This window comes from Alkalihalobacillus sp. MEB130 (assembly GCF_032335535.1).
Lineage (GTDB): Bacteria > Bacillota > Bacilli > Bacillales > Bacillaceae_D > Halalkalibacter.
Genome location: NZ_JAOANA010000006.1, coordinates 1 through 210095, shown reverse-complemented (window position 1 = coordinate 210095; position 210095 = coordinate 1). Strand labels below are relative to the sequence as shown.

The following is a 210095-nucleotide window of genomic DNA, read 5'->3' as shown; positions in this document are numbered from 1 at the left end:
TATTCCTCACTTTCAATAAACTATAATCTAGTATATTGAAAATGATCATGTACTGGGGAACTGTTTAATCTTATTTGTGGTTTTCTGTTGAGTTCTATTTGTGGAAAACTGTTGATTTTAGTTTATCGTTTACAATCGGGCGAAGCGTTTCAATGTCTTTTGCAATCACTTCACATCCTCTATCATCATAAAGATAAAAAAATAGAAGCAATAATAATCAAAGAAAAAAGCCGCCGCAGCGACTTTTTTCTTTGATTATTTGTTGTATCTAGCCAATTATATTATATCCGGAATCTACATAGACAACTTCACCTGTAACACCTCTAGATAAATTGCTAAGCATTGCGACCGTCATATCGCCCACTTCTTCTTGTGTTACATTTCTTTTTAAAGGGGCCTTTTCTTCAATTTTATGTAAAATTTCATTAAAGGAACCAACACCCTTCGCAGCAAGTGTTCGAATTGCTCCAGCAGAAATCGCATTAACACGAATGTTCTCTTTTCCTAAGTCTAATGAGAGATATTTTACTGATGATTCAAGAGCTGCTTTTGCTACTCCCATAACATTATAGCCCTGGACTGCCCTTTCAGCTCCAAGGTAACTCATTGTAACGATAGAACCACCTTCAGTCATAAAAGGTTTTGCTTCTCTTGCAACAGCTATTAGGGAATATGAACTAGTATCCTGAGCAAAAGCATACCCGGACCTTGTAGTATTTATAAATTCGCCTTTTAAATCTTCGGAATTTGCAAATGCAACTGAGTGCACTACGCCGTGGATCGTCCCTACTTTTTCCCCAATTTCTTGAAAAGCTCCTTGAATGCTTTCATCATTGTTCACATCGCATTGCACGATTAGTTGAGCAGAAAAGTCTTTTTCCTTTAATAACTTATTTAATTTTCCTAGTGAACGTTCTAATCGATAGGTAAAAATAAGATTAGCGCCAGCTTTATAAAGGGACCTAGCTACACCCCATGCAAGGCTACGTTCATTCGCTACACCCATTATTACAATATTTTTACCCTTCAACTTCAGCAAATCTTCCATTTCGTCCTCCTAAATTGGAAATATAATTATATCCATTTTTATTACCAGGTACTAATTTCTAGCATATCATATTTTCTTAGTAAACTAAATTGTTTCGTTACATGAATGGCTTATTCTATGTTACAGTCCTGACTTTTAGTGGAAACATTTAAATATTATCTTTTTTTAAAGAAATTGGAGATAAAAAGAAGCATTACACCTATGATTATTGCTGGTATAGAAAGAGATGAGAAATATTCAGGAGAATCTGTAATTATACCTAACTTCTCATTAAAACCTATTCCTAACATAAACAATAAAAAGCCTAACCAATAGAGTATCTTACCAAGCTGAGATACGCTAACCATTTGTTGAAGAAGATGTATTTGAATTAATATAGTAGATTAAATTATCAGTCCATTCATCGTATTCATATATAAACCCTTTTCTAACACATTCAAATTCCATTCCGATACTTTCAGCTAATTTAATAGAAGGGGTGTTATCAAGATTTATATGAGCCTCAATTCGATGATAACTTAATTTTTCAAACGCAAGAGTGACAGCTGCTTTTACAGCTTCCTTCCCATACCCTTTACTCCAAAATTGGTTATGAATCGTATAACCAAACCTTGCCCATTGAAAATCATCCCTCATAATCGTTGAGAAATCTATTGCACCTAGATGAACATTATCTTCTTTTCGAAATATGCCGAAGACGTACACTTTGTCATCGGCTGCCATCTGTTGATGGTTAGTAATTAATTCACTAAACCATTCTTCAGTACATATATTCATATCTCTTCTACCCTCATCGTATTTGTGCTGTGAAGGTAGCCTTGTTTCAAATCCTTTTAACCAACTCCAATCTTTCTGTTTCTGTAAAATATTCAATTTTCCCTTCTTCTTTCAATGGTCCATCTCCTTTGTATACAAACTGCAAAACCTCTTAATACTTCATTTAAACAATTTAGTTTGTAAAGCCATAATACATCACACTTTATCTAATTCAACTTATTAAACTATGACCTTAATTTATATTAGCTCAATTGTTATCAAGACAATTTTTCCATATGAGTGTTATTAGAATCTACCTTCGTCTGAAGATTCTTTATCAAACTCTTCTTTTAACAATCCATAGTAAGCTAAATCGTAAAATTGACCAAACCGAGCTACGTGCTGCCTTAAGGTACCTTCGTATTTCAATCCTACTTTCTCCAATATCCTCCAAGAACCAGGATTAGAAGTAAACGATGCTGCAAATATTTTGTTTAGATTAAGGTAATTAAATCCATATTCTAATAACGCTTTGGTAGCTTCAGTTCCATACCCTCTCCCCCAATATTGCTTCCCAACCCAATAGGCTAGTTCTCCTCGATTATAAGATTTAGACAAATTTAAATTTATAAGACCAATTAGAAGATTTAATTCTTTCTCTGTTATTCCAAACATTATGATATTATTATTTCTTTCTGCACTAAGGATGCTTTCAATAAATTGTATTGATGAACCTTCAGGGTATGGGTGAGGAATATTTAAAGTAGATTTAGCTACATCAAAGTCCCCTGCCAATTCTTCAATTCTCACTGAATCATGAGTAGTTATAGGTCTAAGGAATAATCTTTCTGTTTGCAACTTCTTCATAAGATTTCCCCCATTTTAAAATTTCTTTATTTCCTTATTCAATTATCCTGAATTAAATATTTAATTAATATGAAATGTCCTTATGATACAAAATCACTCCTTTAATTGAACACCATTTACTAGTTTCTTATCACAAAAAATGAGTTACAAGATTGCAACTCAAGATCTACTAACCCAACCCTTAGTTCATAAAAGAAAAAGAAGCTGATAGAAGATTTTATTCAATTCCATCGTTTCTACAACTCAGCCTAACCAGACATTATTTTTCACCTTCAACGGTTGACGTTTTAGTTACTTGCATTATCTAACTCTTCCATGTCAACAAGTGATTCAATGGTCTTTAAGTGATTAGAATTAGTAATGATTCTATATTGTTCAAAATACTTATCATCAATTTCAATATATTTAGTAGTAGTTCTTGAAAAGTTCTCTCTTATCTCATTATTAGCCGTAATCCCTATTGTATATCTCCTGCTAAGAAAACTGGCCATCCTCATCCTTTTTAAGTTTTATCTCTTCGAAATCCTCCAAGATATCATTAATGAGTGAATCATCTTCAATAGTTTTACGTGCTACTGTTTCAGGTCTATCTCCAGATAAATCATTAACTGCTATTGATATACTGCGAACCTTGCTTTCTTCACTTAGGTGTTCTGAAAATAACTCCTGAAACGTTGTATATTTCGTTTGGTCGATAACAAAAATGGTTACAAGAATTAAAGTCATTATCGCGACAAGTAAAGCGATTTTATTTTTTATGAAAAAACTTAAAGTAGCTGTAACGCTAATTATTAATATTCCTATAAGAAGGAAATGAAATAAGTGCCATGAAACGTCAAAGAAGATGTTCATTTCAAAATCCTCTCCTCTCAATGCTAGCTAGAACCTTGTTAAATAAATAACACTCTCTTCTTTTTAAAATTGGATTGAGAAGGGTTAAAAATAAACGATATACCCTTTGTGCCAAATGTTAAAGTTTCAAAAAGATTTCCACCCTGTGACATAGAAACAATCATACTTAACCCCAGCAGTGTAAATATAATTGATAAACCGAAAAAGTTTTCCTTTCTCTCCCCCTGTTTTAATTTTCTCACTATAACCGGATACATAGTTTTGGAAAACGAAAAATGGTCTTACTTCAATTATGTCGTTAATGGTAGGTCGTTCATTAAGAATACTCCCCACTTCTTAAAGGAACCTGATTTAGCAAATATTAACATTTAGTTCAACTCTATCGAAAACAACTTCTTCTCATGTACATCCATGACCCGAGATTCAAAAGTTTTAATTATTTCTTCTATTTGTTCCTTTGATATTTCTTCCTTGTTAAGCATTCCTATCTGTTTGCTAACTTCAAATGTGAATTTTTCTTCTATTACATCATCGTAGTAAATGAAGCTCGAAAAGAAATCTATAAGAGAACGGTTATCTGGCTTTACTTCCTCTTTGTATACTTGAAACGTCTTCATTATGGCTTCAACGTCTGGTTCTTGAAAAGATAGCAGTATTTCTACATCTTGGATTTTTTCGTCTTTTGTATTAAATGAATATGATATTGTATCCTGAAACGGTACACCGCCACCAATAAAGATAAATAAATTATTATCAGTAGTGATGAGCCTTTTATTTGTAGCATTTTCTACTATTTCACCGTTTCCTTTAATCACAATGTGATCTTCTTGGGGATAAAAATGTTTGTATTGTTTCTCAAGAATAAATTGCGTACCAAGTAACGCAAGAAAAACTACTATACCTATTACCCATTGATTAGCCTTTATCCTTAGTTTTTCAAATACCTTTGAAACTATATAACTGTATAACATTATGAATAGAATGATCCATACTACCCGAAGAATTGAATCTAACCAAGTCGGAATAACAAATGTCACGAAATCACCCTTCAATAAAACGCATTGTTTTAATGTTGCCTTCTTACACTAAATTGTTCCTCCCCTTCACTTTAACATTAATTTCCTATTTTTGTTGGACAAGTAACTATAGGATAGCAATTTTTTAAGAAGCACCAACTTTTTTCTTGTTTATCCACCTTTGCCTTTGACCCTAGAGTGAAAAGCGAGTGGCTAAAAGCACAAAGAAACGAATATACGGAGAATAAGCACCCTATAAAACATCCAAGCATGGTATGGGTTTTCCTCTCTACTAAGAAACAATACGTTCTCGACTATTTTCTTCATCAATAAATGTAAAGAATGGAAAACACATTCCTACTATTGAAACAAAACTAATAAGTAAACCAATGAAAAGATACATTGGTCTTACACCAAACATCTCACTTACCACACCACCCAATAGCACTCCCAAAGGCATAGCTCCTCGTATGATAAGTAAACGTACTGAAAACACTTTCCCCATCAGGTGATTGGGAACCGTTTGTTGGCAAATCGTCGTATTATGTACACTAAAAATAGCCATCACTACCCCACCAATTACTTCAGTTATTATGGCTAATATAATGCTCTGGTTAAAACAAAGTGCTATGAATGTTAACCCTCCTATAAAAAGGGAACCTAGCATGAGAAATCTACGACTTTTATATTTGATTTTTGATACTAGTATAGTCCCTATTATGTATCCAATAGGAAAACCAGCCATAAAATACCCATATTCGGCATAGCTCCCTTCTAATTCTTCGGTAATGTACGGTAGAGTGGTCACCATGGTTACACCAACCCCGAATTGAACAAACGCTAAAAAGACCCCTAACCACACTATGATTTTTTGAGTAAAGAAAAAAGATATTCCTTCCAGAAAATCTGCTACCCAAGTATTTCTTACTTCCAGCTGCTTTCTCTGTTCATGAATAAATAGTAACGTAAAACCACTCATGATAAGAAGAGAGCTTACAAGAATAAGGGTAAATTGAACACTAGTATACTCAATTACGATTCCAGCTAAAATGGGAGATAGAAAGGTCATGAAACGAACGGTTCCATCAATGTATGCATTTGCTGATTGTAACTGTTCTTTTCCAACAATAGTCGGCGTAATAGCATGATTAGCAGGAACATAGAAAGGAGTGATTAAACCTACTACACACTGAACAGCATATATATGCCATACCTCAAGGTTACCTGATAGTAATGCAGTTAATGGAATGATAAATATGAATCCCCTTGTCCATTGAGAGAACACCATAATCCACTTTCTGCTCCACCGGTCAATATACGGACCAATAAAAAGCTGAAGAACTAGTGATGGTAAAAAGTACAAAATCCACATACTCCCTAGTGCCAAAGTAGAACCAGTAAGTTGATATATTAAAATGGAGTTACAAAAGGTCCCAAAAGCACCACCTAGTTCAGAAATTCCATTTCCCAACCATGTAGAAACAAACGAACGGTTTTTAAATAGAGATGATGAATTCATAAGCTTCCCTCTCATCATTTTTTGATGTACTGGTCTAGTTCCTTAAATAGCAGGTCTATGACATTCGCTTTTAAGGAATATTTCACTCCATTCATTTCAACTAATTTTGCTGCACGTAATGTTTTTAAATGATGATGTATCGTCGTTTTATTCATGTTTAACTGTTCAGTTAGTTCTTGGAGCGAACGGTCACTTTCCGCTAACAACTTTACTATTCTTAATCTAATCTCATCTCCTAGGGCCTTATGCTTTTGCACTAAGAAAGTATTTGGCATATATTTATCATTTGGTGAAATGCTTTCATTAGATACTGGATAGTAAAATACTTTCGTTTCTTCCATGTCAGCTTCGATATTCCAAGGACGATAGACAAACTGCGGAATCAGCAATACCTTATGAACACTTGGCTCAGGGAGGTAATTGACTCCACCTGTTGCCCACTGGACCAGTTCTTCAGATGACATCTTCTCTTTCATTTGAATTTTAGATTCATAATCAGTCTGTAAAATTTGGTTCGTCCGTTCTAACTCAGGTCTGATCACAGTTTCATACCATAATGTCATAACCTCAATTAGATGAGCTTTGAGTTTATTCGTGTCGGCTTTACTTATAAATTCTATGTACTGAGGAAAGAAGGGATTTTCACTTGTTATCCGTTTCAGTTCTAGAATCGCACTCTCATCTCCAACAGCAGCACTTTCCCTTACATGCTGAAACTCCCTCCCGACATAAGGAAGACATGTGAATTTAAAATTAGAGCTTTGTAATAAATCGATATAGGAACAGAATTCATTCAATTTATTACTCTCACAATGATGAAGCAATTGTAATAGTGCCTTCCATGTGTTGTTCTTCTCCACATAATCTAGATGCTGTAAAAGATTTTTGGATAATGACCCTTTAAGCTCTTCCCAATAAGTCTCTGACTTTTCTAGAGTATGTATTAGTCGTGAATTAGTCACGGCCGCAATCCCAAGTGCACACTCCCATAATGGAGAGTAAGCAAACTGAACCTCATACGTCTCCCTTTTTCTACTTGTTGCTTGAAATACTTCCATAAAATCACCTCTGAAATGTATTTTGTTTGGTTACATTATACATCAGCGCAACAAACCATTCAATGATTATTGAACTTTATATTCAAAACAAATAGAATGTCGTTATTCTAATTTTCTATGTAAGATACATAAAAAACGTATTTTGATGAATAAACCAAATCAAAATACGTTTTCTATCCGTAGTTATTAAATTATTTTTTAAGGTTCAAAACAAACCCCTCCTACCAGATTTAAGAATCTTTCAGAGGGGCTGTGAATCACTCGCTATTCTTTTGTTTGTAGCCTTCTAAGAACGACTCCGTTTATAACTACGCCAAATAACCCAGTAATTGAGAAAACATATGCAACAAATAAAGATGTAAAAGTCATTGATTCAGTAAGTATTCTAAACATACCAACAAATAATAGAAGGAAACTACCGATAAGTGCCATCATTGTCCGAGTTTTATTATCCAACTTTCTCCCTCCCCCAAGAAGGTAACCCCCCCTAAAAATATTAATTCCATCCTTCTACTACTCGTATACAGAAGAATGCCCTTCATTCTCGTTAGTGAAAAGCAAATATAAGTACATTATTTTGCTTCCGCTCATTATAGTTACGTTACAGTGATTATTTGGTTTCAATTTTTAGACACAATACAATCGCCTCTCACACTGTCACGTTTGATCTTGCACTGGGACGCCTTTCCGTTTTCCCTATATTCCCAATATTTTATAATCGAATACCATATCATGATGAACACCTAAGCCCATTTCCTCATATAATGAAGAATAATTAGTTATGAAGGGTGTTATTTTTATGCCAGCAATTGTTGGAGCAATAAAAGTGAATGCAGTTGCGTCCAGTGGAGTATTTAATGTTGGGGATGTGTTTAGAATTGCCCCTGTTAGTTCTGCAAAAACCTTCTCTGGCGCGGGGTCATTTAATACAGGAGATAATTTAAGAGTGAGAAACGATTATAGCGTCACAAACGTAAATGATTCGGATGTAGCCGACCAAAACATAACGGGAGTACTTTAAAAGTTGGAGGTATGAAATGAACTTTTTCATTAATCAGAGCATCAATATTCAGTCACTTCGAATTAATGGAATAACAAATTCATCCGTACTCCAAATAGGAAGTGCCGGGATGATTAAAGCTTTATCCAACAACTATAATACAGGTGGGTTTACAGAACCTGCTCCTCAAGCAGGACAACAAGCAACAGGAACAGATGTAAATGAATTTGCACCAGTAGTCCCGTTAGCCCCAGTAACCCAATAATTTTTCACGTTAGTCATGTTGATTTTATCTAGGCTATCGAAAGAGCTTCAATTGATGGGAAAATCAATCGTTCAATTTTAGCTACTAAGTTAAGCAAGTAATAGGGGGGATGAACCATTGGAATACTGGAATAATGCTTACTTTCAACAGGTAAATGGTTATATGCAAATGTTGCATGACCGAATATCAACATTGGAAAAATCCTTACTTGACCTTCAAAAGGAATTAGCAGACCATAAACAGAATCAACAGCCTACTAGCATCGAATATAAATTTGATCAACTAAAAGTTGAAACACTTGAAGGCACGTTAAACATTGGCTTAAGTCCCCAAAGTGCAAATGAAGCCATTGACGATTTCCAAGTTCAGAATCACCAATTAAATGTTCCAAGGAGCAAGGAGTACCCTACAGCTTTTGAAAATATCCGGACAGAGATCTATCACTATTTAGACCATGAATGTGTTCCAGTTATTGAAGAACTAGAACACAGGTATCAATTTCCACTTCAACCAGAATATAGACATTTTATCATTAATGATGTAAAAAACCAGATGGATCAGCGCATTTGTCATTATTTAAATCAAATGAACATCGAGCAGCTAACCAAGGAACAGATAGAAGAATTAGAGTATCAAACCAAATCGAAAGTGAAAGACGATATTAATAAAACCTTCGAATTGTTTATACAAAATTTACCAAAGGAAACAGGAGGAGCAAATCAATGAATTATACTGTAATCAATCGTCATTTAAGTGTTGAAAATGTTAGAATTACCGGTATCTCAAGTTCATCCATATTTTTGGTAGGAGATACAGATTGCATTAATCTCTCTTCTATTTTTGATACCCCACCCGAATCGTTAATTATTGGACCGTTTGTTCCGTTAGCTTTTGAATAAAGGAAGCGGCAATATGTCGAAGAGAATATCGGTAGTAAATTTAGTGGAAGTAGAGGTTATTACATTCAGTTCTGTTTTTGAAGTTGGAGATGCGGAGGAAATTACACCTAGGCACAGAGCAATAGCCGTACAGCGTGAGAAAGAATTATTCTATGGGAGGGAAGGAAATTTCAATCAATTCCCTCTATTTTCACGAGTCATTCCAAAACCGCAAATGAATGGCAACCTCACCATATCAAGAAGAAACGAATCACATTTTATTAAAGTCCATAATGTTGACATCACAAGTATTTCAGCAGCATCCATCGCCCAAATAGGGTCAAATCGGTTAATAGATGCAGAAGCAAGAGTAAAGCATATAAGGCAACTTTCAGGAGATTAACATTAAAACAAAGAAGACAATCCATTTTCACAAAAAGCGAAAATGGATTGTTCTTCTTTTTATCTTTTCCTTCTCTAAAAAATGAGTTTCGCATTACTCCTTTTCTAAATCCTCTATGACTATGCTATTTTGTGACGTCTTCACTAACAAACGGTATAAGCAAATCTTTAGAAATCCCCTCTTATACGAAGCCATTACTTTATCACTTCGAACTGGAAATGGCAGCTGAATGTCTCTTTTGAAGCTCCCCTCAAAAATCTCCTCTTTATTAGAATGATAACCTTCAAATGGTAAATGAATAGTTCCACTAACTGATAAGATATTACTATTTACGTTAAGATTAATATCATCCATTCGTTCAATCCCTGGTAATAATAAAATACAAACCAATTCATTTCCAGATTCGTAGATATTCGTTTTGGGGAATTGGCTTTGCTTTTGACTTTCGAATTCTTGAAACATATGATCGAAATTCCCCCAAAAATCGTCACTAAAAAATTTCTTAAATGGTTTTGGTACATCGTTATAGAAATCATTCATCCTCATTCACCACCTCTTTTACATGATTCATCATGGAACTCACACTTGTAATACAGACATCTCTAAACATTTCCACCTTGGTTTTGATCACTTACATCAGGATCTAAGACATTATTCATATTGATACCAGTATTGGTAATTTGAAAATCTCCTGTGTGGGAACTACCTGCACCTGTTACCGATTTTGATACAGATTTGGGTGAACTGTTCAGTGTATCTCCGAAATTCACCACACCACTATTACTAAGAATTTTAATCGGTCCGCCAATAATTGAAGGCATAATGTACACCTGCTTTTTTTAGTTATTACCGTAATTATTTTATGACATATAGGCAAAAGGAGTGACTAAAATAATTACTATTAAATGATTTGATGCCTGTTCACCCTCTTCACCACGTAAACACGACCTCTGGACAAGAAACCTCTACACCGTTCCCTTTCTTATTTAAATGACTGATTCAGGAATTTGTGACAGATAAAATTTGTAATAAACAACAGAATAGATAACAAGTTACCCACACTCGAAATATAAAAGTTCATATACTGTAACATAAAGCTGTCATCAAGTTGAACTTGGCTAAAAAATAGTTAGTGAGGTGGTTTGTTTTGGAAAGAGTGAATTCAAATCAATTTGATCCGAACACCAAAAAAATTGAAGGACTTGAAAGGAAGATCGTAACCGCACTTTGGATACAGCTACTTGGACAAATAATGGAAGCAAAATATACTTCTGATTTATTCGCATTGCAAAATGGTGCGAAGGGAGAAAAGAAAATTTCATTTGGCCAATGGGTAGGGGTTGTAGGCCAAGGGTTAGAAGCAATAGGGGCAACCAAAGAACTTGTTTCTACTGATAGAGACATCATTCTTTCAGCACAAAGAATTGCAATTAATGGTAATTTGCTGCAATCTTTAGGGTCAGCACTAGAAGCAGTTGGTAGTGAAGAAGTATTAATAGATGAACTTGTTACAGGTATACAAGAGTTTATCCCATAGGTTACTACATTAATAACTATAAAAGGTTGGGACCCTATGTCTTTTACATCGATTCCCTTAATCATAACTTCCTAATTCACAAGTTCTTCTTCCTTTCTATCCACCCTATTATGTATAACAATTGAAGATTGAGTAAATAAAGAGAATAGCAAATAAAAAAGGGGCGGCTTGATGTTTTTTGAAATGATTGAAATTGTTCTACGAGGTTTTTTAGCTTTTTCTTTGCTTATAACAGTATCCCATTTTTTAGGAAAGCAAACCATTTCTCAAATGACAATTCATGATTTTATCGGGGCAATCATGATTGGTGGAATAGCAGGTAACCTCACGTTTAACTTAGATATTAATATCACACATTTTATTACGGCATTATTCACATTTTGTGGAATCCTCTATCTTGCTACTTATATTTCAATGAAAAATAGAAATGCACGTGTTCTGCTTTCGGGGGAGCCGACAGTTGTCATCCAAGACGGAAAAATACTTGAGAACAATTTAAGAAAGATGCGGATGACTATAGACTCACTTAACCAAGCACTTAGAGAGAAAGATATATTCAATATTGATCAAGTCGAATTTGCGTTGATTGAAAGTGATGGTCACCTCTCAGTTATGAAAAAAAGTGAACACTCGCAAGTTACAAAAAAAGATATTGGACTAGCCAGTTCTGCCCCTCCTTTATTCCCTCTCGAATTAATAATGGATGGCCAGATCGTTGATAAGAATCTAAAACAAAATGATTTATCAAAAGATTGGTTATTTGAGGAATTAAAACAACGAGGCTTTTTCTTACATGACGTATCTTATTGCGTACGAGGGACAAACGGCCAATTATATGTTGATTTGTATAAGGATCACATTCATTCCCCAATAGACATTGAATCTTAGGCGTACTTTATAAAAAAATAAGAAATGAGTGAGCAATATATAATAGTTTATATCGACTCACTCTTTTTATTTTTCATCCCGAAATGAATTCTGGTAAATTCAAATTATCATCATTTCGCTTGCCTATACGTTATGAATAATCTTACATACTATATAAAAATAAATAATTAGGGGGTTCTAGAATGCACCATTATTATGGACTTTATCAATATAATCTTGGTAGGCGGCACTTAAACAACCCGGGTCATTCGTGCTGTTGTTATCCGTGTTTTGTCATTATACATCCAAGAAGATCTTGGATTTGACATCTCTAATTGGTGGTATCCCCAAAGGTATGGTTTGTACCTTTGGGGATACCAAAAAGCGATGCAGGGAGTCGCTCCATCTCTAAAAGCCTTGAGAGGAGTGGATCTCTCTTCTCAAGACGAGTAGCGAACAGAACCATTGCCAGCACTATCTTTGCCTTTTGAGTCAGCCCTGATCTTTCTAATTTTGATTGGTGGTTTTTTCATCATCTTTGCGTTAAAAAGTACAAGAACCATACAGCATGATTTTGCTCATCTGCTGCTGCTCTACGAAATTGCTGTTGAATATATCTATCCGATGTTTTATCAGCTATATCTAAATAAAAATCAACCGTTTCCTGTTCATCCATAAAAGCAGCATTTAGACCTGAACGATAATCTGTAGGACAAGCTTCCGTTATTTGAGGTGATGGTTGCCTACCTGTCAGTGACACATATATTTCAGAGAATACATGGAAGTGTCTAACCTCGTCTTGACGAATCTCTAATATTTTTTTCCTTATTTCTTGAGTTGGAGCAAGTCGAGCTAGTTGTTCATAACAGGCAATAGCGCTATATTGACCATTGATTGCTCTCATGATATTACTAATCAAGTCCTGCCCTTCGTTTTGGCGATAATAGTACGTTGGGCTATACATAGTGGGGCTCCTTTCGAGTAACAAAGTATTATTCACCAAGGGTTACATTATCTAATCTCAAATTGGTAATGTAGCAACCTTTACAACCATGTTTAATAATATTGGCTTTACTAAATTTAATTCCGTAGCGATTCTGTTTTCACATTGATTAAAGGTAGCCATATTATCGATTTCAGATTTTTCATCTATACTCTCTAGCTGTAGAGAGTACGCATTCTTTAAATTTTCAAATTTCTCAACTAGCTCATGATGTTCACTCATTAGCAATGTTGGCGGGCTAATATCCTTTAAATTTTTAAGAGCATAATCACAAGTAGAAAGGTTTTTTCTAATTTTCTCGGTTAAACATTCCTCTTCTGAATTGATTTCAGACCTACTTATCTTTTGGATGTTTTTACCTAGGTTCGATAACGTTTTTCCGTAATCTGAAAGACTCATTTTTCACTCTCCCGTCTATATGGTTCTAAAAAACGTAGAAGTTTAATTAAATATATGCTCGTTATTCTTCAAATGTTCAAAATTTAACTGTAATGCACTTTGTTAATATAACAGCACTGGAACAAAAATAGTTAATTCAAATTAATCCGCAGCATAAAATTAACTACCTTTAAAGATGACCTACAAATCTATATTCGTTATTACAACGAATCGAGTAGGAGGATAATCATTATTTGATTATCCGACCTCTCACACCACCGTACGTACGGATCCGTATACGGCGGTTCAATTTCATACTAAACATGTACTTTGTTGTAATGTTGAACACAAGAGATTAGCCCAAACCTAGCTAATCTTTTATTCGTAATTGTTGTACTAAGTACCCACGAGTAGGCAATACGGACTGCGCCCTTACTGGTATGGCTATATTTGTATGCATTGTATCTTTCCCAGTTTGATTAGATTCTTCCTTCGATTCTTGGCTGTTTTCCACTTCTTCCATATACATGTTCTTAATCGAACTCTTATATGGCGTCTATTTTACCAAGCACCGTTTTCATATAGCTAACTTTGAAGTAATTAACCCATCCTCGTATGACTTGGTTGATTCGCTCAACTGAAACTTCGTTTCAACACTCCAATTCTTCCTTGTTAGTTGCTTCAGTTTGTATTGGAAATTCTCTACTGACTTTTGGTGCGGTTTTGCCTTGTATAAATCTGCTTGATAATCTTTAAAGAAACCAGAACCTAGAAATTTCATAGAAGGGTCATTTGGTCTTGTTACTTTCGTTTTTGTGCTATTGACGATCAGACCCAGCTTTTCTTCGATGATTTTTGTCACTGATCTCATGACTCGTTTCGCAGCCATTTCGCTTTTGACCATAATAATACAATCATCCGCATACCTTACAAATCGGAGACCACGATTTTCGAGTTCCCTACCCAATTCGTTAAGCATGATATTGCTAAGCAGTGGAGATAAATTCCCTCCTTGAGAAGTTCCAATGAATGTTTCTTTATATTCATCGTCGATCTGTACACCACTTACTAAGAATTTGCGAATGAGTGAAATGACATCACCATCGTCAACTGTCCTTGATACAAGATTCATTGGTCTATCATGGTTTACTGTGTCGAAGAAACGTTCTAAGTCAATATCTACAATTCAATCATGACCATCATTTAAATATTCTAGGGCTTGTATGATAGTCATCTCGGCATACCGATTAGATCTAAATCCGTAGCTATACTCACTAAATCCCTTATCAAACATAGGTGTAAGGCTTTGGGCTATCGCTTGTTGAATAACTCTATCTTTGACCGTCGGAATACCTAAGAGTCGTACCCCGCCATTTGATTTAGGAATTTCAACCCTTAGAACGGGTTGAGGGTGGTAAATTCTTTGTCGAATTTGAGAAATTATTTCTTCCTTGTTAACCACCATATATGCTCCTAGTTCCTGAACAGTCATTCCATCCACACCAGCTGCACCCTTATTTCTTTTCACCTGCTTAAAAGCCTGATTTAGATATCTTTATCAAGGATTTTATCCAGTAGTTTTTCTTCATACATGCTTTGTTATTTCCTTTCTGTCTCGTAAAGTCGGTATTCACTTTCTCACTAGATTGCCAGTGGTCTATTCTCTCTTCCTATCGAGATGTCTTATAACGATGAAATTGTTCAGCCCTTCGCTCTTTCTAACTTTCGTTAGATGTCTTCACTACTACGGCTTCTGTTGACTTCTCACTATCCAGTCTTGTATCGCTACAAGATTTTGGTGTAGACCAGTGAGACCTCCCCAGTTAAGGTGCGAGCTCTTTCCCTCCACCTATCTGCCATATTTACCCCGTATGATTATAGTAGCTATCGGATTTCAACTTCTTTTGCAGTCTTGTCCTCATACGTTGTCTCCTATATGATTTCTGTTCGTCAGACCAGAGGTTTGCCTTGAGCTTCCTTCAGATTCCATGTCGCCATGGACACCCTTGCTTTTGGCTATGTACTTACCGCTTCAAGGTTGTACTCGGGACTTTCACCCGTTAGAGTTCGCCCATGCCGGGCGAACAAAAAGAACCCAGTATAAACTGGGTCTCGTTACTCCAAAGAGTTATTATTTAAATTATAAAAATGCATGTTGATGTCGTATTTATTGGTGTCTATTTTTGGGGGGCATGACCACAGGCACACCTAGACTTCAACCTTTTCATTTGAAACAGTTACCTGGCTGCTTCGCTCCCATTCTTCATCTGTTGGTGGCGAGGTTTTCTGGACTTTAAAAGATAGAATTAACGACACAAACGTCAACACACCAATCATTCCAAATGCGATAACGGCTCCAAATATATCGGGATTTACGACCTGAGGAAGGTTTGCTCCCGCTCTCTCTGCCGTTGTCATCGTTGTCACGAGTAGTCCGGTTCCAATAGACGCTGACATCTGACGAACGGTATTCGTTACCGCTGACCCGTGCGGAATTAATTTTCTTGGTATTTGATTCAACCCTGCTGTATTGACTGGCATCATCACCATCGAGAACCCAAACATTCGAATCGCGTACATCACCGTTAAATACAAAATCGATGTATTCGTATCAATGAAGAGAAAAGCCAAAGTAGAGATCGTCATGATGATAAGACCAGGGATTGCCAACACACGTGCACCAAATCGGTCAAATATTCTTCCTGTAATAGGAGCCATAAAACCTGTGATCAAAGCCCCAGGAAGCAAGACGATACCTGCTTCTACCGCTGTAAACCCTCGCATGTTGTGCATATATAATGGAATCAATGTCTCAAGCCCGATGAGGCCTAAAAAGCCAATGCTGCAAATGATAGTAGAAAGAGTAAACATCCGTGCCTTAAAAACACGGAATTCCAGCATAGGATGAGCCAACCCAAGCTGACGTTTTATGAAAACATAAATCAATAACACTCCAAGAGCTAAGAAGATGATGGTTTGCGGACTACCCCAACCATTGTTCCCCGCACTAGTGAACCCGTACAATAGTCCGCCAAAACCAAAGGTAGATAACATAATTGAAATCGGATCGACTTTGGGGTTCTTAAGTTCGGTTACATTCCTCATTTTAAAAAACGCTAACACCAACATAATAATTGCTAAAGGGATAATTCCATAAAACATATAACGCCACTCATAATTCGTGGTCACCCATCCAGATAACGTTGGCCCGATTGCTGGTGCAAATGAAATTACAAGACCAATATACCCCATAGCTGCTCCCCGTCGTTCTACAGGGAAAATAAGTAGAAACACCGTCTGCATTAACGGAATCATAACCCCTGCCCCAACAGACTGAACAATCCTTCCTACAAGCAAGATAGGAAAATTGGTTGCCATTGCCGCAATTACAGTCCCAACCGTGAAGATTGCCATCGCTGATAAGAAGAGCTGCCTCGTCGTAAATTTTTCAATTAAAAAAGCAGAAATCGGTACCATGATGCCCATTACGAGCATAAATACAGTCGTTAACCATTGCCCCGTATTCGCCGTAATATTCATTTCTTCCATCAGCGGAGGAATGGCTGTTATCATCAGCGTTTGATTCAAAACAGCAATAAACGAACCGATAAGTAATAAACCAGCAATTAGTACTTTACTGTAACTCTCTTTATTGTCCATATAAAAACTCCTAATTAATCTTTAATGTTTGTAAACTCAGTCTTAGTTATTAGATTTTATTTATTAAAGGCTTTGTGCATTTCGTTACGTCCGGCCCTCTATATAAGTATATCTTAATAATTATATTTCGCAATACGAAGTATATACCTTTAATTTTAAATTTCAAGAATCTTAGAGAAAACTTTTTTCAACATGCGTTAAATTACATACATTTAAAAGAGTAGAATGAACAACCATTCTACTCTTTTTCGCAATATATTTTGTAGGCAGTCATACATTACCTTATTATAGTGTCGTACCCGATCTATGCCCTTTTCTCAACAACCAACGGCAGTTTCACTGATACTTTTGTTCCATCTGCCAAATTCTCGAAACGAATCGCTCCATTGTGCTCTTGAATGATTCGTTGAGAAATTGATAACCCTAAACCCGTTCCCTCATCCTTTGTTGAAAAGAACGGTTCACCTATTCTTCCAATAATTGAAACAGGTATCCCCGGACCATTATCGACAATTTCAATTACAACCTCTTGTTGCTCCTGGATGTTCACAGCAACTTTTACTTTGCCATATTCAGCTCCAGCTGCTTCAAACGCATTCTTCATTAGATTTATCAGTACTTGTGTTATTTGTGATTTATCAACATGAACGATCGCTTTTTCGACTTCAAACGAAAGAGATACATCTACGTTATGCAATGTTGCTTCATTTTTCATAAATTCAACGGTTCCACTAACAAGATCGTTAATATTGTAATAATCTCTTTTAGGTGCTGTTGGTTGAGTTGCCATTAAAAAATCATTAATTAATTGATTCATTCGGTCGATTTCACTTAGCACAATATCTCTAAAGTGATTATGTTTTTGATCTTCAAATAAAAATTGAACAAATCCTCTGACCGATTGCATTGGATTACGTAACTCATGTGCTAGACCGGCGGATAATTGTCCAAGCAAGGATAATTTTTCGAGTCTCATTAATTTGTCATCAAATTCATCATAACTTGATTTCCCTGCGTTTTCTATAATAACTGAAACGACAGATGATAAACGCTTGATCGTTTCAATCTCCTGCTCCGTAAATGCATAAGGTTCTGGATCAATAGCACAAACAGTCCCAAACAGTTTCCCATTTGAAAGGTAAACAGGCATCCCTAAATAGGAACCTATTTTCGCTTCATAAATCGCATCAAATACACTAGCTCTGTCATCTTTTTTCGTATCATTTATAATTAATGGTTCCCGACCATCACATGGAATTAGACTTCATATGGCATGGTCTTTTGGTAATTCTACGCCTTCTTCTAGAGAACAACCCTTTTGGTTAAAAACCTTAATGACCTTAAACGTCTCATCAATATGACTTACAAAGTGGGTTCTTGTCCCAATTGATTGGCTTGCAAACCACAGCATATCCTCTAATGCCAGCTCATAACGGTTCATCATACTATCCCCCTAACATAACAAATATTCTCTATTTACTATATATTGTAGAAACCGTCTTCCCTGAGGGGGGAGACGGCTCATTATATTATCAAATAAGGTTTGTTGAAATGCCTCACTTCACATAACGATACTCTAGCAAACTATTCAAAATAGACACTTCTTGCAAGATTTCCTCTCCAACATTTGTTTCTAAAACCTTCTTCCTCTCCAACTCTTTATCTACCAATCTTTTTACCGATAACACATCTGTTCCATTTATAAGAACATCTTCTTTTGAGTTAAAATGTTGATGGGCAACAAGTTGCATTCCGAAAGAGTTGTATAATAACGTGTATCCAGCAATACCTGTTGTTGATTGATACGCTTTGGAAAAACCTCCATCTATTACAATCATCTTTCCGTTAGCTTTGATCGGATTTTCTCCGTTAATTTCTTTAACAGGTGTATGACCATTTATAATATGCCCTTGATCCGGATTAAGATCAAATTCAGCTAGGATATTACGGCAAATTTCCTCATTTTCACGTAAATGATAGTATGGATTCTTTCTCTCTTTATGGGTATTTTTATCTTTAATGAAATACCTTTCAAAGGTCGTCATTTCTCTTTTTCCAAATAGAGATGAATATTCACCTGACCATAAATACCACACTATATCTTTCGCAAGATCATCTGTCTCTTCAGGATGGGCAAACGCAAAACGTAAATAATGTTCAAACGTATCAAGTAATTCACGACCCGCATACGTTTTATTTTCAATAACCATTTTTTCCATATTTCCGTCTTCATCTAAAGGAATACAACCGTGTATTAATAAGTTTCCATTATATCTTAAATAAAGACTGCCTTTTTTCATAAGGAAATTCATATGTCTAGCTAGCTTTTCCGATTGTTGGACAGAGAATAATAGCTTGTCCATCACTTGCTCTTCTTCCTCTAACAGTTGATCGGGTTGTTCCGGATTAACTGTAGCGAAGCAAGTATGATTTAGTGGGTATGTTACTCCGTCAATCGTTATTTCATTTTTGTCATAATCAATCTTCTCAAGCAAAAGCCTTTCTGACATTTTAAATTCAGGTCGTCTCTTTATAATCGGACTTTCAAGTTTGAACTGAATCATGGCAATGGCTTGATGAATTTTCGTAATTTGTAAATGTTCTTCCTCTGATACTTCTTCCTTCGAATGTATTTTTGGTCTAAAAACTGGATTGTCTTCATAATATTTTTCTGCAAGATTCAGAAGTGGTCGAAGGTTGATTCCATACACATCTTCAATAATATCCAAATTGTCGTACCTTGCACAAATACGTATAATATTAGCAAGGCAAACCTTAGACCCAGCAAATGCCCCGAGCCATAGAACATCATGATTTCCCCATTGAATATCAACAGAATGATAGTTGATGAGAGTATCCATTATTTTGTCAGGTTCCGGTCCACGATCATAAATATCTCCCACTACATGAAGGTGGTCAACAACCAACTGCTGAGTTGTATAAGCAAGACCGATTATTAGCTTATCAGCTTGGCCTAGAGATATAATTTGTTGAACAATTTTTGTATAATAAGGTTCCTTATTTGTGTATTCATCTGTTTTATACAGAAGTTCTTCTATTATATAAACAAACTGATCAGGCAATGCTTTTCGTAATTTTGATCGAGTATATTTAGAAGATGCATAAGAAACAAGATTAATCATACGCTCAATAATGACGGTATACCATTGATGTAATTCTCTTTCATTATCAAAATTATTCTTGATCAACTTTATCTTTTCTTCCGGATAATAAACTAACGTTGCAAATTCTTTAATCTCTTTTTCCGTTAATAACCTTTTATAAAGGTCTTCTATTTTCTCTCTAACCTTCCCCGAACCATTTCGTAAAACATGTTGAAAGGCTTGATACTCCCCGTGTAAATCACTAACAAAGTGCTCTGTCCCCTTTGGTAGATTGAGGATGGCTTCTAGATTAATAATTTCAGTGACCACTTTTTCTTCACAATCGTATTTTTGGGCCAACAAATCTAAATATTTCGAGTTCACAATTATGTATCCCCTTCCAAATTTCATTGTTTTCTATCTAGTAGGTTGTCAGTACATACTTAGATTAAAAGAGAAAATTCAAATTCATGTGATAACGGTATTTATATAGGTGATACTATTATATCAAAAAATAGGAGAAAATGGAGGTTCACTTCATTTCTCAATTGCGCTACTGACATTTGCAAATTTTGGAACAAGGTACAAATTACGCATCTTTTTGAGCCTTAATTCCTGAACGATATGGTTATTCAAGCGTTCAGAGCGCCCGTTTATCAATAAAAAAACGCCGTATCAATAACAAAGTTTGCATATTATTATTACGGAGCTACTGGATGCTTAGCATGTTATTCATATGAGGAATGAAACATATATGCGCCGATTTGAGACTTTTATGCGGCAAATCTGGCTATGTTTGCGGCTAAATAAAAGGTGATTGCGGGAAATTCACACTCTTATGCGGATCGCGCTAATATTTGCGTCTAAAATCCTATATATGTGTCATGTACGAGAGGTTTTGCGTCTAACAAATTAGTTATGCGTTCAATCCTGGATTTATGCGGCGAATGATCTCTATATGCGCTCTGATACTAGGATTGGTTCTCTACGCTAAAAAGCTTTGTCAGTATGTAGACATATTTTGTCAACGACAGGGCTCCCCCCTTTAGGAATATCTATACCACTTACGCATGGTTCGCACAGTTGAATATATGAAAGACAATTTAACGTTAACATGATCAAGATGTAACTCGAATACATTAGGAATAATGCCTAACTTATGATCTGAATGGAGGAGTATATGATACAAATAATGGGGACGCCTTTTCAAATGACTAATTTGGGGAACTTTGGCAATGTTGAAAGGATGATTATCCAGCGTATGCATGAAGATCCTGCCTTGCATCCTTATCGGTCCATGGATGAATTTTTATTTGAGGTCCATACTCGAAAGAACATCATAGACAGTTCCATCGGCATGAATGACAGCGAAATGGAGTTTACCGTTTTCGAATATGCTCGATGTAATCCACAGTACTGGCACTTAACAGATACAGGCGGATTTTGGTTAAGGGGAGACGTTCAGCCCTCTAATGCGATTCGGGACATCTATGAAAATAGTTCCCTTTATGCATTTGACTGTTCGACAGCTTGTGTGATCATTTTTTACCATGCCGTTTTAAACAGCATAGGGGATCATAACTTTAACCTAATTTTCCCCAACCTCTACTTATATAGTTGGCATGCTGATTCAGATCTTGGACTTCACAATGTATATACCCAACATTATATACCTGGTGATGTTGTCTATTTTAATAATCCGGACTTTCATCCAGAAATTTATTGGTTAAGAGGAGAAAATGCCGTCGTCCTAGGCGATGATACTTATTTTGGGCATGGATTTGGAATTATGAATGCTCAACAAATGATCGAAACTCTTAACGAAAATCGAAGACCACAAAGCACTCAATCCGCCTATTTGCTCGATTCCATTACTAGACTCAACTTTAACCATTTAGCCTCGATCACTATGTTACAAAGAGGCTACCTCACTTACAAAAAACAGCAAATGATCATTCATCATAACCAAACATCCATCTCTTTTATACACTATCTCTTTTATTTGAATCAAAGTCTTACTCTATAAGCTATAGATCACTCGAACCTAGACACCTACCCATTTTTATGTAGACGGGCTACATTTTTTAGGTAGGCGAGTATGATATAGAGAAATAACTAACCCGAAAGGAAGTGTCAACATGTATCCAAACGTAAACGCACCATTTATGGGTGCTAATGTAAATGCTCCATTTACAATGGGAGCTGCTGAAAATGTGCCATACATGATGGATGATGCGGTTCAACCACACTATGCTGCTCCTGTTATGGGGTATGGGTATGGATGTCCTGTTCCTAAACGCGGCTTCGATGGCTTCACGCTTATTGTTGTCTTGTTTATCTTATTAATTATTGTAGGTGCAGGTAGCTTTACGAAGTGTTAGGCAGTTAAATTCTTTCATGGTTTATAAAGTAATCTGTTAGATAAAAAAGAACCCCTCTTGCGAATATAGATAATCTATATTTCACAAGAGAGGTTCTTTTTTTATGTAGATGAGTAACTGACTATACCGATCTTAATAAGTTAAATTGGTTGTTACGTCCACTTCTTAGGATAGGTTCTATCCTTAAACAAATTATTATATAAAACAGAAATACCGACTACAATTAGTGCACTAATAAAGATGGTAAATAAAAATCCCCAACCAGCTTGAGAGTTTATAGCAACGATTGCACTTGCTGCAGCGGGTGGGTGCATGCTTTGGGTTATGATCATTAATAACAATACAACAGCCAACGTTATTCCAATTGTCACATGTGACCGTCCAAACAGGTCCCAAATTGACAGTGCTGCACCAGTTGAAAGTACATGACCTCCAATTATTTGTCGAGGTTGCGAAAACGGTCCTTGATGTGCAGCAAATACAAGTAAACAACTTGCTCCAATTGGTCCTAAAGCCATTGGATACCCTAAACTTACAGCCATAACACTAATAATGGTCATCGCTATTAATCCCCCGCCAGCTGAAACAAGAGATTCCCCAATACGGAAATTCGGCTCTTTCGAACTATCCCCTTTCATTTTTCTCAAATATGTATGAAGGCTTACACTTTTTCTAATTTCCGCTGTTTCCCTTAGTTCCCCTCTTTCTAACGCCAAAACACTATCCCCTCTCTGAAAAATCAAGAGTTTTGTTAGATTTGTTCACATATTTTTCATTATAAAGTGAATTTTTTGTTACGTAAACAATATTTAGAGGTGCATTTCAAAAAGAGGTATTTTATATATTTCTTTTTGCTCTTTTCATTTTTCTAAGGAAGAAATAAGCAAATACAAAGGAAAATGGATTTCAGATATTTATTTGACTAGAAAGATTTTGAGTGGTTTGGTGAGGGGTAGCATTGAAATGGATTAACTTTCTAAAAATGATTAGAAATCACAAAAGAACAAGGAATCAAGTGTATTCATTTGATACAATCGCTTTCAATGTAGTTTACTTCTTAATAAAGCTAAATGTTTCCGTTTTCTCCAATATTGAGTAGTTGACAGTGTAAAAGTTATAATTTAGATAACAAACTACAGAGGAGGTTGCACTCAGATGGTGAAATTTTTCAAGGATTTAATTCAAGCACAAATTGACATTTATACTGCACTTTACGAACGCACTAACAGATGATCTAATTAGACTTTTATTCTAATTAGATCTTTTTTTGTTTGTTTTTATGTTAGTTAGGAAAAAAGTCATTTGGTTAAACGTAAGATAAATCTGTTTCTAATAGTCTTTCGTCAAGAATTTATACTGATCGGAGTTTTTTCATTTCACTCCATCCACTCTCTTCTTACTTCTGCGTAACTAGTTGGGGTTTCATATAATGTAACAAATTCAACTTTTGCTTCTCTATAAAGATCCTCCTTTTTTTCTAAAGACTTCTGCATCTTTTCATATATCCACACAACCATATTTTCAGCAGTCGTATTCATGTTCGGAAGTGTCTCATTTAAGTAGCGATGATCTAGATATACTTCAATTTCTTCTTTCCAAATCTCTTTAATATCACCAAAATCAATGACTAGTCCAATCTCATTAACAAAACCACTAATTCCAAAAATCACTTTATACGTATGACCATGCAGATTTTTGCATTTTCCTTCATAACAGTGCAAATGGTGAGCAGCGTCAAAAGTAAATTCTTTACTAACAAGTACTCTTTTATTATGGTATTGTAATTCTTCTTGTTTAATATCTTCATCTATCTTTTGCAATCTATCTACAATTCTAAAGCCAAACATCTCTGCCATTATGTCGCCTCCAAATTTGTTGTGTCACGGATTGATTTTATTGAAATAAATAAACTGCGAACTCTTGAAAGTTCCCGCCATTTATATTGTCAGATCACAATAAAGAAGTAAGTGCATTAAATCACACTTACTTCTTTATTGAACATCTAAATTTTAGTAGATCACATCTTCACTTACCTAGTCCCCACCTCAACATACCTCTCAACAAATCCCCAGACCGTTCTCCAATAAGTTTCTGGATCCACTTTTTCTGCATCACCATGTCCGGCATTTGGAATAATGAGTTTCTCCTTGTCCGTTCAAATTCAGTCTTTTCTTATCGTTTGAAATAATGTTCACTTGTTCCGGTTGATGATTTTGTTTAAACAACTCATCTGCAATGTCAGCTTCCTCGGCAACCGAAGCTAAAACCGCTTCACTTTCCTCCAAATGAGGGTTCCCTTCCAGAAACTCTTTTTCACGATCTGCATTAAAGGCAAAGTTATAAAAATAATTCCCGACCAACCCATATGTCACAACAAGCAAGCTCAAGAATACTCCAACGATTATAGCTAATTTTTTCATATTCTCTCTCCATATGGATATAGACTTGCTTTTTCGTTTCCTGTTTTCCTTATTATTCAAACCATAACAGGTTTATATTACGAATTAATAACAGCTAAATTTTAAGTTAGTGTACTGTTTCCTTAGATACTACAACCATTCACAGCTTGAAGCTGGTTTTAGTCCTAATTCCGATTTTTAGTTACAAATAAGATTATTATTCAGATTGAAAGCGCTCGATCCACTTTAAAACTACAAAATATCACGTAATATAAAGTATTAAGGTGAAATCAAAAGATACAATCGCTTTCAATAAGTTATTTCGTTCATTTTCGCTAATTGTTTCCGTTTTCAGCAATATTGTAAAGTTGACAATGAAAAAGTTATAATAAATTCAACAGTTAGAGAGGAGGAAATAGAATGATTAAATTTCTAAAAGCTTTGATTCAAGCAAACATTGATTTATGTTCCGAACTTGCTGAAGTATACGCTCGTAATAACAACTAGGATCTAATTAGAAAATTACTTTCTAATTAGATTTTTTTTTATTAGTGGTTCATTATTTTAATTCTTAATTCATCGAGATATTCGGACCTTACCTATCCTCATGTACATCAATCTCCCATCCCAACTTCACAACTCACAAACTAATAAATTGACAATTAATAAGTATTTATATACTATAATCCCTATGTGTTTACACAAGATTAGAATTCTATCTTAGGGGGATTTGCATGAAACACCTATCAACAAAGTATTTAGCTATTATTTTATTGTTTGCAATTAGCCTTATTGCCGCCTGCAGCAATGATTCTTCATCGGAACCTACTTCTGACAAGACAATTGAACAAACAACAGGTGGAGATGTTCATATCGGTATCGCTTCTGACCCAGTCTCTCTTGATCCGCATGGAGCAAACGAAGCCGTATCTAATACTATTAATGCGTCCATATATGATGCGCTTGTATATCTTGATTCAAATTCCGAGATTCAACTCGGATTAGCGGAAAGCTTGGAACAAATTGAAGATACTGTTTGGGAAGCGAAAATCCGTGAAGGCGTACTTTTTCATGATGGTACACAATTAAATGCGGAGGCTGTTAAGTTAAGTCTAGATCGCGTTCGTGACCCTGAAGTAGCCTCTCCTGTAGCCTTTTTATTCGGAATGGTTACAGAAGTTCGCGTCGTCGATGACTATACGCTACAAATTGAGACGGAATTTCCATTTGCCCCTCTTCCTTCTCACTTAGCACACACTGCGGGAAGCATTATTAGTCCTACTGTAATTGAACAATCTTATGAAGATTTAGCAAATGGCGGCAGTCCTTTTGCTGCAGCTAATGAAAATCCATCTGGAACTGGTCCTTTTAAATTTGAAACCCAAGAGCCTGGAAACTCGGTTACTCTCTCAAAAAATGAAGACTTTTTGGGTGAGGAAAAAGCCAAAGTAGACTCGTTAACATTCAAAGTGATCCCTGAAAGTGCAACCCGAATTGCGGAACTGGAGACAGGAAGCATTGACATTAACACAACTGTTTTCCCGAATGACATTACTCGCCTTGAAAGCAATTCTGAAATTGCAGTTCAGACAGTAAATAGTGCAAGGCTTGCCTACCTCGGTTTTAATACAGAAGTAGCACCTTTTGACGATGTGAATGTCCGCAAAGCTATCCATATGGCAATTAATAAAGAGGCATTAGTGGTAGGAATTCTTGACGGATTTGGTATTCCAGCAAATGGCGCAATTTCTCCACGTGTTAATGGTTACAGTGACAACATTGATTCTATTCCATATAATCTGGAAGAAGCAAAGTTGCTCCTTGCAGAGGCTGGTTATGCCGATGGTTTTGATGTCACACTGTTAACGGATGATAATCGTGAGCGTCAAGACTTAGCAGTGGTTCTTCAAGATCAATTAAGTGAACTTGGGATTAATGTTAGCATTGATACGTATGAATACGGCACATACCTTGAAAGAGCTGGTTTAGGGCAATCAGAAATCTTCTTAGGAAGCTGGGGAACGGTTACCCTTGACGCTGACTATGGTCTCTACCCTGTTTTCCATTCTGACAATGTTGGAGCGCCTGGAAATCGTTCTCGAATTGTAAATGCTGAATTAGATGAGCTTCTTGAAGCCGCTCGTCAAGAAAGTGATCATAACGCACGTGTTACATTATACGAACAGGTCCACAATAAATTGGCAGAGGAATCTCCTTATGCCTATCTTTACTTCCCAGATAACCTTTCAAGTGTTCGATCAGATGTAGAAGGTTTCTGGCAATACCCTAGTGGCTACTTCTATGTTCGTGACGTGAGTCTAAATAGATAAAATTAAAAACTGTCTCAAAAGCTAAACCAAAAGCTTATGAGACAGTTTTTTGATTACATCGCTTCTGCTGTAGGCTTTTAGACATTCGAAGAGTAAAAAAACAAAGAATAAAACGTGTAAATGAACGACCTGGAAAGAAACATAGTTAGGTTACCCTTCATTCATCCGCTGCCTCTTTCTTCATAATTAAAAAGTGCATTTTTTCAGGTAAATGATAAAATACAAATTGCGATAAGCATAACTACTTTTACATATACGTTTGATTTAAGAACGTTACAGAAAGGAAAGACATGGTGAATAACAAGCTTGCACTACTCTTCATAGGAACGGCCGCTTTTTTATGGGGGATTATCGGAATATTTGTATCTTCCCTAATTAGTGTGGTTCCCCTCTTATTAATCATCGTCCCCACACTTCACAGGTGTTACATGTTGACTTGGTTTCTGCCATTCTTCTTCGCTTTGTAAAGTGCTTTATCTGCAGACTCTATTAACTCTTTGTAACTAGATCCCAAAACAGGTATTACCGATGAGATTCCTAAACTAATCGTTACCATTGGTTTCACCGTTGAATGAATATGTGGTAAATTAAGTTGTTCAATGCTTGATCTCAATTTTTCTGCAAGATAAGCTGCCCCTTTTTCATCCGTGTCCGGCAAGATCACGGAAAACTCTTCACCACCATATCTTGCGACAAAGTCCTTTGGTCGATTTAAAATTGCTTTTAATGTACGGGCTACTTTCTTTAAACAAATATCTCCTTGTTGATGCCCATACGTATCGTTATATAATTTGAAACAATCGATGTCGATCATAATGACAGACATTACTTTCCCTTGTCTCATTGCATCAAGCCACTCTCTAGCAATGGTCTCATCATAATATCTACGATTAGGAATTCCTGTTAATCCATCTAAATTCGACGTCTTTTTTAGCATCTCATTTGCTTTTATCAACTGTAACTCCAATTCTTTCTGCGCAGTTACATCATGAATGATTCCAAGCATAGCTGGCTTTTCTTCATATTCAATCATCTTAGCCCTAACATGAGCGACCACTACGCCACCGTCTTGTTTCATAAAACGCAACTCACTAAACTCAGGAAATTCTGGACTGTTGTAAAATCCTAAAGTCATATTATAAGCAACTGTATATTTATCTTCAGGATGAATAATGTCAAACACCGATTTACCAATCATGTCTTCTTTGTTTGATATTCCTAAAAAAGATACAACCTTATCGTTAATATATTCAATTTTCGTTTTGCTATGGACAAAAATGACTTCTGGAGAAAGATCAATTAAACTTCGATATCGTTGCTCACTTTGAAATAATTTCTGTTCTGCTTTCTTTTGACTAGTAATATCATAAGCCATCCCAATGACTCCGGATATCTTTCCATCAATGATTAACGGGTTCACATTTACATTTAAGAATACTTTATTTCCATTTCTATGAATGATTTGCGTTTCATAATTTACCGATTCTCCATTCAGTGCCTTTTCATATTGCTCTATTGTATGTTTTACATAAGGTTTACTAATAATCGGAATAAACGCAGATCCTTCTAAATCCTTGTTGGTATAACCAGTTATCTTTTCGGCTGCATGATTTACACTAATAAAGTGTCCCTGCAAATCAATTGTGTACGTTAAACTTGCATTATTCTCAAAAAGAGATTTGTATTTTTGTTCACTCTCAAGTAGTTTTTCTTCCATTCCTTTTCGATGGGAGATATCTGTTAACGATCCGGACGTACCAATTATTCCACCCTCGTTATCGATAAATAATTTGGCAAGTACCTCAAGCCATATAACGGAACCTTCTTTTGTTAGAAAACGGATTTCATGTCGACAATACTCTTTTTCCTTTTTTAGTAGTGAGAAGAACCATTTCTCGTTCTTGTCTATATCTTCAATGTGTATATACTCTGAGAGATTTTTTCCAAGTGATTCTTTTACACTAAACCCTGTTATTTGTGACCAGGCTTTATTTAAGAAAGTCCAATTTCCCTTTTGATCCGTTGTAAATATGACTTCCTGAGTAGATTCTAGAACCAATTGATTTTGCTTTAATAGCTCCCTGTATTTTTTCTGCCTGTTTATAATTTGAATTTCAAATGCTTTCCTCTCCGTTATATCTCGATAATTCCACAAGTTTCCTAAATATGTACCATTATTACTTTGAATGGGTATGTAGTCTCGCTCTACTACTCTCCCGTCAATTAAAGAAAGCTGTTCTTCTGTTACAATCTCTTTACATTCAAGAAGTTCATCAATTCTTTTTTTGAACATGCCTTTATTTTCGAAAATGTCTTTCGATCGATCTACTAACTTATTACAATCCATATTTATGAGGTTACTAGATTTAGAGATTCCAAACATCTCATGAAATTTCCCATTCACAAACGTAACCTCTCGCTTATCACTTTCAACAATAATTCCAGAATTCAAACTTTCTATAAACGCTTTAAAACGTTGATTTGATTGTTCTAGCTCTCCATTAATTCTAGTTAAGTCAGAATGAAGCTTATTGAAATCTACTATATATTTGCAAACATAAAAAGCGAGTAATCCACCGAAAATAGATAAAATACCGTGAAAAGAGTAAATTTCCAAAAGGGCATTCCTGTTATTTGAAAAAACCATTAAGTTAATGTATAGCACCACATAAATGAAAACAATACTAACTAAATTCATAACAAGTGCCATGCCTACTTGTTTTATTTTCACTTTCACCATTAAAGAACAGGCGATCCCAATAAAAAACATCATTATCATCGCAGATATCGAAGCTATGTTAATGCCAAAAAAGAGTCGACTCACTCCAATCATAACCGCTGACACAATCGCTGCAGGCGCTCCGAAAAACGTTGCAGCAATAACCGTTGCTATATGCCTTAAGTCAACGATTACCGTCGGACTAACCTGAATGCTGAACATCATTAACACTAACCCTAGAATTCCAAAACAGACTCCAGCGCCTATTTTTGTTATAACAGTTATGTTTTCTAGATCAAGCGTTTTTTTATAAAACAAACGCGAAAAAAGCCCTAATAAATAAAGAAAGGAAATTATAATCGTAATGTTTAGTATCAGATCATCAATCATATTGCAATCCCCCTATTCGAGACTGTGCACCCTAAACGTTCAGTTTATAATCAAATGAATAATCCTTCTTAATATATAGGATAAATTTACTAATAACAATAATAGAATTGTATATATTTGTTGAATTTTCACTAAAAATAACGAATACAGTTTCATTCATCCTTACATTCAAACCACAAATAGGACTAATTACCTATTTCTATATAGACATAAGGACAGCTACAAAAACACAACAGGAACAGAGACAAATAATCCCGCCACACATCATGTGCAGCGGGATTTAGATTGCTTCCATTCCTAACTTTCATTCAAGATCATATCGACCTATTCTTATTATTGAATTGTATTATCGCACTGAGCACTGATTATGGATCAGAGTTTCACTGATATGACGAGGCCGTCTCGCCTACCCTACCTTCACAATAATCGCTGCTCCATTATCCCCAGCTGCACAGCCTGTAGCTAACGCATAGCCGCCGCCTTTTTCAACGGTTTCTTCGATTGCTTCAATAAGCAAACGTCCTACGGTTGGAGCTTGTGGATGACCAAATACTAACGAACTCCCATAATTATTGACATTCATCGCGTCGATTCCAAGCTCTTTTGCAAGATACAAATCATTGACGATAAATGGATTGTGATTTTTAATGGCTGTTATGTCATGAATGGATAATCCGGCTCGTTCAAGTGCCATTTTAACGGCTGGCACAGGAGCTGCCGGCATCGTTGCTTTCTCAACTCTTGAATACCCATAAGAAATGACTTGGATCGGGATACTGGCATTTGTACTTAGACGCTCCGCATTCTCTTGTGTTGTCACAATAATTCCAGCATTTCCATCAGCAGGGTGTGTCTGAGATCCAAATGACACAATTCCGCCTTCCGTCGTAGGGTTAAGTCTTTTTAATGCTTCTCTTGACGTTTGGCTAACCCCTTCATCTTCTTCAAGAAATTTCGTTTCCCGTTTTGAGATCGCCACTTCAATTGGCATCATATAACGTTTTTGAAAAGCCCGATCATTCTTTAATGATTCAGCATATTGTTCATATCTGCGAAGGGTAAGCTCATCGGCCTCTTCCTTTGTAAACCCATTTTCTTTGGCAATCCTTTCTGCGGTTACAATCATTCCTAGTCCCGTTGACGGATCTTGTGCCATATTATCCATATTCCAATTCTCTGAAAGAACCTCGCCTCCAGGCCCCTTTGGATTTGGCCAAATTGTGTGTGGACCATTTGAACATCGATCGGTTAATAAACAATAGGCTGTGTTTACATTACCTAGCTCCACAGCAGCAGCTGCATTAAATACGGAAGTAGTAGATGTCGCACACGCATGCATCAACGTCTGACCAGGAATATCCGGAGCTCCCATCATGGTGGAAGCCCAAGAGGAACCATAAAAAATGCTTTTCTGACCGATCGTGATTCCAAGGTACAGATAATCTAGCTCTTCATTTGGATTTAATTTCTTTGCCTCAAACCATTTCTTACTGCTTCTCGCTCCTAATTCAATTGAGTTCTCATTTTGTAAGCTACCTTGCCATTTACTAAACGGCGTTGTATAGTAGCCTCCGTATGGAATATACGCTTTATGAAACATGTTCATCTACACTCCCTACAACTACCTTCTCTATAAAAATAGGTCGTTTCCCAGTTGTAGTAGAAATTAAACCTGTTAAGGCATCTTCTGTTTCAAATATGTCAACTAAACTTTCTAATTCAAGCTCAATGCTTTCATCAATTGTAATCTCTGATTCTTTGTTAATAAGTTCGTTCATAGTTTGTAATGCAATTAACCCTTTTTTCGAAAGGATGTTGATTGTCTTCTCAGCAAAACTACTGCTTACTCCTTCTGGATATTGTCCTTTCAACATACGTTGGACATTTTCCTCTGAAAAGCCGTCAATATATTCACTGAACGAAGAAGGGATTTCTCTCTCAACATACTTATCACTCTTGCCGTTTTGAACTAGTTTTTTAATTGTTGTTTCAATGTTCTCCATCTCTACCAATTCCGTGACGATTCCTAACTCTTTTGCTTCATGTGCCGATAATGTTTTTCCTGTAAATGTGTAATACTTTGCAAGTTCTTTTCCAACATGATGATTCATTCGTAGCATTCCACCTAGACCTGGGTAGATTCCTATTCCACTTTCAGGAAAGCCCATTGATCCTTGGCTTGTTGCAACGATCGCTTGACAAGCTAGTGCCATTTCACTTCCACCACCAAGAGAGATTCCGTCAAGTACAGCAACGGTTACTTTATCAGATGTTTCAAAGCGTCTAAGTAGCTCATGGCCTTTCCTAGTAAAAGCAACGTTATTCTCAATTTGATTATTTTTAATACAATCAATAAAGTATTTTATATCTGCTCCCGCGACAAAGGCTTTCCCAGCCCCTTGGATCGATATCCCTTTAACTTGCGGGTTGTTTTCTGCTTTGTTAAAAGCCTTCTCTAGCTGATCCACTACAGCTGGGTTTAATGCATTCAACACCTCAGGACGGTTAATGGTAATATAGGCAATGCTATCTTTAATTTCTAAGTCAATATAACGAAATTCAAACGGCTCTCCTTTTTCCGCTTGTTTCTTTAACACCTCAGGTAAGTGAAAACCTGGTCGTTTCTTATATAATTCTTGAACCATTTTCCAAGATTCTTGAACCCCTACTTTATTCATCAATTCAAACGGTCCTAATTTCCATCTTAATCCTATCTTTGCTCCTCGATCTGTATCTTCAATACTCGCTACTTCTTCATCGACTTGTGCACCAGCTACTCCGAAAATCGTCGCATATAGATGTCGATTGATTTCAGCAAATTTGCTTTCATCTATTTCCCCATTTAGATCCCAGTCTTCCTTCATTTCAACCTGTTTTTTCAACAGTTCGACTGGAGCATAGAACTCACTAATTTGTGACGCGACATACGTAGAAGCATGTAGTGCAATCGGAACCCCTGTCACATTCATTAATTCAAATGGTCCCATTCCAATCTCAAACCCTTGTTTCGCCGCTGCATCAATTGTTGGGATATTCGCAACCCCTTGATCAAATAAATAAATAGCCTCCGTTAAGAACGTTGTAAAATAACGATTAACCGCAAATCCTGGTGAATCTTTCACAACAATACAAGTCTTGTTATGAAGCTTTCCAATTAGAAGGGTTGTTTCAATCGTCTCTTTACTTGTACCATCATGCGGAATAACCTCTACCAATCTATTTTTTGCTGGATGATAGAAATAATGCATTCCAACTACCTTATCGGGGCGACTCGTGTATTTCGCAATTTCGCGAATGAAGATCGTTGACGTATTCGTAGCAAAGATTGTTTTCGAGTCACAAATTTTATCAAGCTTTGCAAAGACCCCTCCCTTAATCTCTAAATCCTCAAAAACGGCCTCTACAACAAGATCAGCATCCTTTAACGCTTCATAGGAAGAAGTACCATGAATCCTCGCCATCGTATCAGACACTTGGTTTTCAGTGAAAATCCCACGCTCGATTCCCTCTTGAAGTGTCCCATAAATAGTTGAGATTCCTCTTTCAACTTGCTCCTTTGTCATATCGACTAATGTCACATCAAGGCCTTCTTGCGCCATCTTTTGTGCAATTCCTGACCCCATATTTCCTGCTCCTACTACTCCAACTTTAAATGTTTTTGTCATGTTTGCTTCTTCCTTTCATTGTTTAATAATCATAATTTTTCATTTTCCGTTTGCTAAACGAACACTAGTTGACTCACCTGTGACATTTATCTCAATTGCACTTGCTCTTTAACCAATTTTTGCATTTCTACCTTTTTGATTTTTCCGGATGGTGTCATAGGAAATTTCTCAACAATTATAATTTTATCTGGTACTTTATAATCAGCTACTTTTCCTTTTATAAATGAAAGAATCTCGTCTTCAGTAGCCACGCAATCTGATTTGAGCTGAATGCAAGCACAAGATATCTCACCAAGAACCGTATCTGGTAACCCAATAATGGCCACATCGTTTACATAAGGAAGAGTATAAAAATACTCTTCGACCTCGCGAGGATAAATATTGTACCCACCTCGAATGATCATTTCCTTCTTACGTCCTACAATCCGAATGTATCCAGCTATATCCATCGTTGCTAAATCACCTGAATAAAACCAACCATGTTCATCCATCACTTCACTTGTCTTTTCAGGCATATTATAGTAGCCTTTCATCAGTCCAAAACTTCTACACGCTAGTTCACCAACAACGCCGATTCCTACATCTTTCCGCTGTTCATCCACAATTTTAATATCTACACCTGGAAGAGCTCTTCCCACCGTTTCAGCTCTTAACTGATCATCATCCTTAAAATTGGTTAACGTTAAAGTGGGAGCTGCCTCTGTCATTCCGTAACCCACAAGAACATTGCATCCCATTTCTTCTCTAATACGCTTGATGATTTCTACAGGGGCAGGAGCTCCTCCCATCTCACCTGTTCGTAATGATGAAAGATCATACTTTTTAAAAGAAGGATGATTTAGTTGCAGAATAAACATCGTTGGAACACCTGGCTGTATCGTCACTTTTTCCTGTTCAATCAGTGCTAATGCGCTCTCTGGCTTAAATCGTTCCATTAAAACCATTCGGCTTACCGACGCAATCGTTCGTAAGACAAACATTAGCCCCATAACATGAAAAATCGGTGTTGGGAGTAAAAAGACATCGTTTGGTGTACACTCCATACATTCCGTCCCTGCAACGGCTGTATGAACCAAGTTGCGATGTGTGAGCATCGCTCCCTTTGGTCTTCCTGTCGTTCCTGATGTGTACAAAATCGCATAAACGTCATTGAGAGGATCAACCTCGACGTTAGGTGCTTCCTGACTTTTCCCTTGTCTTAATAAATGGTCATAACTCTTAATTTCGTTCGCTTCAAATCGAACCGAAACTAAATGCTCTAACGTTGGTACACTCGCTTTTATTTCTTGGTATTGTTCATAGTGATTTATGTGATCAAATTCTTCAGGAAAGAAAACGACTTTTGCACCCGAATTGTTTAAAATATAAATCACTTCATCTTTTTTAAATCGCGTGTTAAAAGGAATGAGTATCGCGCCTAATTTAGCCAATGCAAAATTGATCACGATAAATTCATGCCAATTTGGTAAACTGACTGCTACGCGATCACCTTTACGAATCCCCAGTTGGTACAAACCGGAGGCTATTTCGCCAACTTCTTGATATAATTCTTGATACGTTACTCTTCTATATCTGTCGTATATAGCTTCTTCGTCTTGTTTCATAGATAAAGCCGCTTCAAGCAATTGTGTTAAAGTCATACTATATCGCTCTTTATACATGAGTCGTTACCCTCTCCTCAATGTGAATTTTAATTTCCCCAAGAGTTGTTTAATTAGTCGACTTCTCATTTTGAAATCGCTTACTTTTTATTGTAGGACTTCTATGATGTTCACAATGTAAATAGACAGAACGGAACATTCCACCTCCTATTTCTTTAGCATCCTCTATTACTTTAAAGCTTTCAATAAAACTTTAAGTCTTTTTCGTATAATCTAACTTTAATATTAGATTAGAATAGAAACCACCTACACTACGTACGAAAATACTTTTATTATTCATCATTTTTGAGGAAAGCACAGACAAAAGAAGCCTCACCTTTTCTAAGGGAGACTCCATAGAGCATGAGCACTTATTTCACAGAGATGTTGTTAAAAGTTCTACCTTAAAGAACGAAGCTAGCACAGGGGAACGTCATTACCCCTTTTTTCTTATTTTTTATAACTCAATAGCTCCTCCACTAGTTCGCTTAAAACCTCGTAATTTCCCTAACTCTTCGACCAGTCTCAATGCTGCTTTATCTTTCGCTTTCGCCTCAATCATAATATCTGCTGATTTCCCGTAAGCTTTTAACGCTTTAATAAAATCTATAGCAAACTCTATATCAACATAATCCGCATGAGCTCGTATTAATTTTTCTGATTTCGGAGAGGATAAGTGAAATTTAGGAGGCTTTCCAGTTCCTTCCCAAGTAGCAAAAATTCGAGGTAGCAATTCCACTACTCGTTCATTTCCTGGATTTGCCCAGTGGTGATGATAATCAAAAACAAAAGGAAGACCGTGCTCCTCACAAACTCGAAGCGTTTCTTCTGCTGTGTACGTTTTATCGTCATTCTCAAGTGTTGTTTGTTTACGAATATTCTCATCAAGTTTCACAAAATTATTATTGAATCTCGCTATCGCCTCTTCCTTATTGCCATACGCGCCCCCTACATGAATATTCATTGATGCATCCTTATGTAACCCCATTGCTTCAAACATGTTATAATGATAAGTCATATCAATAATTGCGTTAGCTGTTATATGTTCTTGTGGACTTGTAAACAAGGTGTATTGGTTCGGGTGAAAGCTGACCCGCAAATGATGTTTCTGAACTAATGATCCAATCTCTTTGAATAAATGGTTAAAAGGTGTGACATAATCCCAGTTAACCTCTGGGTGTGTGGCAAGCGGCACAAGCGATGAAGACATACGATAAACATCAATACCATGAGCTATATTATAATGAAGAGTGCGAAGCGTGTTTTTTAAATTTTGCTCGGTAAGATGGTATAACTTTTCCTTCCTACTTTTTTTATCTTGTTTCTTCCAATTCGTAAACGTTAACGTCCTAGAAGGGGAAGCTTCCCATAATGAAAGTGCCGTTGAGACATAGCCAAATCTGAGTATCATCGTGTCACTCCAACCTATGATAGATGAATGTAGTGTATGTGATTTACGGGGACTTCATACAGAATCAGTTAACATACTTGCATTTATAACTAGCGTGAAAATCCGAGGTTGAGTGTACTGAAAAGTTCAACTTTACTTTTTCAGTTTATTCTATATGTGCGGCCACATACAAATAATCAGGCATCGAGAAAGGTTGTTTTACCTTTTTCAATGCCTTGGGTTCCCTTACTTCTAACAGAGCTTGGTCTTTATAGACGTTGCTGCTTAAACAAAATTCAGTAATCTCAACCTTCTATTGGTTTTTATACCCATTTTTTCTTGCTTCCATTTCGTCAGCTATTTCAGCATCAAACGCCTTAATGCTTTCCGCACGTCTATGGTTTTTCTCTTTAATTGCTTTTCGTTGCTCCTCTTGTAAATCCGATTGCAACGTCTCTTCAGCCGCCTCAATATTATGTTGGGTATTATCCTTCATTTGTTGCAAGCGCTCTACATTATTCTTTCGATTATCTGGCTTTGCCATGTTCATACTCCTTTTTTCACATAAGATAGTCGCTTTACTAGCGCCAACTTAGTATGACTAAGACGGAAAATGATAATTCAGATAACAATCAGGAAATTTTATTTTCCACATTGCTTAAGTAGCTATTTATAGCAATCCCCTAAAAAGAAGGAGAGAACAACCTCTTTTCAAGGACTTCCTCTACGGTCTTTTGCTGTATAAAATTAGTGTTATACGTTATTTTTTTAAAACAACAAGGAGAAATAAGAACCTTGTAGAAAATGTAGACAACTAACTTTTTTAAAACTAGGAATTTTGTTATCTTTTTTGAAAACGCTTTCTTTTGTTAGGAAGGTTATGATGAAACCCAACCCACATAAATTAGGAGGGTAAAAATGTTAAAGCAATCGACAATACATGAGTATATATCAAACCTTGATAAAGCCTTATCTCAAGAGGAAAAGTTACATTTATGTACGAAAGGTTTACTCGAATTATTTCCTATCCAAGAAGCTCATTTATTTCGATATGCACCACTTGGAAACATCGTTGAAGGAATTATCAAAATTAATACATCAGGGTTATACTATATTGGACATGTAAGAGATGACCTCCGAAATTTACCTCCTATTAATACCTCCTTACGAAAAAGGAGAGCCATGTATATTTCTAATGAAGAGTTTTTCGAGAAGTACGGTAGTAAATATACGAACCCTAACGAAAGGAATGATCACTTCATCATCCCAATTTGCTTTAGTTCAAATCCAGTCGGTTACTTTATTGGACGTGAATTGAACACTGATTTCACCAGCGACGAGAACTTTTTAACAATTCTTACTCTATATGGGAAATTAGTTGGAGAAATCATTGAAACAAACAAGGAAGGACAATCAATTGGCAAATTAAGCAAACGAGAAAGTGAAGTTATGCAACGTATTTCATGGGGAGAAAGCATAAAAGAGATGGCTAACTCTATGGAAATCAGTGAATATACAGTAAAGGATTATATAAAATCTGCTATCAAAAAACTAGAAGTAAATAACCGCGTCGAGGCAGTAGCTGAATTACTTCGGAAAGGTTTTATTTCTTAAATCTTCGTTAATTAAATGATTATATTTAAAACCTGTAATTCACATATTGTGGACTACAGGCTCTTTTTCCATATTGTTAACCAGAGTTTCGTGTGGAAGATTTAGCTGATGCAAGCTCTGAAACAGGTGTAAAGGAATGGATTCTAAGTTTTCTTTCTGTTAGACGCCATTTTCCAGTACTATTACTAAATGTATCATAATAAGTACCTGCAATAACTAAAGGGATACCTTCTTTATTTGTCGCAGTTGCATCAAGATCGGAAATCGCTGTTGCTACACCATTTTTTATATCAGGATTAATCACTATATTTACGGTATAATGATGTGTTTTTGGAACATCTCTCCAACTAATCTTCAGCCTTTCTAAAATCTCCTGTTTATTGCGACAGCACCCTTCTGGATCTCCCAAATCCCAAAGGGCATTTTCTTCCCAAACATCCATAAATAATTCTACATCCCGTTTATCGATTCCATGATTATAGTTTGCTATCACCTCTGTAATTTGGTGACGAGCTTCTAATTCACTGACTCTATCCTCCAATGTTTTCGTCATGAAATACCTCCTTTTTTTAAAAACAGCCTGTCACTTGTTGTGTAAGTGACAGGGCATTTATGATTTAAAACCTTCCAACCCATCCTAACTCTATAATCCACTTCTCTCTTTAAAGCGCTTTCATTTATTCATTGATAATTTCAAGCTTTTTTTAATGTGTGTTGTATGGAGAATCCTTCATACCCGTTGGATGCAACTTCGCTACATTTTTCACGATACGGTCCCACCCCACCAAGATATATGAGGAATCTTCGTGGCTTACCAGGTACATTCGCACCCGTATACCATGAATCCGTTTTCGTAAAAAGAGTGGCTTCGGCGACTTCACGACAATGCTTGCTCCATTCCTCTTCAGCAACCTCTTTCGCCTCAAGAATGTCAATGTCATTTTCTCTGAGGTATTCGATACAATCAGTTATCCACTCCACATGCTGTTCAATAGATGTAGGTACATTACTCAACACAGAAGGACTTTCAGGACCTGTTATCATAAACATATTAGGAAAACCCGAAGTTGCAATTCCAAGATATGTTTTGGTTTGCTCACCATTTTCCCATTTTTCCTTAAGTGTCAGCCCATCTTTACCACGAATATCAATCTTGAATAGCGATCCTGTCATCGCATCATAACCGGTTGCAAAAATAATAATGTCTAACTCATACTCCCCATCAGTTGTTCGAATCCCTTTTGGTGTAATCTCCACAATTGGATTTGCCTTTACATCGACCAAACTAACATTTTCGCGGTTATAGGTTTCATAATAATTCGTATCCTGAATCGGGCGCTTTGTACCATAAAAGTAGGTTGGTGATAATTTCTCTGCCACAGTTGGATCGTCAACAATTTCTTTGATTTTGTTACGGATAAAAACGGACAGCGTTTCATTAGCTTCTTCGTTAGCTGTTAAATCTTGGTACGTTTCAAGGAAGAAACTACTCACTCCACCTTTTTGCCAAGCTGCCTCGTATAACTTCTCGCGTTCTTCTGGACTATCATCTAGTGCTGAAGGTCTAGCTTCCACATCATTTGGGAATCCCCCAAAAGAATATCTCCTTTTACGTTTAAATTCATTGAAGTTGTTTTTCACTTGTTTTAAATATTCCGGGTCATATGCATGGTTCCTTGACGGTACACTATATTGTGCAGTTCGTTGGAAAACAGTAAGATGGTCTACCTCTGGGGCAATGGCTGGAATAACTTGAATACCGGTTGAACCCGTACCTATTACCCCAACTCGTTTTCCCTTAAGATTCACTTGTTCCTTTGGCCAATTTCCAGTGTGGTACCACTTCCCTTCAAAGCTATCTAGACCTTTAAACTTAGGGATATTCGCAGCAGAGAGGCACCCTACTCCTGAAATAAAATACTTTGCACTTAATGTACTTCCTTCATCAGTTTGAATGTTCCACCTATTTTCGCCCTCGTTAAAATGAGCCGAAGTAATTCGTGTATTGAGCTGAATATCGCGGCGCAAATCGAATTTATCTGCCACATAGTTAAGGTACTCTAAGATTTCCGATTGCTTCGAGAATTTCTCAGACCAATTCCATTCCTTGAAGAGTTCCTCAGAGAAAGTAAAGTTATAATCAATACTTTCATTGTCACAACGGGCCCCGGGATAACGATTTTTATGCCATACTCCCCCTACACCATCAGCTGCTTCAAAGACTCTTGTACTGAAACCAGCTTCCCGTAAGCGATGTAGCATGTATAACCCTGAAAATCCTGCTCCTACGACAACTGCATCTAATGTAATGACCTCATTATTTTGTTTTGTCATATCTGTACATTCCTCCCATATTAAATAATAAAAAAGTCCCGATTTGTTTACTTTTATAGAGCAGCTGTTTGACACAATAATTCAATTACGTGCTTTAGTAAAAATTACGTTTATTTAACGTTATTAACCTTTTGATCAGCTGCAGTCAAAAACTGAGCAATGCTTGAAACCGTGCCTTTAATCCGATCTGGGAAGACAGCCATATTGGTAAAATAGCCATGAACTAATCCCTTTTCACAAATAGTCTCAACGTTAACACTCGCATTTTTTAATCGCTTTGCATACGCTAAGCCTTCATCCCTTAGGACATCACACTCTGCTGTGATGACTAACGCTTGTGGGAGATTGCTTAAATCCTCGGCTACCAAAGGTGCTACATATTTGTCTTTTTGATCTGATTCGTCTCTGATATAATGGTCGCCAAACCAAATCATGAGATCTTTATCTAATCCAAACCCTTGTTGAAATTCTTCATAAGACGCTGTATTATAAGCCAAGTCTGTCACTGGATAGATAAGCACTTGTGCTGAAATTTGTGGTCCGTTTTGATCACGAGCTACCATAGCGGCAACCGTTGCAAGATTCCCACCCGCACTATCTCCACCTACCACCAGTTTGGAAGCGTTTCCATTTAAATGCGTAGCATTTTCTTGTACCCACTCTAAAGCCGCATAGGAATCTTGTAGTGGAATTGGAAACTTAAATTCAGGTGAAAGTCGATAGTCAACCGAAACAACAATCGAACCTGTTCGATTGGCGATCAATCTACAGCTTGCGTCAGATGTTTCAATATCTCCTAAAACCCATCCACCACCATGATAATAAACAAAAAGTGGAAACGGGCCTTCACCTTCTGGCGTATAAATTCTAACTTTAATTTCCTCATTGTTATCGACAGGAATGAAACGATCCTCAATCTTTGCTAGTGGTGCCAATTCCACCTCAACAGGAGGAGCTTGGGCAAACATTTCTCTTACAGATATTGGATCCATTGATTGAATTGCAGGCATTTGATTAAATAGTTCTAAATACGCTTTCGCTTCTGGCGATAAATTAGGCAATGAGATCATCCTTTCTTTTTCATATGAGATGTTTTTCTACATTTAGAATAACATTATCTGAATTTTTTTAAAATTCCCGCATTAGTGTAGGTTCTCCCCCCTTAAAGAGGATTTTAAAGAAATTGGGAATTAGATTTAATAACAAATTTTGTTGTATCTTTTTATACTAACTCATGTTTAAAAAGTGCTGGCACTCTAAAAATTTTAAAGAATTGCACCACGCTACCCATTCCCTCTGTTTTACTTTTGCTTGCTCTACTAAACCATGAAAAGCTGTCATTCCCTCAATACTAGCGCTTTCATAAACATTCCTCCTCCATATTTCCTTTTTGAAATAAGAATCTATAAATAAAAGGAAAAACCTAGATCGGTGTAAATTGTGGAATCGTCATTGATTCGGACCAAGTTTCAAATACTACTTTTACCTTCATCCCTATTTCAATCGCTTTTAAGTCACAATCTATGATGTTACTCATCATTGTTGGTCCTTCCTCTAATTTAATTAAGGCAACAACATAAGGAGCTTCGGACTGATAGGCCTTGGATATTGCGCGGTGAACAATCGTATAACTCACCACAGTCCCCTCTCCAATTGCCCTTACCCATTCTACTTTTTTACTTGTACATTTCGTACACATAAGCCGTGGATAGAACTGGACATGGCTACAATCCGTACATTGTTGAATGAGCAGTTCATGATTTCTACAAGCCTCCCAATAAGGCTTCGTCTCCAGAGTTGGGTTCGGGATGTATTTTCCTAAAGAGTCTGTCATTTACTCAACCTCCCGACCGAGAATAAGTGTCGTATGGCTTGACATAATCCCACCCTGCCCATGAACAAGTGCTACCTCAGCTTTCGGTACTTGACGTGCACCAGCTTGATGACGAAGCTGGGTGACTGCTTCGGTTAGTGCGAACATAGATCCTGGGTTTCCTGGATGACAATGGGATAGTAATCCACCATGTGTGTTTACTGGAAGAGTGCCACCAAGTTCAATCGCACCGCTTTCTACAAATGCCCCGCCTTCTCCCTTTTCACAAAAACCAAGGTCTTCAAGCTCAATTAATACGGTTGGAGTGAAGCAATCGTAAAGTTGCGCAAAATCAATATTCTTTGGACTAAGCCCTGCCATTTTGAAAGCACGTTGACCCGATTCAACGGCGGCTGACGTTGTGAGGCTACGAGCCTGACTTAAATGCTCGTGACTATGCCCCTCTCCTACTCCCAGTAGGTAAACCGGATGATTAGGAAAGTCAGCAGCCCGTTCTGCTGACGTTACAATCACGGCAGATCCTCCATCGGATATGAGCGAGCAATCCAATAGATGTAAGGGATCTGCTATTTTTTTTGAATGTATAACATCTTCGACTGTGATGAGCTCTCTCATTTGAGCTTCGGGGTTTAAATTGGCATGCTTACGGGCGGCGACAGAAACCCGTGCAAATTGTTCAGAGGTTGTTCCGTATTGTTCCATATGGGCCTGTGCAATCAGTGCATAATAAGCTGGAACGGTTGGACCATAAGGGAGCTCAAACTGGTTATGTCCAGTTGATGCTTGTGCAGCCATTGCCTGCTCCTTAGTCAATCCACTCCTTAGGCTGTCTGCCATGGAAATTAAAACAGTATCACAAACACCCGTTACAATTGCGGAAGCAGCATGGTGAAGAACGGAAAAGGTTGTTCCTCCACCTGTACTAACACTCATGCAATATTTCGGAAATATTTGCAAATATTCAGCAATTGCTTCTGCGTGATAAAGGATGGGTTCGGCCATGGAATTACACGTAATAAGTCCATCCACCTCATCCTTGCTAATTCCAGCATCCTCTATTGCTTTTAATGCCGCATCGATACATAATTGCGTTGCAGACAGAAGTGGAATCACTCCTACTTGAGTGTCAGCTGCTCCAACGATTGCTACCTTTCCTTTTAATGAAATCATGATGAATCTCCTTTTCTATCAACCATAGAGTATAATTATTGTTTTACTTGGTAGCCTACCTGTTCACGATCCCACGTATCTGACGTAATTCCCTCCGAACGCAATTTGTATTTTTCAACTCGTTGAGATGTGTTTCTTGGCAATTCTTTCACATAGCGGATATAACGTGGAACCGCAAAGTGAGCTAGTCGTGATTGGCAGAAATGTAATAGTTCTTCAGGAAGTTGCTTTTCTCCATCTTTCAGGATAACAACAGCTAGTACTTCCTCCTCAGATAGCTCAGACGGTACACCAATAATGGCTGATTCTAATACTTGTGGATGCTCGTTAATAACGCGTTCAACTTCATAAGATGAAATGTTTTCCCCACGTCTACGAACCACATCTTTTTTTCGATCGATAAAATAAAGATAGCCATCCTCATCTAAACGACCTGTATCCCCGGTATGAAACCATAGGTTTTGCCATGCCTTAACGGTGGCATCTGAATTTCCATAGTAATTGGAGAACATGATTCCGGTTTTTTTTGGTCGAACCACGATTTCACCACTTTTCCCTACTGGGCACGGTTGATCAAATTCATCATGAATCTCTACCTCATAAATTGGCGTTATCCTTCCACAAGCCCCTTTTCGAAACTGACTTGCACGATTGGCTGCAACCGTGCCTAGTTCAGTGGATCCATATACTTCAGAGATTTGGACTTGAAATCGTTCTTGAAAATCCTCATAAATTTCCAAAGGGGTCGGTGCTCCATATGCTTTTCGAACCAAATGATCAGCATCATCTATTCGTTTCTTTTGCTTCATTAAAATTGTAAGCATCGACCCCATAAAGTTGAAGGCTGTAATGTTCTCCTTCCGGCAAATATCCCAAAACCTTGAAGCGGAAAAACGATTATGCATGACTACGTCACAACCAACAAGGAGTGCTACCAGAATAGTTGTGTAACGCGCATTCACATGGAATAATGGAAAAACAGTAAATAAACGATCTTTTGGTTGATATTCCATGAGTTCACAGGCCGTATGAGCCAAACTAAAATTAGAGCTATGTGTAAGGACTACACCTTTTGATGGACCAGTCGTACCTGATGTAAAGAGGATAAGGGATGGATCACTTGCTTGAATGTGAATGTCTACACTTCTATCACTTGCTTCAGAGATCAACTGTTCAAAAGTATACCAACTAAATTGATCTGATTTTTCCTCAGGTTTATCCCCAACCACAATCACCTGTTTAAGAAAAGTCAGTTGTTTAGAAATATCGTCAATACGATCAACCCATTGTGACGAAATAACAATTGCCTGACATTCTGCTTTGTTTAGAATATAGGCAAGCTGGTCACCTCGAAATCCTGTATTAATTGGCACTTCCATAACTCCAAGGCGCGCAAGTCCCAACCATGTAATCAAAAACTCTGAGCTGTTAGGCAGCATGACCGCACACGTGTCTCCTCTTTTTAGCCCGAGAGATAAAGCAAGATTGGCTATTCGATTTCCTTTTCGATGAAATTCACCATAAGTGAGATCTTCGCCATTCCCAAATCGTATAAAGCGGTCATTTGGTCTCAATCGTGCCCGATGTTCTACAATTGCTCCAAATGTCTCTATTCCGTTGTACATTGTTTCCCCTCCCTTTCTCATTTCATTCAGTATAACTAGCGGCTCACTTTAAAACCGGCAAATTCACGATCCCAAGTATCAACCGTAATCCCTTCTTTTCTGAGCTTATACTTTTCAACTCTTTGAGAAGGGGTTCTTGGTAGCTCCTTAACAAAACGAACATATCGAGGTATTGCAAAATGCGCCATACGTGACTGGCAATACTCAAGTAATTCTTCAGGTGATAGATCGTTATCATCTTTTACATGAACGACAGCCAGTACTTCTTCCTCCGATAGATCAGATGGTACACCGATGACTGCTGCTTCTAGAATAAAAGGATGTTTATTAATAACACTTTCTATTTCATAGGATGAGATATTTTCCCCCCTCCTTCGAACGACATCCTTTTTTCGATCAACAAAATAGAAATATCCGTCATCATCCATATAGCCACTATCCCCTGTGTGAAACCATAAATTCCCCCAGGATTTAACGGTTTCTTCAGGCATCCCGTAATAGCCAGAGAACATAATCCACGGCTCTCTTGGTCGAACGACAATTTCACCTGCTACTCCTGGTGGACAAGGATGATCATGTTCATCATGGATTTCAACCTCATAAATCGGAACAGCTTTCCCACAAGAACCTATACGAAAAGATTCAGCACGATTAATAGTTGCCAAACCAACTTCTGTTGAGCCATAAGCTTCAGTAATTTTCACATTAAATCTCTTTTGAAAATCCTCAAATATTTCAATTGGAGCAGGAGCACCTTGGATCATTCTTACTGGATTATCTGCGTCATTGGCTCTTTTTGGCTGTTTCATTAAGATCGTAAGAAGTGATCCCATATAATTAAAACAAGTGATTCCTTCCCTCCGGCAAATATCCCAAAACTTCGAAGCGGAAAAACGATCATGCATAACAACATCACAATTAGCAATCAACGCAACTAAAATGGTTGTATAACGGGCATTGACATGATACAACGGAAAAACGGTAAATAGTCGATCCGAAGGTCCATAATTCATAAGATCACAAGCTGTTTGAGCTAAATTAAAATTGGCACGATGGGTAAGAATGGCTCCTTTGGATGGACCCGTTGTTCCAGAGGTAAAAAGAATTAAAGAGGGATCATTTGTTTTGATTTCGACATTTATATCAGAGTCTTGGGCTTGTGAGAAGAGTTCTTCATAGGAATACCAATTAAATGAATCATTTTCCCGCTGTTCATGATCTCCAACTACGATAATGTGAGAAAGGTGTGTGAGTTCATCTGCTATTTCTTTAATTCTATCAATCCATATGGAAGAAATAACAAGTGCCTGACATTTCGCTTTATTAAGGATATAGGCAAGCAAATCACCCTTATACGCAATATTAATTGGAACCTCAATAACTCCTAGTCTTGCAAGACCTAACCAAGTGACCAAGAATTCCGGACTATTAGGCAGCATCACCGCACATGTGTCACTTTTTTTTAGTCCGATAGAAGAAATAATATTAGCAATTTTATTGCCACCGAGGTGATACTCATTATACGTTAACCCAGAGCTTTCAAATTTTATAAACTGCGCATCAGGATTCAACTTAGCACGGTGTTTGACCACTTCTCCAAATGTTTCAACTCCTCTATACATGTACTCCTACTCCTCCTATGAATATAGATATTTGTATCACCCCGGGTAATTCTACCCGAGGTAACTATGGCTTTTATTCTATTAATCTAAGTTAATCCAAATATTTTTAATTTCTGTATACATATCGATAGATGCAGCACCGTTTTCCCTACCTAATCCGCTTTGTTTGTAGCCTCCAAAAGGCGAGCCAGGTTCTGTGATATTGTACGTATTCACCCAAACATTTCCTGTTCTTAATGCATGCGCTACTTTATGAGCCTTCCGAATATCCGTTGTACAAATTCCCCCACCTAAACCATAGACCGTGTTATTTGCTTGTTTAATCACTTCATCGATATCATCAAAAGGCATGGCGGAAACGACTGGACCAAAGATTTCCTCTTTTACAATCGTCATGTCATGATGAACATTTGCCATGACTGTTGGCTTGACGAAATGGCCATTTGCTAAATCAGCTTCTGTTGCGTTACCGCCAATTAGCATTTCTGCTCCTTCTCTCTGTCCGATATCCAAATAATTCAGTACCCTTTCTTTCTGTTTCGATGAAATCAGTGGACCTATCACTGTTTCCTTATCAAACCCATTTCCTACTCGGTAATTCTTTGAGTATTCTGCTAAATCAGCTAAAAACCTATCATAAATGCCTTTCTCAACAAATAATCGTGAGCCCGCGAAACATACTTGACCAGAGTTAAAAAAGATAGAGTTCGCAGCGTTAGCAAGCGCTGTTTCATAATCAGCATCATCAAAGATAATATGTGCGGATTTCCCCCCTAGCTCTAGTGTCACCTTTTTTATATTCACTGCACTATTCTGAATGATTTCTTTCCCTACAGCTGTTGAACCAGTAAAGGCAATTTTGTCGACATCGGTATGAGATGAGAGAGCTGCTCCTACCGTGTGACCATAACCAGTTACAATGTTCACTACTCCATCTGGGAATCCTGCCTTTTGGACTAATTCAGCGAATCGAAGCAAGCTTATTGGAGTTTCCTCAGAAGGTTTGACAATCACTGTATTTCCAACTGCTAAAGGGGCTGAAATTTTCATAATTGCATTCATTAAGGGGGCATTCCACGGAACAATGCCTGCACAAACACCAATCGGCTCACGAATCGTATAGTTAAATATATTTCCAGGTGTGGAAGAAGGAATTGTTTCTCCTGTTATTTTTGTTGTCCACCCAGCATAGTACCGAAAATTATCTGCTGCCGCTGCTGCAAATCCAGTTGTTAAGGAAACGGGTTGCCCATAATCTAAAGTATCTAAATGTGCTAGTTCCTCGGCATTTTCTTCAATTAGGTCTGCTAATTTAAGGATAAGCTTAGCTCTTTCATTTGGTTTCATTTTAGGCCATGGACCTTCCTCAAATGCCTTGCGCGCAGCAGCGACCGCAAGATCAACGTCCTCTTTATCACCTTCAGCAGCCGTCGTAATTAACTCACCAGTTGCTGGATTTCTAATTTCCGTTCTTTTACCCGATATCGCATCTATCCATCTACCACCTATAAACATTTGTAAAGGTTTAGAAGTAAACTCAAGTGCCTTTGAATTTAATGCAATTAACGTTGACATGCCGATTTCCCCCTTTTCAATTAAAGCAATTATTATTAGAAACCTTGTTGTATGTCCATTATAATCTCTATTGCAAACGCTACCAATAATCAAAATATTAAAAACTGTACAAAACTTAACACTTTCGAATATATTGTATAATAGAGACTATTTTTTGAAAGAGGGGATGCTGATATGAATCCTACGACGAATAAGAAAGTCGTACGGTCGAAAAAATTATTTAAAAAGACCCTTTTATCTTTACTTAAAGAAAAGCACTTTGAAGAAATTTCAATAACGGAAATTGTTAAAGAGGCTGACTTTAATCGAGGTACGTTTTATTTTCATTACGAACAAAAAGAAGATTTATTAGAAGAAATGATAGATGATGTGTTTACCGAGTTACGTAAAGCATTTAGACATTGTTATGTTAGCTCTGACGAGGAAGTAAATATAATAGAACTTTCTACTATTGGACTTTTTGATCACTTTATTAAAAACAAAGAGTTTTACCAAACCATGCTAGGCCCTAATATTACTTTTAACTTCCAGAATCAATTGATCGAGATAATGAAAAAACATTTCAGAGAAGAAATTGACTTTTCACCAAATGATAAAGATCCAGATATCAATATTGAGCTTTTTTATACATATCGTGTCAGCGGTATGATCGGCCTCATACTTGAATGGATTCATAATGACTTCAATCACCCAAAGGATTATATGGCTGAACAGATTGTTAAGATCGCTACTTTTTATACACAGAAGGTTTCTATAAAAAAATAGAAGGGGACTTTATGACCCCTTCCCTTTCTAGTTAATGTAGTTATTAAATTAAAGCAAAATACTAATTTTATTTACTCACGCTTTTAGGACAAACCTTTATGGTTTGTATTCTATTCTACTTGTAATAAAAGTAAGCTATTACTTGAAGTTGGATTTTCTAATTGAACTAGTTTTACATATGTTAGAAGATTTATATATATCTCAAACTTTCTTGCTCTCCAAAAACAAACTTCTCAATCGCTCCCAAAAACTTACTTCTCCTTCTTCCTCAACGAAAGTTGTTTCTTCCTCTTCATCTAACTCAATCGGTTCTGTTTTGAGAATAAATTGGACTGACTCAACGTTCATATTTTTGGGTGACACAAACGAAACCGGCTCAAAATCAGACTTATCGAATTGTTCCCTCATTGCATCTATCTCTTCTTGCATTTGTTCCGGTAAATCAGATGTTTCTCTAGCTAATTCTGCGGTACCATCACGAAGCTCTCCGACACCACTACTAAGCTCGGACGTTCCTTTTGCCACTTCACCAAATCCTGACGCAATTTCACTGTACGAGTTGGCCAACTGAGCAACACCATCTGTATACGAAACAAGTCCTGCATGAAACTGACCATAATTTTTTGCTAGTAAGCCAATCCCTTCTTCTAATTCACTTAATGCGTCCAATCCTTCCATGCTTTCAAAAGCTCCGGAAAGCTCACTTGCCAACGTGCGTAATTGATTGCTCATTTCATGAACCGCCCCGTTTGTCCCTTCTAATGCTGGGCCCACCGCAACAAAAGCTTCTTTCACATTATCATACGTTCCTTTTGCTGTTTGTGCAGCAACAAGCACGTCGACTAAATGTTCAATCGTTTCTGGATTCGCTCCGCTTTCATACAACTGCTGAATATCTTCTTCTGACACACCAGAAGCCGGAATACCGTTCATTGCCTCATTTAATGCAGAAAAGGCGATTGGGTAATTTTCATTTAGTTGAGTTAAACCATTTGCAACTTCTTTCAGACCATCTGCCATAAGCGATAAGCCTTCTGGCAATTGAGCTAATCCACTCAAATCCATCTTATTTGATGAGCCGCTAAGTCCTTTATATAACATAGCAAGTGATTCATCAATTGTCCGTGAAGCGCTGATGATTTCAGCGGAAGCATCCTTTATTTCAATCATTCCATCACCATATTGGCGCGAACCACGATTTAAGCTTTGAACACCATCATTCAATTCAGACACACCTGTGTTTAAATCAGAAACACCATTATTAATTTCTTGAATAGCGTCGCTTAACGTCCGCATTTCACTTGTCATTTCTTCTGTTTCTAGATTATCAAGCGCCATTGATAGCGGAATAGCCGCAATATCGATCCCTTCCATTTCAAAGTTAGTCACGTCGGCAAGAAAACTAACATCGCCTTCACTATCTGGCATCACCGTATACGTCAATTGCCTCTTTTTGCCGACATTTGCAATATTTGCATCTGGTGCTTGGATATTGCTCATCTTCTCGGTATCAAGAGTGAGAGAGATTTGTAGTGTGTAATTCTCAAAAAAACTAGGATCTACTTGTTCATTATTTGATGTTTTGATTGTTAACAGAAGACGTCCCTCTTTTCCTGCTAACTCATCTGGAAATACTTCTTCCCCATCAAGCATGTAGGAAATGTTGATATTCCATGGCAGTTCATGATTCTCCATATTTCCTTGATAGTAAAACCAACCTGGTGAGGCTTCAAGCTGTACCTCATCTTCATCTTGCTCTAGTACTGACAAGTCCGTTAAATTCCGAACGGCCGTATAGTCTCCATAATCGATAATGAAACCTTGTTCGGCTACGTCCAACATATTCACAACATATAGTTCGTTCAACGTACCTGTTGCACTTAAGCTCCCGTACACAACCTCATCTTTGGAACCTACAACCCCATTCACATTGGCATTCGCTACTTGAAAAGGAAACACGAGCAGCATCGCTAAACAAACAAACGTCATTCTCTTCATCATGTATCCTCCCTAAAAAAGTTTGCTTTTATTGTTGTTTTCCCAATTACTTTATCGAACACTAGAAGTACTGCTGGCAAGAAAAAGAGAACCATAATAAAGGCTAGTAACGCCCCTCTGCCAAGAAGTAATCCAATTGATGCGACAATTGGGTTGCTAGATGTAATCCATAAAATAAAGCCTACACACGATAAAATGGCTGCCGAGATTGAAATTGAGAATGTCTTTTCATTCAACGTTTTGATAATGGATTCCTTGGCAGACATTTCTTTGCGATTCTCAAGATAATTTTCAGTAAAGAGGATCGCGTAATCGACCGTCGCTGCTAGCTGAACAGTACTAACGACTAAATAACCGACAAAAACTAATGGTGTATCTGTAAAATACGGGACAGCAAGGTTAATCCATACCGCTGCTTGAATCGTCAATAACAAGACGACTGGAAGAGAGATCGATTTAAATGTAAAAAGTAAAACCGTCCCAATGGCAACAATGGTTAAAATGTTGACCACGGTATTATCTCTTGTAATCGTCGTTTTCATATCGTACAAGGCGACACTCTCTCCAAGAGCTAGTGCTTCATCACCATAATAAGATGCTGCAATTTCGCGGACCGATTCCACGACACCGAAGGCAGCCTCTCCTTCATTTTCTGTTTCGGTGTAAAGAATGATCTGACTGTAATTCTCCGAGTGAAACTGTTCCGTAATCGATGGATCCAGATACTCCGGCGGGATCGCTGGACTAACGGCTTGATTATAGGAGATCACATTAGTAACATGCTGGACTCCTTCTAAATCTTGTTCCATCCTCACTTCTCTAGCAACATCCCCTTTTGGGACTAATAAAACAATTGGAGTTGTCTGACCGAATACCTCATCAACTGCGATGATATCAGCTCCAAGACGAGTGGACTCAGGCTGTTCGCCGTTCCCATAAATAAAGGATGTTTCTTGTTGTGCTAAGAAACCTGGTACAAGAACCAAAAATACAACAACCAAGCTCACAAATCTCACCTTCATCACTCCCTTGCCAATGGAAAGGGTCGTTGGTACAAAAGGCTTGTGCTGCGTTTTATCGATCCATTTATAAAACAACACCGTTAATGCAGGTAAAAATACCATGACACTAATAAAACTTAACAAAATCCCTTTTACAAGGTTTACTCCTAAATCAGCTCCAATTTCAAACTGCATAAACGTCAGTGCCAGGAAACCAAAGAAAGTAGTAGCCGCACTAGCTGCAATTGCCGGAAACGATTTTTTTATGGCAAGCTGCATTGCCTCTTCAGGATTCGCCGTCTTCTTCCGATAATCTGAAAAACTATGAAGCAGGAAAACAGCATAATCTAACGAAACCGCTAATTGTAAAATCGGACTGACCGATTGTGTCACAAAAGAAATTTCGCCAATGAAAATATTTGTTCCTAAATTAATCAGAACAGATACTCCGATAGCGGTAAGGAAAAATAGCGGTTCAATCCATGAAGTCGTGGAGATAACGAGAATGATAATAATAAGTGGCACTAATAACAGAGCCGCATACATCGCTTCATTAGCTGCCATACTTTGAGCAACTGCTGTATCAGCCGCATCTCCTATTAATGCATTTTCCTCACCTATTAAGTCATAAATCGCTTCTGTAATCGCTACTTCATCGCCTTCTCGAACGGTTAACGAAAAGAGAGCATGATTGTCCTTATAGTAAGTCTCAACTAACTCCTTTTCTGCCATTTCTAAAGGGGTTTTTAAATCCAGCGCTTGATCGAGCCAGACAACATCGGAAACTCCATCAAGCTCCCCTAGCCTGTCTTTATACACAAGAGCTTCTTGCAAAGACACGTCCCGAATCATTACTTGAGCATTCGAAAGAGGCGTATCAAATTCCGCTTCCATCACCTCAATGGCCTTTGTCGACGGAGTATTCTCTGGCATATATTCACTCATATTGTAGTTGACTGATACAAAAAACTGGGCAATAGCACTAAACACGGTTAGTAACATAAATACAACTACAATTGACTTTTTGTATTTCATTATTTTTGCAGCGATATCTAGCATGACTGAACAACTCCTTGAATCGTAACTAATGCCTAAGTATAATGACACTGTGTAGGATAATCAACAAACAGTTCGTTATCTTCTGTTAGATAATCAACACCCACTTGTAATGTGTTGGATTCGCAACAAAATCGTTTAAAAAGGGGGGGAAATATGAGTTCCAGATTAGATAGACGAATTAAATATACAAGGCTCGCACTGAAAGAAAGTTTTATTAAATTAATGCAAGAAAAACCTGTAACTAAGATCACCATTAAAGAAGTGTGCGAATTAGCCGATATTAACCGCTCAACTTTCTATTCTCATTACGCAGATTTATATGATCTTCTCAACCAAATTGAAGATGAAATCATAGAAGACTTAAACCAAACCTTGTCCGCATACAACTACACCAAAAACGAAGAAGCCATACAAATGACAGAAAAACTATTAGAATATCTTGTAAAAAATCGTGAAAGTTCCCAAACGTTATTCAGTGAGCACGGCAATCCAGCGTTCCAAAAAAAAGTCATGATGCTAGCTCATCGGCATTTAATAAAATTTTTCATCTCCGACGCGACTACTCTCCCGTTTAACGCTGAATATTTAAGTATATATATTGCCAACGGCAGTATTCACGTGATCCAACATTGGCTGAAAAACGGGTTAAAAGAATCACCAAAAGAGATAGCTGAATTAGTGATTAGTCTTGCCAATGAAGGACTTTCCTCGTTTCAGAAGTAATAACATAGCAAAAAAGCAAAGGCTGTTCTGTCGCTTCATCTTCATGAAAAGCGTTAGAACGGTGCCTTTGCTTTTTGTAAATATCCATTTGGCTTTTGATTCCTGAACTTTGGATTTTCCTCTTTTTCAGGAATCTAATAGGGCTTTTGGTTCCCGTGCTTTGGCTTTTCCTCTTTTTCAGGAATCTAAGTGGGCTTTTGGTTCCCGATCTTTGGCTTTTCCTCTTTTTCAGGAATCTAAGTGGGCTTTTGGTTCCCGATCTTTGGCTTTTCCTCTTTTTCGGGAATCTAAGTGGGCTTTTGGTTCCCGATCTTTGGCTTTTCCTCTTTTTCGGGAATCTAAGTGGGCTTTTGGTTCCCTGGGTTTGAATTTTCCTCTTTTTCAGGAATCCACCTCCTGTCTCCTCCAATAAATCCCACTTCTCTCCTATAACTTCCTGTATAATACATATAATTATAAATCTAGAGAGGAGACAAGCGAACGAAATGATTAAGAAAACAGGCTTTTCTATCATTGTTTTGTTATCGTTTGTTTTAGCCATTTCTGCAATAGTTCGTTATTTTGTGTTAGATCCGGTTGAGGGCAACGCCATTCTTATTCGAGAGGGAATGGAAATGTTTCAAATGAACAATCAACTTTGGAACATCGCATTGTATATTCATATTATTACTGCTGCATTCCCATTAGTGATTGGCCCATTTTTGTTTATAAAAAAGCTACGCAGTCGGAATTTACACATACACCGGAACTTAGGAAAAGTCTACGTGGTCACGATTCTTATTAGTTCTACTGGAGGGATTTATTTATCTTTCTACGCTCATGGGGGGATTTTGGCAATCCTTGGGTTTCTATGCTTAGATGTTGCATGGCTGTATACAACTTTCAAAGCGTATAAATACATTCGAAACAAACAGCTGACTTTACATGAGGAATGGATGTATCGAAGCTATGCCGTAACTTTTGCTGCTCTTACGTTTCGAATGTGGTCGGCGATTGTAGGATATTCATTAGATAACTTTACGGTCGGGTATTTAGCAGCTATATGGTTAAGTTGGATAGGGAATCTAGTTGTAATTGAGTTGTGGATCCGTTTTAAGCTTCGTAAATGATCAACACTTACGTATAATTGTTTGCCAGAGAAGATGGATGAAGTCCCTCTTCTTTTTTTGAGGAATCCAGCCAGACTTCATTTCTAAATCCCCATCTCCACTTCTTCAGCAAATCTACCTCCCTTTCGCTCCTCTACTTTCTAGCGCTTTGCAAAATCTCTCATACTCCTTAGTAGAGCTAAATTTTCTCAACATTATCTCAATCAACTAGATTTAACGTTTTTTTACTATTATAATAGAAAAGTTGCTTCGCCATAATTTTGCTTTTGTACGACACTTAATAACTGAGGAGAGATTGCATGAATTTGATTGAAAACATCGTTTCAGTTGGTAACGACATCCTTTGGAGTTACCTTTTAATTGCTTTATTAATAGTAGCCGGTGCTTATTTTACCGTTGCTTCAGGCTTTGTTCAGTTCAAGTATATCGGTGAAATGTTTCGTCTATTAACAGATAAAGAGACGATTAAAACAGGAAAAAAGACGGTCTCGAGCTTTCAAGCTTTCTGTATTAGTACCGCTTCAAGGGTTGGAACTGGAAACTTAGCGGGAGTGGCATCTGCCATTGCTTTAGGTGGTCCAGGTGCGATCTTTTGGATGTGGCTAATTGCCCTACTAGGATCAGCGACAGCTTTTATTGAAAGTACTTTAGCGCAGATTTATAAAGTAAAAGACGGAGATAGCTTTCGTGGTGGACCAGCCTATTATATGGAAAAAGCATTAGGTGCTAGATGGCTCGGAATTATCTTTGCTATTTTAATTACGTTCTGTTTTGGACTGGTCTTTAATTCAGTTCAATCCAATACGATCTCAATGGCAATGAACAGCGCTTTCGGCTCTGACACGTTACTCGTTGGGATCATTGTGGCTATTTTAACAGCAGCGATCATTTTTGGTGGAGTTCACCGAATTGCGAAAGTTACCGCCGTTGTTGTACCTGTGATGGCCTTAATTTACTTATTTGTCGCTCTTATCGTCATTGTCATGAATTTTACTGCTATTCCTAGTGTGTTTGTTCTTATTTTCAAAAGTGCTTTTGGGTTAGAGCAAGCGATTGGCGGTGGAGTTGGTGCTGCGATGATGATGGGGATTAAACGGGGTTTATTCTCAAATGAAGCTGGTATGGGTAGTGCTCCAAACGCTGCTGCAACAGCGAATGTTAGTCACCCTGCAAAACAAGGCCTGATTCAATCATTAGGGGTATTTGTAGATACGTTAATTATCTGTAGTGCAACGGCCTTTATTATCTTGATTTCAGGTGATTTTGCAAATGGAATGGTTGGTATTGAGTTAACACAAAATGCGTTAGCATCACAAATTGGTTCTTGGGCTAGCATGTTTGTCGCTATTGCTATTTTCTTATTCGCCTTTAGTTCAATCATTGGAAACTATTATTATGGTGAAACCAATATTGAGTTTATTAAAAAGAGCAAGATTTCCATAATGATTTATCGATTAGCTGTAATTGGGATGGTTTTATTTGGAGCTTTAGCGGAGTTTTATCTAGTATGGGATATGGCTGATTTCACTATGGGGTTAATGGCGCTAATGAACATTTTGGTAATATTTCTCTTAGGGAAGTTTGCCTTTGCTGCCCTGTCCGATTATGGGAAACAGCGGAAAGCTGGAAAAAACCCTGAATTTTTAGCGAGTAGCATTCCAGGTTTGAAAAATGTGGAGCACTGGCAAAAGAGTGATCATGAACAAAAAGAAAAGCTTTAATCTAGACCGACCTATAAAGAGAGGTACTGTCCTTTCATAAGTGTAAGGTAGCTATCATTTTAGATAGCTACCTCTTTTGTTTCCTTTTAGACCCTATCCCAAAAACGTTGTTGGGCGATAGCAAGGCTAAATTCTTTTGCAAATTCTGGGCTGTTATCAGCAAAAACTACTCCCGCTAAGTTATTCATTTTTGTAGCTTGAAAGTGAGCCTGCCCTGTCGTTGCAATTCCAATCGGTTTGTAATGTTTGTAGACACCACTTATAAATTCGGAAATGTATCGATCAAATTCTAGTTGATTACTAGATTGACCTCCAACGATATAAAGGGAATCAAAAAGGACGTTGTGAGTGGAAAGGAATGTCTTATCAACTTTTACTTCCGTTCCATCGTCTCCTGATAGCGTACCGAGTTTCTCACTGACGATCTCTACAAAAATGCCCTGCTGCTTCAAAAAATCAATGACTTTACGTACCTCATTTCCCTTAAAACCATTTCCGATCAGAACACCCACACGTAAGGAAAACGAATAATGCGGTGTATTCGCCTGACTTAGAGCCGGTGAAGAAGCATCAACAGGTACATGTTTTCCGGTCGGAGGATTTGCCCCAACATTGTCAGCAATCGTTGTCGCCATATCTTGATCAACATTAACGAACATATCGATGACTTGTTGGCGAATCGAAGGACGATCTAGTTTGGCTAGTTCGAAACTAAATGCTTCAATGATGTGTAGTTTTTCTACAGGTGACATACTATTCCAAAATAACCTTGCCTGCGAGAAGAAGTCTTTGAAAGACGCGCTACTCGCCTTTATCTTAGACCCTTCTACTTTTTCTGGATAATGGAGAAACCCTCCTTCTTCTGGACTAGTAGGACCAGGCGTGTTTTGAGCAATTGAATTTCTAAAATAGTTTACCTGATCAATGTCAATGCGGTGTCTTTTAAATCCATCTCTTTGATTATTATGAAAAGGACAGAGTGATTGATTAATCGGAATCTCTGTATAATTCGGTCCTCCAAGTCGGTGCATTTGTGTTAGTTTATAGGTGAAGGTTCTTCCTTGAAGAATCGGATCGTTCGTAAAGTTTATTCCAGGTACAAGGTTCGTCACATCAAATGCGACTTGCTCTGTTTCAGCGAAAAAATTATCAACATTTTTATTTAAAGTCATCTTACCAATGATTTCAACCGGAACTAGTTCCTCTGGCCAAAGTTTCGTTGGGTCGATCACATCAAAGTCAAACTTGTCTGCATCCTCTTCCCCAATCATCTGAACACCTAGTTCAAAAACAGGAAAAGCCCCACGATCAATCGACTCCCACAAATCTCTCCTATGAAAATCCGGATCTACTCCGCCTATAATTTGTGCTTCCTCCATTAAAAAAGAATGGATGCCTAGTATCGGTTTCCAATGAAACCTAACAAACGTTGCTTTCCCTTGCTCATTGACAAACCTAAATATATTTACACCGAACCCTTCCATCATTCTCCAACTTCTAGGAATGGCTCGATCTGACATGGCCCACATGACAAAATGAGCGGACTCTTGATTATTCGCAACAAAATCCCAAAAATTATCATGAGCAGCAGAAGCCGTTGGCATATCATTATGCGGTTCTGGTTTCAGTGCGTGTTGAGAATCAACAAACTTAAATGGATCATGAACAATAAATACCGGAAACGGAAGCCCTAATAGATCGTAATTCCCTTCTTCCGTATAAAACTTTACAGCAAAGCCTCGTACATCACGCGCTGTATCCTTCGATCCCTTTCCTCCCTGCACTGTAGAGAAACGCACAAATACCGGGGTCTCTAGTCCAGCTTCTTGCAAAAAACACGCTTTAGTGACTTTTTTCATTGACTTATAGGTTTCAAAGACACCATGTGCTCCAAATCCTCTTGCATGAACGACCCTCTCCGGAATTCGTTCCGTGTCAAAATGCAATTGTTTTTGAAAAAAGTGAAAATCCTCCATTAATACAGGGCCACGCTCACCAACTTTTAAGGTTGAGTCATTATTAGCAACTTTTAGCCCTTCATTTGTCGTGATTCTCTTTCCTGTGTTTTGAATACGGTACTTTTTCAACTGCTCATTCTTCCGGTCCGCACTATTATTGCTATTTCTTGATGATTGACCCATTTATGCACCTACCCGTTTTTGTCATTTGTCACTTATATACATATATCTTATCGCGCTAAACTTAGACCATTTTTTCTTTGTACCTATAGGTCTGAGTTACTTCTCTGCATTCTTTCTTCGGGTAGGCTTACAAGTGAAATAGGACGAGATATGTAATCTCGTCCTAACAAATTTATTAATTCAACTGCTTATATCACCACGAATGTAAACCAAAACAGGCAAACATTTAGGCCCCGACTTTTTGCTTTTTACGCTGTTCACTTAAAAACTGCAAAGAAAGCTTGTTGAACTCCGACGCTTTCTCAATGATACATACATGCCCAGCACCTTTAATGAATAATCGGATCGTGCGCCGAGGCCTCTGTTGCCGAACTGATAAACATATGATCTTCCTCACCCATTACATATTATTTTGGAATAGCGTTTTGAGTATTTACTGCATTGTTATACGCATGATGAGGTGTAATAACGAGTTTCGACCATTTTAAAAATTCTGCTCCTTCTAATTTAAGGGCTTCTCTTATAAAGATATTACGCGACTTTTTGTGATTCCCTTTTGGCATCATTAAAAGCGCAATTCTTTGTAAAAAAACATATATGGTGCAAAAACCCGCAAATAATAGACGGCTTTATCCAAATCTTTTGACCACCAGTTCCAGTGAACAACCTCCCCAGCGACTATCATCGATTTAATCTGATGTGGTTCTTCCGCTATCATTTGTTGGGCGATAATCGTTCCTAGCGAAAAAACGACAACACGAAAGGTAGAGATAGAAAGTTGATTTAGGATCAAATATATCTCCTCTGCAATCTTCTCAACCGTATGCTCATCTTTTGCTAGAGTCTTCGATTCACCGTGTCCCGGAAAGTCTATTAATAATAGATGAAACTGTTTTTCATATTCTTCTATTTGCTTATAAAAAAACAGTAGAGTTTCCGCCTAACCCTTTTAGCGCCCATTGGCAGCACCTTGTTTCTAAAGTAATATTTAATTTATCTTAATATCGAATTAGCATTTCAAGGAGTGACGAGGGAAGGCGAAATGGGTGTCCCTGAAGAGATAGTAAAAGGAGAAATATTTGGAGTAGCAGTGGTTGTGTCGTAGCAAGATGGGGCACTACAACTATGTACAGATGCCCCCTTCCCTACCTGTGAACACCCAATGCGTGAACATTACGAAGAGAAGATGAATCACTTACGCTCGGAGGCTGAAACCATCAAATCTGAAGGTCAAAAAATGAAAGACCAAGAACAATTGTTGATATATTGATCTAGTGATTATTGAGATGCTCTTTTATTCGTTCGGTTGTATCGATAAAACTACTTTGCTTCTTAATAAAACGAACTGCCATTTCGTTGAATCGTTCAGACGCATCGACATTACAAACATGTCCTGTTTTTTCTATAATGACTAACTCTGACATCTTCTCTTGTTTCATACATCGATTCACTTCGTTGATAAACATATGATCCTCTTCACCCATCAAATAGAGAATTGGTGTGTTGGGTGTTTCTTTGTAATAGTCATCATATAAATTATCAATATGACTTGTTAGATCGAACCATTTAATAAATTCTTCTTGGGATAAATTCTTCGCTTCTTTCACAAACATCATTCTCGAATCGTAATGATTTCTTTTGGGCATCAAAATCCATGCGAAAAATTTGTATAACCACATATAAGGTACTTTGCTTTTCATAATATGACCTATTTTTATTAAAAAGCGACCACGCTTGTTAAACTTTGTTATTGATCCGCCCAAAATCATTGATTTCACCATATCTGGTCTCAATAAATTTATTTTTCTGATTAATAATGTACCCAAAGAAATTCCAACAAAATGCGCTTTTGATATTTTATTTTCCCTTAATACGGCTATAATATCTCGACTCACAAGTTCCCAATCATATTCCGAAAATTCACCCGAAAGATGTCTTGAACCTCCATGTCCTCTCAAATCGACCATTAGGATATTAAATTCTTTTTTGAAGGCTCTTAGTTGTTTGAACCATATATTTGAACTTCCTCCCAAACCATGAAGAAGAACCACCCACTCTTTGTGAGTATTTTTCTTTATAATTTTATAGAACAGCATATTTCACTCCCTAACAAATAGTATCTTTTTATAATTTCACTTTTAATCAATTTTTCCTATAACAAAACACTTCCTCCATCAATTGAATCACATTTTAATATAGTCAAGCTAATTGCGTAACAAGCTTCGGTTGTAAATAACTAGTCATCATATGTTCAAAAACACCCTCATTCAAATCTAACTCATCTAGATTCGCTGCTAGCAATAACTCACTAGTATTCTGCGAATCAAACTGGATAGAACGTGATAAATACTCCTTAAACACTTTCAGTCTCTCATGCAAAATGAATTCTTCTTTTGTCAATTCAGACTCGCATTCAATTGAGCCTATTTCTAAATTCGGAAATGACAAAGTCTTTTTAATTATGTTAAAGACCGTTTGATTAGATAATGGGTTCGGGTTCGTGACGTTGTAGATTGTTTCTTTTTGTCCGTGTTCTAGTGCAATAGCTAATACATCTGCCACATAATCAACAGGAACAAGATTGGAATTCGTCTCACCTTCCAACATGATTCGAAACGATTGATTTTTGTAGAAGTCATTCTTCGAAATCATCTTCTGAACCACACGGATCCCTTTTAAAAGACCGTAGAGCGCAAAATTTGTATCTGCTTCTCCTGTCCTTGTATCGCCGATGATGATTGCCGGACGCATAACAATCACGTCAAAATCTCCTTTATAAGCAAAAACAACTTCCTCACTAACCGCCTTGCTTTGTTCATAATAATTAACAAACTCTTGCTCAGTAGAATACAGCTGCTCTTGTCCCATTACACCTTTTCCGACTGTATATGCTGTACTAACATAAATAAATTTCTGCACACCCATACGCTTTGCAAATTCAAGTACATAACGTGTTCCATCGACATTTACAGAAAACGTCTCTTTTTTCATCGCTTCATCAAATGACAATAAGGCAGCCATATGATAAACCACATCTATCTTGTTTTGTAATACCTCCATCATCGTTTGATCTTTAACAAGTGACGGATTTGTTATATCACCATAAACAGCAATGATTTGTTGAGATTCAATCGCTGTAAATTCTTTCAACAATCCCTTCAATTTCTTTTCATTCCGCACTAACACATACAAGAAATGTCCTTGTCTAAGCAATTTCTCTATTAACTTTTTCCCCAAAAAGCCTGTAGCACCTGTTAAAAATATATTCATTCTTTTCCTCAACTCCTAAGCGGGTTTGTAAGCCTTTACTAGTATAACATTGAGGGAAAGAGGAAAAAGACTGTCCTTTTCCTATAAGAAAGGAGCCGTCGTGACTGGTGCCAAGGCATTTGCAGCATTTAATTTAGCTCGATATCTAGCAATCCCCGCTTAAAAACTACACAGAAGGTTCACTAAATTGGATAATATTAACTTATGGTGCCAGGTCAACAACCGAAACATCTTATTTCATGTATGCTTTCACGGACAAAACTTAGCTAAACGAGTGCCAGCGCTTATATATCAAATGATAAGGCACCTGCGCCTCACCACATATCCTGTTGTTTCCGGAACTTCCTCGTTCTCCTCGTTTTTAGGAATGAAATGTTCCCATTGTTTCCCGAATTTCCCTCGCTCCTATTTTTCAGGAATCATTCGCCCTCTTTGTTTCCCGAATTTCCTTCCCTCCTATTTTTCAGGAATCATTCGCTCTCTTTGTTTCCTGAATTTCCTTCCCTCCTATTTTTCAGGAAGCATTCGCTCTCTTTGTTTCCCGAATTTCCTTCCCTCCTATTTTTCAGGAATCATTCGCTCTCTTTGTTTCCTGAATTTCCTTCACTCCTATTTTTCAGGAATCATTCGCCCTCTTTGTTTCCCGAATTTCCTTCCCTCCTATTTTTCAGGAATCATTCACTCCCTTTGTTTCTCGAATTTTCCCTCGCTCATCAATATACGAGTGCTCCACCCAAATTACGTAACTTGATATTTTTTCTTAAGCGAGTCGGGGGCCATTTTTATCATTCGTTCAAAAATGAATGCAGCCACCATGACATCATCCAAGACTCCAAAAAACAAAATGAAATCTGGAATAAGATCAAATGGAAAGAGAGCATATCCTAAAATGAGCAGAACGCCTAATCCTTTTTTTCGTGCAGTTACCTCTTTTGAGAGGAAATAATCTTTTAAAAATGGGCCGAATCTCCATATTTTCAAAATGAATGTTAACCTTTTAATGACCTTACGCAATCATAACACCTACTAGTCTATTCAATTTATTCTACTTCTACAGTTTACCTCACCTACAACTGCTTTCCTTTACATATTCTTAATTCTTTTTAATTATAAAGACCTTTGATCGATAACACTTGGTTATAACTTTTAGTTATAACCAATCATTTATTATAACACTTACACTATAACGCCTTACTCATGCTACGATATAAACAGATAATACATTTACAAATATTACCGAAAGAGGGAATGAATGATGACAAAAACGTTAACGAAAGCCCCATTTAAAGCAGACCATGTAGGGAGCTTGCTACGTCCTGAACGTTTACATATAGCACGAAAGGAATTTAAAGAAGGCATCATTACAGCACAACAATTACGTGAAGTGGAAGACCAAGAAATAAAACGTGTCGTTGATAAACAAATTGAAGTAGGCCTACCTGCTGTAACAGATGGTGAATTTAGAAGAAGATTTTGGCATACGGATTTCTTAGAACACCTTAACGGAATTGAAGGCTATGTACCTGAGCATGGTTATAAATTTGATGGCATCGAAACTGAAAAATATGATATTCGTTGTAATGGGAAAATCTCATTTAATCCAGACCATCCTTTCATTCAAGATTTCATTGAATTTAAAGAATACGTTGGGGACCGTGCAGTAGCAAAACTAACGATCCCAAGTCCTAACCAGTTATTCAATGCTGGCATTCAAAACTTAGACATTTATCCAAACATCGAAGATTACGCTAACGATATAATCCAAACGTATCAAGATGCATTAAAAGCCTTTTATGATGCAGGTTGCCGCTACTTACAATTAGACGATGTTTATATCGCTGGCCTCTGCGCACCAAAATTGCCATTTAGCTCTAGTGATTTATCAAGACAGGAGCTCATTGACCTTGCACTACGTGTCGTAAACGGAGCGTTAGAGAATAAACCAGAAGATTTAATTATTACCACTCATCTTTGCCGAGGAAACTATCGTTCTACTTATGCTTTTGAAGGTCCTTATGATAAAATTGCTCCTACTTTATTTGCGAAAGAAAAAGTAGATGGCTTCTTCCTTGAATATGATGATGATCGTTCAGGAGATTTCAAACCATTGGCTCATATTCCAAATGGTGGCCCACAAGTAATACTTGGAGTGTTCACATCGAAATTCGGTGAATTAGAAGATAAGGAGGCAATCAAAGCAAGAGTGAAGGAAGCATCGCAATACGTCCCACTAGAGCAATTATGTTTAAGTCCTCAATGTGGTTTTGCTTCGACACACCATGGTAATAACCTTACTGAAGAAGAACAGTGGAATAAACTGAAATTTATTATCGATGTTGCGAATGAGATTTGGAATTAATAATTCACTAGCAGTTCCATTTTTTATTTGACCTCATTGGAAAAAGAATTCCTGACCTTAGTACAAGGAAGTACTGAGGTCAGGAACTTTTACATTCATTCGTAGAGAAGCCACACTTCGGTCGTTCTCCAAAAAAACTATAGTATCTATCTGCCTACTATTTACTTATGATAGACAGTTATTTTCCGTAATACCCTCGCCAATTCTTTATAGTCAATTGGTTTTGTCACATACGCTGCACAGCCTTCAAGTAAGGCCCTTTTAATTGTTGACTCTACCGCATCGGCACTAACCGCCACAATGGGAATGTTCCTCGTAACAGGGTTGGACTTTAATTTATTCATGACTTGAAATCCATTAATATCAGGTAGGTTTAAGTCTAACAATACAACATCAGGTTTCAGTTCAAATACCTTTGCAACTCCTGATTTTCCAGTTTTTGCAAACGTTACGTCCACATGGTCCATAAATTTCAGGATGGCGTGCATGACCTCACGATTTTCTGGATTATCTTCAATATATAGTACTTTGGTGACTTTTGTTTCGTCTAATGTGGCAACTGTTCTATCAAGCTTTTGATCAGATCCTATTTTCGCTTCCGCTCTTTTAAAGGACACCCAAAAAGTAGAACCAAATCCTAGTTCACTAGTCACCCCATACGTGCCTTGCATTCTCTTTGTTAATTGCGCAACTATCGCTAGTCCTAATCCTGTTCCTTCTGAAGCATTCACCGTACTTTTTGACCTATAGAAAGGCTCAAAAATAGAATCTAACTCTTCCTGTTTTATCCCAAATCCATTGTCTTTTATGTTAATTTGAATGTGATCTGATTCGTTATCAAACGTACAAAAAATAATCACTTGTCCATGCGGCTGATTATATTTGATCGCATTCGTTACTAGGTTTGTAATAATTTGGTTGAATCGAACATGGTCTCCTTCCACCACCATATCATCCGGGATGCTCTCAACGTAAATATGAACATTAGAATCGTTAATTTCTAATATTGATTCCACACAATCTTTTAGGAATACATTCAACTGTATTTTTTCTTTTTTTAAATCAATATTTCCTGAATCAATAACAGTAAAGTCAAGAATCTCCTCAATTAAATGTAGTAATTGTTCTGATGCATCATATATTTTCTTAATTTTTCTTTGGAGTTCTGCATCCCCTTCACTCATTTGCATAATTTGGATATAGCCTTGAATGGTATTTAACGGAGTTCGTAAATCATGACTCATTTGTGACAAAAATGCACTTTTCTCTTTATTCGCTCTTTCTGCATGTTCTCTTGCAAACTCTAAGTACTTTTCGCGCTCTTTCTGTCTAGCTTGATTGATTATAAGTTGTTCATTCTTCTTCTTTAGATCCTCGTTTTCTCGTTCGAGTTTCGTAAGTCTTGCCATTTCCGAATCAGAAAAACTAGTTACATAGTTGCGATGATAAAAAGGAGATTTCTCTATTTGGTGATCGAGCATGAAGTACTCATGCACTTTTAGCAATTCATTTTGAAGATAAGCGGGAGTCGTTAATCCATTGTAAGTACATATGGAAATAATGTTTGTATCATTTAGAAATTTATCGCACTCATATTCATATTTTCTTAACTCAGAAATGGTCATTTGTTGTGCTAGAACATGCCCCCATACCCTTGTATTTAATCCATTTTCAACGCTTTCCTTAAGATAATTCGTTAATTTTTTTATCGTTTTTTCTGAGCTAAACTCCTCATCAGCTCTATAAAACTTTTTATTGTTGTGAAATGCAATCGTACTAATTTCTCTCTCTGAAAACCCACCCATTCGAAGTCTATGAATAATGGTTTGATAGAATTCGAATTCTTCAAACAACAAAATCTGATCTCCCCGTTCTATTCCTTCCGCTATGTATAGGAAGGCATTATCCAGATACTTCTCATATTCATAATACATATAAATTACATGGGCACTTTTTCTCCCCATCAATTTCTTTGACAACTTTGACAACGTGAGAGTTATTTGATTTTCTTCAGTCACCGAGTCATCCCCCATATTCTCATGTTACATTCTAGTTTAGTGAAAAGTGCTTTACATATAAAGCAATTATCACTAGCAATATATGGTAGAGAATTTCCGCACGAAAAAAACTCTACTTTACTGAATATAGCATAGTAGAGTGAACTCTTATGAAAGCTCTTTGTATAAATCATTTATACGAAGCTTCGACACATACACTTGCTCAGAGCAACCTCGTAAATGGGCAATATATGTTTCACCTTCGACAGTAATATGAGATAGATAGTCTAAATTTACAATAAATGATCGATGTGTTCGAAAAAAATGACTTGTTAACCTTGATAAAATGTTATCCAACGACTCATTTGTTTCATATTTGCGACCCGCTGTATGAATGACTGTTTTTCGATTTTCTTTTTCTATAAAGAAAATCTCTTCCATCTTAATAAAATATGAAACTCTGTCCATTTGTATCATTAATATTGGCTTGTAATTCACTTCTTGAATGAGCAACCCTTTGGCTTTTTCTAACGCAACATAAAAGCGCTCTTTCTTAATCGGTTTAACCAAATAGTCAACTGCATTTAAATCAAAAGCTTTCACTGCATAATGGTCAAAAGCTGTTGTGTAAATAAACTTCAGATTTGGATTTACTTTTAAACAGGAAGCAATCGATTCAATCCCATTTAATTTCGGCATATCGATATCAGCTATAATTAAATCTGGTTTTAAATTTATATTTAAATGCAGCAAGCTTTCTCCATTATCTGCTATTCCAATCACTTCAAAATGTTGAAGAGGATTCATAAAGGCAACAATAATTTCTTGAGCTTCTAAGTTATCTTCAGCAATAATGACTTTAATAATAGAATCCAATATAAACTTCCCCTTTCTAGGGTGACAGGTGTAAGATTAATTCCGATCAAAAAGAGTCAGATCAGTGGATAGCCGTTCTTGTTTTCCTGTCAATCGAAGAATTCTCCACTTTTTGGGGGATTGATTCCATTGTAACATTCCTCACTTGGTAATTAAGCAAATTGCCAAAGATAAACAAAACTTACCAAATCAACTGAATAATACGATACCTTGTTATTATCCCTTTGTTTCTGCCCAAATTTTATCTAACAACTGTCTCTTCTTCACTTCATCCTCAAGCATTTCAATAAAATCTTTATTTAAGTTTAAATTTTTTGCCTTTTCGTAGGTTTCTATTAGTAGGCGGTCATTTAATTGATGCATTCTATCAAACTCCTTTATCTATTCTTCATTATATTCTCGTTTAAAAAAATCCTAAACTTTCTTTTCCTTTTTAAAACTTCAGTTAAACAAATAAACCAGTATAACAAGCAATCTAACCTTTATTTCAGATAACCAAACCCACTTTTTCTACTTTTTAATAATGCATGAAATTACAATTGGATTATAAGAATGTTCAATTAATAGCATTCGTATTTTCTATCATAAAAGTATAAAATAGAATCCGATTAAGATGAGCATGTAATGTCGGGTTAGTAGTCATTTCTCCTGATATTGTATTAGTGAAAGGGAGGTTTTTCTTGATGGATATGCTAAAAGGGATGAACGATGCATTGCATTATATTGAAGAAAACTTGGATAGGACCATTGACTTAAAGGAAGTAGCGAATAGAGCTTTTTGTTCTGAGTATCATTTCAAACGTCTATTTACGCTATTATCAGGTATTACTCTATCTGAGTACATCCGCAGAAGGCGATTCACTTTGGCTGCTTTAGAATTGAAAGATCCTGAAGTGAAAGTGATTGATTTAGCAATGAAATATGGGTACCAATCTCCAGATGCCTTTTCGCGAGCTTTTCAAAGTTTCCATGGTGTAACTCCTTCATTATCACGAAATCCTCTGCAAAGATTGAAAGCATATCCAAGAATGACCTTTCAATTAACGATACAAGGAGGAAGCGAAATGAAATACCGAATAATTGAAAAGGAAGCTTTTACAGTGGTCGGAATTAAGTATGAAGTTGAGATGGAAAATGAACATCTTTCGCCAACATATGAAGAGATGATAGATGGTATCAGTGATACGACCATGAATAAATTGGAGTTCATCTCCAATAAGGAACCTTTCGGGCTTGTGCATGTATCCGCGAATTACTCAGAAGATGAGGATGGGGAAGCAACGTTTGATCAATATATTGGAGCGGTTACCACTATGGAAGAAATAGATACGTATGCTACTTTGGAAGTCCCCTCTTTAACATGGGTTATTTTTGAGGTCGATGGAGAATGGGAGCATGTTGAAAAACATTGGCAGCGAATCTATTCCGAGTGGTTACCTTCATCATCGTATGAACTGGCAGAAGGACCGGAGATTCTTACTAGTAAAGATCAAAAAAGTGAAATTTGGATTTCTATTAAAAAGAAAAAAGGGCAATAATCGGATTTTACGTATGATAATCTTTCTCCTTTTAAGCGTTAAGGATCCCCTGCCATCACGGCAAGGGATCCTTTTTATCCTCAAAAACTATTCTACCTTAATCGCAATATCCTTCGTTATTTTGTGAACAAAAGCAATGACAACTGCAATGATTAGAAGAGAAAAAGCGATAGCTATTCCTATTTGAGATGTTAGGGTCACTTGTGGAAATATCCCTACGATTGGTTTCGGTGTCTTGAAATTATAAAAAAGGTCTGTTACAGAAATGAACACTAAGGCAGCTGCAATACAACCAAATCCCCCTGCGGCACCATAACGATAAAAACCTAGACTAATGAGCCAACCTGCTAAGAAATAGATGAAAATGACTATGCAATATGACAGGATCGTCAAGAACCATTTTGGATCAGCTGTCGATAGTAGCGACAATTGTACATTATTAAAAATACCGATGGATCCATCAAATAATGTAAACACCCACGTAACGAGTGCTGTGATTGTCATAATTGTAATAACTAAAGCGAGGCTTGATAAGATCGTAGCTTGAAAGTACGTTTTTCTAGTGACTCCATGTTTCACATAGATTGGTAGGAAAACAAAACTTGATAGAATACCACAAACTAACATAAAAATCGTGGCTGTTTGAAACGTAAAGGTAAGCAACGACATTGCTTGAATTTCGGGCTCCAATACAAATACAAGCACAACAAGATAAAGGATATAGACAATAGGTAAATACCATGCGACCCATTTCATTTGGATAGAATAGAGATCCGTTGTCACTTTTTGAACAAGTTTGCTCATTTACTTCCCTCCTCCTTATCGCTTGTTAATTGAATAAATAAGTCATGAAGTGATACTTGTTCTACTTCCAGTCCCAATTGTTGTATATCTTCTACTTTTTGTTCTGGCAATTCTTCGTACACCATCACAGATTTTGTTCCACCTAGTTTTTGCTCACTCAATTTCTGCAGACCATTAACTGCTTGATCCACCTTATCTGCTGTTCCTGTAATCGAAAAGCCTTTCTGAAGTAACCTATCTATCGGCTCATGGACTACTAATTCACCTTTATGAATCATGAGAACTTTATCAAACAAGTATTCCATTTCCGAAACTAAGTGAGTTGAAAGAATAATAATTCTTGGAAAACGAGCTTGGTCCTCCAGTACTTCCTTGTAGAAAATCTCTCTTGTAGGAGCATCCATACCTTGATAAGCCTCATCAAATATCGTAATAGGTGATCTACTCGCTAAACCAATAATCACATTTAAAACTGATTGCATACCGGTTGAGAGTTTTCGAATTGGCTTATCTAATGCCAGCTTAAATACAGTGGCTAGTTGTTCTGCATATTCCCTATCAAAAGTGGATCGATATCGCTCAGCTAATTCTAAGTAGACTTTAGCTGTATCATGTTCATCTTTATAATCTGTATAATGAACGAATGAAACTTTCGGCATCCATTCCTCATTCTCAAATAGACTCTCTCCATTAATTGTTATAAAACCGGAGCTCGGTTTTCTGTACGATGCTAGTAATGACAGAAGACTCGTTTTTCCTGCACCATTTCGTCCAATGAGTCCATAAATTTTTCCACTCTCCAAAGTGACATTTACGTTGTTCAATGCTTTGAATTCTTTATATTGAACACTTAAATTTTTTACTTCTACATTAATCCTCATCCTTTACACGCCCTTTCCATTCTTTCATTAGCTTATGAATCTCATCGTCAGTCAAACGAAGTTTCTTTGCCTCTTCTAGCATCGGAAGGACAAACTCCTCTGCAAACCCTTCCCGTCGTTGTAAAATCAATTTTTCTTTTGCCCCTTCAGAAACAAACATTCCCACACCCCTCTTTTTATAAATAATCTCATCTTCTACTAGGAGGGTGATCCCCTTAGCAACTGTCAGGTGATTTACCTTATAAAATTGAACAAGTTGATTAGTCGATGGAATCTGGTCATGCTCTTTTAATTGATTGTTAATGATTTGATCAGCAATACGTTCTTTTATTTGCAAAAAAATCGGCTTCTTATTATCAAAGGACTTACTCAATTCAACCTTCACCCCATCTCTTGCTATATGGTTATATAGTTATGTATATAACCATACTAGTTGTGTGTATAAATTGTCAAGGGACACATATACATTTATCATTACTCCATACCGAGGATAAAAGTTGTAAAGGATATTCTTTTGGATTGTAGAACAAGTAATGTAAGGGAAAATGCTTTGGAAAGTGTTATGGAAGTAAGCGTAAGTGATCATTCTGCACGATTCATAAGTTTACTTGAAAGAAGAGGAGGTAAAACAAATGGAAATAAACAATATTAGAAATGAACTTTCTGTGAAGGGGAAAAACGGAATTGGATTTTTATTATCTGCTGTTTTCATTTGGTTGATCATTACAATCATATTTTTGCAGCCAATTGAAACGCACCAGAAAAATATATATATGTTATTTTCAACAGGATTAATGTTTCCATTGTCTGTTTGGATTTCTACTATTATTAAGGCTGATTGGAGACTCAAAAATAATCCATTAGGTGACCTAGGGTTATATTTAAACTTGGCTCAGATCATCTATTTCCCTATCCTTTTTTGGGGAATTATCAACCATCCAAGTGATGCTATCGTATATTTTGCCATTATCACGGGTGCTCATTTTTTTCCTTACGGCTGGTTCTATAATGCTAGACCATTCTATGTAATGGCACCAATCATATCCGTTATCATTATGATTCTAGGACTATATTTAAATGGAGAAGCTTTGTGGTTCATACCATTGTGTATGGTTCTCCTTATTTTATTATTAATTATATGGCTTCGTTTAGATTATAAGAGCAAATCGATAAGAGCGAATGGTCGATAGAACCGTCGCTCTTTCACGAGCTCCACTTGATTATTGAAACCAATAATTAAAAAGTGTAGGAGAAAAAATAAAACGAACTCAAAATTGAAGCTAAAACTTTCCGTTAGCACAAACGATTGCCCTCAATACTTTTTGCCATAAGAAACTAATATCTAAATCTAGGATTTCCTCTAATTTCAAGCAAAATATCATCCAAATCAGTTTGTTTTAAATTAGTTGTATCTAAGACAAATCGTTTTTCGATTCCTTTGCTTTCAAATTCCTGTGCTAATTCTAAACATCTTTCACCCATTTGATGTTCTTTAATCCTTAAAGCGTCTCTTTTCAAAAGTTCAGCCTTATCCACCCACAAAACAACATAGATAACCTCTATTTCACTAACCTCGGCATATATTTTCTGTGATAGCTTTTCTATTTCTTCTGGAAAAGCAACATAATCAATAATCACATGATGATTTGCTTTGGCAAAGTTGATACTCAAATCGGCTATATTATCCCAGACAAGTGATAGGGACTCTTCGCTCTCCCACGGCGGTAGATACCCACCAATAACCATATGATTAAGTAAATCACCTTCAATATAGGCACTATGTTCAAATAGTTCAGCAAGTCTTCTTGAAGTTGTAGATTTACCAACACCTGCGGGGCCAGATATAATATAAATTCTTTTCACTGTTCCACCTGCTTTGTCTAATTTAATAAAGTTCATTCTATCATCTCTTCAAATAACAAAAAAATTCTATTTTTAATCTTTATTATAAGCAACATAAGTTGCGCCTATTATATCGTGAAAGATACTCACTATTAAGGATAGTCCGAATTTTAACATTAACTATTATTCCCACTCTAAAACACACGCTTACACAGAAAGAGGCCTGCCTCTCAATACTAAACAAGTAAGTAAGAAAGGCAAACCTATATTTTTAACCTTATATTAAACCTAAAACATCCAAAAAAACGAGAACAATCGCAAGTGGAGTAAAATATTTCAATAAATAATACCATACTAAAAAGAATACTTTTCGCTTTTTAGAACCTAGTGAGATCTCTTCCATTAATTCACTCTTTGATAATTTTAATGGGATAAAAATAGAGATCAATAATGCCCCTAAAGGAATGAAAACATTGCTAACGGCAAAGTCAAATAGGTCAAAAATCGTTAAATTAAAAACCAACACATCTGACATTAACCCGTAAGATAAGCAAGATGGAATTCCCACTACAAATATAGATAGACCGGCGATCCATGTTGCTTTTTTTCGTTTCGATCGATCTTTCCTCGTCATCGCTGCAACAATAATTTCAATCATAGAAAAAGCAGAAGTCAGCGCAGCAAATAAAAATAACAGAAGGAAGGCAATAAAAAATAAGAGACCAAACTGCATTTGACTAAATACGGCCGGCAAAACCGCAAAAATCAAAACCGGTCCTGCATCAGGTTCCAGTCCAAACGAAAATACTCCTGGAAATATAGCTAATCCTGCTAATAAAACAATCAGGAGATTCATTAGGATAATCGAAAACATTGATTTAGGTAGGTTTTGTGTTTTGGGTAAGTACGACGCATACGTGACCATGGCGGAGACTCCCAACGATAGAGTAAAAAATGCTTGACCTAACGCTAATAAAATGACTTCTGATGTTAATTTAGAGAAATCTGGATACAAAAAGAATTTGATTCCTTCACTAGCCCCTTCTAGACTAACAGATCGAATGACTAATAAAAGAAAGAGAATAAATAGAGCTGGCATCATAATTTTGCTCGCTCTTTCAATCCCTTTTTGAACCCCTTTAGCTACAACCAAAATGGTCAGCAGGATAAAAAGAAATTGTGCGAACAGAGTTGTAATCGGTTCAGAAATCATCTCGCCAAATAGCGGTCCAAATTGATCCTGTGATAATCCGTTTAATCCACCTCTTATTGCCTCAAATAAATAAAGAATAATCCAACCACCAACAACACTATAAAAGGATAAAAGGATAAAACAAGTAATAACACCTAATTTTCCGATCCATCCCCAATATGAATTCAGGGCAATTTTTTGGTAAGCGGTGATCGCATCACTTTGTGTTCTTCTACCAATCACAAACTCTCCTAATAAAAGCGGGGCTCCTAATAAAAGAGTAAATAACAAAAAGACAAGGAAAAAAGCTCCTCCCCCTCCTGTTCCAGCTACGTACGGGAATTTCCAAATGGCTCCCAGTCCTATAGCAGACCCGGCAGCAGCAAAGATAAAACCTAACTTTGAATTCCATTGTTCTTGTGACATAATACAATCCTTCCTATAAAACTAAAAACATAATAACCACAATAACATAATTTTGTTGCGATAACTTACTTTTTTAATTTTGATTTCTAAATTTAGTTAGCATAGTGGCTATTTAGCGCAAGTTAGTAGCATTCCACACCAAATTGAGAGGCACACAACAAAGGCCTATGAATTGGTTCATAGGCCTTTGTTTCATATAGATGATTTCTTCATCAATAGAACCATGCGAGAAGTTTTCATTCTAATTCGTACTCAGGAATAGTAGACAGATTCTCTAAGTGTATTTCACCGTAACCTCGCCCTGCCCCATTAGGAGATACCGGGATACTCAATTCTCCTCTCTCATCATATGGCATCCAGGCAAAGTAAACATTGCTCGGGTGGATAAAGTCAAACATAAACGAGTCTGGTTGCTTCGACTGTTCAACTTTCACATAAGAATCCAGAAACGTTTTCCATTCATCTGGTAGCGACATCACACCGTAGGAGTTTTCTTTTGTTTCAAATGATACCGTAACATTCAGCTGCACCCTCGGTGTATAGTGATGAACATCATTACTTACTGAATACCCTCTTCGATTTAATAAATAAATATCAAACTCTTTCATTTCTTGCTCAGGATCAATATTCCAAACGACCACATAGGTGGACGGATCCTCTGGTTCAACTTTCCATACATATGGTTGCTGAATTGTGTTAATCCCACCTAATTCCCAACTTCGATTTCTCCAAACCCAATAACTCGTTCCATAATTGTCGTTTGAAACAAAAGGTACAAACACATGTGTCTCTCCTAAGAAAACAACCTCTTGAATTTCAACAGAATCCAAAACATCGGCATCATAATATTGAGTATTAATGACTTTTATTAACTCACTTTCGTTTATAAATTCTGATGGTTTTGAATGGAAATAAAAATAAAGGCTTACTACTAAAACTAGAATGATAGCAATAGTCGCTAGAATCCAGATTTTATTCTGTTTCATTCGTCATTGCCACCCTTCAAAATGGTTACATCACTTCGAAAATATCGTTGTCTTTCCGATGAATCTATTAATAACCCTTTTCCATCTTTCTCAACATAAATCATCGTTGGAATTCCACTTCCCCACTTTGATGATGTGCCACTCAATTGATAGGGAAACTGCTCCACTCTCTCATGCGGCTCAGTATCTATCATGACGTTATACCAATCCATACTAGTCACTGGTGCTTTCTCAAAAGATGAAACGTGCAGCTCCAAGCTTTCTTGATCTAGAGTGACATCCTCTGCGGAAGGGTGCAATTGGCTAATAGCTACCTCTTCAATATTTGCTATATAGGTGGAGAGATTGCTTTTCGGGTAAACAGCATGATGAATGAAAACAGTCAGTAACGTTGTAGCTATAAAAATAAAATTAGCAGAGAAACCAAGCCATGCAAAACGCCTGTATTTTTCCCATGCTCCCTCCCTAGATGAAGCGTACCACAGTAAAATCCATACCCCTAATGGCAAAATCGGTACGTCAAGAATCGTTTCAAACAAAGGAATATTAAAACTAAACGTAAATAGCCCTACAAATGTTGCAACAAAAGCCTTCCAAATTTTTGGCTTTGCTTCTTGTTTTTGATAAAGATAATAAAAGAAAAAACCAATAACGCCCCAAGATAAGATTGTCATCACTATTTCAATAATATTTACAGATGTATCCATTACCGCTCCCCCAATAAGTCAGGTTCATGTAGTCTATGACCTTATCTTACCATCAATAAAGAGCGCTATGTTTCTTCGTTTATCACTTTTCCATTTTAACTGCATAACGTTTGTTCATTATGTAGAAGGCAAATAAATGGTATAATGATATCAAATATTTTCTCAACAAGAGATAAAAACAGATTATACCGTCTGTGTAAGAGATGGAGGGAATCAAACATTGAATAAGCACGAACAGCACATAATTGTAAACCATTTAGTCTCGAAACTCTCTCCTTTTTTCATTATTTTATTCGGATCAACCGTAAAAGGAACATCAAATAATAGTAGTGATTTTGATGTAGCATTCCTAAGCGATAAACAACTAGATCGTTATGAACTTTTTATGATTTCACAAGAACTTGCTTCAAAACTAAATCGTGACGTGGATTTAATAGATTTGAATCAAGCTAGTACTGTTTTTCAAACCCAAGTCATACATACCGGTCACGTAATCTATTGCTCAAATGAACGAAAAAAAGCCGAATTTGACTTAAAAGTTTTGAAAATGTATGCCAAATTAAATGAGGAACGTTTGCCTATCTTAAAACGAATTGAGGAAAGCGGGTCTATTTATGAAAAATGACGTTATCTTAAATAAAGTCAGTATCATTGAAAGGTGCATTAGACGTGTTAAAGAGGAATATGATAAAACTCCTTCAAACTTAACTAACTATACAAAACAAGACTCTATTGTGTTAAATTTACAGCGCGCTTGTGAAGCTAGCATAGATCTAGCTATGCATATTGTTGCAGAGAAAAAATTAGGCTTGCCACAGAGTAGCCGAGACGCGTTTTCTTTATTAGAAAGCGAAGGAATCATCTCCTCTTCCCTTTCCAATAAAATGAAAGCAATGGTAGGATTCAGAAATATTGCCGTACACGATTATCAAGAACTAAATTTAATTATCTTACAAAAAATACTAGATGATCATCTTGAAGATTTTACTAATTACACTAAAACCATACTGCTTTTTTAAGGCAAGAGGACCGTCCTCTTGCCTGGTTTCAACATACTAAACGCTAAGTCTTCGAGCCTCAATATTCATGAATGTTACTCATTCAGCTTTTAGCTATTGCCATTAACCACCCCTAAATTTTTTAGAGAGTTTGTGCCTAAAGGGATAGATGCCTAATCAATATAACCCAATAGTAGCGCACTCAGGCAGCTAGTTTTGAATTCCATTGTTAGACTAAAGCACTAACCCCCTCAGCAAGTGCTTAGAACTGGTATAAAATTGATTAAATCATTCCTCATATTTAAATAAAAATCATCATCACACTTCCAATGATTGTAAGAGCAATGATATGGTATCCGACAGCGATGAAATAAATTGTTAAGGAGTTTTTGCTGTTTGTACCTAGACCAAAAATAAAGTCTTTTGCATAGGCAAGAGCTACGATAACTCCTACCAGCCCACCAATTAATGCCCCATCAATTATTGTCTGTGCTTGTGATAGATTCAAGACTCCGTACAAAACTATCGATGTTACTAATGTAACAAACGTCAAAAGGCCATAGTTAGGTTGTTCAGGCTTAATATTTAAATTTTCTACCCACTGCTTTCCAAGAATAGAGTAATAAATCATACCACTTACCATATAAATAACGACTCCCGTTACAATTGCGAATATCATATTTAAACCTGCTTTCTTTCGTATTGTTTTTATGTAAATTATTCAATTACTCTCTGAGGCTCACAACAATAGCTTCCGCCAATATTCCCTCTTTATAAGTTGAACTTTCTTTTACTTCGAAAGTCTAATTAAAACAGCGGTTCTTTTTTATTCGTAAACTGTAAGGAAAAAGGCAATGTCAGCAGTGTGATAATGAATAAAATTATAACAATAGCTATATATGATGCAAACGAAAGATCCAAAAAGACACTAATCAATAATGTTGGCAAGAACATAATGACCATTGCTGGAACACCTGTTTTCAAATTGCTTTTGGTTGTTAAATACTGTTGTTCTCCACATTTTGGACACTTTTTTATGAACAAGTATTTTACTGATTCACTGTATCGATAAGAATAGTGACATGACCAACACGTTGGTAGTTTCAAGTGAGACTCCCTCCATCCTAGTATTTATGTGTTCCAATAATTTTCTTCACCCTGTTTCGGTAATGGGGAAGCAGGTAATATTTATTTTAACATTAATTTCCTTCTAGTTGGGAGGCACTGAAATGCTGTTTTCCGTTTAGTTTATACTCTATTCATTTCTTTCGTTTCCTTAACTCCAGCGTTATCACTAAAGTGGGGAATCATTGCTCGCTTCGCTTCCCAAAATCATACAACCCTCTCTTTTTCAGGAAGCATTCCTCCTTTCGTTTCCTGAAATTCCACAACCCTCTCTTTTTTAGGAAGCATTCTTCCTTTCGTTTCCTGAAATCCTGCAACCCTCTCTTTTTCAGGAATCATTCCTCCTTTCATTTCCTGAAATTCCACAACCCTCTCTTTTTCAGGAATCATTCTTCCTTTCGTTTCCTGAAATCCTGCAACCCTCTCTTTTTCAGGAATCATTCCTCCTTTCATTTCCTGAAATTCCACAACCCTCTCTTTTTCAGGAATCATTTCTCCTTTCGTTTCCTGAAATTCCACAACCCTCTCTTTCTCAGGAATCATTTCTTCTTTCGTTTCCTGAAAACCCACAACCTTCTCTATTTCAGGAATCATTCCTCCTTTCATTTCCTGAAATTCTGCAACCTTCTCTATTTCAGGAACCAATCCTCCTTTTGTTTCCTGAAATCCCACAACCCTCTCTTTCTCAGGAATCATTCCTCCTTTCTACTTGTTGCAAATTTATATAAAGAAAAACCCTGTGCATCAATTTCACGCACAAGGGTCCAGTTTTTACTAATGCCTCTTATCTAGTTATTCTTCAAAACTAACTTATCCGAAATAATCAAATCAGGCTCTGTAGAATTCTTAATATCCTCAATTGTATATCCTTCTACAACTTCTACTAACTCGAGTCCAGCATCTGTCACATCTATCACTGCTCGATCGGTAATGATTCGGTTTACAACCTTTTGACCAGTTAGTGGTAGGGAGCAATTTTTTAAGATTTTTGGTTCGCCGGCTTTATTGACATGTTCCATAATAACGACCACTTTTTTAGCACCGTGAACTAAATCCATCGCACCACCCATCCCTTTAATCATTTTTCCTGGAATCATCCAGTTTGCTAAGTCGCCATTTTCAGCCACTTCCATTCCACCTAAAATGGCTAAATCAATGTGTCCTCCTCTAATCATCGCAAACGACTCCGCATTACTAAAAAAGCTAGCTCCTGGAATAGCTGTTACCGTCTCTTTTCCGGCATTGATTAAATCCGGGTCCACCTCTTCCTCGTTCGGGTATGGTCCAATTCCTAATAACCCATTTTCTGATTGTAAAACGACATCTTTATTTTCAGAAATGTAATTAGCGACCATAGTTGGCATGCCAATTCCAAGATTCACGTAAAAGCCATCTTGTATTTCTTTTTCTGCTCTTTTAGCAATTTGTATTCTAATATTTTTACTCATCGTTTCTCCTCCAATTTTAGTTAATTTGCGCCTTGAACCGTTAAACGCTCAATTCGTTTTTCTTGCTTTCCGACAATCAGGCCTTGAACGTAAATACTTGGAGTATGAATTTCGTCCGGATCTAATTCACCCACTTCAACCATTTCTTCTACCTCAGCAATCGTGACTTTTCCGGCAGCAGCCATCATTGGGTTAAAGTTTTGCGCTGTTTTTCTGTACACTAAGTTCCCCATCTTATCTGCTTTCCACGCTCGAATTAAACTATAATCAGCAGTAAACGCTTCTTCCAATAAATATTCTTTTCCATTAAACACTCTTGTTTCTCTTCCTTCAGCAATTGGTGTTCCCACGCCAGCCGGGGTATAAAAAGCTGGAATTCCTGCCCCACCGGCACGAATTTTTTCAGATAAAGACCCTTGTGGTACAAGTTGAACTTCCAATTCTCCACTTAGTACTTGTCTTTCAAATTCTTTATTTTCCCCCACATATGAGGCAATCATTTTTTTGATTTGTTTGTTGTTTAACAGGAGACCAAGACCCCAATCATCAACGCCGCAGTTGTTTGAAATAACCGTTAAGTCTTTTACATTTTTTTCACATAATCCTTTAATGAGGTTTTCTGGGATTCCAACAAGCCCAAATCCTCCAACCATTAACGTCATGCCATCTTGTATTTCCTTTACTGCCTCTTCGAAACTCGTATAAATTTTCTTCATTTTCCTGCCCCTCTCATACAATGATTGCTAAACTAATCATGCTCCATATTTGTAATAATTGTTAATGTTAACGTTTACAAAAAATCCCCTCAATTATTTTTATTCCGTCATCCCTCCTACTTGAATGTTCAATCTAGAATTTTCCGATATTTCTTTCTTTTATTTTACAACAACTGCTTTTATGAGTAAAATGAATAAAAGTAATAAAGATTATTACTATAATGAATAAATGAGGGATCACTTTGGAATTGAAGGATTTGCGGTATTTTATTGAAGTCGTAAAGTACGGGAGCTTTACGAAAGCAGCAGCCCATACTTATATCTCACAACCAACACTAAGTAAGTCGTTAAAAAAGTTAGAAACTGAACTCAAAGTAGAATTATTTGAGCGCTCTACACGAAAATTGAAATTAACGGATGCGGGTGAAATTGTTTATAAACAAGGAGCAAAGATATTAGGAACTACGAATGAACTTACAACATTATTAGATGATTTAATACATTTGCCGACCGGAACGATCAAAATAGGCATTCCCCCATTAATAGGAACTCTTTTTTTTCCTACTATCGCCAAAAACTTTGGAAAAGCTTATCCTGACGTTACTTTAGAGTTAGTGGAGTTAGGGGCCAAACGGATCGAACAATTAGTGGAAGAGGGACAAGTAGATGTTGGCATCATCGTTTTGCCGATTGATCATAGTAAATTCAATATTCTTCCTTTTATGAAAGAAGAATTTATGCTCTATACTCATAAGGATCACTCGCTAGCAAAAAAAGAAGCTGTTAACATTCAACAGCTAGCAGAGGAAACATTTATTCTATTTAACCGAGAGTTTGCCTTACATGAACTCATTATTGAACAATGCCATAATGCAGGTTTCCAACCAAATATTGCTTTTGAAAGTTCACAATGGGATCTCATCGCGGAACTTGTCAGTGCCGAGTTAGGAATTACGTTACTGCCTAAATCCATTTATGCAAAGATGAATTCAGATGTTATTCAAATGATTCCTATACAGGAACCTCCGATGTGGGAACTAGGGGTGATAACGAGGAAGGAGCGTTATCAATCTTTTGCGGTGAGGACCTTGCTTTCGTTTTTGTCAGAAGAGTCTCATTTGACTTTTTTCAGTAATCAATCTTAATGAATTAAGGTTCTTTCTTCAAGAGCGAGAATACGGGACAATATTCTCGCGTGAACAAGTTAGTGAATGTCTCTCAGAACTTAACAATCTTATTACCGCTTATAATCAAGATGCTCAGTTCCTTTATATTCAAACCAATCAAATTCTACAAAGTTTTCGCTTTCCTTCCCATTTGAACTAGCAAACATACCTACCATCGTTCCAACCATGCCGCCAACTATCTCAGGGTTTATCTTTCTACCATCTGCATTCTCGTAAAGTAAGTTCGATCTTCCATCCGGCTTGCTGTAATAAAAACTATACGTTTGCCCCTCTGCAATAATGCTAAGAATGATATCTTTACTATCAACTGCTACGCTTGCCAATTCAGTCTCCGTAGTAACACCTTTGAAGTGCGGTTGGTGTGGATATCCATTTAGTTCACTAGTACACTGGATAAGTCGTAAAATTTGCTTCCCTTTTTTCAAGGACCGTTCTAACCGAAATTGGTGATTAGCTGCCTGCATGACAACGAGACCCACAGTTTCATTCTCGCTTAACGCATGATAATGCATCCTGACTGATATATGAAAACTAGGGTGTTGTTGTCTACGTCCGATAAAACTTAAGCTAGGCACAGCCTTATCTATAAAGGTTGTAGATAAATCTATTTTACGAAGTTCTTGGCTTATTCGGCGTGGTAGTAGTTTCATCGTTAACTTGCTGTCTGATACTTTGTAGAAATCCTCATAAGGTGTTCCGAAGAAAACCCAATCAAATCCAAGTTTCTCACCATCAAAGTCGTCCCTTATTGGGGTTGTTTTTGGTGTGAAAGAAGGCAAATCTGGTGCAGGATAGCTCCATTCTATTTTTCCAGTTCCAGGGCTTATTACTGGAAACCCGTCCTCCCAAACGACCGGTGCGATAAACGTTTCCCTGCCAAGATTTTTATGATATCCCTCAATTAAGCGAGAGCCAAGCATGACTGCATACCACTCGCCACTTTTCAGCTCTACGAAATCTGCATGTCCAACATTACAGATTGGATAATGCTTTCCGAGGTGACGATGCGTTATAACAGGGTTTCCAACATATCCCTCATAATCATCAAAAATATGTCTACTCCTTGCCACCGTTACGGCATGATAGTGCTCTGTCCCTCCTTCTGCAATGACCAAGTAGTAAAAGTCGTCCTTCTTGTAAAGATGGGGGGCTTCGGGTGATGCACAATTTTTTAGAGCACCTCCCCAGATTGTTCGCTTCCCTCCCATAAGACGCATATTATCCAAATCCATTTCACTTATCCAAATAACTTGTTCTCCGTGTGTTCCATCCTCATTCGTTTCTTGTCTCGTACCGGTGATATACGCCTTCCCGTCATCGTCAAAAAACAAAGAAGAGTCAATACCCGGACAGTCTTGGAGCCAGTAAGGATCTGACCACGGACCACGCGGGTCAGAAGCGGTTACAATAAAATTCCACTTATTACTGACATTCGTTGTAATCATATAAAATGTACCGTTGTTATATCGAAGCGTTGGTGCCATGATTCCTGCTGTCATATGGTCTGCCGTCGTATGAAGTTGCGATTTCCGATCGAGTATATGCCCGATTTGCTCCCAATTCACAAGATCTGTACTGTGAAAGATAGGTACTCCTGGAAACAAGGAGAAACTGGAGGTAATCATATAAAAATCATCCTCCACCCGACAAATTGAAGGATCCGGGTAAAAACCTGGTAAAATTGGATTATGCAACTGCTTTTTCTTCAAAAAGATCACCTCTATTTTTATTGAGAAAATCAATGAAACTATAATTCAACTAATGAAAAGGTGTGCCCCAAAGTAGCACACCTTCAAAGAAACAGTAAATATTTATTAGTTACATCAATAAAGTGATCTTTCCATACATTCCCGTTGGCTCAATTGGATCATGTGAAATCATAAACGGCGGCTCCGGGTGATTTAGTCGGTCTCGATCTAACGTTGTGGCCACTTCAACACGAATCGTATTTGTACCTTTCCTTAAATAGCGTTCAACCTCAAATACATACGGAGGACAAACTTTCATACCTACATATTCACCGTTAATCCATAACTCAACAGCTTCATAAATATATTCAAAGGTTACTAGCCCTTGTTTGGATATTTTGTCTAGCTCAAAGGTTTTTTCGTACCTAATGATCCCTGCAAAAGTCGGCATTTCTTTTGAAACAGGCACCAATTCCTCCATGATCTTCCCTTCATCAAAGTTTGGATATTCATTACTCTTGACTAAGGAATACTCCCAGTTTGTAGATAAATCTTTGCTATACTTTGATGAAGCTACCTTTTCAGAAAGAGGAATATACAGTTCAAGATTATCTAGATCTTCTCCATTTTCAATCACGATACAAGATTCATAGGGTCGTAACTCTAAATAGATACTGCTCTTTCCGTTCTCTGTTTTTACCGATATCTTTTCAAACTTATTTTCTAGACCATGATAAACAACTACAGAGCCACTAATAGGTAATTCTATTTCCCCACTAAAAGTCTCAAATGCTGATTCATTTTGAAACATATAAATATTCGTTTCTTTTACATAATGATAGTATGTTAAATCTTTAAATGGTTTCTTTAACTGAATATCATACATTCCATTGGCTTTTAGTTCATTTGCTAGATCGTCTAATGGTACTACTTTGCATTCGTTCATTGCTTCTAAAAGTTTTTTAGAAACAGTTGCTTCAACTTCATTAGAGATCGCTTCAGGCCTTTGATTAACAAAGATAAAGTCCAAACTTTTATTTTCTATTATAAATTCCGCCAACTCTTTCGTTATAAATTGACTATATGGAAAAACTAAGCATTTAAATTCTTCTCCATTAATGAATAACCGGTCATTCTCTACTTTCCCATTATACGAACCTAGGTTACTTAACATATCAATTGGCACAAAATCAAAATCAATCTGATTTTCAGTTAACACTCTCGCTGGTTTTTGCATTTTCATATAGTCCCCAGTCCATTCACTCTCTCCGTGATATAACACAGCTACTGGAGCTACATGAGTACCACCGTTAAAAATATGACACAAGCGGTTCGCATACTGCATAAGATAGGCAAAATGTTTAAATTGGGGATTATGTCCTCTTGCATAAAAATGTGGTGGACAATCAAAATCTGGATATTCTCGCATAGAAAAGGCATGAGGTACGAGGTGATTTATCCCACGTACAACTAAGTGGTCCAAAATATATTTCATATCTCTAACCCCAAGTTTCCAACCGTATGCACCAAATAATTCACACATTGTTCTTCCTTTTTTCTTAGGATCGAGATGACCATAAGAAGACCCTAGTTTCCCCAGTGAATAATGGTAGAATTCTCCGTCTCCTTTTGAAATTCCAACTCTCTCTAATCCCGCTCCACCAAAGATAACCTGTCCGCCAATAACGTCAATCCCAGACATATGTTGGCCTGCCAATGCCCTAAAGAAATGACCGGCCCCACTCCCTAGTCGACTATGTTGATCATTGTCTTCAATCACATGTCCAATGTATTCGACATTATGCTTTTCACACCATCTACCTAATTGACTACTAAAGTTCTTTTCATATAAACGGGTGATAATATCCATATACGTATATCTTGTATGAACACAAAGATTCATTTCTTCCGTGCTGGTCCACAAAAAAGGTAATTGAGCCTTCCACTTCTCCCCTAAAGCACTCTCTAACCACTTCTTTGCTTCTTCACTCCAAGGGAGGGGCATATCTTTTTGCCCAATTGTCTCATCAAAATCAAACCCTTTCACATTGCCAAATGCTGGCTCATCAGAGAAAAAACCAGCAAACGTTTCCCCAAAATCCTCACTGTAACGTTCATAATGCGGTAAATATACCGCTTCTAACTGTGTGCTAACCGATTCTTCATCAATCATATTAATATATTTTGGATTTCCGCCATCTGTTTTCGTTTCGTAAACGACAAAAATTCTCCAACCACCTTCTGGTAATGTACATGTTAAAAAGGAACCCGCTACTCTGTCCGTTAAGTCAATTACTTCCTCCAGAACAACTCCATCTCTTACCAGTTTCGCTGCGACAACACTAATTAATTTGTTGTTTTTTTGCTCTTCTTTGTCTATCTGTTTATCTAAATCTAACCAGGAGGTACGGGGCTTTAACATTGGAGCAATATTTATCGTCACTTCATTTTGGGCACCTAATACATCGACAATATTGTAATGAATATAGGTTTTCTTTCGCTTCGGGTATTTTTTCTCAATTAACCCATTCGCATAACCTGTAGGAAAATGGGCATCATCCAACACCCACACACGCATTCCTCTCTCCTTTGCCTCTTCCATGACAATATCTAGGTCATGCCACCACCCAGGCCCTGCAAAGTCAGGATGTGGTCTTGCTTCTACACAAACCGCTCTAATTCCACATTCGTAAATTTTTGCCATTTCTTCTCTAATAACTTGTTCCTCTTCCCCTCTCATCCATAGAAAAGGAAGGATATAATTTTCCGTTCGATCAATCTTTAATTCATGAATTGTTTTTTTCATAACACTGCCCTCCGCAAAAAAAGACGTTAATACCTTACCACCTTATTTTGAATAACTAGAGATCCTGCTCCTATAACTCCTGCATCATTTCCTAACTGTGCTAGCTTGATTTTTGTACTAGTTCTTACTTGCGGGAAAGCAAACTGCTGAAAATACTCTACTACTCCTTCTAACAGCATATCACCGGCTGCAGACACACCGCCGCCAATCACAATGAATTCTGGATTTAATAAATTAGCTATATTGCTGCAAGCCAACCCTAAATAGTAATATAATGTGTCAACTATGATGGCAGCCAATTTATCTCCTCGTTTTGCTTGGTCAAACACTGTTTTTGCAGTTATTTCCTGTCCATTTTCAATTAACATTTTTAATTCTGATTCATTCTGATAATCTTCCGATAAATCTCGAGCTAATCTGACAACACCTGTTGCACTCGCAACAGTCTCTAAACAACCGTAATTTCCACATGTACATTGATACCCATTAGGTTCAACATGCATATGGCCGATTTCTCCTCCACAACCCTCTATTCCATGAACTAAATTTCCCTCTGCAATAATGCCGCCGCCAACACCTGTTCCAAGCGTAATAAATGTAACGTTTGAGCCATTTGCACCTGCACCTTTCCAGCGCTCTCCTAATGCGGCTACATTTGCATCATTATCTATGAAAAAGGGAATCTTTGTTCCAGCTTCCATCTGCTCTTTTACTGGTTGTAATGAACTCCAATTTAAATTGTAAGCTCCAATAACCGTACCTTTTCTCGGATTAACGGATCCAGGAGAACCCATCCCAATACCTAAAACCTCATTTGCTGAAATTTTATATATATCTAGATGCTCGTTAATCGTCTCAATCATGCTTGGAACGATGTTCTTCCCTGCATTTTGAATATCTGTCTTGATGCTCCACTTTTCTTGAATCTCCCCTTCCTCAGTCAGAATGGCAAATTTTATTGTTGTACCACCTAAGTCGATACCAATAACTTTATTCATAATCATACCTCCCAGCTTATTTAATACGAGAGCGATAAAATTCAATGTATAACCAATAACATTAATTAGATTAATCAGAATATATTTTCGTTAATACTATTATTCTAATGGTAGATTAAGAAACTATATTTCCAGACTGTATTCGTTTTTTAGCTAGACTTAACCTTACTTCTGTAGCTCTTTGTTCAGTCAACCCATAAAACTTAACAATGATCATTGCAAGTCCAAATAGCAATGCAGGCATTAGATTAACAACCATATTTATGCCATTTATCGCTTCTGCTGTTTGTTCTGTATTTGCTACGTACCCAAAAACCGCTAATAATACAAGCGCTCCAGACCCACTAATTGCACTACCAAATTTTGTTGATAAACTTATAGCTGCATTTGCCGCACCATCAACCCGTATCCCCTTTTTATGTTCCATGTGATCTATAGCGTCCGGAACCATAGCAATTAGAATGGGAAATCCAAAGAGTGAAAGACCATACCAAAAAGTACCTACTAATAATAAAGGAATATTACTAAAGTCAACAAAGTATAAAAAAACTAATGAAGCTAATGCAGAACTATAGGATATGTATAGCATGTTCTTCTTCCCAACTTTTGTTGCAAATCTTGAAAAAAGAATAATTCCGATAGCTGTGGCTATAAATGGTAATGGCATGAAAATAGCAACCAACTCCATCCTCTGTACTACATACATATAATAGTAAATAACCGTACCCATTCTTCCAAAAAAAGCTGTCATCGTTAATAACATGATGAAGAAAATACACATTAAAGGTTTGCTAGAAACAATCATTTTTAATGATTGTTTTACAGGAACTTTATTTGGGTTGATGGGGGTTACAACTTCTTTACACTTAAAAAATACTAAATAAAATAAAGGGACTGCTAAACTAGCAAATATGAGAGCTGTCATAGTAAATCCATAAGCAGTAGGCTGGTCGCTTTGACTAAAAAATAAAATGATTGGCATAGAAATGAAAGATAACGTTACTCCTCCTAACTGCTTTCCTACCATCCTATACGAGCTAACGGCTTGTCTTTCTTCTGGATCTTTCGTCATAACAGCACCTAATGATCCATAAGGTAAATTTACAACTGTATACAGCATTCCTAACATAATGTAAGTAAACGTTGCCCATGCAATTTGAGCAATCGTATTGCCTCCAAAGCTAGGTGCCGTGAATACAAGCACACTAAATATCGCCAAAAATGGGGTCCCATATAATATATAAGGCCTAAATCGTCCATGCTTTGATTTTGTTCGATCCGCTAGTATGCCTAACATTGGATCATTAATACCATCCCAAATACGTGAAACTAGCATAAGCACAGCTACAACTGCAGGCGCTAAACCAACAACATCTGTATAAAAAAGGAGTAAGTAAGAACCTATGAACGTCCAGACAAATTGACTTGCTAAATCTCCAAGCCCATATGAGATTTTTGTTCCCGTTGACAATTTTACTTCTTCATTTTTTACTACTTCTACTTCCATTTTGTTTTGATTTATAGCATTTGTGCTCAAATTTATACCCCCTACCAATAATCAGTAACCGCTTTCACAATTAAATCTAATTATAAGAAAGCGTTATTATTTTGTCTCTAATTATTTTCGAAAAATGTATTAATTTGTTTTTTTGCACAATCTTGATCGATTCGTAACATCCTATCACTGTTACTTCTTAAAGGTTGTCTTATAGGATCCTCTTCTTCCTTTTTAAAGGAAGACATACTCTTTACTATAATACGAGAAGGACTACAATTTGATTATAAGACAACCTCTCCAATTTTTATTTAACTAACAATTTTCTCTCCATTTGTAAATGACGCTTTGTCATTTCAATGGCATTTTTGGATGCTTCGTATTCAGACATGATATAGCCATTAAAATTAGAGTTTTGAATAATAGGCAATATTTCATCATATGGGATACTCGCTTCCTCAAGACTCTCATGCATATAATGGAATTTCCCATGAAAGTGTACAACATAAGGCATAATTTTCTTTAAACCTTCAAAATCAGGTTCGCGATAGAAGGTGACGAACCCATACATTCCTTGAAAAGCACCCATGACAGCACCATCTGCTCCTGCATCCAATAATCGTTGTCTTGCTTCATCTCTTGGAACCTCGTCATAGCGTAGTTGCGCAGCCATTTCTAGCAATTCAACTGGTGCTCCATTCTCAATCGCTTGATCCCAATATACTTTATTTGGACGTGTCGCAAAACAACCAAAATCAGGTGTAAATCCGATAAACTTAGAACCTGTTTTCTCAAACACTTCCATATATTCTTGCATAAATGGCGATGTCGGCGTTTGAGGGTTATGAATTTCAACTCCGATTTTCACACCGTAATTCTCGGCATAAGGGGCTAATTTTTCAAGCGCTGCAGGCGATAAAAGATACTGCACGCGCATCACCTCACACCCTAGTTTATTAGCAGTTTTTAAATCAATAATGGTAGATTGCAACATCTCGTCTTCAGTCAAATTCCGATCGGATCGCATCCCACGGTCTGTATTTGCCCCATAAGAAACAAATTTAATTCCATATGCATTTGTCATCCGAGTAAATTCATCTAGAACTTTATCACTAACAAAAGGATATGTTGGTAACATTTGTGAGCCTACTAATTCAAATCCTTCTGCACCGAGTTCAGCAGCTGTTCGAATACAATCTTCTAATGTCAAGATTCCTTTGACATAATCGGTGGAAAAACTAAAAAGCGAAACACCTAACTTTATGTTAGCCATTAACCTGTACCCCTTCCACAATTTGTAATGTTTTCGTACCGCATGAATCCAGCACTGCATAATCATGTTCCTTATTACTTCCGGGAACAGGCATATATGGGATACGTACTAAAAGGGTGACATCAATTGTATGTTCCCCTTCAGACAATCCTCCGGGCGCATAAACCTTAATAGTAGCTGGTTCAATGACATTCCAAAATTCTGATATGAGACTCGGTATTTGTTGTAATGTAAATTCTTTTTCATTCAGACACAAGCTAAGATCATCTGCATGTACTTCTTTTCCGTCAACTTTAACCGCTAACTCTTGAATACACGATAAATAATGCCCTCGATAATTACTTAAACGAATTTGAAATTCATACCCCAATCTTTTTCCATTCACGTACGTGTTTTTAAGACTATCATTACAAACAACATCTACGAAATCTAACTTCATTTTAAACGCCATTTTTTCTCCTCCTTTTAAAACGCTTTCTTTTTTAAAACAAAAGATGTTATCGTTAAGCGAAAAACTGGCTTAGATAATTCTTACTAATTTTGATAGATTCTTTTTTCATTTCTATTGTATCTTCAAAAGCCTTGTCCTCTACTTCAATAACAGCATAGCTTTTATAATTAATATCTGTTAATGCCGATACATATTTAGCCCAATTTACATCGCCTAACCCTGGTAATTTAGGGGCAATGTATTCAAGTGGTGTTGCCATAATTCCTACATCATTTAGTCGGTCTTCATAAACTTTAATATCTTTAAAATGAATGTGGAAAATACGGTCTTTGAACTCATATAGCGGTTTAATATAATCCATTTGCTGCCATACAAAATGAGAAGGATCAAAATTCAAACCAAAATTCTCATTCGGAATTATATCAAATACACGTCTAAAAATAGCAGGCGAAGTCATTAAATTTTGACCCCCTGGCCATTCGTCTGATGTAAATAGCATTGGGCAATTTTCAATCCCAATTTTCACACCCAACTCTTCTGCATAGTTGACAATCGGTATCCAAGTTGTTTTCATTAACTCTAAGTTTTCTTCAACGGTTTTCGACTGATCACGACCAATAAATGTGTTGACTAAAGGTACATCTAATTCTTTTGCTGCTCTAATAAGTTTGTATAAGTGTTCAATGTACACACTGCTTTTTTCTTGATCAGGATCTAACGCATTCGGATAATAAGCAAGTGAAGAAATTTCAATCCCTTTTCTTGCTATGTATTCTTTCACATAATTCACATCGTAGTTATCCACATCAAGATGGGTAACTCCAGCATACTTTCTTACCGCTTTTCCTTTTGGCCAAGCACACAATTCTACACATTTAAAATGATTCTCTGATGCGAAGTCTATCACCTCTTCAAAGGTACACTCATCAAGAATGGCTGTATTAAAACCTAGTAACATATACATCTTCCTTTCTATTTAGAATCACGTTATAGATAATCCCCTAATTAAAAAAGAATTTAATTTAGGGGATACATACATTATTAAGACAACGTAACAGCTTCGTCAGTATTTAATTTAATTGTTTCACCCGTTTCAGCCGCTTTATAAATAGCTTCAAGAATTTGAGTAACAACAAATGCTTCTTCAGGCTTTACTAATGGTTCTGTATCATTGATAATCGCCTCTAACCATTGCTTTGATTCTTGAACGCCGACGCCAGCTGCCGAAGCATCAAAGAAGTCAACTCCTCCAATTACAGTTGGCTCTTGTGTTACTAACTCCCCATGTTCGGATTTATTAATAACCAAACGGCCAGGTTTGCCCATTCCATGAATAATTTCTGCACCAGCTTTCGTTCCACATAATGTCGTTGCTGCTTCTTTTGCGTCTGTTGTGTTTAATACCCATGAAGATTCTAAGAAAATCGTTGCTCCATTTTCCATTTTAATAAAACCAAATGCTGAATCCTCTACTTCAAATGTACTTGGATCCCATGGTCCAAAAAGATTTCCTTCCACTTGATCAGCCATTTTGTGAAATATTGATCCTGTAACCGAAACTGGCTTATAATTCCCCATCATCCATAATGTTAAGTCTAAAGCGTGAGTACCAATATCAATTAAAGGTCCACCACCTTGAGCTTCTTTATCTTGAAATACGCCCCAAGTTGGAACAGCTTTACGACGAACCGCATGTGCTTTTGCAAAATAAATCTCACCTAATGCATCCTCATCACATGCTTTACGCAATGTTTGCACTTCACGTCTTAATCTGTTTTGGTATCCAATTGTAAATTTCTTACCTGATTTTTTCCAAGCATCTAACATTTGTTTCGCATCTTCACTCGTTGCAGCCATTGGCTTTTCACATAGCACATGTTTACCAGCTTCAAACGCAGCAACTGTAATAGGGCAATGCGAGTTGTTTGGTGTTAGTACGTAGACAACATCAATTGATTCATCTTTTAATAATTCATGATAATCACTGTAAACTTTTGAATCGTCTGATCCATATTTTTCTTTTGCTTCAATTGCCCTTTCTACTATTACATCACAAAAGCCAACGACGTCAGATAAATCTGATAATTGCGCAAGTGATGGTAAATGTTTTTGATTCGCAATTCCTCCACAACCGATAATTCCAATACGTAATTTGTTTTCCATATCAAATTCCTCCTAGTAGTAAATTTATGAATTACTGTTAGATTTAATTGCTTTTGAGAATATTCTAAATTTGATTACAACAATAATATACCACATTGGTTTACTAATTGTAAACCATTATTTTATTGTAAATGTTTTATTTTAATTAAACAAATTACATATTGTTAAGCACAGCGCAAAAAACCTAGTTAGAGTTTCCTGAATGGCAACACTAACTAGGTTTATTATGTAGATTTTATATCAGGTTGTATTTCCTAATGTTTTTACCATATTTCACAAAAACAAAAGAGCATCAACTGAGACGCTCCTAAAGTGTAACTAGCTTATTTTTCCTTTTTCACATATTGCAGGACCATAGCAAAGACTGTATTCATGATTTCACTAAAGTCTAGATCGTGTTCCTTTTTTAACACTTCACCTCTTGTGACTAATCGTTGAAGCAAACTAATCGTTGTTTCAAATATAGTAAAGCCAACTTTATCGGGATCAATATCTGGACGTATAGAACCATCCTCCATCCCTTCTTTTAAATACATATCCATTAAGATATTACGACCTCGTCTACCTTCCATGACAAATTCACGGTAACGCTCAGCAAGATCCTCATTAGGAAAATTATTATTATAATAATGATCAAAAAATCCAATATACTTAATATGGTTTGGATTTTCAAATGTAAACTTCAACCAAATTTGCAGTAGACTTTCAAGTTTCTCTAGACCAGTCCCTCTCTCTACTGTTTGCTTATTAATGTACTCGACCATTTCATCGATAACCTTCATCTGTACTTCAAATGCGATATCATCTAATGTACTAAAGTATTTATAAAACGTAACTCTGCTTACACCAGCAATTTCACAAATGTCTTTCATTTTCACTTCAGAAAAATCTTTTTCTAACAGTAGTTTCTGTGCCGCTTTAATTATTTCTTCTCTATTTTTATTTCTCATTTCTTTATGCCAAGTTGTACTCATTTGTGCTTCACACCACCGCTCTTAATTAGTTATTTCAAAGATAATTTACAACAAGTTAACCATTTACATATACTATATCACATTTTTTTCTAAGTGTTAATGAATTTGCTCCCACTCTAGCAAAAAAGTTACAGAATTTTACAAAGGCTTATTTTGTTTAACCTTTTTTGCTTCAAAATGAGCCATTTCTTTATTAGCACCGATCATCGTTACAAATAAACTCCCTAATAGAATGATTCCTATAAGGAAAAACGGCAAATTAATTTGAATATCGAATAACATTCCTGCTAATGCAGGTCCTATTATATTTCCTATACTTCCATAGGAATTGTTCATTCCAGCCACATAGCCTTGTTCGTCACCTGCTTTTTTTGATAAAAGTGTGTTGAGTCCTGGTCGGAGTAAGGAAGTACTAATAGAAAATAGAATAATCATAAACAGAAGGTAAATAAAATCCCCTGAAAATAACATTAGAACAATAAACAGGGCACTTAAAGGAAAACATATTTTCATCATCCGCGTTTCCCCTAAAGAACGAACCATTTTATCAAAGATCATTGCTTGAACGATTACGCCGACTAATGCTCCAACGGTTAAGAGAATAGCAATATCTTTAGGGCTATAGCCATGTTTATTATCTACATATAGACCTAACGTAGTTTGAAATGCAGCTAATCCAAATGTTAGTGTGAGTATAAGCAAAAGCAACCAAAAATAAGGTACCCTAAGAGATCGACTAAACGGTTTTAGAATACCTTCTTTTTTCTTCCCCGCCATCCTAGCTTCTTTCATTTTCTCTTTCGTTAATGTTTCTGGTAAGAACAGAAGAGATAAGATGGTTGCAATAAAGGCAATAACGGTAGAAACGTAAAAAGGAACGCGTAAGCCAAATTCAGCTAAAAGACCACCGATACCTGGACTAATAACAAAGCCAAGCGACATAGCAGCACCTAATAACCCCATTCCTTTGCTTCTTCCCTCTTCCGTTGTTGCATCTGCCACATAGGCTAAGTTTGCCGGAATTAAAAAGGCAAGGCCGACCCCACCTATAAGCCTGGAGAAATAAAGCATCCAAAGCTCCTGACCGAAACTAAATATGAATTGTGACAATGCCAAGATGGCTAAACCTATAATATTCATCCGCTTTCGTCCATACTGATCGGCATATTTCCCACCTAAGGGCGAAAATAAAAATTGAGTTAGCCCCATTGCAGCAACAAGGTAACCAAGATCTTTTCCACTAGCACCAAATTCTAAGATGAATTTAGGTAATACCGGAATAATTAACCCCACCCCAATAAAAGCAATAAACATATTCATCATTAAAATGAAAAGTGGAAGGTTTCTTTGCTTAGCCATTGTCACACCCCCTTTATAAGTTATTACAATTTAATGAAATTAAATTCAGTATGTGACACGGTAAAACGGGCAGCACCTAAATGATGCGCCCGTTTTGTTACTTTTATTTAACTAACTGCATCCATGAATGCAGTAATGTTTATTTCTTAATCATCTCTATCAGAGAGTTAGTGTCTTCGTAGAATGGGAAGCGGCAATCATAGGAATGTACGATGCTCTTATATGTTGTTCGGCTGTAATTTCATGTTGCCCCTCACTTAAACCACCTTGTTTTAAACAAATAATGGTAGCTATTTGTTTTATTTCCCATCGATCGTCATATACATTCTCCATTTCATCTAATGTATAAGTCCGATCATCGAGAAAAAAACGTATATCTTTTCGAGGTATTTCATCGCCATCCACTTTGATTTTTATATCTTCAATTTGTGAAAGGATATACCCTCGGTAATTAGCAATTCTTATCTTCAGTTGAAATCCAATCACTACTCCATTTTCTATAACATTGCTAAATCCATCTTCACAAATCATATAGGTGTCATAACCAAAAACATTTCCAACGGCCATACGATCCCTCCTTATTTAAACGGACTGTGTTTTTTCAAGGTAACTTTTCAACATTTCTTGATGACGTCGTACTTGTTCTACTTCGTCATATCCAGTATCGATATCTTGCGTTAGGCGCTGTCCCTCATATTCGCTCATAATATATCCTGAATATCCACCTTCTATCAAATAAGGCATGACATTCTCATAATCAACATCTGGTTCTTTATTATCATCATTCATTTCATAAAACTTACCGTGAATGTGCGTAATATATGGCATAAACTCTAACAAATATTTAGGATCATGATAAGTCCACACTCCGATAACTACCCGCTGAGCTAACCAAATATCAACAGAGTTCGCACCCATTTTTGTTACTTTTTCAACTAAATCACTAGGAATTTCACGGTTTTTATAGACATTATCTATATATTCTGTGATATGATCTTGACCTCCATGTCGTAAAGATTCGTTTATAACTACCCGGGGTATTGTTTTGGAAAAGGTACCTAAGTCTGGCATAATTCCAAAATGTTTCGTCCCCTTCTTTTGAGCTAATTCTATATTCTTGTTCACCCATTCGCTTGTTAAAATATGTGGTGCATGAGCTTCTACTGCAATCTTTATATCTAGTTCCTCGGCATACGGTATACACATTTCAATGACTTCAATTGGCAAATGAAATGTTAATCGTACAATCTTAAAATTAAGTTTTTTCGCCACTCTCATAAGGTCTATTAGTTGATCAAGGATTTCCTTATGTGTCGTCATTCTATTTTTATAAACCTTTGTTTCTCCGTATACATCTAGACTAATAGGTTCAGTATCATATTTAGCCATCCATTCATGCCAATTCACAACAAACTCATCTGATAAGTTATAACTAATACTTGGGTATCCAGGAATCATCTGATCTGGCAACATCTCAATTCCTCTAACTCCAAGCTTCGAAACCGTTGCAATACAGTCTTCTAATGACATTTCACCAGTATAATATTTTTCCTGAAAGCTAAATAAAGATATTCCACGTTTTATATTATGTGCTTTTTCCATCGCCATCCCTCACTTTTTACAAATAGGTTAATTAGGTTTGAATAGTTTACTATTAAAAGCCTTAATTTTAAGTAGCTTAGAAAGCAGATTTTACTCATACATCAATAATGAATTCAAATCATTCTAACAAAACACTTCCAAATCAAGATTATTGAGGGCAACCATGAAATGGTCTTCATAGTTGCCCCTAAATTATTAATTATTTTTAGCCCATTCGTCTAATTGTCTTTGTTTCTCTTCAATATATTTGTCAATACCCGCGTCCTTTAGTCTCTGAATAAATTCTGGTAGATGTGTTTCCGGATCCATTACACCCGTTTCAAGTGCAATTGCATATTCGTTTTTCACATTGTCAAGTGCAGTAAGCTCTGAACTAACTGGAGTTGGATCAAAGATAAATCCTAGTGCTTTTGACTTTGTAGCATTTTCATTAAAGGTTCTTGTATCTTCCCAAAGAGTAGGTTCATCTCCTTCAGCAATATAGGTTAAAAATGAATCTCCCCAAAGGTAAGACATAGCAATACGGTATCCATTATTAGATCCATCAACACCTTCTGGGTAAGTAACTAAATTGTCATTATTGAATACATAGTGTTCCCCTTCAATCCCCCAGTTTAGTAGATTGACTAGCTCCTCATCAACATACATGAGATTTAAAAATTGCATTGCTTTTTCCGGATCTCCAGAGTTTCTAGGGATACTCCACATTACACCTGTAGCATGATGCGTATATGAAATCGGTTCCCCAAGGCTTACACTAGAAATTGAAACTCCAGCCCCTCTTGACTCCTGCCCTTCTACTCCCGGCTTTTGCGGTCCAAACCAACCGAAACTCTTATTTCCTGTAAGTAAAGCTGAACGTGATTCTGTCGTTGTTGTTATGTCTGATAAGATAAGTCCTTCCGTATACCATCTTCTCATTGTACTAACGAATTCTTTATATTCGTCTGTCTCATATAAATTTACTACCTCTAAATTATCTGAATCATTTGGAAGAACTCCAAAGAAATCTCCTAAATTATCAAACCATGAAACGACGTTCGTATGTGGAACTGCTACATTAAATGGAAGCAAAGGTTCAACCCCAGGCTCATTTTCCTTTATCGTTCTTAATACTTCTTCCAAATCACCCATTGTCTTGACACTTTCCAAATCAATATTATGCTTTTCCACTAAATCCGTACGCATATTAAACCCTACACTTCCTGCAAGATCTCGATTTGTTGGGATACCAAATAATTTGCCATTAAGACGAGGAGCATTTAGAATCTCTTCATCCATTACATTTTTTATATCCTGTCCAAACTCTTCAAGAAGATCATCCAATTCAAGCAACTGACCTCTTGTCGCTCTTCCGGTAAAGCCCATACGACCAGACGTTACTGCTAAATCCAATTGTTCATTTCCAGATAAAATTAAATTCATTTGTTGTGTATAATCACCAAGGGCAATTGGCATTAACTTTACGGTAGCATTGATCTTCTCTTTCGTAAGTTCATTTACTTTTTCCTCGACCAACTTCATGTCTCTAGGTGGTTCACCAGTAATGTAAAAAGCAACATTAAGTTCTGTCATTTCTCCATTTGACTCGTTTACATCTCCCCCACCCTCTTGCTGCTCAGTAGTAGAAGTGCTATTACTACACGCTGCTAAAAAGAGAAATAATGCAACAAAAATAATGTACATGCTAAGTTTTCTTCTCATTATTGACCCTCCAATATAATGTAAATGTCCAACGTATAGTGCACAACAATATGAACTTACTGTCAGTAATTAGTTCATCCCCCCAAACCCTAGTAGTAATCTTCCTATGGTCAAACATACTTAAAGTATGGGTACCATCATTTTTTTGTTCTTAAAAAATATAATAATGAGTTACCCTTTTACCGCTCCCACTGCAATCCCTTTTCTAAAGTACTTTGTGAAAAAGGGATACGTGATCAGGATAGGAAGAATTCCTATTACAGCGATGGCCATTCTTACCGTAGTACTTGGCAAGTCTGCCGCTGCCGACGCATCACTTGCTAGGTCGCTATTTTGTAAGAATTGTATATCTGTCATAATTCTATTCAAGAGATTCTGAATAGTATATAAACCAGGGTCTGTGATAAATAACATCTGATTAAACCAATTATTCCAATACATCGTTGCCATCAATAAACCAATCGTCGCTAAAATGGGCAAAGAAAGCGGTAACACTAATGAGCGAAAAATACGTATTTCCCCTGCTCCGTCTATTCGAGCTGATTCTATGATCGAATCTGGTATCGTGGTCGTAAAGAACGTTCTCATGAGTAACACATTAAATCCATTCATTAATAGGTAAGGAATAATTTGTGCCCATATCGTATTCTTTAAATCTAGTAAATTTGTATACACTAAATAGGTTGGGACAAGTCCTCCATTGAAAATAATCGTAAAGAAAACAAGAAATCCTAATACGTTTCGAAGAGGCATGTCTTTTCGAGACAATGGATAAGCTAACATTGCAGTCATCGTTAAGCCTAACACCGTTCCTACAACCGTCACGAGAATTGTAATTCCATAAGCATGTAGGATTTGTCCTCTCTGATCCCATAAGTATGAATAAGCATCTAAACTAAATTCTTTTGGGAAGAAGGAATATCCATATTGAACAACCGCTACCTCATCAGTTAAGGAAGAAATGATTAATAAAACAAAAGGTAAGATGAACACCGATGCGACAAACATCATGAAGATGTTTAACGTCCATTGCCTATTTTTATTTTGTACTTTCATATTCACACCCCCTAAAATAAAGCATTCTCTTTATTTTTTCTGCGAACCAACCAGTTCGATATCACAACTAATACAAACCCGACAATCGATTGGTAGAATCCAGCTGCAGCTGACATACTAATATCCCCAAGCTGCATGAGCCCTCTAAATACATACGTATCAATTACGTTAGTCGTACTATAAAGTGGACCTGAATCCATCGGAACGACATAGAATAATCCGAAATCCGAATAGAAGATCTTTCCTATCCCGATAAGTACAAGCATGACGATAACCGGTGCAATAGACGGCAGGGTGATGTAGCGAATTTGTTGCCATTTTGTCGCCCCATCTAATTTCGCTGCCTCGTAATACTCATTGCTTATTCCAATCACTGCAGCAAAAAGAATAACAGTAAAAAATCCGACATCGTTCCACACTTTGACTGATGTTAAAATCCAAGGCCAATGCATCGCTTCTGTATACCACGACACTTGATCTAAACCTAATAGTGGAAGAATCGTTTGATTCATAAGTCCTGTTCTCGTACTAAATACAGCGAAAACTAAGTAACTAATAATGACCATCGAAATTAAGTATGGGAGCAACACAACACTTTGATAAAATCTAGCTAGTAGTTTGTTCTTAACTTCATTTAATAGAATTGCTAAAGCTAATGCGGCCACCATGGTGAAAACGATAAAGGCTGAATTATATAAGATCGTATTTCTAGTAATCACCCAAGCATCTCTCGTACTAAACAAATACTCAAAATTCCGGAACCCTACCCAATCACTTCCCCAAATTCCCTGAGCAAAATTAATATCTTTAAAAGCGATAAAGAGCCCAAACATAGGGATATAGTTATTAATTGATAAGTAAAGCAAACCCGGAAACATTAATAGAAAAAGAGGCACAAACCGTTTCTTCTTACTTAATCTTAGCTTTAATGGTTGTTTCATGTTTATTTCAACATGTTTCGTTTCCCTAGTAGCAATTATTTTTGCCATTATGAGCCCTCCTGTTTTACTTTTACAATAAATAAACCATTTACAAATATTAATCTATTTACACTGTGTAAATCTTATATTCCTAGTATACATTGAGAGACTTTTCTTTGCAAGCGTTTTCTTAATTATCGAAAAATAAAAAAAACCAAAACTTTATTTCTTTTCTATCTCTTATCTTTTGTACTACAAAATTAATAACTATTGTGTAAAACTTGGCTACATGAGCTGATACATAGAGGCTCTTGCTTCTTTGCTGAATCATAGAAATGATCAACAATTTCCATCATATAGACTCCGTGTTCTGGAGGAGCGATTGGTTCCTCATTAAAAATAATGCAGTTCACAAAGTGCTCAAATTCATTCTTAAAGAATGTGCTCTTATCTATTTTCGGGCTTATATCTACACAGGTACCGTTTATTTCAGAATAGATTTGTAAATTCCCATTTATCAAACTAGCTCCACCTTTAGTCCCGATTAACTCTACGAATGTTTTTTCTTCTGCTATATTTGCCGCCCAACTAAATTCAAAACTCACAGTACGTCCACCCATAAGATTTAAAAATCCTACTGCACTATCTTCAACATTGTAGATACCGTTTACACTTCTGCTATAGCCAGGTCGATCTCGGGTTAATGTTTTATCGAAGTTTGTAAAGGTAGAGCCCGTAATATATGATGGATCAGGCATCCCCATTAGATACAAGACTAAATCTAAATAATGAACACCTAAATCAATTAGCACTCCTCCACCAGAAAGTTCTTTATTCGTAAACCACGTTCCTCTTCCAGGTATGCCGCTTCTTCTAATCCAACCAGCTTTTGCCTGATAAACCTCTCCTAAAAAGCCTTTTTCAATATAATCTTTTAAAAATACCGCTTCATTTGTAAATCTATTATTTAATCCAACCATTACTTTTTTCCCAGATTTATTTTTCGCATCCAAAATACGTTTCGCTTCCTTTGCATTGATCGCTAATGGTTTTTCACAATGAACATGTACTCCATTCATCAATGCGAAAATGGCTATATCAGCATGTAACGAATTTGGAGTACAAATGCTGACAATATCTAAATTTTCTTTTTTTATCATTTCAACATAATCATCGTACACATTTTCAATCCCGTATTGGCTTCCTATCTTTTTAGCTTTTTCTTTATTCACGTCACATATAGAGACGAATTCCACATTAGGGACTTTAAGATATCCTGAAATGTGTTTTCTTTCTGCATTTCTCCCTGCTCCAATTAATCCATATCTAAGGTTTCTAAACATTCTAGTTTCCTCCTAAACTAATAAGTTTTTCATATATGAAATGGTATAATCCACACCTTTTTCCCCTAATTCTCCTGTCCAAATCGGGGAGTGAGGTTCGATACTAAGTCCTTGATGATATCCTTTCACACGTAACAAAGATAAAAAAGTCTTCCAATCTGTTTGATCAAGCCCGGCTGGCGGATCATCTACTCTTTTACCATCTACCAATAAAGAACCTTTTAAGTGAACATGTTGAAAGCGATCCCCCCATTCCATTGTTTCTTTTAGATAATCTCCCCCGTCATAACGACAATGTGAAGGATCATATTTGATTCCTAACTCTGTTACATGTCCATGAACTACTTTCCAAGTCTCCGGTGTGTTAACAAAGTTTCCTTTGCGACAATTATAAGTAGAAACAGTAACATTCTTTGATTTTGCATATTCAACTAATCTCGATAAAAATCCAATCGCAGCCGTACAGTTCTCGTAATAAGAAAGTTCTGGAACATAATTAACCCCACAAACAAAATTCGAACATTTTAAATCACTTGCTGCATCAATCAATTTGAAACATTTCTCAAGTTCGCTTTCAATTATTTGACCTTTTTGGTCAATACGCAAAGATTTCCACCTGCCAATAGATCCAACCTGTATGTCATATTGTTCGACCCATTTTTTAAGCTGATAGCGATCGTTATAAAAACCTTCAACATCATGACCATCATTAATACAAAACTCCAAGAAATGAAGACCTTTATCTCTGGCACATTGAAAACTTTCTTCCGTTGGTTTTGCAATGATTCCTAAGTTCATTTTTTGACATCCTTTCAAACAGTTATCGGTATGTTTTATCGTCATAGAATTTCACTAAAACATTTACTAACAGTAAATGATTAATAATTAGTTAACGGTTAATATTATGTTAACACGCTTTTTTTATTTTCTCAACTAATTTTCAGAAATTTTCTATATCTCCTAACTAATCAAAAATTGTATTTTCCTCGTGTTTTTATCAATAAAAACATCAGCTCTATGAGGCAAACTCATATAACTGATGTTTTTAATAATCCTATAGTTTTAAAAGATTTTATATATTATTCTTTTGTAACTTAAAATCATTTTTCCTGAATGCATAATAGGCAAAAAACATAATTACAAAACTTATTAAACTTCCACTAAAAAATGGGGTTAATCCAGGAAATTGACCTATTAAAAACAATATAGCTAAAAGCCCCGCAGACATTGAGATTGTGGAAAAAGGATTAAGAATCATGAATAAAAATGAGACTTTTAATACTTGAATGGGTTTCATTTCGTAATGAATATAGACTGGAATAACATACAGAAGTGTTAGAGAATACAATAAACTTACTATTAATAGTAAATAATAAAAAATATAAACCCATGTATCTCTGAATTGGGCTATGACTCTTAAATCTACATACAAAACAACTCCGATAAAAATGATAATAAGTCCTAGAACATTACTTTTGACGAAATTTGTTTTATATGCTACCCAAAACGTTTTAAAAATGGGAATATCAACCTCTTTCATGATCCATTTTCGAATAATAGAGAACATGGCTATAGTTGCTGGGAAAAATCCAAAAACAAATAAACCTACAATGGTAAATAGCATCCAAAGAAAATTTACATAAGCAAATTTCATTATCCAATTAGAGACTCTATATATTCCCCACATAGCCCCTTCCATAATTCCACCTCTTGTCTTATTGTTATAAAACTTACTTTACACCCACTAAATAGTTTACTATTTGTAAATTATATATAAATTCTATCACACTACTAAAACTCCTTCAAATTACAATTTTAATTATTCTGTAAATAAAAGATTGAAAGCAATTTTTTTTATAATTCAAATAGGTCGTCCATGATAGAACTATTTAATCCGTTACAAGTCGACAGCACATCTAAATCCCATATTCCCTGTAGAACTATCAGGTGTGTTTTTTGTTCTAGCTGCTACTCTATAACGATTGCAGTACGATTGATGGCAGAGGTACGAGCCACCTTTCATTATTTTTTCTGTTCCATGCTTGGGTCCCTTTGGATTTAGTAGTTTCTCTTGTTTTGGATGAACACTTTGAAACCAATCTGAGCACCACTCCCAGACGTTTCCTGCAACATTGTACAGCCCAAATCCATTTGGTTGAAATGCATCAACTGGTGCTGTTGACACATAGCCATCTTTTCCTGTATTTTTCAATGGGAATTCCCCTTGCCAAATATTACAGAGATGCTTTTTCTTATGCGTTAATTTATCCCCCCATGGATATCTTTTTTGAATGAGGCCACCACGAGCAGCATACTCCCACTCAGCTTCAGTTAACAGCCTTTTTCCTGACCATTTGCAGTAAGCAACAGCATCATTCCACGATACATGGATAACAGGATGGTTCATTCTATCATCAATTGTAGAATCTAGCCCTTCTGGATGGTTCCAACTAGCTCCCTTTACCGCTAACCACCATGGTGTTTGCTCTGGGGAGCCAAGCACTTGACTCTTTGCTTCATCTGATACAAATAAATGAAATACAAATGACCAGCCGAACTGATTTGCATCCGTTTTGTATCCTGTCTCTTCAATAAATTCTTTAAATTGTTCGTTTGTAACAGTAAAGCGATCTATAGCAAATGGCCTTACATATACATTCCTAACTGGTCCTTCCCCATCTGCTTCAAATCCATCTTTATCATTTGTTCCCATTAAGAACTCTCCACCAGGCAGTTCGATAAGATTTTTATCATGCCTGCGTTTGGTAGATTTCGTAACTATACTAGGCTCTATTTTTTCCATTATTAGGCTACCATTTAGATTCCGTTTAGCTGAGCAACATGCTTTCTCTTTCATCCACTCACCCCTGAATTTAATTAAAATCAAGATACGTAAAATATACTAATTACACAATCTATTTAAATAAACCTTCTACTCTCTAGATTTCTTTATACTAAAGCTAAAAAGGATAATACACTTTTCGTATTATCCTTTTTAGCTTTAAAGTTTAATGATGTCCCACTGGACTTTCATACGCCATAAATGAATTAATTCTCGGTCGTTTATTCTTCTCTGCCTTACTCCCAGGGAAAGTAACTTTCAATTCCTCCCCCTCAACTGCGGGATCCTGCTCTCTCAAAGCCAAAATACTAATTAATTTTTGGCGATACTCTATTCTCTTTTCAGGTTTTTTCTTGACGAGATTCTTACGTTCATTAGGATCTTCTTTCATATTGAAAAGTAACTCATATCCGTCTGTCTCATACCAGATATATTTCCAATCTCCGTCTGTTACCATCAATGTACGATGGCTATCTCTTCCAAATTCCCCTAACATCATTTCTCGAACTGACTGGGATGTATCCTTAACGAGTGGAAGCAAGCTTCTTCCATCAATTCCTTCTGGGGTCACACCACCGCCAATCTCAACAAGTGTTGGCAAGATATCTTGTAAGCCAACCATTGATTGATTGGTACTCTCTGCTTTCCAGTTTGTTCCTAAGCGCTCATCTCCCTGATAAGGAGGGGTAATAATTAACGGAATATTACAAGAACCTTTTAAGAAAGTAGACTTTGCCCAAAGATTATGATCACCTAAGTTGTCACCATGATCTGCTGTAAAAACAATCCATGTATTATCTAACATTCCTTCTTCCGATAACGTACCAATGATACGATTAATTTGTCTGTCAATATGTGTAACAGATGCATAAAAAGCACGTTTTGCTAGTTCCTTTTGATGTTTGGTCTTCCCTTTTCCAAAAGCTAAGCTCAATTGATGATAGATAGGGTGTTCCTCCACCCAATCTCCCATCGCAGATTCAGGTATTTCCTCCCCTTCATATACATAAAGATCATTCATCAATGGTGTTAGTGGCGGATGTGGAGCGGTAAATGAAGTCCATAAAAATAATGGTCTCGTCCAATCACGTCGTTTAATTTGCTTACACGATTGTTCCCCTATCCACTCTGTTGGATGCAAGTGATCTGGTAAATGCCAAGGCGAAACCGCATATTCATTCATAGATAAACCGTGCCCAAATGCTTTTCCCGAATAGCCTTGCTCCGCTAACCAAAGTTCGTAATCGTCTAATCGCTTGTTATCACCAAGCAATCTGCCTTCCTCACACAAAAGCATCTCTTCAAACCCATAATGTTTCCGTTCTGGGTAAACGTGCATTTTCCCAACTACTTTCGTTTGATACCCTGCGTCACGAAGCTGTTGTGGCAATGTTTCTTGAACAGGAAGCTCAAAACCTGCACGATATTCCTTTATACCTAAACGATCTCCTTCTAGTCCTGTCATTATGGATGCCCGAGCTGGGATACAAACAGGTGTCGGTGAATAAGCTTGGGTAAAGCGTACTCCATTTTCAGCTAATTTGTCGATGTGAGGAGTTTGAATAACTGGATGACCTGCACACCCTAATAAGTCCGCTCTTAAATGATCACACGTGATAAAAATGATATTCGGTTTTCCCTCTTTATTCGAAGCATTCATCATATCAACCTCTTTTTTTTATTGTTTAACCATCCCTACCCCATTAATGAAGGTAAGAACGTAATAATTTGCGGGAACAATAGAAATAAAGCAATAATTACAAAGTCTGCAAAAATAAATGGAACAGCTCCTCTATAAATATCTCGCAGATCACTTCCTGGTACGGTTCCTTTCAAAATGAACAAACTCATCCCAAATGGAGGCGTGACAAGTGCCACTTCCACTAAAAAGACTAGTAATACTCCGAACCAGATAGGATCATATCCAAGTGCAATAACAGCTGGAAATATAATAGGAAGTGTCAAAAACATCGCAGAAATCATTTCAATAAACATCCCTAAAATTAGATACAACAAAATGATTCCAAGAATAATAACAATCGGCTCTACTGGGAGTGACACTAGAAATTGTGATAATTGTGTTGGAATTCGTGAAACAGATAAGAAATAACTAAAAACAAACGTTCCACCAACTAAAATAAAAATCATACAAGTCGTTTTCATTGTTTCAATCATGCTATTTTTCATGATCTCCCATTTAAATCCATGCTTAATCAAAACCATAATAAAAACAACGAAGGCTCCCATTCCACCTGCTTCTGTTGGAGTAAAAATGCCCGAATATAAACCTGCAACAATCGTAATAACCAAAATCGCAAATGGACCTATCCCTTTTAAAGACAACATTTTTTCTTTAAACGACGATTTCGATTGCGAAGGTGCGATTTCTGGTTTTCTTTTCACTAAGATATACACTAAAATCATATAAACGATAGCTGCGACAATTCCAGGAAGTAACCCTCCAATCAAAAGTTTCCCGATTGACTGCTGTGTAATAATTGCAAATACAATCATCAAAATACTAGGTGGAATCATAACGGCTAATGGCCCAACCGAGGCAATAACCCCATAAGCGAGCTTTTTATCAACGCCTGTTTTCACCATTTCCGGGTAAGCAATTTTGGATAAAGTTGCTGTTGAAGCAGGACCTGATCCAGATACCGCACCGAAACCAGCACCACCAAAAATCGTTACTTGTGCCATTCCACCTGGCAAATGTCCAACCCACTTTTTGGCTGTGTCAAAAAGTTGAGTAACAATTCCACAATAATAAGCTAAAAAGCCCATTAAGATAAATAACGGGATTGCCGTAAAATTATAATCGGAAAGAGCTTCATAAAACGTGTTACCCATAATCGTAAAACTCGATCCGGAACCTCTTATTAAAGCAAATCCAATAAATCCGACAAGAATCATGACAAAACCAACGGGAACTCTTAAAAATACAAGGATGACCATCAAAATTAAACCTAGTACTCCAATGAGCTGTGGATCGAGATTCATACTCTTTCCTCCTTTATTTAAGCTGCATACCTAAGAACTACGATACCAACTGATCTTCTTGTTTCACTGAGTTTTCTTTAACGTTGAATATACATAACAAAATATCTAGTAATAACCTTAATGAAAGAGTCAACATTCCTAATGTAATAAAAGCTTTAGAAGGCCATAAAGGAAGCTTTAATAGACTATTAGCATTATAGTCTTGATGAACAAAAGACGACCATGCCTGTAACCCACTTTGCCAGGCAACAATTCCGATCACAAACAACCCTATAACGTAACCGAGCAAATGAAAAAACTTTTGGAATTTTTGTGGCAAATAATCCGTAACCACTTCAACCGTAATATTCCCCTTTTGACCTTGTACATAGGCAAAACCTAAAGCTACTAATGCTACAAATAACTGAACAACAATTTCGTATACACCGACAATAGGGGAACCAAACACATTTCTCATGAAAATATTAATGGTGATAAGAAACATGATAAAAAATACAAGAAATCCCCCAATGATTAAGAAAGTAAGTTCTATTTTCATAAACGACCTGTTAATCGCATTTAGCATTTTACCCATTCATAGCACTCCTTCCTACAAACACTATATTACTCAAGGCAAGCCAAATAGGCAGCTTACCTTGAGAGGTGAAAAATTATTACTTAAAAGGATTTTCTTGTTCGTACTTCTCAACTAGTTCTCTATACGTATTTAAAACCTGTTCACCAGGTAATCCCTTACCTTCTTGCTCTTTAATCCATTCATCCCAAACATGAGTCGTAATAATATCAATCATAAAACTTAAATCTTCTTCAGTCGGCTCAACAATCGTACCGCCTGCTTCTATAAACTTCTCTTCATACTCTTCTTCACTAAGTTGATAGATTGTGTGGAAAGAATCGGCTTGGAATTCTTCCTTTACTTCTGTAATCACGTCTTGAAGTTCAGCAGGCAGGCCTTCCCATACTGTTTGATTCATTGTATACAAACCAGTCGTTGTTCCCATTGGTAACTGCCATGCATGCTTGGCAGATTCATGAAGTCCAAAACTCATTGCTCCTTGAGCTGAGAAAAGAACCGTATCAACAATCCCTCTTGTTAGTGCATCATAAGCATCTGTTAAATTCATGCCCACGGGAACCATTCCCAGTTCTCCAGCAATTGCAGCTTGAGTTGGAGAGTTGGTAAGAACCTGTAACCCCTTTAGATCATCGAATTCATTAAGGGGACTAGTAGAGATAAAATACATAGGCGGTGCTCCAAAGTTTCCAATATTTACATTTCCGTGATTCTCAAGCTCTTGATTCATTTCAGGAATTTGTTGCTGTAATTCATTTAACGCCTTTACAGCTGTCCATGCATTTTCATGTAAACCAGGATTAGAAGCAATGGTATTCAATGGTAATTTTCCAGATTGCCACGAAGGGAAAACGACTGCAACGTCAGCTATCCCATTGCCAACAGCATCGATGACATCAAAGCCATCTGACAATCCACCATTATAATAACGTTCAAATTCTATTTGTCCTTCACTTCTTTCCTCTATTTCATCTAAATACGCATCAAATGCTCGAGTCAAAGGAATTCCAGGAGGAGAATGAGTACTAGCTATTAGGTTTATGGTTTCCCTAGATTCCACTTCTTGACCAGGATTCTCTTCGCTAGTCGTCGTCTCTGTGTTCGTGCTTGATGAACAACCGATTAATCCAAAAAGCGCTAATGAAAGAATAAGACTTTTAGATAGTTTTTTCATACATATAACCCCTTTTCATTATTATTGATAACGCTTTCAATTGTCGTTATAAACGCCTATCTAATTCCTCACATCCTTTTTTAATTATAAGTTTATTGTAAATTCAATTATCAATATCGTCTTTGACGAATTTTCTGAATTCTTAGCGTATTTTATTCTCTCTTTATCTATCTTCTAATACGTATAGCTTTCGCTTTTTAGTAACAACAAAAAAGGTGTAAATCACCTAAGGCAGACGCTAAAGTGAATTACACCATCAATCATTTAATTTTCTTTAGATTCAGTTCCAGCCATAGTTTTATTCAACTGCTGGTATGCTTCATTTATTTCAGTTATAATTTCTTTACCTCCAGTAGATTTCCATTCTTCAACAGCCTTTTCAATTGCTTCCATTGGCTCTTCTCCTTTAATAACGTTGACCATAGTTTCCATCCACCGGTTATTAATAGTCGTACCAATAGTAATTTCTGTTTCAGAAACAAGCCCAACAGCAGGATTGTTCACGAGATATATTTCGTTATTTTGAGTAAAGGAATTAATAGCAGCAGCTTCCACCGCATCTGTCGTTTTCAGGATCATATACTTAGGATCATTCCGCCTTAAAAAAGAAAAAAGCAATTGAGACGGGGCATCTTTTGTTGTAGCCTCAAGAGCCCGATACTTTTCATCTGAAATTCTTGTATAGTGCATTCCTTCAATCCCATGACGTAACAAATCATGCCCCTCGTCTGATAGCATATAATCTAACATTCCTAATATTTTTTCTTGTTTTTCATAATCTACATTTGCATTAATCACAATTTTATGTTTTCCTGTCCTTGCAAAAATTCCACGTTCTTGATTTGGCCCAATTAAGGGAGAGAGCTGAACTAGTTCTGCTTCTGCTGAATTTCTTACTAATGTTGGAATGGAAACCATATGAAAGATCCGAGCAATTCCTAATTGATTTGCTTGTAGCATCCGATAAGAATCATTGTCTAAGTTGTAGAGAAAATCTGGATCAAGTACTCCCTCAGCATAGGCTTTTCTTAAAAAGCCAATAAAGTCTTTTAACTCGTTCGTTTGGATTTGCATCGGAAATAGATTTCCATTATCATCTTCTCCCCAACCATTAACTAGTCCAAATCCCGCCATGAAAAACAAAGCTGTATCTCCAAACCCAAAATTCCCCATAGGATTTATATCTAGTGTAAAGCCGATTGTATCTTGGTTACCTGAATTATTTGGGTCTTCGTTTACAAATGCTTTAGCAACTTCGTAAAACTCGTCAACAGTTTCAGGGATCTCCAATCCAAGAGTGTCTAACCAGTCTTTACGTATGAGTAATGATTCTAATACCTCTGGAATATATACTGGGAAACCAAAGTATTGATTATCAGGATTATAGAGCTGATAAGCTGGTTCAGGTATATGTGTAAAGAGGTTGGGATAATCGCTAAGATACGGTTTCACATCCATAAAGATACCTCGATCTCGCCATCGTAGGAACTGGTCTTTAGTCACAAAGAACACATCTGGGAAATTATTAGAAGCTGCAGCGACATTTAACTTTTCTTCATAGATTGATGTGGGAACCCACTCAATATTCAACTCCATTCCCAAACGACTATTTATTTCTTGTATGACAGGATGATTGGAATTCCATCCTCCTGATGTATAGCTCCTAATCATTATATTGATTGTTGTTTTTTCACCCATTTCCTCTTCGGTTCTATTATCTACCCAAGAGCATCCAATCAAATTCCCTATTAAAACAAACACACAAAAAGAAGACAACCATTTCTGCATTTTGATTATCCTCCTTCTCCCATTTTCTAATCAAACCATTTAACAAACTAGTTATTCGACGGACCGCAAAATTGGCAAACGAACGAAAACGACAGTTTCTTCATTTTGGATTGCAATACTAACCCCATATTGTTTGCCATACTTAAGCACTATTCGACAATGCACATTAGCAATTCCTAAACTTTGTTGCTTACGGTATTCCTCATGTACGTTATCTGTAATAGAAGAAATTTTTCTATTCAGCATTTCTATTTTCTTATCATCTATTTTTAAACCTGTATTCGTGATTCTGATGACCAACTCATCATCTTCATCATATGCCGAAACAATAATTGACCCTTTTCCATCATTTGGTTCAATTGCATATTTGATCGCATTTTCCACAAGAGGCTGAATCATCAATTTTATGACAGTACAATCTAAGAATTTTTCATCTACGTTTATTTGACTGTGAAAAGTAACAGGAAATCTCACTTGAATAAGTGCTAAATAATGTTTAAGATGTTCCAGTTCCTCCCTAAGTGTAACTACTTTCGTTACATTTTTCGCTGTGTAACGATAGAAGTCAGCTAAATTGCGAGACATTGTAACGATTTGAGAAACATCTTCCATATAGGCAATACTTTTTATGATATCCAAAGAATTGTAGAGAAAGTGTGGATCTATTTGATTTTGTAACGCTTGAATAATCGCTTCCTTTTCTCTTAATAAAAGATTTGCTTCCCTTAATTCCAAAGATGTAACATTACTAAGTAATTCATCAATTTGTTCAACCATATTATTAAAACTATGATTTAAATGAAAAATTTCATCATTACCTGACATTTCTGGTGCTCGAACATGCAAATCACCTTTTTCTACACGTAACATAAATTGCTTCAACTCTAAAATGGGCTTCACGAATCGATTTGTAATCCAAGGAACAATGATCACAATACTTACAACAATGATAAGAAGTGTAATTAAGATGATATTTGATGTATTTTGCATAGCAGAAGCCATTTTATCTAACGGTACCGTGTGTACAAAAGTCCAACCTGTGGATTCCGACTTAGAAATAGAGACTAACTGCCTCATGCCATAAACGTTCTGAATCGACGCTTCTTCTTCAGAGGATAAATTAAATTCAACAAGATCTGTCTCAGATCGCGAAATTCCGAGCTGCTCGTAGTAGTCATGATAGACAATCAAATCATCTTCAGAAATAGCAAAAAAACTACCTTCAGAAACTAAATTTGCATTAGTAAATATTCTTTCAAGTTCAATTAGTTCAAGATCAATCACTAATTTACCAAGTAACTCTAATGTAGTGACACTATAGACTGGGATCTCCAGCGACACTACCCGAACGTCGTTAACAATCGGATAATTAATAATATGTGTCGGTAATACTCTTAAATCGGGATGAAAAGAGTTATTGTACCAAGGCTCATCCATATAGGAATGGTTCCGTGATAAAGGGAGGTTTGTCATTTCAAGAACTTTCATGTCAGTAGTAACTAAAAACATCCCCACAATCTCAGGATAATTTAAGGCAATATTTTTTCTCAGTTCATTTTGAATTGAATCGATTTCACGTGTACTAAATTCTCGTTCATTTTTCATCCATGATTGTAACAGGTCACCAGTCAATAGCGATGATGTAGATTTCCCTAATTGGCTCATGTAAAATTCAATATGTTGATTTAAGCGAAGTGTTGCTTCATTCGAAAGTCGATAAAAATCATTCTTTACACTTTGAGTATAATTTACATAAGAAATGGAAGCCATTAAAAAAACAGACAATAAGGCTACTGTTAAGAAAGCGACAATTAATTTTGCTTTTATTGATAGTTGTTGGTGTAACTTGTAAAGGAGATCTTTCATAAGTTCATAATCTTCCTGTATTCTTTTGGGGAATACCCATTTATCTGCTTAAATACCCGATTGAAATGAGGTGGTGAAATAAATCCGACCATTTCAGCTATTTCGTATATTTTCAAATCATTTTCCGTAAGTAATTCCTTCGCTTTATTTATTCTTACTGCATTTAAATAGTTTACAAACGTTTGTCCAGTATGTTTTTTAAAAAGCAGACTAAAATGGGACACACTAATATTAAAGCGATCTGTTACGTCCATCATACTCAAGTCTCTATAGTAATTTTGTTGTAAAAATTCACACGCATTTCGAATAACGCTTCTTGAATCATTTTTAAGAAGATCTGTTGAACACTTCATCCATTGTTCAAGTAATTGCTGAAAATGACTACGCACGCCTTCGTTCTCCATATCACATAAAATCTTTCGTTCAAAGTCTGGAAAAATACTCACAATTAGGTCGTTCATTTGGCCTGAGAATATTTTCAATAATACATGTCGCTCACCAACACTGAGAGTTTTTGTATCATAGAGAGATTTGATTAGTTTCAAAAGTTCCTTCAAAAAATCATGACCACTATGGTCTTGTATTTGATTTATAAACTCTTGAATTTCTAATAGAAAAGCATGCATAGTATGGTGATATTTCAACCGATCTATAGTACCCTTTAACGCATTGAGAACCTCTGATTCCATAACTGGTTTAAGTAAAAAATCAGAGACGCCGTAGCGGATTGCTTGTTGCGCATATTCAAACTGATCATAACCAGTGACAATAATCGGGATGATAGGCAAATTACGCTCTTTAATTTCCTGAACAAGCCACAGTCCATCTTTTTTAGGCATCTTGATATCAGTTATCACAATGGTTGGCCATACCTCAAATATTAAATCAAGAGCTTCTTCACCATTCCCAGCTTCTGCAACTACTTCATAACCACCGACTATACTTTCTACCATTTTTACCATTGCTCCACGAATCCACTGTTCATCCTCGACAACCATTACTTGATACATTTTCATCACCACACATTATAGAAATTGCGAGAAAAAACCTCGGTGAAACAAATAAAAAAAGTGTTTAATAAAAAAGAAAATAAAAAGTAAGCGTTTTCTTATTTGGTCGGAAAGCACCTAGCCTACTCGTTGGAGAAGTAAATGATACTCTTTTTTTGTGTGTTACTAAAATTTATTATAGCATAATATAAGTTAGAAAAATCAGCAAATTGATTACTTAGTCCTATCTTAGACCTTCCTATTCTATTTAACGCTCTGCTACCTACCCCAAAGACTTAACCCTTAGTCATGTTAGATTCTACACATACTTCACTAGTTGCCCTTGTTAACGTTTTGTAAAAACCTCTAGGAAACCAGTTCTCTATAATTTAGAGAACTGGTTTCCTTACTCTTCGCAATCTAGTTACTAATCTTTTAAATGTGAACGAAAGGTCTAGCCATAATTCAACTACAAACGTTGAGACCACTTCCTCACTATTTTTGAAACCTATTCTAACTGCTTTTGCCCGAATCGTCATTTTTCCCTTTTCAAGAGTATGTGGCCCTTGATAAATTTGTGTCCTCTACCGATTGCTTCCTTCATAATTCGACTTCCAGCACGACCGTTTGCACCAATAATTTCTATTTCCATGTTTGATTCTCCCTTCTTTTTGGATATAGATGAACCTATCTAAGCTGCTCCTGCACCTACATCTTTTTTCGCACTAAGCTGGACTATATAATAAAAGAACATTGCTACCACTACGATCCCTGCACAAACGAGATACATCATTTGATAATTTGTATAAAAAGCAACAATACCGAGTAAGACAGCTCCTACTCCCATACCGATATCAAAAAATAAATAGAATGTCGAAGTGGCCACACCTCTCCTTTCACTTGGAGAAGATGCCGTAACAAGTGTAATAAAGCTTGGTTGAAGGGTCCCATAGCCTAAGCCTATGACTGCTCCCATCGCAAGAAATGCAAATGGACCTTGTACAAAACTTAAGCCTATCCACCCTAAAAAGTAGATAACAAGAGACGGATACACAACATAATTTGCACCAAATTTATCAAAGATCCTTCCTGTAAAGCTGCGTGTCGCAATCAACATAACCGCATACATCACAAAAAAATAACCAGCAATATTCCCCAACCCAAGACTCTCAGCATAAATAGGAACATAAGATTGAATCGTCGATTGTGCTAACACTAAAACAAAGCAAACAAATGCAATTGGTAATGCCTTTTTTTCAATCATACTTTCCCATTTTAATTTCCTCTTAGTCTTCTCAAAATTAGGAACAGGAACTTCCTCTACTTTCGCCATTTTGGCAAATAGAAAAGCTGCAATTGTATAAACTGAACAAACAGCAAATAAGACGGTAAAGTTATAAGTTGACACGATCATTAACCCGGTTAATGGTCCTAATACCATAGATAAGCTCATAGACAAAGTGAAGTAACTTATTCCTTCCCCTTTTCGGTTAGCTGGCGGAATTTCTGAAGCGATAGCCATTGTAGCAGTAGAAACTATTCCAAACGCAGCCCCATGTAAAATCCGTAACACGAAAAGTAGAAAAATACTATTTATCCCTAAATACGCTATATTTGTAATCGCAAATAAAAGTAATGAAGCGATTAAGATTTTCTTTTTTCCTAAGTCATCTATCCACTTTCCAGCAAATAAACGTACAATAATAGCTCCTAGAGTAAAAGCCATTAACGTAAGTCCTATCTCTTTTTCACTTTGTTCTAATACATCAATCACATAAAGCGGCAAAGTCGTAATTAGTGTATTAACAGTCATAAATAGAAAAAAATTACATAAACACATTCCTATAAAATCACGATTCCATAATCGGACTTGTTTTACCATTTTCCTCTCACCCTTACTGGTTAGACAATTTAATTTGTCCGTTCCTCAAACGCGAAATTTCAATTCCACTCCGTTAGCTAAAAATTGTCTCCTACTCTTAATGACAGCCTTTCCCTTTTCATCATGGCCAGTTACAACTCTACGAACTTTTAATTGACTTTCCAACATCATCTCCTGCCAAATAATTTATTACATACTGGTAACCTAGCAATCTTCATGCCAATAAAATAACAACACAACTGTACAATAATCGCACAGTTGTGTTGTAAATAATTTGTACATTTTTAACAAGTCATTGTAAAACCTTTTAATTAGTAGCTTAGCCCAGCAATATCAGCTACTACTTCCCTGCTTTTTCATGAATATTATCAAATTCAGATGACTCCATAAAAATGTTATACTCAGACCAAGCATCATTTGGATTTTCTGCTACTGGCCATAATTTCGGACCATAATCCGGTGCAAAGTATAACGGCGAACCTCCATAAATTTCAACGCGGTTTCCACCTGGCTCAATCGCATACGTCGTGAATGCCTCACCTAATGCATGTTTAAACGGTTTCATCTCTAAACGGTATCCGTTGTCAACCACATAATCTGCTGTTTCTAAAACTTGATCACGATTTTCTACCGCATAACAAATATGATTTAAGTTCCCGTTTTTCTTAGTAGGATCAGCAAACATGGCTACTTCATGATTTAAACTTGATACTGCTAAAATCGAGCCAACCTCTTTTCCATCCGGTAGAACGACGCCTTCGTTATATTTAAATCCTAACTCCTGATAGTATTGGTTGTGACGTGATACATCACTGCTCCATAGAGTAACATGATCCAATCGTCTTACAGATGCTCCTCGACTTGGATTTTTTTGTGGACGTGAGCGCCATTTGCTTTGTTTATCCTCTGGAATAACCGCTAAATCAACTTCCCAGAAGATTTCTTCTAGGTGCCCTTCTGGTGATAAAAATTGGTACGCTCTTCCATGTCCTAGATCTCCTTCAATCCAACCCTTTCCGTAGCCTTTACTTTCAATGAACTCAACAGCTTCTAACAAATCTTCTTCACTTTCTGCACGCCAGCCAATATGTCCAAGTCCATGTGTTGGTCCTTCTGTAATCTTTAAGCTGTGATGAAAAAACTCACCCCATGCACGCATATAGACTGAATTTCCTAATCGACCAGATTCTTCTAATCCTAAAATGTCGTGGAAAAATTTCACTGACTCTTCTAGTTTAGGGCTATAAATTTCTAAGTGTGCTAACTGTGAGATAAAATGATTTCTTTTTGGCATAGTTAATTCCTCCGACTTTGAATGATTATTCTGTTTATTTGTATTAATCTATTAATTTAATAAGCCTCTGCCATTTTAATAGTCGTTTCATCAATCAACTGATTCATATTGCATTCTTTTGGCAACTTTCCTTCTTTCATTAACAATTCCCATTTTACTAGTGTATTTGACGTATCCACGACTAATTTGCAACGCTCAAAACGCCTTTCCACAAAAGAGTTAAGCGTTTCAGTCATTGGCAAATCTTCCTTGAGCATATTGGCTAATACGATTGCATCTTCTATAGCAATCGCTGCTCCCATTGCCATATGAGGTGTCGTAGCATGGGCTGCGTCTCCAATAATCAAAGTACGTCCACTATTCCATGGTTTATCCATTAGTAGGGTTGAAATAGGACGGTAAACGACTCCTTTAGGATCTACAATTTGATCACGTAACTCAGGAATAAACCCGCCAAATTCATCCAACGTTTCTTTCATTAACACATGAAGTTGATCTTCTGGCTTCCACTCATTTTCTGGTTCTGTTGTTACAACAAACACATAAACCGTATCTTCTGACATCGGGACGATCCCAGCTTTATTTTTCTTTCCAAAAGTCATGATTAATGCATCAGGCATTTCTTTTGGGCGTTTCATCGTATATCTCCATACAGCTTGCCCAACATATTGCGGTTTCTGTTCTCCAAAAAGCATATTTCTTACTTTAGAATTAACGCCGTCACATCCTACAACAAGATCGTATTCCCCAATTGAACCATCGGTGAATTCTACAAACACTGTATCTTCATTGTCTTGAATCACATCGACTGTAAGACCTAAGCGAATATTTACTCCTTTTTTCATTGCTTCTGCATATAAAATATTGTGTAACTCTCTTCTTGAAATCCCACAATTTATTTTATGTTTTCCGGCTGCTTGTGCTGGAAGTTCATGAAACACATGGCCCTGACCACTGCACATTTGTAGCTTTTCATAAGACTTTCCACGAGCTACCACTTCTTCAAGAACACCAAGATCATCCAATACACGGATCGCATTAGATTGCAAAATAATTCCAACTCCATAAACATTATATTCTTTTTGGATTTCCACTATCTCTGTTTTTATGCCGGCATTCTCTAAAGCAATAGCTGTTGAAAGTCCTCCGATCCCGCCTCCAACAATTAAAACCTTTTTAACATTTGACATATACACCCTTCCTTTCCTTACATAAATTTTTTTATTAAATATTTTCGAAAAGAACAACGTAAAATGTAACAATCACGCACTGAGAAATTTAATCTTGTTATATGAACTTATCGCTATCACTTCTTTCTCTTCAATAAATAAAGCGGTTACATAAAAGAGTAGTACCATCTTCCTTATTGATTTAAATAACTACCTTAATAGATTTATTGATTTACACTATTATAAGCAAGTATCATGCCAACTTTATTAAGACGCAAAACTTTCATTTTATAGAGATTAGAGAATCAGTAATTTTACGATTGTACGGTTTTCATACAAGATCTCCCTCAAACAGTGTATAAAAATTGTACAGTGTGTTTGAATGTTACATTCATTGTTTTATTGGATCGTTTTCATGACAAAATAAAGAACACAGACTGTATGACACCGCTAAATTCTGTGTTCAATATTTAGGGCTACGTTAACATTTTACTCTTCTACGATGGCTACAGCCCTAGTCCAACCAGCACTTCCACCTTTAATTTTGACCGGAAATACAGAAACTTTAAAACCATAAGGAGGAAGTTGATCCAAGTTTGCTAGTTTTTCAATTTGACAGTATTCCTTTTCTCTTCCTACAAAATGCGCAGCCCACAAAACACCTGGCCTAGGATTACTTTTATAATCCTCTGCTTGTACGTAAAAAGGTGTATCCCAGCCCCAGCCGTCCGTTCCCATCACTTTAATTCCCTTCTCAATCAGCCAGCGAGTGGCATCTGCAGAAACCCCTACATGAATTTGAGCATAATTTTCTTGATACATCTTTTTATCTGCATCACAACGAATCATGACAATATCATACGGCTTTAACTCATATTCCATTTGAGCTAGCTTCTGTTCAAGGTCCGAAACCGTTAACTCATAGCCTGGTGGTTTATCTGTAAAATTTAACACAACCCCGTCACTATAAAACCATTCAAGAGGCAATTCATCGATCGTACGACTAGGTTTCCCTTCACTTGTTGGCCAATAATGCCAAGGTGCATCAACATGGGTTCCAGCATGACTCGTTAAAGATAGACTCTCCCCAGCCCCCCACTTTCTTTCTGGAAAATCCTCTGGTTGCAGACCATAAAGTTTAGCTGCTAATTCCGCTCCTTCATCATGTGATTCATAGCGAATGGAAAAAGGAAGAGGGTCCTTTAACTCTTTATCAATCGGAACACTGATATCCACCATTCTGACTCCTTTTCGCTCACTCAAATTGCTCATCCTTTCTGTTGTAATATTAGATTCACTATCACTCTAAACTCACCTAATCTAACTTACCTCTTGTGTAGCAGAGGCCATTGAAAACAGTATGTTTTTCACCTGTTTCAACGGCCTAACACACCATGAGAAATCTAACAGTAATTCTCTATTTTTTTACACTATGCTTTTCATGAACACTATCAAATTCTGATGAGTCCATAAAAATGTTATGTTCTGACCAAGCATCGTTAGGGTTTTCTGCTACTGGCCATAATTTCGGACCATAATCCGGCGCAAAGTATAACGGCGAACCTCCATAAATTTCAACTCGGTTTCCACCTGGTTCAATCGCGTACGTTGTAAACGCTTCTCCTAATGCGTGTTTAAACGGTTTCATTTCTAAGCGGTAGCCATTGTCTACTACATAATCAGCCGTTTCTAGTACTTGATCACGATTTTCTACCGCGTAACAAATATGATTTAAGTTCCCATTTTGTTTAGAATAATCAGCAAACATCGCTACTTCATGATTTAAACTAGATACAGCAAGAATCGAACCCACCTCTGTTCCATTTGGTAGAACGACACCTTCATTATATTTAAATCCTAGCTCTTGATAATATTGATTGTGACGTGTCACATCACTGCTCCAAAGTGTCACATGATCTAATCGTCTTACCGATGCACCGCGACTTGGATTTTTTTGCGGACGAGAGCGCCATTTGCTTTGCTTTTCTTCTGGAATGACAGCTAAATCAACATCCCAGAAAATTTCTTCTAAATGACCCTCTGGTGATACAAATTGATACGCTCTACCATGTCCAAGATCTCCGTCAATCCAGCCCTTGCCGTATCCTTTGCTTTCAATGAACTCGACAGCTTCTAGCAAATCTTCTTCACTTTCTGCACGCCAGCCAATATGTCCAAGTCCGTGTGTTGGTCCTTCTGTAATCTTTAAACTGTGGTGGAAAAACTCTCCCCATGCCCGCATGTATACCGAATTCCCTAAACGACCTGATTCTTCTAAACCTAAAATGTCGTGAAAAAATTTAACAGACTCTTCTAGTTTTGGACTATAAATTTCTAAGTGAGCTAATTGAGAGATAAAATGATTTCTTTTTGGCATGGTAATTCCTCCAATATTGGTAATTTTGGTTATTGATTATATTTGCCTTAATACAGAAATTCTCGTTAACTAGTAGAGCTTTTTAAGCTATTTTTAGATTGGTTATCAAGCATATCTGCCTTTGCAATTGTATTTTTTAATGTACCTAAACCTGTTATGGATAACTCTATTTCATCACCAGGTTCTAACCAACGATGAACTTCGGGACCTAATTCTAAAATACAACCAAATCCTACTGTACCTGATCCTAGTAAATCTCCCGGGTACAAAGTAACCTCTTCCGATGCTCGCTCAATCATTTGCGGGAAACTATAGTAAATATCCTTAAAGTTTCCTTCTGTCACCGTTTTCCCATTGATTTTAGCGGTCATTTCTAGATTATATCGATCATTCACGCGATATGGAGCTAACTCATCTTTCGTGACAATGTACGGGCCAATCGAAGTTGCAAAATCTTTCCCTTTGGCAGGTCCTAGATGAACGGCCATTTCTTGCATTTGCAAATCTCGAGCAGTCCAATCGTTCAAAATTGTATATCCAAAAATATAATCTTCAGCCTCTTCAGCTGATATGTTTTTTCCTTCTTTTCCGATGATGCAACCCATTTCTAGTTCAAAATCTAATCGGACACATTTTTTCGGACGAGTGATGGCTTCATTCGGTCCCTTAATTGCATGGTGATTAGAAAAATAGAAAACAGGAATTTCATACCATTCTTTTGCCATCGTATGGCCAGCTCGATTTGTAGCATTTAGAACATGTGTTTCAAATGCTACAAAATCTCTAAAGCTAGTTGGATTAGGCAACGGGGCTACTAACTCCACTTCCTCTAAATCAAATATCCCTATATCAACTTGACGTTTTAAATCTTCTACAACTGAGCAATAGTGTTCATGTTTTTGAATAAATTCCTTGATTTGAGAAGGGAGTTTCCCTTCACTTACGTAATTCATGTCTATGACTGTATTCCCCTCAATCCATCCAGCACGAACATCACCATTGGCATGTTTAAAACTAACTAATTTCATAGACTCACCCCTCCTTCAGAAATCATTCCATTCATTTACTTAGTCAATTGTTCTTTTAAGAAATCGAACATGTCATAGGTTTCAGAGAAATTATCTACTTGGCAATGAGCAGACCCTGGACTGCTTTTAGGAACAATTTTCAGGTGTCTTTCACAAGTTAAATCATTATACAGATCATACGCATTTTTCACTGTATTTTGACGATCATCTTCTCCATGTAAAATAAAGGTTGGCATGCTGATCTTTTCAGCTACCCCTCTTAAATTAAATTTATCTAGTTCTTTTCTCGTATCGTCCATATTGTCCTTGCCGATTACATGCATGATAATTCTGGCTAATGGATGATTATCTGGACGCTGAGACCATGTGTAATTATAATCATAGACTGCTCCCCAAATGGCGCATGCCTTAAATCGTGGCTCTAAAGCGGCTGACCTAGCTGCCATGTAACCTCCCATCGACACAGCCATAATTCCAACACGATCAGGATCAATATCAAGATTATCTACAGCCCATTCATACGCTGTCGTACCAGCTACATTGTAATCATAACGTGTATGAATATGATTTAAGCGCAGCGCTCCACCTTGGCCTGGTCCATCTACCGCAAGGAAAGAAATACCTCGCTCATTTAACTCTTGTGCCGGTCCGAAATAAAGCTCTTCTGCTGTTGAATCTAGACCACCAAACATAATAACCAAAGGACTATTTTCTTTGTCCTTTACAGGAAAGTAATATCCCGGTAAGAATGAGTTCTCATATGGAATCTGAATCGCTTTAGGAGGATTGTCTAACAATTCAGCTCCTTTTCGAAAAGCTTCAACTCCTTTTAGATAGGTAGGGATTTTTCTTGCATCATCTGGTTGCAAAAAGAATTCAGCTGTGCGAATGTAGTTGGATGCATGTAAATACGTTGCTCTAGCTGTTTCAATACGACCTTGATCTAATGCTTCATTCGCTTTGGTTAATGTTTTATTCCCCATGTTCATCCATGCAGAATGAAAACTTTCATAATCTCCAACTTTAATTTGACTAGCTGCTTCTAGTATTTCGTTTACTTCTCCTCCGCCAGATTGAGCTTGACACATCATTCGAACGACTTGGTAAGACCACATATAGTTCTCAGGAAAATAATGGAACATACAATCACTCCTCTATTAAATATGTAAGTAAAAGCTCTTTTCATTTCAATCACATTAGTGAGCGCTTTCACCATTTGTTAAATTATTTTGCAATTTGCGTGCCAACTTTTCAAATTCATAAATAAACATCATAAAAAACCGCAGAAATCAAACGTTCCGCTAGTTAAGTAGCATTTGTTCTTAATGATTTGTTAATTGTAAAAACATAATGATTGTATGAATTTTGTACAGATCCATTTACGACTTCCATAAAGGTGTAGAAAGTGTCTAATATCTACACAGTTCTAAACACACATAAAAATAAGCACTTCCCCACTGCACTTCGTTTAACATTCCAACCAGTCATTGTATGATTTTTACACAATTTTCTAACAAATCAACTGAATTGTATTGTGTATTTCTCTTACATAGACTAGAATAAATAGAAATTGTATGTTTTTTGTTCACTTTTTTGATACTGACATTTTTTGAATGCGGTTACATTATGAGTAAGGAGTTGAGATTCCCTTGATAGTTACAAAGCAAACTAGTAGATCGTCAAAGTATCTAATTACAGCATTTCAAGAAGTCGTCAAAAACTATGAAACCTTGCTTAAAGATTTAGAAATCGATCTATTCATTGTGAATCATGACCATTCATTCATTTGCCAGTTTAATAGAGGTACAATAGAAGTGCTTGATCAAATAAAAGAGCCTCTTCTTTGGCTTAAACATGTAAGTTTGGACCTACAAATAAACACCAACCCAATCGCAAAAGATATTAAGTTTTCCATAGATAAAGGGGTAATCGTATGTCCGATTAAGATTGATCATCAAGCTGAATATCACCTTTGTTATCCTTATTATAAAAAACCTAACCCTAATCTCTTTTTCTCACTGCAGTTACTTTCCACACACATTAGTTTTCGCATTACGAACCAAATAAATATGGAAACTATTTTTCTAAAAAATAAATATCATGAGAAAATCTGTGTTGCCTCTAGTGAAGGTTCATTCACCATTAATAAATTCGGCGAGGTCACATATATGAACCTAAAAGGGCAAGAAATTCTTGAAATGAATGCAAAAGATGTAATTGGAAAGCATGTCTCAGAGATTTTTGAGCACCATAATCAACTTTTAGAAATTTTAGAATCAAGTCATGGTTGGGTTAATCGCGACTTTTTTATTTATAAACCAAATAAACGAATTCATATTGTTAAAAGTGCAATTCGCTTAGAAGATGATCGAAAACAACTGGTCGGGGGTATTTTTCTCTTTAGAGAAATAAAAACAGTACGTAACTTTGTTGCTGATATTGTTAGCACCAATACAGTCTATACATTCGATGACATTCTATTTAAGAGTAAAAGTATGGAGGAATTAATTCAATTAGCAAAAGCTGCCGCTAAAACGGATTCAAGCATTTTAATCGAAAGTGAAAGCGGCACGGGAAAAGAACTCATTGCTCAAGCCATTCATAACTATAGCAATCGTTGCAATGGTCCATTCATTACCATTGATTGTTCATCCATACCTCGTGATTTAGTGGAGAGTGAGCTTTTTGGATATGTTCAAGGAGCTTTTACTGGTGCTAGAAAAGGTGGGAATATTGGGAAGTTCGAACTTTCTCATGGAGGAACGATTTTTTTAGATGAAATTGGAGAAATGCCACTAGACATGCAATCTAAATTATTACGCGCGATTCAAAGTCGAACAATAACTAGGGTCGGAGGAAATGAACCTATTCCTGTTGATTTTCGCATTATCGCTGCTACCAATCGGAAATTAGAAAAGGAAATTCAAGAGAGAAACTTCCGACTTGATTTATTTTATCGGCTTAATGTTATACACATTGCCCTCCCCCCTCTTAGGGAAAGGATTGAAGACATTCCGACTCTTGTCCATCTGTTTATTGAAAAGACATCCAAAAGAGAAAACCGTCCCTCTCCCAAAATTACCAACCATTGTATCGAGCTTTTACAGATGTATATGTGGCCTGGAAATGTAAGGGAATTGGAAAATATAATTGAGAGAGTCACGATTTTGGCAAACGATGAGATTCAGTTAAACCACTTCCCTAACTATATCATTGAACTAAAGGAAGCTCCCCTTCCTAAAAAGGAAAAGAAACCGATTCATATTGATGAGCAAGATTCTTCCATGATCAGACAAAATGCAGAAAAACAACTAATTATGAAAACCCTTTCAGAAGCAAATGGAAATAAAAGTCTTACCGCTAAAAGACTAGGGATATCTCGATCATCCCTTTATAACAAACTAAAAATCTATAACTTATAAATAAAAAGGAAGTGAGGCGAGTACGTTCATGGCAACGAAAAGATTAACCATTTCATTAGAAGATTTTATTTCAACGTTTCAAAATATTATAGTTAGTAACGAAGAGATGGTTCAACATTTAAACTTAGATTTGTATGTGATAAATTCAAAAAAAGAGTTTGTTTGTTACTATGATCAGAAAACAAGAATGACAAGAGTCGAACACCCAAAATGGATAAAATCATTACAGCACCTTCCTTTCAATCATGAAACTAGAACTTTTCAAACCGTAGACGAACAAGGAAGAAAGCAATTTGTTCATGCATGTCCCATTTTTATAGACTACCAGCCTGATTTCCAGCTTATTGTTCCTTCTCACAAACAAGAGGATGAGCTGCAACTTTCATTGCAAATTCTAGCTGATTATATTGGTTACCTAATCGTGAACCAAAGAACAATGGAAGATATTTTTTTAAAAAGCGAATATCAAGAAAAGATTTGTGAGGCAACAAGCGAAGGGTATTTAACGATAAATAAAAATGGTGAACTTACTTATTTAAATCGAGTTGGCGGGAAAATCCTAGACGTTGATCCCAAAAAAGTACTAGGTAAACACGTCTCTGAAATATTTGATTATTATGACCAGATGATTGAAGTTCTACATACTGGTGAAGGTTGGCAGAATCGTGACTTTTTTATTTCAAGACCAAGTAGACGTATTCAGTTAGTCAAAAGTTCAATCCCTATAGTAGACGATGACAATCAGCAATTAGTTGGAAGTATATTTATCTTTAGAGAAATGAAAGTCGTACGGGATATGGTCGGAAACATTGTTGGAAATAAAGCAAGATTTGATTTTTCAGATTACAAACATACTAGCAAAGAAATGTCAGAATTAGTTGAGCTCGCTCAATCAGCAGCAAAAACAGACTCCAGCATATTAATCGAAAGCGAAAGTGGCACTGGAAAAGAGATAATTGCACAAGCCATTCATAATCACAGCCACCGCTGCGATGGTCCATTCATTACTATTGATTGCTCATCCATTCCTCGCGATTTAGTTGAAAGTGAATTATTTGGTTATGTAGAAGGAGCTTTTACAGGCGCTCGGAAAAATGGTAGGTTCGGAAAATTCGAATTAGCTCATGGAGGAACGATTTTCTTAGATGAAATTGGAGAAATGCCGCTAGAGATGCAGTCCAAACTGCTTCGAGTCATTCAAAATCGTACCGTTACTAGGATAGGAGGCAACAAACCAACTCCTATTAATTTTCGAATCATCGCTGCAACCAACCGAAACTTAGAAGAAGAAATCAGCAATGGGAATTTCCGACTTGATTTATTTTACCGAATAAACGTCATTCATTTATCCATCCCTCCATTACGACAAAGGTTAGCAGATATTCCAATTTTAGCTAATGTATTTATAGAGAAAACAGCAACAAGAGAAGGTCGCGTCCCGCCTTTACTATCGGATGATTCTCTAGCTGATTTAGAGAAATACTCCTGGCCTGGAAACGTACGGGAATTAGAAAATGTGATGGAACGCGCAACACTGTTAGCAGAGGACATTATTACCCCTTATCACTTACCAAAACATATTTCCACTGCTTGTACAAACTCGAAAAACTCTACCACTAGTCAACAAGTGGTAACAGATACATCAATGGAATGGGAAAAAGTTGAATATCAATTAATTGTCGATACCTTGCAAAAAGCAAATAAAAATAAAAGCAAAGCGGCAAAAATGTTAGGTATTTCGAGATCTGCACTATATGATAAACTCAAAAAATATCAAATACAATAAATAACACGGACTCGAGTTACATTTTGATAGTATTTATGTCAAGGAGCATGAGGCAGAAGGCGGTTGAGTTTCTCTCCTTTTTCAGGAATCACACTCTTGTTAGGATTCCTGAATCCTTCCCTCTCTCCTTTTTTCAGGAATCAAAACATAGTTACGTTCCTGAATCCTTCCCTCTCTCCTTTTTTCAGGAATCAAAACATAGTTACGTTCCTGAACCCTTCCTTCTCTCCTTTTTTCAGGAATCAAACCATGGTTACGTTCCTGAATTAGACTCTGGTTACCACCAAAAATAGATTCCTATTTTCATCCTCTTAACACAACGTCAAGTATCTCTTCCGGTGAATCTACGAGGTAATCGGGCTTTTCTTTCTGTATAAGCTCTTTTGCATCATAACCCCAACTTACCCAAATAATCTTGACTCCAGCAGATTTGCACGCCAAGATATCTCGTTGCTCATCACCTACATAAATTACTTCCCTTGCACCTAAGCGATGATCATGTAAAAATTTGCGCATCAATTTATCTTTGCCGAAAACCAAACTTGAACTTATTATCGTTGAAATGTTTCTAACTTGATTTCGTCTTAATACATCTTTAATCACATCCTCAGAATTAGAGGAAATGATCGCAATGTTATATCCTTTCTTTTCTAATGAATCAAGCAATTCTTTTATTCCAGGATACAAGTTGATTTCCTTTGAATACTTCCGATAATAACGATAGAAATCAGGAATGATGAGAGGTGCTTTGAAAATAGGAAAATTCAATCGCTTAATTCTTTCGCGAATCGGCAACTTTCTAAGAACGTTTAATTCCTCACGTTGAATTTTCTGATATTGATATTTATCCGCTAAGCTGTTCCAAGCAGATATGAAAACATTACGGGAATCTGCTAGTGTTCCGTCAAAGTCAAAAATTATATATTTAAGCATCCATTCTCTCCTCATCTCTCCACAGTATGAATAAAATAGGGATTTATTAATGCATTTATCACAGTGCTTTCATTCCATGACTTTTTTTGCATTTATTTTAACTTGGTTATCTGACAGCTATAGTATGATATTATATCTAGCCCTAATGTGTACTCGATTACGTTAGATATAAGCAGAAGTTTAGAGGAAAAGTGTTGTCAATCTCTCCATTCACATTTATGATGAATACAACCTCAAAATAGAATGGAGGATTCATTTAATGATTATCAAACCCCGCTATGAACCTTCAGAATTAAAGCTTCTAAAGTACTTACGTATTCGCTTAAATCTTACAAGCAAGGAAGAAAGCTATTACTCAAAACTCGAAAAAGGCTACCAAGGGGAGAGAACATTTGACAAGTGGATAGAACCCCATTTAACAGACAAGCTTGCTCTAAATGATCTGTTACTCGAATGCAGCAACACCTTATTCCAAATTGATTCAATGGTTATTACCTCAAACACAGTCTACCTTTTTGAGGTCAAGAATTATGAAGGTGACTTTTACCTAGATGGCGATAGATGGTATACAAATGCTAAAACAGAGATAAAGAATCCGTTGCTACAAGTAAAACGAAATGAATCATTGGTCCGACGTTTACTGCAAGAACTTGGTTATTCTCTCCCCATTCAATCTTATCTTATTTTCGTAAACCCCGAATTTCACCTATATCAAGCACCTCTTCATTCACCTATTGTTTCCCCCGCGCAACTTAATCGCTTTATTACAAAGCTAAACAAGATACCCTCGACAATAAAAGATACACATTTGAAATTAGCTAACCACCTAAGATCGATGCATTTAAATGAGACATCTTATAAACGTTTACCACCATATGAATATAACATGCTCCAAAAAGGTATCCCCTGCCCACGCTGTCTTACATTTTATAAATCATGTATGAGAACAACATTCCATTGTCACACATGTGGCTATAAAGAGAGAATTGATGCAGCCGTTATGCGCTCTGTATCAGAGTTACAACTCCTCTTTCCGAATACAAAAATCACAACAAACATCATCCAGGAGTGGTGTGAGGTAATTGATTCGAAGAAGATTATTTGGAAAGTTCTTTCAAGTAACTTAACACCTATCGGGTATGGGAAGTCTTGCTATTACATTAGCAAGGAATAAAACTGATTCACAGCTCGCTTGAAAGTAATCTGGTCCATCTCGTTCTTTATTCCGTAACTTTCGTCTTTACGTTCCCTAACTACAGCTCCCTCCTGCATTCCAGGAATCAATCCCCCTTTCGTTTCCCGAACTCAAACTCCCTCCTGAATTAAGGAATCAATCTCCCTTTTGTTTCCCGAACCCAATCTTCCCCCTGCATTTCAGGAATCCATCTCTCTTTTGTTTCCCGAACTCAAACTCCCTCCTGCATTCCAGGAATCAATCCCCCTTTTGTTTCCCGAACTCAAACTCCCTCCTGAATTTCAGGAATCAATCTCCCTTTCGTTTCCCGAACTCAAGCTTCCTCTCTACTTTCAGGAATCCATCTCCCTTTCGTTTCCCGAACCCAAGCTCCCTCCTGCATTTCAGGAATCAATCTCTCTTTTGTTTCCCGAACCCCATCTCCCTCCTACATTTCAGGAATCCATCTCTCTTTCGTTTCCCGAACCCAATCTTCCCCCTGCATTTCAGGAATCAATATCCCTTTCGTTTCCCGAACCTAAGCTCCCTCCTGCATTTCAGGAATCAATCTCCCTTTTGTTTCCCGAACTCAAACTCCCTCCTGCATTTCAGGAATCAACCTCCCTTTATAAACAAAAACGGCAGATCCTCTGCCGTTTTCTCTAATTACCATTATTCATTTTTAGCATTTGACAAATCGGCCTCAATTCTGCTCATAAATTCCTCTGCAGCGCTATAACCTTGTTGTCGTAAATACCAGTTGTTAGCCGCTGCTTCAATTAGTCCAGCTACATCTCGGCCAGGCTGAAGTTGAATTTCTATGCATGGAATCTTAACTCCCATGTATTCTGTAAAGGAATTGTCGTGTTCAAGCTCGTTATTTAACGAATCTTTTTGCCATTTTGTTAAATGAATATCGAGTGCAATTCTTGTTTCCTCTTGAAAAACTTTTCGTCCATACATTCGAACGACATTTAATAGACCTATGCTGCGAAGGGCCAGAAATTCTTTTGTTGTCTCATCGTGAGTACCTAGTATGGTTCGTGGACTTAATTTTTTTAAGACAACAACATCATCAGCCACGAGACGGTGTCCCCGGCCAATTAACGTATGTGCAATTTCACTTTTTCCGATTCCTGATTGACCACGTAATAAGATCCCAACGCCAAATACATTCAAACAAACTCCGTGGATTGAAATTTGTGGTGCTAAGTTTTTAAGCAAATAAGCATCCAACATAATAATAAATTCAGATGTTGTTTCGACTGTATTTGTTACTAATAATGGAATGCCCTCTTCTTTACAATAATGGGTTAAGTATGTAAGTCCTTTTTCACCTGCTGTGACGATAAAACAGGGAGGGTGGTAATGAACAATATTTCCGATTCTCACCTTTCGTTCCTCATGGCTTAACTTATGCAAATAGTTAATTTCTTTTCTGCCTAATATTTGAACTCGTTCGGTTGGGAAAAAATCGAAATGACCCACAAATTCTAATCCGGGACGATGTACATGTGATTGAGTGATCGGTTGGTTTAACCGATCCTCCCCCGTTAATACTTCCAATGAAAACTTCTCTACTAAATCTGCTACCGTTAATTTTTTCACGTTTTTCCTCACCGCCATCAATGCCTGCTAATATTTTTATCCACTCATTATAATACCTTCAGCTTTAAAGTGCATCTTTCATGATACGGTACAATTAGAATTATTGCTACTCAACCATTATGATTATCCACGCCCACAAAAAGAATTCTTCCTACATAACCATCTCAACACATAACAGTGCCTGACCATAGGACGGCCAGACATCTCTCGCTTTTATAAACGCATCGGATTGGGTACATCAATGTATGCATAATCTGTTACATCATTTGTTAACCTCATTAATGTGAGTGCTTTCGTTTGAACAGTGTTTCTAAATAGGGCCTCTTTGTCTTTTGCAATATTGGTTCGTAACGTGGCTAATTCCTACTTAAAACAATCCCCTAGTTACAATCTTTTTACATGTTTTCTTTTACTTTTCTTCATCTGACTAGTCAGCATATAGTGGCAAAATTCACTTATAAAACTCCTCTACATTCCTTCAAAAACAAAGAAAGCGTCATCATAATTTTTTTTTGAAATGAAAACGCAACCTTTCATTTTCCCTCTAGTTCCTTGCCTATTCTTTTGTTATAGTAATTAAGTTCAAAAATTGAATAAGTAGTAGATCCTTATTTAAGGGTAGAAGAAAAGGTGAAGTCATATGGAACAACATGCATTGCAACAAGTAGAACAGTTAGCCCTAAAAAAAGAGAAAACGTTTAGTGAAAATCCGTTTCATTACGTATTTCGTGCTATTTTAGCGAGTCTTTTTATCGGGTTTGGCGTTATAGTTGCTTTTAGAACGGGAAATCTATTTTATTTAGAAGGCTCTCCATTCACATATCCAATTGCTGCGATTACATTCGGAGCAGCTATTATTCTCATTGCCTTTGGAGGCGGGGACTTATTTACTGGCAATGCGTTTTACTATACGTATACGTGTTTACGTAAGAAAATGGTATGGTCAAGTGCTCTAAAGCTGTTAAGCATCAGCTATGTTGGGAACTTAATCGGTGCGATTGTATTTGCCTTGATTATCTTTTTTACCGGGCTCTTTAATGATCCTTCCGTCAACAGTTTTTTATTTAGTGTGGTAGGAGGAAAAATGAATGCTCCTTGGATGGAACTATTTTTCCGAGGAATTTTATGTAATTGGCTCGTTTGCTTAGCTTTCTTCCTTCCGATGAATATGAAGTCAGAAGGTGCGAAGATTTTTACCATGATGCTACTTGTTTTCTGTTTCTTTATTTCAGGATACGAGCATAGCATTGCCAATTTAGGTGCTTTTGCCATTTCACTTGTGTTGGATCATCCTGAAACGATTAGCTTTGGTGGTGCGATTCATAACCTGATCCCCGTAACAATTGGGAATTTCATTGGTGGAAGCTTGTTTATGGGGGTATTCTATTATTATCTTAACCACTCGAAACAAGTTGAAACACAGACAGAGTTGAAAGAGTACGCACTAATGCGTAAAGAAATGAATTAACCAACTTAGAACCAGGGAAATGTATGTTTCCCTGGTTTTTTGCATTGAGGGATTAGAAAGCAATCCAACACCCCCGCTATCTCCACTCTTGGAATGGTAGCTGATCGTGTAATCATTAAGAATGCAGAAAAACCTCCCCTTATTTTCAAGGGCAGGTTCTCTGAAATACTAATTTACACTAACTCACTTCCCGCTAGAATCTCTTATCACTAACTCGGGCATAAATAGAGTTTTTTGATTCGTTAATTCACTATCCAAAAGCATATCAAACACTTTCTTCCCCATGTCTTGAATTGGTTGAGAAATGGAAGTCAATTTAGGCACAGTTAGTCTAGAGAGAATGGTATTATCAAAACCAACTACAGCAACATCGTTTGGAACATCCAATCCTAGTTCTCTTGCCGCTTCAATGACTCCAATAGCTAGTAAATCATTACAAGCAAAAATAGCGGACGGAGGTTCTTCTAAACGCAGCAATTGTAGTGCCGCTTTTGTCCCACTTTCAATCGTAGCCTCTGTCTTAATAAAGTACTCTTCTCTCGACTCTATATTCTCCTCCATTAACGCTTGTTGATATCCATTAATTCGCTGAATATTACTCCAAGCATGTTCGGCAATTATGGCGATGTTAGTATGTTGCAAGGAAAGTAAGTGCTTTGTTGCTATATACCCTCCCTTAAAATCGTCAATGGTCACCGTTGTGAGTGGAATTGAAGGGATATCATTCGCAATAAGAGCAACAGGAATTTTCTTTTCAATTAACTCTTCTAAAAGAGTTAGATTTCTAACTCCAGAAGCAAGAATAATCCCATCAACACTCTTACGAATAAGAACGGAAAGATACTTTTTTTCCTTTTCTTCAAGATTATCCGTACTACAAATAATAACACTAAAACCGAGTTCATTACCTCGATCTTCAATGCTTCTTGCAATATCAGCAAAAAACGGATTCGAAATATCGGGAATGAGCAAGCCAATCGTCTTTGTTTTTTTGCCCGTTAATGCAGAGGCAACAACACTAGGAGAATAATCTAGTTTTTTCATTGTTTTCAACACTTTTTGTCGCGTCTTTTCACCTACACGACCATTATTATTAACAACATTTGACACAGTCGCAATTGAGACGCCCGCTTCTTTTGCAACATCATATATAGTAGGTCTCATCTTATATCCCTCATTATCTTTGATTGTAAAATTATATCGCGATCAAAGAGGAATAGTAAAATATTTAATAAGAATTTCTTAGTTTACTGCTAAAAATTCATTTATTTTTACGAGTTCTTTGCTTTCATACGACTGTTTGCACGCATAGCCAAGCTCAGTAGATTTCACACCATCTTCAACAGTGACACTTGGTTTACGTTGTTCAAGAATGCAATTAATAAATTCTTCTGCTTCGTTTTTATAAGCTTCCTCAAAACGTTCTAAGAAGCCATCAAAACATTCCTGAATGACTCCTTCTTCCTTCATAATGACAACTTGATTTTTCTCCGGAACCGTCCCAATACGAAGAGAGCCCTTTGTCCCAATAATTTCAGTTTCAATATGATATCCGTGTGCGCAATTTCTACCTGCTACAAAAATGCCCATCGTATTGTTGTCAAAGCGAACCATTGCTGCTCCTGTTTCCGCATCATTTAATTCATCAAATTCAGGACGTGCGTAGGCACCACCAATTGCCCACGTTTCTTTTGCTTCCGCTCCCAAATACCAACGTGCTAAGTCAAAATCATGGATCGACATATCCAGGAACAAGCCCCCACTGTAATTGGCTCTCGCAAAACTTAAGAAACTATCAATCTTAGAAGCTGGATCTAAACCATAGCAACGAATCATAAATGGCTCACCAATTTCTCCTTTATCAATTTTTTCTTTCGCGGCCATGTATGAGCGGTCATAACGACGCATAAATCCTAGCATAAATACTTGGTCAGGGTGCTGATTTACCGCTTCTTGTACATCAAGCGCCTCTTCTAAATAAAGACCTAATGGCTTCTCACTAAACACATGAAAACCAGCCGCCAGAGCTGTTTTGATTTGTTCACAATGAAAGCCTGACGGAGAAGCAATAAAAATGGCATCTAGCTCTTTATTTTCAAGCATCTCATCATAATTTGTGTATCCATATGGAATATTCCATTGGTTTTTAACTTCTTCTACTTCTGATTCAATGACGCTACACACAGCCGTCAATTCACAACCTGGAATACGAAAAGCTAAATTTTCTGCATGCTGTCTTCCTAATCTTCCTAACCCTACAATCCCAACTTTTACCTTTTTCATTTTAATCGACTCCTTGTTTTCTCAGTTTTTACTAGCATAGTTAGTAACTTTCGTCTTAAAATTCAAACACATTATTAATTAAGTTTAAACACAAAATGCCTTTGATAAAGCGCTTAATCTAAAAGTATCATGATAGCGCTTTACTAGTCAATGAAATTATTTTAAAAATAAATTATTGATGCAGTCTAATTGTTATTTTTACTTATATTAACAATTCGAAAAGAATAAGAAATCCTAAAGTGATTCTAGTTTTAGGGGAGCACCTCATGATTAAGCGCTATATCAAAATCTGAATTTAGTCAAGATCAATTAGAAAAAGGAAGTGTCTCAAAAGGTATGTTTTTGACCTTTTGAGACACCTCCTTAGCAATAACTTTTTTGTTTCAAATTTTTCAATATATTAAACCTAGAAATATCTTATAATTCATATTTTCTAATCAAATAAGTCGGTGTACAACTCCACGCATGACAATAACTATTAATTAAATAACTTCCGTACGGAGAGTAAGCTTTATCAATCGGATTATAGAGCTCCCAGAATGTATCAGCTCCATCCTTAATCATCCCACCCCAATATGTTCTCATTATTTCAATCGCCTTCTCTTTATTTTCAATTAATAATAAAGCTTCTACTAGATGATGATACATGTAAGGCGTGTTCATTCCGATTAGTGGATTCTTTTCAAATACTCGATTCATTAACTTCTGGTTTTCCTCATGATCTAATACTTGTGCGAGCACCATCCAAACCTGGCTTGCCCATGACACTTGCTTGTTTTCTCCACTTATAAAGAATCCCTGTTCCTCATCCCATAAATGTTGAATACTAGCATTTATCACTCCTGTTAATTTCCTTTCTAGGAAACTTTTTTTCGTATCATTAAGTACCTCAGCTAACTTAATCGTTTTCTTGAGTGCATAAATCAAGATTGCTTGTGACGGTGCTTGTTTGTTTAACTCCTCATGCCAGTCGATAAAAGACCACCATGTATCACTGTCTATAACAATTCCTCTTTCATCTAGCCTCTCCAGCGCTAGCTCGACTTGACGGTAAGCTAAAGGCCATAAGTCCACAAGCGTTTCAAGGTCATTCGTTGCCTCGAAGTAATCGTAGAGTGTGGTTGTAAAGAATAACGAATAGTCGAATAGATATGTGTCATCTGGTACTAATGTTGGCGCAATAAATAAATTAGCAGAAACTTGGCCTTGGTCATTTGGGACACCTGCAAATAGATATAAGCATCGTTTCACTAGATCATTGTTTTTAAATGTCTCATAGTTTGCAAGTGCTTGTAAGCGGAGGTCTCCGAGCCATAGTCGCCTATCTCTTTTAGGACCGTCTTCAAATACATCTTGCATGCAATCTTCTAAAGTTTTGATGCTGATCTTATCAATTTGTCGCAGCTCACTGTCACTGTGAGAAAGCTCGGTTCCATGGCTACTATCTGCTGATGTAACCGTTTCACAAGTAATCTCGCCGAATGCGACCTTGTATTTTACCGATGTATCTAATACTTCCACTTTCAAATAACGGAAACTATAGCGTCTTGGTAAAGAGATGTTTCCTGGAAGTACGTCTACATGAAGCGTTTCCTCCTGAAGCCATGAGCTGCTAATCCATCCGTCGTATGTTGAAAAGGGAACGGAAACTTCAACTGGCATCTCTCCAAATGTGAGCCGCATGTGCAAAGGTGCATCCGGCGGACTTCCTACAGGACGGATCTGCATCGATAAATAGCCAACTTGGTGTTTGCCAAAATCAACGATGAAACTTTCTCCTTTTCCAAATTCCTTGTCTACAAGGCTTGCAGCTGGTTCAGTCTCGATACATTTCCAGCCGTGAATAATGTCATGATCCTCTACCGCTCTTACAATTCTAATAGGTTTCGTTACTTCCCTTTTAAGAGAGGGCTTTAACGTCTCCGCTTTTTGAATAAAGTCTTCATTTCGATTGATCTTTCTATCCTTTGCCACTTGTATGTTCATCTCTATCCGCTCCTTAACAAACCATTTATTTATGGCTTTCATTCAATTTATATATGTTTCTAGTAAAAGCAGTTTCTTCATTGACTGGTTCCTCTTGCCTCTGTTCATTTTTTTCAAATAGAATAAGTGAAAAGCGCATAATGACAAAAGAAGTAATGCTTCCGCCAAATAAAACGGCCACTGCTGGAAAGCTCATTGTAATGACATAAAGCCCGTATAATGATAACCCCATTAAGATTGTCATCATCGGATGTTTAAACACTAAAAGAACTGCATTTCGAATGATAAATAAATAGCTCAAATGATAGTGAGTGAATAAAGGAATGGCATATAAAGCCATTAAAGCAAAGATCACCAATGCTATGAACAACGGAATTTGAAGAAGTTGCCAAATTGGATTTGTTAGTTGCTGGACAATCTGACTATCCATATAGAGAACTGCTCCAATTATGACTAAGATATATCCTAAGGTGTTCGCCTTTTTAAATTCTGTTTGAAATGCTTTTAGGAAGCTTTTAAAAATAGGTATATCGTGCTGTCCCATGATCCACTTTCTTACAACGGCGAACATCGCTGTTGTTGCAGGAAAAAAGCCTACTAAAACCAGACCAAGCAAAGAAAAAATGATCCAGAGAATATTTACATAAACAAATTTGATAATCCAATCTGTCACCTCATGAAATTTTCCAACCATCCCCCCAAATCTCATTTGAGACCCTCCTCTAATTACTGTCTATATGTTTTAACTGGTTACTCTCCATGCAGATCACAAATAAGGAGAGTAACCAATCATGGGCTATCCTTTAACAGCACCACTAGTCATACCTTTCATAACAAGCTTATTTAAGAACAGGTATAGAATTAATGTCGGAATAACCGCTAATGAGATCGATGCGAACGTAGGTCCCCATTGGCGAGCTCCATATTCACCCGTAAAGCTTATTAACCCAGTTTGAATTGTCCGTAAGCTAGAATCACTAATAAAGGTCATCGCAAAAATTAAATCGTTCCAAGCAAAGAAAAACTGAACTAATGCAACGGTCACAATCGCATTTTTTAATAACGGAAACGCAATTTTGAAAAAGAATTGGTAAATGTTCGCACCATCCATAATCGATGATTCTAATAACTCATTCGGTACTGATTTGAAATAACCAACAAATAAGAAGATTGTTAATGGTAATCCAAATACCGTGTAGATTAGCATTAGACCGAAAAGGTTGTTTAAAAGACCTAAGTTAAAATACATAGAGAAAAGCGGTAACAATACGATTTGTACAGGGATCATAATCCCTGCCAAAAATAAAAGCATAACTTTATCTTTTAATTTCCATTTCATTTTCTCGATGGCAAAAGCCGCCATTGAGCCGAACATGATAATAAAGAACAAAGCAGGAAATACCGTAAGCACACTATTTTTGAAATACACATTCATATTTCCAGATGTCCATGCCGTGACATAGTTGTCAAAATACAAACCTTCTGGTAACGCAAACATTGGATTAACCGCTATTTCATTTGGTGTTTTTACTGAAGATAGCAATAGCCAAATGATTGGATAGATCAAAATGAGTACAAACAAAAAGATCATTGTCATTCCAATTACGGATCCAAATTTAAATTTCTTTTTCGGCTTTTCTGTAGGTGTGTTTTGTTTATTTCTTTCTAAATTTGCTTGCATCTTTTTCCCCTCCATTCATTAAGCAACATCCTTGCGTGCGAATCGATACACTAACAGAGTGACTCCTAGACAGAGCAATAGAAGATATACGGCGATTGTACTACCGTAACCGTACTGACTATAAGTGAAAGACGTGTCATACATATACATCGTTAACATCGTCGTACTGTTACCTGGTCCACCGCCCGTTAATGCAACGGCTGTCTCGAAGACTTTCAATGTACCATTTAAACTAAAGATGACAGCGGAGATTAAGATCGGTCGAATCATTGGAAGAACAATATTGTAAACAAGCGTTAATCCTTTAGCACCATCTAATTTAGCTGCTTCTAAAATATCTTCTGGAATGTCAATTAAACCAGCAAATAAGATGACGGCATAGAACCCCATTGATTTCCAAATATCCATAAGAACTAAAACGGCAAATGCCGTATCGCCTTGCGCGAGCCATGGTTGAACCAGCATTTCTAAATTAACACTGGTTAAAAAACTATTAATTAACCCTAATTGAGGTGTGTATTCAAATAGTTTAGAGAACATTTCCGCAACAGCTACGGCCGGTAGAATAACTGGGAAGAACACTAATGTCCTCACTAAAAAGGAGGCTTTTTTTAGATAAAAAACAAAAAGTAATGCTAATGCTAACCCTAGAACAACTTGTCCCGTTGTAACGAGTGCTGCATATTTAATACTCAAACCTAAACTGTTCTTAAAGTTTCTATCGCTAAAAACTTCTAAGTAATTACTGAATCCTACAAATTCAAACCCTCTTATCGGAGATCCCTCGAAGAATGAATAACCAATTGACCAGAAGGTTGGAATTAATAGAATTAAGAAATAAAGTAACATTGCTGGTCCGATAAAAAGAAGAATTGCTTTTCTATCTTGTAAGACTTTATGCATGGTTCCACTCCTTTTCCACAGATGATAAAGAAGGAAGGTCCATTAAAATTGGACCTTCACCTCTTTTCTGTACTTCTGCTTTATTCTAATTCAGCCAAGTACTCTTCAGGTGTCATATCTCCATTTGCAAGAAGCTGAGCGTTGATCTCTGCAGTATCATTCTTTCTTGAATCAAAATAAGCTTCGAACCAAAGTGATGCATTTTGAACGTTGTTTAATTCCTCCGTTACTAGTCTTGTTAATGGACTAATATCTTCAGGAATTTCTTCTGCCATTAGACCACTAATCATTCCGTGATCCGCTAGTGCACGGTCTGCATAATTTGTATATAAATACTTCACCCAGTCTTTCATTGAGTCGTCAAACTTATCTTTCGCTAAAACAGTTACTAATCCAGCGTTCATATTGTAATCTTCGGCAGACCCTGCTCCACCCTCAACAACTGGTACGTTAAAGAAGCCAACATTTTCTGGACCACCGATATTATTTCTATCTTCATCATTTAATTCAGCAAGCACCCAGCTTCCCATATAAAGCATCGCAGCTTGACCGTTTAAGAAGATATCATTGGCTGTTTGATAGTCGATTGCGTTGAATCCTTGACCAAAATACCCTTTTTGTGCCATATCTTGAACCATTGTTGTTGCTTCAACAAAACCGTCATCTGTGATTGATAACTCGCCATCGTTTACTCTTTGCATTGCATCTACACCGTATACACGAGTAGCATAAGCATTAATATAACGAGTAATTGGCCATCTTTCTTGACCAGCTACAGCAAAAGGTTGAATTCCATTTTCATGCAATGTTTCACTAACTTGTAATAAGTCATCCCATGTTTCAGGCACTTCTAGGTTGTGCTCTTCAAAAAGTTCCTTATTAAACCAGAAACCTTCAATGTTTAGCTCCATTGGTATTGCGTAAAGGCCTTTTCCACCACTTAGCTGTTTAAGTAAATCAACAGCACCAGGATTAACCTTGTCCATAATTCCTAACTCTGTAAATGCTTCTTCAATATCAACCACTAAATCTGCATCAATTAATTCTTGAAGTGGTTGAGCTGATTCATAGACAAACATTTCCGGTAAATCGTTGCTAGAAGCTAACAGCTGAATTCTTTGAGTCAAATTCGTTTGTTCTACTACTTCGAATTCGATATTAAAATCTGAATTATGCTCTTCTGCATATTCTTGACCCATTGGTAATACGACACGAGGCTGACCTTCATTTTCTGTTCGATTGGACATGTATTTAATCGTTCTAGCTTCTCCTCCTGATTCAATGCCCTCTTCACTACTTGATTGTTCAGATCCATTATTCGAACAACCAGCGATCACTAGTAAGGAAGCGATTACACAAACCATTAATGATAGCCATTTCTTCGTTTTCATGCTTTTTCCCCCTTCAATTCTCTTTACTAGATTAAGAACTTCCTGCTAGTTCTTACCTCAATTGTAAGCGTTGACATCGCATTTTATAAGTGCCTCATTTTTTTGATAATGTCCGATTTTTTCTGATTCTTTCCTATTTGTTCTTATTCGTTTGATTAAATCCTAAAACAAAAAGACCTTGTATCAAGGCCTTTTCCCTTATCACATCGTTATTTAAACTGACTTGGTGTTACCCCTGTATGTTTTTTAAAGACCTCTGAAAAATGTCTATAAGTTTGGTACCCTACCTTTTCACTAACGCTCGATACCTTTTCTCCAGACTTGAGCAGTCTTTTCGCTTGCTCAAGTCGGTAACTCGTTAGATATTTAATATAGGATTGCCCCACCTCTTCCTTGAATAAATAACTAAAATAAGTCGGATTCATATCTACTTTCTCAGCTACTTGCTGGAGTGTCAAATCCTCATTAAATTGCGCCCTGATGTATTCTAAGGCTTTGTTAATAGCGGAATGTTTTTTTGTGGAGTTGTTTTTAAGTACCCATTCTATCATCACGTTCACTTGCTCTCGTAACCACTGTAGCATTTCTACCCTCGTGCTTACTTGGCGTATTGCGATATACGGTTGATACGTTGCAAGCCAACTTGACGGTTTCTCACCTCCAGTTTCTTTGACAACCTCAATCCCTAAATAGATGACCTTCAAAATTTCTCGTTCGATAATATCTCGAGTGAATTTCTCCATTTCAATCCACTCTATATACTGATTAAGATGTTGTTCGGTTTGATCTTCATCTCCATTCCTCATCGCAGAAAGAATATCTTTCACATCTTTCGAAAGCTCTTCTGGAACAATCGTATTTTCCGGAATATCGGAAAACTGAATCAAAGTATCCGACTCAAGAAAACATCCATATTCCAACGCTTGTAGAGCATCACTATAACTTTTCGGTACAGATTCCACATCTTGATAAGTGTGCCCTGACCCCATTTTTCCTTCCACCTGTTTAGACAGTTCCCTGATTTCTTGCTCTAACAGATCGAACTTTTCATTAAAATGCAGAACAACAAATATATCCCTTGAACCATCCCACACACGTTGAACACGGAAAGAATCATGACTATTAAAACGAATGTTATCCTTTCCAGCATAAGCAATAACCGTTACACCAACAATACGGACCGCTTCAGGACCGAAGTGTTCCCGCCACTTTTGATAAGCATCTTGGCGTTGTAAAAGCAAGTCTAATGTCGCTTTTTCAAGTAACTCTTCTTGAGATTTTTTTTGCTCTAATTTCAAGCTTGTCATTTCATTTTGTTCTTCGATTCGTTTTACCGTTCTCTGTATCGCCTCTTCGATCATAGGGATCGTAACTGGCTTTTCCAAGTAATCTGCTACACCTAGTTTAATCGCCTTTTTTACATATTCGAATTCATTAAACCCACTAAAAACAATACAGATCGTTTCAGGAGATTCTTTCATTACTGCTTGGATCAATTCTAAGCCATCCATTCCCGGCATTCTAATATCCGTAAATATAATATCTGGCTTTAACGTCTGAAATAGTTCTAATGCTGCTATCCCGTCACTTGCGGTTCCCGCTACTTCAATTCCATATTGCGACCAATTAATCATCTTTTTTAACCCTTCAGTCACGATATATTCATCATCAGCTATAACTGCTTTAAGCATTACGAACCTCCTTCACGATTCGGCAATCGGATTTCTACTACGGTACCTTTGTTGACTTCACTAGTAATCGCAAACAAACTAGTAGGCCCATAATAGAGTGATAAACGCTCTCGTATATTTTGTAGCCCGTACCCTTTTTCCGTTACGGCCAAGTCCTCGATCCCAACCCCGTCATCTTCAACGGTAAAAATCATAGTACCAGATTCCAATCTCCCCGTTAACTTAACAGTTCCATTCCCAATTTTCCTTTCTAGCCCGTGAGTAATTGCGTTTTCAATAAGTGGCTGTAGTAGTAATTTCATTATTTCTTTGTCCATCAACTCTGCATCAACATCTTGCATATAGTGAAAGCGGTTGCTAAATCTGATATTTTGAATCGTTAGATAATGCTTGATATGCTCTAATTCCCTATGAAGCGGAATCGTTTCTTTCCCATGATTCAAACTAATTTTGAAGCTTTCCGACAGCGCAATGGCCATACTAGCTATTTGGTCATTTTTCTCAATCATTGCCATCCAGTAGATAGAATCAAGTGTATTATATAAAAAGTGCGGATTGATTTGTGCTTGTAATACACGGAGTTCAGCTTCTTTCCCCTTTAGCTGAGACCTGATCAACTGCTCATTCAGACTTCGATTTTCTGTTGTTATCTCCTTAAAAGTCCCTCCAATCAGCTCAAACTCATCTTTGTTTGCTGATGTCTGTTTGCCTGATCCTTTAGACCAATCAATCATCATTCTTTTTATTTGCTGGATCGGACTCGTAATTTTACTAGACAAGAAGTAAGATAGAACCAATACAAATAAGGTGATTAAAGCTGCTATCGAAAAGGTAGCCGTCCGGATCTGAATAGAATCTTTAAAAAGATCTTCATTTTTTATCGCTGATACATACGTCCAGCCTGTTGTCTGATTTGTATAGTGACTTAATATATAACCATCATCTTCTAGTTCTTTAAATGTTGTGAACAGATCGTTTCCCCCTTCGATCGGGGCAGAATCTGGACGTGAATCATACACGGTCCTAATTTCATTTTCCGAAGAATCGAGAATAATCATCCCTTCACTGTCTCTACCATCCATCATATTGGAAAACATAGATTTTTTAATATTAAACACTAAGAGGCCAATTGGTTCGCGACTAAATTCAGCAGGATTTAACAATAACTTTACAGAGGAAAAAGTATCGTTATTCTCTTTTACGACGTTATGATTTATAAACACTTCTCTTCCTTTTGCTTCTACACTTCTTTGATACCAAGCTGTGTCTGTAATTAATGTAGGGTTAGTCTGATAGAGTTCAATGTTGTTAGACCTTCCATAACAGACCGAGCGAAAGGAATTGTCGAGAACACAAACAGAATCAATGTACCTTTGATCAACTAAATAACTAGATAAGATATTTTGTAATTGATTATACGTTTGCCATCCAATAATATTATTTGAATTACTACTCTGTCCACTTTCTATCAGTTCTTGTCTTAAGGCACGATTTGACAAAATTAGTCTTTGCGTATTAATAATATTACGAAAGATAATATCTGAGATCTCACTTGTCGTTTTTAAATGACTCTGGTTGCTTTCAATGTGATTATCTACTAATGCTTTATTTGCTAGGTTAAATGAAATCAGGCCTAATAATAAAATCGGAAAAACAGAAAGCACGATTAAAGCAGCTAAAACTCTGTTTTTAATTTTTCGAATGCGAATAAGATTAAGCACTTTCGGTACAAACTGTTTCATGAAAAATCATCCTTTTTAACAGACAAATTAACTAGATTTGTATCCATTATACCTTTTATCCTGCTTCACAAGAATGACATTCTACACTTTTAAATAATGGTATTAATTGTAAAAAAAGGAGGACCTATATGAAAAAATATCAAAGCGAGTTTATTGGGCAATCTTACTTTAAAGATAACCTCAATTTATATATTAATAGATGGCAGGAAGGGTTTGAAAATCCTCATCACGTTCACAATTTTATTGAAATTACGATTATCGAAGAAGGCAGAGGGTTTCATTATATTAATGATGAGATTATTTCTGTCAAAAAAGGAGAACTTTTTATTATCCCTATTGGGGCCAGCCATGTTCTTCGCCCTTCCTCAGCTAGCTCTCCTAATCCCCTAACCGTTTATAATGTTCTAATTGATCCACAGGAGTTGGATTATTTAATTAATGAAACAGATCGACTGGGGGAAGATGGCATTTCCAAGTGGCTGTCTAGTTTAATATTGAGATCACCTTTTCCCTATCTACACCTAAAAGATCAACAAGACATTTGTTTAAACTTAATTCGCTCTATGTATGCTGAATATCAACAAAAGCAGTCTGGATATTCCATTATTCTTCAATCAAAAATTCAAGAGCTAATGCTGCAGTTATTTCGAATGAAACACCGCCACACTGAACAGTCTGAATCAAAACTTTCCACCTTTGCAATTGATGAGGCTATTTCTTTTATTACTGAGCATTTGAGCGAAGCCATTACTCTAGCACAAATTGCCGCTCAAATGGCTGTTAGTGAACGTCATTTTTCTAGAATATTTAAAAAGTATACAGGACAAACATTTAATGAATATCTTCAAAATAAACGAATTGAACGAGGCTGTGAATTGCTTTATTCTACTAATTTGTCCGTTAAAGAAATTTGTCACCAAGTTGGTTACAAAGACATCGATTACTTTCGTAAACTTTTTGCTAAGAAAATAGGTTTATCCCCTAATCAATATAGAAAAATAAAGTAAGGGAAAAATCGCATTGGTAATCAATGCGATTTTTTGAACCTAAAATCCTACCTTTACCAATTCGATAACTGATATTAGGGTGATTGAAATGAACTCTGTAATAGTCAAACAAATTTAAGACTATTAATTGGTCACTTTTATATTTTCAATCGTTGACTCAAATTCATAGCACCCTGATTCTATTTGATAGATGGCTTTTTCATTCTCATAACCGACAACGTTGATTTCCTTATGTTTTTGAATTAGTTGTCCATCCACTTTTACAGAGTTTTTGTTAGTAGCAGGCAGCCAAACGGTTGCAGTCGTATTCGCAGGAATTAAAACATTGTAAGTAAGCGTTTTGCCTTTAATCGTCCATTCACTTTTTATTGTGCCATAGACAGACTTGTATTCTCCGCTAACTGAAGTAATACGATTATTTTTATCAATATTCGGTTGTAGATTGATATGTTTAAATCCAGGTTGTGTCTCATCATTTGCTATTCCTGCCATATATTTGTACATCCATTCAGCAATTGCTCCGTAAGCATAGTGGTTAAATGAATTCATACCAACGTCGCCAAAGCCTTCCCCACCGGAGTAGGAATTCCAGCGTTCCCAAACGGTTGTTGCCCCATTTTTTACAGAGTATAACCATGAAGGCATTTGATCTTGTACCAATAGAGAATAAGCAACGTCTGAATAACCAACCTCTGATAATATTGGAGCAATCACGTTAACCCCAAGAAACCCAACAGACAATGTATTTTCTGCATAGTTTACACGATTGCTATCCGGATGCAATCGCTTGTATTTTTCATCATTCTTTATATTTTCAACGAGTAATTCAACCATTTGCTTCTTCTGGTCCGCGTTTTCATATAACTCTAACTTGATAGCCCAAAGCAGACCGCACTGGCTATTATCTTCAACATCAGCGGAAGAATAAAAGTTGACCGAATTAAAAGCAGAACCGTTTGAAGATTTCAATGTTACTTTTCCAAACTTATCTATAGAAATGTAATTTTTGATAAATTCTTTTTTGATGTTTTCATAAAGCTTCTGGTATTTTTCTGCTTCATCTTGTTTTCCAATGGCAGATGACATGTAGGACATAAGTTTTGCATCATATGCATAATAAACATCACTCATAAATTGCCTAGCCGTTCCTTCAAAGTTTAACCAATCCCCAATACTACCTGGCCCTTTATATGTTTCTCCTGTTTGGCGATACATCCAATCCATAAACTTTACCATGGCTTTGTAGGTTTTTTCGATAATTGTTGTATCACCAGTCATCTGCCAAACCGTCCATGGAACAATAATACCAGCATCAGCCCAACCACCATTTCCGACAACACCTAAGAAGTCTGCAAATCTTCCCCCCGGTGCCGTTGAATGGAATGCCCCCTCTCCATATGCTTCTTGAGAATCTTTAAGCATCTCCATCCAATTCTCCAAGAAAATAGTAGCATCCATATTGTATAAAGCAGTATTCGCAAAAAGTTGAGTATCTCCTGACCATCCAACTCTCTCATCTCTTTGCGGGCAATCTGTTGGAATCCATAGATAATTTCCTCTATGCCCCCATAAAATATTTGAAAACAATTGATTGACATCATTATTTGATGTGACGATACTCCCTGTCTCCTGAAGTGCTGACATTACGACTTTCCCGATTAAACGTCTAACATGGACTTTCGTATCAGGCGAAACAACGGTTACTTCTACATATCTAAAACCATGAAATGTCAAAGTAGGCTGGTATGTTTCCCCTTCTACATCTCCCTTAAGGGTGTAAAAATCCGTTGCTTTTGCTGTACGTAAATTTGCTGTATATATTGACCCTTTTGGTCCATCTGCTCCTTCACTATCATCATTTAACATCTCAGCAAAACGCAATTTGATTTGGCTCCCCCTTTCACCTTGAACAGTGATACTCGGAACTCCCACCATGTTTTGGCCAAGGTCAAAAATAACAGTATCTTTATCCGAAATGATGACATTCCCATCTTTAGCTCGCTCTGGATCAACAATGGTCCGATTAGAATCAATATCGATCGTTCCTCGATTATTTTTACTAGAGTCTTTATCGATTACATCCGTATAAAAAGTGATAGATTGAGGGAATTGATCCAGTTTATCAATAACCTGTGCTTTATCACCATTAAAGGCAGAAACGATTGCATGAGGGTACGTCTTTCTATAATCATGTTCTTTCACATCATTCCATTTTGAATCATTAAACCCGATATCATTCCATCCTTCAATCTCCATTGTGGCATCGTACGTTTCTCCATCATAAATATCGTCTGAACGGATAGGACCAGTATCTGTTGCCTTCCACTCAGAATGAGCATCCGTAACCATCGAATAAACAGAATCGTCTTCATACGTTATTAATAACTTAGCAAATAAAGCGAGTTCATTCCCTTCACCCGAATAATAGCTTGTCCGACCATCCAAATCTCTCCCCTGAGAAATTCGACAATTCCACCAGCCATTTCCTAGGACGGCAGCAAGGACCACAGCGTCCCCTTTCATATAACGGGTTACATCATAGGTCATATAATTAATCGTTGAATCATAGTTCGTCCATCCTGGGGGCATAAAATCCATTGAAAGACTGTCATCATCTTCATTAACAGTTCCAATCTTATACCCATTAATATAAGCGTCATACACTCCTAATGCAGATATATAGAGCCTTGCACTTTTAACCGTTCCATTTAACTTTGTTTCCTTTCTAAGTAAAGGTGCACCATGTCTATTAGAATCTTTTCCATCCATTGAAATCCATTTGGCCCCACTCCATCCTTTTACACCGTCCGTACTTTTAAGACCTGTTTCAAAATATGCATCTTCTTCAGGCTGAACCTTTTTATCATCTTGGTTCCATACAATGACTGTCCAATAATATACAGTTGATGGTTCAAGGGGATTCCCGTTATATTTAATTGCTACGGAGATATCTGATATTACTTTACCGCTATCCCATAGATCTGCACGATTTTCAACTAGTTTTTCAGGACTTGACGCAACAAGTATTTGATAAGCAATTTGTTTTTGTCCGTATAAATATGATTCCATCATCCAACTGAATCGCGGCTTTTCTGCATCAACACCTATTGGATTGTATGCGTATTCAACTTTTAAATTAGTAATCTTTACTTTGCCCTTCAAATCTATTCCCTCCTCAATTTCATAAGCTTCTAAACCACTTATTAGCTATTGATCTATCAAAATTATAGTTTTGATTAAACAATGAAAAGACAGGCAATCGAGACATATTAGCATGGTAATACAGACAAAAGTTGTACCTCAAGGTCTACGATAGCAACATCAGCTAACGTCAACGACCTTTTGATAAGAATTTGAAAAAAGCACAGCCGCTGCCATTTCGGCAGTGGCTATGCTTTTCGTTGATTTGTCCGTTTATTACTTCTGTTTCGAATTGCCTTTATTAGCTGACGCATTTTTGAACGTTAAGCTGTCAATTCGAAGGTCAGGTTCATGAAACACAACATAGATTGTGCCTTGTCCTCTAGGTATGTTGCTACCCAGATCGACCGTTACATCTGTGTAGCCTAACTCATTTACCGTAACTCCGGCATTTTCAATCGTGTATGTTTTCTTTTCAGTCTTTGGAACTTCAATTTCAGCAAAAGGTTGGCTGTCGACAGAATCCGCATGAATCGTTATTTTTCCGCCAGCCGCGTCAGAAGCTACAGATGCTGTTACTTGACGCGAACCCGTTAATACGACTTTCGGCAGCGCTACCCACGATCCGTTTTCCTTCGAACGAACAGCATGGTATCCGCCAACCACCTTATTGTCTTTTAAGTTTTCAGCCGTTCTCGCCTTTGACACTTCATGGTAGATGACCTCGTGTGAAGCAAATGCATGGTCAAATACATTAAATGGTTTATTTGTTGGAAGTGCCGCTAGTGAGACACCAGCAATTTTCATCTCTTTCTTAGCACGGATATCTTGTGATGAAGCACCTACCATTAGTGTGTAAGTTCCTTCCTCCACAACAAAATCACCCGCATTAACATCCCAAATTGCTAAATCTTCAGGATCTACTGTAAGAGTCACAGTTTTTGTTTCTCCTGCTTTTAAAGAAACCTTTTCAAATGCTGCAAGTTGCTTTTGCGGCGTATAATCACCATAAGCTGATTGTTTGTTTTTCGCATATACCTGAACAACTTCAGACGTGTCTACCGTTCCAGCATTTTTTACGTTCACAGTTACTTCGAACGGTGTATTCTTAGATCTAGATGGTACATTGAATTTGCTATAAGTAAAGTCACTATATGATAGACCGTAACCGAATGGATATGTTACAGGTGCTTTCGTGTACATGTACGTTAGCTCTGATTCAATGTGGTCTGCATTCGTCATATCAACTTGATAACGTGGATCGATATCAGCTAACTTTATAGATTTATTTCCTTCAGGAATCACGTACTCATTAATTTCAGGGAAGGCAGACATATCTGCATACCATGTAGAAGTTAAACGTCCTGTTGGCGCATAGTCACCGTATAATACTTGAGCAAGTGCATAAGAATCATACTGACCACCATAAGGCTGGTAGACAATCGCAGAAACGTTAGGATTGTTTTGAATTCGCTCCATTCCAACTGGGAAGCTTGCTTTCACTACAACAATTGTCTCTTTGCCTTGTTCAGCAAACGCAGCTGACACCTCTTCAACTAATTCGTAGTCGCCTTCGCCCATATCTAATTCAGAGCGATCATAGCCTTCTCCTGCACTGTGACGAGGGATTGCACCGACAAATACGATAGCATAGTCATCTGTTTGTGCGCGCTTAACTGCTTCAGCACCTACTTCTTGCACGACAAGTTGTTCAAACTTCACATCATCATTTCGGTTCGCTGCATTTTCAGCATTTTGAAGAGTTTGAGACGCTGTCTTCAGCTTCCCTTCAGAATCTGTTGTAATAAATCGACCATTGGAGTAGTACCAATTCGTGAAGTCACCGCCAAATCCAGTCCGGTACCCATTTGAAATCAATGAAACCGTTTCGTCTTCATTAGTTTCAATACGGATAGTGGGTGGAATGGCACTTGTGTTCCCAATCATGTTAGCTAAATCCCAGTCATTATCCGTTAGATTTAAACTAGTATCATTTGTGTTCTCAACATCGGCATTCGCTCCTGAAGGTGATGTTACCCAACGTTCATTTTGCAACGAACGTAAGCTGTATCCTGCTTGACCCCAGTCAAACACTTCAAACAAGTGGGCAAGGTTCGTTTCATCAAACGAGTCAGTTGTTGTAACAAGTTGCGCTCCAGCCTTTTCGTCTAAAGTACGAACTGTTTGACCATTCGATTCTGATTTTAGCCCTACAACTTTCGCTCCTGATTCATAAGAGACATTATTAGCACCATTCGCTCTAATGATTGCCAATAGAGGGGAAATTCCCGAGTTCTCGATATCCGGAGTCGATCTTAGAGAGTAAACCGTTTTAAACCTAGAATCTGCATATAAACCAGACACGGCAGCTTTCTGATTTTTTTCAAGCGGCAATACTCCTTCATTCTTTAGTAAAACAATGCTCTCTTGAGCTGCTTGTAATGCTACTTCTTGATGATCAGGCAGGCTGTATGTAGCAGGCTCTGCTCTCATATCCTTCGCTTCATTAGCGAAGGGGTAATTTTTTAGAACTCCATTTTCGTCTACTTCATTAAAGATACCAACACGAACCATTTGGTTTACATGAGATCGTGCGGCTTCAATCAAGTCTTCCTCTGTAATACCATACTTTCCTTCTTCAACGGCATCCACCAATGCAGCAACATCGTCTAATGCATTTTGAACGTTTGGCCCCGGACGTCCAGCGTTTGCATTAGCCAAGATCATTAGAATCGTAGCATGTGTTCGATCAACCGCATATTTCGTATCGTAGCCGTTGCCTTGCATATTCTCACCAAAAACATGGGCGTCACCGTTGAAATCTGGTGAACTATACACCCCATACTTGGAATGATTATTCGCATGAATTTGATAAGGAGATAGAATATTCGGAATTCCGTTTGTGCGACCGAACGAAGTCATAACTCCAGCAACCGAACCGGAGCTAAGTGCTTTCAAAGGACTGCGTGTTCGATATTCGAAAATTGAACGCGCCCCTGCACTATTACTTGCTGATTGACGGAACCATTGTGAATTATAAATGGAATAATGTTTCGTCCCAACAGCTGCGCGCATCCAGAAACCGTCATCGCTATCAGCCTGATCGATACCACTTAGACCTGTAGCCATCTTATCAATCATCGTAGCAGCCATGTTGGCGTCTTCTGAAAACCCTTCATCAAATCTCCCACTAAGCGGATTAATGTGTAGATCACTAACAACCGTAAACGCAACAGTAGCAGAAGGGTCCGAACCGCCATGAATGTTTGACTCACCTTGTTTCACTTTTAACGTACTAATTTTCTCATTTCCGATGACTTGACCAATATCAGAAAGGAGCTCCTTGTTCCAAGTTTGTCCCATTCCAACTAATGCAGGAAAATCAGTGGATACACCTTGGACGTTGTCAGCAGCAGATAAAGCACCTGGTATCACTTTCCCAGCATTCTCACCACGCTGTAGCGTATAATGATTCCTTGATCCAGTTGCATAAACTGCTGGACCTTCTAACCCAGTATATTCAAAATAAGCGTCAACAAAATCATCTAGATGCGCAGGCACACCATCAAACAATGGCATCCCATCAAAAACTCCGCCTTCTTGTGTTTTAAATACGGGATTCTCTTCCGCTTTTTTCGCAGGAGGATTGAAACCAACCAACCCTGCTGTAAGCGTCGTAACAAGCATTAAAGACATTGTTTTTTTCCCCACCGCTAAGAGCTGGGATTTCTTCATTGCTACACTTCCTCTCACAGATTATGAAGCGCTTTCATTCATTTCATATAGGGACCGGTCTCCTACAAAATTAGTATATTACAACCTTTAGTAGAATCGTAAGTGTACCATTTTTTGGATTATGTACGTTTTTTTCAGGATAGAGAAGGGAGAGAGGATGAAAACACCCTCTCTGACTTAGATTCCTCATATCATTAGATACTAGTTAGTAGATATTTATTGCTTCAAAATAGAGAGATAGTCTTCTGGTGAAATTTCGCCAGTGACTAGAAAATGCACATGATACCTTGCTTTTTCTGCTGTTTTTTCATCAAATTGAGCCTCAAACCATAATGCTCCATTTCTCGCATTTTGTATTTCATCAAGAGTAATTCTCGTAACATTACTAACCTCTTCCGGAATTTCATCTGCAAAAAAACCACTAATCATACCATATTCAGATAAGGCATGTTCTCCGTAATTTGAAAATATAAACTTTACCCACTCTACTACTTCTTCATCAAATTTCTCTTTTGACAATACTTTAACAAGACCAGCGTTCATCATATAATCATCCATTGTCCCAACACCGTCTTTTACAAGAGGAACATTAAAAAAACCGATATTTTCTACACCAATATTATTTCTTTTTAAGTCATTAAAATCACTTAACACCCAACTACCCATATATATAATTGCAGCTTGACCATTTAAAAACATATTTACTGCCTTTTCATAGTCTACTGAATTCACTGCATCTCCAAAATACCCTTTCTCATTCATTTGCTGAACAATTTCAACAGCTTCAATGAAGCCATCGTCAAGTAAATCTAACTCGCCTCGATGCACCCGTTCCATCACATCGAACCCATATTTACGAACAACATATGCGTTGATCAATCGAGTGTAAGATGAACCCGTCCGACCGGCCAAAGCAAAAGGTTGGATGCCTTTCGTTTTAAGTGATTCACTGACATTCATCATTTCATCCCATGTAGTCGGAATTTCCACCCCCACCTCCTCAAAAATTTGTTTATTATACCAGAAACCTTCAATATTTAATTCAACTGGAACTGCATACAAGCTATTTCCACTCTCACTTTGTCTTTTTAATAGATCTACAACAGTAGGATTTAAAGTCTCATAAATTCCTAATGTCTTAAATGTTTTTTCCACATCTAATATTAAATCAGCTCTATACATCTGATCTAAATGTCTTGATTCCAATGCAAACATCTCTGGCAGATCATTACTTGCTGCCAATAATTGAATCGTTTGAACTAAATCATTTTGAGCAACTGTTTGAAGTTCAACGTTTACATCCAAATGCCTTTTCTCAAACTCTCTAGACAGTGGCATAATCACTCGTGGGTGTCCCTGATCTTCATTTTTAGTTGAAAGATAAACAATTGTTTTATTGCTATCTTCTAGTAAGCTTCCTCTCTCATCATCACTCTCATTAGAGCAGGCTGCAACGAACATTATTAAAACATAAATAAAGAGCATGAACCCACCTTTTCCTAACTTCATCCATGACTTCTCCTTGTCAATTACTTATCTTATATAGAATAAATCATCTGTTATCTAATTAATAATGTAATTTTTTTCTATTCAAAATTAGCTGAAGCAAAATTCACCACGTTTATAAATATAGCATTAGCCACCAAGGAAAACATAGTAACTGGGAAACTCTCTATATCAAGTCATCCCTTCCATACTTGTCTGACAGTCTTCATCGATTGCAGTTATTCGCTACTCGCCGTTCGTACTCCTTTACTAGTTAGATACTCAGTTGTTAAAAATTACCTTTACACCAAAAAGCAGAAAAGCTTTTACAACTTTTCTGCTTGCGTCCATTTCCTTCTCCATCAACCCGCTCATGGTCTTCTATCTGATTCTCAAGCGTATCATCCCAGCGTTCAAGCCATGTATTCCAAACGCGTACGTAAAAGGTGTCCCGCTCTTTGCTGTACAGTTGAAATTCCAATCATGGAACGTGTTCGACAATCTTTTGCTCAAAACTTGTGACATCGGACACGACCGTCTGAAAGCCGTCTTCATCCAACCCATTTTCTTGCTCGGAAAGAACGTGTAAAATTCGCTCCTTTGTGATGAGATCCTTCGATTCTGCATAGCGATAAAGAGTCCATTCTTCATCTGCTTCAGGCACAGATCCATTCATTTCCGGCCAAAATGAGGAAGCCTTTGCTTTTCCTGTTTTAGTAACTTCCGTAAAAAAGCAAAGCTAGCCACTTGATTTAACTTCTTCATGCTCTTTTTTCAGTCTGTTCTCGATAATTCTATTAAAAGGAGTTCGGTCTTCTCCTTCTCCGTAATCAAGTCATACAACTCTTCTGCATCCAACACTTTCTATCCTAAGATTCTTTAATCAAAAAAAGCGCCTGCCTTAGTGCTACTAGTACTAAGGCAGGTACCGGTCAATGTAGCTTACTGCTTTACATTTCGTACTACCTTCACAAACTTAACTAAGGATTCTTTCCATAACCTTACCCAGCTTCTTAACCCCTTCAACAATCTCTTCCTGATTAGCATAACTAAAAGAAAGACGAAGATATTCCTTCCCCTCTTGTTGATCTAGGAAAAAAAATTTACCCGGAACATATGAGACACCCTCTTTAAGAGCATCAGATAACAAATCCACTGTATCCACGCCTTCAACTTTGATCCATACAAAATAACCACCTTCCGGAACATACCACGAGATAGCTTTTGTTGGAAGATACTGTTTTAATGCATCGAGCAATACACTACATTTAGCATGATATGTAGCTCTTAACGTTTCAAGGCGTTTTTCCAAATTAATACTTTCTAAATAAGAAGCCATTGTTGCTTCAGCAAACGGATGATCCAAATCTTTTTTAAACCAAGCCAATGCTGTAATAAATGCTGGCGCTGCCGCTATCCATCCAATCCGCATTCCAGGAGCTACCACTTTCGATAAAGAGCCAACATGAAGAACACGCCCTTGCGTGTCTAATTCCTTTAATGAAGTAGACTGTTTGTTAAAGTGTAGTTCTCCATAAGCGTCGTCCTCTAAAATAAGAAAATTGTATTTTTCAGCAAGCTCCAAGACATGTTTACGACGTTCTTCTTTCATAGACGTACCAGTTGGGTTATGAAAGGTTGGGATCGTGTATAAAAAGCGTGGCATACTGAGCCCTGCCTTCTTTCTTTCCGCTAACATTTCCTCTAACAAGTTAGTCTGCAGTCCACCTTCATCAATCGGAATACTCATAAAATGCGTCGTGTAGTTTTGAAACACCTCTAATGCTTCCATATAGGTTGGTGACTCAATCGCCACAACTGTCTCTTCATCTATAAGAATGCGAGCTATAAGATCAATCGCCTGACACGCACCCGCCGTAATCAATAGTTCCTCTTCTGTTACACGCATCCCCCGTTCTATTGATCTTTTTTGGATCTGCTCTTTCAATTTTTCCATAGCGGGACTACCTAAATAATGCAACGGTAAATCACGCTCGTCTTTCAGCAAGCGGTCTACCGCTTCCCCTATAGGCTCTACAGGAACAAGCTGTGGATCTGGAAATCCTGAACTTAAACGAATACAATCGTCTGGCAGGAGTGGCATCCATTCACCAGGAGGGTCATTTTTCAGGGCTTCTTTCGTCGTTTTGGAGAAAAAAGATTCAACATTCACTTCTATCAATCACCTTTCCGTACATTTCTTACTAAGTTTCAATTATACTTGAGACCATAACAGAAAGCATTGGCAAATACCAATGCTTTCGTTCGATCTTATTTAGAAGAATAAAAAGTGTGCCATTGCCGCAGCAATTGGTAATGTAATAATTGTTCTTTGCAAAAAGATAATAAACAATTGCAAAAGAGAAATAGGAATTTTCGATTTTAATAATAAAATCCCAATTTCCGACATGTAAATTAACTGAGTTAAAGACATAACTCCAATGACAAAGCGTGTTAGTTCAGACTCAATTCCACTTCCAATAACAGCTGGTAAAAACATATCTGCAAAACCAACAATCATAGCTGGTGCAGCCGCATGCGCTTCAGGGATTTGAAGCAACTGAAGGAATGGAACAAAAGGATACGATAAATAAGTAAAAATCGGTGTAAACTCCGCAATCACAAGCGCAATTGTCCCTAACGCCATAACAAGTGGAATTAACGCAAACCAAATATCAATAACATTTTGAAAGCCGCTTTTTACAACACTGCGATAGCTTTTGACTTGACTTGCTTTTTCAACAGCTTGCTCGACTCCCCAACGGAAACTTGAAACTCCATCAGGAACAATTTCATCAATTTGCTTTCCTACAGGTTCGTAATACTCATCTTTCTTCTTGGAAAGCGGCGGGATTCTTGGACAGATAATCGCCGCAACAATGCCCGTTACAATTACTGTAAAGTAAAACTGAACGAACATATCATCAATGTCTAAAAACCTTGCAATAATAAGGCTGAAGGCAATTGATGCAATCGAAAAGTTCGTCGCAACTACTGCCGCTTCACGCTTCGTATAATAACCAGATTCATATTGTTGTGTTGTGAGTAAAACACCTACTGTTCCACTCCCCATCCAAGAAGCTAATGCATCTATCGAAGAACGACCAGGTAATTTAAACAATGGAAACATTATTTTACGAACCACCGTACCAATAAAATCCATTAAACCAAACTGAAGCAAAAGTGGCATGAATAAACAAGCAAATAAGAACCAGACCATTAGTACAGGAACTAAATCATAGAGCACTACTCCACCCGTAAAATCAGACCAAATAAATTCCGGCCCTATTTGATTCAAAGTCAGTACAGCAAATACCGCACCCACACATCTTAAAATCAACCAAAACGGGGTAATATCAAACAAGCTGCTCAAAAACGGACTGTTCTTTATCATGCTTATATTCGTAGATTTCACTACTAAACTACCAACAGCTGATAAACATAGAATGCTTTTCATAATGAAAGGGATATAATCAGCGATCAAGCCTTGTAATCCATCTGCTAATACTCCCAATCCAATTGTTACCTTATCATTAACCGAAATAGGAACTAAAAATAATAGTACCCCGATTAAAGAAGGTAACCAAAATTTCATATATTGTTTGGCTGTATACTGTTTTCTTGTATACGCCTCGCTTTTCTGCACTTTTCCAACTTCCATTTACTATCTCTCCCAATTTTCTCTAATTCACATATAATCCAGTAGTAGATTCGCTTTTAAAAGACAATAAACAATATAACACCCTTCTGTATAAATATGCAACCACATTATTAAAATTCAGAATTCAAAAATAAAAAAGCTTATTCTCCTGGCAAAATAAGCTTAATAAGCCTGAACATTAACCATAATTATACAATCTAGCAATTTTTTACTCGCCGATTCACCAACTTTCATAAACAGAAAAAGATACCATTGCTACAAATGATAGCACTGGTACCTTTTACCTTTTAAGCCTGAATCACTTTAATTGCTAAATCTTGCAATGACTGTATTTGCTTATGCTCTGTTTTCGAATCGGTAATAATATAATGAATCAAGTTAATCTCCGCTACTCGAGAGAAAGCTTGTTTATCAAATTTTGAATGATCCGCCAGCAAATAAACTTCATCAGCTATTTCTATCATTTTTTGCTTTACAAGTGCCTGCATTTCATTCGAATCACTTATGCCACGTTTCGCATGAATGCCTTGGCAAGAGATAAATGCCTTGTTAACGTGATAGTATTCTAATGCATTATTCGTTTGTGGTCCAACAAAAGAAAGAGACTTTTGTAACAAGGTTCCCCCTACTGTAATGACCGTTATTTTTTCACGAGTAGCTAATTCCATTGCCACTTTCATCGAATTCGTTAGTACGGTTAACGGTAAATCTGGCAATCTTTTAGCCATATACCAAGCCGTTGTACTTGCGTCAAGTAAAATCCGATCGTTCATATTCACATACTTGATCGCTTCCTCTGCTACCGCTAACTTCTCTTTCACATTTCGTACTTCTCTTTCGAAGTACGGCACCTCAATTTCATTCTCCTTTATACTAACCGCACCTCCATGGCTGCGTTGTAGCTTCCCCTCTGTTTCTAGTTTCTCTAAATCACGGCGAATCGTCTCTTCTGTCACACTAAAAATTTGACTTAATTCAGAAACACGGATGCTTCCTTTCTCATTGACTAATTCCGTGATTTTTTCATGCCTTTGAGCTACGAGCACTTTGTCACCTCCACTACTATACTGATCAACATTTACTATACCATTTTTTAATCAAAAGAAGGAAAAAGCAGCCAGGTCTCTTTCTTCATTCAAACCTGACTATACACTATTTTCGTTTCGAAAGAACACTTTCTTCATACTCTACGACAGCTTCTAACCATTGTTCTTTAACAGGAACATTCATTTGTTCACAGTACTCATTCCAAATCGCTCCAAAAGGGTAGGTTTTAAATTCTTCTAAAAGAGCAAGCCTCTTTGTATAATCGCCATTGTCTTGCAGTTGTTTCAGTTGTTCGTTCGGCATGAGCATAGCAAAAAGTAATGCCTTCACCATATTACGTGTTCCAATCGTCCATGCAGCAATCCTGTTTATACTAGCATCAAAGAAATCTAGTCCAATCATGACTTGATCAAGTGCATCATTTCGAACAATTTCTAAAGCAATTTCTTTTAATTCATCATCAAGTGTAACGACGTGATCGCTATCCCAGCGAACTGGTCTGGATACATGTAAAGCCACTTTTTCACTGAACAAGAGCATCGACGAAATTTTGTTAGAAACGGTTTCTGTTGGATGATAGTGTCCAGTATCAAGCAAACAAAGTTTGTTATTTTTCAATGCATAACTTAAGTAAAACTCATGAGATCCAACAACATACGATTCCGAGCCAATCCCAAATAACTTACTTTCAACTGCATCTAAGTTGTATGCTTCATCAATCTCAACAGCGAAAATCTCATCCAAAGATTCTTTTAGTCTCTTCCTCGGTGTAAGACGATCGCTCGGTGTATCCTTATATCCATCAGGAATCCAAATATTGGTTAGACAAGGCGTTCCAAGCTCTTTTCCAAAATACTCACCTATTTTTCTACTAGCAATACAATGATCAATCCAATACTTTCTAATTTCTGGATCAGGATGCGAAAGAGTTAACCCATCTGCCGCTTTTTCATGTGAAAACAACGTTGGATTAAAATCTAGACCAAGATTATGTTCTTTTGCCCATGTAACCCATTTTTCAAAATGCTTGGGCTTTAGCTGGTCTCTTTCTACTACTTCTCCATCTGTTTCAGCATAAATGGCATGCAAATTAATTCGATGCTTTCCAGGAATAAGAGATAGAGCTTTTTCAAGATCCATACGAAGTTCTTCAGGAGTTGTTGCTCTACCTGGATAATTCCCTGTTACATCAATTCCACCCGATAATTCACCTTTATTTACTTCAAACCCACCAACATCATCCCCTTGCCAACAATGAACGGAAATGGGAACTTTTTTTAATCTTTCAAACACTTCATCTACATGGATACCCCACTGTTCATACTCTTTTTTTGCAAAGTCAAATTGACCTTTAACACTCATGATTTATCCTCCTTGCAACATGTCATTTAAGCATGTACGTATTTTTTCACTTCAAACGAATGTTTAATTAGACCTCTCGCTTCATTAATATCTTTGATTTCTTTAAGAGCAATTAGTTGTGCAATGATATTTCCGATCGCGGTTGCTTCAACTGGACCAGCAAAGACCTCTTTCTTTGTCACATCTGCAATTAATTGATTAAGCAGTTGATTTTGACATCCGCCTCCAATTACATTAATTGTCTTAAATTCCTTCTCAAAAATATCCTCTATTTCAGTTACAGCCTTTTGATAACTGTCAGCAAGACTGTCAAAGACACATTTCGCCACTTCCCCAGGGCTTATTGGAACTGGCTGATTCGTTTCGCGACAATAATTTTGAATTTCTTCGATCATATTGTCCGGCTTTAAGAAACGTTGATCGTCCACATTCACCTTTCCTACAATTGAGGAAACATTTTCGGAAAACTCCACCAATTCTGTAAATGAATATTTATTTTTATAATTTCGACGGACCTCTTGAATCATCCAAAGCCCCATAATATTTTTTAAAAAGCGAAATTGATAATCCATCCCGCCTTCATTTGTGAAATTATAATCCAATGCTTTCGTTACACATATAGGAAAATCATTTTCCACACCAATGAGTGACCATGTCCCAGAACTAACGTAAATCGTATCTTCTAGTTCAGGAACAGCTAGCACAGCTGAACCGGTATCATGTGTAGCTGGGAGGATCACATCCATTGAAAAGCCAAATTCTTCTACTAGCTCCTCTTTTAATCTACCGAGTTTCTCCTTAGGCATTTTTATGTCTTGAAACATATCAAAGTTCAAGCCTAACGTGTTAATAATTTCTTTATCCCACTTTTTAGTAAATGCATTGATTAGTTGAGTCGACGTTGCATTTGTGTATTCATTCGCTTTTACACCCGTTAATAAGTAATGAAGATAATCAGGTATCATTAAAAAAGATTTTGCCTTTGCTAACACTTCCGGAGAGTGTTTTTTTAATGAATACAGTTGATAAATGGTATTAAACTTTTGAAATTGTATTCCCGTTTCTAAGTACAATCGCTCTTTCATTAAAATATCGCTGACTTCCTCCATCATTCCGTCAGTTCTCGGATCACGGTATGAAATGGCATCAGTCAAAAGTTGATCATGCTCATCTAGTAAAACAAAATCTACTGCCCACGTATCTATTCCAATACTAGCAGGCTTAATATCAAGCTCATCGCACCTTTTGATTCCTATTTTAATCTGATCAAACAACTCGTTTACATCCCAGCAAAAATGACCATTTTTCTCAACGATTTGATTTTTAAATCGATGAATTTCCTGTAAGTGTAGTTGGCGTTCGTTTACACTCCCAACGATAAGCCTCCCACTTGAAGCTCCAATGTCGACAGCTAAACAATGCTTCGCCATATGGCACCCCTCCCTAATCGTAACCGCTTTCTATCTTTGTAAATAAAGTATCCAACCCCGAAAGAGGATCACAAGCTTACCGAAAAGGGGGTTTTTCAGTCGCTTCAACAATCACTGCCGGGGCCAGATCTATATGTTTACTTACCTCTTTATCTCGTAAATGCTGCAGGTACACCACCGTCAACTGTAATCATACACCCCGTTGTCTTTTCTGCTTTTGAAGAAGAAAAGAAAAGAATCGATTCAGCAATATCTTTCGGGTAAATATTCACTAGTAACGTCGTACGTTTACGATAGTGCTCTTCTAATTGATCTGGCTCAATTCCATACGCGGCTGCACGCTCTTCCCGCCAGTTCGAACCCCAAATAGCAGAGCCCTGAAGAACCGCATCAGGTAGAACTGAGTTTACACGAATGCCATACTCCCCGCCTTCAGCAGCAATACATCTTGCTAAATGTGTCTCTAGCGCTTTCACTGAGCTATATGCTGAAGCATTTTTCCCAGCGTATATAGAGTTTTTCGATCCGATAAAGACCATACTTCCACCTAACGCTTGATCTTTCATTTGCTTGAATGCTTCTCGAGCAACTAAGAAGTAGCCTGTTCCTAATACATTCATATTTAGATTCCACTCTTTAAGAGTCGTTTCATCAAATGGACTTGATGTTGCAAGGCCGGCATTATTCACAACAATATCAACGCCACCAAATGTTAACGCAGCTTGAGCAAACGCTTCTTGAACTTGTTCTTCACTTGTTACATCCATTTTTACAGCTAGTGCGCGACCTTCTCCGTATTGTTCATTGATTTCAGCTGCAACTTTTTCTGCTCCTTCAAGATTTAAATCGGCAAGAACAACATGGGCTCCTTCTGCAACGAATTTACGACAAGTCTCACTTCCAATCCCACCAGCTCCACCTGTTACAAAGGCTACCTTTCTAGAAAACTCAGCTTCAGCAGGAGCTAATGATAGTTTGTAAAGTTCAAGCGGCCAATACTCAATATTATAAGACTCATTTTCATTTAAGGAAACGAATTGTCCAAGAGCTGTTGAACCTTTCATAACAGCAATGGCACGGTGATAAAGAGCACCACTAACGTTTGCCATCGTTATATTTTTACCTGAATTCACCATACCGATACCAGGGATTAACATCACACGTGGTGCTGGCTCAAACATCATGTCGCCTTCATTTTTATTACGCTCAAAATAGGATTTATACTCTTCTTTGAAACGTTCAACACCTAATTTAATTTCTTCAACTAGTTGGTCTACGTCTTTCGTTGAAGGATCCCAATCAATGTATAAAGGTTTCATTTTTGTGTGAACTAAGTGATCCGGACATGCCGCTCCAACTTGAGAAAGTTCTGCCGCATTTAGGCTGTTAACAAACTCCATTACATCTTCTGCATGATCATAAGTTAAAATCATTTTCTTTTCGTCACTTACCGCACCACGAATAGCCGGCATGACTTTTGCTAATATATTCTTCTGATCCTCTTCCGCTAGTGAGTCATATTTCTTACCACCGAAAGTAGTGTTTTCATTTATACGAGCGTTGATGTATGCTTCTGCTTCATTAATAACGTAAATCGTCTTATCATAACTTTCCTTAGCTGTCTCTCCCCATACAACTAAACCATGTTTCTCCATCAAAACTAAATCGGCATTCGGATTGTTTTGCACACCTTCAGCAATCATTTTTGAAAGGGTGAATCCAGGGCGTACATATGGAACCCAAACAAAGCGATCCCCAAAAATTTCTTCTGCAATTTCCTTCCCATTATCTGCACAACAAATACTAATGATGGCATCTGGATGTGTATGATCCACATGCTTAAATGGTAAAAAGGCATGAAGCAACGTTTCAATTGAAGCGCGAGGATGCTTACTATCAATCATGCAATGAGACAAGTACTCTACCATTTCTTCATCAGGCATTTCGTCACGTTCAATTAATGGACGAATATCTTCGAGGTTTAACCCTGTGAAATTTTTTGCCTTCATTGTTGCAAGATCAGAACCACTTCCTTTTACCCACATAACTTCAATGTCGCGACCACGGAAATCTTTTTCCACCGTTTTCATTGAGGTATTTCCACCACCCCAATTACAAACAGCGCGATCAGATCCTATTAAGTTAGAACGATATACAAGTTCACTAAGTCCTGCAGTTAATGTATTTGCCTTTTCTTCAGTCCATAAATTTCGTACCATGATTACCTCCGCTTAAATCTTTATTTCCTTCTGAAATTAATATAACACCTTTGTTTATTTTTGTATATACTTTTGTTTGTGTTTGTTTTAAAAGTGCTAACATTAGTAGAAAAGGAACATTAACTATCAGTTTCCTAGTTTTAGCAGAGGGGTTTGATACACCATTAGGTTCACTTCTCTCTCACTGTTACATCAAAGTTGGTTTTTGTTGATTTGCTTTTGATATCCTTATAAAAGTTGAACTAAAAACAAAAAAAACTTCGTACTCGATCTATAAATCAAGTACGAAGTTATGCCATCCAGCTTATTAAATACTGGTATATTCATCATAATTATCAAGCAAGAGACTACCATTCATTCCGAAACTTCCTCATCCTTCGTCCATTTCCTTCTCCATTCAATCCGTTCGTGCTCTTCTATTTGCTTCTCAAGAATATCGTCCCAACGCTCAAGCCACGTATTCCACACGCGTACATAGTATAGATCTTGTTCTTGATTATATAGTTGAAATTCGAGACACGCAACATGATCGATTGTCTTTTGCTCAAAACGATTGACTTCAGACACGACAGTTTGGAAACCTTCTTCATCAAGGCCATTTTCTTGCTCAGTAAGTACGTCCAACATTCGCTCTTTGTTCATTTCATCCTGCGTTTGTGCGTACCGGTAAAGAGACCAGTCTTCTTCTTCTTCAGTTCCTGGTTGAGCAACAGCATGCCAAAATTCATCGTGAGCAGGACTATAAAAAAGTTCTGTCCACTCTTCTTCCATTTCTTCTTCAACAATCCCTGTTTGTAGTTGTTCATGCCCTTTGGCTGTTAATTTATAGATGGCTCTTTCTAATTGTAGTAAGCCTGAACGCTGCATTTTTTCCATTAAATCTGTAATGAAGAGCTCCTCTACTAATAGCATTTCCGACAAATTCGCTGCACGTCGGATATCGGTCTGTTCCACTGCCAGCAAAATCATTTTCATAAGAATGTCCATTTTAGAGCGTTTCACCTTAGTAAAGGCCACATCAAATGTTTTGACATGTACATACCACATTGCTGATTCTTTGATTTGAATTGCTCGGTTTTCAAGCAAACTAGCACGTAGACGATTTTGTACTTTATCCATGTATGCTCACCTCTTTATGCATGCGTAGCCCATCTTGTTTTTTTACAGATTCTAGTACGTGTTTATACATCCTTCTAGTATCTGCTTGTCTCGCCTTTTCGGTGAACATTTTTGTACTTCCAATTAAAACGAGCAATTCCCTTGCTCTTGATAAAGCAACATTCAATCGGCGGTAGTCTTTAGCAAAACCGATATCGTCTTGTTTGTTATCATGATTTCGAACCATGCTTAACAAAATGACATCCATTTCCATTCCTTGAAAGCGGTCAACGGTACCGGTACGAATGGTAACATGTTCTAAGCGGAGCTCCTGGTGGATAAGACGGTCAATTCTTTTGACCTGCTCCCCGTAAAAACTAATAACCCCAATGCTCTTTTTCTCATCTGCCTTCATTCTTCCAGCTTGCTTCGCTTGAGCTGTCGCTGTATCTAGTTCCTTCAACAATTCCTCAATTCTCTTTAATTCAGCTGGGTTAAACAAACTTTTTCCACCTTTCATTCTTTCTTCAAAGAATGCAGGCTCATTCGGGATATCCAACCATAATAGATGATGGTCCCTTTGAATGAGTGGAGATTCAAGCAAATGATCACGAGCTGAATCAGAATTTGGTAAGCCGCATTGGAGCCGTTCATTTTCTTGTTCATAAAACGGAGAAATGGTTTCCATAATGTTCTCATGCATTCTGTATTGAATTGCGAGCATTGTTTTATTCGTTTTTGGCAAGTTTTTAAATAACCTTTCAAATAACGATTCTTTTAATAACTTTTTCAATTCAACTTCGCCTTCAAAATCATCACTCTCATCTGCCATTTCCTGTAACGTTTCTTCTAGCGTATCGTCTCCCAAAAGAGGAGGCAGCTGATGATGATCCCCAACTAAAATGACTTTTTTCCCTTTTAACATCGGCAAAAGAAGTTCAGGAGGAGTCGCCTTTGAGACTTCATCAATGATCACAACATCAAAAACAGGAAAATTGTCGATAAAATCTTTACGTGCAGATGCCACACACGTTGTCCCAATTACATTCGCATGCTTCACATAAAGCTTCCTAATCTCATCTAAATCATGATCATTTGCTTCTTCTAGCAAAGAAAGCCATTGTCCTTGAATCGATTGAAAAATCGGAAGTTTTTGCTTTTCCTGCTTTAATGATTCGCGCGTAAATGAACAGCTCGCAACTTTCTTCAATACCTCTTCATGCGCTTTTTCTGGCTCGGCCTGTAATCGGGTTAGCAATGGAATACGCTCTGTTTCCTTCTGCGTGATCAAATCTACTAACTGTTCTAGTTGTGACTTGAATTGCTCGAGCTTTTGTTTCTCTTCCTGAAGTTGAGCTACTGTATGTTCAAGCTGCTGTTCATGTAACGTAATGCGTTCTTTCACCTGCCAATATTGCTCTTTTTGATTTTGAAGTTCACGTGCTTTTGCTTCTTTGGTTAGTAGGGTTTCTTTTGCATCAGGAATCGGTTCTGCTACGTTCTCTAGCAAGAGTTTAAGCTTCTTTTGAAGAGCGTCTAGCTCCTTGTTCTGCTCAGCCATTTCTCGTTGCCATTTATGAAGTACCAATTGACTTTCATTTTTTTTCTGCTGAAGTTCATCTAGTAACTCCTGCTTTAGTAGTCCGAACGCTTCCTGCGCCATTGTTTTATACGTATCATACGACTGTAATCGTTTCGCTTTTTGACGTATAAACTGTCTCCTGCTATAAAGTCCTTCTAGTTCTTTCACAAGTTCTTTCGGATAGATGTTAGAACTTTTCAGTTTGCTTCTTAAATCATCTAAGAATTGATCAATTTCTACCGCAGTAAAAGCCTCTGACCGATTGATAGCCTGCTGCTCAATCTGGCTCAAAGGAACACGACGCGAATGTAACAATTGTTCAATATAGGAAACAGCTCCATTTAATCGGTCATGATAATCTTTTAATTTCTCAAATTGCTTTAGTTGGGCACGAATGTCATGTAACTCATCAATGAGTTGCTGAACTTTTGTAGTCCGCTCTAGATTTTGTTCAAGTAAAATCCATTTCAACCCGTCTATTTGTTTTACGTTTGTAATTTTTGCGAGCAAATTCCCCAGCTTTGTCGTTTCTTCAGACCACGTATTCCATTCAGAGGTCGTTCGCTCTGTTGTTTTTAGTTGATACGCAATCTCTTCCTCAACCTCTTGAATAACTATGCTTTGCTCTAGTTGATGAATGATTTGCTGAATTTCTTCATACTCTCTTTGAATCGTGTCAATGTTCGGCTCACCACGAAGAGAAGTAACATCTTTTTCGATTGTTTCTGTCAAAAAGACTTGAGATTGTATTAAATCCTGTATACGCAGTTCAACTACTTGTTGCTCCTGTTCTGCCACCTTCACGCTCTCATTTTGTTTATCAATAAAAGAGTCCATTTCGATCAGTTGTTCTTTCGCTAGCTTTTTTGATTCGATTTCCGCTTCCAACCGTGCAAGCTCTGGCTCAAGCTGCTCTAGTGTTAGCTCGTTTTCTGCCCATTCCGCTTCGATTTCAGCTTCGCGTTTTTTCCGTGTTTCAAATTGTGTAGAGACTTCGTGCAACGTATGCTCTTTCCAATATTGCCCTACATTTTCTTCAATAAACTTCTTTCCTTCTTCTTCAATGCTTTCCGTACGACCTACTCGAAGAATGCGAATATCTTTGTTCGCAAGCAACCGGCCAAGAGCATTGTCGACCGCCAAATTCGACTGTGACGCTACAAGTGTTCGCAATCCAGCTCGTGCATTTTGTAGACAAATTTCAGATATGACGGTTGTTTTTCCTGTTCCAGGTGGCCCTTGAATAACATACAAATCTTCAGCAGACATCGCACCTATGACAGCTTCCTGTTGGAATTCATTTAATCTGTTGTGAAACTGAAGCGAGTTTTTTCGTTTCGGCGTTTTGACTGGAGGTTTATTTTCAAATAAAAGCTGTTCAAGCTCAGGATTGGCAGCTAGACCATTTTCCAAATGCCGAAACCCTTGTCGTAACCTTTTCACCTGGCTTAATGTCGCAAAATTACTGAACGTTACTTCTTTTTCCTTCAGATCAAAACGCTGCTGTCTAGCTCGTGCCTCCATGAATTTATTTAGTTCCACTTCAACCGTGCGAGCGCCTCGGTTTGCTTTCAGTACCTTCCCAACATCCTGATCGATTCCTTTTAATTTGACGCTTAAATCTTTTAGCGATCTCCACTCTTTATCACCAAGCTCGCATCCAGTAATAGTCATTCGAGTGAAATCACCATTAAAGGTAAGCCCCAAGTAACGGCCTATCATATCTGGAATATCAGCAGTACGCTCTTGAATTTTTAAATAACCTTCCCAACTAGCAATTCGCTTTTTTACATACAGGGAACTTTCCTGCGCTACTGGCATTTCATGAATGAAGCTAAGTAAGTCAAGCGAGACTGTCCTGCCGGGCTGAATGTTCAGATCAAACTCTAAATCTACCGAGCGGCGCCAATTTGTCTGTACAGAAACCCGCGCTGCTTTTGTTGTTACATTTGTTACTATAAATCGGTCCTTCTCCACAACACAATGTAAAACGACAATGATCCCAGCGTACACATCGGCTAATCGAACATTTTTTTCATTGTCAAAGTACAATGCCACCGAAAGTGGTCGCTCCTCTGTTTGAGGATATTTTTCTATATAGACTCGAAATGATTTCTCTAATGAAAAAAACGAGCGCTCATCTAGTTTGAGCTCCCGCATCTTGTCCTTCGCCTTATTTGTTAAAGTTACCGGACAACGATATGTCTTACTGTGTATCTTTATCATATGTCCACCTGCTTCTCATTCGACACAAATAAGTTTTTGAATGATTTTCTTCCAAATTGAATTATAGCACAACGCACTTAATAGATCTCTTATTGAAAGAAGTTATTTTATTTGAAATCATAACCAGTCTTTCCACATACTCAGCTTACATTAATCCGTTGAACAACATCACTATAATAAAAGATAGAATATTAGAATGAAGCGTGTTAAAATAGTTTCTTTTAAGCGCGCGTCATGGTAAACTCTTTTTATCTTTTACAAAAAATGGATTTAATAGTTTAGGAGATCTCTGCTTTTAACATAGATTGAATAAACGAGTAACAATTTTTTCATATAAAAAGGACGGATAAAAAATGAAAACTTTCTTCTTCAAAAAACAAAGTAGCAATCCCTATACTTTGTTTTTCTTTACGGCAGTTGTGCTTCTATGGTTGAAGACGTATTTCGTTCAATCAACACAATTTAACCTTGGGATCGAAAACACAACTCAACAATTTTTATTATTTTTAAACCCATTAGGTTCAGCGTTACTTTTTTTGGGACTAGCCTTTTTCTTTAAAGGAAAGAAAAAATATATAGTTCTGATCATAATTGATTTTCTACTATCTTTTCTTTTATACGCCAATGTGTTGTACTATCGTTTTTTTAATGATTTTATTACATGGCCAAACTTGGCACAGACCCAAAACTTCGGAGATGTAAGTAGTAGTATTACTACCCTCTTACAACCATTGGATATTTTATTGTTTGCTGATGTGATTCTCCTTGTTGTCATGCTAACAATGATTCATAAAAAAGTAGAAGTGAAGGAAATGACTCCATTAAAGCTATCAGCTTTGTTCTTAGTTGCTTTAAGTATTTCAGGTGTCAATTTAGCCATTGCAGAATCCGATCGACCAGATTTACTAACTAGAGGATTTGACCGTAACTACATTGTTAAGTATTTAGGAATGTACAATTACACGATTTATGATGCAGTTCTTAGCACGAAAGCATCGACACAAAGAGTGTTTGCCGATAGCAATCAAATAACCGAAGTATTACATTATACAAGATCAAATTACGCAGAACCTAATCCTGACTATTTTGGGACTGGGGAAGGCTTGAATGTTATTTATGTACACATGGAATCCATTCAAACTTTCCTAATTGATTATGAACTACACGGTGAAGAAGTCACACCATTCTTAAATTCATTGACGAACGAAAAACACACTCTTTACTTCCCTAATTTCTTTCACCAAACAGCACAAGGAAAAACAGCTGACGCTGAATTTATGGTAGCCAATTCTCTCTATGGTTTGCCGCAAGGTGCTGCTTTTACAACAAAAGGACTAAACACTTATCATGCAGCTCCAGCTATATTGGGGCAAGAAGGATACACATCAGCGGTGCTTCATGGAAATACGGGAACCTTCTGGAATCGCAATGAAATTTATAAATCACTCGGATATGATCGGTTTTACGATTCAAGATATTTCAATATGAAGGAAGAAGACTTAGCAAATTACGGCCTAATGGACAAACCATTTTTTGAACAAGCCATGCCTTATTTACAGTCATTGCCTCAGCCTTTTTATGCTAATTTCATTACAGTTACTCATCATTTTCCGTTTACGCTTGACGAAGAAGACGCAACACTTGCGCCGCATACAACCGGTAATAGGACAGTTGATAATTTCTTCCAAACAGCCCGATATGCAGACGAAGCGTTAGAGCAATTTTTCACTTATTTAAAAGAAGCTGGGCTATATGATGAGTCTATTATTATTATGTATGGGGATCATTATGGAATTTCAAATAATCATAACCGAGCCATGAAAGAAGTAATCGGCAAAGAAGTTACACCTTATGAAAGTGCTGGGTTACAGCGGACACCTTTATTCATTCGTGTTCCAGGAATAGAAGGTAAAGTAATTGAGGAATACGGCGGACAAATTGACCTTCTCCCAACCCTTCTTCATTTGCTTGGTAAGGACACGAAATCCTATGTTCATTTTGGCACGGACCTTCTATCTGACCAACATGATGATCTTATCCCTTTTAGAAATGGAGACTTCGTGAGTTCCACGATCACTGCTGCAGATGGTAAGTTTTATAATTCTGTGACAGGTCAGCTACTTGAAGACGAGCGAATGGAAGAAGCAAACCAACTTCAGGAAACAACAAGACAAAAACTCGCCTTCTCAGATCTTGTTGTCAACGGGGACTTGTTACGCTTTTATACGCCTGATACTTTCACTTCTGTTGATCGCTCTAAGTACAATTACCTCATACACGAGAACTTGAACTTAGTGAATGAAAGTGATTTTGACTTAGTCGATTCTCTCCCAAAGGTTCTAGAATAACCTGATCTCTCTAGCGTTTCATTCACTACAAAGGTGACAATCACTTATTAAACTAAGTGATTGCCACCTTTTTTGATCTAAAACAAATTGCTACTCCTCAGTCACGCGATTTCGAAAAGCCTCTTTTTCAACCAAATATCCATCTTCTTCTATATTATTTTTCGGCTTTTTCATTTCACCTTCTTTTGGAAATGCACCGGGATGACCTTTTCTTTTATGATTAAAACTTTTTCCAGTTGCCAATCGAATCCCTCCTTTAGAAATGGTTCTTCGTTATTTTTTCAAAATATTTTTTACTTATGCATGTTTCCTTTTTATTAACGCGCTTTCTAATAGGAACGGAGAGGTGTTACTCCCTTTCTCCAAGCAAACGGCAAAAAATGATCGTTATCCCGTATAATATTTGTCGAAAAGCATATGATATAAATGTCGCAACGATGGGCTATAGCCAAGCGGTAAGGCAACGGACTTTGACTCCGTCATGCGTAGGTTCGAATCCTGCTAGCCCAGCCATTACATAAAAAGTGCCTGACCCTTGTCAATTTAAACAAAGGTCAGGCACTTTTATTTAACTCCATATAATTTACACTTATCATAAAAGCTTGTCTTTCCAATTCCAAGTAATTTTGCCGCAGCTAGTTTATCCCCACTTGTAACGGTAAGTGCATGAACAAGTGCCCTTTTCTCAGCTTGAGCTAATGTCTCTTTTAATGGTTGAATCGTTTGAACAGTCCCGTTTGTGCTTGCGTTATTAATAGGTGGTTCTTGTTTAATGGAATGATCAGCTTGATCCTTTATGTAAAGTGGTAAATGCTCTAATGTTATAACAGTCCCATCCAATACATTGATAGCTCGTTCTAATACGTTTTCTAGCTCCCGTATATTCCCAGGCCACATGTGTCGTTGGAGCTTGTCTACCACTTCTGATGACAACATCGTCCCCTTTTTATAAAACCTTCTCTCGATCTTTCGTAGTAGATATTGCGAGATAGCTTCTATATCCTCTTTTCTTTTTCTAAGAGGAGGGATTTCTATACTTATGACATTTAATCGGTAAAAGAGATCTTGACGAAACGTTCCTTCCTGTACCATTTTTTCTAAATCTCGATTGGTTGCCGCAATCAGTCGTATATCAATTGGTATTGATTTTTGACCTGCAACAGGTTGGATTTCTTTTTCTTGCAGCGCTCTAAGTAACTTACTTTGTACAGAAAGAGGCATATCCCCAATTTCATCAAGAAAAATTGTCCCCTTATTTGCCAACTTTAAAAGGCCTAGTTTTCCACCTTTTTTCGCTCCTGTAAAAGCACCATCTTCATAACCAAATAGCTCTGTTTCAAACAACAATTCAGGGATAGACGCACAATTAATTGCCACAAAAGGGAAGTCACTCCGCATACTGCTATGGTGTATGGCATGAGCAAATAATTCTTTTCCTGTGCCAGTTTCTCCAGTTACCAATACTGAAGAGTCATTTCTTGCTACCTTTTCTCCTAATGCTTTCGCCACCTGAAATTCATAACTATCTCCAACTAAGTCATCAAACGTATATTTACATGTTCCTTCATTTAATGCTTTATTTTTATAAAGATTCAAAGCATTGCACAGATTTGTTATTTTATTTTTTTGAGCTCTAACATTGTCTGGATCGGAGTAGATAACAGTTCCTAAAGCCCCAACTAATTGACCTTCTATAAAAATAGGGTAGCGATTCGCTATCATAACACTTCCGTTTATTGGATGCAGGTGCTCTATTTCCTTTTGACCTGTTCTAGCTACAATATGCATTCGTGTATTTTCAATGATGGCTTGAACTGGACGACCGATTGCCTCTTCAAACGATATTCCTAAAAATTCACAATAGGCCCCATCTATGTAAATAACGATTCCATCTCGATCGACTACAATGATGCGCTCGATGCATAATTGAATAATTTCCATTAACCATTCAAATGAAAGCCTTCTCATCTCTAACTTCATTGGTTCCCCCCCAATCGATAGCATCATTATAACAAAATTTCTATCCTTTGTTGGTAAAAATAGAGAAAGGGATGTCCAAAAAATCTTTTGGACATCCCTAAGTAACGGATGGAATCGACTTTGCTATTGCCAAACTCCCGATGTACTTGTACGTAGCCTATTCTGAACCATATGAAGAAGTTTTTACTGTGCCGTATACCCACCGTCTAACAAAACGGCTTGTCCTGTAACACCTTTTGCTTTTTCACTACTTAAAAATAGGGCATAATCAGCAATTTCTTGAACAGATAATAAGCGTTTTTGTGGTACTAGTGGGTATAATACCTCTTCTTTCACTTTTTCAACAGGAACATTACGGGTTTTAGCTAAATCCTCAAATTGTCCACGAACGAGAGGAGTATCCACGTAACCTGGGCAAAGAGCATTCACTGTAATATTATGTTCTGCCGTTTCAAGAGCGGCTACTTTAGTTAAACCAATTACCCCATGTTTGGCACTGTTATAAGCTGCTTTTCCAGAAAAACCTATAACTCCATTAATGGATGCCATATTAATAATTCGTCCAAACTGTTGCTTCTTCATGATCGGTATCACATGCTTCATCGCAATAAATGGTGCGATTTGCATTACTTTTATCATGAATTCAAATTTTTCAGTTGGAAATTCTTCAATCGGTGAAACGTGCTGTAGGCCTGCATTATTTAGAAGGACATCAAGTCTACCGTATGTTTCAATCGTTGCATCTATTGCCTTTTTAATATCTTCCTCTTGAGTTACATCGACTTTTAATCCTAAGCAATCATATCCTTGCTCTCTTAAGTCTGCTGTTACTTCTTTCACTTTTTCTTCATCAATATCTGTAAACACAACTTTTGATCCATCCTTAAGAAAGGATTCTCCAATTTGGTAACCAATCCCACTTGCAGCGCCCGTTATAAACGTTACTTTACTTTCCATTGTTGTTCCTCCATTATAAACGAGCATTACGATTTTGATCTATACTACTTAAATTGTTTCAACTACACTCGCTACGCCCATTCCACCACCGATACAAAGAGTAGCCAAGCCATAACGAACTTCGCGACGCTTCATTTCATGAAGCAATGTAACAAGTACTCTCGCACCACTTGCTCCAATTGGATGTCCTAAAGCAATTGCGCCACCATTTACATTTAGTTTTTCTTTAGGAATGGCTAATTCACTACCTACAGCTAACGCTTGCGCTGCAAAAGCCTCATTTGCTTCGATCAAATCGATGTGATCCAATGACAAACCGGCTTTTTCTAAAGCTTTATTAGATGCTGGCACTGGTCCAATCCCCATAATTTCTGGATCAACACCAACAGAGGCATTTCCTCTCAAAACAGCTAATGGTTTGATACCTAACGCTTCAGCTTTTTCTCGACTCATAAGAACTAATGCAGCTGCTCCATCATTAATACCAGAAGCATTTCCAGGCGTTACAGAGCCGTCCTTTTTGAAGGCCGGCTTTAACTTACTAAGCTTAGCTGCCGTAATTCCCGCTCTTGGAAATTCATCTTTATCAAAAACAAGTGGATCTCCCTTACGTTGAGGAATCTCTACAGGGACAATCTCATCATTGAACTTTTCTTCATTCATTGCAGCCTCGGCTTTTTGCTGGCTCCAGGCAGCAAATTCATCTTGACTATCACGGTTTAATTCATATTTCTCTGCAAGATTTTCAGCAGTAACCCCCATGTGATAGCTATTAACAGCACATTGCAATCCATCTTGGATCATGCTATCTATTATTTTGCCATTGCCCATTCTATATCCTGTACGAGCATCCATTTGAAGATAAGGAGCAAGACTCATATTTTCCATTCCACCCGCAACAACAATCTCAGCCTCTTCTAATTGAATAGCTTGTGCTGCGTAATGCACCGCCTTTAGACCAGATCCACATAGCTTATTAATTGTAGTGGAAGGAACACTATTTGGAATCCCTGCTTTAATAGCAGCTTGTCGAGCAGGTCCTTGACCTAGCCCTGCTTGAAGAACATTACCCATAATCACTTCATCTACTTGTTCTCCCTTTAATCCAGCTCGATGTAGAGCCTCCTTAATAACAATGGCTCCTAATTCTGTTGCTGGTGTTTGACTAAGCGAACCCATAAAATTACCAATTGCCGTACGAACAGCGCTTACAATAACAACCTCTCTCATGAAAAAACCCCCTAATATAAATGTTTTAATTGCACTTATAAAACCACGATCTAGCTGAGAATGATCATTTAGCTTCTGTTACTCTAAGGTGGGTTAAAAGCTTATCCTTCTAAAGAATATGTACTTCACCATTCTCTATAGCAAGATTTATGCCAATTCTCTAGTAATGTTACAAGAAAAGTATTTTTAATAGTTTTCACACGTCACCAAACAGACCAGTTAGTCCAAAAAAATTGTCAATTATTTTCAAAATATATCATCATGTAACAGTAAACCCAATCATTCTCATTCCGTTTTATTGGAATATTCCGATAAAACGGAATGATTTAGTAAAAAAAATTCCGTTTTATCGGAATTTACAAGAGAAATAGATAAATAGATTTATCGACCTCAAAGCCACATTTAACTAATAAAGGCTACCTTTTGAAAAGATAGCCTCTCTTCCCTCTTGCCATTCTGAGGATTACGTTTATGTGACTTGCACTAAATAACAGTTCCTCCATCAATACTTAAAACGGTTCCTGTAATGTATTCAGCCTCATCTGAAGCTAAGAATGCATACCCATTTGCAATATCCTCTGGCTTACCCATACGATTTAACACCGATTTATTCCTCATCATTTCTTTTACTTTATCCGGCATTTTGTCTACCATTGGAGTTGCAATGAAACCAGGAGCAATAGCATTAACTCGTATTCCATGCTTCCCTAATTCCTTTGCCCACGATTTTGTCATTCCATTAACGCCCCATTTAGATGCAGCATAATTCGTTTGACCGAAATTACCATATAGACCAACAACTGAAGAAGCGTTCAATATGACACCACTTTTTTGTTCAATCATAATTTTCGCAGCTTCTTGAGCAACATTAAATACTCCTTTTAAATTTACATCAATCACACTGTCCCATTGCTGTTCGGTCATCTTGACTAGTGTTGCATCCTGAGTTATACCCGCATTATTAATGACAACGTCGATTCGACCATAATGATGAATCGTTTTCTTCATCAAATTTTCGACCTCTTCACGGTCTGTTACATCAACATCAATCCCTATGCTCTCTCCATTAAGGTCTTTTATTATTTGTGAAACACGATCTACTTCATCTTTTTTCAAATCGACTAAAACAAGTTTTGCACCTTCTAAGGCAAATTTTCTAGCTGTTGCCTCCCCAATCCCACGTGATGCACCTGTTATAATTGCCACTTTATCTTTTAATCTCATTTTCTGTTCCCCTTACCTATTAGGTATTTACCCAGAAAAGTTCCGAGGTCATAAATAGCACAACCTCTCTCTTCCCAACTTAATAAAGGGTAGAAATCGCTTACAGACAGCAAAAAAAGAAGGAAAACGAGCCATTCACAATCGTTTAATTAGGATTATTTAAACTAATCAACTAGTTAATCCTTAATTAAATGAATATGCTTGATTTCCTTAACGTCTTAGTTACTTACTTAGTACTACTCGCATAAAAATCAAAGAACTTGAACATTTGAGGTTGTGTATTTCTCAAGTGATCAAACATCCCTTCAAATGCATTAATCGATTTTTCACGTACTTTTTTATTTTGAGCGATCGCATGAACAGACGCTTCATGTAGCTGTTCCGTCGATCTTGAATATAGATCAAGAGAAGCCTTACCTGGTAGACTAGCAATCGTTTGGGACTTATGACCAATTTCCTCAAGCTTATTTAACCATTCTTGGTAATCTTGCACACCTAGCTGTTTGCTGTAATTTTCAAAGACAGATTGAGTGTTGGTTTTCCATTCTGTTGTCATCTTTTTCGAATATTCTTCTAATTGCTCTAACTGATCTCTTGTGCCTTCAATCCACTCTTTTTGATTTTCAAAAGCCTGAAGTGTTCGCTGCTCCAATTCTTCAAAAATAGAATCATTGCCCCACCAATCTTTAAAGTAACTGCCCATCACATCGTTAGTTGAGTTATTTGTTTCCTTTTTTGCCGCCATCATAATCCCTCCACAATATAAATTATTTTTACCAGAGTCTGAATCAACCTTGGTATATCAACACAAACAATGCTAGGAAGCAATGTTTATATTACTAAAGTGTTTGGGTGACTGAACCAAGATGTTTTTCTATTTCTCCTCATTTTCTTCTTTTTTTGATGCATATCTTGGTGGTGTGAAGAAATTTGTGTACATATTAAAAAATTGGTTAAGCATCTTTTGATATTGTTCTAGTGAATCGGCCCATATATCTAGATACTGTTCTCCGGCTTTTGTAATGGAATAAATGCGCTTTGCCGGACCGGATGAGGTTGTATCCCAAACAGAAGTAACAAGCTCATCTTTTTCAAGTTGACGAAGAATTCGATAGAAGTTCCCTTGGTCTACAGAGTGAAACCCAAATTGTGTAAGCTTCTGCATTAATTCGTATCCATGTGCATTCCAGTCTTTTAATAAGAGTAGCAATACAGGAATCATAAAATTTTTTGGAGCACTTGCTGTATCTCTTTTTGTTTTGTCTACACTACTTCGCTTGGGAGTCATTCTCTCACCTTCTCATCAAATTATAATAAATAATCCATATGTGTAATTTACACCTATAGGTAATGAATGTCAACCTTTACTTCATTATCCATAATTCACCAAGAAAATACATCATCCGCCAAAATCCCCCTTGAAAATGTCTGATTATAGCGAATTTTATATATATTTTACGAAAAGTTTTTGACGAAATCTTGCACATATACATTTACTATTAAGATGACGAATCTTAACAATTTTCAGAAAGGAGTTTGATTCATGACAAAACAAACGATGTTAGATCCTTTTGCACTTTGGAAAAGCATGTATGAACAAACAGAATCAAATTTAAGCGATGCCATTCACGAAACGCTAAAAACAGAAGAGTATGCAGAATATCTGGGGCATTTACAAAGTGGCTACCTTCAATATCAACAATTCGTTCAAAATGCAACGGATACGTACTTGAAACAAATGAATGTCCCTACACGAGAAGAAATTTCTAGTGTCGCCTCCCTTATTATCAACCTAGAAGAAAAAGTCGAAAATCTCGATGAAAAAATTGAGGACGAGCTACTGAACCAAAACGTTTCCTCAGAAATAACAAAGCTAAAAACAAGCATTACAAGGCTAGATAAGAAAATGACTCAAATTCTAAAAATCTTATCAAATGAGGAAGATGATGCATCGACAAATACGACACCATCACCACCTTCATCGCCTGATAACGAGTAATTTTTTGTAGAAAATCACTATTCATTTTTCTTTTTAAACTAAAAAATAAAAACTCGGAGGAATGTACAATGACAATTATCTTAAATGACTCGGCATTACAACAAAGTGAGAATAAAAGTTTAGCAGGAAAAGTAGCTATCGTAACAGGCGGATCTAGAGGAATTGGATCAACAATTGCGAAAGAATTAGCGAAAAAAGGTGCTCAAGTTGTCATTAACTATAATTCAGCTAAAGAGGCTGCTGATGAAGTTTTATTTGAAATTGAGCAACTTGGCGGAAGCGCTGTCTCCTTTCAAGCAAATGTAGCTAACTTTGACGAAGCTCAATCCCTAGTGGAAAATACACAAAACTACTACGGGAAAGTAGATATTCTGGTTAACAATGCTGGTATTACAAGAGATCGTACGTTCCGAAAGCTTAGTGAAAAAGATTGGAATGAAGTTATTAATGTAAATTTAAATAGCATCTACCATACAACTTCAGCAGTAATCAATCCAATGCTTGAACAAAAATTTGGCCGTATTATTAATATGAGTTCGATCATCGGTCAAGCTGGGGGTTTCGGCCAAACAAATTACTCTGCTTCTAAGGCTGGAATGATTGGCTTCACAAAATCACTTGCGTTAGAGACAGCAAGAAGTGGTATTACAGTTAATGCTATTTGTCCAGGTTATATTGAAACGGAAATGGTGAAAGAAATTCCTGAAAAAGTAAAAGAACAATTAATTAGTAAAATTCCAATGCAACGCTTAGGCCAAACATCTGAAATTGCTGATGCTGTACTTTTCTTAGCAAATAACAGTTACATAACTGGTCAGTGCATTAATGTAAATGGTGGTTTGTACATGTAACGAACAAAAAAGCTAACGAAAAAGGAGCTGGGGCAATGGTTTATTCTGCTACCAAATCAATGGAAACATTATTTGACACCGTACCAGAAGAGTTACAAAAAGATTATAAAAAATTTAAACGAGTGATGGATGTCCTCACAAAAGAACCTGAGCCGAAAGTAGGACAAACGCCGAAAGAGGTTATTTGGACGAAAAATAAGGCTAAGCTTTATCGCTATCAACCCGCAAAAGTAAAAACAAATAAAGTACCGATTTTAATGATTTATGCTCTTATCAATAAGCCGTACATATTAGACTTAGCTCCTGGTAGTAGTCTAATTGAATACTTAACAGATAAAGGGCATGATGTTTATTTGTTAGATTGGGGAACACCAGGTTATGAAGATCGACATATGAAGTTTGATGATTACGTGTTGGATTATATCCCACGCGCTGTAAAAAAAGTTCTTAAAACTTCTCAAGCTGACGAAATCAGCCTACTTGGCTATTGCATAGGTGGGACATTAACCGCTATCTTTACAGCGCTACACCCGAATTTACCTATTCGTAACAATGTATTTTTGACGAGCCCATTCGATTTTAGTAATGCAGGCTTATTTACAAACTGGGTGGACGAAAAATATTTTAATTTAGATCTAATGGTTGATACTTTTGGCAATATTCCAGCAGAAACCATTGATTTTGGAAATAAGCTATTAAAACCTTTAGTAAACTACTTTGGCCCCTATGTTGCACTAGCCGACCGTGCAGATAACGAAGATTTCGTTAAAAACTGGTCCCTCATGCAAAAATGGGTTGGAGATGGTGTACCATTCCCTGGTGAAGCTTATAGGCAATGGATTGGGGAATTTTACCAAAAAAATAAGCTGATCAATGATGAATTGTATATTCGTGGACAACAAGTTGAGCTAAAAAACATTAAAGCAAATGTATTAAACATCGCAGCAGATCGTGACCACATTGCGATTCCTGAACAAACAGAAAAATTGATGGACAAAATTTCTAGTAAAGACAAGACATTCAAACTAATTCCTGCTGGTCATGTCTCTGTAACAATAGGAAAAAGGGCGGTTCAACACACTTACCCACTAATTGAAGAATGGCTAACAGAGCACTCTAAGTAATATTTACAAGGTGTTCTCAAGAAAAGGTGTACTACCTGCCTCTTGAGGACACCTCCAAACTGCTGTTTGATCTTTATCCCTTTTTGTTCCACTACCCGGGTACATATACTCTCATTTTCTGCACCTCCTCTCTTTTATTCCAAAAAAGAATTCCGAGACACTATTTTACATACATAATTGAGTATTATTTTCTAGGGAAAAGAAACTAAATGTACTTTTTTATTTTTTTTTACTTTTTCCTATTGAATTTTTGTTCAAATGTGCTACTCTAGAGGAGCATTAATTGGAGAGTTTGAATTTACTACATCAGGTCTTTCCAAGCAGATAATTTTGACCACTTCCTACTGGAAGGTAAGGCCATACGGACAGCTGGGTCAAATGCCGACTGGCAACTTTGTTGCCTTATTGATTGAGTTAAAAGCTCAAATTTTATAAGTTGGTTACTTTACAACCAGTGCATTTGCACATCAACTTGTGAAACGGTCAATAAGAGTGCTAAAAAGTAATTATTTGCTATATAGACTCTGATCCCTACTTAAGATACTTTGAATATTAAAGAGCTTTCTATCATATTTTTTTCTAATATGATATTCGACACGTATATTTATGACTGTTGTCATGGATTACTCTGCTTTTTAATGTAATTGATGATATCTTAGCAAGTGTTGTGCGCAATTATGCGTTTGGCACTTGCTTTTTTGTTGTTCAAACGTTTTTTGAGGAGTTATACGCATATCCTTTTTGGGTAAAGACATCCTAAGAGTTTATTAAGAACTTCTTTTTATTTGTAAAATTTAATCAGTAAGGAGATAGGATTATGGGAAAAGCACTTATTATTGGTTGTGGTGGAGTCGCATCTGTTGCCATCCACAAATGTGTTCAAAACAGCGAGGTTTTCGAAGAGATTTGTATTGCAAGTCGTACGAAATCAAAATGTGACGACCTAAAAGCAAAACTTGATGGTGGAAAAACAAAAATTACAACTGCACAAGTGGATGCAAACAATGTAGATGAGTTAATTGCATTAATTGAAGAAGTTAAGCCAGATATCGTTATGAACTTAGCTCTTCCATACCAAGATTTAACGATCATGGATGCGTGTCTTGCTACAAAAACACACTATTTAGATACAGCGAATTACGAGCCAGAAGATACAGCAAAATTTGAATACAGCTGGCAGTGGGATTACCGCGAGCGTTTCGAAAAAGCGGGTATCACTGCTCTTTTAGGAAGTGGTTTTGATCCTGGTGTAACAGGTGTTTTTTCTGCACATGCCCTAAAGCATCATTTTGATGAGATTGAGTACATCGATATTCTTGATTGTAACGCTGGAGATCACGGCTACCCTTTTGCAACGAATTTCAACCCTGAGATTAACATCCGTGAGGTTTCGGCGAACGGACGCTACTGGGAGAATGGTGAATGGGTAGAGACAAAACCTATGGAAATTAAGCGCGTTTATAATTTCCCAGAAGTCGGGGAAAAAGATATGTACTTATTGTATCATGAAGAACTTGAATCTCTTGCCGTTAATATTCCTGGAATTAAGCGAATTCGTTTCTTTATGACTTTTGGTGAGAGCTATCTTACTCATTTGAAGTGTCTTGAAAATGTTGGATTAACTTCTATTGAGCCAATTGAATACGAAGGACAACAAATTGTGCCTCTTCAATTTTTAAAAGCACTATTACCTGACCCATCTACTCTTGGTCCACGTACAAAAGGTAAAACAAACATTGGTTGTATTTTTAAAGGGAAAAAAGATGGAAAAGATAAAACATATTACGTATACAACATATGTGACCATGAAGCATGTTACCAAGAAGTTGGTTCTCAGGCCGTTTCTTATACAACTGGTGTTCCTGCGATGATTGGTGCGATGATGATTATGACAGGAAAATGGAATAAAGCGGGCGTCTACAACATTGAAGAGTTTGATCCAGATCCATTCATGGAAGCATTAAACAAATGGGGATTGCCTTGGAAAGAAAGCTTTAACCCAGAGCTTGTCGATCATGAGCCAATTAAAGAAGCGGAGACTGTACGTTAATTATGAAATTTGAAGAATTACCAACACCATGTTATATAGTAGATGAAAGTCTTTTGGAAAAGAATCTGAAGATATTAAACGGGGTAATGGAACGGACAGATGCAAAAATTATCCTAGCTCAAAAGGCGTTTTCCATGTCCGAATTTTATCCATTAATCGGAAAATATTTGAGTGGTACGGCGTCGAGTGGGCTCTATGAAGCGCGTCTTGGTTATGAAGAGATGGGTAAAGAAAACCATTGCTTTGCCCCAGCATATCGTGATGATGAAATTGACGAAATCATTTCTTATTGCGATCATATTATCTTTAACTCGTTCTCACAAGTCGAAAAGTTTAAAGACAAAGTACTAGCAGCTGGAAAAAAAGTGGGGTTACGTATCAATCCTGAACACTCAACACAAGTTGGGCATGCGATCTATGATCCATGCTCTCCTGGCTCCCGCTTTGGTGTTACGATTAAGAACTTCCGCCCAGAATTACTTGATGGTGTATCTGGGCTCCATTTTCACACACTTTGTGAACAAAACTCAGATGATTTAGAAACAACATTGAATGCTATAGAAGAAAAGTTTGGACCATGGTTGTCACAATTAGAATGGATTAACTTTGGTGGTGGTCATCACATTACACGTGAAGACTATGACATTGCATTACTTGAAAAATGCATTAAAAGAATGCAAGATACGTACAATTTAGAAGTGTACCTTGAACCAGGAGAAGCCATTGCTCTTAATGCGGGCTATCTTGTTACAACAGTCCTTGATAAACTTGAGAATGATATCGAGATTGCGATCCTTGATACATCAGCAACATGTCATATGCCAGATGTGTTAGAAATGCCTTACCGTCCTCCTCTCTTTGGATCAGGAGAAAAAAATGAGAAGCCATACACGTATCGCCTTGGTGGACAAACGTGTCTAGCAGGTGATGTCATTGGAGAATATTCCTTTGATCAGCCATTAGAAAATGGCGACCGTTTAATGTTTGGAGATATGGCTATTTATACGATGGTGAAAAACACGACTTTTAACGGCATGCCACTGCCAGCGATCGCTGTCAAAGATAAAGATGGCGATTACCGTATTGTCCGCGAATTTGGATATGAAGATTTTAAAACGAGACTTGCGTAATTTAATACGGACTTTAAAAACCAGATTCTATTACAGAATCTGGTTTTTTCAATATTTACAAAGTGCTCAAGGTGACAGTCTTTAAGTCTGTCATGCGTAGGTTTCAAACCTTACAAACCAACCACTTTTTTTGGACATATATAATTAAAAAGCTGCGGAGAAACATATCTCAGCAGCTTTCAACTTTTGTCCTATCTATTATTTACCTGTTAATGGAATTACGGCTCCATCGTATGTTTCAATAATGAACTGTTGAACATCCTCAGATTGAAGGATTTCAACTAACTTTAAGATCTCAGCACGTGTTTCGTCTTCAGAACGAACAACAATCAGGTTAGGCTGAAGCACATCTTCTCCCTCAAACGCAATTCCGTATGACTCGATATCCACTCCACCTTCAAGTGCATAGTTCGTGTTAATCACAACCACATCGCCTTCTCCAGCTTCAAATGAAGGAGCAAGCATTCTTGCTTCTACTTGCAACTTATCAAATTGTAAGTTTTTTGGGTTTGATACAATATTATCGACTGTTGCTAATGCTCCTTCTTCCACATCAAGCTCGATAAGACCTGCTTTTTCAAAAATTGGTAGGATGCGTCCGTGATCGCTAATTGAATCACTCATAATAATGGTTGCACCTTCTGGAAGCTCATCTAAGCTACTATATTCCTTAGAGTATACACCGATTGGTTCAGCATGAATCGCACCAATATCAACAAAATCATAATCAGGATTTTCATCTAATTGCATTGCTAAGTAACCAGGTGTTTGGAAATAGTTAGCATCAATATCTCCATCACGTAAAGCTTGGTTTGGCAAAATATAATCTTGGAATGTTACAATTTCAAGCTCGATTCCTTCTTCAGCTAAAAGTGGTTGAACGTATTCAAGCACTTCTGTATGTGGAACAGCAGATGCTCCAACTACTAATGTAGAAGACTCAGCTTGTTCCGTTTCATCTCCAGCCGTATTTTCTGTTGTTTCTTCTTCTGATGTACCGCAAGCTACTAGAGAAGCGGATAATGCTGCTACACCCATTAAACGTAAAAACTTTTTCATAATAAAAATCCCCCTGTTATCGTTTATCTGTTTTATTTGTAAAGTAGTCACCAATCCATTGAATGAGAAAGACAATAATTAAAATGACTACTGTTGCAACTAATGTAATTTGACTATTGTTTCGTTGAAATCCTTCAAGGTATGCAAAGTGTCCAAGCCCCCCTGCCCCAATTACACCGGCCATCGCCGTAAAACTTACTAACGATATAGCTGTTACGGTTATGCCAGAAATGAGTGCTGGTAGCGATTCCGGAATAAGCACTTTTTTAATAATATCCCATTTCGTTGCTCCCATTGCTTGCGAAGCTTCAATCACACCTTTGTCAATTTCTCTTAACGCCATCTCGACCATACGAGCATAAAAAGGAGCCGCACCAATGATTAAGGCTGGTAACGCGGCATTTGCGCCAAGCATCGAACCAACTAACATACGTGTAAATGGGATTAATAAAACAATTAAGATAATGAATGGAATCGAGCGAAACACATTTACAATTAAACTGAATATCGTATTAATCCACCTGTTTTCATAAAGGTTACCTTTGCTCGTTAAATACAGAACAAGTCCAAGAATTAAGCCAATAACAAAAGTAGCTGCGATAGAAATACCTGTCATATAGAGAGTTTCTAGCGTGGCGTCCCATAACCGATCCCACTTTACTCTTCCAAACCATTGATCAAGCATGGGCAATCACCTCTACTTCCACTTCTTTTTCGCGGATAAATGTAATTGCTTTAGTGATTTCATCTTTGTCACCTGTTAAAGCAACAAATAAGGTCCCGTACGAACCATCTTGTATTTTTGTCAGTTTTCCTTGGATGATATTAACCTCTATATCAAACTGTCTAATCAACTGAGTAATCAATGGACGTTCCGCTTCTTCTCCGACAAACGTCATCTGCACCACATGCCCGTTCGGATAATCAGCAAGCATATGTTCAACAGCATCGACGGTTTCATCCGTCACCGTAATTTGCTTAACAAATTCCTTCGTCATCTTCTCTTTCGGTTTACGGAATACTTCTATCACAGGTCCTTGTTCAACAATTTTTCCAGCTTCCATAACCGCAACTTGATCGCAAATTTTTCGAATAACATGCATTTCGTGCGTAATTAAAATAATAGTAAGCCCTAAACGTTTGTTAATATCTACAAGCAAGTCCAAAATCGAATCGGTTGTTTTGGGATCCAATGCCGATGTTGCTTCGTCACAGAGAAGAACCTTTGGGTTATTCGCTAACGCACGTGCAATACCAACACGCTGCTTTTGTCCTCCACTCAGTTGAGAAGGATAACTTTCTTCACGCCCTTCTAAGCCAACAAGCTTAATCAATTCATCCACTCGTTTTATTCGTTCTGCCTTTTTCACCCCGGCTATTTCAAGTGGAAACGCAATATTTTGCCTAACAGTTCGAGACCAAAGTAAATTAAAATGCTGAAAAATCATCCCGATTTCCTGTCTAGCTTTACGAAGTTCTGGTTGTTTTAGTTCTGACAGATTTCTTCCGGCAACCACAACGTTACCCTCACTTGGCCTCTCTAACATGTTCAGCATACGTATTAATGTACTTTTTCCCGCACCACTATATCCAATAACACCATAGATTTCACCTTCATTGATAGTTAGGTTAATTCCATCAACGGCTGTAACTGGGCCATTTTTAGTTTGAAATACTTTTTTAATACCTGTTAATGAAATCATCCGTTTCTCCTTCCCCCTACAGCATACTTACCCTATAAGAATACTCAACTTTATTGCAACATTATATATAGTTGTTGACGTTTAATGTAAAAAACCTTTCTGCTAGATGAGCAGAAAGGTTTTTTACATTCCCTTCTCTCATCTTTCAAAGCATCATACTTTGCAGGATTTAGCACCTTCTTAGATCAATATGATCCAACGGTTGCCGGGCATCGTAGGGCCAGTCCCTCCGCCACTCTGGATAAGAGTCTATTATTTAATTAGCTGTTTTTTAGTAGTAGCAATGAGAGAATAATAGCATAACTCAAAAATAATTGTCAACAAACAAAATTAGATTAATATAGTTTTAGTATTCAAAATTATTAAATTATCAGCTTTGTATCTTTTCTTATTTAGGTGCTGAAGAGTTTGAAACTATAACAGTGAAGAAGAACATCTGTCTAATCTTTTGAACTTCATCAGACACGTATTACATCAAGCTTAGAACTAGGTTCGCATGTCTACCCTCACCTTTATGGTGCAAACGGAAAATAGGTGAACGTAACGATAAATAATGCAAACGCCCCCGCGGATAAGTAGATAAGACTTAATAAAATATCCAGTGCGATAACTCCCCATTTGACCCAGCTTTGTTGCTTTAATGCTACTTTAATCAATCGATAATTTATTAGCCCAAGTAAATAGATTGCTAAAATGACGAAGCAAGGTACTACCCATTGTCCTACTGCCTCTGATGTTTCTGTCGTTCGACTTTCAAAAAAACCTGATTGTAGCTTTATTAGTTGACTCACACCGATAAAAACAACCAGCATCACCCCACCGATGCCTCCAAGCCATTTTTTTTCTTGCTTTGTTGTACCAATTAATAAACAAGTGCCCGTTATAGTAAATAGCGCAAATATTATATAGTCGATTGTGAATCCCCCTTTTTCATACAGCTATGGTCTTCCCCTTAGAATATATTACCATTTCTTCATTATATACTCTATACAAGGAACTATTAAAAATCTGTTTAACAAAAGAGACAACGATTTACTATTGACAAGTTACCCACATTCTTAAAATAAGCGTATACAGAAGCGAACAGTGTCATAACTGTTCGCTTCTAATTTAAAATTTAAGCGTTTGAAGTTGTTTTAACAACGTATCCACAATTATTGAAAGTGGGCTCTTGGAATTAGCTAGAGTTCTATGTTTAGAATACAAATCATTATTTCACTGAACCGTTCATTTCTTTTTCTTGCCATTTAAAGTAATAATAGTAACTAGACCAGAAAATGAGATAAACGGCAATGAAAGTTGCAATACTAACTAACAGAGCCATTAAGGTGAGAGGCAACCATCCAATCGTAATAGCCAACATTAACCAAAGTGATATTGAGAGTAAAAAGTGAATGGTGGTTTGCTTAAGAGGGCTCCAATTCTCGATCTCAAAAAGGAGAGATGCCACCCCAAAATAAGCTCCCATGATCATACTTCCAAGCATGTTGTTCCACAAGATTAATACAGGCACCTCAGTATTGGACAGCATTAAGACAGTTACCGTTCCAAAAATGAGAACTGCACTAAAGCCCAAACCAATGAAAATTCTTTTCAATGTTTCCATTATCATGTTTAATCAACTCCTAATATTAGCTTCTTTTTAATCTCCTGCACATACTTTCTTGATACATACTCTTTATTACCAGATTGAAAGTAAACACACAAATTTCCGTTAAACGACAACTCAAAACGCACAATTTTATTGATGTTTCCCACGACTGATTTCGAAAACCTAGTGAAGCCATGATTTTTCAGCAATTCCTCTATTTCATATAACCTCATACTTAACTCAATTGCTTGTTTATTTATTATGGCAAACACTTTACGGTCCTTTGCATAAACAAATTCAATTTCTTCAGGAGATAATAAGATAGACTGTTCTTCGTCAATCCCTATAATGCGTCTAGAGCTTTCTCCTTGTAATTTTCTCACTATCTCTTCAAGCTCTTTCGTCCACTCTTTTGCTTGAATCGTAATAGAAAGCTGATCATACTTTTCGTTAATATCAATGTTTACTTTCATTCACCTACCTCCTTCTTCCTCACTATATCATCAAGATCACTTCTATTTGGAAATAATTTCATAAGATGTATGTAAATGCGAATAAGTAGTTGCTTTTGTTACATGAAATCTTAACCACGGAAAAATGTCGTCAACATCGCTAACTAATAAATTTCCAACGACTATCAGTCTGTATTGGTTTTTGCCCTTCCTCTTCCTCCCTCTCATTGGCTTTGTTTTCATTTTCACTTACCATCCCTCACACTTGAGTGCCCAACAGAATGAGACTAACTTAAAAGATTCCTGAATTATACTTCAACAAACAATCCCCTCTGCGAATTCATCACAGAGGGGATTGTTTATATTGCTTCTATTTGTTCAACTTCACCTTGTTTATTATTAATCATTAAGCGAACTTGGCGAATTCGCTTCTTTTCAGCTTTTTCGATCTTCAAATTCAGATTTTGATAAAGAAATTCTTCGCCTTCTACTGGAATACGTTGAAATTCTTCTATCAACCATCCCCCTAGAGTGTGGTTTGAGGTAGTTGGAACATCCATCTTAACAAAACGAGCGAAATCATCAATCGAGTAATCCGCGTCAACGACGTAACTTGATGCCCCAATTTGTTTCACATGATTTACACTAACATCATGTTCATCCCAAATCTCACCGACGATTTCTTCCAATAAATCTTCTAACGTAACCAACCCAGACGTTCCACCAAACTCATCAATTACTATAGCCATATGGATTTTTTGCTTTTGAAGTTCTGGAAGTAAGGAGGAAATTTTCATCGATTCAACAACGAACAACGGTTGTCGTAGAAGCGAAGGAAGATCAACGTTTTCCCCAGCGTCTATAAAAGCAGTTAAAAAATCTCGTTCAGATAAAATACCAATGACATTATCAATATTCCCCTCATAAACAGGGACCCTTGAGAAATGCTCTTTTAAAAACACATCCTTGATTTCCGAAATTGGTTGATTGACTTCTACAGCAACCATGTCTGGACGCGGTTTTAAAATTTCGCGCACAATTATATCATCGAATTCTAACGAACGGTGTACCAACTCTTTTTCTTTTTTCCCAATAACACCTTCATCTTCACTAATTTGAACAAGCATTTTAATTTCTTCTTCCGTAACAGATGGTGTATTATCTTTGTTTTTTACAAATAAATAAATAAGTTTCTTAATTTGCAAGAACACCCAAGTAACTGGATAGAACACTTGAATCAACAAAAAAAGGATTCCCGACGTTTTTAATGCGTAGCCTTCTGCGTATTCTTTCGCTAACGACTTCGGGATAATTTCGCCAAAAATTAAAACCAAAATTGTGACAACAAATGTACTAATAAAAACTCCCAGACTAGGGCCAAACAGTTGGATCGCAATTTGTGAAGACAGCGTTGCTGCTGCAATGTTCACAAGATTATTGCCAACCAACAGCGTTGAAAGCGTCTTATCAAAGTTATCGGCTATTTCAACAGCCTTCTTAGCCCCTTTTCTCCCTTCCTCCTTATAATTCTTAAGGCGGATTTTATTCACACTCGAAAATGCTGTTTCAGCTGAGGAGAAAAAAGCAGACAACCCTAATAACATAATAAATAACGCAATCAAACTCGACGGAACATCGTCCATCTATACATCACACTCCATAATAGTATTACTTTTATCTTATAACTATTTGTTGGTTTGCACTACTGTTTTTTTATTTCAATCAGATAATGATATTTCAAGCTGATGCCAGAATGCCACTCTCCTCTTTTAAGCCACTTTCGACTTAAACACTTCTTTGTTATCCTTTTTACGAACAGGCATCTTCCCTACAACATACTTACCAAATGGAAACTTTGAGATCAAATAGATTAATACAATAGGTCCAAACACTCCCGCTATTAATTGAACGAACAAATAGGTCAATTCTGTTGCTTCACGAAACACAGTTCTACTTACGAACGTTTGAACAAATGGGTGAAGCAAATAGATCCCATAGGAGTATCCGCTAGTGGATACGATCCACCTTGGAACTCTTTTCACTTTTGAAAAGACATAGAACAATAGAAAAAATAACAACACCGTGTAAAGGATTACGTCGAAGCGTGCTGATGTTACTCTCATTAGAATCCCAGTATGATAAATATATTGTAAGAGAGTAAATGAACCGATCACGCCGACCAAGAGAAATTTCCAATTTTCATTTAAAATGTTTAGAAAACGCTCATAGTTTTTTCCACAATAATAAGCAACCACATAATAAAATAGCCATCCCACAAACAACACTCTTGAGAAGAAAAGAGTCAAATAACTCGAATGACTTACATAATCTATAAAATAAAAATACAAACTTATCCAATAGCCTACGCTTATACAAAAACTAATCGTTAAGACATGCAACGGTTTAAATCTATTGCTATATTTCACGAATGCTAGATGCAACAAATAAAATTGAAAAATAATTAAAACAAAATATCCATGCCACTGTCCAATCACATTGTACCCGAACTCTTTAGCAAAGTCTGAAAAGGTCCAATGATAGCGGTAATATTTATCACCTGCATAAAACGCTGCCATCGCCAAATATGGAATGAAAATATACTTCAGTCTCTTTTTCAAAAAACCTTTTGGAATGTGATCTTTATAAGCGTGTGTCATGACAATTGTTGAGAGTAAAACAAACATTGGTGTTCCATACAACAAGATCACTTGAAGTGTCCGGTAGACAACTCTATCATCCCCCGTTACCGAAAAATCTGTTAACACTCTACTTACTGCGTGAATGAGAACCACACTCAAACAAGCAATGATTCGAAGCCAATACACTTCTTGCATCTCTTTTTTGCCCACATCATCCACGCTCCTTTTTACAATCTCAATCTAAGCACACCTACCTATTCTCTTCGATCTCTCCCTTTTTCTCAATTAAAAAAAGAATCCTTTTTCGGCTATTTTTCCCACCAGAAAGTTCATAGGTTTGCCCTTACTTTCAACGTAGTACCGATCTTATTCATGCTAAAATAGAGCTAATCTTATCAAGAAAATAACAATCACAGATAGGAGAGTCCTTCAATGAATAGAAAACTCTTTACAGTTGTTGCATTAATGTCCGTTGCCCTAATAGCTGTTTATTTCTTTGCGGGAATTGACAATGATAATAATCAGAGAACAGCTGACAGCTTGAAAGAACTGGTCCATGACTATAGTGTAAGAAATGTAGTAGCTGCATCCGCTTCCATTACATCGCACGAACTTATCGTAACGGAGACTGATGGCAGCAAGATCATTTACGACTTACCGGAAGATGAATTTTTCGTATCAATTGCACCATATTTTGATCAAACCCATCCTTGACTGAATCATAACTTGACAGGTTGTCAAGGGGAACTCGTAAACGAAGAATTTAACGTCTATATTAAAGACAAAGAAGGAAACATATTAGTGGACGAGACTATGACTTCTTTCGCTAATGGATTTATTGATTTATGGTTACCACGTGATCAAATTTTTCACGTAACGATCACACACGATGGCTATCAAGTAGAGTCAGAGCTTTCCACGTTTGAAGGAGACCCTACATGTATAACAACAATGCAATTTTTATAAAAAAATGATGAAAACACTTGGATTCAATCTAGAATCCAAGTGTTTTCTATTTATACATTACTAATAATCAAAAATTTTCCTTCTTCCTTTCTCACATCACTCATAAAGCGGATAAAAATCAAAAGCACTTGGAACCTTTTTTATCCAAGTGCTTTTGATTAGCTAATAAAGTCTATACCATCAACAAGAAGACTCTATTTTATTTTTCAATTGTTGTTTTAATGGAAACCTTATTTTCAAATAGTTTCTTTGTTGATTCCCTCACTACTAGTTCAGGTGGCAACATAATTCGTTGTTTGTAATCTAATTCCCCATTAATCTCACTAACTAAGACATCGACAATCTGCCTACCTATTTGTTGTATAGGCTGAGCAATCGTAGTTAAAGGCGGATCACAAATTGTTGCTAGCAACGTATTGTCAAATCCAACGACGGAGAAATCATTCGGTATTTCTAATTGACAGGCTCTAGCCCCTTGAGAAACACCTATAGCTAAAATGTCGTTACCAGCAAAAATAGCTGTCGGCGGATCTTCAGAAGTCAGTAATCTTTCCGCTGCCTCTTTCCCTCCTTTGACTGTAGGTTCCACTTCAACAATATAGGTGTCTTCAACAGCAAGACCTTTTTCAATCATGGCATCCATATAGCCTTTAATTCGCTCATGACTACTTCGAACATTTTTCTCGGCAATCGTCGCAATTTTTTTATGACCGAGAGAAGCTAGATGGGCAGTGGCCTGATACCCACCTTTATAATCATCAACTGAAACCGTATTCAAATTAAGAGATGGAATATCCTGACTAGTTAATGCGACTGGAATACCTTGTTTAATCATATTTTCAATTAAACTAACTTGAGTAAAACGAGAGGCTAGTATGCAACCGTCTACTTTTTTTCTCATTAATAAAGAAATATACTTGGCTTCTTTTTCTTCGCTATCATTCGTACTACAAATGACAACACTCAGTCCCAGTTCGTGTGCTCGCTCTTCCATACTCGCTGTAATTTCAGCGAAGAAGGGGTTGGCTAAATCCGGTATTAACACCCCTATTGTTTCAGTCCTTTTTCGAGTTAAACCAGAGGCTAACACGCTAGGATGATAGTTTAATTCCTCCATAATTTTCAATACTTTTTTTCTAGTATCTTTCCCAATTCTTCCATTATTATTAATGACCTTTGATACTGTTGCAATAGATACTCCAGCTTTCTTTGCAACATCATATATGGTTGGTTGCATATGAATTTACCTTTCCATGTCTGTAATCTCCAATACCATATTCTACACGCTATTTACAAACATACCTGATTTCTAGATAAAGATACTACTTGACTTTGACGAAACGAAGAGGTTGCTGCATAAGCAATTTCCAAAGACTTTTTCGCATCATCTGCAGTCACTAAAGATGGAGATCCTTCAGCTAAACTGGTGACAAATTGTGTCATCTCTTCGATGTAGGCATCTTTAAATCTTTCTGGAAATGAAGGGAGCAGATCATAACTAGCCCCTTTGTTTGTAAACACTTTCACATCATGGTAGCGTAACGAACCAATAGAAATGCTTCCTTCCGTACCAATTATTTCACCACGTATGTCATACCCGTAAAAGGCATTTCTACTACTTTCAATATCTGCACTTGCCCCGTTAGAAAAAGTTAAGTATGTTCCTGCTTGATCGACATCATTGAATTCGTGCATAAAATCGTGAATAAGAACATTGCCATGTGCCGAGACTTTCGTCACTTCACTATTTAGTAGAAAACGAGCCATATCATAATCATGAATAGCAAGATCTAAGAAAATTCCGCCACTGTTTTTAACAAACTGAATAGGTGGTGCACCTGGATCCCTTGAAACCCCTTTGTAAAAGACCGGTTCACCAATGTCACCTGCTAAAATTCGCTTCTTAGCTTCGACATAAGCTGGATCAAACCTTCTCATGAATCCAACTTGGCAAAAAATTGACTTTTGCTCGATCAACTGGACAATTTCTTCTGCTTCCTCTAACGTTCGCGTTAGCGGTTTTTCTATAAAAATAGCTTTTCCATATTTAATCGCTTTCTTTAATAACTCATAATGAGTACTCGTCGGTGTTGAAATAATCACAGCTTGAATACGATCATCTTGAAAAATATCGTCTGGGTTCGTTGTGTAATGAGGAATTCCCAACTCTTTTGCCTTCTGCTGCATTTTATCTACATTAGGATCACAAATCGACATCACATTAGCTTGTTTTAATTTTGCTAGATTTTCTGCATGCCATTGACCTAAACGCCCAAAGCCTAACACAGCACATGTGACTTCACTCATACTGTTAGCTACCTCCCTCACACTCTACTTTTTCTTTTGACGTAAAACATCGACATATACAGCAGCAATAATAACGAGACCAATGACAGTCATTTGAAGGTCTGCCGCAACGTTTAGAAGATTTAGTCCATTTCTTAGTACCGCAATAATCAACGCACCAATTAATGTACCCCAAACCGTTCCGACTCCACCAAAGAAACTTGCGCCACCAATGATTACAGCCGCAATCGCATCGAGTTCAAACATCATACCAGCAAGAGGGAAAGCGGAATCAACACGCCCTACCATAACTATACCACCTAATGCTGCCATAAATCCACTGATTGTATATACAATAATTAGTACTCTATCAACATTAATCCCTGAAAGTCTCGCTGCTTCTTTATTCCCTCCAATGGCGTAAATATGTCTACCTGTTTGAGTACGAGTAAGGAAGAAGTGGAACAAAATATATACAAATATTACTAAAATAAAACTTACAGGAATCGGTCCAACAAACTCAGCACCTAAAAATTGAATGATATACGGAAACCCTGCAATAGGAGCCGCGGCTGTAATAATTAGAGCTAGACCACGCGCAATATTCATCATCCCTAGTGTCGAAATAAATGGATGTGGCAATCTAAGTTTCGTAAGCATAATCCCATTTAAGAAACCAAAGAAAGCACCTACAGCTAAACAAACTAATAAACCAACAACTGGATCTAGTCCCCAAAGTACGGACACAACCCCCATCACCATTATGGAGATGGCTAAAACCGAACCAACTGATAAGTCAATCCCCGCTGTTAAAATTGGTAAAAGCATTCCTAATGATAAAATTGCATTTATCGACGCTTGACGAGCTACGTTCATAATGTTGTTAACGGTTAAAAATCGATCAGTTAAAATCGTTAAAACTACGCAAAGTAGAAAAAGTCCAATTAATGGTCCAAATTTGTTTAACGCTGTTTTCCAAAAGCTCTTACCTTCCACTTTTTCTTCCTTTTTCACTACTACCTCAGCCATAGTTACCTACCTCCTGTAGCCGCTTTCATTATTTTCTCTTGACTCAATTCATGACGGTCAAATTCTCCTGTGATTTCATTTTCACACATGACCAGTACTCGGTCGCACATCCCTAAAATTTCTGGCAGATCTGAAGATATCATAATAATAATTGCGCCTTCATCTACTAGTGAATTCATTAACCGATATACCTCAACCTTGGCCCCAACGTCAATTCCACGTGTTGGCTCATCGAAAATAAATACCTTTGCTTTCGTCGCAAGCCATTTCGCAATAACGATTTTCTGCTGATTCCCCCCACTAAGGTTTCGAGCGTGAAGTCTTTGATCCGAAGGTCTTACTTGCAACTCCTTAATATAATGGTTCGTGAGATCTTTAATTTTATTTAAGTTGATAAATCCCTTTTCCTGATAAGTTTTTAAACTTGCAATTCCAACGTTAAAGTCTAACGTTTGGTCAAGTATTAATCCTTCTGCTTTACGATCTTCCGTAATAAAAGCAATTCCTGAACTAATGGCATCACGTGGTGATTTAATCTTCACTTCTTTATCAAACACTTTAATCGTGCCTGATTCAATTGGATCGACACCAAAAATAGCTCGCGCTAACTCTGTTCTTCCAGCACCTACAAGGCCAGATATTCCTAAAATTTCTCCCTGATATGCTGTTAAATTAACTGTCTTATCTGACCCTTTTCGTTTCAGATTCTTAATCTCTAGACCAGCTACGCCCTTTGTGAAGTCTTTCTTAGGGAATTTTTCATCTAAACTTCGTCCGACCATCAGTTCAATCATTCGATCTGCGCTTGTTTCTTTAACCGGGAGTGTATCTATGCCATAGCCATCTCGTAATACCGTTACACGATCTCCCATTCGTTTAATTTCCTCTAACCTGTGCGAGATGAAAACGATTGCAATCCCTTGTCTACGAAGTTCATTCACTGTCGCATATAACTGTTCTACTTCAGAGCCACTTAAACTAGCTGTTGGTTCATCCATAATAATTAATTTCGCATCTACAGTTAGCGCTTTGGCAATTTCAACTAATTGTTGTTTCCCAATTCCAAGGTCTCCTACTTTCCTCTCTAGGAGTTCACGTTTTTGCCCTAATCGTTCCAAATGTCTTGCGGCTTCTTCTTTCATTTTCTTTTGATTTAAAAATATTTTATTTTTAATTTCCCGACCTAGGAAAATATTTTCATAAACAGTAAGCTCGTGCACTACATTTAACTCTTGGTAAATTGTAGCAATTCCTAAATCCATTGCATCACTTGGAGAAGTTAATTCAATTTTCTTTCCTTGAAAGAACATTTCACCTTCGTCTTTTGTATAAGCACCTGTCATAATTTTAATTAGTGTTGATTTTCCTGCTCCATTTTCACCTAGCAGTACGTGAACCTCTCCTGGTCGAATATCAAGGTTAATTCCTTTTAAAACATGGTTTGGACCAAAACTTTTCTTAATGTTTTTTAACTCAAGTAAAGCTTCCATGCTGATATTCCTCCTTCCAACTTTTAGATAAGCGCTTAACCAAAAGAGATGGTTAAGCGCTCTTTCTCTAATTAATTACCAGAAATACTATTTAAGAACTCTAACACTTCTTCCGCGTTTTCTGCTGTTACAATTGATACACCCGTATCAATACGTTTTTCAACTGTTTCACCTTTCAAAACCTTAATTGCATTTTCAACACCTTGATATCCCATATCGTAAGGAGATTGCGCAATTGATCCAAATAACTCTCCGTTAATAATTGCTTCTACAGCTTCAACTGTTCCATCTGTTCCAATAATTGGAATACTAAGACCATTTGATGATGCTGCTCTTGCAGCTCCAATTGCCATATCATCGTTTGCAGCAAATACCCCTTTAATGTCACCTTGCGTTTGTAAAATGTTCTCCATAACGTTCATTGCTTCAGTGCGGTCACTATTTGCTGGTTGCTCTGCTGCAATTTCAATCCCAGCTTCTTCTAGTGCAGCCTTTGCTCCTTTCACACGCTCATCAGTTGCTGTGTTACCAAGCGCACCGCCAATTAAGGCAACTTTATCTCCTGCTTCAAGTTGTTCAGCTAGTAATTGACCACCTTCATAACCTGCAGAGTAATTATCCGTTCCAAGAAAGGATTGTTTCTCATCATAATCAGCATCCGTATCTATAAAGAAAACTGGGATGTTATCGCTAGTTGCTTGTGAAAGTGCTGGTACTACTGTTGATGGTTGACTTGGTGATAAAACAAGTGCATCTGGTCCTTGACTTAATGAATCCTCAATCATATTTACTTGTTCCATAATTTGTGATTCAGCAGCAGGGCCTAATACTGTAACATTTACTCCTAGGTCTTCTCCTGCTTGCTTAGCTCCAGCTTCTACGTATTTCCAGTATTGTGAACTTAACGTTTTCAAAACTACAGCAACGTTTTCTGTACCTTCCTCAACCAAATCTCCCGTTGGTTCTGAAGATGACCCTTCGGAGCCGCAAGCGCTCAACATTCCAGCAAGAGCAACGACACTAACTAATGAAACTAGCTTTTTCTTAAACATTCCAATTCCCCCTTAGCGCTACAGTAAACGCTTTCATGATATTTATTTTAAAAGTAACGCTATTATCTTTGTTGCGTTACGATTAAACAAAATGGACCTTTATGATAAAGCGCTTTCCTAAAACCTATTATACATAAAGTTCGAAAAATTGTAATAGTTTTTTTAAAAAAACTATTTATTTTTAAAATTATATTTTAAAGAACTAGATTACGAGATTTTTATTGGATAACAGTAAGGTCCTTCATAAGTACCTTTTCTCCTGTTTGAAGTGCTTTCTTTGCTGCATGAGCAATTCTTTCGGCTTCCAATCCATCTTTTACTGAACAAAGTGTATCAGTATCATCAATAATGGCATTAAAAAATGCCTTAAGTTCAACTATGTATGCTTCTTTGTATCGTTCTAAAAAGAAATATTTCGGGTTATCAAGTTGGGTTTGCGTACTGAGCGATTTACGAACCGTTGAATTTAACACATTATCTGCCATGACCATACCTTCTGATCCAAGAACTTCTATACGTTGATCATACCCATACGCTGCTTTTCTACTATTATCAATTACTCCTATAGCACCGTTAGCAAACCTCAGAGTAATAACAGCCGTGTCAATATCGCCGTATTTTTTGAAAACAGGATCAATTAAGTTCGCCCCTGTTACGGTTACTTCCTCAACTTCTGAACCAGATAAATATCGTGCTAAATCAAAATCATGAATGGACATATCGATAAACATGCCCCCAGATGTTTCAATGTACGATGCAGGGGGTGGTGCTGGATCACGAGAGGTGATTTTAATTAAGTGAAGATCCCCTACTTCGCCTTTTCTTACTGCCTTTTGCACTTGACTGAAACTATGATCAAAACGACGGTTGAAACCAACTTGAAATTTAACATTAGCGCTTACAATTCTATTGTATATTTTTTCTGATTCCTCTAAATCAAACGTTATCGGTTTCTCACAAAAAATATGTTTCTTCGCTTCAATTGCATTAAAAATGATTTCAGAGTGCAATGATGTTGGTGCACATACTAGAACCGCATCAATTTCAGGATCATCTAGAATGTCCTGATAATCGGTCGTTATTTGCGATATTCCAAATTGTTCAGCCCAACTTATTAATCGATCAGCATACAAATCAGAGACTGTTTTTACTGAAACATTTGGAAATGCACTTATGTTTTCGGCATGCAGTTTACCAATACGACCAGCACCGATAATTCCAACATTTATTTTTTTCATAATATTATCCCTCCCACTTAAGCCATTGACCAATTTGATAAAGCGCTTACTTTATTTTTATACCATTGCTCCTTCTATTCACGCAACATATTTTTTGTTTTTTTCAAAAATTTTAAATTTGCATTGACAACAAAAGCTCATATTTAGTACCATCATTTTACAAAAGAAATAAAGCGCTTACTTCCCACTAGTTATTAGCCATTAAAATTACTTACATGGAAATGAGGAGAGTTAATTGAAAACAGTTAAGTGGGGAATTTTGAGTGCCGCAAACATTGCATTTGATCAAGTTGTACCTGCTATCAGACGTTCTTCCAATTCAGAAGTAGTAGCTGTTGCAAGTAAAAGTAGAGGAAAAGCAGAGAGATTTCAAGTCCCAAAGATTTATGAAAGTTACGAACAGCTTCTAGATGACCGAGAGATAGATGCTATTTACATTCCATTACCTAACTCACTCCATGCCGAATGGGCAATAAAAGCTGCGGAAAAAGGAAAGCATGTTTTACTTGAAAAACCTGCAACGGTGAATGTCGATCAATTATTAGAAATTGAACGTGTAACAAACGAGAAGAATGTTATTTTTATGGAAGCCTTTATGTATCAATTCCACCGACAACATCAACGATTACAAGAATTGCTTAAGTCTCCTATCATTGGTGACCCTTCCCACTTTAATGCACATTTTTCACATTTAGTAACAGATCCAAATGACATTCGTGCCAACAAGGACCTAAGCGGTGGAGCACTAATGGATGTTGGCTGTTACGGTGTCCATGCAATGGCGCATATTTTTGGAATGAAACCAACTTCAGTTAGCATGGTAGCAAAAAAACATCCAGAGTGGAATGTCGATTCATTATCCACAAGTGTCTTCATTGATGAGCAAGGTCGTACAGCTAGCATTACCTCAAGTCTAGAATTAGCTTTTATTAACTACTATGAAATAGTAGGATCAAAGGGCAGAATTTTGGTAGAATCTTCGTTCCGACCAGATGAAAATCATGATAATCTCGGGAAAATCATCGTTAGGGATGAGCAAAATCGTGTCATTTTAATGGAGGCTATCGAAGACGATCAATATGTTAATATGATTGAGCATTTTCAAAATTGCATTACTCAAAACATGAAAATTCAATATAGTTTACGTGATTCTTTACGGACCATTCATTATATTGAAGAGAGTTATGAATCCTGGAAACATTCCTCTTCTCTTCGCAAATTAAAATATTAATAATTGTTTATAGTACTAATTCAAAATCTATGGAACTAAGTCACTACTACTCACCATCCATTTATAAAACATTCAATTGATCTTTACATTGGTTTAATAAATGGAACTAAAGATTGTTGTAAAATCTAAGTAGGTAGAGCGGCATCTGGGGTCGCTATGCTAACAGCGAAGGTGGGGCTGTTAGTACATACGTACACAGCAAAAGCATCAGTTTTAGAAAAAAAGCCGTATTGGACGTCTAGTTCAATACGGCTTTTTTTTTACTACCATTCATCTAACGAGGCTGTGATGTCCTCTCCTATATGACTTAGAAACAGGCCAAACAAAAAGTCTGCCATATGTCGAATCCGACATCTAGCAGACAGTCTCTTCCAATTACTTATTTTTATTTTCAAGAAGCAATTGTTTAATTTCTTGAATATCTTGTTTCAATTCTTGATTTTCTTTATATAATCGGTCCATTTGCTCTTCCCGTTTCACTTCATCGTCTTGACCTAAATAACTCAAAATGACTGCAACAACAAGATTTAAAATAACGAGCGCCCCAATGATAATAAACGTAACAAAATATAACCACGCCCAAGGGACCTCATGGATAATAGGTCTTGCTACTTGGCTTGCCCACGATTCAAACGTAACAACTTGCATCAACGTGAATAGAGCTGTATGGAAACTCCCGAAAAATTCATAAGGAAGCACGTCCCTAAAGAAAGTTGTCCCAATAATCGCATAAATAGAAAAGATTAATATCGATAAACCTAAAATGCCTGTTAAAGCGGGAACGGATTTCATTAGAGAGTCAATGATTTTTCGCAGTGCCGGAATAGCTGGAATCATCCTGATTAAACGCAATACGCGAATGAGCCTCAAAACACTTACAAAAGGCGTTGAATAAAAAAGAATACTTCCTATAACAATACTAAAATCAAAAATATTCCAGCGATCAGAGAAATATCCTCTTACACCAAGAGCAATAATTTTCACAATTAACTCTAACACAAAAATCCACACGATTATTTTATCCAATGTTAGTAAAACATTATTTCCCGCTAGATACGTTTCAGCGACGATTATCAATCCATTTAATAAAATTATTCCAATGACAATTGGCTGAAATAATCTATGCTCAACTAGCTGTCGCAAAGTCGTTTGTAACGAATTCTTATTTTGATTTACTTCTTTGTTCGTTTTTAGTTCCATATATCTGACCCACTTGTCCTTTCTACGAATCTCCGAGTTATCCAAACTAGATTATATAATACTAGACTACCTTTAAACAAAAAGACTTTTTTTATTATCTTATCTATTATGATTTGTTTTTCTTTACAATGCAATCACTTAACACATAAAACTTAGTTGAAAAATTTCAGACAAAATATGTAAGTCCTCTTAGACAGAATAATCTTCTCCTCTCTTCTCCAAACTAAAATGAACATGTGCAGCTACATACCTAATAAGCAGCATTTAATTTTAAATGATAAGGAAGGAAAAGCATGAAAAGCAAAATTCATTTACTTGCTATTGGTTTTCTTTTAGTTAGTATTGTATCGTTTGGCCTAACACCAGTTTGCGCAACTGAACCGATCGCCCCCAATATTTATGAAGTGAAAGCTGGCGATACGTTACCTAAACTAGCAGTAACGTTTGATACTACGATTGAGGAGTTAAAAGTATCAAATGGGCTACAGTCAGACTCCTTATTTGTTGGACAAAAATTATGGGTCCCCATTGTATATGAAGTAGTTGCTGGCGATACGTTAAAGAATCTAGCTATTACCCATAACTCCACACCTGACATTATAAAATCAACAAACGGGCTTGAATCTGAACAACTCTATACGGGGCAGCTTTTAAAGATCGTTCCTAAGAAAATGCAAATGCAAGGGCAGCATATTTTAATGACAAGAGAAGAGTTCAAGAACTGGTTGTTTCATAACCAATTCAACAGACAAATTCAGATTATTCAGCAACATCATACATGGTTGCCTTCATATGATCAATTTAAGGGAAACAATCATTTTCAAATGCTAACGAGTATGGAGAATTTCCATAAGAAAGAAAAAGGGTGGCAGAACATCGCTCAAAACATAACGACCTTTCCAGATGGAACTGTTGCCGTTTCAAGACCTTTTAACGTAGCTCCTGAAGGTTCAATTGGAGAGCAAGCCAACTCTGTCGGCCTTGCAATTGAACATATTGGTAATTTTGATGTTGGCCATGATGTCATGACAGCGGAACAAAAAGAAACGATCGTTTATATTACAGCTCTTCTTTGCCTTAAGTTTGGCTTATCACCTACTATTGATCATGTTACGTATCATCATTGGTGGCACTTACGATCTGGAGAACGAGTACTAGACAATAGTCCAGAGTATAATGTCAAATCTTGTCCCGGCACAGGTTTCTTCGGTGGAAATACCACTCAACATGCGAAGGAACATTTCTACCCTCTCATTTCAAAAAAAATGGAAGAATTAGCTGAATCCAATAATTAAGGGTTAGGCTGTCCTCTTGGTAATTCTCCAAAATCGTTGGGGTAAGATTCTAAGAGAGACAGCCTTACTTTTATTTACAGTTTTCACAATAAGTATCTTATTGCAACGTTCAAAAAATACATCAGAAGAAATTTCTTATGGTATTTGTTTATTATGTAATTGACATCTCATCCAATCTGATGTAAAGTACCAAAGGGTCGAACGTTTTCGTTCAACTGTTACCACAATATTCGTATTTAGAGGTGGAAATAATGGATAATGTTTTTGATTACGAAGATATTCAATTAATCCCTGCAAAATGTATTGTAACGAGCCGCACAGAATGTGATACAACGACAACATTAGGTGGACGCTCGTTCAAATTGCCAGTTGTACCTGCAAACATGCAAACCATTATAGACGAAAAAATCGCGCTTTACTTAGCGGAAAATGGCTATTTCTATGTTATGCATCGTTTTGAACCAGAAACACGTTTTTCTTTTATTAAAGACATGCACGCACGCGGACTATATGCTTCTATTAGTGTCGGTGTAAAAGACGAAGAATACAGCTTTGTTCAACAATTAGCTGATGAAAACATTACGCCAGAATACATTACAATTGATATTGCACATGGCCACTCCAATGCGGTCATTGAAATGATTCAACATATTAAAAAATTACTTCCTGACAGCTTTGTCATTGCAGGAAATGTAGGAACACCAGAAGCTGTCCGCGAACTTGAAAATGCTGGTGCAGATGCCACGAAAGTTGGGATTGGACCAGGAAAAGTATGTATTACGAAAATTAAAACTGGATTTGGTACAGGTGGATGGCAATTAGCTGCCCTTCGTTGGTGTGCAAAAGCAGCAAGCAAGCCTATTATTGCTGATGGAGGTATCCGTACTCACGGTGATATTGCAAAATCTGTTCGTTTTGGAGCAACGATGGTCATGATTGGTTCTCTTTTCGCTGGACATGAAGAATCCCCAGGTGAAACAATTGAGAAAGATGGCAAGTTATATAAAGAATACTTCGGCTCAGCTTCTGAATTCCAAAAAGGGGAAAAGAAGAATGTGGAAGGGAAGAAAATCGTCGTAGAGCACAAAGGCTCTTTACAAGACACATTGATTGAAATGGAACAAGATCTTCAATCTTCTATCTCCTATGCAGGTGGAACAAAATTAGATTCTATCCGTCACGTAGATTATGTCATTGTTAAGAATTCAATTTTTAATGGAGATAAAACGTATTAATTTTCATTCAAAAAAAAGTTCCTGCAACCATGCAATATGCTGGTGCAGGATTTTTTTATGAAATCATGAATGCTGTTTTTTTAATAATAAGGGTATGGATATGGTGGATATGGCGGGTATGGTGGATAAACATAAGGCAATAATGCTAAAGCAGCAAGGCTAGCAAGTGGGAAAAATTGCGGTCTAAATCGTCTAAACCTTCTTCTAGGAAAGCCGTATCCATAGCCACCAGCATAATAGCGTTCTTCCTGGTCATCCCGGTCCATAACATCCTCACCGACTAATACATGAACCCCGTCTGTACCTACATTCTGAATAATCCCATCTACCGTATTTCCATCTTGCATTGTAAACATCACATGATAATTCATATACTGCTGACATTGGTCATATAAGGCCCTTGTGTCTCTGAATTCATCTTGATAAGAATTATGTGGTATATTCATCTTTTCCCTCTCCTTTCACATACAGGATATTCACCTAGTTGGAGAGTGGTGACAGCAACCTACATTTCGATCACCCTTTTTTTCTGTCATTACACAAACGCTCTTCCTACTCCATTTTCACTGCAAAAAAGCACCACCTATAAAGATGATGCTTTTTCTTAAACTATTTAGATTCAGGAGTTATTGATGCTTCTGGTGAAGTGACTTGATCATAGAAATTTACGAATTTATCGCGATCTTCACTTGCACGATACGCCATCGCAACACGTGGATGTTCATTTAGAGTTCCAGAAATCATATATGGAATGATGTAACCCCACTCCCATTTTTGACGCATTTCTAACATATGCTTTTCAATAACGTTTAGGAGTGGTTTAAGCTCGTAGCTTGCTTTTTGAATATGAGTGACAAGCAGTTCTGTATTACAGTTCCCCGCTGCACGGCCCATTCCATACACTGATGAATCAAGGAACGTTACGCCATTACGCATAGCCGTCAATGTATTAGCAAACGCAAGCTGCATATTGTTATGAGTATGAATTCCAAGTTGTTTATTTGGAATCATTTCCTTAAATTTATTTACTTGATGTTGAATATCTGCAGGATCCAAGCTACCAAATGAATCAACAATATAGACTACATCTACAGCGCTTTTTTCGACCATTTTAAATGCTTCAATTAATTGGTTTTCAGGTACACTTGATAGAGCCATAATGTTGAGAGACGTTTCGTAACCTAAGTCGTGAAACATTTGGACTAACTCTAACCCTTTGTCTACTTCGCGAATGTAACAAGCAATTCGAATCATATCTAATGGACTTTGCTCACGTGGTAAGATGTCATCCGGATCTACTCGTCCAATGTCAACTAATGCTGAAAGTTTCGTGAATTTTTTTTCGGGAATAATTTCTTTAAGGAAGTTATCATCAAGAAATCTCCATGGGTTTGGCTCAGTCGCTTGAAGAAGCTTAGGTGAATTTTTATACCCAATTTCCATATACTCTACTCCTGCAAGGCTAAGACCTTCATACAAGTCTTGTACGAATTCCACACTAAAATCCCAATTGTTGATTAACCCCCCATCACGAATGGTACAATCAATAATTTTGTTGCTTTGTTCCATGATACTACCTTCCTTCTACTTTTCTGTTTTTAATATGTTTTCCTGTCTGTATGACAACTCTATGATCTGTATGTATTAAACCATAAGCAGGTTGTATCATGATTTGTTAATCGTTGTCAATATTTGAATTTTTCAATAACACAAGAAAATAAAGGAGAAACCATCACAATCCAAGGTTTTCTTCGCGGAACCTACCTTATCATAAAAAAGCCCTCCTGAATGGAGGACTTTCCTTTCGCTACCAACAACGTTTCTCTGTTCTTCTTTTTACATTTCATCTTTCTCTAGCACTTCAATCAAGTTTTCCTTTAATTCCTTACAATCGCGAGGCAGTGTCTTTGATAACAAAACGTTTACTACTTTTGCGGGAATTCCTGTACCTGACATATCTAGATAAAATTCTACCTCAGTCATATCCGTTCCTTTACGAACAGCTCTATAAGACCCCTCTCCTTTTATTCCTATACTTTGGGCTTCCAATTTGAATGCTACTCGTTCTGGTTTCACCCTTTCCGTTACCGTAACCTTAAAGTTCATCGTACGCTTCAAAATCCCCATATCCCCTTTAAGAGCCCAAATGGAAACATTGGTATCTACTTTTTGAAAAGACACATATCCTGGCATACATGGAGCCCAATTTTCCATTTCCTTAATAAACTCCCACATTGTATCAATATTGCAATTGACATTCCCGCTTTCGCTTGCCACTGGCATAAATCTTCCCTCCTGATCACATATGTTAATGATCATATTCTTATTGAAGAGAAAACATTCATAAATAGGACGAACGAGCTTACATTGATTACTTACAGCTTATCGTGATTACTCTACCTCTAGCCTATCCTAAAGTTTAAACATGAACTCTCTGGGAATAATGAGTAATCCAATAAGGTACTCATTTGAGTGCTACTATCTTGTAGTAGGAGGCAAAAAATGAACTCACCTGAAGAACAATTTGCAGACGGCTACCTTTTTTATGCTTTAACGCGAGGACTAAATTTTCAAATTGAAGAAGACCTAAGACAAGCGGTTAAAAGTTATGAATTAACCTTTCCTTCTTTTCGTTTATTATGGTTTTTATATTTTGAAGACAATCTAACCATGACAAATTTAACCTATTTATCCCAGACGAATATGTCGAATGTGTACCGACAATTAGAAAAATTACGTGAAGAAGGCCTAGTAACTATTCATACAAGCCGAAAACAAGATACACGTGCAAAGAAAGTGGGAATTACAAAGAGTGGACGTACATACATAAAGAATTTTCTAAATGAACATATAGAAAAGTCAAATATTAAGATTATTCAAGCTCTTGCACAAATACCGCATGAGGATTTTATGAAATACATAGAGGTTTCATCTTTATTATGTAATGATTTACTTGGAGAATCCTTTAGTAATTTTATCCAGAACAGCTATGAAGAAGTATCAAAACAGTCTTCTTCTACTTCATAAACGCTCACCATATTCTACATTATTTGTTGCTTCTCGTTTGCATTCGCAAATAACTTTTTTGTATTTCGAACATACTAACTTTACGTTCATCAAAGACGAATGCAATCAACGATACTGAGGTGTTACACATGAGTGAGAAAAAACGAGAAACAGCGATTACTGTATCGGCTTGTTTAATTACAACGTTACTACTTATTCTCTTTGTCCCGAAAAAAAGAATTCGTGAAGCTCACGTTGCTTTTTTGTTTCAACAAGTGATTACATGGTTCTTCGGATTGCTTGTCGTAGAAAAAGGCTTCATTAAGTATCCATTTAGAATGTTCTTTAAAAAAGCCGTTAAATCAAGTTTCGTCTTTGAATATTATATTTTCCCAGCATTCACCGCTCTTTACAATATCCATTACCCAGAAAAGAAACCTTTCTTTCTAAAAGTATTGTATACTGCTTCTTTTAGTGGCTTGATTGCTACTTTGGAAAAGATGGTAGAGAAAAAAACAAGTTTGATTTCATACAAAAAGTGGAATCCGGTAGTAAGTTTTCTGACAATGTCTATGGCTTATTATGTATCTCGTCTATACGTACGATGGTTCCTTTCATAGAAAACATTGCACTTTGAGAAGTACCTTTGGAAACATAGAGAACTTTATTTCTAACCGTTTTTCCACTTTTGCTTCTCATCCTACTGAAAGTCCCTTCTTCTTCATTCGAACAAACACCTATCATTTCAACATACACAGAAATAAAATGATCACTTTTCCTAAAAGAGGGTTACTATATTGAATCCATTCCTATATAATAACCTCAACAGCAAATTTATTTACCTAGATAAATAAAAAGGAGAAAATTAGTATGGATACAAGCGTTCTGCTGCATACGTTAAACCAAAAAGCTCGATTATCTTCAAAGGAATTAAATGAACATTTACAGGAGTTTGGCCTTTATTCCTCTCAATGGGTTATCCTCTACATCCTTCATCAAAAAGGAACGATGACACAAACCGATATTTGGCAATATCTAAAAGTAGAGGCCCCAACTATCACACGAACACTCGTAAGGATGGAGTCTAATGGTTGGATTCACAGAAGACAAGGAAAAGATAAGCGCGAACGGCTAATTGAATTAACAGATATGGCGCATGACAAACTTCCTTTGGTGAATGAGCGTTTAAAACAATTTGAACAAAGCTATGTTTCCCAGCTATCGGAACAAGAACAGCAACAACTCTTATCCCTTTTAAAAAAACTTGGGGTCAAAAGGAATGATGTAGATGGACACAAGTAAAAAACCTATTTGGACGAGAAACTTTGTGAGTGTGGCGTTTGTAAACTTAATCGTGTTTATTTCTTTTTATGCATTGTTAACGACATTGCCTATTTATGTCGTGTATCAATTAGGAGGAAGTGAAGCACAGGCTGGTCTCGTTGTGACTGTCATGCTTTTATCTGCGATCATCATTAGGCCTTTTTCTGGAAGCTTATTACAACGATTTGGAAAAAGGAGAATCTTACTAGTCAGTACCAGTTTATTCGCTTTCACATCATTTGGCTATATATTCACAGACCAATTCATCCCTCTTATGATCTTACGCTTCATTCATGGCTTCTCTTTTGCTATCTTAACAACAACAACTTCGACGATTGCTAACGACATGATACCTGTTGAACGAAAAGGAGAAGGTCTTGGCTATTTTACGATGTTTATGAATATCGCTGTCGTCATAGGACCGTTTATTGGTTTAACGTTGATTCAATTTATTACGTTTCATCAATTGTTTATTAGCCTTAGCATATTTGTGGTTATAAGCATCCTATTTGCTTTCCTAGTAAAGCTAAAAGAGACAGGCACACTTGCTAACTCATCAATCAAAAGAAAAATATCCATTCATGACTTTTTTGAATTGAAAGCCATACCTTTTGCCTTCATCATCTCCCTTGTCGCATTCGCGTACGCTGCCATCCTTTCCTTTATATCGGTCTATGCCGTTGAGGTTGGTCTTGAACTTGTTTCTGGATACTTTTTTCTCGTGTTTGCCATCACGATGCTTGCTTCTAGACCTTATTTAAGTCGCTTATTTGACCAGCGTGGATCCAAAATTGTTATCATGCCAAGTTTGTTAATCTTTTCTTTTGGGTTTCTCTTACTTGGAATCTCTGAATCAGCCTGGGTCTTTTTACTAGCTGCCGGCGTGCTTGGTATAGGGTACGGCTCCTTAATGCCACTTCTCCTATCATTAGCTACTGGAGCAGTAGCAAGGCACCGAACAGGGCATGCAACGGCTACATTTTTCACCTTATATGATTCAGGTGTTGCGACAGGCTCATTCATATTAGGGCTTATGGTTCCCTTTATTGGATTTTCCAACTTGTTTCTCTGCTTAGCAGGATTTGTCTTATTTATATTAGGAAGTTTTCATCTAGTAAGTATCCGAGTCCATTCATCAAAACTTAAAACAGCAGACGTCAAAAATGTAAGTAGTTAATCTCCACTAGAACTAACTGACGTGAATGAACAGTTCATTAAGAAAAAAATAATTTTATTATAAAGCAAAGTAAAAAGATAGGACCCCGCATGAAAGCGTGGCCCTATCTTTTTACTTTGCTAATTGATATATGTTATACACATCAGCCTCATGCAACTTCACAAAGTTGCCAAGAGGTCCTCTTTCCGTGCCTTTTTTCGCCATTTCTTCAAAGTGTTCATTACCAATGTTTGCTTCTGCTAACGTAACCGGCATTCCTATAGAATGAAAGAATTCTTCCGTTTTCTTAATCCCTTCTAAGGCTGTTTTTTCTAAGTCGTTTAAGTCAATCTCTACATCCCAAACACGATTGGCAAATTGAGCAAAACGAGTTACATCGTGCTTGTATACATATTTCATCCATGCTGGGAAAATGATCGCAAGGCCCGCACCATGAGCTAGATCATAAATTCCACTAATCTCATGTTCGATATCATGGCTTCCCCAATCACCAACTCGACCCGTACTTAGTAAATCATTATGCGCAAGAGTCCCTGCCCACATGATTTCTGCTCTAGCATGATAGTTCGTAGGATCATCCAAAACGGTATGAGCATGGTTAATTATTGTTTTTAATGTTGCTTCACATAAGCGGTCAGTTAAATCTACATGTTTCTCATTCGTAAAATATCTTTCTAAAATATGAGCCATCATATCAGTAATTCCACAGGCTGTTTGATAACTCGGTAAAATATATGTAAGAACAGGATTTAGTATCGCAAACTTTGGTCTCATCATATCATGACCTACTGCACGCTTGTAAGCTCCCTCTTCGTTTGTGATAACGGTACCTGAGCTACTCTCACTACCTGCAGCTGGGATGGTTAACACAACACCAATCGGCAAACACTTTGTTACAGTTGCCTCTCCGGTAAAGAAATCCCACACATCGCCTTGATAATTCACACCAATTGCGATTGCTTTTGCCGAATCAATGACACTACCTCCCCCAACAGCAAGAATTAAATCAATGTTTTCTTCTTGACAAAGAGTGATTCCTTCTCGAACAAGGCTGACTCTTGGATTCGGTTTCACTCCACCTAATTCAACGATTTCAATCCCTTTTTCATGCAGAGATTGAACAACTCTATCGTATAAACCACTTTCTTTAATACTTCCACCACCATAGTGCAGTAGCACTTTGCTACCATATAAGCTTGATTCTTGTCCTACCATTTGTTCTTGATCTTTTCCAAAAATAATCTTCGTTCCGTTATGAAATGTAAAATCCTGCATGTAACCGCCTCCTACTTCTATATTAATTTCTTACTAGTATATTATCAAACGCTTTCTTTTCAAATGGATTCTAAACCTTTAAGCAGAGGCTGGGACAAAACTATGGTGTTTAACTGAGAATACGATCGGTTCACAATTTTAGCGGAGGAAATATACGTAGACTCCTGTGGGATCGAAGGCAAGGCCACTGAAAAACTTCCGTTTTTCTTTGCTTAATAAGAAGCTAAATAAAAAAAGGCAATTTCTATCCATTATTGGATGAGAAGTTGCCTCTTTTCCTCTTTATTTTCCTATTCTTTTTCTCTCAA

Annotated in this window: 182 protein-coding genes, 1 tRNA gene, 1 pseudogene and 1 riboswitch; of the genes and pseudogenes, 42 read left to right on the top strand and 142 right to left on the bottom strand. The window is 37.0% G+C overall.

Going from position 1 to position 210095, the window contains the following annotated elements:
- Positions 1–94: 94 nt before the first annotated feature.
- From N0O92_RS08630 to N0O92_RS08590, 9 genes are all read right to left on the bottom strand, one after another.
- Positions 95–211 carry a DUF3885 domain-containing protein gene (locus N0O92_RS08630; RefSeq protein ID WP_315614268.1) on the bottom strand — a complete coding sequence of 39 codons (117 nt, stop codon included), beginning with the start codon at positions 209–211 and terminating at the stop codon, positions 95–97.
- A 57-nt stretch (positions 212–268) separates the two neighbouring features.
- Complete coding sequence (gene fabI, locus N0O92_RS08625; protein WP_315614267.1) at positions 269–1048, bottom strand: enoyl-ACP reductase FabI; 780 nt, start codon at positions 1046–1048, stop codon at positions 269–271.
- Positions 1049–1387: 339 nt separating this feature from the next.
- Positions 1388–1921 carry a GNAT family N-acetyltransferase gene (locus N0O92_RS08620; protein WP_315614266.1) on the bottom strand — a complete coding sequence of 178 codons (534 nt, stop codon included), beginning with the start codon at positions 1919–1921 and terminating at the stop codon, positions 1388–1390.
- 189 nt (positions 1922–2110) lie between these two features.
- Positions 2111–2671, bottom strand: coding sequence for a GNAT family N-acetyltransferase (locus N0O92_RS08615; RefSeq protein ID WP_315614265.1), 561 nt, complete (start codon positions 2669–2671; stop codon positions 2111–2113).
- A gap of 474 nt (positions 2672–3145) precedes the next feature.
- Positions 3146–3523: a hypothetical protein gene (locus N0O92_RS08610; protein ID WP_315614264.1), complete on the bottom strand. Its 378-nt coding sequence runs from the start codon at positions 3521–3523 to the stop codon at positions 3146–3148.
- 368 nt (positions 3524–3891) lie between these two features.
- The gene (locus N0O92_RS08605; protein WP_315614263.1) at positions 3892–4560 is read right to left on the bottom strand and encodes a hypothetical protein; all 669 of its coding nucleotides are present in this window, start codon (positions 4558–4560) and stop codon (positions 3892–3894) included.
- Positions 4561–4831: 271 nt separating this feature from the next.
- A complete protein-coding gene (locus N0O92_RS08600; RefSeq protein ID WP_315614262.1) occupies positions 4832–6058 on the bottom strand; it encodes an MFS transporter in 1227 nt (408 codons plus the stop codon).
- Between the two features lie 14 nt (positions 6059–6072).
- Entirely contained in the window at positions 6073–7116 is a 1044-nt protein-coding gene (locus tag N0O92_RS08595) for an ArsR/SmtB family transcription factor (RefSeq protein ID WP_315614261.1), read from the bottom strand.
- A gap of 264 nt (positions 7117–7380) precedes the next feature.
- Positions 7381–7572 (bottom strand): hypothetical protein, encoded by a 192-nt coding sequence (locus N0O92_RS08590; RefSeq protein ID WP_315614260.1) that lies wholly within the window; start codon positions 7570–7572, stop codon positions 7381–7383.
- A gap of 343 nt (positions 7573–7915) precedes the next feature.
- On the opposite strand from N0O92_RS08590, the gene N0O92_RS08585 reads away from it, so the two are divergent.
- The 5 genes from N0O92_RS08585 to N0O92_RS08565 all read left to right on the top strand — a co-directional run bounded on the left by N0O92_RS08585 (position 7916) and on the right by N0O92_RS08565 (position 9662).
- Positions 7916–8137, top strand: coding sequence for a spore germination protein (locus N0O92_RS08585; protein ID WP_315614259.1), 222 nt, complete (start codon positions 7916–7918; stop codon positions 8135–8137).
- Positions 8138–8153: 16 nt separating this feature from the next.
- Positions 8154–8381, top strand: a complete 228-nt coding sequence (locus N0O92_RS08580; RefSeq protein ID WP_315614258.1) for a spore germination protein GerPB — start codon at positions 8154–8156, stop codon at positions 8379–8381.
- Positions 8382–8498: 117 nt separating this feature from the next.
- Positions 8499–9107 carry a spore germination protein GerPC gene (gene gerPC / locus N0O92_RS08575; protein ID WP_315614257.1) on the top strand — a complete coding sequence of 203 codons (609 nt, stop codon included), beginning with the start codon at positions 8499–8501 and terminating at the stop codon, positions 9105–9107.
- A complete protein-coding gene (locus tag N0O92_RS08570) occupies positions 9104–9280 on the top strand; it encodes a spore gernimation protein GerPD (RefSeq protein ID WP_315614256.1) in 177 nt (58 codons plus the stop codon). Before gerPC ends, N0O92_RS08570 begins: the two co-directional genes overlap by 4 nt.
- A 13-nt stretch (positions 9281–9293) precedes the next feature.
- On the top strand, positions 9294–9662 hold the full coding sequence (locus N0O92_RS08565; protein ID WP_315614255.1) for a spore germination protein GerPE: 369 nt from the start codon (positions 9294–9296) through the stop codon (positions 9660–9662).
- A gap of 93 nt (positions 9663–9755) precedes the next feature.
- On the opposite strand, the gene N0O92_RS08560 is transcribed toward N0O92_RS08565, so the two are convergent.
- The gene (locus N0O92_RS08560) at positions 9756–10202 is read right to left on the bottom strand and encodes an Hsp20/alpha crystallin family protein (RefSeq protein WP_315614254.1); all 447 of its coding nucleotides are present in this window, start codon (positions 10200–10202) and stop codon (positions 9756–9758) included.
- Positions 10203–10264: 62 nt separating this feature from the next.
- A complete protein-coding gene (locus tag N0O92_RS08555) occupies positions 10265–10483 on the bottom strand; it encodes a spore germination protein (protein WP_315614253.1) in 219 nt (72 codons plus the stop codon).
- A 335-nt stretch (positions 10484–10818) separates the two neighbouring features.
- On the opposite strand from N0O92_RS08555, the gene N0O92_RS08550 reads away from it, so the two are divergent.
- The gene (locus N0O92_RS08550; protein ID WP_396334486.1) at positions 10819–11199 is read left to right on the top strand and encodes a DUF6944 family repetitive protein; all 381 of its coding nucleotides are present in this window, start codon (positions 10819–10821) and stop codon (positions 11197–11199) included.
- A gap of 171 nt (positions 11200–11370) precedes the next feature.
- Positions 11371–12087, top strand: coding sequence for a YetF domain-containing protein (locus N0O92_RS08545; RefSeq protein ID WP_315614251.1), 717 nt, complete (start codon positions 11371–11373; stop codon positions 12085–12087).
- Between the two features lie 511 nt (positions 12088–12598).
- Here the strand turns inward: N0O92_RS08545 and N0O92_RS08540 are convergent.
- From N0O92_RS08540 to fbp, 10 genes and pseudogenes are all read right to left on the bottom strand, one after another.
- Positions 12599–13030, bottom strand: coding sequence for a ferritin-like domain-containing protein (locus N0O92_RS08540; RefSeq protein WP_315614250.1), 432 nt, complete (start codon positions 13028–13030; stop codon positions 12599–12601).
- A 57-nt stretch (positions 13031–13087) separates the two neighbouring features.
- Entirely contained in the window at positions 13088–13468 is a 381-nt protein-coding gene (locus N0O92_RS08535) for a hypothetical protein (RefSeq protein WP_315614249.1), read from the bottom strand.
- A gap of 349 nt (positions 13469–13817) precedes the next feature.
- Entirely contained in the window at positions 13818–13976 is a 159-nt protein-coding gene (locus tag N0O92_RS23795; RefSeq protein WP_396334482.1) for a hypothetical protein, read from the bottom strand.
- A 16-nt stretch (positions 13977–13992) separates the two neighbouring features.
- Positions 13993–14064 (bottom strand): group II intron maturase-specific domain-containing protein, encoded by a 72-nt coding sequence (locus tag N0O92_RS23790; RefSeq protein ID WP_396334485.1) that lies wholly within the window; start codon positions 14062–14064, stop codon positions 13993–13995.
- A 137-nt stretch (positions 14065–14201) separates the two neighbouring features.
- Positions 14202–14579 (bottom strand): annotated as a pseudogene (locus N0O92_RS23880) (reverse transcriptase domain-containing protein); the annotation flags it as partial.
- 54 nt (positions 14580–14633) lie between these two features.
- Positions 14634–14975: a hypothetical protein gene (locus tag N0O92_RS23875; protein ID WP_483860625.1), complete on the bottom strand. Its 342-nt coding sequence runs from the start codon at positions 14973–14975 to the stop codon at positions 14634–14636.
- A gap of 680 nt (positions 14976–15655) precedes the next feature.
- Positions 15656–17107 (bottom strand): MDR family MFS transporter, encoded by a 1452-nt coding sequence (locus tag N0O92_RS08525; RefSeq protein ID WP_315614248.1) that lies wholly within the window; start codon positions 17105–17107, stop codon positions 15656–15658.
- A 304-nt stretch (positions 17108–17411) separates the two neighbouring features.
- Positions 17412–18338: an ATP-binding protein gene (locus N0O92_RS08520; protein WP_315614274.1), complete on the bottom strand. Its 927-nt coding sequence runs from the start codon at positions 18336–18338 to the stop codon at positions 17412–17414.
- A gap of 33 nt (positions 18339–18371) precedes the next feature.
- Positions 18372–18551, bottom strand: a complete 180-nt coding sequence (locus tag N0O92_RS08515; protein WP_315614247.1) for a hypothetical protein — start codon at positions 18549–18551, stop codon at positions 18372–18374.
- Between the two features lie 112 nt (positions 18552–18663).
- Positions 18664–20595 carry a fructose-1,6-bisphosphatase gene (gene fbp, locus N0O92_RS08510; RefSeq protein WP_315614246.1) on the bottom strand — a complete coding sequence of 644 codons (1932 nt, stop codon included), beginning with the start codon at positions 20593–20595 and terminating at the stop codon, positions 18664–18666.
- Positions 20596–21391: 796 nt separating this feature from the next.
- Here fbp and N0O92_RS08505 point away from each other — a divergent pair.
- Both N0O92_RS08505 and N0O92_RS23780 read left to right on the top strand, forming a co-directional pair.
- The gene (locus tag N0O92_RS08505) at positions 21392–22237 is read left to right on the top strand and encodes a protein-glutamine gamma-glutamyltransferase (RefSeq protein WP_315614245.1); all 846 of its coding nucleotides are present in this window, start codon (positions 21392–21394) and stop codon (positions 22235–22237) included.
- A 238-nt stretch (positions 22238–22475) separates the two neighbouring features.
- A complete protein-coding gene (locus N0O92_RS23780; protein WP_396334484.1) occupies positions 22476–22592 on the top strand; it encodes a YjcZ family sporulation protein in 117 nt (38 codons plus the stop codon).
- A 152-nt stretch (positions 22593–22744) separates the two neighbouring features.
- On the opposite strand, the gene N0O92_RS08495 is transcribed toward N0O92_RS23780, so the two are convergent.
- From N0O92_RS08495 to N0O92_RS08485, 3 genes are all read right to left on the bottom strand, one after another.
- Positions 22745–23308, bottom strand: coding sequence for an HPP family protein (locus N0O92_RS08495; RefSeq protein WP_315614243.1), 564 nt, complete (start codon positions 23306–23308; stop codon positions 22745–22747).
- A 660-nt stretch (positions 23309–23968) separates the two neighbouring features.
- A complete protein-coding gene (gene queD / locus N0O92_RS08490; protein ID WP_315614242.1) occupies positions 23969–24448 on the bottom strand; it encodes a 6-carboxytetrahydropterin synthase QueD in 480 nt (159 codons plus the stop codon).
- 255 nt (positions 24449–24703) lie between these two features.
- Positions 24704–25012, bottom strand: a complete 309-nt coding sequence (locus N0O92_RS08485; RefSeq protein ID WP_315614241.1) for a hypothetical protein — start codon at positions 25010–25012, stop codon at positions 24704–24706.
- A 713-nt stretch (positions 25013–25725) separates the two neighbouring features.
- Between N0O92_RS08485 and N0O92_RS08480 the strand changes: the two genes are divergently transcribed.
- On the top strand, positions 25726–27321 hold the full coding sequence (locus tag N0O92_RS08480; protein WP_315614240.1) for a glutathione ABC transporter substrate-binding protein: 1596 nt from the start codon (positions 25726–25728) through the stop codon (positions 27319–27321).
- 424 nt (positions 27322–27745) lie between these two features.
- Here the strand turns inward: N0O92_RS08480 and N0O92_RS08475 are convergent, their stop codons facing one another.
- From N0O92_RS08475 to tlp, 6 genes are all read right to left on the bottom strand, one after another.
- The gene (locus N0O92_RS08475; protein ID WP_315614239.1) at positions 27746–30430 is read right to left on the bottom strand and encodes a PAS domain S-box protein; all 2685 of its coding nucleotides are present in this window, start codon (positions 30428–30430) and stop codon (positions 27746–27748) included.
- 406 nt (positions 30431–30836) lie between these two features.
- On the bottom strand, positions 30837–32030 hold the full coding sequence (locus N0O92_RS08470; protein ID WP_315614238.1) for a thiolase family protein: 1194 nt from the start codon (positions 32028–32030) through the stop codon (positions 30837–30839).
- Positions 32020–34095: a 3-hydroxyacyl-CoA dehydrogenase/enoyl-CoA hydratase family protein gene (locus tag N0O92_RS08465; RefSeq protein WP_315614237.1), complete on the bottom strand. Its 2076-nt coding sequence runs from the start codon at positions 34093–34095 to the stop codon at positions 32020–32022. Before N0O92_RS08465 ends, N0O92_RS08470 begins: the two co-directional genes overlap by 11 nt.
- Before the next feature lie 86 nt (positions 34096–34181).
- The gene (locus N0O92_RS08460) at positions 34182–35756 is read right to left on the bottom strand and encodes a long-chain-fatty-acid--CoA ligase (RefSeq protein WP_315614236.1); all 1575 of its coding nucleotides are present in this window, start codon (positions 35754–35756) and stop codon (positions 34182–34184) included.
- Positions 35757–36192: 436 nt separating this feature from the next.
- Positions 36193–37146, bottom strand: coding sequence for a UV DNA damage repair endonuclease UvsE (gene uvsE, locus N0O92_RS08455; protein WP_315614235.1), 954 nt, complete (start codon positions 37144–37146; stop codon positions 36193–36195).
- A 292-nt stretch (positions 37147–37438) separates the two neighbouring features.
- Positions 37439–37675 (bottom strand): small acid-soluble spore protein Tlp, encoded by a 237-nt coding sequence (tlp, locus tag N0O92_RS08450; RefSeq protein ID WP_315614234.1) that lies wholly within the window; start codon positions 37673–37675, stop codon positions 37439–37441.
- A 368-nt stretch (positions 37676–38043) separates the two neighbouring features.
- Between tlp and N0O92_RS08445 the strand changes: the two genes are divergently transcribed.
- Positions 38044–38739, top strand: coding sequence for a LuxR C-terminal-related transcriptional regulator (locus N0O92_RS08445; protein WP_315614233.1), 696 nt, complete (start codon positions 38044–38046; stop codon positions 38737–38739).
- A gap of 76 nt (positions 38740–38815) precedes the next feature.
- On the opposite strand, the gene N0O92_RS08440 is transcribed toward N0O92_RS08445, so the two are convergent.
- From N0O92_RS08440 to N0O92_RS08405, 8 genes are all read right to left on the bottom strand, one after another.
- The gene (locus tag N0O92_RS08440; protein ID WP_315614232.1) at positions 38816–39292 is read right to left on the bottom strand and encodes a nuclear transport factor 2 family protein; all 477 of its coding nucleotides are present in this window, start codon (positions 39290–39292) and stop codon (positions 38816–38818) included.
- Between the two features lie 140 nt (positions 39293–39432).
- Positions 39433–41073: a flavin-containing monooxygenase gene (locus N0O92_RS08435; protein ID WP_315614231.1), complete on the bottom strand. Its 1641-nt coding sequence runs from the start codon at positions 41071–41073 to the stop codon at positions 39433–39435.
- A 110-nt stretch (positions 41074–41183) separates the two neighbouring features.
- Positions 41184–42134 (bottom strand): alpha/beta hydrolase, encoded by a 951-nt coding sequence (locus N0O92_RS08430; protein WP_315614230.1) that lies wholly within the window; start codon positions 42132–42134, stop codon positions 41184–41186.
- A gap of 362 nt (positions 42135–42496) precedes the next feature.
- Positions 42497–42907 (bottom strand): Zn-ribbon domain-containing OB-fold protein, encoded by a 411-nt coding sequence (locus tag N0O92_RS08425; RefSeq protein ID WP_315614229.1) that lies wholly within the window; start codon positions 42905–42907, stop codon positions 42497–42499.
- Positions 42908–44077 carry a thiolase C-terminal domain-containing protein gene (locus N0O92_RS08420; protein WP_315614228.1) on the bottom strand — a complete coding sequence of 390 codons (1170 nt, stop codon included), beginning with the start codon at positions 44075–44077 and terminating at the stop codon, positions 42908–42910.
- A gap of 35 nt (positions 44078–44112) precedes the next feature.
- Entirely contained in the window at positions 44113–45702 is a 1590-nt protein-coding gene (locus N0O92_RS08415; RefSeq protein WP_315614227.1) for an ATP-dependent acyl-CoA ligase, read from the bottom strand.
- A 35-nt stretch (positions 45703–45737) separates the two neighbouring features.
- Positions 45738–47324, bottom strand: coding sequence for an ATP-dependent acyl-CoA ligase (locus N0O92_RS08410; RefSeq protein ID WP_315614226.1), 1587 nt, complete (start codon positions 47322–47324; stop codon positions 45738–45740).
- An 81-nt stretch (positions 47325–47405) separates the two neighbouring features.
- Positions 47406–48899 carry an aldehyde dehydrogenase family protein gene (locus tag N0O92_RS08405; protein ID WP_315614225.1) on the bottom strand — a complete coding sequence of 498 codons (1494 nt, stop codon included), beginning with the start codon at positions 48897–48899 and terminating at the stop codon, positions 47406–47408.
- Positions 48900–49073: 174 nt separating this feature from the next.
- Between N0O92_RS08405 and N0O92_RS08400 the strand changes: the two genes are divergently transcribed.
- Positions 49074–49664 carry a TetR/AcrR family transcriptional regulator gene (locus N0O92_RS08400; protein WP_315614224.1) on the top strand — a complete coding sequence of 197 codons (591 nt, stop codon included), beginning with the start codon at positions 49074–49076 and terminating at the stop codon, positions 49662–49664.
- 201 nt (positions 49665–49865) lie between these two features.
- Here N0O92_RS08400 and N0O92_RS08395 read toward each other — a convergent pair whose 3' ends face one another.
- Positions 49866–51665, bottom strand: a complete 1800-nt coding sequence (locus N0O92_RS08395) for a YhgE/Pip domain-containing protein (protein ID WP_315614223.1) — start codon at positions 51663–51665, stop codon at positions 49866–49868.
- Positions 51662–53722 carry an efflux RND transporter permease subunit gene (locus N0O92_RS08390; protein ID WP_315614222.1) on the bottom strand — a complete coding sequence of 687 codons (2061 nt, stop codon included), beginning with the start codon at positions 53720–53722 and terminating at the stop codon, positions 51662–51664. The genes N0O92_RS08395 and N0O92_RS08390 overlap by 4 nt, the downstream gene beginning before the upstream one ends.
- Positions 53723–53875: 153 nt before the next feature.
- Between N0O92_RS08390 and N0O92_RS08385 the strand changes: the two genes are divergently transcribed.
- From N0O92_RS08385 to N0O92_RS08375, 3 genes are all read left to right on the top strand, one after another.
- Positions 53876–54445 carry a TetR/AcrR family transcriptional regulator gene (locus N0O92_RS08385; protein WP_315614221.1) on the top strand — a complete coding sequence of 190 codons (570 nt, stop codon included), beginning with the start codon at positions 53876–53878 and terminating at the stop codon, positions 54443–54445.
- Between the two features lie 485 nt (positions 54446–54930).
- Positions 54931–55554 carry a DUF2306 domain-containing protein gene (locus N0O92_RS08380; protein ID WP_315614220.1) on the top strand — a complete coding sequence of 208 codons (624 nt, stop codon included), beginning with the start codon at positions 54931–54933 and terminating at the stop codon, positions 55552–55554.
- Positions 55555–55853: 299 nt separating this feature from the next.
- Positions 55854–57275 carry an alanine/glycine:cation symporter family protein gene (locus N0O92_RS08375; RefSeq protein WP_315614219.1) on the top strand — a complete coding sequence of 474 codons (1422 nt, stop codon included), beginning with the start codon at positions 55854–55856 and terminating at the stop codon, positions 57273–57275.
- Positions 57276–57361: 86 nt separating this feature from the next.
- Here N0O92_RS08375 and N0O92_RS08370 read toward each other — a convergent pair whose 3' ends face one another.
- From N0O92_RS08370 to N0O92_RS08350, 5 genes are all read right to left on the bottom strand, one after another.
- Positions 57362–59416 carry a catalase gene (locus tag N0O92_RS08370; protein WP_315614218.1) on the bottom strand — a complete coding sequence of 685 codons (2055 nt, stop codon included), beginning with the start codon at positions 59414–59416 and terminating at the stop codon, positions 57362–57364.
- Positions 59417–59981: 565 nt separating this feature from the next.
- Entirely contained in the window at positions 59982–60344 is a 363-nt protein-coding gene (locus tag N0O92_RS08365) for an alpha/beta fold hydrolase (protein WP_396334483.1), read from the bottom strand.
- A gap of 343 nt (positions 60345–60687) precedes the next feature.
- On the bottom strand, positions 60688–61512 hold the full coding sequence (locus N0O92_RS08360; RefSeq protein WP_315614217.1) for an alpha/beta fold hydrolase: 825 nt from the start codon (positions 61510–61512) through the stop codon (positions 60688–60690).
- A gap of 103 nt (positions 61513–61615) precedes the next feature.
- A complete protein-coding gene (locus tag N0O92_RS08355) occupies positions 61616–62686 on the bottom strand; it encodes an SDR family oxidoreductase (RefSeq protein ID WP_315614216.1) in 1071 nt (356 codons plus the stop codon).
- Between the two features lie 738 nt (positions 62687–63424).
- Positions 63425–63700 (bottom strand): YkvA family protein, encoded by a 276-nt coding sequence (locus N0O92_RS08350; RefSeq protein ID WP_315614215.1) that lies wholly within the window; start codon positions 63698–63700, stop codon positions 63425–63427.
- Between the two features lie 241 nt (positions 63701–63941).
- Here N0O92_RS08350 and N0O92_RS08345 point away from each other — a divergent pair, with 241 nt between their 5' ends.
- Complete coding sequence (locus tag N0O92_RS08345; RefSeq protein WP_315614272.1) at positions 63942–65045, top strand: 5-methyltetrahydropteroyltriglutamate--homocysteine S-methyltransferase; 1104 nt, start codon at positions 63942–63944, stop codon at positions 65043–65045.
- A 161-nt stretch (positions 65046–65206) separates the two neighbouring features.
- Here the strand turns inward: N0O92_RS08345 and N0O92_RS08340 are convergent, their stop codons facing one another.
- From N0O92_RS08340 to sda, 3 genes are all read right to left on the bottom strand, one after another.
- Positions 65207–67063: an ATP-binding protein gene (locus N0O92_RS08340; protein WP_315614214.1), complete on the bottom strand. Its 1857-nt coding sequence runs from the start codon at positions 67061–67063 to the stop codon at positions 65207–65209.
- 147 nt (positions 67064–67210) lie between these two features.
- Positions 67211–67918, bottom strand: coding sequence for a LytR/AlgR family response regulator transcription factor (locus tag N0O92_RS08335; protein ID WP_315614213.1), 708 nt, complete (start codon positions 67916–67918; stop codon positions 67211–67213).
- A 216-nt stretch (positions 67919–68134) separates the two neighbouring features.
- The gene (gene sda, locus N0O92_RS08330; protein WP_315614212.1) at positions 68135–68281 is read right to left on the bottom strand and encodes a sporulation histidine kinase inhibitor Sda; all 147 of its coding nucleotides are present in this window, start codon (positions 68279–68281) and stop codon (positions 68135–68137) included.
- Positions 68282–68601: 320 nt separating this feature from the next.
- Here sda and N0O92_RS08325 point away from each other — a divergent pair, with 320 nt between their 5' ends.
- Positions 68602–69456 carry an AraC family transcriptional regulator gene (locus N0O92_RS08325; RefSeq protein WP_315614211.1) on the top strand — a complete coding sequence of 285 codons (855 nt, stop codon included), beginning with the start codon at positions 68602–68604 and terminating at the stop codon, positions 69454–69456.
- Positions 69457–69543: 87 nt separating this feature from the next.
- Here the strand turns inward: N0O92_RS08325 and N0O92_RS08320 are convergent, their stop codons facing one another.
- The 3 genes from N0O92_RS08320 to N0O92_RS08310 are packed head-to-tail and all read right to left on the bottom strand — an operon-like array spanning position 69544 to position 71514.
- Positions 69544–70260, bottom strand: a complete 717-nt coding sequence (locus N0O92_RS08320; protein WP_315614210.1) for a hypothetical protein — start codon at positions 70258–70260, stop codon at positions 69544–69546.
- Positions 70257–71141 (bottom strand): ATP-binding cassette domain-containing protein, encoded by an 885-nt coding sequence (locus tag N0O92_RS08315; protein ID WP_315614209.1) that lies wholly within the window; start codon positions 71139–71141, stop codon positions 70257–70259. Before N0O92_RS08315 ends, N0O92_RS08320 begins: the two co-directional genes overlap by 4 nt.
- On the bottom strand, positions 71131–71514 hold the full coding sequence (locus N0O92_RS08310; RefSeq protein WP_315614208.1) for a GntR family transcriptional regulator: 384 nt from the start codon (positions 71512–71514) through the stop codon (positions 71131–71133). The genes N0O92_RS08315 and N0O92_RS08310 overlap by 11 nt, the downstream gene beginning before the upstream one ends.
- A 259-nt stretch (positions 71515–71773) precedes the next feature.
- On the opposite strand from N0O92_RS08310, the gene N0O92_RS08305 reads away from it, so the two are divergent.
- Entirely contained in the window at positions 71774–72331 is a 558-nt protein-coding gene (locus N0O92_RS08305; protein ID WP_315614207.1) for a DUF7010 family protein, read from the top strand.
- A gap of 145 nt (positions 72332–72476) precedes the next feature.
- On the opposite strand, the gene N0O92_RS08300 is transcribed toward N0O92_RS08305, so the two are convergent.
- From N0O92_RS08300 to N0O92_RS08285, 4 genes are all read right to left on the bottom strand, one after another.
- A complete protein-coding gene (locus N0O92_RS08300; protein WP_315614206.1) occupies positions 72477–73040 on the bottom strand; it encodes an AAA family ATPase in 564 nt (187 codons plus the stop codon).
- A 220-nt stretch (positions 73041–73260) separates the two neighbouring features.
- Positions 73261–74601: a sodium-dependent transporter gene (locus N0O92_RS08295; RefSeq protein ID WP_315614205.1), complete on the bottom strand. Its 1341-nt coding sequence runs from the start codon at positions 74599–74601 to the stop codon at positions 73261–73263.
- Positions 74602–74837: 236 nt separating this feature from the next.
- Entirely contained in the window at positions 74838–75587 is a 750-nt protein-coding gene (locus tag N0O92_RS08290; protein WP_315614204.1) for a hypothetical protein, read from the bottom strand.
- Positions 75584–76294 carry a hypothetical protein gene (locus N0O92_RS08285; protein ID WP_315614203.1) on the bottom strand — a complete coding sequence of 237 codons (711 nt, stop codon included), beginning with the start codon at positions 76292–76294 and terminating at the stop codon, positions 75584–75586. Before N0O92_RS08285 ends, N0O92_RS08290 begins: the two co-directional genes overlap by 4 nt.
- A 220-nt stretch (positions 76295–76514) precedes the next feature.
- Between N0O92_RS08285 and mntA the strand changes: the two genes are divergently transcribed.
- Both mntA and hepT read left to right on the top strand, forming a co-directional pair.
- Complete coding sequence (gene mntA, locus N0O92_RS08280; RefSeq protein ID WP_315614202.1) at positions 76515–76919, top strand: type VII toxin-antitoxin system MntA family adenylyltransferase antitoxin; 405 nt, start codon at positions 76515–76517, stop codon at positions 76917–76919.
- Complete coding sequence (gene hepT / locus N0O92_RS08275; protein WP_315614201.1) at positions 76909–77313, top strand: type VII toxin-antitoxin system HepT family RNase toxin; 405 nt, start codon at positions 76909–76911, stop codon at positions 77311–77313. Before mntA ends, hepT begins: the two co-directional genes overlap by 11 nt.
- Positions 77314–77593: 280 nt before the next feature.
- On the opposite strand, the gene N0O92_RS08270 is transcribed toward hepT, so the two are convergent.
- The 5 genes from N0O92_RS08270 to N0O92_RS08250 all read right to left on the bottom strand — a co-directional run bounded on the left by N0O92_RS08270 (position 77594) and on the right by N0O92_RS08250 (position 80581).
- Positions 77594–77971 carry a DUF1761 domain-containing protein gene (locus N0O92_RS08270; protein WP_315614200.1) on the bottom strand — a complete coding sequence of 126 codons (378 nt, stop codon included), beginning with the start codon at positions 77969–77971 and terminating at the stop codon, positions 77594–77596.
- A gap of 128 nt (positions 77972–78099) precedes the next feature.
- Positions 78100–78399, bottom strand: coding sequence for a TIGR04104 family putative zinc finger protein (locus N0O92_RS08265; protein ID WP_315614199.1), 300 nt, complete (start codon positions 78397–78399; stop codon positions 78100–78102).
- Between the two features lie 225 nt (positions 78400–78624).
- Entirely contained in the window at positions 78625–79113 is a 489-nt protein-coding gene (locus tag N0O92_RS08260) for a hypothetical protein (RefSeq protein WP_315614198.1), read from the bottom strand.
- 92 nt (positions 79114–79205) lie between these two features.
- Positions 79206–79865 carry a CoA transferase subunit B gene (locus N0O92_RS08255; RefSeq protein ID WP_315614197.1) on the bottom strand — a complete coding sequence of 220 codons (660 nt, stop codon included), beginning with the start codon at positions 79863–79865 and terminating at the stop codon, positions 79206–79208.
- Between the two features lie 20 nt (positions 79866–79885).
- Positions 79886–80581 carry a CoA transferase subunit A gene (locus N0O92_RS08250; RefSeq protein WP_315614196.1) on the bottom strand — a complete coding sequence of 232 codons (696 nt, stop codon included), beginning with the start codon at positions 80579–80581 and terminating at the stop codon, positions 79886–79888.
- A 242-nt stretch (positions 80582–80823) separates the two neighbouring features.
- Here N0O92_RS08250 and N0O92_RS08245 point away from each other — a divergent pair, with 242 nt between their 5' ends.
- Positions 80824–81726, top strand: a complete 903-nt coding sequence (locus tag N0O92_RS08245) for a LysR family transcriptional regulator (protein ID WP_315614195.1) — start codon at positions 80824–80826, stop codon at positions 81724–81726.
- A 92-nt stretch (positions 81727–81818) separates the two neighbouring features.
- Here N0O92_RS08245 and N0O92_RS08240 read toward each other — a convergent pair whose 3' ends face one another.
- From N0O92_RS08240 to N0O92_RS08080, 33 genes are all read right to left on the bottom strand, one after another.
- Complete coding sequence (locus N0O92_RS08240; protein WP_315614194.1) at positions 81819–83477, bottom strand: glycoside hydrolase family 43 protein; 1659 nt, start codon at positions 83475–83477, stop codon at positions 81819–81821.
- A 109-nt stretch (positions 83478–83586) separates the two neighbouring features.
- On the bottom strand, positions 83587–86262 hold the full coding sequence (locus tag N0O92_RS08235; RefSeq protein WP_315614193.1) for a sugar-binding domain-containing protein: 2676 nt from the start codon (positions 86260–86262) through the stop codon (positions 83587–83589).
- A 26-nt stretch (positions 86263–86288) separates the two neighbouring features.
- Entirely contained in the window at positions 86289–87260 is a 972-nt protein-coding gene (locus N0O92_RS08230; protein WP_315614192.1) for an ROK family glucokinase, read from the bottom strand.
- Positions 87261–87375: 115 nt separating this feature from the next.
- Positions 87376–88797, bottom strand: coding sequence for an MFS transporter (locus tag N0O92_RS08225; protein ID WP_315614191.1), 1422 nt, complete (start codon positions 88795–88797; stop codon positions 87376–87378).
- Positions 88798–89062: 265 nt separating this feature from the next.
- On the bottom strand, positions 89063–90028 hold the full coding sequence (locus N0O92_RS08220; protein WP_315614190.1) for a sugar phosphate isomerase/epimerase family protein: 966 nt from the start codon (positions 90026–90028) through the stop codon (positions 89063–89065).
- Positions 90021–90479 carry a C-glycoside deglycosidase beta subunit domain-containing protein gene (locus tag N0O92_RS08215; protein ID WP_315614189.1) on the bottom strand — a complete coding sequence of 153 codons (459 nt, stop codon included), beginning with the start codon at positions 90477–90479 and terminating at the stop codon, positions 90021–90023. Before N0O92_RS08215 ends, N0O92_RS08220 begins: the two co-directional genes overlap by 8 nt.
- Positions 90480–90531: 52 nt before the next feature.
- Positions 90532–91437 (bottom strand): sugar phosphate isomerase/epimerase family protein, encoded by a 906-nt coding sequence (locus tag N0O92_RS08210; RefSeq protein WP_315614188.1) that lies wholly within the window; start codon positions 91435–91437, stop codon positions 90532–90534.
- Between the two features lie 83 nt (positions 91438–91520).
- The gene (locus N0O92_RS08205; protein WP_315614187.1) at positions 91521–92642 is read right to left on the bottom strand and encodes a Gfo/Idh/MocA family protein; all 1122 of its coding nucleotides are present in this window, start codon (positions 92640–92642) and stop codon (positions 91521–91523) included.
- Between the two features lie 323 nt (positions 92643–92965).
- Positions 92966–93616 (bottom strand): TetR/AcrR family transcriptional regulator, encoded by a 651-nt coding sequence (locus tag N0O92_RS08200; protein ID WP_315614186.1) that lies wholly within the window; start codon positions 93614–93616, stop codon positions 92966–92968.
- Between the two features lie 138 nt (positions 93617–93754).
- On the bottom strand, positions 93755–94975 hold the full coding sequence (locus N0O92_RS08195; RefSeq protein WP_315614185.1) for an MFS transporter: 1221 nt from the start codon (positions 94973–94975) through the stop codon (positions 93755–93757).
- A 159-nt stretch (positions 94976–95134) separates the two neighbouring features.
- Positions 95135–95542 (bottom strand): C-glycoside deglycosidase beta subunit domain-containing protein, encoded by a 408-nt coding sequence (locus N0O92_RS08190; RefSeq protein ID WP_315614184.1) that lies wholly within the window; start codon positions 95540–95542, stop codon positions 95135–95137.
- 15 nt (positions 95543–95557) lie between these two features.
- On the bottom strand, positions 95558–96577 hold the full coding sequence (locus N0O92_RS08185; RefSeq protein ID WP_315614183.1) for a sugar phosphate isomerase/epimerase family protein: 1020 nt from the start codon (positions 96575–96577) through the stop codon (positions 95558–95560).
- Positions 96578–96772: 195 nt separating this feature from the next.
- On the bottom strand, positions 96773–98281 hold the full coding sequence (locus N0O92_RS08180) for an ABC transporter substrate-binding protein (RefSeq protein ID WP_315614182.1): 1509 nt from the start codon (positions 98279–98281) through the stop codon (positions 96773–96775).
- A 171-nt stretch (positions 98282–98452) separates the two neighbouring features.
- Positions 98453–99337, bottom strand: a complete 885-nt coding sequence (locus N0O92_RS08175) for a carbohydrate ABC transporter permease (RefSeq protein ID WP_315614181.1) — start codon at positions 99335–99337, stop codon at positions 98453–98455.
- Positions 99338–99348: 11 nt separating this feature from the next.
- A complete protein-coding gene (locus N0O92_RS08170; protein WP_315614271.1) occupies positions 99349–100278 on the bottom strand; it encodes an ABC transporter permease in 930 nt (309 codons plus the stop codon).
- A gap of 239 nt (positions 100279–100517) precedes the next feature.
- Positions 100518–101600, bottom strand: coding sequence for a Gfo/Idh/MocA family protein (locus N0O92_RS08165; RefSeq protein WP_315614180.1), 1083 nt, complete (start codon positions 101598–101600; stop codon positions 100518–100520).
- Positions 101601–101612: 12 nt separating this feature from the next.
- Positions 101613–102398, bottom strand: coding sequence for a sugar phosphate isomerase/epimerase family protein (locus N0O92_RS08160; protein ID WP_315614179.1), 786 nt, complete (start codon positions 102396–102398; stop codon positions 101613–101615).
- A gap of 274 nt (positions 102399–102672) precedes the next feature.
- Complete coding sequence (locus N0O92_RS08155; protein WP_315614178.1) at positions 102673–103299, bottom strand: YesL family protein; 627 nt, start codon at positions 103297–103299, stop codon at positions 102673–102675.
- Between the two features lie 198 nt (positions 103300–103497).
- Positions 103498–104457, bottom strand: a complete 960-nt coding sequence (locus N0O92_RS08150) for a formylglycine-generating enzyme family protein (RefSeq protein WP_396334481.1) — start codon at positions 104455–104457, stop codon at positions 103498–103500.
- A gap of 151 nt (positions 104458–104608) precedes the next feature.
- Positions 104609–106105, bottom strand: a complete 1497-nt coding sequence (locus tag N0O92_RS08145) for a sulfatase-like hydrolase/transferase (RefSeq protein ID WP_315614177.1) — start codon at positions 106103–106105, stop codon at positions 104609–104611.
- Positions 106106–106137: 32 nt separating this feature from the next.
- Entirely contained in the window at positions 106138–107445 is a 1308-nt protein-coding gene (locus N0O92_RS08140) for a TRAP transporter large permease (RefSeq protein ID WP_315614176.1), read from the bottom strand.
- 37 nt (positions 107446–107482) lie between these two features.
- Positions 107483–108019 carry a TRAP transporter small permease gene (locus N0O92_RS08135; protein WP_315614175.1) on the bottom strand — a complete coding sequence of 179 codons (537 nt, stop codon included), beginning with the start codon at positions 108017–108019 and terminating at the stop codon, positions 107483–107485.
- Between the two features lie 79 nt (positions 108020–108098).
- Positions 108099–109193: a TRAP transporter substrate-binding protein DctP gene (dctP, locus tag N0O92_RS08130; protein ID WP_315614174.1), complete on the bottom strand. Its 1095-nt coding sequence runs from the start codon at positions 109191–109193 to the stop codon at positions 108099–108101.
- A 264-nt stretch (positions 109194–109457) separates the two neighbouring features.
- Positions 109458–110981, bottom strand: coding sequence for an extracellular solute-binding protein (locus N0O92_RS08125; RefSeq protein WP_315614173.1), 1524 nt, complete (start codon positions 110979–110981; stop codon positions 109458–109460).
- Between the two features lie 51 nt (positions 110982–111032).
- On the bottom strand, positions 111033–112847 hold the full coding sequence (locus N0O92_RS08120; RefSeq protein ID WP_315614172.1) for a cache domain-containing sensor histidine kinase: 1815 nt from the start codon (positions 112845–112847) through the stop codon (positions 111033–111035).
- Entirely contained in the window at positions 112844–113857 is a 1014-nt protein-coding gene (locus N0O92_RS08115) for a response regulator (protein ID WP_315614171.1), read from the bottom strand. Before N0O92_RS08115 ends, N0O92_RS08120 begins: the two co-directional genes overlap by 4 nt.
- A gap of 670 nt (positions 113858–114527) precedes the next feature.
- Entirely contained in the window at positions 114528–115718 is a 1191-nt protein-coding gene (locus N0O92_RS08110) for an MFS transporter (protein WP_315614170.1), read from the bottom strand.
- Between the two features lie 340 nt (positions 115719–116058).
- Positions 116059–117012 carry a VOC family protein gene (locus N0O92_RS08105; RefSeq protein WP_315614169.1) on the bottom strand — a complete coding sequence of 318 codons (954 nt, stop codon included), beginning with the start codon at positions 117010–117012 and terminating at the stop codon, positions 116059–116061.
- 56 nt (positions 117013–117068) lie between these two features.
- Complete coding sequence (locus tag N0O92_RS08100; RefSeq protein WP_315614168.1) at positions 117069–118202, bottom strand: FAD-dependent monooxygenase; 1134 nt, start codon at positions 118200–118202, stop codon at positions 117069–117071.
- A gap of 468 nt (positions 118203–118670) precedes the next feature.
- Positions 118671–119420, bottom strand: a complete 750-nt coding sequence (locus N0O92_RS08095; RefSeq protein WP_315614269.1) for a cyclase family protein — start codon at positions 119418–119420, stop codon at positions 118671–118673.
- A gap of 178 nt (positions 119421–119598) precedes the next feature.
- Positions 119599–120558 (bottom strand): VOC family protein, encoded by a 960-nt coding sequence (locus N0O92_RS08090; protein WP_315614167.1) that lies wholly within the window; start codon positions 120556–120558, stop codon positions 119599–119601.
- Between the two features lie 65 nt (positions 120559–120623).
- The gene (locus N0O92_RS08085) at positions 120624–121586 is read right to left on the bottom strand and encodes a fumarylacetoacetate hydrolase family protein (RefSeq protein WP_315614166.1); all 963 of its coding nucleotides are present in this window, start codon (positions 121584–121586) and stop codon (positions 120624–120626) included.
- 35 nt (positions 121587–121621) lie between these two features.
- On the bottom strand, positions 121622–122728 hold the full coding sequence (locus tag N0O92_RS08080) for an alpha/beta hydrolase family protein (RefSeq protein ID WP_315614165.1): 1107 nt from the start codon (positions 122726–122728) through the stop codon (positions 121622–121624).
- Between the two features lie 507 nt (positions 122729–123235).
- On the opposite strand from N0O92_RS08080, the gene N0O92_RS08075 reads away from it, so the two are divergent.
- A complete protein-coding gene (locus N0O92_RS08075; protein WP_315614164.1) occupies positions 123236–125008 on the top strand; it encodes a sigma-54 interaction domain-containing protein in 1773 nt (590 codons plus the stop codon).
- Positions 125009–125036: 28 nt separating this feature from the next.
- On the top strand, positions 125037–126794 hold the full coding sequence (locus N0O92_RS08070) for a sigma 54-interacting transcriptional regulator (protein WP_315614163.1): 1758 nt from the start codon (positions 125037–125039) through the stop codon (positions 126792–126794).
- 303 nt (positions 126795–127097) lie between these two features.
- On the opposite strand, the gene N0O92_RS08065 is transcribed toward N0O92_RS08070, so the two are convergent.
- Entirely contained in the window at positions 127098–127727 is a 630-nt protein-coding gene (locus N0O92_RS08065) for an HAD-IA family hydrolase (protein WP_315614162.1), read from the bottom strand.
- A gap of 259 nt (positions 127728–127986) precedes the next feature.
- On the opposite strand from N0O92_RS08065, the gene N0O92_RS08060 reads away from it, so the two are divergent.
- Positions 127987–128901 carry a nuclease-related domain-containing protein gene (locus N0O92_RS08060; protein WP_315614161.1) on the top strand — a complete coding sequence of 305 codons (915 nt, stop codon included), beginning with the start codon at positions 127987–127989 and terminating at the stop codon, positions 128899–128901.
- Between the two features lie 168 nt (positions 128902–129069).
- Positions 129070–129567 carry a hypothetical protein gene (locus N0O92_RS08055; RefSeq protein ID WP_315614160.1) on the top strand — a complete coding sequence of 166 codons (498 nt, stop codon included), beginning with the start codon at positions 129070–129072 and terminating at the stop codon, positions 129565–129567.
- Between the two features lie 6 nt (positions 129568–129573).
- Here the strand turns inward: N0O92_RS08055 and hprK are convergent, their stop codons facing one another.
- Complete coding sequence (gene hprK / locus N0O92_RS08050; protein WP_315614159.1) at positions 129574–130509, bottom strand: HPr(Ser) kinase/phosphatase; 936 nt, start codon at positions 130507–130509, stop codon at positions 129574–129576.
- A gap of 640 nt (positions 130510–131149) precedes the next feature.
- Here hprK and N0O92_RS08045 point away from each other — a divergent pair.
- A complete protein-coding gene (locus N0O92_RS08045; RefSeq protein WP_315614158.1) occupies positions 131150–131977 on the top strand; it encodes a formate/nitrite transporter family protein in 828 nt (275 codons plus the stop codon).
- A gap of 183 nt (positions 131978–132160) precedes the next feature.
- Here the strand turns inward: N0O92_RS08045 and N0O92_RS08040 are convergent, their stop codons facing one another.
- The 9 genes from N0O92_RS08040 to N0O92_RS08000 form a co-directional block, all read right to left on the bottom strand.
- A complete protein-coding gene (locus tag N0O92_RS08040; RefSeq protein ID WP_315614157.1) occupies positions 132161–133141 on the bottom strand; it encodes a LacI family DNA-binding transcriptional regulator in 981 nt (326 codons plus the stop codon).
- A gap of 78 nt (positions 133142–133219) precedes the next feature.
- Positions 133220–134260, bottom strand: a complete 1041-nt coding sequence (locus N0O92_RS08035; RefSeq protein WP_315614156.1) for a Gfo/Idh/MocA family oxidoreductase — start codon at positions 134258–134260, stop codon at positions 133220–133222.
- A gap of 417 nt (positions 134261–134677) precedes the next feature.
- Positions 134678–136246 carry an alpha-L-rhamnosidase-related protein gene (locus N0O92_RS08030; RefSeq protein WP_315614155.1) on the bottom strand — a complete coding sequence of 523 codons (1569 nt, stop codon included), beginning with the start codon at positions 136244–136246 and terminating at the stop codon, positions 134678–134680.
- Positions 136247–136271: 25 nt separating this feature from the next.
- Positions 136272–136955, bottom strand: coding sequence for a YesL family protein (locus N0O92_RS08025; protein WP_315614154.1), 684 nt, complete (start codon positions 136953–136955; stop codon positions 136272–136274).
- Positions 136956–137042: 87 nt separating this feature from the next.
- On the bottom strand, positions 137043–137927 hold the full coding sequence (locus N0O92_RS08020) for a carbohydrate ABC transporter permease (RefSeq protein WP_315614153.1): 885 nt from the start codon (positions 137925–137927) through the stop codon (positions 137043–137045).
- Positions 137928–137945: 18 nt separating this feature from the next.
- The gene (locus tag N0O92_RS08015; RefSeq protein WP_315614152.1) at positions 137946–138830 is read right to left on the bottom strand and encodes a carbohydrate ABC transporter permease; all 885 of its coding nucleotides are present in this window, start codon (positions 138828–138830) and stop codon (positions 137946–137948) included.
- Positions 138831–138910: 80 nt separating this feature from the next.
- Positions 138911–140221: an ABC transporter substrate-binding protein gene (locus tag N0O92_RS08010; protein WP_315614151.1), complete on the bottom strand. Its 1311-nt coding sequence runs from the start codon at positions 140219–140221 to the stop codon at positions 138911–138913.
- Positions 140222–140430: 209 nt separating this feature from the next.
- Positions 140431–141912 (bottom strand): response regulator transcription factor, encoded by a 1482-nt coding sequence (locus tag N0O92_RS08005; RefSeq protein WP_315614150.1) that lies wholly within the window; start codon positions 141910–141912, stop codon positions 140431–140433.
- Positions 141912–143654, bottom strand: a complete 1743-nt coding sequence (locus tag N0O92_RS08000) for a cache domain-containing sensor histidine kinase (RefSeq protein WP_315614149.1) — start codon at positions 143652–143654, stop codon at positions 141912–141914. The genes N0O92_RS08005 and N0O92_RS08000 overlap by 1 nt, the downstream gene beginning before the upstream one ends.
- A 128-nt stretch (positions 143655–143782) precedes the next feature.
- Between N0O92_RS08000 and N0O92_RS07995 the strand changes: the two genes are divergently transcribed.
- Positions 143783–144661, top strand: a complete 879-nt coding sequence (locus N0O92_RS07995; protein ID WP_315614148.1) for an AraC family transcriptional regulator — start codon at positions 143783–143785, stop codon at positions 144659–144661.
- Positions 144662–144784: 123 nt separating this feature from the next.
- Here the strand turns inward: N0O92_RS07995 and N0O92_RS07990 are convergent, their stop codons facing one another.
- From N0O92_RS07990 to N0O92_RS07935, 12 genes are all read right to left on the bottom strand, one after another.
- On the bottom strand, positions 144785–147823 hold the full coding sequence (locus tag N0O92_RS07990; RefSeq protein ID WP_315614147.1) for a family 78 glycoside hydrolase catalytic domain: 3039 nt from the start codon (positions 147821–147823) through the stop codon (positions 144785–144787).
- A 255-nt stretch (positions 147824–148078) separates the two neighbouring features.
- Positions 148079–151537: a glycoside hydrolase family 3 C-terminal domain-containing protein gene (locus N0O92_RS07985; protein WP_315614146.1), complete on the bottom strand. Its 3459-nt coding sequence runs from the start codon at positions 151535–151537 to the stop codon at positions 148079–148081.
- Positions 151538–151753: 216 nt separating this feature from the next.
- Entirely contained in the window at positions 151754–153046 is a 1293-nt protein-coding gene (locus tag N0O92_RS07980) for an ABC transporter substrate-binding protein (protein WP_315614145.1), read from the bottom strand.
- A 457-nt stretch (positions 153047–153503) separates the two neighbouring features.
- Entirely contained in the window at positions 153504–153698 is a 195-nt protein-coding gene (locus tag N0O92_RS07975) for a hypothetical protein (protein WP_315614144.1), read from the bottom strand.
- 300 nt (positions 153699–153998) lie between these two features.
- Positions 153999–155195, bottom strand: coding sequence for an aminotransferase-like domain-containing protein (locus N0O92_RS07970; protein ID WP_315614143.1), 1197 nt, complete (start codon positions 155193–155195; stop codon positions 153999–154001).
- 102 nt (positions 155196–155297) lie between these two features.
- On the bottom strand, positions 155298–156683 hold the full coding sequence (locus N0O92_RS07965; RefSeq protein ID WP_315614142.1) for a YjiH family protein: 1386 nt from the start codon (positions 156681–156683) through the stop codon (positions 155298–155300).
- Between the two features lie 287 nt (positions 156684–156970).
- Positions 156971–157729: a DeoR/GlpR family DNA-binding transcription regulator gene (locus tag N0O92_RS07960; RefSeq protein WP_315614141.1), complete on the bottom strand. Its 759-nt coding sequence runs from the start codon at positions 157727–157729 to the stop codon at positions 156971–156973.
- Between the two features lie 106 nt (positions 157730–157835).
- A complete protein-coding gene (gene rhaA, locus N0O92_RS07955) occupies positions 157836–159092 on the bottom strand; it encodes an L-rhamnose isomerase (protein ID WP_315614140.1) in 1257 nt (418 codons plus the stop codon).
- Positions 159093–159118: 26 nt separating this feature from the next.
- Positions 159119–160522: a rhamnulokinase gene (rhaB, locus tag N0O92_RS07950; RefSeq protein WP_315614139.1), complete on the bottom strand. Its 1404-nt coding sequence runs from the start codon at positions 160520–160522 to the stop codon at positions 159119–159121.
- Between the two features lie 149 nt (positions 160523–160671).
- Positions 160672–162741, bottom strand: coding sequence for a bifunctional aldolase/short-chain dehydrogenase (locus N0O92_RS07945; protein ID WP_315614138.1), 2070 nt, complete (start codon positions 162739–162741; stop codon positions 160672–160674).
- A gap of 354 nt (positions 162742–163095) precedes the next feature.
- On the bottom strand, positions 163096–163860 hold the full coding sequence (locus N0O92_RS07940) for a hypothetical protein (RefSeq protein ID WP_315614137.1): 765 nt from the start codon (positions 163858–163860) through the stop codon (positions 163096–163098).
- Positions 163853–167647 carry an AAA domain-containing protein gene (locus N0O92_RS07935; protein ID WP_315614136.1) on the bottom strand — a complete coding sequence of 1265 codons (3795 nt, stop codon included), beginning with the start codon at positions 167645–167647 and terminating at the stop codon, positions 163853–163855. Before N0O92_RS07935 ends, N0O92_RS07940 begins: the two co-directional genes overlap by 8 nt.
- A 353-nt stretch (positions 167648–168000) precedes the next feature.
- On the opposite strand from N0O92_RS07935, the gene ltaS reads away from it, so the two are divergent.
- Positions 168001–169995, top strand: a complete 1995-nt coding sequence (gene ltaS / locus N0O92_RS07930; protein WP_315614135.1) for a lipoteichoic acid synthase — start codon at positions 168001–168003, stop codon at positions 169993–169995.
- A gap of 90 nt (positions 169996–170085) precedes the next feature.
- Here ltaS and N0O92_RS07925 read toward each other — a convergent pair whose 3' ends face one another.
- On the bottom strand, positions 170086–170238 hold the full coding sequence (locus N0O92_RS07925; RefSeq protein ID WP_315614134.1) for a hypothetical protein: 153 nt from the start codon (positions 170236–170238) through the stop codon (positions 170086–170088).
- Between the two features lie 195 nt (positions 170239–170433).
- Between N0O92_RS07925 and N0O92_RS07920 the strand changes: the two genes are divergently transcribed.
- Positions 170434–170508: transfer RNA gene (locus tag N0O92_RS07920), tRNA-Gln, on the top strand.
- 51 nt (positions 170509–170559) lie between these two features.
- Here N0O92_RS07920 and N0O92_RS07915 read toward each other — a convergent pair.
- The 6 genes from N0O92_RS07915 to phaQ all read right to left on the bottom strand — a co-directional run bounded on the left by N0O92_RS07915 (position 170560) and on the right by phaQ (position 176674).
- Positions 170560–171975, bottom strand: a complete 1416-nt coding sequence (locus tag N0O92_RS07915) for a sigma-54 interaction domain-containing protein (protein WP_315614133.1) — start codon at positions 171973–171975, stop codon at positions 170560–170562.
- 183 nt (positions 171976–172158) lie between these two features.
- The gene (locus N0O92_RS07910; protein WP_315614132.1) at positions 172159–172932 is read right to left on the bottom strand and encodes a 3-hydroxybutyrate dehydrogenase; all 774 of its coding nucleotides are present in this window, start codon (positions 172930–172932) and stop codon (positions 172159–172161) included.
- 48 nt (positions 172933–172980) lie between these two features.
- On the bottom strand, positions 172981–174162 hold the full coding sequence (locus N0O92_RS07905; protein WP_315614131.1) for an acetyl-CoA C-acetyltransferase: 1182 nt from the start codon (positions 174160–174162) through the stop codon (positions 172981–172983).
- A 483-nt stretch (positions 174163–174645) separates the two neighbouring features.
- The gene (fabG, locus tag N0O92_RS07900) at positions 174646–175386 is read right to left on the bottom strand and encodes a 3-oxoacyl-[acyl-carrier-protein] reductase (RefSeq protein ID WP_315614130.1); all 741 of its coding nucleotides are present in this window, start codon (positions 175384–175386) and stop codon (positions 174646–174648) included.
- A gap of 226 nt (positions 175387–175612) precedes the next feature.
- Positions 175613–176131, bottom strand: a complete 519-nt coding sequence (locus tag N0O92_RS07895; RefSeq protein ID WP_315614129.1) for a hypothetical protein — start codon at positions 176129–176131, stop codon at positions 175613–175615.
- 129 nt (positions 176132–176260) lie between these two features.
- Complete coding sequence (gene phaQ, locus N0O92_RS07890; RefSeq protein WP_315614128.1) at positions 176261–176674, bottom strand: poly-beta-hydroxybutyrate-responsive repressor; 414 nt, start codon at positions 176672–176674, stop codon at positions 176261–176263.
- Positions 176675–176929: 255 nt separating this feature from the next.
- Between phaQ and N0O92_RS07885 the strand changes: the two genes are divergently transcribed.
- From N0O92_RS07885 to nspC, 5 genes are all read left to right on the top strand, one after another.
- Positions 176930–177385, top strand: a complete 456-nt coding sequence (locus N0O92_RS07885) for a poly(R)-hydroxyalkanoic acid synthase subunit PhaE (protein WP_315614127.1) — start codon at positions 176930–176932, stop codon at positions 177383–177385.
- A 68-nt stretch (positions 177386–177453) separates the two neighbouring features.
- The gene (fabG, locus tag N0O92_RS07880; protein ID WP_315614126.1) at positions 177454–178236 is read left to right on the top strand and encodes a 3-oxoacyl-[acyl-carrier-protein] reductase; all 783 of its coding nucleotides are present in this window, start codon (positions 177454–177456) and stop codon (positions 178234–178236) included.
- Between the two features lie 35 nt (positions 178237–178271).
- Positions 178272–179360, top strand: coding sequence for a class III poly(R)-hydroxyalkanoic acid synthase subunit PhaC (gene phaC, locus N0O92_RS07875; RefSeq protein WP_315614125.1), 1089 nt, complete (start codon positions 178272–178274; stop codon positions 179358–179360).
- Positions 179361–180177: 817 nt separating this feature from the next.
- A complete protein-coding gene (locus N0O92_RS07870; protein ID WP_315614124.1) occupies positions 180178–181410 on the top strand; it encodes a saccharopine dehydrogenase family protein in 1233 nt (410 codons plus the stop codon).
- Between the two features lie 2 nt (positions 181411–181412).
- Positions 181413–182540, top strand: coding sequence for a carboxynorspermidine decarboxylase (gene nspC, locus N0O92_RS07865; RefSeq protein ID WP_315614123.1), 1128 nt, complete (start codon positions 181413–181415; stop codon positions 182538–182540).
- Positions 182541–182738: 198 nt separating this feature from the next.
- Here nspC and N0O92_RS07860 read toward each other — a convergent pair whose 3' ends face one another.
- The 8 genes from N0O92_RS07860 to N0O92_RS07825 all read right to left on the bottom strand — a co-directional run bounded on the left by N0O92_RS07860 (position 182739) and on the right by N0O92_RS07825 (position 190194).
- Complete coding sequence (locus N0O92_RS07860; RefSeq protein WP_315614122.1) at positions 182739–183599, bottom strand: MetQ/NlpA family ABC transporter substrate-binding protein; 861 nt, start codon at positions 183597–183599, stop codon at positions 182739–182741.
- Positions 183600–183615: 16 nt separating this feature from the next.
- A complete protein-coding gene (locus tag N0O92_RS07855; protein ID WP_315614121.1) occupies positions 183616–184284 on the bottom strand; it encodes a methionine ABC transporter permease in 669 nt (222 codons plus the stop codon).
- A complete protein-coding gene (locus N0O92_RS07850) occupies positions 184277–185302 on the bottom strand; it encodes a methionine ABC transporter ATP-binding protein (protein WP_315614120.1) in 1026 nt (341 codons plus the stop codon). The genes N0O92_RS07855 and N0O92_RS07850 overlap by 8 nt, the downstream gene beginning before the upstream one ends.
- Positions 185303–185437: 135 nt before the next feature.
- Positions 185438–185550, bottom strand: a riboswitch (SAM riboswitch).
- A 264-nt stretch (positions 185551–185814) separates the two neighbouring features.
- Positions 185815–186117, bottom strand: coding sequence for a hypothetical protein (locus tag N0O92_RS07845; RefSeq protein WP_315614119.1), 303 nt, complete (start codon positions 186115–186117; stop codon positions 185815–185817).
- Positions 186118–186512: 395 nt separating this feature from the next.
- Positions 186513–186914, bottom strand: coding sequence for a DUF3021 domain-containing protein (locus tag N0O92_RS07840; protein WP_315614118.1), 402 nt, complete (start codon positions 186912–186914; stop codon positions 186513–186515).
- 2 nt (positions 186915–186916) lie between these two features.
- On the bottom strand, positions 186917–187366 hold the full coding sequence (locus N0O92_RS07835) for a LytTR family DNA-binding domain-containing protein (protein WP_315614117.1): 450 nt from the start codon (positions 187364–187366) through the stop codon (positions 186917–186919).
- 338 nt (positions 187367–187704) lie between these two features.
- Complete coding sequence (locus N0O92_RS07830; RefSeq protein WP_315614116.1) at positions 187705–188988, bottom strand: hemolysin family protein; 1284 nt, start codon at positions 188986–188988, stop codon at positions 187705–187707.
- Positions 188989–189114: 126 nt separating this feature from the next.
- The gene (locus N0O92_RS07825; RefSeq protein ID WP_315614115.1) at positions 189115–190194 is read right to left on the bottom strand and encodes an acyltransferase family protein; all 1080 of its coding nucleotides are present in this window, start codon (positions 190192–190194) and stop codon (positions 189115–189117) included.
- Between the two features lie 222 nt (positions 190195–190416).
- Here N0O92_RS07825 and N0O92_RS07820 point away from each other — a divergent pair, with 222 nt between their 5' ends.
- On the top strand, positions 190417–190950 hold the full coding sequence (locus N0O92_RS07820; protein WP_315614114.1) for a CueP family metal-binding protein: 534 nt from the start codon (positions 190417–190419) through the stop codon (positions 190948–190950).
- A 199-nt stretch (positions 190951–191149) separates the two neighbouring features.
- On the opposite strand, the gene N0O92_RS07815 is transcribed toward N0O92_RS07820, so the two are convergent.
- The 6 genes from N0O92_RS07815 to iolG (N0O92_RS07790) all read right to left on the bottom strand — a co-directional run bounded on the left by N0O92_RS07815 (position 191150) and on the right by iolG (N0O92_RS07790) (position 198045).
- Positions 191150–192187, bottom strand: a complete 1038-nt coding sequence (locus tag N0O92_RS07815; RefSeq protein WP_315614113.1) for a LacI family DNA-binding transcriptional regulator — start codon at positions 192185–192187, stop codon at positions 191150–191152.
- A 53-nt stretch (positions 192188–192240) separates the two neighbouring features.
- Positions 192241–193257 (bottom strand): inositol 2-dehydrogenase, encoded by a 1017-nt coding sequence (gene iolG / locus N0O92_RS07810; protein WP_315614112.1) that lies wholly within the window; start codon positions 193255–193257, stop codon positions 192241–192243.
- Between the two features lie 24 nt (positions 193258–193281).
- On the bottom strand, positions 193282–194265 hold the full coding sequence (locus N0O92_RS07805) for an ABC transporter permease (protein ID WP_315614111.1): 984 nt from the start codon (positions 194263–194265) through the stop codon (positions 193282–193284).
- A 2-nt stretch (positions 194266–194267) separates the two neighbouring features.
- Positions 194268–195755, bottom strand: coding sequence for a sugar ABC transporter ATP-binding protein (locus tag N0O92_RS07800; RefSeq protein WP_315614110.1), 1488 nt, complete (start codon positions 195753–195755; stop codon positions 194268–194270).
- Between the two features lie 71 nt (positions 195756–195826).
- Positions 195827–196807 carry a sugar ABC transporter substrate-binding protein gene (locus tag N0O92_RS07795; RefSeq protein ID WP_315614109.1) on the bottom strand — a complete coding sequence of 327 codons (981 nt, stop codon included), beginning with the start codon at positions 196805–196807 and terminating at the stop codon, positions 195827–195829.
- A 218-nt stretch (positions 196808–197025) separates the two neighbouring features.
- A complete protein-coding gene (gene iolG, locus N0O92_RS07790; protein WP_315614108.1) occupies positions 197026–198045 on the bottom strand; it encodes an inositol 2-dehydrogenase in 1020 nt (339 codons plus the stop codon).
- A 235-nt stretch (positions 198046–198280) separates the two neighbouring features.
- Here iolG (N0O92_RS07790) and N0O92_RS07785 point away from each other — a divergent pair, with 235 nt between their 5' ends.
- A complete protein-coding gene (locus N0O92_RS07785) occupies positions 198281–199276 on the top strand; it encodes a Gfo/Idh/MocA family protein (RefSeq protein ID WP_315614107.1) in 996 nt (331 codons plus the stop codon).
- A gap of 375 nt (positions 199277–199651) precedes the next feature.
- Here the strand turns inward: N0O92_RS07785 and N0O92_RS07780 are convergent, their stop codons facing one another.
- Complete coding sequence (locus N0O92_RS07780) at positions 199652–200476, bottom strand: ion transporter (protein WP_315614106.1); 825 nt, start codon at positions 200474–200476, stop codon at positions 199652–199654.
- A 293-nt stretch (positions 200477–200769) separates the two neighbouring features.
- Between N0O92_RS07780 and N0O92_RS07775 the strand changes: the two genes are divergently transcribed.
- Together N0O92_RS07775 and guaC are read left to right on the top strand one after the other, a co-directional pair.
- Positions 200770–201771 (top strand): LysM peptidoglycan-binding domain-containing protein, encoded by a 1002-nt coding sequence (locus N0O92_RS07775; RefSeq protein ID WP_315614105.1) that lies wholly within the window; start codon positions 200770–200772, stop codon positions 201769–201771.
- 251 nt (positions 201772–202022) lie between these two features.
- Positions 202023–203006 carry a GMP reductase gene (gene guaC / locus N0O92_RS07770; RefSeq protein WP_315614104.1) on the top strand — a complete coding sequence of 328 codons (984 nt, stop codon included), beginning with the start codon at positions 202023–202025 and terminating at the stop codon, positions 203004–203006.
- Between the two features lie 80 nt (positions 203007–203086).
- Here the strand turns inward: guaC and N0O92_RS07765 are convergent, their stop codons facing one another.
- From N0O92_RS07765 to N0O92_RS07755, 3 genes are all read right to left on the bottom strand, one after another.
- Entirely contained in the window at positions 203087–203452 is a 366-nt protein-coding gene (locus N0O92_RS07765) for a hypothetical protein (protein WP_315614103.1), read from the bottom strand.
- Between the two features lie 163 nt (positions 203453–203615).
- Positions 203616–204575: an aldolase catalytic domain-containing protein gene (locus N0O92_RS07760; protein ID WP_315614102.1), complete on the bottom strand. Its 960-nt coding sequence runs from the start codon at positions 204573–204575 to the stop codon at positions 203616–203618.
- A gap of 267 nt (positions 204576–204842) precedes the next feature.
- A complete protein-coding gene (locus N0O92_RS07755; RefSeq protein ID WP_315614101.1) occupies positions 204843–205289 on the bottom strand; it encodes an SRPBCC family protein in 447 nt (148 codons plus the stop codon).
- A 219-nt stretch (positions 205290–205508) separates the two neighbouring features.
- Between N0O92_RS07755 and N0O92_RS07750 the strand changes: the two genes are divergently transcribed.
- The 4 genes from N0O92_RS07750 to N0O92_RS07735 all read left to right on the top strand — a co-directional run bounded on the left by N0O92_RS07750 (position 205509) and on the right by N0O92_RS07735 (position 208512).
- Complete coding sequence (locus N0O92_RS07750) at positions 205509–206033, top strand: MarR family winged helix-turn-helix transcriptional regulator (protein WP_315614100.1); 525 nt, start codon at positions 205509–205511, stop codon at positions 206031–206033.
- A 128-nt stretch (positions 206034–206161) separates the two neighbouring features.
- Positions 206162–206632, top strand: coding sequence for a CBO0543 family protein (locus N0O92_RS07745; protein ID WP_315614099.1), 471 nt, complete (start codon positions 206162–206164; stop codon positions 206630–206632).
- 250 nt (positions 206633–206882) lie between these two features.
- Complete coding sequence (locus N0O92_RS07740) at positions 206883–207314, top strand: MarR family transcriptional regulator (RefSeq protein WP_315614098.1); 432 nt, start codon at positions 206883–206885, stop codon at positions 207312–207314.
- Positions 207301–208512 carry an MFS transporter gene (locus tag N0O92_RS07735; protein ID WP_315614097.1) on the top strand — a complete coding sequence of 404 codons (1212 nt, stop codon included), beginning with the start codon at positions 207301–207303 and terminating at the stop codon, positions 208510–208512. The genes N0O92_RS07740 and N0O92_RS07735 overlap by 14 nt, the downstream gene beginning before the upstream one ends.
- A 111-nt stretch (positions 208513–208623) precedes the next feature.
- On the opposite strand, the gene N0O92_RS07730 is transcribed toward N0O92_RS07735, so the two are convergent.
- The gene (locus tag N0O92_RS07730) at positions 208624–209787 is read right to left on the bottom strand and encodes an iron-containing alcohol dehydrogenase (protein ID WP_315614096.1); all 1164 of its coding nucleotides are present in this window, start codon (positions 209785–209787) and stop codon (positions 208624–208626) included.
- Between the last annotated feature and the right edge of the window lie 308 nt (positions 209788–210095).

Excerpts from the sequence above, each read along its gene's own strand:
- N0O92_RS23780 (WP_396334484.1), top strand. The coding sequence starts at position 22,476 with ATGGGGTATGGGTATGGATGTCCTGTTCCTAAACGCGGCTTCGATGGC.
- N0O92_RS07915 (WP_315614133.1), bottom strand. The coding sequence starts at position 171,975 with ATGAAGTTAGAGATGAGAAGGCTTTCATTTGAATGGTTAATGGAAATT.
- N0O92_RS08150 (WP_396334481.1), bottom strand. The coding sequence starts at position 104,457 with ATGAAAGAGAAAGCATGTTGCTCAGCTAAACGGAATCTAAATGGTAGC.
- fabG (WP_315614126.1), top strand. The coding sequence starts at position 177,454 with ATGACAATTATCTTAAATGACTCGGCATTACAACAAAGTGAGAATAAA.
- fabG (WP_315614130.1), bottom strand. The coding sequence starts at position 175,386 with ATGAGATTAAAAGATAAAGTGGCAATTATAACAGGTGCATCACGTGGG.
- N0O92_RS08025 (WP_315614154.1), bottom strand. The coding sequence starts at position 136,955 with ATGAGATTTGGGGGGATGGTTGGAAAATTTCATGAGGTGACAGATTGG.
- N0O92_RS08205 (WP_315614187.1), bottom strand. The coding sequence starts at position 92,642 with ATGGAAAACAAATTACGTATTGGAATTATCGGTTGTGGAGGAATTGCG.
- N0O92_RS07935 (WP_315614136.1), bottom strand. The coding sequence starts at position 167,647 with ATGATAAAGATACACAGTAAGACATATCGTTGTCCGGTAACTTTAACA.
- N0O92_RS08580 (WP_315614258.1), top strand. The coding sequence starts at position 8,154 with ATGAACTTTTTCATTAATCAGAGCATCAATATTCAGTCACTTCGAATT.
- N0O92_RS07755 (WP_315614101.1), bottom strand. The coding sequence starts at position 205,289 with ATGCCAGTGGCAAGCGAAAGCGGGAATGTCAATTGCAATATTGATACA.
- N0O92_RS07760 (WP_315614102.1), bottom strand. The coding sequence starts at position 204,575 with ATGGAACAAAGCAACAAAATTATTGATTGTACCATTCGTGATGGGGGG.
- N0O92_RS08385 (WP_315614221.1), top strand. The coding sequence starts at position 53,876 with ATGAGTTCCAGATTAGATAGACGAATTAAATATACAAGGCTCGCACTG.
- N0O92_RS08290 (WP_315614204.1), bottom strand. The coding sequence starts at position 75,587 with ATGAAACAGAATAAAATCTGGATTCTAGCGACTATTGCTATCATTCTA.
- nspC (WP_315614123.1), top strand. The coding sequence starts at position 181,413 with ATGAAATTTGAAGAATTACCAACACCATGTTATATAGTAGATGAAAGT.
- N0O92_RS07855 (WP_315614121.1), bottom strand. The coding sequence starts at position 184,284 with ATGCTTGATCAATGGTTTGGAAGAGTAAAGTGGGATCGGTTATGGGAC.
- N0O92_RS08080 (WP_315614165.1), bottom strand. The coding sequence starts at position 122,728 with ATGTTCCATTATTTTCCTGAGAACTATATGTGGTCTTACCAAGTCGTT.
- N0O92_RS08180 (WP_315614182.1), bottom strand. The coding sequence starts at position 98,281 with ATGAGAAGAAAACTTAGCATGTACATTATTTTTGTTGCATTATTTCTC.
- N0O92_RS08600 (WP_315614262.1), bottom strand. The coding sequence starts at position 6,058 with ATGAATTCATCATCTCTATTTAAAAACCGTTCGTTTGTTTCTACATGG.
- N0O92_RS08010 (WP_315614151.1), bottom strand. The coding sequence starts at position 140,221 with ATGAAAACGAAGAAATGGCTATCATTAATGGTTTGTGTAATCGCTTCC.
- N0O92_RS08115 (WP_315614171.1), bottom strand. The coding sequence starts at position 113,857 with ATGTATCAAGTAATGGTTGTCGAGGATGAACAGTGGATTCGTGGAGCA.
- N0O92_RS07740 (WP_315614098.1), top strand. The coding sequence starts at position 206,883 with ATGGATACAAGCGTTCTGCTGCATACGTTAAACCAAAAAGCTCGATTA.
- N0O92_RS07835 (WP_315614117.1), bottom strand. The coding sequence starts at position 187,366 with ATGAAAGTAAACATTGATATTAACGAAAAGTATGATCAGCTTTCTATT.
- N0O92_RS08540 (WP_315614250.1), bottom strand. The coding sequence starts at position 13,030 with ATGTATAGCCCAACGTACTATTATCGCCAAAACGAAGGGCAGGACTTG.
- N0O92_RS08485 (WP_315614241.1), bottom strand. The coding sequence starts at position 25,012 with ATGAAAAAATTAGCTATAATCGTTGGAGTATTCTTGAGCTTGCTTGTT.
- N0O92_RS08405 (WP_315614225.1), bottom strand. The coding sequence starts at position 48,899 with ATGTCAACGTTAATTGCATTAAATTCAAAGGCACTTGAGTTTACTTCT.
- N0O92_RS08110 (WP_315614170.1), bottom strand. The coding sequence starts at position 115,718 with ATGGTAAAACAAGTCCGATTATGGAATCGTGATTTTATAGGAATGTGT.
- phaC (WP_315614125.1), top strand. The coding sequence starts at position 178,272 with ATGGTTTATTCTGCTACCAAATCAATGGAAACATTATTTGACACCGTA.
- dctP (WP_315614174.1), bottom strand. The coding sequence starts at position 109,193 with ATGAAAAAACTATCTAAAAGTCTTATTCTTTCATTAGCGCTTTTTGGA.
- N0O92_RS08120 (WP_315614172.1), bottom strand. The coding sequence starts at position 112,847 with ATGAAAGATCTCCTTTACAAGTTACACCAACAACTATCAATAAAAGCA.
- N0O92_RS07815 (WP_315614113.1), bottom strand. The coding sequence starts at position 192,187 with ATGCAACCAACCATATATGATGTTGCAAAGAAAGCTGGAGTATCTATT.
- tlp (WP_315614234.1), bottom strand. The coding sequence starts at position 37,675 with ATGAACATGGCAAAGCCAGATAATCGAAAGAATAATGTAGAGCGCTTG.
- N0O92_RS08370 (WP_315614218.1), bottom strand. The coding sequence starts at position 59,416 with ATGGGTCAATCATCAAGAAATAGCAATAATAGTGCGGACCGGAAGAAT.
- N0O92_RS08155 (WP_315614178.1), bottom strand. The coding sequence starts at position 103,299 with ATGGAAGGGGCTATGTGGGGAATATATAGAGTCTCTAATTGGATAATG.
- N0O92_RS07750 (WP_315614100.1), top strand. The coding sequence starts at position 205,509 with ATGAACTCACCTGAAGAACAATTTGCAGACGGCTACCTTTTTTATGCT.
- N0O92_RS08185 (WP_315614183.1), bottom strand. The coding sequence starts at position 96,577 with ATGGAAAAAGCACATAATATAAAACGTGGAATATCTTTATTTAGCTTT.
- N0O92_RS23795 (WP_396334482.1), bottom strand. The coding sequence starts at position 13,976 with ATGTATATGGAAGAAGTGGAAAACAGCCAAGAATCGAAGGAAGAATCT.
- N0O92_RS07805 (WP_315614111.1), bottom strand. The coding sequence starts at position 194,265 with ATGGCTGAGGTAGTAGTGAAAAAGGAAGAAAAAGTGGAAGGTAAGAGC.
- N0O92_RS07905 (WP_315614131.1), bottom strand. The coding sequence starts at position 174,162 with ATGAGAGAGGTTGTTATTGTAAGCGCTGTTCGTACGGCAATTGGTAAT.
- N0O92_RS08165 (WP_315614180.1), bottom strand. The coding sequence starts at position 101,600 with ATGTTTAGAAACCTTAGATATGGATTAATTGGAGCAGGGAGAAATGCA.
- N0O92_RS08445 (WP_315614233.1), top strand. The coding sequence starts at position 38,044 with ATGTTAAAGCAATCGACAATACATGAGTATATATCAAACCTTGATAAA.
- N0O92_RS08325 (WP_315614211.1), top strand. The coding sequence starts at position 68,602 with ATGGATATGCTAAAAGGGATGAACGATGCATTGCATTATATTGAAGAA.
- N0O92_RS08415 (WP_315614227.1), bottom strand. The coding sequence starts at position 45,702 with ATGTACAACGGAATAGAGACATTTGGAGCAATTGTAGAACATCGGGCA.
- N0O92_RS08270 (WP_315614200.1), bottom strand. The coding sequence starts at position 77,971 with ATGATATTCGCAATTGTAACGGGAGTCGTTATTTATATGGTAAGTGGT.
- N0O92_RS08060 (WP_315614161.1), top strand. The coding sequence starts at position 127,987 with ATGATTATCAAACCCCGCTATGAACCTTCAGAATTAAAGCTTCTAAAG.
- N0O92_RS07870 (WP_315614124.1), top strand. The coding sequence starts at position 180,178 with ATGGGAAAAGCACTTATTATTGGTTGTGGTGGAGTCGCATCTGTTGCC.
- N0O92_RS08360 (WP_315614217.1), bottom strand. The coding sequence starts at position 61,512 with ATGCTGTTCTATAAAATTATAAAGAAAAATACTCACAAAGAGTGGGTG.
- N0O92_RS08395 (WP_315614223.1), bottom strand. The coding sequence starts at position 51,665 with ATGATGAAGAGAATGACGTTTGTTTGTTTAGCGATGCTGCTCGTGTTT.
- N0O92_RS08035 (WP_315614156.1), bottom strand. The coding sequence starts at position 134,260 with ATGAAAAAGGTAAAAGTTGGGATTGTAGGGTTAGGAAGATTAGGAAGA.
- N0O92_RS08230 (WP_315614192.1), bottom strand. The coding sequence starts at position 87,260 with ATGAATAAAGTTATTGGTATCGACTTAGGTGGTACAACAATAAAATTT.
- N0O92_RS08000 (WP_315614149.1), bottom strand. The coding sequence starts at position 143,654 with ATGAAACAGTTTGTACCGAAAGTGCTTAATCTTATTCGCATTCGAAAA.
- N0O92_RS08545 (WP_315614251.1), top strand. The coding sequence starts at position 11,371 with ATGTTTTTTGAAATGATTGAAATTGTTCTACGAGGTTTTTTAGCTTTT.
- N0O92_RS08235 (WP_315614193.1), bottom strand. The coding sequence starts at position 86,262 with ATGAAAAAAACAATTCATGAATTAAAGATTGATCGAACGGAAAATTAT.
- N0O92_RS08345 (WP_315614272.1), top strand. The coding sequence starts at position 63,942 with ATGACAAAAACGTTAACGAAAGCCCCATTTAAAGCAGACCATGTAGGG.
- N0O92_RS08570 (WP_315614256.1), top strand. The coding sequence starts at position 9,104 with ATGAATTATACTGTAATCAATCGTCATTTAAGTGTTGAAAATGTTAGA.
- N0O92_RS08090 (WP_315614167.1), bottom strand. The coding sequence starts at position 120,558 with ATGCCAAAAAGAAATCATTTTATCTCTCAATTAGCTCACTTAGAAATT.
- N0O92_RS07910 (WP_315614132.1), bottom strand. The coding sequence starts at position 172,932 with ATGGAAAGTAAAGTAACGTTTATAACGGGCGCTGCAAGTGGGATTGGT.
- N0O92_RS08470 (WP_315614238.1), bottom strand. The coding sequence starts at position 32,030 with ATGTTTCATAAAGCGTATATTCCATACGGAGGCTACTATACAACGCCG.
- N0O92_RS08610 (WP_315614264.1), bottom strand. The coding sequence starts at position 3,523 with ATGAACATCTTCTTTGACGTTTCATGGCACTTATTTCATTTCCTTCTT.
- N0O92_RS08160 (WP_315614179.1), bottom strand. The coding sequence starts at position 102,398 with ATGAACTTAGGAATCATTGCAAAACCAACGGAAGAAAGTTTTCAATGT.
- N0O92_RS08380 (WP_315614220.1), top strand. The coding sequence starts at position 54,931 with ATGATTAAGAAAACAGGCTTTTCTATCATTGTTTTGTTATCGTTTGTT.
- iolG (WP_315614108.1), bottom strand. The coding sequence starts at position 198,045 with ATGAAAAAAATAAATGTTGGAATTATCGGTGCTGGTCGTATTGGTAAA.
- N0O92_RS08250 (WP_315614196.1), bottom strand. The coding sequence starts at position 80,581 with ATGAAGAAAATTTATACGAGTTTCGAAGAGGCAGTAAAGGAAATACAA.
- N0O92_RS08425 (WP_315614229.1), bottom strand. The coding sequence starts at position 42,907 with ATGACAGACTCTTTAGGAAAATACATCCCGAACCCAACTCTGGAGACG.
- N0O92_RS08475 (WP_315614239.1), bottom strand. The coding sequence starts at position 30,430 with ATGATTGATGATCTGATACTAAACATTACGATTATAATTTCCTTTCTT.
- N0O92_RS08585 (WP_315614259.1), top strand. The coding sequence starts at position 7,916 with ATGCCAGCAATTGTTGGAGCAATAAAAGTGAATGCAGTTGCGTCCAGT.
- N0O92_RS08125 (WP_315614173.1), bottom strand. The coding sequence starts at position 110,981 with ATGCAGAAATGGTTGTCTTCTTTTTGTGTGTTTGTTTTAATAGGGAAT.
- N0O92_RS08085 (WP_315614166.1), bottom strand. The coding sequence starts at position 121,586 with ATGAAATTAGTTAGTTTTAAACATGCCAATGGTGATGTTCGTGCTGGA.
- N0O92_RS08260 (WP_315614198.1), bottom strand. The coding sequence starts at position 79,113 with ATGATTCCTGAGAAAGAGAGGGTTGTGGGATTTCAGGAAACAAAAGGA.
- N0O92_RS07775 (WP_315614105.1), top strand. The coding sequence starts at position 200,770 with ATGAAAAGCAAAATTCATTTACTTGCTATTGGTTTTCTTTTAGTTAGT.
- N0O92_RS07840 (WP_315614118.1), bottom strand. The coding sequence starts at position 186,914 with ATGATAATGGAAACATTGAAAAGAATTTTCATTGGTTTGGGCTTTAGT.
- N0O92_RS08480 (WP_315614240.1), top strand. The coding sequence starts at position 25,726 with ATGAAACACCTATCAACAAAGTATTTAGCTATTATTTTATTGTTTGCA.
- sda (WP_315614212.1), bottom strand. The coding sequence starts at position 68,281 with ATGCATCAATTAAATGACCGCCTACTAATAGAAACCTACGAAAAGGCA.
- N0O92_RS08375 (WP_315614219.1), top strand. The coding sequence starts at position 55,854 with ATGAATTTGATTGAAAACATCGTTTCAGTTGGTAACGACATCCTTTGG.
- N0O92_RS08595 (WP_315614261.1), bottom strand. The coding sequence starts at position 7,116 with ATGGAAGTATTTCAAGCAACAAGTAGAAAAAGGGAGACGTATGAGGTT.
- N0O92_RS08200 (WP_315614186.1), bottom strand. The coding sequence starts at position 93,616 with ATGAGTACAACTTGGCATAAAGAAATGAGAAATAAAAATAGAGAAGAA.
- N0O92_RS07850 (WP_315614120.1), bottom strand. The coding sequence starts at position 185,302 with ATGATTTCATTAACAGGTATTAAAAAAGTATTTCAAACTAAAAATGGC.
- N0O92_RS08420 (WP_315614228.1), bottom strand. The coding sequence starts at position 44,077 with ATGATTTCATTAAAAGGAAAGGTAGCAATCGTTGGAGCAGCTGACACT.
- N0O92_RS08105 (WP_315614169.1), bottom strand. The coding sequence starts at position 117,012 with ATGCCAAAAAGAAATCATTTTATCTCACAGTTAGCACACTTAGAAATT.
- N0O92_RS07730 (WP_315614096.1), bottom strand. The coding sequence starts at position 209,787 with ATGCAGGATTTTACATTTCATAACGGAACGAAGATTATTTTTGGAAAA.
- N0O92_RS08070 (WP_315614163.1), top strand. The coding sequence starts at position 125,037 with ATGGCAACGAAAAGATTAACCATTTCATTAGAAGATTTTATTTCAACG.
- N0O92_RS07995 (WP_315614148.1), top strand. The coding sequence starts at position 143,783 with ATGAAAAAATATCAAAGCGAGTTTATTGGGCAATCTTACTTTAAAGAT.
- N0O92_RS08515 (WP_315614247.1), bottom strand. The coding sequence starts at position 18,551 with ATGATGAACCGTTATGAGCTGGCATTAGAGGATATGCTGTGGTTTGCA.
- N0O92_RS07745 (WP_315614099.1), top strand. The coding sequence starts at position 206,162 with ATGAGTGAGAAAAAACGAGAAACAGCGATTACTGTATCGGCTTGTTTA.
- ltaS (WP_315614135.1), top strand. The coding sequence starts at position 168,001 with ATGAAAACTTTCTTCTTCAAAAAACAAAGTAGCAATCCCTATACTTTG.
- N0O92_RS08175 (WP_315614181.1), bottom strand. The coding sequence starts at position 99,337 with ATGAAAGTACAAAATAAAAATAGGCAATGGACGTTAAACATCTTCATG.
- N0O92_RS08440 (WP_315614232.1), bottom strand. The coding sequence starts at position 39,292 with ATGACGAAAACATTGGAGGATAGAGTCAGTGAATTAGAAGCTCGTCAC.
- hepT (WP_315614201.1), top strand. The coding sequence starts at position 76,909 with ATGAAAAATGACGTTATCTTAAATAAAGTCAGTATCATTGAAAGGTGC.
- N0O92_RS08355 (WP_315614216.1), bottom strand. The coding sequence starts at position 62,686 with ATGAATATATTTTTAACAGGTGCTACAGGCTTTTTGGGGAAAAAGTTA.
- N0O92_RS07885 (WP_315614127.1), top strand. The coding sequence starts at position 176,930 with ATGACAAAACAAACGATGTTAGATCCTTTTGCACTTTGGAAAAGCATG.
- N0O92_RS07985 (WP_315614146.1), bottom strand. The coding sequence starts at position 151,537 with ATGAAGAAATCCCAGCTCTTAGCGGTGGGGAAAAAAACAATGTCTTTA.
- N0O92_RS08170 (WP_315614271.1), bottom strand. The coding sequence starts at position 100,278 with ATGAAACAACCATTAAAGCTAAGATTAAGTAAGAAGAAACGGTTTGTG.
- N0O92_RS08505 (WP_315614245.1), top strand. The coding sequence starts at position 21,392 with ATGATACAAATAATGGGGACGCCTTTTCAAATGACTAATTTGGGGAAC.
- N0O92_RS08295 (WP_315614205.1), bottom strand. The coding sequence starts at position 74,601 with ATGTCACAAGAACAATGGAATTCAAAGTTAGGTTTTATCTTTGCTGCT.
- N0O92_RS08030 (WP_315614155.1), bottom strand. The coding sequence starts at position 136,246 with ATGAACATACAAGTGGCAAAGGATAGAAAGATCAATCGAAATGAAGAC.
- N0O92_RS08300 (WP_315614206.1), bottom strand. The coding sequence starts at position 73,040 with ATGAACTTTATTAAATTAGACAAAGCAGGTGGAACAGTGAAAAGAATT.
- rhaB (WP_315614139.1), bottom strand. The coding sequence starts at position 160,522 with ATGGCGAAGCATTGTTTAGCTGTCGACATTGGAGCTTCAAGTGGGAGG.
- iolG (WP_315614112.1), bottom strand. The coding sequence starts at position 193,257 with ATGAGTGAAGTCACATGTGCTGTGTTAGGCTTTGGGCGTTTAGGTCAA.
- N0O92_RS07735 (WP_315614097.1), top strand. The coding sequence starts at position 207,301 with ATGGACACAAGTAAAAAACCTATTTGGACGAGAAACTTTGTGAGTGTG.
- N0O92_RS08215 (WP_315614189.1), bottom strand. The coding sequence starts at position 90,479 with ATGGCGTTTAAAATGAAGTTAGATTTCGTAGATGTTGTTTGTAATGAT.
- N0O92_RS08005 (WP_315614150.1), bottom strand. The coding sequence starts at position 141,912 with ATGCTTAAAGCAGTTATAGCTGATGATGAATATATCGTGACTGAAGGG.
- N0O92_RS08100 (WP_315614168.1), bottom strand. The coding sequence starts at position 118,202 with ATGTCAAATGTTAAAAAGGTTTTAATTGTTGGAGGCGGGATCGGAGGA.
- N0O92_RS07895 (WP_315614129.1), bottom strand. The coding sequence starts at position 176,131 with ATGGCGGCAAAAAAGGAAACAAATAACTCAACTAACGATGTGATGGGC.
- N0O92_RS07800 (WP_315614110.1), bottom strand. The coding sequence starts at position 195,755 with ATGGAAGCTTTACTTGAGTTAAAAAACATTAAGAAAAGTTTTGGTCCA.
- N0O92_RS08320 (WP_315614210.1), bottom strand. The coding sequence starts at position 70,260 with ATGAGCAAACTTGTTCAAAAAGTGACAACGGATCTCTATTCTATCCAA.
- N0O92_RS08220 (WP_315614190.1), bottom strand. The coding sequence starts at position 90,028 with ATGGCTAACATAAAGTTAGGTGTTTCGCTTTTTAGTTTTTCCACCGAT.
- N0O92_RS08305 (WP_315614207.1), top strand. The coding sequence starts at position 71,774 with ATGGAAATAAACAATATTAGAAATGAACTTTCTGTGAAGGGGAAAAAC.
- N0O92_RS07795 (WP_315614109.1), bottom strand. The coding sequence starts at position 196,807 with ATGTTTAAGAAAAAGCTAGTTTCATTAGTTAGTGTCGTTGCTCTTGCT.
- N0O92_RS08615 (WP_315614265.1), bottom strand. The coding sequence starts at position 2,671 with ATGAAGAAGTTGCAAACAGAAAGATTATTCCTTAGACCTATAACTACT.
- N0O92_RS08095 (WP_315614269.1), bottom strand. The coding sequence starts at position 119,420 with ATGGTGGATATCAGTGTTCCGATTGATAAAGAGTTAAAGGACCCTCTT.
- N0O92_RS07940 (WP_315614137.1), bottom strand. The coding sequence starts at position 163,860 with ATGGATAAAGTACAAAATCGTCTACGTGCTAGTTTGCTTGAAAACCGA.
- N0O92_RS07980 (WP_315614145.1), bottom strand. The coding sequence starts at position 153,046 with ATGAAGTTAGGAAAAGGTGGGTTCATGCTCTTTATTTATGTTTTAATA.
- N0O92_RS08190 (WP_315614184.1), bottom strand. The coding sequence starts at position 95,542 with ATGGCCGTTGGAAATGTTTTTGGTTATGACACCTATATGATTTGTGAA.
- N0O92_RS08065 (WP_315614162.1), bottom strand. The coding sequence starts at position 127,727 with ATGCTTAAATATATAATTTTTGACTTTGACGGAACACTAGCAGATTCC.
- guaC (WP_315614104.1), top strand. The coding sequence starts at position 202,023 with ATGGATAATGTTTTTGATTACGAAGATATTCAATTAATCCCTGCAAAA.
- N0O92_RS07945 (WP_315614138.1), bottom strand. The coding sequence starts at position 162,741 with ATGGTACGAAATTTATGGACTGAAGAAAAGGCAAATACATTAACTGCA.
- N0O92_RS08195 (WP_315614185.1), bottom strand. The coding sequence starts at position 94,975 with ATGGCTAAGCAAAGAAACCTTCCACTTTTCATTTTAATGATGAATATG.
- N0O92_RS08210 (WP_315614188.1), bottom strand. The coding sequence starts at position 91,437 with ATGTTACTAGGTTTTAATACAGCCATTCTTGATGAGTGTACCTTTGAA.
- N0O92_RS07780 (WP_315614106.1), bottom strand. The coding sequence starts at position 200,476 with ATGGAACTAAAAACGAACAAAGAAGTAAATCAAAATAAGAATTCGTTA.
- N0O92_RS08145 (WP_315614177.1), bottom strand. The coding sequence starts at position 106,105 with ATGATGAATGCTTCGAATAAAGAGGGAAAACCGAATATCATTTTTATC.
- N0O92_RS07830 (WP_315614116.1), bottom strand. The coding sequence starts at position 188,988 with ATGGACGATGTTCCGTCGAGTTTGATTGCGTTATTTATTATGTTATTA.
- N0O92_RS08390 (WP_315614222.1), bottom strand. The coding sequence starts at position 53,722 with ATGCTAGATATCGCTGCAAAAATAATGAAATACAAAAAGTCAATTGTA.
- N0O92_RS08410 (WP_315614226.1), bottom strand. The coding sequence starts at position 47,324 with ATGTATAGAGGAGTTGAAACATTTGGAGAAGTGGTCAAACACCGTGCT.
- N0O92_RS08140 (WP_315614176.1), bottom strand. The coding sequence starts at position 107,445 with ATGAATCTCGATCCACAGCTCATTGGAGTACTAGGTTTAATTTTGATG.
- N0O92_RS08135 (WP_315614175.1), bottom strand. The coding sequence starts at position 108,019 with ATGGGTAAAATGCTAAATGCGATTAACAGGTCGTTTATGAAAATAGAA.
- N0O92_RS08560 (WP_315614254.1), bottom strand. The coding sequence starts at position 10,202 with ATGAATGATTTCTATAACGATGTACCAAAACCATTTAAGAAATTTTTT.
- N0O92_RS07975 (WP_315614144.1), bottom strand. The coding sequence starts at position 153,698 with ATGAATGGATCTGTGCCTGAAGCAGATGAAGAATGGACTCTTTATCGC.
- N0O92_RS08435 (WP_315614231.1), bottom strand. The coding sequence starts at position 41,073 with ATGACAAAACAAAATAATGAGGTCATTACATTAGATGCAGTTGTCGTA.
- N0O92_RS07765 (WP_315614103.1), bottom strand. The coding sequence starts at position 203,452 with ATGAATATACCACATAATTCTTATCAAGATGAATTCAGAGACACAAGG.
- N0O92_RS08045 (WP_315614158.1), top strand. The coding sequence starts at position 131,150 with ATGGAACAACATGCATTGCAACAAGTAGAACAGTTAGCCCTAAAAAAA.
- N0O92_RS08465 (WP_315614237.1), bottom strand. The coding sequence starts at position 34,095 with ATGACAAAAACATTTAAAGTTGGAGTAGTAGGAGCAGGAAATATGGGG.
- N0O92_RS08255 (WP_315614197.1), bottom strand. The coding sequence starts at position 79,865 with ATGAGTAAAAATATTAGAATACAAATTGCTAAAAGAGCAGAAAAAGAA.
- N0O92_RS08460 (WP_315614236.1), bottom strand. The coding sequence starts at position 35,756 with ATGTATAAAGAGCGATATAGTATGACTTTAACACAATTGCTTGAAGCG.
- N0O92_RS08400 (WP_315614224.1), top strand. The coding sequence starts at position 49,074 with ATGAATCCTACGACGAATAAGAAAGTCGTACGGTCGAAAAAATTATTT.
- N0O92_RS08535 (WP_315614249.1), bottom strand. The coding sequence starts at position 13,468 with ATGAGTCTTTCAGATTACGGAAAAACGTTATCGAACCTAGGTAAAAAC.
- rhaA (WP_315614140.1), bottom strand. The coding sequence starts at position 159,092 with ATGAGTGTTAAAGGTCAATTTGACTTTGCAAAAAAAGAGTATGAACAG.
- phaQ (WP_315614128.1), bottom strand. The coding sequence starts at position 176,674 with ATGACTCCCAAGCGAAGTAGTGTAGACAAAACAAAAAGAGATACAGCA.
- fabI (WP_315614267.1), bottom strand. The coding sequence starts at position 1,048 with ATGGAAGATTTGCTGAAGTTGAAGGGTAAAAATATTGTAATAATGGGT.
- uvsE (WP_315614235.1), bottom strand. The coding sequence starts at position 37,146 with ATGATACTCAGATTTGGCTATGTCTCAACGGCACTTTCATTATGGGAA.
- N0O92_RS08525 (WP_315614248.1), bottom strand. The coding sequence starts at position 17,107 with ATGGACAATAAAGAGAGTTACAGTAAAGTACTAATTGCTGGTTTATTA.
- N0O92_RS07965 (WP_315614142.1), bottom strand. The coding sequence starts at position 156,683 with ATGGAAGTTGGAAAAGTGCAGAAAAGCGAGGCGTATACAAGAAAACAG.
- N0O92_RS08285 (WP_315614203.1), bottom strand. The coding sequence starts at position 76,294 with ATGGATACATCTGTAAATATTATTGAAATAGTGATGACAATCTTATCT.
- N0O92_RS08020 (WP_315614153.1), bottom strand. The coding sequence starts at position 137,927 with ATGCAAGCAAATTTAGAAAGAAATAAACAAAACACACCTACAGAAAAG.
- N0O92_RS08565 (WP_315614255.1), top strand. The coding sequence starts at position 9,294 with ATGTCGAAGAGAATATCGGTAGTAAATTTAGTGGAAGTAGAGGTTATT.
- N0O92_RS08015 (WP_315614152.1), bottom strand. The coding sequence starts at position 138,830 with ATGCATAAAGTCTTACAAGATAGAAAAGCAATTCTTCTTTTTATCGGA.
- N0O92_RS08040 (WP_315614157.1), bottom strand. The coding sequence starts at position 133,141 with ATGAGACCTACTATATATGATGTTGCAAAAGAAGCGGGCGTCTCAATT.
- N0O92_RS08555 (WP_315614253.1), bottom strand. The coding sequence starts at position 10,483 with ATGCCTTCAATTATTGGCGGACCGATTAAAATTCTTAGTAATAGTGGT.
- N0O92_RS07860 (WP_315614122.1), bottom strand. The coding sequence starts at position 183,599 with ATGAAAAAGTTTTTACGTTTAATGGGTGTAGCAGCATTATCCGCTTCT.
- queD (WP_315614242.1), bottom strand. The coding sequence starts at position 24,448 with ATGGCAGAGATGTTTGGCTTTAGAATTGTAGATAGATTGCAAAAGATA.
- N0O92_RS08315 (WP_315614209.1), bottom strand. The coding sequence starts at position 71,141 with ATGAGGATTAATGTAGAAGTAAAAAATTTAAGTGTTCAATATAAAGAA.